This window comes from Catenuloplanes japonicus, from assembly GCF_000717135.1.
Taxonomy (GTDB): domain Bacteria; phylum Actinomycetota; class Actinomycetes; order Mycobacteriales; family Micromonosporaceae; genus Catenuloplanes; species Catenuloplanes japonicus.
In genome coordinates, this window is the sequence record NZ_JNXY01000012.1 from 1 (window position 1) to 220,112 (window position 220,112).

At 72.7% G+C, this 220,112-nt stretch carries 169 protein-coding genes, 2 pseudogenes and 1 riboswitch; of the genes and pseudogenes, 69 read left to right on the top strand and 102 right to left on the bottom strand.

Features of this window, described 5'->3' with window-relative positions:
* Positions 1-598: 598 nt before the first annotated feature.
* Complete coding sequence (gene tyrS / locus OP04_RS18625) at positions 599-1,885, bottom strand: tyrosine--tRNA ligase (RefSeq protein WP_033341021.1); 1,287 nt, start codon at positions 1,883-1,885, stop codon at positions 599-601.
* Positions 1,886-2,240: 355 nt separating this feature from the next.
* Between tyrS and OP04_RS18630 the strand changes: the two genes are divergently transcribed.
* Positions 2,241-2,678 (top strand): YdeI/OmpD-associated family protein, encoded by a 438-nt coding sequence (locus OP04_RS18630; RefSeq protein WP_033341022.1) that lies wholly within the window; start codon positions 2,241-2,243, stop codon positions 2,676-2,678.
* Here OP04_RS18630 and OP04_RS18635 read toward each other — a convergent pair.
* The gene (locus OP04_RS18635; protein ID WP_033341023.1) at positions 2,656-3,597 is read right to left on the bottom strand and encodes an alpha/beta hydrolase; all 942 of its coding nucleotides are present in this window, start codon (positions 3,595-3,597) and stop codon (positions 2,656-2,658) included. The two genes, OP04_RS18630 and OP04_RS18635, sit on opposite strands and share 23 nt — an antisense overlap.
* A gap of 174 nt (positions 3,598-3,771) precedes the next feature.
* On the opposite strand from OP04_RS18635, the gene OP04_RS18640 reads away from it, so the two are divergent.
* On the top strand, positions 3,772-4,296 hold the full coding sequence (locus tag OP04_RS18640; protein ID WP_033341024.1) for a GAF domain-containing protein: 525 nt from the start codon (positions 3,772-3,774) through the stop codon (positions 4,294-4,296).
* A 1-nt stretch (position 4,297) separates the two neighbouring features.
* Here the strand turns inward: OP04_RS18640 and OP04_RS18645 are convergent, their stop codons facing one another.
* Positions 4,298-4,855, bottom strand: a complete 558-nt coding sequence (locus OP04_RS18645) for a sigma-70 family RNA polymerase sigma factor (RefSeq protein WP_033341025.1) — start codon at positions 4,853-4,855, stop codon at positions 4,298-4,300.
* Between the two features lie 120 nt (positions 4,856-4,975).
* On the opposite strand from OP04_RS18645, the gene OP04_RS18650 reads away from it, so the two are divergent.
* A complete protein-coding gene (locus tag OP04_RS18650) occupies positions 4,976-5,770 on the top strand; it encodes a zf-HC2 domain-containing protein (protein ID WP_033341026.1) in 795 nt (264 codons plus the stop codon).
* Positions 5,771-5,883: 113 nt separating this feature from the next.
* On the top strand, positions 5,884-6,366 hold the full coding sequence (locus OP04_RS49810) for a hypothetical protein (RefSeq protein ID WP_157240015.1): 483 nt from the start codon (positions 5,884-5,886) through the stop codon (positions 6,364-6,366).
* On the opposite strand, the pseudogene OP04_RS56810 reads toward OP04_RS49810, so the two are convergent.
* Together OP04_RS56810 and OP04_RS18660 are read right to left on the bottom strand one after the other, a co-directional pair.
* Positions 6,354-6,443, bottom strand: a pseudogene (locus OP04_RS56810) (DUF1707 domain-containing protein); the annotation flags it as partial. The gene OP04_RS49810 and the pseudogene OP04_RS56810 overlap by 13 nt on opposite strands.
* Before the next feature lie 15 nt (positions 6,444-6,458).
* Complete coding sequence (locus OP04_RS18660) at positions 6,459-6,923, bottom strand: DUF5709 domain-containing protein (RefSeq protein WP_033341027.1); 465 nt, start codon at positions 6,921-6,923, stop codon at positions 6,459-6,461.
* A 101-nt stretch (positions 6,924-7,024) separates the two neighbouring features.
* On the opposite strand from OP04_RS18660, the gene OP04_RS18665 reads away from it, so the two are divergent.
* Genes OP04_RS18665 through OP04_RS18675 form a run of 3 tightly spaced genes read left to right on the top strand, consistent with a single transcriptional unit; the run spans position 7,025 to position 10,396 of the window.
* Positions 7,025-7,288 carry a UBP-type zinc finger domain-containing protein gene (locus OP04_RS18665; RefSeq protein ID WP_033341028.1) on the top strand — a complete coding sequence of 88 codons (264 nt, stop codon included), beginning with the start codon at positions 7,025-7,027 and terminating at the stop codon, positions 7,286-7,288.
* Between the two features lie 34 nt (positions 7,289-7,322).
* Positions 7,323-8,981 (top strand): FAD-dependent oxidoreductase, encoded by a 1,659-nt coding sequence (locus tag OP04_RS18670; RefSeq protein ID WP_033341029.1) that lies wholly within the window; start codon positions 7,323-7,325, stop codon positions 8,979-8,981.
* Complete coding sequence (locus OP04_RS18675) at positions 8,978-10,396, top strand: ATP-binding protein (protein WP_033341030.1); 1,419 nt, start codon at positions 8,978-8,980, stop codon at positions 10,394-10,396. Before OP04_RS18670 ends, OP04_RS18675 begins: the two co-directional genes overlap by 4 nt.
* 78 nt (positions 10,397-10,474) lie before the next feature.
* Here the strand turns inward: OP04_RS18675 and OP04_RS18680 are convergent, their stop codons facing one another.
* The 4 genes from OP04_RS18680 to OP04_RS18695 all read right to left on the bottom strand — a co-directional run bounded on the left by OP04_RS18680 (position 10,475) and on the right by OP04_RS18695 (position 15,539).
* Positions 10,475-12,262 (bottom strand): putative bifunctional diguanylate cyclase/phosphodiesterase, encoded by a 1,788-nt coding sequence (locus OP04_RS18680; RefSeq protein WP_051798288.1) that lies wholly within the window; start codon positions 12,260-12,262, stop codon positions 10,475-10,477.
* Positions 12,263-12,371: 109 nt separating this feature from the next.
* Positions 12,372-13,130 (bottom strand): SAM-dependent methyltransferase, encoded by a 759-nt coding sequence (locus OP04_RS18685; protein WP_033341031.1) that lies wholly within the window; start codon positions 13,128-13,130, stop codon positions 12,372-12,374.
* A 103-nt stretch (positions 13,131-13,233) separates the two neighbouring features.
* The gene (locus OP04_RS18690; protein WP_033341032.1) at positions 13,234-14,853 is read right to left on the bottom strand and encodes a hypothetical protein; all 1,620 of its coding nucleotides are present in this window, start codon (positions 14,851-14,853) and stop codon (positions 13,234-13,236) included.
* Between the two features lie 173 nt (positions 14,854-15,026).
* On the bottom strand, positions 15,027-15,539 hold the full coding sequence (locus tag OP04_RS18695; RefSeq protein ID WP_033341033.1) for a GNAT family N-acetyltransferase: 513 nt from the start codon (positions 15,537-15,539) through the stop codon (positions 15,027-15,029).
* Positions 15,540-15,557: 18 nt separating this feature from the next.
* Between OP04_RS18695 and OP04_RS18700 the strand changes: the two genes are divergently transcribed.
* The gene (locus tag OP04_RS18700; protein ID WP_033341034.1) at positions 15,558-16,727 is read left to right on the top strand and encodes a cytochrome P450; all 1,170 of its coding nucleotides are present in this window, start codon (positions 15,558-15,560) and stop codon (positions 16,725-16,727) included.
* 21 nt (positions 16,728-16,748) lie between these two features.
* Positions 16,749-18,158 (top strand): flavin-containing monooxygenase, encoded by a 1,410-nt coding sequence (locus OP04_RS18705; RefSeq protein WP_033341035.1) that lies wholly within the window; start codon positions 16,749-16,751, stop codon positions 18,156-18,158.
* 83 nt (positions 18,159-18,241) lie between these two features.
* Here OP04_RS18705 and OP04_RS18710 read toward each other — a convergent pair whose 3' ends face one another.
* A complete protein-coding gene (locus OP04_RS18710; protein WP_232323636.1) occupies positions 18,242-18,838 on the bottom strand; it encodes an acetoacetate decarboxylase family protein in 597 nt (198 codons plus the stop codon).
* A gap of 229 nt (positions 18,839-19,067) precedes the next feature.
* Here OP04_RS18710 and recQ point away from each other — a divergent pair, with 229 nt between their 5' ends.
* From recQ to OP04_RS18730, 4 genes are all read left to right on the top strand, one after another.
* Entirely contained in the window at positions 19,068-20,924 is a 1,857-nt protein-coding gene (gene recQ, locus OP04_RS18715; RefSeq protein ID WP_085066589.1) for a DNA helicase RecQ, read from the top strand.
* 153 nt (positions 20,925-21,077) lie between these two features.
* A complete protein-coding gene (locus OP04_RS18720) occupies positions 21,078-21,950 on the top strand; it encodes a polyphosphate polymerase domain-containing protein (RefSeq protein WP_033341037.1) in 873 nt (290 codons plus the stop codon).
* Positions 21,951-22,625: a DUF4956 domain-containing protein gene (locus OP04_RS18725; protein WP_033341038.1), complete on the top strand. Its 675-nt coding sequence runs from the start codon at positions 21,951-21,953 to the stop codon at positions 22,623-22,625.
* Entirely contained in the window at positions 22,625-24,223 is a 1,599-nt protein-coding gene (locus OP04_RS18730) for a CotH kinase family protein (RefSeq protein ID WP_033341039.1), read from the top strand. The genes OP04_RS18725 and OP04_RS18730 overlap by 1 nt, the downstream gene beginning before the upstream one ends.
* A gap of 138 nt (positions 24,224-24,361) precedes the next feature.
* Here the strand turns inward: OP04_RS18730 and OP04_RS18735 are convergent, their stop codons facing one another.
* Positions 24,362-26,056 (bottom strand): phosphodiester glycosidase family protein, encoded by a 1,695-nt coding sequence (locus tag OP04_RS18735; protein ID WP_033341040.1) that lies wholly within the window; start codon positions 26,054-26,056, stop codon positions 24,362-24,364.
* Between the two features lie 19 nt (positions 26,057-26,075).
* A complete protein-coding gene (locus OP04_RS18740) occupies positions 26,076-26,762 on the bottom strand; it encodes an SDR family oxidoreductase (protein ID WP_033341041.1) in 687 nt (228 codons plus the stop codon).
* Positions 26,763-26,839: 77 nt separating this feature from the next.
* On the opposite strand from OP04_RS18740, the gene OP04_RS18745 reads away from it, so the two are divergent.
* On the top strand, positions 26,840-27,994 hold the full coding sequence (locus tag OP04_RS18745) for an ROK family transcriptional regulator (RefSeq protein ID WP_033341042.1): 1,155 nt from the start codon (positions 26,840-26,842) through the stop codon (positions 27,992-27,994).
* Here the strand turns inward: OP04_RS18745 and OP04_RS18750 are convergent.
* The 8 genes from OP04_RS18750 to argC all read right to left on the bottom strand — a co-directional run bounded on the left by OP04_RS18750 (position 27,977) and on the right by argC (position 35,818).
* A complete protein-coding gene (locus tag OP04_RS18750; protein WP_157240019.1) occupies positions 27,977-28,483 on the bottom strand; it encodes a GNAT family N-acetyltransferase in 507 nt (168 codons plus the stop codon). The genes OP04_RS18745 and OP04_RS18750 overlap by 18 nt on opposite strands.
* 170 nt (positions 28,484-28,653) lie before the next feature.
* On the bottom strand, positions 28,654-30,087 hold the full coding sequence (argH, locus tag OP04_RS18755) for an argininosuccinate lyase (protein ID WP_408606764.1): 1,434 nt from the start codon (positions 30,085-30,087) through the stop codon (positions 28,654-28,656).
* A gap of 10 nt (positions 30,088-30,097) precedes the next feature.
* Positions 30,098-30,607: an arginine repressor gene (locus OP04_RS18760; RefSeq protein WP_033341045.1), complete on the bottom strand. Its 510-nt coding sequence runs from the start codon at positions 30,605-30,607 to the stop codon at positions 30,098-30,100.
* Positions 30,604-31,530 carry an ornithine carbamoyltransferase gene (gene argF, locus OP04_RS18765; RefSeq protein ID WP_033341046.1) on the bottom strand — a complete coding sequence of 309 codons (927 nt, stop codon included), beginning with the start codon at positions 31,528-31,530 and terminating at the stop codon, positions 30,604-30,606. Before argF ends, OP04_RS18760 begins: the two co-directional genes overlap by 4 nt.
* A complete protein-coding gene (locus OP04_RS18770) occupies positions 31,527-32,696 on the bottom strand; it encodes an acetylornithine transaminase (RefSeq protein WP_033341047.1) in 1,170 nt (389 codons plus the stop codon). The genes argF and OP04_RS18770 overlap by 4 nt, the downstream gene beginning before the upstream one ends.
* A complete protein-coding gene (gene argB, locus OP04_RS18775) occupies positions 32,693-33,586 on the bottom strand; it encodes an acetylglutamate kinase (protein WP_033341048.1) in 894 nt (297 codons plus the stop codon). The genes OP04_RS18770 and argB overlap by 4 nt, the downstream gene beginning before the upstream one ends.
* 64 nt (positions 33,587-33,650) lie before the next feature.
* Positions 33,651-34,820 (bottom strand): bifunctional glutamate N-acetyltransferase/amino-acid acetyltransferase ArgJ, encoded by a 1,170-nt coding sequence (gene argJ / locus OP04_RS18780; protein ID WP_033341049.1) that lies wholly within the window; start codon positions 34,818-34,820, stop codon positions 33,651-33,653.
* On the bottom strand, positions 34,817-35,818 hold the full coding sequence (gene argC, locus OP04_RS18785) for an N-acetyl-gamma-glutamyl-phosphate reductase (RefSeq protein WP_033341050.1): 1,002 nt from the start codon (positions 35,816-35,818) through the stop codon (positions 34,817-34,819). The genes argJ and argC overlap by 4 nt, the downstream gene beginning before the upstream one ends.
* A gap of 155 nt (positions 35,819-35,973) precedes the next feature.
* Here argC and OP04_RS18790 point away from each other — a divergent pair, with 155 nt between their 5' ends.
* On the top strand, positions 35,974-36,309 hold the full coding sequence (locus OP04_RS18790) for a hypothetical protein (protein WP_033341051.1): 336 nt from the start codon (positions 35,974-35,976) through the stop codon (positions 36,307-36,309).
* 38 nt (positions 36,310-36,347) lie between these two features.
* Here the strand turns inward: OP04_RS18790 and OP04_RS18795 are convergent, their stop codons facing one another.
* The 3 genes from OP04_RS18795 to OP04_RS18805 are packed head-to-tail and all read right to left on the bottom strand — an operon-like array spanning position 36,348 to position 40,137.
* Entirely contained in the window at positions 36,348-37,115 is a 768-nt protein-coding gene (locus OP04_RS18795) for a hypothetical protein (RefSeq protein WP_157240021.1), read from the bottom strand.
* Positions 37,115-39,391: a hypothetical protein gene (locus tag OP04_RS18800; RefSeq protein ID WP_033341053.1), complete on the bottom strand. Its 2,277-nt coding sequence runs from the start codon at positions 39,389-39,391 to the stop codon at positions 37,115-37,117. Before OP04_RS18800 ends, OP04_RS18795 begins: the two co-directional genes overlap by 1 nt.
* Positions 39,382-40,137 carry a hypothetical protein gene (locus OP04_RS18805; RefSeq protein ID WP_033341054.1) on the bottom strand — a complete coding sequence of 252 codons (756 nt, stop codon included), beginning with the start codon at positions 40,135-40,137 and terminating at the stop codon, positions 39,382-39,384. Before OP04_RS18805 ends, OP04_RS18800 begins: the two co-directional genes overlap by 10 nt.
* A 132-nt stretch (positions 40,138-40,269) precedes the next feature.
* Between OP04_RS18805 and OP04_RS18810 the strand changes: the two genes are divergently transcribed.
* Both OP04_RS18810 and OP04_RS18815 read left to right on the top strand, forming a co-directional pair.
* A complete protein-coding gene (locus OP04_RS18810; RefSeq protein WP_033341055.1) occupies positions 40,270-40,956 on the top strand; it encodes a Crp/Fnr family transcriptional regulator in 687 nt (228 codons plus the stop codon).
* Positions 40,957-41,006: 50 nt separating this feature from the next.
* Positions 41,007-42,467: an MFS transporter gene (locus OP04_RS18815; protein WP_063746634.1), complete on the top strand. Its 1,461-nt coding sequence runs from the start codon at positions 41,007-41,009 to the stop codon at positions 42,465-42,467.
* Positions 42,468-42,589: 122 nt separating this feature from the next.
* Here OP04_RS18815 and OP04_RS18820 read toward each other — a convergent pair whose 3' ends face one another.
* From OP04_RS18820 to OP04_RS18855, 8 genes are all read right to left on the bottom strand, one after another.
* Positions 42,590-43,495, bottom strand: coding sequence for a GNAT family N-acetyltransferase (locus OP04_RS18820; protein WP_198153885.1), 906 nt, complete (start codon positions 43,493-43,495; stop codon positions 42,590-42,592).
* Positions 43,496-43,752: 257 nt separating this feature from the next.
* Positions 43,753-46,245 (bottom strand): phenylalanine--tRNA ligase subunit beta, encoded by a 2,493-nt coding sequence (gene pheT, locus OP04_RS18825; protein WP_033341057.1) that lies wholly within the window; start codon positions 46,243-46,245, stop codon positions 43,753-43,755.
* Positions 46,246-46,272: 27 nt separating this feature from the next.
* Positions 46,273-47,334: a phenylalanine--tRNA ligase subunit alpha gene (locus OP04_RS18830; RefSeq protein WP_033341058.1), complete on the bottom strand. Its 1,062-nt coding sequence runs from the start codon at positions 47,332-47,334 to the stop codon at positions 46,273-46,275.
* Between the two features lie 161 nt (positions 47,335-47,495).
* A complete protein-coding gene (locus OP04_RS18835) occupies positions 47,496-48,326 on the bottom strand; it encodes a TrmH family RNA methyltransferase (RefSeq protein WP_033341059.1) in 831 nt (276 codons plus the stop codon).
* Positions 48,327-48,456: 130 nt separating this feature from the next.
* Positions 48,457-48,849 carry a 50S ribosomal protein L20 gene (gene rplT, locus OP04_RS18840; RefSeq protein ID WP_033341060.1) on the bottom strand — a complete coding sequence of 131 codons (393 nt, stop codon included), beginning with the start codon at positions 48,847-48,849 and terminating at the stop codon, positions 48,457-48,459.
* 36 nt (positions 48,850-48,885) lie between these two features.
* Positions 48,886-49,080 carry a 50S ribosomal protein L35 gene (gene rpmI / locus OP04_RS18845; RefSeq protein WP_033341061.1) on the bottom strand — a complete coding sequence of 65 codons (195 nt, stop codon included), beginning with the start codon at positions 49,078-49,080 and terminating at the stop codon, positions 48,886-48,888.
* A 65-nt stretch (positions 49,081-49,145) separates the two neighbouring features.
* Positions 49,146-49,844 (bottom strand): translation initiation factor IF-3, encoded by a 699-nt coding sequence (gene infC / locus OP04_RS18850; RefSeq protein ID WP_033341062.1) that lies wholly within the window; start codon positions 49,842-49,844, stop codon positions 49,146-49,148.
* 464 nt (positions 49,845-50,308) lie between these two features.
* Positions 50,309-51,868, bottom strand: coding sequence for an MFS transporter (locus OP04_RS18855; protein WP_157240024.1), 1,560 nt, complete (start codon positions 51,866-51,868; stop codon positions 50,309-50,311).
* A 208-nt stretch (positions 51,869-52,076) separates the two neighbouring features.
* Between OP04_RS18855 and OP04_RS18860 the strand changes: the two genes are divergently transcribed.
* From OP04_RS18860 to OP04_RS18885, 6 genes are all read left to right on the top strand, one after another.
* Entirely contained in the window at positions 52,077-52,697 is a 621-nt protein-coding gene (locus tag OP04_RS18860) for an RNA polymerase sigma factor (RefSeq protein ID WP_051798292.1), read from the top strand.
* Positions 52,698-53,002: 305 nt separating this feature from the next.
* The gene (locus OP04_RS18865; RefSeq protein ID WP_232323637.1) at positions 53,003-54,295 is read left to right on the top strand and encodes an extracellular solute-binding protein; all 1,293 of its coding nucleotides are present in this window, start codon (positions 53,003-53,005) and stop codon (positions 54,293-54,295) included.
* Between the two features lie 12 nt (positions 54,296-54,307).
* Positions 54,308-55,222: a carbohydrate ABC transporter permease gene (locus OP04_RS18870; protein WP_033341065.1), complete on the top strand. Its 915-nt coding sequence runs from the start codon at positions 54,308-54,310 to the stop codon at positions 55,220-55,222.
* Positions 55,222-56,034, top strand: coding sequence for a carbohydrate ABC transporter permease (locus OP04_RS18875; RefSeq protein ID WP_033341066.1), 813 nt, complete (start codon positions 55,222-55,224; stop codon positions 56,032-56,034). The genes OP04_RS18870 and OP04_RS18875 overlap by 1 nt, the downstream gene beginning before the upstream one ends.
* A 9-nt stretch (positions 56,035-56,043) precedes the next feature.
* Positions 56,044-57,531 (top strand): arabinosylfuranosidase ArfA, encoded by a 1,488-nt coding sequence (gene arfA / locus OP04_RS18880; protein ID WP_033341067.1) that lies wholly within the window; start codon positions 56,044-56,046, stop codon positions 57,529-57,531.
* Positions 57,532-57,563: 32 nt separating this feature from the next.
* Positions 57,564-58,709: a GDSL-type esterase/lipase family protein gene (locus OP04_RS18885; RefSeq protein WP_033341068.1), complete on the top strand. Its 1,146-nt coding sequence runs from the start codon at positions 57,564-57,566 to the stop codon at positions 58,707-58,709.
* A gap of 15 nt (positions 58,710-58,724) precedes the next feature.
* Here the strand turns inward: OP04_RS18885 and OP04_RS18890 are convergent, their stop codons facing one another.
* The 5 genes from OP04_RS18890 to OP04_RS48525 all read right to left on the bottom strand — a co-directional run bounded on the left by OP04_RS18890 (position 58,725) and on the right by OP04_RS48525 (position 60,226).
* Positions 58,725-59,195: a PH domain-containing protein gene (locus tag OP04_RS18890; RefSeq protein WP_033341069.1), complete on the bottom strand. Its 471-nt coding sequence runs from the start codon at positions 59,193-59,195 to the stop codon at positions 58,725-58,727.
* A gap of 149 nt (positions 59,196-59,344) precedes the next feature.
* On the bottom strand, positions 59,345-59,470 hold the full coding sequence (locus tag OP04_RS56460; protein WP_269746685.1) for a hypothetical protein: 126 nt from the start codon (positions 59,468-59,470) through the stop codon (positions 59,345-59,347).
* Between the two features lie 7 nt (positions 59,471-59,477).
* Entirely contained in the window at positions 59,478-59,705 is a 228-nt protein-coding gene (locus OP04_RS55685; protein ID WP_033341070.1) for a hypothetical protein, read from the bottom strand.
* Positions 59,706-59,729: 24 nt separating this feature from the next.
* Positions 59,730-60,023, bottom strand: coding sequence for a hypothetical protein (locus OP04_RS18900; protein ID WP_033341071.1), 294 nt, complete (start codon positions 60,021-60,023; stop codon positions 59,730-59,732).
* On the bottom strand, positions 60,020-60,226 hold the full coding sequence (locus tag OP04_RS48525; RefSeq protein ID WP_232323638.1) for a hypothetical protein: 207 nt from the start codon (positions 60,224-60,226) through the stop codon (positions 60,020-60,022). The genes OP04_RS18900 and OP04_RS48525 overlap by 4 nt, the downstream gene beginning before the upstream one ends.
* Positions 60,227-60,373: 147 nt before the next feature.
* On the opposite strand from OP04_RS48525, the gene OP04_RS18910 reads away from it, so the two are divergent.
* Positions 60,374-60,607 carry a hypothetical protein gene (locus OP04_RS18910; RefSeq protein ID WP_051798293.1) on the top strand — a complete coding sequence of 78 codons (234 nt, stop codon included), beginning with the start codon at positions 60,374-60,376 and terminating at the stop codon, positions 60,605-60,607.
* Between the two features lies 1 nt (position 60,608).
* Here OP04_RS18910 and OP04_RS53450 read toward each other — a convergent pair whose 3' ends face one another.
* The 3 genes from OP04_RS53450 to OP04_RS18920 all read right to left on the bottom strand — a co-directional run bounded on the left by OP04_RS53450 (position 60,609) and on the right by OP04_RS18920 (position 62,054).
* Positions 60,609-60,776, bottom strand: coding sequence for a hypothetical protein (locus OP04_RS53450; RefSeq protein ID WP_157240026.1), 168 nt, complete (start codon positions 60,774-60,776; stop codon positions 60,609-60,611).
* Positions 60,777-60,894: 118 nt separating this feature from the next.
* A complete protein-coding gene (gene hisG, locus OP04_RS18915) occupies positions 60,895-61,746 on the bottom strand; it encodes an ATP phosphoribosyltransferase (protein ID WP_033341072.1) in 852 nt (283 codons plus the stop codon).
* Between the two features lie 44 nt (positions 61,747-61,790).
* Positions 61,791-62,054: a phosphoribosyl-ATP diphosphatase gene (locus OP04_RS18920; RefSeq protein ID WP_033341073.1), complete on the bottom strand. Its 264-nt coding sequence runs from the start codon at positions 62,052-62,054 to the stop codon at positions 61,791-61,793.
* A gap of 64 nt (positions 62,055-62,118) precedes the next feature.
* On the opposite strand from OP04_RS18920, the gene OP04_RS55690 reads away from it, so the two are divergent.
* The 3 genes from OP04_RS55690 to OP04_RS18935 all read left to right on the top strand — a co-directional run bounded on the left by OP04_RS55690 (position 62,119) and on the right by OP04_RS18935 (position 65,457).
* Positions 62,119-62,994 carry an ABC transporter substrate-binding protein gene (locus OP04_RS55690; RefSeq protein WP_232323639.1) on the top strand — a complete coding sequence of 292 codons (876 nt, stop codon included), beginning with the start codon at positions 62,119-62,121 and terminating at the stop codon, positions 62,992-62,994.
* Positions 62,991-63,842: an amino acid ABC transporter permease gene (locus OP04_RS55695; protein WP_033341075.1), complete on the top strand. Its 852-nt coding sequence runs from the start codon at positions 62,991-62,993 to the stop codon at positions 63,840-63,842. Before OP04_RS55690 ends, OP04_RS55695 begins: the two co-directional genes overlap by 4 nt.
* Before the next feature lie 838 nt (positions 63,843-64,680).
* Positions 64,681-65,457: an amino acid ABC transporter ATP-binding protein gene (locus tag OP04_RS18935; protein WP_051798311.1), complete on the top strand. Its 777-nt coding sequence runs from the start codon at positions 64,681-64,683 to the stop codon at positions 65,455-65,457.
* Between the two features lie 6 nt (positions 65,458-65,463).
* On the opposite strand, the gene OP04_RS18940 is transcribed toward OP04_RS18935, so the two are convergent.
* Positions 65,464-65,964: a hypothetical protein gene (locus OP04_RS18940; RefSeq protein ID WP_157240028.1), complete on the bottom strand. Its 501-nt coding sequence runs from the start codon at positions 65,962-65,964 to the stop codon at positions 65,464-65,466.
* Between the two features lie 14 nt (positions 65,965-65,978).
* The gene (locus OP04_RS51115; protein WP_033341077.1) at positions 65,979-67,571 is read right to left on the bottom strand and encodes a serine/threonine protein kinase; all 1,593 of its coding nucleotides are present in this window, start codon (positions 67,569-67,571) and stop codon (positions 65,979-65,981) included.
* Positions 67,572-67,626: 55 nt separating this feature from the next.
* On the opposite strand from OP04_RS51115, the gene OP04_RS18950 reads away from it, so the two are divergent.
* From OP04_RS18950 to OP04_RS19010, 12 genes are all read left to right on the top strand, one after another.
* Positions 67,627-68,550: a threonine/serine dehydratase gene (locus OP04_RS18950; protein ID WP_033341078.1), complete on the top strand. Its 924-nt coding sequence runs from the start codon at positions 67,627-67,629 to the stop codon at positions 68,548-68,550.
* Positions 68,551-68,614: 64 nt separating this feature from the next.
* Positions 68,615-69,454: an alpha/beta hydrolase family protein gene (locus OP04_RS18955; protein WP_051798294.1), complete on the top strand. Its 840-nt coding sequence runs from the start codon at positions 68,615-68,617 to the stop codon at positions 69,452-69,454.
* A gap of 11 nt (positions 69,455-69,465) precedes the next feature.
* Positions 69,466-69,768 carry a DUF1905 domain-containing protein gene (locus OP04_RS18960; protein WP_033341079.1) on the top strand — a complete coding sequence of 101 codons (303 nt, stop codon included), beginning with the start codon at positions 69,466-69,468 and terminating at the stop codon, positions 69,766-69,768.
* A gap of 4 nt (positions 69,769-69,772) precedes the next feature.
* Positions 69,773-70,162, top strand: coding sequence for a hypothetical protein (locus tag OP04_RS18965; protein ID WP_033341080.1), 390 nt, complete (start codon positions 69,773-69,775; stop codon positions 70,160-70,162).
* A 406-nt stretch (positions 70,163-70,568) separates the two neighbouring features.
* Positions 70,569-71,474: an aminoglycoside phosphotransferase family protein gene (locus tag OP04_RS18975; protein WP_033341082.1), complete on the top strand. Its 906-nt coding sequence runs from the start codon at positions 70,569-70,571 to the stop codon at positions 71,472-71,474.
* A 43-nt stretch (positions 71,475-71,517) separates the two neighbouring features.
* On the top strand, positions 71,518-71,835 hold the full coding sequence (locus OP04_RS18980; RefSeq protein ID WP_033341083.1) for a hypothetical protein: 318 nt from the start codon (positions 71,518-71,520) through the stop codon (positions 71,833-71,835).
* A 252-nt stretch (positions 71,836-72,087) separates the two neighbouring features.
* Positions 72,088-72,177, top strand: a complete 90-nt coding sequence (kdpF, locus tag OP04_RS51120) for a K(+)-transporting ATPase subunit F (protein ID WP_033341084.1) — start codon at positions 72,088-72,090, stop codon at positions 72,175-72,177.
* Between the two features lie 13 nt (positions 72,178-72,190).
* Positions 72,191-73,846, top strand: a complete 1,656-nt coding sequence (gene kdpA, locus OP04_RS18990) for a potassium-transporting ATPase subunit KdpA (RefSeq protein ID WP_033341085.1) — start codon at positions 72,191-72,193, stop codon at positions 73,844-73,846.
* 6 nt (positions 73,847-73,852) lie between these two features.
* Complete coding sequence (gene kdpB / locus OP04_RS18995; RefSeq protein ID WP_033341086.1) at positions 73,853-76,171, top strand: potassium-transporting ATPase subunit KdpB; 2,319 nt, start codon at positions 73,853-73,855, stop codon at positions 76,169-76,171.
* Position 76,172: 1 nt separating this feature from the next.
* A complete protein-coding gene (locus tag OP04_RS19000; protein ID WP_033341087.1) occupies positions 76,173-77,045 on the top strand; it encodes a potassium-transporting ATPase subunit C in 873 nt (290 codons plus the stop codon).
* Between the two features lie 64 nt (positions 77,046-77,109).
* The gene (locus OP04_RS19005; protein ID WP_033341088.1) at positions 77,110-79,689 is read left to right on the top strand and encodes a DUF4118 domain-containing protein; all 2,580 of its coding nucleotides are present in this window, start codon (positions 77,110-77,112) and stop codon (positions 79,687-79,689) included.
* On the top strand, positions 79,686-80,366 hold the full coding sequence (locus tag OP04_RS19010; protein ID WP_033341089.1) for a response regulator: 681 nt from the start codon (positions 79,686-79,688) through the stop codon (positions 80,364-80,366). Before OP04_RS19005 ends, OP04_RS19010 begins: the two co-directional genes overlap by 4 nt.
* Here the strand turns inward: OP04_RS19010 and OP04_RS19015 are convergent, their stop codons facing one another.
* Entirely contained in the window at positions 80,367-80,714 is a 348-nt protein-coding gene (locus OP04_RS19015; protein WP_033341090.1) for a histone-like nucleoid-structuring protein Lsr2, read from the bottom strand. It abuts the gene before it with no gap.
* A 111-nt stretch (positions 80,715-80,825) separates the two neighbouring features.
* A complete protein-coding gene (locus OP04_RS19020; RefSeq protein ID WP_157240031.1) occupies positions 80,826-81,770 on the bottom strand; it encodes a hypothetical protein in 945 nt (314 codons plus the stop codon).
* 261 nt (positions 81,771-82,031) lie between these two features.
* On the opposite strand from OP04_RS19020, the gene OP04_RS19025 reads away from it, so the two are divergent.
* Both OP04_RS19025 and OP04_RS19030 read left to right on the top strand, forming a co-directional pair.
* Positions 82,032-83,864 carry an ABC transporter ATP-binding protein gene (locus OP04_RS19025; protein WP_085066592.1) on the top strand — a complete coding sequence of 611 codons (1,833 nt, stop codon included), beginning with the start codon at positions 82,032-82,034 and terminating at the stop codon, positions 83,862-83,864.
* Between the two features lie 78 nt (positions 83,865-83,942).
* The gene (locus OP04_RS19030) at positions 83,943-85,088 is read left to right on the top strand and encodes an outer membrane protein assembly factor BamB family protein (RefSeq protein WP_157240033.1); all 1,146 of its coding nucleotides are present in this window, start codon (positions 83,943-83,945) and stop codon (positions 85,086-85,088) included.
* Positions 85,089-85,152: 64 nt separating this feature from the next.
* On the opposite strand, the gene OP04_RS19035 is transcribed toward OP04_RS19030, so the two are convergent.
* The 10 genes and pseudogenes from OP04_RS19035 to rpe all read right to left on the bottom strand — a co-directional run bounded on the left by OP04_RS19035 (position 85,153) and on the right by rpe (position 93,807).
* Positions 85,153-85,695, bottom strand: coding sequence for a DUF4232 domain-containing protein (locus OP04_RS19035; protein WP_051798295.1), 543 nt, complete (start codon positions 85,693-85,695; stop codon positions 85,153-85,155).
* Positions 85,696-85,749: 54 nt separating this feature from the next.
* Entirely contained in the window at positions 85,750-86,748 is a 999-nt protein-coding gene (locus OP04_RS19040; protein ID WP_033341093.1) for an ABC transporter permease subunit, read from the bottom strand.
* Entirely contained in the window at positions 86,745-87,608 is an 864-nt protein-coding gene (locus tag OP04_RS19045) for an ABC transporter ATP-binding protein (RefSeq protein ID WP_033341094.1), read from the bottom strand. The genes OP04_RS19040 and OP04_RS19045 overlap by 4 nt, the downstream gene beginning before the upstream one ends.
* Positions 87,605-88,012: a GntR family transcriptional regulator gene (locus tag OP04_RS19050; protein WP_033341095.1), complete on the bottom strand. Its 408-nt coding sequence runs from the start codon at positions 88,010-88,012 to the stop codon at positions 87,605-87,607. The genes OP04_RS19045 and OP04_RS19050 overlap by 4 nt, the downstream gene beginning before the upstream one ends.
* Positions 88,013-88,190: 178 nt before the next feature.
* Entirely contained in the window at positions 88,191-88,667 is a 477-nt protein-coding gene (ribH, locus tag OP04_RS19055; protein WP_033341096.1) for a 6,7-dimethyl-8-ribityllumazine synthase, read from the bottom strand.
* 19 nt (positions 88,668-88,686) lie between these two features.
* Entirely contained in the window at positions 88,687-89,925 is a 1,239-nt protein-coding gene (locus OP04_RS19060) for a bifunctional 3,4-dihydroxy-2-butanone-4-phosphate synthase/GTP cyclohydrolase II (RefSeq protein ID WP_033341097.1), read from the bottom strand.
* Complete coding sequence (locus OP04_RS19065) at positions 89,922-90,518, bottom strand: riboflavin synthase (RefSeq protein WP_033341098.1); 597 nt, start codon at positions 90,516-90,518, stop codon at positions 89,922-89,924. Before OP04_RS19065 ends, OP04_RS19060 begins: the two co-directional genes overlap by 4 nt.
* Before the next feature lie 173 nt (positions 90,519-90,691).
* Positions 90,692-91,747 (bottom strand): annotated as a pseudogene (ribD, locus tag OP04_RS19070) (bifunctional diaminohydroxyphosphoribosylaminopyrimidine deaminase/5-amino-6-(5-phosphoribosylamino)uracil reductase RibD); the annotation flags it as partial.
* Positions 91,748-91,870: 123 nt separating this feature from the next.
* A riboswitch (FMN riboswitch) is annotated at positions 91,871-92,040 on the bottom strand.
* A gap of 74 nt (positions 92,041-92,114) precedes the next feature.
* Positions 92,115-93,089 carry a GGDEF domain-containing response regulator gene (locus tag OP04_RS19075; protein WP_051798296.1) on the bottom strand — a complete coding sequence of 325 codons (975 nt, stop codon included), beginning with the start codon at positions 93,087-93,089 and terminating at the stop codon, positions 92,115-92,117.
* 46 nt (positions 93,090-93,135) lie between these two features.
* Positions 93,136-93,807 carry a ribulose-phosphate 3-epimerase gene (gene rpe / locus OP04_RS19080; RefSeq protein ID WP_408606766.1) on the bottom strand — a complete coding sequence of 224 codons (672 nt, stop codon included), beginning with the start codon at positions 93,805-93,807 and terminating at the stop codon, positions 93,136-93,138.
* A gap of 89 nt (positions 93,808-93,896) precedes the next feature.
* Between rpe and OP04_RS19085 the strand changes: the two genes are divergently transcribed.
* Positions 93,897-94,361, top strand: coding sequence for a PPOX class F420-dependent oxidoreductase (locus OP04_RS19085; protein WP_033341099.1), 465 nt, complete (start codon positions 93,897-93,899; stop codon positions 94,359-94,361).
* Here OP04_RS19085 and OP04_RS19090 read toward each other — a convergent pair.
* Positions 94,358-95,938, bottom strand: a complete 1,581-nt coding sequence (locus tag OP04_RS19090; protein WP_033341100.1) for a glycoside hydrolase family 13 protein — start codon at positions 95,936-95,938, stop codon at positions 94,358-94,360. The two genes, OP04_RS19085 and OP04_RS19090, sit on opposite strands and share 4 nt — an antisense overlap.
* 65 nt (positions 95,939-96,003) lie before the next feature.
* On the opposite strand from OP04_RS19090, the gene OP04_RS19095 reads away from it, so the two are divergent.
* Positions 96,004-96,768, top strand: coding sequence for a helix-turn-helix domain-containing protein (locus tag OP04_RS19095; RefSeq protein WP_033341101.1), 765 nt, complete (start codon positions 96,004-96,006; stop codon positions 96,766-96,768).
* Here OP04_RS19095 and OP04_RS19100 read toward each other — a convergent pair.
* From OP04_RS19100 to OP04_RS19110, 3 genes are read right to left on the bottom strand one after another with little or no spacing between them, the layout of a single operon-like run.
* Positions 96,734-97,666, bottom strand: coding sequence for a hypothetical protein (locus tag OP04_RS19100; protein ID WP_033341102.1), 933 nt, complete (start codon positions 97,664-97,666; stop codon positions 96,734-96,736). The two genes, OP04_RS19095 and OP04_RS19100, sit on opposite strands and share 35 nt — an antisense overlap.
* A 10-nt stretch (positions 97,667-97,676) precedes the next feature.
* Positions 97,677-98,735: an aldo/keto reductase gene (locus OP04_RS19105; protein WP_033341103.1), complete on the bottom strand. Its 1,059-nt coding sequence runs from the start codon at positions 98,733-98,735 to the stop codon at positions 97,677-97,679.
* Positions 98,732-99,151, bottom strand: a complete 420-nt coding sequence (locus OP04_RS19110) for a DUF1761 domain-containing protein (protein ID WP_033341104.1) — start codon at positions 99,149-99,151, stop codon at positions 98,732-98,734. The genes OP04_RS19105 and OP04_RS19110 overlap by 4 nt, the downstream gene beginning before the upstream one ends.
* A gap of 664 nt (positions 99,152-99,815) precedes the next feature.
* Between OP04_RS19110 and OP04_RS19115 the strand changes: the two genes are divergently transcribed.
* Positions 99,816-103,019: a S8 family serine peptidase gene (locus OP04_RS19115; RefSeq protein ID WP_157240035.1), complete on the top strand. Its 3,204-nt coding sequence runs from the start codon at positions 99,816-99,818 to the stop codon at positions 103,017-103,019.
* A gap of 301 nt (positions 103,020-103,320) precedes the next feature.
* Here the strand turns inward: OP04_RS19115 and OP04_RS19120 are convergent, their stop codons facing one another.
* A complete protein-coding gene (locus OP04_RS19120) occupies positions 103,321-104,880 on the bottom strand; it encodes a GGDEF domain-containing protein (RefSeq protein WP_085066576.1) in 1,560 nt (519 codons plus the stop codon).
* 48 nt (positions 104,881-104,928) lie between these two features.
* Between OP04_RS19120 and OP04_RS19125 the strand changes: the two genes are divergently transcribed.
* The 3 genes from OP04_RS19125 to OP04_RS19135 are packed head-to-tail and all read left to right on the top strand — an operon-like array spanning position 104,929 to position 106,593.
* Positions 104,929-105,426: a mycothiol transferase gene (locus OP04_RS19125; RefSeq protein ID WP_033341105.1), complete on the top strand. Its 498-nt coding sequence runs from the start codon at positions 104,929-104,931 to the stop codon at positions 105,424-105,426.
* Positions 105,427-105,436: 10 nt separating this feature from the next.
* Positions 105,437-106,105 (top strand): maleylpyruvate isomerase N-terminal domain-containing protein, encoded by a 669-nt coding sequence (locus OP04_RS19130; RefSeq protein WP_033341106.1) that lies wholly within the window; start codon positions 105,437-105,439, stop codon positions 106,103-106,105.
* Positions 106,106-106,131: 26 nt separating this feature from the next.
* Positions 106,132-106,593: a hypothetical protein gene (locus tag OP04_RS19135; RefSeq protein WP_157240037.1), complete on the top strand. Its 462-nt coding sequence runs from the start codon at positions 106,132-106,134 to the stop codon at positions 106,591-106,593.
* A 55-nt stretch (positions 106,594-106,648) separates the two neighbouring features.
* On the opposite strand, the gene OP04_RS19140 is transcribed toward OP04_RS19135, so the two are convergent.
* Complete coding sequence (locus tag OP04_RS19140; protein WP_033341108.1) at positions 106,649-106,855, bottom strand: DUF397 domain-containing protein; 207 nt, start codon at positions 106,853-106,855, stop codon at positions 106,649-106,651.
* A 354-nt stretch (positions 106,856-107,209) separates the two neighbouring features.
* Between OP04_RS19140 and OP04_RS19145 the strand changes: the two genes are divergently transcribed.
* The gene (locus OP04_RS19145) at positions 107,210-107,830 is read left to right on the top strand and encodes a DUF6082 family protein (protein WP_033341109.1); all 621 of its coding nucleotides are present in this window, start codon (positions 107,210-107,212) and stop codon (positions 107,828-107,830) included.
* 59 nt (positions 107,831-107,889) lie between these two features.
* Here the strand turns inward: OP04_RS19145 and OP04_RS19150 are convergent, their stop codons facing one another.
* The 15 genes from OP04_RS19150 to OP04_RS19220 all read right to left on the bottom strand — a co-directional run bounded on the left by OP04_RS19150 (position 107,890) and on the right by OP04_RS19220 (position 126,230).
* Complete coding sequence (locus OP04_RS19150; protein WP_033341110.1) at positions 107,890-110,484, bottom strand: beta-L-arabinofuranosidase domain-containing protein; 2,595 nt, start codon at positions 110,482-110,484, stop codon at positions 107,890-107,892.
* Positions 110,485-110,493: 9 nt separating this feature from the next.
* Positions 110,494-111,864, bottom strand: a complete 1,371-nt coding sequence (locus OP04_RS19155) for an aminopeptidase P family protein (protein ID WP_033341111.1) — start codon at positions 111,862-111,864, stop codon at positions 110,494-110,496.
* On the bottom strand, positions 111,861-113,135 hold the full coding sequence (locus tag OP04_RS19160; protein WP_033341169.1) for an alpha/beta fold hydrolase: 1,275 nt from the start codon (positions 113,133-113,135) through the stop codon (positions 111,861-111,863). The genes OP04_RS19155 and OP04_RS19160 overlap by 4 nt, the downstream gene beginning before the upstream one ends.
* Positions 113,132-113,986, bottom strand: a complete 855-nt coding sequence (locus OP04_RS55700) for an ATP-binding cassette domain-containing protein (RefSeq protein ID WP_033341112.1) — start codon at positions 113,984-113,986, stop codon at positions 113,132-113,134. The genes OP04_RS19160 and OP04_RS55700 overlap by 4 nt, the downstream gene beginning before the upstream one ends.
* Positions 113,983-114,795, bottom strand: a complete 813-nt coding sequence (locus OP04_RS55705) for an ABC transporter ATP-binding protein (RefSeq protein WP_085066578.1) — start codon at positions 114,793-114,795, stop codon at positions 113,983-113,985. The genes OP04_RS55700 and OP04_RS55705 overlap by 4 nt, the downstream gene beginning before the upstream one ends.
* Positions 114,792-115,787 carry an ABC transporter permease gene (locus OP04_RS19175; RefSeq protein WP_157240039.1) on the bottom strand — a complete coding sequence of 332 codons (996 nt, stop codon included), beginning with the start codon at positions 115,785-115,787 and terminating at the stop codon, positions 114,792-114,794. Before OP04_RS19175 ends, OP04_RS55705 begins: the two co-directional genes overlap by 4 nt.
* Positions 115,784-116,755: an ABC transporter permease gene (locus OP04_RS19180; RefSeq protein WP_033341113.1), complete on the bottom strand. Its 972-nt coding sequence runs from the start codon at positions 116,753-116,755 to the stop codon at positions 115,784-115,786. Before OP04_RS19180 ends, OP04_RS19175 begins: the two co-directional genes overlap by 4 nt.
* Before the next feature lies 1 nt (position 116,756).
* A complete protein-coding gene (locus OP04_RS19185) occupies positions 116,757-118,451 on the bottom strand; it encodes an ABC transporter substrate-binding protein (protein ID WP_033341114.1) in 1,695 nt (564 codons plus the stop codon).
* 316 nt (positions 118,452-118,767) lie between these two features.
* Positions 118,768-119,436: a GntR family transcriptional regulator gene (locus OP04_RS19190; protein WP_063746635.1), complete on the bottom strand. Its 669-nt coding sequence runs from the start codon at positions 119,434-119,436 to the stop codon at positions 118,768-118,770.
* 88 nt (positions 119,437-119,524) lie between these two features.
* On the bottom strand, positions 119,525-120,904 hold the full coding sequence (locus OP04_RS19195) for an aldehyde dehydrogenase (NADP(+)) (RefSeq protein ID WP_085066579.1): 1,380 nt from the start codon (positions 120,902-120,904) through the stop codon (positions 119,525-119,527).
* 9 nt (positions 120,905-120,913) lie between these two features.
* Complete coding sequence (locus tag OP04_RS19200) at positions 120,914-121,906, bottom strand: proline racemase family protein (protein ID WP_033341116.1); 993 nt, start codon at positions 121,904-121,906, stop codon at positions 120,914-120,916.
* 1 nt (position 121,907) lies between these two features.
* A complete protein-coding gene (locus tag OP04_RS19205) occupies positions 121,908-122,840 on the bottom strand; it encodes a dihydrodipicolinate synthase family protein (protein WP_033341117.1) in 933 nt (310 codons plus the stop codon).
* Positions 122,837-124,498 (bottom strand): FAD/NAD(P)-dependent oxidoreductase, encoded by a 1,662-nt coding sequence (locus tag OP04_RS56465; protein ID WP_269746686.1) that lies wholly within the window; start codon positions 124,496-124,498, stop codon positions 122,837-122,839. Before OP04_RS56465 ends, OP04_RS19205 begins: the two co-directional genes overlap by 4 nt.
* Positions 124,495-125,040 (bottom strand): (2Fe-2S)-binding protein, encoded by a 546-nt coding sequence (locus OP04_RS53465; protein ID WP_157240042.1) that lies wholly within the window; start codon positions 125,038-125,040, stop codon positions 124,495-124,497. The genes OP04_RS56465 and OP04_RS53465 overlap by 4 nt, the downstream gene beginning before the upstream one ends.
* Complete coding sequence (locus OP04_RS19220; protein ID WP_033341118.1) at positions 125,037-126,230, bottom strand: NAD(P)/FAD-dependent oxidoreductase; 1,194 nt, start codon at positions 126,228-126,230, stop codon at positions 125,037-125,039. The genes OP04_RS53465 and OP04_RS19220 overlap by 4 nt, the downstream gene beginning before the upstream one ends.
* A 138-nt stretch (positions 126,231-126,368) precedes the next feature.
* On the opposite strand from OP04_RS19220, the gene OP04_RS19225 reads away from it, so the two are divergent.
* Entirely contained in the window at positions 126,369-127,520 is a 1,152-nt protein-coding gene (locus tag OP04_RS19225) for an aminotransferase class V-fold PLP-dependent enzyme (protein ID WP_051798300.1), read from the top strand.
* A 205-nt stretch (positions 127,521-127,725) separates the two neighbouring features.
* Here OP04_RS19225 and OP04_RS19230 read toward each other — a convergent pair whose 3' ends face one another.
* Positions 127,726-128,682, bottom strand: a complete 957-nt coding sequence (locus OP04_RS19230) for an NmrA family NAD(P)-binding protein (protein WP_085066580.1) — start codon at positions 128,680-128,682, stop codon at positions 127,726-127,728.
* A gap of 111 nt (positions 128,683-128,793) precedes the next feature.
* On the opposite strand from OP04_RS19230, the gene OP04_RS19235 reads away from it, so the two are divergent.
* Positions 128,794-129,255: a MarR family winged helix-turn-helix transcriptional regulator gene (locus OP04_RS19235; protein WP_033341120.1), complete on the top strand. Its 462-nt coding sequence runs from the start codon at positions 128,794-128,796 to the stop codon at positions 129,253-129,255.
* Between the two features lie 3 nt (positions 129,256-129,258).
* Here OP04_RS19235 and argS read toward each other — a convergent pair whose 3' ends face one another.
* Both argS and bla read right to left on the bottom strand, forming a co-directional pair.
* Positions 129,259-130,983: an arginine--tRNA ligase gene (gene argS, locus OP04_RS19240; protein ID WP_033341121.1), complete on the bottom strand. Its 1,725-nt coding sequence runs from the start codon at positions 130,981-130,983 to the stop codon at positions 129,259-129,261.
* A gap of 43 nt (positions 130,984-131,026) precedes the next feature.
* Entirely contained in the window at positions 131,027-131,836 is an 810-nt protein-coding gene (gene bla / locus OP04_RS19245; protein ID WP_063746638.1) for a class A beta-lactamase, read from the bottom strand.
* 135 nt (positions 131,837-131,971) lie between these two features.
* On the opposite strand from bla, the gene OP04_RS19250 reads away from it, so the two are divergent.
* Positions 131,972-132,931, top strand: coding sequence for a LysR family transcriptional regulator (locus OP04_RS19250; protein WP_051798301.1), 960 nt, complete (start codon positions 131,972-131,974; stop codon positions 132,929-132,931).
* The gene (locus OP04_RS19255) at positions 132,928-133,836 is read left to right on the top strand and encodes a serine hydrolase (RefSeq protein WP_033341122.1); all 909 of its coding nucleotides are present in this window, start codon (positions 132,928-132,930) and stop codon (positions 133,834-133,836) included. Before OP04_RS19250 ends, OP04_RS19255 begins: the two co-directional genes overlap by 4 nt.
* 91 nt (positions 133,837-133,927) lie before the next feature.
* Here OP04_RS19255 and OP04_RS19260 read toward each other — a convergent pair whose 3' ends face one another.
* The 5 genes from OP04_RS19260 to OP04_RS19280 form a co-directional block, all read right to left on the bottom strand.
* Entirely contained in the window at positions 133,928-134,188 is a 261-nt protein-coding gene (locus tag OP04_RS19260; RefSeq protein ID WP_033341123.1) for a type II toxin-antitoxin system Phd/YefM family antitoxin, read from the bottom strand.
* A gap of 201 nt (positions 134,189-134,389) precedes the next feature.
* Entirely contained in the window at positions 134,390-135,949 is a 1,560-nt protein-coding gene (locus tag OP04_RS19265; protein ID WP_085066583.1) for an RsmB/NOP family class I SAM-dependent RNA methyltransferase, read from the bottom strand.
* Positions 135,946-136,872 (bottom strand): methionyl-tRNA formyltransferase, encoded by a 927-nt coding sequence (gene fmt, locus OP04_RS19270; RefSeq protein WP_033341124.1) that lies wholly within the window; start codon positions 136,870-136,872, stop codon positions 135,946-135,948. The genes OP04_RS19265 and fmt overlap by 4 nt, the downstream gene beginning before the upstream one ends.
* Entirely contained in the window at positions 136,869-137,423 is a 555-nt protein-coding gene (def, locus tag OP04_RS19275) for a peptide deformylase (RefSeq protein WP_033341125.1), read from the bottom strand. Before def ends, fmt begins: the two co-directional genes overlap by 4 nt.
* 52 nt (positions 137,424-137,475) lie before the next feature.
* A complete protein-coding gene (locus OP04_RS19280; protein ID WP_033341126.1) occupies positions 137,476-138,654 on the bottom strand; it encodes a cytochrome P450 in 1,179 nt (392 codons plus the stop codon).
* Between the two features lie 106 nt (positions 138,655-138,760).
* On the opposite strand from OP04_RS19280, the gene OP04_RS19285 reads away from it, so the two are divergent.
* The 8 genes from OP04_RS19285 to OP04_RS19320 all read left to right on the top strand — a co-directional run bounded on the left by OP04_RS19285 (position 138,761) and on the right by OP04_RS19320 (position 149,021).
* Positions 138,761-139,957: an esterase-like activity of phytase family protein gene (locus tag OP04_RS19285; protein WP_033341127.1), complete on the top strand. Its 1,197-nt coding sequence runs from the start codon at positions 138,761-138,763 to the stop codon at positions 139,955-139,957.
* Positions 139,958-140,054: 97 nt separating this feature from the next.
* Positions 140,055-141,254, top strand: coding sequence for an esterase-like activity of phytase family protein (locus tag OP04_RS19290; protein ID WP_033341128.1), 1,200 nt, complete (start codon positions 140,055-140,057; stop codon positions 141,252-141,254).
* A gap of 76 nt (positions 141,255-141,330) precedes the next feature.
* Entirely contained in the window at positions 141,331-141,813 is a 483-nt protein-coding gene (locus OP04_RS19295; protein ID WP_033341129.1) for a hypothetical protein, read from the top strand.
* A gap of 68 nt (positions 141,814-141,881) precedes the next feature.
* Complete coding sequence (locus OP04_RS19300; RefSeq protein WP_157240044.1) at positions 141,882-142,637, top strand: hypothetical protein; 756 nt, start codon at positions 141,882-141,884, stop codon at positions 142,635-142,637.
* A 104-nt stretch (positions 142,638-142,741) separates the two neighbouring features.
* The gene (gene tdh / locus OP04_RS19305; protein ID WP_033341131.1) at positions 142,742-143,770 is read left to right on the top strand and encodes an L-threonine 3-dehydrogenase; all 1,029 of its coding nucleotides are present in this window, start codon (positions 142,742-142,744) and stop codon (positions 143,768-143,770) included.
* A gap of 2 nt (positions 143,771-143,772) precedes the next feature.
* Entirely contained in the window at positions 143,773-144,963 is a 1,191-nt protein-coding gene (locus OP04_RS19310; protein ID WP_033341132.1) for a glycine C-acetyltransferase, read from the top strand.
* Positions 144,964-145,593: 630 nt separating this feature from the next.
* Positions 145,594-146,499, top strand: coding sequence for a LysR family transcriptional regulator (locus OP04_RS19315; protein WP_033341133.1), 906 nt, complete (start codon positions 145,594-145,596; stop codon positions 146,497-146,499).
* Between the two features lie 311 nt (positions 146,500-146,810).
* A complete protein-coding gene (locus OP04_RS19320; RefSeq protein WP_033341134.1) occupies positions 146,811-149,021 on the top strand; it encodes a putative bifunctional diguanylate cyclase/phosphodiesterase in 2,211 nt (736 codons plus the stop codon).
* Here OP04_RS19320 and OP04_RS19325 read toward each other — a convergent pair.
* From OP04_RS19325 to OP04_RS49820, 3 genes are all read right to left on the bottom strand, one after another.
* A complete protein-coding gene (locus tag OP04_RS19325) occupies positions 148,999-149,718 on the bottom strand; it encodes an alpha/beta fold hydrolase (RefSeq protein ID WP_033341135.1) in 720 nt (239 codons plus the stop codon). The two genes, OP04_RS19320 and OP04_RS19325, sit on opposite strands and share 23 nt — an antisense overlap.
* A 72-nt stretch (positions 149,719-149,790) precedes the next feature.
* On the bottom strand, positions 149,791-150,684 hold the full coding sequence (locus tag OP04_RS19330) for an RNA polymerase sigma factor (RefSeq protein WP_033341136.1): 894 nt from the start codon (positions 150,682-150,684) through the stop codon (positions 149,791-149,793).
* 402 nt (positions 150,685-151,086) lie between these two features.
* Complete coding sequence (locus OP04_RS49820; RefSeq protein ID WP_051798303.1) at positions 151,087-151,764, bottom strand: hypothetical protein; 678 nt, start codon at positions 151,762-151,764, stop codon at positions 151,087-151,089.
* A 112-nt stretch (positions 151,765-151,876) separates the two neighbouring features.
* On the opposite strand from OP04_RS49820, the gene OP04_RS19340 reads away from it, so the two are divergent.
* Positions 151,877-152,791 (top strand): TAXI family TRAP transporter solute-binding subunit, encoded by a 915-nt coding sequence (locus tag OP04_RS19340; RefSeq protein ID WP_232323641.1) that lies wholly within the window; start codon positions 151,877-151,879, stop codon positions 152,789-152,791.
* 16 nt (positions 152,792-152,807) lie between these two features.
* On the opposite strand, the gene OP04_RS19345 is transcribed toward OP04_RS19340, so the two are convergent.
* Positions 152,808-154,202, bottom strand: a complete 1,395-nt coding sequence (locus tag OP04_RS19345) for a sensor histidine kinase (protein ID WP_033341138.1) — start codon at positions 154,200-154,202, stop codon at positions 152,808-152,810.
* 19 nt (positions 154,203-154,221) lie between these two features.
* The gene (locus tag OP04_RS19350) at positions 154,222-154,881 is read right to left on the bottom strand and encodes a response regulator transcription factor (RefSeq protein WP_033341139.1); all 660 of its coding nucleotides are present in this window, start codon (positions 154,879-154,881) and stop codon (positions 154,222-154,224) included.
* Positions 154,882-155,237: 356 nt separating this feature from the next.
* Here OP04_RS19350 and OP04_RS19355 point away from each other — a divergent pair, with 356 nt between their 5' ends.
* Positions 155,238-155,531 (top strand): WXG100 family type VII secretion target, encoded by a 294-nt coding sequence (locus OP04_RS19355; RefSeq protein WP_033341140.1) that lies wholly within the window; start codon positions 155,238-155,240, stop codon positions 155,529-155,531.
* A 57-nt stretch (positions 155,532-155,588) separates the two neighbouring features.
* On the opposite strand, the gene OP04_RS19360 is transcribed toward OP04_RS19355, so the two are convergent.
* Positions 155,589-156,842 carry a hypothetical protein gene (locus OP04_RS19360; RefSeq protein WP_033341141.1) on the bottom strand — a complete coding sequence of 418 codons (1,254 nt, stop codon included), beginning with the start codon at positions 156,840-156,842 and terminating at the stop codon, positions 155,589-155,591.
* A 42-nt stretch (positions 156,843-156,884) separates the two neighbouring features.
* Here OP04_RS19360 and OP04_RS19365 point away from each other — a divergent pair, with 42 nt between their 5' ends.
* Positions 156,885-157,166, top strand: coding sequence for a hypothetical protein (locus OP04_RS19365; RefSeq protein WP_033341142.1), 282 nt, complete (start codon positions 156,885-156,887; stop codon positions 157,164-157,166).
* Positions 157,163-157,744, top strand: a complete 582-nt coding sequence (locus OP04_RS19370) for a hypothetical protein (RefSeq protein ID WP_033341180.1) — start codon at positions 157,163-157,165, stop codon at positions 157,742-157,744. The genes OP04_RS19365 and OP04_RS19370 overlap by 4 nt, the downstream gene beginning before the upstream one ends.
* A 42-nt stretch (positions 157,745-157,786) precedes the next feature.
* Here OP04_RS19370 and OP04_RS19375 read toward each other — a convergent pair whose 3' ends face one another.
* The 4 genes from OP04_RS19375 to OP04_RS19390 all read right to left on the bottom strand — a co-directional run bounded on the left by OP04_RS19375 (position 157,787) and on the right by OP04_RS19390 (position 165,427).
* Complete coding sequence (locus OP04_RS19375; RefSeq protein ID WP_033341143.1) at positions 157,787-162,118, bottom strand: FtsK/SpoIIIE domain-containing protein; 4,332 nt, start codon at positions 162,116-162,118, stop codon at positions 157,787-157,789.
* 28 nt (positions 162,119-162,146) lie between these two features.
* Positions 162,147-163,772, bottom strand: a complete 1,626-nt coding sequence (locus OP04_RS54705; RefSeq protein ID WP_033341144.1) for a hypothetical protein — start codon at positions 163,770-163,772, stop codon at positions 162,147-162,149.
* 27 nt (positions 163,773-163,799) lie between these two features.
* Positions 163,800-164,342, bottom strand: coding sequence for a hypothetical protein (locus OP04_RS49825; RefSeq protein WP_157240046.1), 543 nt, complete (start codon positions 164,340-164,342; stop codon positions 163,800-163,802).
* 92 nt (positions 164,343-164,434) lie between these two features.
* Positions 164,435-165,427, bottom strand: coding sequence for a helix-turn-helix domain-containing protein (locus tag OP04_RS19390; protein WP_051798306.1), 993 nt, complete (start codon positions 165,425-165,427; stop codon positions 164,435-164,437).
* Between the two features lie 52 nt (positions 165,428-165,479).
* Here OP04_RS19390 and OP04_RS19395 point away from each other — a divergent pair, with 52 nt between their 5' ends.
* From OP04_RS19395 to OP04_RS19410, 4 genes are all read left to right on the top strand, one after another.
* A complete protein-coding gene (locus OP04_RS19395; protein WP_033341145.1) occupies positions 165,480-166,166 on the top strand; it encodes an alpha/beta fold hydrolase in 687 nt (228 codons plus the stop codon).
* 16 nt (positions 166,167-166,182) lie between these two features.
* Positions 166,183-167,217, top strand: coding sequence for an aminoglycoside phosphotransferase family protein (locus OP04_RS19400; RefSeq protein ID WP_033341146.1), 1,035 nt, complete (start codon positions 166,183-166,185; stop codon positions 167,215-167,217).
* Positions 167,218-167,317: 100 nt separating this feature from the next.
* On the top strand, positions 167,318-168,742 hold the full coding sequence (locus OP04_RS19405) for an alpha-amylase (protein ID WP_232323642.1): 1,425 nt from the start codon (positions 167,318-167,320) through the stop codon (positions 168,740-168,742).
* 257 nt (positions 168,743-168,999) lie between these two features.
* Positions 169,000-171,159, top strand: a complete 2,160-nt coding sequence (locus tag OP04_RS19410) for a primosomal protein N' (protein WP_033341184.1) — start codon at positions 169,000-169,002, stop codon at positions 171,157-171,159.
* 289 nt (positions 171,160-171,448) lie between these two features.
* On the opposite strand, the gene OP04_RS19415 is transcribed toward OP04_RS19410, so the two are convergent.
* From OP04_RS19415 to OP04_RS19425, 3 genes are all read right to left on the bottom strand, one after another.
* A complete protein-coding gene (locus OP04_RS19415) occupies positions 171,449-172,498 on the bottom strand; it encodes a hypothetical protein (protein WP_033341147.1) in 1,050 nt (349 codons plus the stop codon).
* A gap of 91 nt (positions 172,499-172,589) precedes the next feature.
* Entirely contained in the window at positions 172,590-172,994 is a 405-nt protein-coding gene (locus OP04_RS19420; RefSeq protein WP_051798307.1) for a hypothetical protein, read from the bottom strand.
* Positions 172,991-173,704, bottom strand: a complete 714-nt coding sequence (locus tag OP04_RS19425) for a hypothetical protein (RefSeq protein ID WP_051798308.1) — start codon at positions 173,702-173,704, stop codon at positions 172,991-172,993. The genes OP04_RS19420 and OP04_RS19425 overlap by 4 nt, the downstream gene beginning before the upstream one ends.
* A gap of 106 nt (positions 173,705-173,810) precedes the next feature.
* On the opposite strand from OP04_RS19425, the gene OP04_RS56470 reads away from it, so the two are divergent.
* A complete protein-coding gene (locus OP04_RS56470; RefSeq protein ID WP_033341148.1) occupies positions 173,811-174,524 on the top strand; it encodes a GntR family transcriptional regulator in 714 nt (237 codons plus the stop codon).
* Positions 174,525-174,531: 7 nt separating this feature from the next.
* Here the strand turns inward: OP04_RS56470 and OP04_RS19435 are convergent, their stop codons facing one another.
* The 7 genes from OP04_RS19435 to OP04_RS19465 form a co-directional block, all read right to left on the bottom strand.
* Positions 174,532-174,912, bottom strand: a complete 381-nt coding sequence (locus OP04_RS19435) for a zf-HC2 domain-containing protein (RefSeq protein WP_033341149.1) — start codon at positions 174,910-174,912, stop codon at positions 174,532-174,534.
* A gap of 204 nt (positions 174,913-175,116) precedes the next feature.
* Positions 175,117-176,970 carry a discoidin domain-containing protein gene (locus OP04_RS19440; RefSeq protein WP_033341150.1) on the bottom strand — a complete coding sequence of 618 codons (1,854 nt, stop codon included), beginning with the start codon at positions 176,968-176,970 and terminating at the stop codon, positions 175,117-175,119.
* Positions 176,957-179,059 (bottom strand): hypothetical protein, encoded by a 2,103-nt coding sequence (locus tag OP04_RS19445; protein ID WP_033341151.1) that lies wholly within the window; start codon positions 179,057-179,059, stop codon positions 176,957-176,959. The genes OP04_RS19440 and OP04_RS19445 overlap by 14 nt, the downstream gene beginning before the upstream one ends.
* A 185-nt stretch (positions 179,060-179,244) precedes the next feature.
* Positions 179,245-179,772 carry a sigma-70 family RNA polymerase sigma factor gene (locus OP04_RS19450; protein WP_232323643.1) on the bottom strand — a complete coding sequence of 176 codons (528 nt, stop codon included), beginning with the start codon at positions 179,770-179,772 and terminating at the stop codon, positions 179,245-179,247.
* 70 nt (positions 179,773-179,842) lie between these two features.
* Complete coding sequence (locus tag OP04_RS19455) at positions 179,843-182,239, bottom strand: right-handed parallel beta-helix repeat-containing protein (RefSeq protein ID WP_051798309.1); 2,397 nt, start codon at positions 182,237-182,239, stop codon at positions 179,843-179,845.
* A gap of 147 nt (positions 182,240-182,386) precedes the next feature.
* Positions 182,387-182,962, bottom strand: a complete 576-nt coding sequence (locus OP04_RS19460; protein ID WP_157240049.1) for a hypothetical protein — start codon at positions 182,960-182,962, stop codon at positions 182,387-182,389.
* 67 nt (positions 182,963-183,029) lie between these two features.
* Positions 183,030-219,995, bottom strand: coding sequence for a toxin glutamine deamidase domain-containing protein (locus tag OP04_RS19465; RefSeq protein ID WP_157240057.1), 36,966 nt, complete (start codon positions 219,993-219,995; stop codon positions 183,030-183,032).
* Between the last annotated feature and the right edge of the window lie 117 nt (positions 219,996-220,112).

Sequence of the window (220,112 nt, forward strand, 5' to 3'; positions counted from 1 at the left end):
TCACAATCCGAAGACCGCAAAGCCCGGCCGGGGTATAAATCATAATTGGCACTGGCTTTTCAAGCACCCTGTTGAGTTCTCAAAGAACAACCACACACCTCATCGGCAGCCGTTTTCACCGGCCCCGATGTGGGGTATTTCGTTCGCATCCGCGCCCTTTGTTCCCGCCGGGCACTTGGTCTAACCTACCAGGTCGTTTCCGTGTCGTCAACTCGGTGTTTCCGGCTTGTAAATTCGGAACTACCTTGCGTTAACTCGAAAACTGCCCACCCACATCACTAGGCACACCCGGTGAGGGTGTGATTTCATTCAGTGGGTTTCGACGAGCCGGCCGCCGCAATCTCTCGCTAGCGCGCCCGGTGCCCCGTCGCTCGTCCTACGTTACCCGGTCGTTCCCGCGGCGCCAAATCGGCCCCGCCCCGCCCGGTCACACTCAGACTGTTGCCATCGGAACCGGCCTCCAGCCTCGATCTCAGCTGCGAAAGCTGCGACCCGCTGTCTCCGTCCGGTTCCCCGTTGGCAGAGAGAACGTTACGTGGTGGACATGTGGAGCGCCAAACCGGGGTGGCTTGACGCCCGTCACACCATCGACCCTAACTTATCCGAGCAGCTCAACGCCCGCGAACGATTTTTTACCCCGGCGCAGCACGAGAAAACGTCCGTGCAGGAGCGCGTCCTGGGGCACGGTCGCCTCGTTGTCCGTGACCCGCTCGTTGTTCACGTACGCCCCGCCCTCGGTGATCGCACGCCGGGCCTCGTTGAGCGAGGCGACCAGGCCGGCCTCCTTCAGCAGTGACGCCACCGGGCTCAGCGTCTTGACCTGCACCAACCCGGTCTCGGACAGGGCAGCCCGGAGCGTCGCCTCGGGTAGCTCGGCCAGAGAACCCCTACCGAACAGAGCAAGGGACGCCGCGATCGCGGCCAGCGCCTCGGCCTCGCCGTGCACCAGCGTGGTCAGTTCCAGCGCCAGCGCCTTCTGCGCCTCTCGCGCAAACGGACGTTCCGCCGTGGCGGCCTCGAGCGCGAGCAGCTCGTCCCGCGTCTTGAAGCTGAAGAAGCGCAGGTACCTGTTCACGTCGCGGTCGTCCGCGTTGAGCCAGAACTGGTAGAACGCGTACGGGCTGGTCATGGCGCCGTCGAGCCAGATCGCGCCGCCCTCGGACTTGCCGAACTTGGTGCCGTCCGCCTTCGTCACCAGCGGCGTCGTGAACGCGTGCACCGGTCCGGCGCCGCGACGCCGGATGAAGTCGACGCCGGCCGTGATGTTGCCCCACTGATCCGAGCCGCCGAACTGCAGCGCGCAGCCGTGCCGCTGGTGCAGCTCGAAGAAGTCGTTCGCCTGGAGCAGCTGGTAGCTGAACTCGGTGAAGCTGATCCCGGACTCGAGGCGGGACTTCACCACGTCCCGGGCGATCATCTTGCTGACCGGGAAGTGCTTGCCGACGTCGCGCAGGAAGTCGATGACAGAGGTCGGACCGGTCCAGTCCAGGTTGTTGACCATCTGCGCGCCGTTGTCGCCGGTGTAGCTCATGAACGGGGACAGCTGGTCCCGGATCCTGCCCACCCAGCCGGCCACCACCTCCGGCTCGTTGAGCGAGCGCTCGCTGCTCGGCCGGGGGTCGCCGATCTGCCCGGTCGCGCCGCCGACGAGCAGCAGCGGGCGGTGCCCGGCCAGCTGGAACCGGCGCGCGGTGAGGATCTGCACCAGGTGGCCGACGTGCAGGCTGGCCGCGGTCGGGTCGAACCCGACGTAGTACGTCGTAGGCCCGGTGGCCAGTCGCGCGCGCAGCTCGTCGATGTCGGTCGAGTCTTGAATCAGGCCCCGCCACCGCAGGTCGTCGAGGAGATCCTCGCCCACGGCCGGGAGTTCGTTGCGGTCCGTCACGCAGCAAGTCTATGGTCGTCGCTCCGCTCCTCCGGGCTCGGCGCCACTCCCGGCGACGACAGGCGACCTCCAGACGAAAAGCATGTCTGGAGATCGCCCGCCGTCTCTGGTCGCCCGCGCCTCACGTGGGCGGTCCCGGCCGTGGGTGGTCGGGGGGAACTGCAGCGAAGACCCGCGGGCCGGGTTTCGCGAGGACCACGAGCGAAGACCCGCGGGCCGGGTCTCGCGGGGCGCACGAGCGAAGATCAAGATCAAATTCAAGATCCGTGTCTGGCGGTACGCCCGGGAGCTCCGTCGGAGGTGGCCGGGCGCGTTCCGTACCCCCGTGATGGTGTGGGTGTTGAAGAATTCGGTCATGGAGTTCACGACGGAATTGCTGCTCAGCGGGAAGTCGGCGACCGGACTGCGGGTGCCGGACGAGGTGATGGCGGGGCTCGGGGCGGGGAAGAAGCCGCCGGTCAGCGTGACGATCAACGGGTACACCTACCGCAGCACGGTCGGGGTCATGGGTGGTGTCCCGATGATTCCGGTGAGCGCGGAGCACCGGAAGGGCGCGGGCATCACCGCCGGAGAATCGGTCACGGTGACGGTCGTGCTGGACGACGCGCCGCGCGAGGTCGAGGTGCCGGACGACCTAGCGGCGGCGCTGGCCGGCGCTCCGAGCGCGCGCAAGGCGTTCGAGGCGCTGTCCTACAGCCGGAAGAAGGCGCTGGTCCTGCCGGTGACGGACGCCAAGTCGGCGGAGACCCGCGCCCGCCGGGTCGCCAAGGTCATCGAGACGCTGGCGGGTTGAGTCCGAGCCCGGCGCGCAGCACCTCGGTGGCCTCGTCCGTCTCGCGGCGGCTGACCGCGGCGGGGATGCGGGTGGAGCCGTGGAACGTGCCCGGGAACAGGTGCAGTTCGACCGGGACGCCGGCGGCGAGCAGCGCGAGCGCGTACGCGATGCCCTCGTCGCGGAGCGGGTCGAAGTGCATGACCGAGACGTACGCGGGTGGCAGGCCGGTCAGGTCGGTGGCGCGGGCCGGCGCGGCGTAGACCGGCACGTCCGCGGTGCCGCGCACGCCCGCGCCGAGGTAGGCGTCCCAGCTGATCGCCGCGCTCGGGCGGTCCCAGTTCGGCGTGTCCGTGTACGCGGTCATGCTGGGCGTGGTCATCCGGTCGTCCGTGACCGGGATGCCGAGGTACTGGAACGCGATCGCCGGGCCGCCACGGTCGCGGGCCAGCAGCGCGAGCCCGGCGCAGAGTCCGGCGCCGGCGCTGGCCCCGTGGATCGCGATGCGCGCCGGGTCGAGGCCGAGCGCGTCCGCGTGCGCGGCCATCCAGGTCAGTGCCGCGTAGCAGTCGTCGAGCGCGGCCGGGTACGGATCTTCCGGCGCCAGCCGGTAGTCGACGGAGACGACCAGCACGCCCAGGTCGCGGGCGAACGCGGCGCTGCGGGCGTCACTGCCGTCGAGCGAGCCCATCACGAAGCCGCCGCCGTGCACGGTGAGGATCGCCGCGGGCGCGGACCGCGTGTCCGGCCGGTACACCCGCAGACGCACGTCGGGCGCGCCGTCCGCGCCGGGCACGTGCACGTCGTCGACCGTGACGCCGGTGAGGTCGACGGCCGGTGGCGGGCCGGGATAGCGGCGCGCGGCCGGGATGTCGCTGAGGTCGGGCGAGCCGAGCTGGAGCGCGACCGGGGCGAGTTCGGGATCGTAGGCGTAGGGCACCAGAACACTGTGCCGGGGTAACCCTAACGGGGCAACGTCCTGCATCACCCCGAAGAATCAAGATGCAATTTGCACCTCGATGCCATGTCGAGTTCCGTGCATTCACCCCGGCCGCTAGCATCGGTTTCAGCGGGCACCCGCAAACCGATAGACGTCGAGCAATAGGTGGTTTCCGTGGTCGACACCTACGAGTACCTCGACAGTCCCCCCGCGGAAGAGGCGCGACGGCTGGCGGCCGTGCGCAGATATCAGCTGGTGGACCGGCCGGTGGAGCCGGCGTACGACCGGATCGCGCACATCGCGGCGACCATCGTGGACACGCCGATAGCGTCGGTGACCATGGTCGAGGAGAACCGGGTCTGGCTGGCCGCCTGCTACGGGCTGACCGTGCGCGAGATCGGCAACGAGCCGGGGTTGTGCGCGTCCGCGATCGGGCAGGACGGCGTCTACGTGGTGCGCAACGCGGCGAAAGATCCGCGGACCGTCGCACATCCGCTGGTCACCGGCGAGTTGAAACTGCGGTTCTATGCGGCGGCGCCGATCCGTACCCGCGACGGTTTCCGCCTTGGCACGGTGAATGTGATCGACCGGAAGCCGCGCGATCCGGAGCAGAAGCATCTGAAATCGCTGGAGTACCTGGCCGAGATCGTCGCGGACGAGCTGGAGCTGCGCCTGATGGCGATCCGAGGGGCGCGCTGAATCAGCTCGCGGCGCGGCGGTGCCCGAGCACGGTGACCAGGTCCTCGCGGGCGCGGGCCACCCGGGAGCGGATCGTGCCGATCGGGCAGCCGCAGACCTCGGCCGCCTCCTGGTAGCTGAGGCCGAGCACCTGGGTGGCGACGAACGCCTCGCGCCGCTCCGGGTCGAGGCCGCGCAGCAGGTGGTCCAGCACGACGGTGTCGGCCACGTCCGCGGCCGGGGAGGTGGCGTCCGCGGCCAGCTCCCAGTTCTCCAGCGCGGCGGTGCGGGGGCGGGAGACCAGCGCGCGGATGTGGTCCGCGGCGACGCGGCGGGCGATCGCCAGCAGCCAGGTGCGCGCGGACGAGCGGGCCGCGAACGACGGCAGCGCGCGCATGGCCCGCAGGTAGGTCTCCTGGGCCAGATCCTCCGCCTCGGCGGGGCTGACCAGGTGCGCGAGGAACCGGTGCACGCCCTGCTGGGTGCCGCGGATGAACTCGGACGCGGCCGCCCGGTCGCCCTTTCCGGCGCGCAACGCCCAGGTCGTGAGCTCCGCCTCGTCCGGCCCGCTGGTATGCATGGCTGGCAGGCTACCCGGTCCGGCCGGGCGCGTCCGCACCGCGACGGGAACTTTTCCGCCGATGTGCGCGACCATAGGACCGGACGGGCGGGATTTCGGTACGGCAGGGACGGTGGGGCAGTGGACGGCGGTTGCGAGACGTTCCGGGAAGCGGTCTCCGCACGCCTCGACGGTGAGGACACCGGGCTGGGCGACGCGCTGGACCTGCACCTGGACGGGTGCGCGGACTGCAGGGCGTACGAGGACAGCGCCGCGGCGGTCTCCCGGATGGCCGGGCTGCTCGGCGGCGGCTCGCCGTTCGCGGGCGTGGACGACTCCGTGCTGGACGCGCTGCCCGCACCCCGCCGGCGGCTGCGGATCCCGGTCCCCCGGCGCGTCCTGGTGCTCACGCTGCGGCTGCTGCTCGGCGTGCTCGGGGCCGGGCAGTTCATCCTCGGCGTGGCGCAGATCGCGGGCATCGCGGCCGTGGACCACGCGCACACCGCGCTCGGCGGCGCCAGCCCGAACCACCTGATCAACGAGTCCGCCGCGTGGAACCTGGCGGTCGGCGCCGGCTTCGCCTGGATCGCGATGCGCCGCGGCCGGCCGAGCGGCATCCTGCCGACGCTGACCGTGTTCGTGTCCGTGCTGGTGCTGCTCTCGGCGAGCGACCTGATGGCGGGCCGGGTGGAGACCGTGCGGCTGTTCAGTCACGCGCTGGTGCTGGCCGGCTACCTGGTGGTGGTCGCGCTGACCCGGCCGGGCATGGACCCGGGCGAGCCCCCGGCGGACCACGACGGCGGCCGCTCCCGGTGGCGCCTGTCGCTGGACGCGGAGACGGACCTGCCGGTCGTGCCGTCCCCCCGCCGTCTGCGCGTGGTCCCGGGCGGCGCGGCGACCGCATCCGAGCGCCCGGAAACGCGGCGCGCGGCCTGACGCGGGCGGCGCACGCCTGGTTCACTGTGCGCTGTGAACGAGTTGCTGGCCGACGCGGCGCTGGAGGCCTCGGCGGTCGTCGCGAACAACGCGATGAACCGGGTGAGGGCCTCATGAGCGTGACCGTGCCGGGACTGCCGGAGTTCGAGGTGCTGGAGGCGCCGTCGGGAATCCGGTGCTGGGGGATGGAGGCGCCGGCCGACGGGCGGCCCGTCCGGATCTACGTGGTCCGGGAGCGCGACGAACCGGACTTTCCCGACGGGCTCGACATCGCGCTGATCCGGAGCGTGGTCGAGGATCTGGAACGGTACGTGCACCTGGCGCTCGGCTACCTCCGCGCGTCGCTGCTGACCGACCCGGGGTTCTTCGGGCTCAGCGACGACGACGTGGCCGCCTACGAGGCGCTGGACGCGCACGAGCTGCCGCTCTCCGAGCCGGACCTGACGTTCCGCACCGGCGACGAGTGGGATCTGCGCTTCGCCGAGGGCAGCATGCCGATCTGTGACCCCTACGGCATCATCGTCACGTTCGACCGGGACCGGCCGGTGCGCGTGGAGGATCTCAGCGGCGCCGACGACGTCGACTACGAGAGCTGATCCCGCGACCGCATCAGCGGCAGGTCGCGGGTGAGCGGCTCCAGCTCGCCGTAGGTGCGGGCCGCGTAGACCCGGCGCCCACGGCATCGGGCTCAGGGCCTGTCGACAATGTGGACGGCTGCCTCTTCGGCCGAGGCGGCGCCGCCGTCGATGCCCACGTCCTCGCCCCACGACTCGGCCTCGGCGTCCTCACCGAAGCCCTGGTCCGGGGCGACGAGCCGGCCGGCCCGGCGGTCGCCGGACTCCTGCGCGTCGTAGAACTCGTCCGTCTCCTCGCCGTCGCCGTCGTCGCGCGCGTCGCGCGTCGGGGCGTCCGGATCCACGTCCGGCACCTCCTGGCGCAGGCGGTCGTCGAGCGACTCGCCCTGCAGCGCCTCCTCCGCGGTCACGCCGAACGCGGTCGCGCCCCGGTAGCGCTCCGGCGGGCTGTAGCCCTCGTCGAGGGCGTCGTCGAGGCCGCGGTCGCTGAGCGTGTCGTCGGCGGAGAGCTGGCCCTCGTCGTTCTCCGGCAGCCAGAGCTCCCGGTCGGCCTGCTCCTGCGTGGGTCCATCGGTCATGTGGATCAGCCTACCCACGTGCGGCGGTCGGGATGGCGCGCGCAGCCGGACCAGAGCAGACTTGGCGGCGCGAATGTTGTCAGCAGCTGGGGAGTCTTCCGTTGAAGTGTGAACACCTCGCCGAGGCGACGCCGGTGCCGCCGCAGAGCGACGAAGGCTGTCAGGACTGCCTCGCGAACGGCCGGCACGACTGGGTCCACCTGCGGGAATGTCTGTCCTGCGGGCACGTGGGGTGCTGCGACTCCTCGCCGGGCAAGCATGCGACCGCGCATTTCCACGCGACCGCGCACCCGGTGATGACGTCGATCGAGCCGGGCGAGACCTGGCTCTGGTGCTTCGTCGACGAGGTCGGAGCCCAGAAATGATCAAGATCTTCCGGGGGTACGGGGTGAGTGGCGCATGGTGAACTCCGCGATCCTGACCGTGGACGACGATCCGGCCGTGTCCCGGTCCGTCGCCCGCGACATCCGGCGCCGCTACGGCGACCGGTACCGGGTGGTCCGCGCCGACTCCGGCGAGTCCGCGCTGGACGCGCTGCGTGAGATCAAGCTGCGCGGCGAGCAGGTGGCGGTGCTGCTGGCCGACTACCGGATGCCGCACATGAACGGCATCCAGTTCCTCGAGCACGCGATGGACCTGTTCCCGCGGGCGCGGCGGGTGCTGCTCACGGCGTACGCGGACACGTCCGCCGCGATCGACGCGATCAACGTGGTGGACCTGGACCACTACCTGCTCAAGCCGTGGGACCCGCCGGAGGAGAAGCTCTACCCGGTGCTGGACAGCCTGCTCGAGGCCTGGCTGGCCACGCCGGAGGCCGCGTCGACGGAGACGCGCGTGATCGGCCACCGCTGGTCCCAGCCGTCGTTCAAGGTGCGCGACTTCCTGGCGCGCAACCTGGTGCCGTACCGCTGGCATCTCTGCGACGACCCGGAGGGCAGGCGCCTGCTGGCCGCCGCGGGCGCGACCGAGGACGACGTGCCGGTGGTGATCACGCCGGAGGGCAAGGCGCTGCTCAAGCCGTCCACCGCGGAGCTGGCCGGGCACGTGGGCCTGGCCACCACGCCCGCGTCCGACTTCTACGACCTGGTCGTGGTCGGCGGCGGGCCGGCCGGGCTGGGCGCGGCCGTCTACGGCGCGTCCGAGGGCCTGCGCACGGTGCTGATCGAGCAGCGGGCGACCGGCGGGCAGGCCGGGCAGTCCAGCAGGATCGAGAACTACCTGGGCTTCCCGGACGGCGTCTCCGGCGCGCAGCTCACCGACCGGGCGCGGCGGCAGGCGCTGAAGTTCGGCGCGGAGCTGCTCAGCACGCGCGAGGTGACCGGCCTGGAGGCGGCCGGGCCGACCCGGGTGCTGCACTTCCACGACGGCACGAAGATCGCGGCGCACACCGTGGTGCTGGCGACCGGGGTGTCGTACCGGCTGCTGGAGGCGCCGGGCCTGAGCGAGCTGGCCGGGCGCGGCGTGTTCTACGGCTCCGCGGCCACGGAGGCGCCGTCCTGCACGGACAGCGACGTCTACATCGTCGGCGGGGCGAACTCGGCCGGGCAGGCCGCGCTCTACTTCGCGCGGTACGCGTCCCGCGTCCACATGATCATCCGGGCGCCGGACCTGACCGCGTCGATGTCGAGCTACCTGATCGACCAGATCGCGCAGAACGACAAGGTCGTGGTCCACCCGTGCACCGAGGTGATCGCGGCCGAGGGCGACGAGCACCTGGAGCGGCTCACGCTGCGCGACCTGCCGACCGGCGTGACGCGTACCGTGGAGACGTCCTGGCTGTTCATCTTCATCGGCGCGGAACCGCGGACAGACTGGCTGGACGGCGCGGTCACCCGCGACGGGCGCGGCTACATCGTCACCGGGCCGGCGCTGATCTCCGACGGGGAGCGGCCGCACGGCTGGACGCTGCCGCGCGATCCGTACCACCTGGAGTGCAGCATGCCGGGCGTGTTCGCGGCCGGTGACGTGCGAGCCGAGTCGGTGAAGCGGGTCGCGTCCGCGGTCGGCGAGGGCGCGATGGCGGTGTCGGTGATCCACCGGTATCTGGAGGCACAGTGAAACTGACGGTGGAGGAGCTCCGGGGGCTCTTCCTGTTCGAGAAGCTCAACGACGAGCAGCTGGCCTGGCTGGCCGAGACCGGCGTGATCGAGACCGCGGCCGCGGGCGACACGGTCTACCGCGAGGGCGAGCCGGCCACCTGCTTCTACGTGATGCTGGAGGGGACCATCACGCTCAGCGCGATGGTCAACGGCGACCACGTGGAGTTCACCCGGAGCAGCCAGCGCGGGTCGTACTCCGGCGCCACCCAGGCGTACGTGGGTGAGGCGCACGGGCACACGTACAAGAACAGCATGCACGCGATCACGGACCTCACGCTGTGGGTGCTGCCCGCGGAGACGTTCGCCGGCGTGGTGCGCGAGTGGTTCCCGATGGCCGTGCACCTGCTGGAGGGCCTGTTCTTCGGGCAGCGCGCGGTCAACACGGTCGTCGGCGAGCGGCAGCGGCTGCTGGCGCTCGGCGCGCTCTCGGCCGGGCTCACCCACGAGCTGAACAATCCGGCCGCGGCCGCGGTCCGCGCGACCGAGGCGATGCGCATGCGGATCGCCGGGATGCGCGACAAGCTCGCCAAGATCGCGGACGGCCGGATGGACGGGTCGCGGCTGCACGAACTGGTCCGGTTCCAGGACGACGCGGTCAAGCGCGCCGCGCACGCGGAGGAGCTGTCGCCGCTGGCCACCGCGGACGCGGAGGACGCGCTGGCCGACTGGCTGGACGAGCACGGCGTCGAGGGCGGCTGGGACCTGGCCGGCGTGCTGGTCGCGGGCGGCATCGACGCGGACTGGCTGTCCCGGGTCACGGCCGCGGTCGGCGACGACTACGCGGAGCTGGCCGTCCGGTACATCACGTACACGGTCGACACCGAGATGCTGATGGGCGAGATCGACGACGCGGTCCGGCGGATCTCCGGGCTGGTCAAGGCCACGAAGCAGTACTCGCAGCTGGACCGCGCGCCGTACCAGACCGTGGACGTGCACGAGCTGCTCTGGGCCACGCTCACCATGATCCGGTCGAAGATCCCGGCCGGCGTGACCGTGGTCAAGGAGGTCGACAAGTCGCTGCCGCCGGTGCCGGCCTACGCGGCCGAGCTGAACCAGGTCTGGACGAACCTGCTGGACAACGCGCTGGCCGCGATGGGTGATCACGGGACGCTGACCGTGCGTACCGAGCGCGACGGCGACTGCGTGGTGGTCACGATCGGCGACACCGGCTCCGGCATCCCACGGGAGAACCTGAGCCGGATCTTCGAGCCGTTCTTCACCACGAAGCCGGTCGGTGAGGGGACCGGGCTGGGGCTGGACATCTCCTACCGGATCGTGGTCAACAAGCACGGCGGCGACATCCGGGTGACGTCCACGCCGGGCGACACCCGCTTCCGCGTCTACCTGCCGCTCACCCCGCGGCCCGGCGCCTAGCCACGGCCCTGGTTCAGGCGTCGTTCAGGCCGCTCCAACGACCTGGACGACGCCTGGGTCACCGGGTTCCGCCGCCGCTCAGGCGAGCATGCGGGTGATGTCCTCCGGTGGGGACGGTCGCGCGAAGCGGAAACCCTGGCCGAGGTCACAGGCGAGGCGGCGCAGCGCGGACGCCTGCGCGTCCGTCTCCACACCCTCGGCCGTGACCGTGATGCCGAGGTCGTGGCAGAGGCGGATCACGCCGGCCAGCAGCGTCGGGTCGTCCAGCGTGCGCAGGAAGCGGGGCGCCAGCTTGACGCCGGTGACCGGCAGCTCCGCGAGATGGGCCAGGCTTGATCGACCGGTGCCGAAGTCGTCGATCGCGATCCGCACGCCCAGGTCCGCGAGACCACGCAGCGCGCCGCTCCCGGTCAGGGTGTCGCTCCCGGTCAGTTCCAGCTGGAGGCGGGACGGGGGCAGGCCGGTGCGGTCCAGCGCGGCCGCGACGGTGGCGACCAGGCCCGGATCCGCCAGCTGGACCGGGGACAGGTTGACGCTGACGAACACGCCGGACCGCTGCCATCGCACGCCGGCCGCGCACGCGTCCTCCAGCAGGCGCAGGCCCAGCTTGTGGATCAGTCCGGTGTGCTCGGCCAGGTGGATGAACTGCTCCGGCGGCACCAGCCCGGTCACCGGCAGCCGCCAGCGGGCCAGCGCCTCCACGCCGGCCACCCGGTGGTCGAGCAGGTCGACGAGCGGCTGGTAGTGCAGCAGGAACTGGCCGTCCTCCAGCGCGCCCGGCATGGCCGCGGTCAGCTCGTGACGGCGGATGTCGGTGCGGCCGCGGTCCGGGTCGAAGACCGCGATCGGGCCGGCGTCGTCGCGGATCGCCCAGCCGAGCGCGATCGTGGCGGACCGCAGCAGCCCGGCGGGGATCACGTCCGCGGCCGTGGTCTCCGCTATCCCGACCCGGCCGGTGATCGGCATCGCGTGGCCGTCCGCCACGAACGGGTCCGGCAGCGCACGCAGCAGCAGGTCGGCCGCCTTGATCAGGTCGTTGGGGCCGGTGCTGCCGGTGATCACGGCCGCGAACCGGTCGTCGCCCAGGTGGTGCAGGTAGTAGTGGTGGCGGTGGGCGACCGCGCGCAGCTTCTGCGCGCAGAGCCGCAGCAGCTCGTCGCCGCGCTCGTGACCCATGGTGTCGGTGACCGCGCTGAACCGGGCGATGTCCAGCAGGCAGAGGCCGACGCGCTCGCCGGGCGGCGCGCCGGTCGCGACCGACCGGAGGCCGTCGAGCAGCTTGGACCGGTTGGGCAGGCCGGTGAGCGGGTCGTAGAGCAGCGCGTTCTTCAGGCGGCGCTGGATGCCGGCCTCCTCGCGGCGGCGCCGGGTCTCCAGCGCGCGGCGCAGCGTCTCGGTCGCGTCCGCACCCCGCTCCCGCAGCGTCTCGGTGAAGCCGGCCGCGAGCCGCCCGAGCAGCGCCCCGACCCGCTCCGCGACGAGGCCGTCCCCGGCACCGGCACCGGCGGCATCATCGGGGCGGCTGGCAGCGTGACCGGGCCGGACGCGCGGACCGCCGGTCCGGCCGCCGGAATCGCCGGCCGCGAGGCCCCCGATCCGGAGCAGGCCCGGCGTCAGGATGCGCAGCGTCTCCGCGAGCACGGCCGGGTCGGCCAGGCGGGCGTCGACCAGCTCCTCCCCCACCCGGTAGCCGGCCTCCGCGTCGAACGGCGCCTCGGCCAGCGCGTCCGCCAGCCGGACCGTGAACGATTCGAGCAGATCACGCGCGCGCCGGCGTGGTCCGGGCACGAACGTGACCGCGGCGACCGCACGCATCCAGGCGTGCGCGAGACGGACGGGATCCGCCGCCTCGTCGGGCTGCCACATAAGTCGACCTTTCCGCGCGCGGACCTCATGAGGGGTGAAGTCCAGCGACGCCGATTATGGCCGTTGACCTATTCGGAAATCCACCTCGCTTATCCTTTCGGATGCGTATTCACGATTTCCGGGCCACTGCCACGAGCGCACCCGGCTGTGATGTCTCGTCGATCAGCGGATCCGGATGCCAATCCGTCGCCGGCACCACACCGGGATCGACGATGGCGAGATCGTCCAGCATCGCGGTGATCTCCCCCGCGGTACGGCCGGCCGCGCTCTCGCCGGGCAGCCGCAGCACGGTGTGCGAGACGACCAGGTAGCTGCCGGAGACGCACGCCTCGCCGAACCGCCGGACGATCTCCCCGGGCCGGTCCGGGCCGGCGACGAACCGGAGCACGTCCAGCATCAGCACCGCGACCGGCTCCGAGAAGTCCAGCAGTTCCAGCACCTCGGGGTGGTAGAGGATGTCCTCGGGGCGCCGCAGATCGCCCTCGACCGCGCGGGCGCGCGGCTCGTGTTCCAGCAGCGCACGGCTCTGCACCACGGTGACCGGATCATTGTCCACGTAGACCACGCGGGCGGCCGGGTCCGCGTCGCGGGCCACCTCGTGCACGTTGCCGAGCGTGGGCAGGCCGGAACCGATGTCCAGGAACTGGCGCACGCCGCGACCGGCCAGCCACCGCACGGCCCGGCCCAGGAAACCACGCTGCGCGTACGTGATCAGGCGCGCGTCCGGCACGGCCGTCTCGGCCAGCCGCCAATGCTCCCGGTCTATCGCGAAGTGGTGATGACCGCCGAGCGCGTAGTCGTGGATGCGAGCGGCGTTCGGCACGGAGACGTCGACACCGGACGGGACCCAATCGGGAAGCTCACTCACGGAAATCCACCATTCCGTGCGCTGTGTCATGGGTCAAGGCGCAATTCAGGTGAAAACCGAATCACGCCGTAACCCGTACCCTCTCCATTCGTTGTGTTGCCGTTCAGTCCACGATGAACGAGCCGGACGTGACGCGCGGCGACGCGGTGCCGGACGCGTCCGGCGCGACCGTGACCTGGATGCGGAACAGCGTCTTCCGCGCGCCCTGGGTCAGCCCCAGATCGAACACGCCGGCCGAGTCGGTGCTCCACGTGCTGGTCTGGTCCGTCACCCACTTCGTGCCGGCGCGGTGCTGGAGCGCCACGGTGATCCGGCCCGCGCGCTTCGGCAGCGCCTGGATCACGCCGTGCACGTCGGACGCGGACGCATAGTGGGCCACGCCGTTGCTGACCCGCGCGCCGGTCCAGGTCACGGTGGCCGCGGACGGCGTGCTGACGCGCGCGGTGCCGCTGCCGGCCAGGTACTTCTGGTCCGTGGCCGTGGTCGCGGTGATCGTGGCGGACGAGCGCGCCGCCAGCGTCCAGGTGGCCTTGCCGCCCGCGTCCGTGGTCAGCGTCTTGCGGACCGTCCCGCCGGTGAACGCGACCGCGACCGTGACCGCGGTCCTCGGGCGGCCGGGCGTGCGGACCGTGACGGTCATGTTCCGGTGGTACGCGGCCGGCTTCGTGACCGCGACCGTCACCGTGCCCTTGGTCTGGCCCGCGGCCGGCGTGACCACCAGGTACGGCTTCTCGCCGTAGGACTGGGCAAGCGAGTAGACGTAGCGGCCGTCGCCGGACCAGGACGCCTCGTGCGAGGGGTTGCCGTAGCCGGTGCTGCCCGCGGTGGTGGACGTGACCAGCGACGTGCCCACGCGGGAGAAGATGTGCACCGGGCGCTCGGTGTAGTGCGCGTCGATCACCGCGGCGTACTTCGCGCCGTCCGGGGACCAGGTGACCGCGTTCGGGTACGGCCCGGTGGTGTTCGTGCCGGTGAGCGTGAGCGTGCGGGCGTCGTAGCGGGCGACGCCGTAGCCGTGGTCGTAGTCGGTGGCCAGCAGCGTGCCGCCGTCCGGGGAGAGCTCGGCCGCGTAGGTGGTGCCGGTCCGCACGGACGCGGTCCGGGTGAGCGCGCCGCCCGCGATCGTGTACGACGTCATCGCCCAGCCGCTGCCGCCGGACGTGTAGGTGACCAGCGTGGATCCGGCCGCGGTCAGCGACTGGGCGTCCGCGTCCGCGAGCACGCTCGCGTCCGCGTGGGTGGTGAGGTCGAGGCGCGCGACGCCGTGGCTGCCGTCGCATCCGTAGGAGTACCAGAGCGCGCCGGCCGCGACCGCGGACCTGCCGGGGCACGGCTGTGTGGTCCAGGTGCCGACCGTGGCGCCGGCCGCGGAGAACTGCGTGATCGCGCCGCCGGTGGACGCGGACGCGAAGACCGAGGTGCCGCCGGGCGCGAGCGTCAGCCCCCGGGCGCCGCTCACGCCGGTGATCGTCTTGCGGACCTTCCCGGTCGGCGACGTGATCAGGATGGTGTCGCCGGACGCGATCCACACCTCGTTGCCGACCGCGAGCACGTCCGTGACCGTGCCGGTGGCCGGCAGCGCGTACCGGACCGGCGCGGTGGTAGCGGCCGACACGTCCGCGTCCGCGGCGAGCGCGGGCGAGGCCAGCGCCGGTGCGGCCACGGCGGTCAGCGTGCCGGCCAGCACGGCGGTGGAGAGGGCGAGGCGTGCGCGTGAGCTCATGAAGAGGCGCTCCTGGGATCGGGTCGGGGGATCAGACCCGGTGATCGGAGCGCCGTGGGTGAACCTGAGCGAAACCGTCCGGCAACCGGTCGGGTCTTCGGTGACCACGGCGGCACCGCCGGCCCGCGGGAGCAACGCTGCCGGACCACGCCGGAAGCGGGAATATGAAGGTCTTAAAGGTCTTCCGCCAGGAGCTGGTGCAGGATGTGGTCCTGCCATTCGCCCGCAATGTTGAGGTAGCGGGGCGCGACGCCGAAGCGCTGGAAGCCGTTGCGGGCCAGGACGCGCTGGGAGGCGTGGTTGTGCGGGAGCGTGCCGGCCTCGATCCGGTGCAGCCCCTCGCGGCCGAAGATGATCGGGATGAACGCGCGGACCGCCGCGGTGGCGATGCCGCGCCCGGTGCGATTCCCGTCGACCCAGTAGCCGAGGCTGCCGGACTGGAACGGGCCGCGGACCACGTTGTTGAGGTTGACGCGGCCGGCGATCTCGCCGTCCTCCAGGATGACGTGCAGGATCGCGCCGGACACGAGCCCGGTGGCGATGATCGCGGCCTGGCCGTCGGGCGTGAAGTACTCGTCCGGGCGGACCGGCTCCCAGGGGGCCATGAACGTGCGGTTCGCGGTGAGCAGCGCGGCGAGCGCGGGCGCGTCCGCCACGGTGACGGGACGGGTGGTGATCTCGGCCATGCGCCCTAGGGTAGGACGATGGCGATCGACTTCTCGGACCGGGAGCTGATCAGGGATCCCTACCCGGTGCTGGCCCGGCTGCGGGAACAGGGCCCGGTCAGCTGGCACGCGCCGTCGCGGATGTGGCTGGCCGCGAGCCACGCCACGGTGCAGACCGTGCTGCGGGACCGGCGTCTGGGCCGGATCTGGCGGGACCGGGAGCCGGCCGGCCGATATGCCCCGTTCAACCTGCTCCACCGGCATCAGATGATGGAGAACGAGCCGCCGGCGCACACCCGGCTGCGATCGCTGGTGGCGTCCGCGTTCGGGCGCGGGCACGTGACGCGGCTCGGCCCCGCGATCGCCGCGCGCGCCCGGGAGCTGCTGTCCGCGCAGGACGGCACGTTCGACCTGCTGGCCGACTTCGCGGAGCCGCTGGCCGTGGACGTGATCGCGGAGCTGCTCGGCGTCCCGGTGGCCGACCGTCACCTGTTGCGGCCGTGGTCGGCCGCGATCGTGCGGATGTACGAGCCGTCACGCACACCCGCCGTGGAGGACGCCGCACTGCGGGCATCGGCAGATTTTGCCGCCTATATGCGCTCCTTGGCTGATCTCCGCCGGCGTGAACCCCGCGAAGACCTGATGACCCATTTGACGGGGGTACGGGACGGGAGCGACCGATTGAGCGAGGACGAGCTGGTCGCCTCCGCGATCCTGCTGCTCAACGCCGGTCACGAGGCCTCGGTCAACGCGCTCGGCGGCGGCTGGGTGGCACTGACCCGGCACCCCGGGCAGCTGGCCCGCGTGCGTGCGGACCGGTCACTGGTCCCGTCCACGGTCGAGGAGATGATCCGCTACGACCCGCCGCTGCACCTGTTCGTGCGCACCGCCGTGTCCGATGTCGAGGTCGGCGGCGTGACCGTGCCCGCCGGCGGCCAGATCGCCGCACTGCTCGGCGCCGCGAACCGGGACCCGCTGGTCTTCGCGGACCCGGACCGTTTCGACGCCGCCCGCGACCCGAACCCGCACGTGGGCTTCGGCGCCGGCCTGCACTTCTGCCTGGGCGCGCCGCTCGCCCGGCTGGAGCTGCAGGCGGGCCTGACCGCGCTGCTCGACACGCCGGTCACGCTGGCCGAGGAGCCGGAACAGCGGCCCACGTTCGTGCTGCGCGCCTACCGCCGGATCCTGGTAAGACATTCGCGCATTTAAATTTATGCTAGGTTCTGCGGCATGCCGAGCGTCGCCGTCATCGGGGCCGGCCTGGGCGGGATCGCGGTCGCCGCGCTGCTGCGCCACGCCGGTTTCACCGACTTCGTGCTGCTGGAACGCGCGGCCGAGATCGGCGGCGTGTGGCGCGACAACCGCTACCCCGGCTGCGCCTGCGACGTGCCCGCGCCGCTCTACTCCTACTCGTTCTTCCCGAACCCGCACTGGTCACGGCGCTTTCCCCCGCACGACGAGATCCTCGCCTACGTCCGGCGCTGCGCCACCGAGCTCGGCATCACGCCGCACCTCCGCCTGAACACCGAGGTCACGTCCGCGCGCTGGGAGTCCGGACGGTGGCATCTGCTTCTGTCGGACGGTTCCTCGCTGGTCGCGGACGTGCTGGTCCCCGCCGTCGGCCAACTGTCGAAACCGGCCGTACCGGTCCTTCCGGGCGCCGACACGTTCGCCGGCCGCCAGCTGCACACCACCGGCTGGGACGACACGGTCACGGTCACCGGCCGCCGCGTCGCCGTCATCGGCACGGGCGCCAGCGCGATCCAGCTCGTCCCCGCGATCGCCGGCGACGCCGCCCACATCACCGTCTTCCAGCGCACCGCCCCCTGGCTCATCCCCAAACCCGATCGCCGGTACGGCCACCCATCACCCTGGACCATGCGGCTCGCGCGCGCCGGCACGCTGCTGCTGGCCTGGTTCGCCACGCGCGCGATCACCGGCGACCCCGTCGCCCGCACGCTCGTCACCACGCTCTCCACCCTGCAACGCCACTGGCAGATCCGCGACCCCGCCCTCCGCGCCCAGGTCACCCCCACGATCCCGCTCGGCTGCAAACGCACGCTCTTCACCAACGCCTGGCTGCCCGCGCTCGCCCGCCCCGACGTCACCCTGGTCACCGACACCATCACCGCCGTCGAGCCGCACGGCATCCGCGCCGCCGACGGCACGCTGCACGAGGCCGACACCATCGTCTACGGCACCGGCTTCACCGCCACCGACTTCCTGGCCCCCATCACCGTCACCGGCCGCAACGGCATCACCCTGCCCGACACCTGGCGCAACGGCCCGCACGCCCACCTCGGCATGACCGTCCCCGGTTTCCCCAACATGTTCCTGATCTACGGCCCCAACACGAACACCGGCACCACCTCCGTCATCCTCTTCCAGGAGGCCCAGGCCCGCTACATCGTCCAGGCCGTCCGCCTCCTGGCCACCGGCGCCGCCCCACTCGCCGTCTCCCCCACCCGCGCCGCCGCCCACGACGCCGAGATGCAACACCGCCTCTCCACCAGCATCTGGACCGCCTGCCACAACTGGTACACCACCCCCACCGGCCGCATCGCCACCAACTGGCCCGGCTCCGCCACCGAATACATCCACCGCACCGCCCGCCTGAACCCGGCCGATTTCGACCAATAGCTCCCTCTTTCATCACGGGGCAGGACGACACGGCACCCGACGGCGCAAAACGCTGGAACACGGGCCGACCCGGGCCCGGCTTCCTACCCCGACCCGAACCACACGTCGAAGCCGGTGAGACTCAACGTCACCAGCGGCCGCCTCCCGCCCAGATACCCGAGCGGCCCCTCCCTCACCACCTCCCAATCCACCCGGCCGAGGCGAAGCGCCGCGCTCCCGCGTACCCCCGCGGCTTTGGGCCGGCCGTGGAGCATCTGCAGGAGACGCAGCCGGAGCGGCACGCGCCCGGGAAACCCCACCCCTCGCCGCAGCACCGCCCGCGCGATGCCGCCGGCCGACATCGGAGAGGACTCCGTCACCAGGTCCGCCAGGTCCTTCGGGATTCCCCACAGCTCTCGCCCGCCGTCGCGCGAGGCTTCGCTGTCGACCCAGATCTCCGTGATCGTCGCCCGCACCCGTCCCCGGTCGCGGACCAGGCGCGCGCTGAGCAGTTCCCGATAGGTGAGCACGCCGCCGGGCTCGTAACTGACCCAGGCGGCCCCCACCGGCACCCGGCCGAAGATCCGCAGCGGCGGCGCCGCCAGGCCCTGCGGGTGTGCCGGCAACGCCGCGGCGGGAACGAGCCACACCGAGACGTGCATGCGGCCTTTCAGATGCCACGGCTCGCCCGGGTACGTCACATTCATCACCGTCTCAGCCCTGCCCGGCCGCCCACAAGAGAGCCGGGAGAAAACGACGTGACCGATCGGGCGGTTTCCGGGTCCGCGGGGTCGGCTGTTGTCGGTGGGGGTCGGTAGAGTCGCCGCCGTGGACGAGGAGCGCGACTGGCCGGTGGACGACGAGCCGCCGGCGGAGTACTGGGCCGATGAGGAAGATCTTGGCAGCTGGGAGGAGGCGACCCCGGCCGGCGTGCCCGCGCCGCCGGAGGCGCCGGATCTGACCGGTGCCGGTCCGGCCGAGGTGCTGCGCCGCATCTTCGGTTACGACTCGTTCCGCGGCAGCCAGCAGGACATCATCGAGACCGTGGTCGAGGGCCGGGATGCGCTGGTCCTGATGCCGACCGGTGGTGGCAAGTCGCTGTGTTACCAGATTCCGGCGCTGGTCCGGCCCGGCACCGGCGTGGTGATCTCCCCGCTGATCGCGCTGATGCAGAACCAGGTGGATGCGCTGCGCGCGCTCGGCGTCCGCGCCGACTTCCTGAACTCGACGCTGACGATGGATCAGCGGCGGATGGTGGAGCAGGAGTTCGTCGGCGGGCGGCTCGACATGCTCTATCTGGCGCCCGAGGCGCTCGGCACGCCCGGGGTGCAGCAGCTGCTCGACCGGGGCAAGATCTCGCTGTTCGCGATCGACGAGGCGCACTGTGTGTCGCAGTGGGGCCACGACTTCCGGCCGGATTACCTGCAGTTGTCCATGCTGCACGAGCGCTGGCCGGATGTGCCGCGCATCGCGCTGACCGCGACCGCCACGTCCGCCACGCACGCGGAGATCGCGACCCGGCTGAAGCTGTCCGACGCGAAGCACTTCGTGGCCAGCTTCGACCGGCCCAACATCCAGTACCGGATCGTGCCCAAGGACGGGCCGCAGCAGCAGTTGCTGGAGCTGCTGCGCACGGAGCACCGGGGTGACGCCGGCATCGTCTACTGCCTGTCGCGCGCCTCGGTGGAGAAGACGGCGGAGTTCCTGTCGCGGGAAGGGATACCCGCGCTGCCGTATCACGCCGGTCTCGACGCGGGCGTCCGGGCGCGGAACCAGTCCCGGTTCCTGCGCGAGGAGGGCCTGGTCATGGTGGCCACGGTCGCGTTCGGCATGGGCATCGACAAGCCTGATGTGCGGTTCGTCGCCCATCTGGACCTGCCGAAGTCGGTGGAGGGCTACTACCAGGAGACCGGCCGCGCCGGGCGGGACGGGCAGCCGTCGACGGCCTGGCTGGCGTACGGGTACAACGACGTCGTCCAGCAGCGCCGGATGATCGAGCAGTCCGAGGGCGACCTGGCGCACAAGCGGTCGCTGTCGACGCACCTGGACGCGATGCTGGCGCTCTGCGAGACCGTGCAGTGCCGCCGGGTCCAGTTGCTGAACTACTTCGGCGAGGAGGCGAAGGCGTGCGGCAACTGCGACACGTGCCTGACCGCGCCGGAGCAGTGGGACGGCACGATTCCCGCGCAGAAGCTGCTCTCCACGATCCTGCGCCTGCACCGTGAGCGGAACCGGAAGTACGGCGTCGGCAAGGCCGTCGACGTGCTGCTCGGCCGCGAGACGGACGAGACGCGGCGCGGCCGGCACCAGGAGCTGTCCACCTGGGGCATCGGCGCGGATCTGAACGAGGCGCAGTGGCGCAGCGTGGCCCGGCAATTGATCGCGCAGGGGCTGCTCGCGGTCGAGGGCGACTACAGCGTGCTGGTCCTGACGGACGGCAGCCGCGAGGTGCTGGGCCGGCAGCGCACGGTCATGCTGCGCACCGAGCCGAAACGGCCGTCGAAGTCCCGCTCGCGCTCCTCGGCCTCCGCGGCCGGCGGCGTCAAGGCGGCCCCCGCGGATCTGGATCCGGCCGACGCGCCGCTGTTCGAGAAGCTGCGCACCTGGCGTGGCGCGACGGCGAAGGAGCAGGCCGTTCCGGCCTACATCGTGTTCAACGACGCGACGCTGAAGCAGATCGCGGCCCGCAAGCCGTCCTCGCTGGCCGAGCTGGCCACGGTCAGCGGCGTCGGTGAGGCGAAGCTGGCCCGGTACGGCGACGCGGTGCTGGCGGTGCTCGCCGAATAATTTCAGATTTTCTGTCCACCTGCTCTCACCTCGCCATACACCTTGCGTTAACCCTCCGTTCCCAGCGATACGCCGGTCGGCTATGAGCCCGCTTTGAGCGGCACCCGGTTTCCTCATGCCGCCGACGTACGGCATGAGGACGGAGGGTTGTCGATGCGCCTTAGGTGGCGGCGCGCGGAGAAGCCGCGCGAGCAGCCGGTGCCGGACCCGGGTGAGCCGGGGCATTCGCTGCGGGCGCCGAGCCGGTTGCACGCGTTCAACCGGTACGAGATCAAGTACCTGGTGCCGCAGTCCGCGGCGCCGGCGCTGCGGGACGCGTTCGCGGCGCACCTGGACCGGGACGCGCACGCGGGCGAGCGCGGCTATCCGGTGTGGAGCGTCTACTACGACACCCGGCAGCTGCGCTTCTACTGGGAGAAGATCGAGGGCCTGAAGTTCCGGCGCAAGATCCGGGTGCGGCACTACGGCGACGGGAAGACGATCGCCGACGACACGCCGGTCTACGTCGAGATCAAGCAGCGGGTCAACCGCGTCACCCAGAAGCGGCGCGTGCGGTTGCCGTACCGGCAGGCCCGGGAGCTGTGCGACGGGCGGCGGATGGTGGAGCACTCGCCGCGCGAGGCCGCGTTCCTCCAGGAGCTGCTCGGCCTGATCTCCGGGCTCGACCTGCGGCCGGTCGCGATGACCGGATATCAGCGTGAGGCGTTCGTCGGCCGCGGCGCCGACCTGGGCCTGCGTGTCACGCTCGACCACCGGGTGCGCGGCCGGGACCGCGACCTGGAGCTCGGCGCGGAGGCGGAGAACCGGCTGATCGTGCCGGCCGGCCTCGCGGTGCTGGAGGTCAAGGCGAACGACCGCGTCCCGTACTGGATGACCGACCTGACCGCCCGGCACGGGCTCGGTGTCATCCGCATGTCCAAGTACTGCCAGGCCGTCGAGGCGTTCGGTCGCGCGCCCCGGTCGGTCTTCCACGTCCCCCTCTCCGATCCGGCCTCGCCGGATCGGTCCGCTCCAGTGGAGGTTTAGGTGTTCGAGGTGCAGGACCTCACCGGCACGTTCAGCAGCGGCGACGTCGCCGTGGTGCTGGCGCTGTCGTTCGTGTTGAGCGCGATCATCGGCTGGGTGTACCGGTTCACCCACCGCAACGTGTCCTACTCCCAGTCGTACGTGCAGACGCTGGTCATCCTCGGCATGCTCATCTCGCTGATCATGCTGGTCGTCGGCTCCAACATCGCCCGCGCGTTCGCGCTGGTCGGCGCGCTGTCCGTGATCCGGTTCCGGAACGCGATCAAGGAGACCCGGGACGTCGGGTTCATCTTCCTGGTGATGGGCGTCGGCATGGCGGCCGGCACCCGGTTCTACACGCTCGCGGTGATCGCCACGGTCGCGATCTGCCTGGTCATCGTGATCATGCAGCGCTTCAACTGGTACCACCTGGACGTGCAGCGGCAGGTGGTCAAGGTGCAGGTGCCGCCGGACGGCGACTACACGGAGGGCGTGCGGGACGTGCTGGTCCGGCTCACCACCGAGTTCGAGCTGGTCAGCATGGAGTCGATCCGCGGCGGCGCGCTGACCGAGCTGCTCTACACGGTCCGGCTGAAGCGGGGCACGGAGCCGTCCGAGCTGATCACCGCGCTCGGCGAGCGGACCGGCGGGCAGCGTGTCACGGTGCTGACCGGTTACGACCAGACGGATCTCTGATGCGGTTGCTGAGGCGCCGCCTCCCGGTGCGGTTGCGGCAGAACTGGCGGCTGGTCGGGGTGTCGCTGGCGTTCCTGGGCGTGGTCGGGCTGCTCTTCGGGTCGGAGCGGATCCGGCCGTACGTGTTCAGCCCGTCCGACCTGTCCGGCGCCGCCGTGACCGAGGACGTCGCCGGGACCGTGGACATCTTCGACTCGGCCGCCGCGCACGACCTGCGGCTGTCGTTCACGGACGACGACTACCAGCGGATGCTCGACGACTACTTCGACAAGGGCGACAAGGAGTACGTCGAGGCGGACCTGACCATCGACGGGACCGTGGTGCCGAGCGTGGGGATCCGGCTGAAGGGGAATTCCACGCTGGGCGGGCTGGCGCGCGACGGGGTGGCACAGCAGCGCAACCAGCGCGGTGGCGGTCCCGGCGGCGGCGGGTTCCCGGGTGGGGGTCAGGGGCCGGGCGGCGCGCCTCCGGAGGGCTTCCAGGGCTTTCCCGGCGGGGCCGATGCCGGCGGTGCCGGTCAGCGTGGACAGGCCGGGCCGGGCGGTGGCGGGATGGGCGGGCGCGTCTCGCTGGACACCGCGCGGCCGGAGGAACTGCCATGGCTGATCAAGTTCGACGAGTTCGTCGAGGGCCGGCGCTATCAAGGGCATCAGGAGATAGCGGTACGGGTGGGCAGCGGCTCCACGTCCAGCGTGATGAACGAGGCGCTGGCCCTGGACCTGATCGCGCTCACCGGTGAGCCGATCCAGCGCTACACCTACTCCACGTTCTCGGTCAACGACCGCCCGGCCGTCACCCGGCTGCTGATCGAGCACCCGGACGAGCAGTTCGCGGACGAGCTCGACGGCTCCGTGCTCTACAAGGCGCTGTCGACCGGCTCGTTCACGTACAAGGGTGATGATCCGACCGGCTACGTGAACGACTTCAAGCAGATCAACCTGGTCGGCAGTCAGGATCTGGCGCCGGTGATCGCGCTGATGAAGTGGGTCGGCGAGGCGAGCGCGGAGGAGTTCGACGCCGGGCTCGCGGACCGGGTGGACGTGCGGTCGTTCGCCAGTTACGTCGCGCTGCAGAACCTGCTGCTCAACTTCGACGACATGAGCGGGCCGGGACAGAACTACTACCTGCGGTACGACCTGGCGACGCGCAAGATCTCCGTGGTGACCTGGGACCTGAACCTCACGTTCCAGGGCCAGGCGACGCAGGGACCGTTCGACGCGGGTTCGTTCGGCGGCGGAGGCCGGGGACAGCAGGCTCCGGGGACCGAGGGACAGGTTCCGGCGGGCGGGCAGGGAATGCCGCAGTTCCAGCAACGCGGCGAGGCTGGCGGCCCCGGCGGGGGCCGGATGATGGGCGGGAACGCGCTCAAGGAGAAGGCGCTGGAGTCGGCCTCGTTCAAGGCCGTCTACACCGAGGTCTACCGCGACCTCTACCAGCGGCTCTTCGCCGGCGGCGCCGCGCTGCGGCAGCTGGACGTGATCGCGGCCCGGCTCGCCACCACGGATCCCGAGGTGGCCGCGACCGACAGTGCCACGCTGCGCACGCTGGTGGAGCAGCGCACCGCCGCGCTCGCCACCCACGAGGTGATCACGGGCTGACACGCGATCGGGGCGTCCCTCATGTCGTGGGAAGACGACATGAGGGACGCCCCGATCATGGTGCGCGGTGATCCAGGCGTCATTGACCTCGGTGGAACGACATGAGGGGCGCCCCGATCACGGTGGGGACGGCGACGGTCAGCGGGCGTTGACCAGGATGACGTCGCCGGTGGCGCGCTCGGTCGGCTGGCCTGCGGAGTTGAGGTCGGACGGGGAGCTGATCAGCGTGCCGTTGACCACGGTCGCGGAGGAGCCGCCGCCGTCGAGGTTGATCGCCTCGACCGCGCCGAGGGACTTGAAGACCTCCGCGAACTCCTTGATCGGCAGCCCCTGGCTGATCCCGGCCTGGCGCCCGTCGACCTGGATCAGGATCAGCCGGCCCTGACGGTCGACGCCGGCCCCGGTACGCGGGTTGTCGCGGATGAACCAGTTGTAGCCGAACGACGCGCCCAGCGCCGAGTCCGGCAGCCCGAGCGACGGATCCTCGTGCACGAGCCCGTCCGCCAGCGGGTTGACCGCCACCCGTCCGTCGCTGACCAGCTGCGGCCCGCCGTTGACCACGAAGTCACGCGGCCCGAAGCAGACCGTGCGCCCGCGCGCGTCGACCACGGTGGTGTCCAGGGTCAGGAGCGCACCCACGCGCGCGTTCGCCGTGAGCCAGGCCGCGTCCGTGCCGATGGCCTGCACGATGCGGTGGCCGGCCGGCACCGTCCCGCCGATCCGGTCGCGGACCGTGACGACCCGGCCGGTGCGGTCGATCAGCGCCTCGACGCCCGGCCCGGTCGGTGTCGGCACGCCGTAGCCGTCCGTGAAGACCACGATCTCGTCCGGGTCGGTGCAGGTGAAGTCGTGCACGGGCCGCTCGGTGGGCTGGTCGCCGCCGACGCCGCCGCAGTCGCGGATCTTGCCGGGCAGCCGGTTGAGCGCGTCGACCAGGTGCGTGCGGCCGGTGCCGAAGCGCAGCGCGTACCGGCTGGAGAGGTTTTCGATCTCGGCTCGTCGCCCGTTGTCGCGGAGCACGAGCACGGCGCGGTTGTTGGTCGCGGCCGTGACCGGCGTGCCGTGGAGCACGCTGAGGCCGGCCGGCACGCCCGGGGTGCCGTCGTTGGGGTTGATCGTGAAGTAGCCGCCGTTGACGCCGTAGACCGCGCCGGCCGCGGCCGCGATCGAGCTGGTGGTCTGCTGCCCGGAGATCGCGTCGCCGACCGAGGAGGTGACCTTGCCGCGGAAGCGGTCCGGGTCCACCGTGAGCACGCGCAGCAGCCACGGCCCGGTGCTGGTCGGGCGCCCGTCCTGGCCGGTGTTGAGCGCGAACGCGGAGAACCCGGCCGCGGCCAGCGTGCTGATGAGGGAGGCGGTGGCGGCCCGGTCCGCGAACCGGCCGATGCGCAGCGTGTAGCCGATCAGCCCGCCGCGGTACCCGGTGAGCGTGGGGGCGTAGTCGACCGCCTCGATGCGCGGCTCCCAGCCGCGCGCGGCCAGCTCCGCGGCGACGGCCGGGTTCGCCAGCAGCTGCGCCTTGACCGCCTGCGCCTTGGCCGCCGTGCCGAGCGCGCCCTTGTCCGCGTCTGGGTCCGGGTCCTCCAGGACCTCGCCGAGCGGGATGTTGATGCCGATCGTCCAGTAGACCTGGTTCGGGTCGGCCTTACCGCGGGTGATCGTGGTCAGGACGACGCCGGGCGCGAGCGTCTGCGTGGTCCGGGTCTCCGGGAGCCCGGCCGGTCCGAGCGGCAGCCCTTTCACCGCGGGGGAGGCGGAAACGGGTAGGGCCGGGCCTGCCACGACGGCGAGACCGGTGAGAGCGGCGAGCGCGATACGACCGCGACGCTGCATGGAGCACTCCTCGGGGGGTTCAGTGTGCGAAAGCGGGTTCACGGGTGGTGCAGGAGTTGCGGTGCCAGTATCCGGCCGGCTCGGGGCGCATGAGTCCGAGCCCGCCGTCGACCGGCAGCACCGCCGCGGCCACATAGGACGCCTGCGGTGAGGCGAGGAACGCCACGCAGCGCGCGACCTCGTCGGCCCAGCCCGCACGGCCGACCGGCGTGGGTGGCAGCACCGGCATGGGCAGGTCCGGCTCGGCGAGGCCGGCGGCGAGCACCCCGTTGACCCGGACGCGGCGGTCGCGAAGCCGGTCGGTCATCAGCCGGGTCATCCCGGACAGCGCGATCGAGGCAGACCGTGCGCCGTCCGGGACGGCGGGTGCCTCCGCGACGTTGACGATCGCGCCGCCGGGCGTGACGAACCCGGACAGCCCGAGGTGCACCGCGTTCGGGTGCGGGATGCCGATCGGGCAGTTGACCAGGATGTCCGGGGTCGCGCCGAGCGCGTCGCAGGCCAGGATCGCCCGGTCGACGAAGTCGGACGGCGCGTGGCCGGCGCCCACCCCGATGATCCGGTCCAGGCCCTCGGCGGGGGTGATCACGTCGACCGCGATGACCCTGGCCCCGCGGACGGCGAGCTCGGCCACGACGGCCCGCCCGATCGGGTGGGCCGCGCCGGCGACGATGGCGGTGCGCGATGCGAAGTCTGTGTCGAGCATGGGTGCGGCCTCCTCGGCCGGGACACGGCCGACTTAATAAAGGAGCCTTCTTTAATAAAGAGGTACTCTGCTCCGTCATGAGCACCGAGTCAAGGGGAAGCGGCCCGCACGTTCTGCGGCGGCTGAACGCGAGCGCCGTTCTGACGGCGCTGCGCACCGGCGGGCCGCAGCGTGTCGCGGATCTGATGGCCCGGACCGGTCTGACCCGGCCCACCGTCGCCCAGGCGCTCACGCTGCTGGAACACGCGGGCTGGATCGAGCCGGTGACGGACGCGGACGCCTCGCCGCGCAAGGGACGGCCGGCGCAGCTGGTCACGTTCCGTGCGGGCGCGGGCTGCCTGGCCGGCGTGGACGTCGGCCCGCACAAGGCGATAGCGCTGATCACCGACCTGATCGGGCGTCCGCTGGCGGAGATCCGCGTCCCCACCGAGGGCGCCGGCGACGGCCCGGAGCTGATGACCCTGATCGCGGACACGGTACGGGCCGCGCTGCGTCAGGCCGGCCGCACCGAGGACGAGGTGCACGCGGTCTGCATCGGCTCCCCCGGCATCGCGGACCCGGCGAACCGCACGTTCCGGCTCGCGCCCAGCATCCCCGGCTGGGCGTCGCTGCCGCTCGACGCGGAGCTGGGCCGGATGTTCCGCTGCCCGGTGCTGGTGGAGAACGACGTGAACCTGTCCGTGCTCGCGGAGCGCTGGCAGGGCGTGGCGACCGAGGCCGGCACCGTGATGTTCGTGCACTGGGGCTCGCGGATCGGCGCCGGGATCACGGTCGGCGGCCGGCTGCACCGGGGCCGGTCCGGCGCGGCCGGCGAGATCGGCTTCATCGACCTGGACGAGTCGCCGTCCCTGGTCGACGGCATGGGACCGCTGGAACGCGTGGTGGGCGCGGACGCGATCGGCCGGCTCGGCGGCGCGGACCCGTCCGCGGTGCTGCGGGCCGCGGCGGACGGCGACCCGGTCGCGCTGACCGCGATCGACACGGTGGCGGCCCGCTTCGCCCGCGGCCTGGCCCCGGCGCTGCTGGTGCTCGACCCGGAGCTGGTGGTGATCGGCGGCGGCGTGTCCCGTGGCGGCCCGACGCTGCTGGACGCGCTCGACCGGCACCTGCGCGCCCGCACGCTGGTGCCGCCGCGCCTGGCGCTCTCCGCGCTCGGCGACCGGGCGGGCGTGCTCGGCGCGGTCCGCGCCTGCCTGGACAACCTGGAGCAGACGCTAGCCGACGGTCTTTAGATCCAGCTTCCACTCGTTGCAGCGGATCGGCGTGCCGACCGGGAACTCGAAGTCGCACTCGCCGACCAGGGACAGCCCGGCGTTGCGGCACACCCGGTTCGACGCCTCGTTGTCCGTCTTCGGGAACGCGTGCAGCCACTGCCGGCGCCCGTCCGCCGCGGCGAGCGCGACCACCCGGCGGGCGGCCGCGGACGCGATGCCGCGCCCCTGGAAGTCGTTGAGGATGCTCCAGCCGGTCTCCCAGACCGTGCTGCCGTTCCACTCCCGGTCCCAGTAGCCGATGCTGCCCACGGGCGTGCGCTCCGGCGGCAGCGCCACCCGGAACATCACGCCGGTGCCGGTGATGCTCATGTGCACGTACCGCCGGTGCCGGTCGACGATCTTCTCCTCCGGCTCCGGCCCGCCCAGGTGCCCCTTCATCGCCGGCACGTTGATCCGGCGCAGCAGGCCGAGGTCCTCCTCGGCCCACGGGGTCAGCTCCAGTTCCATCGACCCATCCCACCACATTCCACGCGCGGCCTATTCGCTGGCTACGGCCTTTCGGCAGGTTCACCGCCCGGTCTTAGGACCATCACGCAACGTTCGCGGGGAGTGGCGGCGGCACAGGTACGCCGTGGGCGCGGACCGCCCGGCCCGGATGACGGGCCGGGCGGTGATGATCAGCGCGGGACGACCGTCTCCGACGCCCAGGCACGCCAGGTGACCAGCGTGTCCGCGGCGGCGGCGAGCTGGTCGCGGACCGGGCCGGGGCCGGTGGAGCCGTACGTCTTGCGGGCCGCCAGCGCGGACTTCACCGACAGCACGGACCGGACGTCCGGGTCGAGGTGCGAGGAGATCGCGACCAGGTCCTCGTCCGACACCTCGTCCAGCGCGCAGTCGCGGGCCACGCACAGCGCGACCAGCTTCCCGGTGATCTCGTGCGCCTCCCGGAACGGCACGTTCTTGCGGACCAGCCAGTCCGCGACCTCGGTGGCCAGCGTGTAGCCGACCGGCGCGGCCGCGGCCAGCCGGTCCGCGCGCACGGTCATCGTGGAGATCATCCCGGCCAGCGCGGGCAGCACGAGCTGGAGCTGGTCGACCGCGTCGAACGCCGGCTCCTTGTCCTCCTGCATGTCCCGGTCGTAGGTCAGCGGCAGCCCCTTGAGCATGGTCAGCACCGTGACCAGGCCGCCGATGAGCCGGCCGGACTTGCCCCGGGCCAGCTCCGCGATGTCCGCGTTCTTCTTCTGCGGCATGATCGACGACCCGGTGGCGAACGCGTCGTCCAGCTCGACCCAGCCGAACTCCTGCGACGTCCACATCACGACCTCCTCGCCGAGGCGGGAGAGGTGCACGCCGACCATCGCGGTGATGAAGAGGAACTCGGCCACGAAGTCCCGGTCCGCGACCGCGTCCATCGAGTTCGGCGCCGCGGTGGCGAAGCCGAGCTCCTTGGCGACCTGCACCGGGTCGAGCGGCAGCGACGAGCCGGCCAGCGCGCCGGAGCCGAGCGGGCTGACCGCGGCGCGCGCGTCCCAGTCCCGCAGCCGGGACAGGTCGCGCAGCAGCGGCTGGACGTGCGCGAGCAGCCAGTGACCGAACGTGACCGGCTGCGCGTGCTGCACGTGGGTCATGCCGGGCGCCGGCGTCTCGATGTGCCGCTCGGCCTGCTCGGTCAGCGCGTCGGCCAGCTCGACCAGGCGCAGCGCCACGCCGCGGGCGTGATCGCGCAGGTAGAGGCGCAGGTCGGTGGCGACCTGGTCGTTGCGGGAGCGGCCGGCGCGCAGCTTGCCGCCGAGCGTGCCGAGGCGTTCGAGCAGGCCGCGTTCGAGCGCGGTGTGCACGTCCTCGTCCTCGACCGTGGGCCGGAACGCGCCGGACGCGCAGGCGGCCTCCAGGTCGTCGAGCGCGGCGAGCATCTTGCCCAGCTCCTCCGCGTCGAGCAGGCCCGCGTGGGCGAGCACCCGGGCGTGGGCCCGGGAGCCGGCCAGGTCGTACGGTGCGAGCCGCCAGTCGAACTGCACGCTGACGGAGAGACGGGCGAGCGCCTCCGCGGGCCCGCCGGAGAAGCGGCCGCCCCAGAGGCTGGTCCGGTTTTCAGTAGAGGAGGTCACGAGCCCATTCTCAGTTATCGGAGTCGGCGGGCCCGGTACGGGCCCACCCGGAGAGCTTGTCGGCGAGCGCGGGCCCGCCGAACGGCTCCCGGGCGACGACCAGGATGGTGTCGTCGCCCGCGATCGTGCCGACCACGTCCGGCAGGCCGGAGCGGTCCAGCGCGCTGGCCAGGAACTGCGCGGCCCCGGGCGGGGTACGCAGCACGGCGATGTTGCCGCTGGCGTCGGAGCCGGTGAGCAGCTCGCGCAGCAGCCGCAGCAGCCGCGCCGGGGCCTGCTCGGCCTGCCGGATCACCGGCGTGCCGTCCTCGGGGATCAGGTAGACGGCCGGGCCACCCGCGGTGCCACGCACCTTCACCGCGCCCAGCTCCTCCAGGTCACGGGAGAGCGTGGCCTGGGTGACCTGCACGCCGTCGCCGGCCAGCAGCTCGGCCAGCTCGGTCTGGGACCGGACCGCCTTCTCGCGGATCAGCTCCACGATCCGGGCGTGCCGCGCGGTGCGGGTGGTGGGGGACGTCATGCGGAGTAGCCTGCCAGCCAGGCCAGCAGCGCCTTCTGCGCGTGCACCCGGTTCTCCGCCTCGTCGAAGACCACGCTCTGCGGCCCGTCCATCACGTCGTCGGTGATCTCGTCGCCGCGGTGCGCGGGCAGGCAGTGCAGCACGACCGCGTCCGGCTTCGCGGCCGCGACCAGGTCCTTGTTCACCTGGTACGGCCGGAACGGCGTGAGCCGGTCCTTCCCGTCCGACTCGTGGCCCATCGAGGACCAGGTGTCGGTGGCGATCACGTCCGCCTGGTCCACGGCCTCGAACGGGTCGCGGAGCACGGACACCGAGCCGCCGGTCCAGGCCGCGATCTCGGACGCGCGGGCCACGATCGCCGGGTCCGGGTCGTAGCCGGACGGGCCGGCCACGCGCACGTGCATGCCCGCGGTCGCGCCGGCCAGCAGGTACGAGTGGCTCATGTTGTTCGCGGCGTCGCCGACGTAGGCGAGCGTGCGCCCGGCCGTGCCGCCGCAGTGCTCGCGCACGGTGAGCAGGTCCGCGAGCAGCTGGCAGGGGTGGAAGCCGTCGGTGAGCGCGTTGACGACCGGGACCGTGGCCACGGAGGCGATCTCGGCGAGCCGGTCGTCGCCGTAGGTACGCATGACTATCGCGGACACGTACCGGGAGAGCACGTGCGCGGCATCGGCCAGCGTCTCGCCGCGGCCGAAGTGCGTGGCCTGCGTGTCCACGATGATCGGGTTGCCGCCGAGCTCCGCGATGCCGACGTCGAACGACAGCCGGGTCCGCAGGCTCTGCTTGTCGAACAGCACCGCGATCGACTTCGGCCCGGCGAACGGCTTGTGCCCGTACCGGTCCGCCTTCATCAGCTGCGCCAGGTCGAGCACCGCGGACTGCTCGGCCGGGGTGAGGTCGTCGTCGCGGAGGAAGTGCCGGGTCATGAGCTCACCGTGTCCAGTGCGTCGGGCAGCGCCGCGAGGAAGGAGTCGGCCTGTTCGGCCGTGAGGATCAACGGCGGTGCCAGCCGTACGACGTGCGGCGCCACCGCGTTGACGAGGAAACCGGCGTCCTTGAGCACGCCGGCCAGCGCGCCGGAGGCGGGTGCGGTGAGCACGATGCCGAGCAGCAGCCCCGCGCCGCGCACCTCGCTGACCAGCGGGTGGCCGAGCGCCTCGATGCCGTGCCGCAGCCGCTCCCCCACGCGCTTGACGTGGTCGAGCAGGCCCTCGTTCGCGATCGTCTGGATGACCGCGAGCGCGGCCGCGCAACTGACCGGGTTCCCGCCGAACGTGCTGGCGTGCATGCCGGGCTGGAACAGCGTGGCCGCCCGGCCGAACGCGAGGACCGCGCCGATCGGCAGCCCGCCGCCGAGCCCCTTGGCCAGCGTCACGATGTCCGGCTCGACGCCCTCGGCCTGGTGGGCGAACCAGTGCCCGGTGCGGCCGATGCCGGTCTGCACCTCGTCCAGCGCGAGCAGCGCGCCCTTCGCGGTCGTGATCTCCCGGGCCGCCGTGAGGTAGCCGGGCGGCGGCACCAGCACGCCGCCCTCGCCCTGGATCGGCTCCAGCAGGACCATCGCGGTCTCGTCCGTGACGGCACTCTTCAAAGCGGAAACGTCGCCATAGGGCACGTGCGTGACCTGGCCCGGCAGCGGCAGGAACGGCGCCGCCTTCGCGGGCTGCCCGGTCAGCGCCAGCGCGCCCATGGTCCGGCCGTGGAAACCGCCCTCGGTCGCCACCACGTGGGTACGCCCGGTCAGCCGCGACATCTTGAACGCGGCCTCGTTCGCCTCCGCGCCGGAGTTGCCGAAGAACACCCGTCCCGGCCGCCCGGCCAGCGCGAGCAGCAGCTCGGCGAGCTTGATGGTCGGCTCGGCGACGTAGAAGTTCGAGATGTGGCCGAGCGTGGAGATCTGCTTCGTCACGGCCGCGACCACGGCCGGGTGCGCGTGGCCGAGCGCGTTGACCGCGATCCCGCCGAGCAGGTCCACGTACTTCTTGCCGGCCTCGTCGGTCAGCACCGCGCCGTCGCCGCTGGCCAGCGCGATCGCGGGCGTGGCGTAGTTGTCCATCATGGACGTCTGCCACCGGTCGATCAGACCGCTCATGACCCCATCACCATCGTTCCGAATCCCTCAGAGGTAAAGACTTCCAGCAGGGTCGAGTGCGCGACCCGGCCGTCGACGACGTGCGCGGCGGGAACCCCGCCCTCCACCGCGCGCAGGCAGGCCTCCATCTTGGGGACCATGCCCGACTCCAGGCTCGGCAGCAGCTTCGCCAGCTCGTGCGTGGTGATCTGGGTGATCAGGCTCTCCGGGTCCGGCCAGTTGCGGTAGAGGCCGGTCACGTCCGTCAGCACCACCAGCTTGCGCGCGCCGATCGCGACCGCGAGCGCGGCGGCCGCGGTGTCCGCGTTCACGTTGTGCAGCACGCCGTCCTCGTCGGGCGCGACCGTCGCGATGACCGGTATGCGGCCGGCCGCGATGATGTCCGCGACCGCCGACGGGTTCACCGTGGCGACGTCGCCGACCAGGCCCACGTCGACCGGCTCGCCGTCCACGATCGCGGGGCGGCGCACGGCGGTGAACAGCTTCGCGTCCTCGCCGGACATGCCCACCGCGTACGGCCCGTGCTCGTTGATCAGCCCGACCAGCTCGCGGCCGACCTGGCCGACCAGCACCATCCGGACCACGTCCATGGTCTCCGGCGTGGTGACGCGCAGGCCGCCGCGGAACTCGCTCTCCATGCCGAGCCGCTTCAGCATGCGGGAGATCTGCGGGCCGCCGCCGTGCACCACGACCGGCTTGAGCCCGGCGTAGCGCAGGAACACCATGTCGGCCGCGAACGCGCGCTGCAGCTCCGGGTCGACCATGGCGTTCCCGCCGTACTTGACCACCACGGTCTCACCGGAGAACTGCCGCAGCCACGGCAGCGCCTCGATCAGCGTGGCGGCCTTCTGCTGCGCCACCGCCAGGTCACGCGTGAGCGCGGCCGTCACTTGGCCCCCTCGTTCCGAAGATCAAATTCAAGATCATGCGTGGGTACGGAGGTGCGCCCCGGCCTCACGAGCTGTAGGCCGAGTTCTCGTGCACGTACGCGTGCGAGAGATCGTTGGTCCAGATCGTGGCCTGCGCGCCGCCCGCGTTCAGGTTGACGTGGATCTCCACGTCCCGCCCGGACAGGTCCACCTTGGACCGATCCTCCGCCGCGGCGCCGTTCTTGCACACCCACACGCCGTTGATCGCGACGTCCAGCCGGTCCGGCTCGAACGTGGCCGCCGTGGTGCCGACCGCGGCCAGGATCCGCCCCCAGTTCGGGTCGTTGCCGAACAGCGCGGTCTTCACCAGGTTGTTGCGCGCCACCGCGCGGCCGGCCTCGACCGCGTCGTCCTCGGTGAGCGCGCCGGTGACCGCGATCGCGACCTCCTTGGTGGCGCCCTCCGCGTCCGCGATCAGCTTGCGGGACAGCTGGCGGCAGATCTCGGTGACGGCCACGGCCAGCTCCTCCGGCGTCGGCTCGATGCCGGACGCGCCGGAGGCCAGCAGCAGCACGGTGTCGTTCGTGGACATCGCGCCGTCCGAGTCGACGCGGTCCAGCGTGACGCGGGTGGCATGACGCAGCGCCGCGTCCAGCGTGTCCGGACCGGCGACCGCGTCCGTGGTCAGGACGCACAGCATGGTGGCCAGACCGGGCGCCAGCATGCCGGCGCCCTTGATCATGCCGCCGACGCTCCACCCCGTACCCTCGACGACCGCTGTTTTCGCATGTGTGTCCGTGGTGATGATCGCCTCGGCGGCCGCGGGGCCGCCGTCGCGGGACAGGCCGCGCACGGCCGCCTCGACGCCGGGGAGCAGCTTGTCCATCGGCAGGCGCTCGCCGATCAGGCCGGTCGAGCAGACCGCCACGTCACCGGCCCCGAGCAGCAGCGGCTTGGCGGCGCCGCGCAGCGCGGCCGCGGTGTGCTCCGCGGTGGCGTGCGTGTCCTGGAAACCGGCCGGGCCGGTGCACGCGTTCGCCCCGCCGGAGTTGAGGATGACCGCGCGCACCACGCCGCCCTTGAGCACCTGCTGGCTCCAGAGCACGGGCGCGGCCTTGACGCGGTTGCCGGTGAACACGCCGGCCGCGGTCGCGTCCGGCCCGTCGTTGACGACCAGCGCGACATCCGGCTTGTCCGGCTTGATGCCCGCGGCGATGCCGGCCGCGCGGAAGCCCTTCGGGTGGGTGACGCTCATGGTGCGACTCCGTAGATCTGCAGCCCCGTGGTCTCGGGGAGGCCGAGCATGATGTTGGCGTTCTGCACGGCCTGGCCGGCCGCGCCCTTGCCGAGGTTGTCCGAGGCGCTGACCGCGATGATCCGGCCGGAGTCGACGTCGATCGTGGCCTGCAGGTGCACGGCATTGGACCCGCCGACGCTCGCGGTCTGCGGCCACTGCCCCTCGGGCAGGACGTGCACGAAGGGGTCGTCCTTGTACGCTTCGGCGAGAACGTCCCGGGGATCCGCGCCGGTCAGCGGCCGCGCCGTGACCGTCGCCAGGATGCCGCGCGGCATCGGCGCCAGGACCGGCGTGAACGACAGCGTCCGCGCGCCCGTCGCCTGCTTGATCTCGGGAACGTGCTGGTGGCGGCCGGTCTTGTAGGTCGACAGGCTGCCCATCACCTCGCTGCCGAGCAGGTGCGTCTTCGCGGACTTGCCCGCGCCGGACGTGCCGGACGACGCGACCACGACCACGTCCTCCGGGTCGGCGACGCCGGCCGCGATGAGCGGCGCGAGCGCGAGGATGGTGGTGACCGCGTAACAGCCGGTGTTCGCCACCCGGGTGCTGCTGGCGATCCTCTCGCGCTGGCCCGGCAGCTCCGGCAGACCGTAGGTCCAGGTGCCGGCGTGCGCGCCGCCGTAATAACGCTCCCAGGCGGTCGCGTCATGCAGCCGGAAATCCGCGCCGATGTCCACAATTTTCGTGTCATCGGGCAGCTGCCGGGCCAGCGCGGCCGACTGCCCGTGCGGCAGCGCCAGGAACACCAGGTCCACGCCGTCGAACGCCTCCGGCACGGTCGGCTTCGTGACCAGGTCCAGCCCGGTCAGGTGCGGGTGGATCGCGCTGATCGCGCTGCCCGCCTGGCTGTGCGCGGTCGCGGTGACCAGGTCGAACTCGGGGTGCCCGGCGAGCAGTCGGAGCAGCTCGCCCCCCGCGTAACCACTGGCCCCGGCGACGCCGACCTTCACACCCATGACCCCGTCCCTCCGCATCACTATGCGGTCGAATGTATCAACATCCACCGCGCGGCGGCAAAGGGATAAACGCCACCGGTTCTCAGTTTCGCCTACTTTGCGGCTTAAGCCACATATGCTCGGATGGTTGTGCCGCCTTGAGAAGGGAAGCCGCCATGGGCGACTCGATCCGCATCATCACCCCTCAGGCCTACCCGCTCTGGGCAGCCGAGGTGCCCTCCCACTCCGACGAGCAGCCGCTGATGACCAGCGAGGGCGAGGTCGTCACGGAGGACCTGGTCGACTTCATCTTCCCGCACACGTACCGCGTGATCGCCTGGGAACACGTGGTCGGCCGCGACGGCACCCAGCAGGCGCTCCCGATCCTCGCCGGCACCCAGGCCAGCAGCGACCAGACGTACCAGTACGCCGAGGAACGCGAGGACGCCGAGAACCTGGCCCGCCTCCGCATCCGCGAACACCTCCGCCGCAAGAAGTCGATCAGCGCCTGAACGCGCAAGGGGCGGCCGTCACCGGCCGCCCCTTCTCGCTATCTCCCGTACTCCTTGAGCAGCGCGGTCAACGCCGCATCCCATGCCTTGGTGTATTCGGACGGGCCCATCCTCATCTCGGTCCCTCGGACCGCGCGTTCCAGGATGTCCACGAGCCGCCGACCGGCATCGCCTCGCTGCTCCTTGAACGCGGCGAACACCTTGGCGAAGTCGTCCTCCGCCAGCTTCGCCGACGGAGGCGCGAACGGGTTGTCCTCCAGCTTCTCGATGACCGAGGCCCAGGTGCTGACGAGTTCGTCAACCAGCGCCGCGCGCCGCACCTCCAACTCGTGCTCGCACTCCATCGCGACCCGGCGCTCCCAGAACTCGCGGGTCTGCTCGCGAATCCGCGTGTCGGGGTGCACCCGGACGGAGGCCTCGCACACCAGTACAAGAGCGCCCTCGTTGACGGTCCACGGCTGCCGTGCGGACACCTCATCGTTCAACGCCGCTTCGAACGCGACCGCCTGGTGCGGTGCGAACCGGCGTGACATCTCCATCGCCAGGCGACGGACCCCCCGGCGTGCATCCAAAGAAAGCTGAGCCGCTCGCCTCGCCAGGAACTCATGGCTCCCGCCGGTCACGCTCCAGGATTGGAAGATCTCCACGTCGAACGCGAACGCCTCGCCCTGCGCCGGTACCGAGACGATGTGCGACAGGGTCAGGTCATGTCGCGACGGCACTGCAATGCCCTCGTCCAGCCCCCACCAGGTCCTGAACGTCCGCCAGGGCTCCCATCCGGGTGCGGCGGTGGTTGATGCTGACATCACGGCTCCTCAACGATCCGGTCAAGCTGGTCAAGAATGCGCGACGCCGTCACCCGGCCGCGCCACACGTAGGTGAGCTGGTGGCGCAGGCGGTCGCGGACCTGCGGATCCTCCGCGACGGAAGACATCAGTGCCAGGAACGACCCGGTGATCGATGGATCGTCCGGCGCCATCCGCACCCAGTCGCCGAGACGTTCCCAGGCGTTGAAGGCCGAGGACGGATCGAGCAGCGCCAGTTGCCACAGGCGGGCCAGATCTGTACGGCTGACATCACCCGCCGCCATCCGCGCCAGGAGATCGGGCGCCGAGCCGGACTCCGCCATACGTCCTGCGAGAAGCACGAACGCCCGCACCGCGTGCGTCGCGGGCAACCGGAACCGCAGGTCGGCCCAGACCAGCAGCATGGTGAGCAATGAATCGGAGGGCAGGTCAAGCCGGCTCAACGCCTCCGCCACGACCGTGCTGCGGCGCAGGAACGGCTGGCTGGAGACCCACAGTAGGTCGGTCTGGCCCTGGGACGGCATGAGCGCACTAAGTCCGGCCGCATACGCCCGGGAGACCGTGTCCCTCATCCGTGCCGAGTCGCTCTTCGCCCAGCGCTGGATGCAGTCACGCACCAAGGGCCTGGTCTGCGGGGAGAACGCAGCGGCGACGAGTGACAGTCCCGCACATTCACGCACCCACCAGGCGGATGCCCTCGCCCACGGTTCCATCAGTGCGGTGCAGACCTCGCCGAAGTCGTGCTCGGCGCAGCCACCGGCCAGGAGCGCCGCCGTCCGCCGTACCCGAGGATCGCGGCCCTCCGTAACCAGCAGATTCAGCCAGCGCAACAGGTCCTTGGGCCGGAGCGCTCCGGCCCATAGCGCGTCGACAAGTTTGCGGGCCATGCCGTTCTCGGCCGCACGTCGGCTCTCCGCCGTACGCCGATCGCCCGCCGGCATCCACGTCGCCGACAACTCCGCGCCCAGCAGCGCCTGATAGCCACCGGCCGGCGGACGCAACGGCGACGCGTCCGCCGTTCCCTCGGACGCCCGCACGAATGACTCAGCCACGTCCACCACCGAGTTCAGCGGCTCACCCTGGAACAGCACACAGGCGATCCGGAAGGCTCGTGCATGGCCTGCGTCGACGTCGGGCTTCTCGTCGAAGGTCAGCAAGCGGTCGATCACCGCTTGCTCCTCACTGGTACTCCGAGAGACTCCGAACGCCCGCAGTTTGTCGCCGCGGGGGCGATGGAGTGCCACCTCCTCGGCGGTCTCGACCAGCACGTGCAGCCGCCCGGCGGGATCGATCAAGCCTGGCGTGTCCAGACAGAGGCTCACATAGGCACCGACGCAATCGCCCCGGCACTGCATGCACGCGGCGAGACAGGCGTAGTCCTTCAGACGATGCAGCAGATGCGCCTCAAACACCTCGCGCGCAGGCGGGCGAGCGTGCCGCACGTGGCCCACCAGCAAGCTACTGCTGACCGCTCGCGCCTGCTCGGAATCGATCACGATGACCATCGTCGCGTCGAGACTCCTCGCGTGTGATGCCAGGGCGGCCAGCGTCATGGCGTCGGCAACCCGCGCGTCACCCAGTTGCACGAGGTGACCGGCGCCCTCGATGAAGCTGTTCTCCATCCTCGTCAGGTCCGTTAGTTGCTCCGAGGGCAACAGATCAAACGACGCGACGCGGGCTGGAGAACCGTGACGCCGGGCCAGCGCGACACAGGCCGTCGCGGTCCGGCCACTGCTGTCCGGCCCGCTCAGGACCACCAGACTCCGCCGGTCCAGCTCACGCTCCAGCCGCTCGTCCACGTCACTGGTGACATACGCGAGCTGGTACGAGGCTGCCAGCTCGGCGATCAGTCGGGCCTCGATCCGGCGACGGCCCCCGGGCGCCCCGGTGGCCCCGTTGAAGATGATGTTCTCGGCCGCGATGGAGCCCTCGCCCATGGCGCTCTGGCCACGATTGAACTGATCACGGATGCGGAAACGGTCACCGGCGATCCTGCGCAGCTCATCGACAACGAAACCCGCATCGGGCCGTTCAGCGGCGTCCTCGTTCTCCACATCGGCTTCGGCCTCAGCAGGACCCGGCTTGCCGTCCCCGTCCATGCCTTCCGCGGCTATCGATTCCTCGCCCGCGTTCCTCGTTCCGGCGGCCGCGCTCGGCTCATCGTTTGCGTGCGCCTGCGGTTCAGCACTGCCGCTGTCGCGCTGTGGGATCTTGGTCCCGGCCTCCTTGGCCGCCTGACGAGGGCTCTCCTCTTCTGCCGGCTGCGTCATCTCCACCGTCCCTCGATCTTTCCGATGGCCGACGCGCCGTCGCCGACGGCCATCTGGCCGTCGTTACTGACATCTCCTATCTGATAAGTGGCTCGCCTGCCGCTCTTCTTCGCCTTCGGCGCGTCCGGCTGCGGACCGTCCACCGGCCAGGCCTGCTGATTCACGTCCTCGCCGAGCACTGAGATCCAGGCCTGCGCCTTGAAACCCTTGGCCGGGATGTCCACCACCACCTCGCGGAACCATTCGAGCCGCAGGCCGCCCGGGTAGCTGCACACATCGCGATAGATCTCCGACGACAGGGCGAGCGCCACAGACGCGCCGTGATACGCGGCCAGCGCCCGCTTCAGTACCGGCGCGTCCAGCAGACGTGCGAGGTGCACCACGGACCCGCCCGGGAACCCATTCACGCCGTCGAGGTGCACGAGGCCCTGATGTACGGCGACGCGCATCCGCAGGCGATCGTCCACCGGCTTCGCACGGTTCCATTCCCGGAGCAGTCCGTCGATCGCTGGCACGAACCGACCCGTCACTCGCATCTCGTCCACACCGGCCGGCAGGATCGCGATCTCGCCGTCCCCACTCGCCTGCCGGACCCAGTCAGTCCTGGCCAAGCCCGCATCAGCAGCGGCCTGCCAGAGCATCTCCTGGAACAGCTCCTGTGCCCGGTCCTGCGCCCGGTTGCTGAGCCTGCTGTATCCCTCCAGATCTGCCCCTACCTGCACGCGTCGGACCGGAATGCGTTCTTCGTCCACGATCGTCGCCTCCCCTGCCGCCGCCTCCGGACGGCCCGAAGCCAGTGAAAGGCGGACCACGGCCGGATTCCCGGTCAAAAGACGGTTTCGCCGCACGGCGCAACGTCACGCAATTCCACTACCGTCGATGGCATGCTGTCCGAATGGCCGGTCGGAAGCCTGCTGGACCGTCTGCGCCCGTCCGCACAGAAACACCTGCTAGGTCTCGGGGTCGCCGTCGACTACGCCGGGGACCACGTTCTGCTACGGGAGGGGGACACCGGGACGTTCGTGGTCCTACTCTGCCGCGCGCTCGCCAAGGTCACGACCCGGACAGCCGACGATCGCGAGGCCCTGATCGACATCCGGGTATCCGGTGACCTGATCGGCGAGATGGCCGCGCTCAACGGAAGCCCCCGCAGTGCCACCGTCACGACGTGCGGACCGGCCCAGATCCGGGTCATTCAACGCGCGGATTTCCAGGTGTTCCTGGCAGAGTATCCGCACGCCGCGCTGCAACTGACCGGTATCATCGCCGATCAGCTGCGGCGGTCGATACGGCGGCGCGTCGACTTCGCCGCCTATTCCGTGCCGGTACGGCTGGCACGGATTCTGTCGGACCTCGCCACCGCGCACGGCTACCACACCACGACGGGACTCGCGCTCGGCGTACAGCTCACTCAGCCCGAACTGGCAGCACTCTGCGGCGCGTCCGAGGTGAGCGTGCACCGCGCGATGCGACGCCTCACCCGCGAGGGTGTGGTGCGGTCGCGGTACCGGCACATCACCATCGTCGACCTGCCGTCGCTGCGCCGCCGGGCGGACCTTCACGAGGAATGACCGGCGACAACTCCCGCGAAAGTGTCGGACGCAGGCCTTACTGTGTCCCGATGAGCGGTGACCTGCGAACCTTCTACCAAATCTTGATCAACACGCTGCTCGTGTCGGTCATCAACTTCACGGTGTGGTTCGCGGTCACCTTCTGGGTGTACCTGGAGACGCGCTCCGTCTTCGCGACCGGCGTCATCTCCGGCATCTTCCTGGTGCTCACGGCGCTGACCGGCATCTGGTTCGGCAGCCTGGTCGACCACCACCGGCGCACGCTGATGATGCAGTTCTCCGCGGGCGCGTCGTTCGTGCTCTACCTGGCCGCGCTCGGCGTCTGGGCCGCCACACCCCCGGAAGCCTTTCAAGACCCCGCATCGGTACGACTCTGGGCTTTCGTCGTCCTGCTCATGACCGGCGTGATCGCGGGCAACATCCGGACGATCGCGCTGCCGACGCTGGTCACGATCCTGATCGACGAGGACGGCCGCGACCGGGCCAACGGGCTGGTCGGCACCACGTCCGGCGTCACCATGCTGACCACCTCCGTGATCAGCGGGCTGCTCGTGGCGACGGACGGCATGCGGTCCGTGCTGATCGTGTCGCTGGTCGTGCTCGCGCTGTCCATCGTCCACCTGGGCCTGGTCACGGTCCGCGAGCCCGCACCCTCGCCCGAGCACGCGGCGGAGGGCGGCCGGGTCGACCTGGGCGGCACGATCCGGCTGGTCCGGGGCGTCCCCGGTCTGATGGCGCTGGTGTTCTTCTCCGCCTTCAACAACCTGCTCGGCGGCGTGTTCATGGCGCTAATGGACGCGTACGGGCTGTCGCTCGTCTCCGTGCAGGCCTGGGGCGTGCTGTGGGGCGTGCTCAGCACCGGCTTCATCGTCGGCGGGCTGCTCATCGCGAAGGTCGGGCTCGGCGGCCGGCCGGTGCGCCTGCTGCTGCTCGTCAACCTGGTCCTCTGGACCGTGGTGCTGCTGTTCCCGCTGAAGTCCTCGATCATCCCGCTCGCGGTCGGCATGTATGCCTACATGCTGCTCGTCCCGTTCGCGGAGGCGGCCGAGCAGACCATCCTGCAGCGCGTCGTGCCGCTGGAGCGCCAGGGTCGCGTCTTCGGCTTCGCGCAGAGCGTGGAGCAGGCCGCGTCCCCGGCCACCGCGTTCCTGATCTCGCCGATCACCCAGTTCGTCTTCATCCCGCTGATGACGGACGGCGCGGGCGCACGCACGATCGGCTCCTGGTTCGGCACCGGCGCGGACCGGGGCATCGCGCTGGTCTTCGTGCTGACCGGCGCGCTCGGCATCATCGCCACGATCATCATGCTGAACAGCCGGCCCTACCGGCGGCTCAGCGCCCGATACGCGGCCGCGCCGGCGGAGACCCCGGAGACGCCGGGCGCGGGCGCCGTCGCGCCGGACCCGGTCACGGTGAAGGCGGGCGCGGCCGGACCGATCCTTGCGCCCGGCGCCACCGGTTCCGGCGGCGAGGGCGGCACGGACGGGGCGGGCCCGGAGACGCGCGGGTAACCGGGAAACGGCCCGAGCCGGCACCGCGTGGGCAGTCCGTCGCGGCACAGATCGCGGCCTTGCCCGGCGCGCGGTGTCCGGTGCCGCCCTGACGGATTCCGGCGGCCTGCCCGCCGCTCTGCTCAGGGGCGGGTGAGCCGCTTCGCCGCCAGTGACCAGTAGCCCCGGCCGCGCCGCATTCCCATCGCCTCGCTCAGCGCCAGCATCGGCGCGTTCCGCTCGTCGTTCTCGGAGTGCATGGTGGTGCCGCCGTGGCCGGCCGCGGCCGCGAACGCGCCGAGCTTCAGCGCCCGCGCCACACCCCGCCGCCGCGCCCGCACCGCCACCCCGGTGTAGCTGGTGTGCCAGCCGCCCTCGGCCCCGTCCGGCCTGATCAGCGCCACGCCGGCCGTACCCTCGTCGTCGTCCGCGAAGACCAGCACACCGTCGTCCGGCATCGCGGCCGCGAACGCCGCCAGGTCCATCGGGGTGTCGCTGGGCATCCCGGCCACGGAGGCGGCCGTCGCCTCGACCAGCCGCTCCCGGTCCCGCGCCACCGTGCTCTCCGCCAGCCGCACGCCGGCCCTCGCCGCGGCGACCGCGGCGGACTCCCGCAGCGCCGCCGCGTCCGCCAGCGCGATGATCCAGCCGATGCAGTGGTTCGTCGGCGCCAGCCCCAGCCGCTCCGCGAACCGCAGCCCGCCCGCCTGGTCGTCCCGCAGCACCATGCCGATCCCACCGTCCGGCGCGGGCAGCGTGGCCGCGTGGCCGGCCAGGTTCCGCGCCAGCGCCGTGCCGATCCCCCGCCCGCGCGCGGCCTCCGCGACCGCGAGCCCGATCGGCAACTGCCCCCGGAAGTTCGGCACGATGCCGAGCAGCGCGGCACCGGCCACGCGCCCGCCCTCGTCCGCGACGATCGCGTGCACGCCGGGCTGCCGCAGCCTGTCCGCCCACCAGGTGCGGCTCTCGACCGCGCTGGTCAGGTTCAGCAGCGCGGCCGCCGCCTCCACATCCGGCTCGGCACACCGCCGGATCGCCGCATCACTCATGCGCCACAGTCTAGATATCCCGCACGCCGCGTAACTGCGCGGCAGCCGGCCCGCCTCCCCGGTACCGTTCCGGGCCTCGATCGCCAACCGCCGGTCACCGGCAGTAACTGTCGCGCTCTCCGGAACGGACCCGGCCGCCGCACCGCCCCCTCCCGCGCACCGACCGCGACGTCCTAGGAGGCTGGCCCGATATCGTGCCGCACCAACGGCGAACCCCGCCGTCATCATGACCGGCGGGGTTCCTCACCGACAGCGTGCTACGCGCCGCGCAGCGTGGCGCCGAACTCCGACGCCGCCGCCGCGACCGCCGCGTCGCGGGCCGCGACCGCCTCCTCGACCGTCAGCGTCCGGTCCGGGGCGCGGAAGGTCAGCTTGAAGGCCAGCGACTTCTTGTCGGCGCCGAGCGCCTCCGACTCGTACACGTCGAAGAGCCTGACCGCCTCCAGGAGCGGGCCGGCGGCGCCGGCCAGCGCCGACTCGACCGAGGCCGCGGGCACCTCCGCCGGGACGACCAGTGCCACGTCGATGAGCGCGGCCGGATACGTGGAGATCGACCGCGCCTGCACGACCGGGGCCGGCGGGAGCGCGGTCAGGTTGAGCTCCATGGCGCAGGTGCGGCGCGGCAGGTCCAGCGCGGAGATCGCGGCCGGGTGCAGCTCGCCGGCGAAGCCCACGATGGTGCCGTCGACCTCGATCGCGGCGCAGCGGCCCGGGTGCCAGGGTGCCTCGTCGCCGGCCCCGACCGCGACCGACGAGGACGGGACGCCCGCGGCGGAGAGCACGGTACGGGCGGCCTCGATCGCGTCCGCCCAGGTCGCCTGGCGTCCCTCGCCCCACCAGCCGGCCGGGGAGATCTCGCCGGCCAGCACCACCGCGACGTGCCACGGCTGCTTGGGCAGCGTGGCGTCGGCGGCGAACAGGTCGTCGTCGCTGGGCCGCTCGTCGACGCCCATCACCGGCGGGCGGCCGGTGCCGGGACGCGGGTGGAAGACCGCGCCGATCTCGTAGAGCGCGAGGTCCCGCGTGCCACGGCCGATGTTGCGGCGCAGCGTGGTGAACAGCGGCGGCAGCAGCGTGCTGCGCAGCAGCGGCTCCTCCTCGGAGAGCGGGTTGGCCAGGCGCACGGCGGACCGCCGGTTGTCCGACGACGGCATGCCGAACGCGTCGAACACGGACGGCGACATGAACGGGTAGTCGAGCACCTCGACGTACCCGGCCTCGGCCAGCGCGCGCGCCACCGACCGGCGGCGGCTCTGCGACGCGGTCAGTCCGTTGCCGGCCGGCGCGACCGGCAGCAGGCTGGGGACCACGTCGTAGCCGTCCAGCCGGACGACCTCCTCGACCAGGTCGGCCGGGTCGATGAGGTCGGACCGCCAGGACGGCGGCGTCACGGTCAGCACGTCGCTGGACGTGGACGCGACCACGCCGCACCCGACCTGCTGGAGCAGCGAGATGACCTGCTCGCGCGAGTAGTCCACGCCGATCCGGCGGGCCGGCAGCGTCGCGTCCAGCTCGATCAGCGGCGCGGCGGCCCGGTAGTCGAGATCGAGGATCTCCTCCGAGGCCGTGCCGCCGCCATGGGTCAGCAGAAGACCGACCGCACGGTCGATGGCCACCAGCGGCAGCGCGGGGTCGACGCCGCGCTCCCAGCGCTTCGCGGCCTCGCTGAACAGCTTGTGCCGCCGCGCGGTGCGCCCGACCATGACCGCGTCCCAGTGCGCGGCCTCGAACAGCACGTTCGTCGTGCCGGGCTGCACCTCGGACGTCTCGCCGCCCATGACCGCGGCCAGCGAGATCGGTGTGCCGGGGGCCTCGCCGGAGCAGATGACCATGTCCTCCGCGTCCAGCGAGCGAACCACGCCGTCCAGCGTGGTGATCTTCTCGCCCGGCAGCGCACGGCGGACCAGCAGCGGTCCGTCGAGCCGGTCCGCGTCGAACGCGTGCATCGGCTGGCCCAGCTCGAGCATCACGTAGTTGGTGATGTCCACGGCCAGGCCGATCGACCGCACGCCGGCGACCGCGAGACGGCGCTGGATGAAGTCCGGCGACGGCGCCGACGGGTCGATGCCGCGCACCAGCCGCGCCGCGAACCGGTCGCAACCCTTCTGGTCGTCGACGGTCACGGACCAGGGGACATCGACGGTCCCCGACGGCGCGGAAACCAGCCCCGCGTCCCGGAACGGCACCTTGAGCGCCAGCGACAGGTCCCGGGCGAGACCGCGCACGCTCATCGCGTACCCCCGATCGGGGGTGATCTCCAGCTCGAGAATGATGTCGTCCAGCCCGACCAGCGGACGCGCGTCCGTGCCGGGAGCGGGGGCGTCGGCCAGCACGATGATCCCGTCGTGACCACCGGGAAGGCCCAGCTCCTCCGCCGAGCAGATCATGCCCGCGGACATCCGCCCGTAGGTCTTCCGGGCGCCGATGGTGAAACCGCCGGGCAGCTCGCCGCCGGGCAGGATGACGACGACGTCGTCGCCGACCACGAAATTCCGCGCCCCGCAGACGATCTCCTGTGGCGCGGCACCCCCGACATCCACCGTGCAGTGCCGGATCGGCTTCTTGAAGCCGGTCAGCTCCTCGATGGTCAGCACCCGGCCGACCACGAGCGAGCCGGTGACGGTGGCCGCCTGGTCGACGACCGAGTCCACCTCGATACCCAATGAAACCAGGGCCTGCTCGACGTCGACGCCGGTGATCCCGTCAGGCAGGTCGACGTGTTCGCGCAGCCAGGAAACTCCGATGCGCACAATTCCTCCGCTTTAGAAAAGACAGTCTCAGACGGCCATGCCGTACGCGGTCGTGAAGCGCACATCGCCCTCGACCATCTCGCGCATGTCGGAAATGCCGTGGCGGAACATCAGCGTCCGCTCGATGCCCATGCCGAACGCGAACCCGGAGTACCGCTCCGGGTCGATGCCGCAGGCGGTCAGCACGCGCGGGTTGACCATGCCGCAGCCGCCCCACTCGACCCAGCGCGGCCCGTCCCGGTGCTCCGGGAACCACACGTCGAACTCGGCGGACGGCTCGGTGAACGGGAAGTAGTGCGGCCGCCAGCGCGTCTTCGCGCCCTCGCCGAACATCGCCTTCGCGAAGTGGTCGAGCGTGCCCTTGAGGTGTGCCATCGTGATGCCCTCGTCCACGACCAGGCCCTCGACCTGGTGGAAGACCGGCGTGTGCGTGGCGTCCAGCTCGTCGGTGCGGTACGTCCGCCCCGGGCAGACCACGTAGATCGGCGGCTTGCGGTGCAGCATGGTCCGCGCCTGGACCGGCGAGGTGTGCGTGCGCAGCACCTGACCCGGCGTGTCCACGTAGAACGTGTCCATCAGCCCGCGCGACGGGTGGTCGGCCCGGATGTTGAGCGCGTCGAAGTTCGCCCACTCCAGCTCGACCTCGGGGCCCTCGGCGATCTCGTAGCCCATGCCGACGAACAGGTCGCCGATGCGCTCCATCAGCGTGGTCAGCGGGTGCCGGGCGCCACGCGGGCGGCGGTCCCACGGGAGCGTGACGTCGACGCGCTCCTCGGCCAGCACGCGGGCGGCGCGCTCGACCTCGAGCACGGCCTGCCGGGCGTCGTAGGCCGCCTGCACGGCCTGGCGGGCGATGTTGACCCGCTTGCCGGCGTCGGACTTCGCGGCCGGGGGCAGCGCGCCGATCTCCCGGCGGGCCAGCGAGATCGGCGACTTGTCGCCGAGGTGCGCCGGCTTCAGCGCGACGAGCGCGTCCAGGTCGGCCGCGCCGTCGAAGGCCGTGCCGGCCTCCGCGATCGCGCCGTCGAGGGCGGACTGATCCAGCAGGGCAACCTGCTTGGGGTCATACGGGTCATTGCGATAGGTCATGACTCTGCGTCTCCAACACCTGCGGGAACCGGGACAGTCTAGTGACGCGCGGCGACGCCGCCGCCCACCGGTACCGAAGGCTCAGAGCGTGACGTGATCAGGCTCGCTGCCCGCGCGCACCGGCGGGCTGCATAAACGAGCGGATCACGGTGGGTCACTCCCTACAGGTTTCTCAATGCTCTCGCCGAAGCATACAGACACACGGCCGCGGCCGCCGCGAGATTAAGGCTCTCCGCCCGCCCGTGCATCGGGACCTTGACCCTCCGGTCCGCCGCCTCCAGCACCGCGTCGGAAAGGCCATGGGCCTCAGATCCGAACATCCACATGGTACGGAGGGTCAGCGCGCCGCTGTCGGCCAATCCGTCGAGATCGGAGTCGCCGTACCCCGTTGCCGCGAACACGGTGAGCCCGGCCGCCTGCGCCGCCCGCACCACCTCGACCGGGTCCGGCCCGCGCACCACGTCCACGTGGAACAGGCTGCCGGCGGTCGCGCGCACGCACTTGCCGTTGTAGGGGTCGACCGCGTCCCCGGCGAAGACCACCGCGCCGGCACCGGCCGCGTCCGCGGTGCGCAGCACCGTGCCCGCGTTGCCCGGGTCCCGGATCTCGGCCAGCGCCGCGACCAGCTTCGGGCCGGACGCGAACGCCTTCGCAAGCGTCACGTCGGTGTGGTGACAGAGCGCCACGATCCCCTGCGGCTGCACGGTCTCGCACAGCGCCGCCAGCGCCTCGTCGTCGGCCTCGGAGACCGTGATCCCGGCGTCCGACGCGGCCCGGCCCAGCGTGGCGTACCGGTGCAGCGCTTCGGGTGTGCCGAACAGCTCGATCACGGTGCCGGGCGCGCCCAGCGCCTCCGCCACCGCCTGCGGCCCTTCGGCGAGGAAGCGGCGGGAGTCGTCCCGGTCGCGGCGGCGGTGCAGCTTCCGGGCGGCGGCGATCCGGGGAGTACGCGGCGTGAACAGGGTCGTCGTCCTTCGTCTCGTCTCCGTGATCGGGGCGTCCCTCAGGTAGCTGGAACGACATGAGGGACGCCCCGATCACGGGCGTGCAATGCGAAGGCGCCCCGCCTCGTGCGATGCACGGGACGGGACGCCTCTGCTTCAGAAGTGAAGCGGGTGGAATTCAGGCGGCCTGGGCGGACGCGCCGCCGATGCCCTCGGCCGCGACCGCGGCCTTGGCGATCTCGACCAGACCGGTGAAGGTCGCGGCGTCGTGGACCGCGAGGTCCGCGAGGATCTTGCGGTCGACCTCGACACCGGCCAGGCGCAGGCCCTGGATCAGCCGGTTGTAGGTCATGCCGTTGGACCGGGCCGCGGCGTTGATGCGGGTGATCCACAGCTGGCGGAAGTCGCCCTTGCGGTCACGGCGGTCCCGGTACGAGTACTGCATCGAGTGCAGCACCTGCTCCTTGGCCTTGCGGTACAGCCGGGACCGCTGGCCCCGGTAGCCGCTCGCCTGGTCGAGCAGGGTACGACGCTTCTTCTGGGCGTTTACCGCCCGCTTGACGCGTGCCATTGAACTACTCCTTGAAAAAAGTCAGTGGCGGGCGCGTCAGCGGCCCAGCAGCTTCTTAATACGCTTCACGTCGGACTTGGCCACCTCGACCGTGCCGGTCAGCCGGCGGGTGCGGGTGGAGGACTTGCCCTCCAGCAGGTGACGCTTACCGGCCTGCTCGGTGACGAGCTTTCCCTTGCCGGTGACCTTCACCCGCTTGCCCATGCCGGTGTGGCTCTTCATCTTCGGCATCGAACGCCTCTTCTTCCTGATACAGGCCGGGGGTTCCCGGCCGGTTGTGGCCGGGAGGCCGGCCGTTACTGGCCGGGCGTTCCGGCCGTTCCACCCGCGGGCACGGTCTCGGCAGCGGGAACTGCTGCGAGATCTGCCTCGTCGGCGGTCGCCTCGTCGGTGTCCACGTCGTCGGTGGTCACCTCGTCGGCGGAATCCTCGAGGTCCTCTTCCCGGGGCGGGCGAGGTGCCTTGGCGCTGGCGGCGACGCGTTCCGCCGCAGCCACCTTGGTGGCGCGATGCGGAGCCAGCACCATGGTCATGTTTCGGCCGTCCTGCTTCGGCGAGGCCTCCACGTACCCCAGTTCCTGGATCTCCGACTCGAGCCGGCGCAGCAGGCGGTAGCCCAGCTCCGGTCGGCTCTGCTCGCGTCCACGGAACATGATCGTGACCTTGACCTTGTCGCCGGCCCGGAGGAACCGCACCACGTGACCCTTTTTGGTCTCGTAGTCGTGCGGGTCGATCTTCGGGCGCAGCTTCATTTCCTTGATCACGGTCTGCTGCTGGTTGCGCCGTGCCTCGCGCGCCTTGAGTGCCGACTCATACTTGAACTTGCCGAAGTCCATGAGCTTGCACACCGGCGGACGGGCCATTGGCGCCACCTCGACCAGGTCCAGATCGACATCCGCGGCCAGCTGAAGAGCGCGCTCAAGCGGGACGATGCCCACCTGCTCGCCCTCTGGGCCGACCAGTCGGACCTCCCTCGCCCGGATCTGATCGTTCACGCGTGGTTCGGCGCTGATGGGGCCTCCTCATAACTGCTTCCCGCGAAGGCCGGACGGCCGGCGCGGGTCTGGCGACGCTCGTCCGCCTGCCCCGGCGGGTCGAGCCTGCGCACGGCGTGCGCTGTCGGCCACAAGCAGAAAGGCCCCGGCATGAGTGCATGCCAGGGCCCGCTCGACCGGTCACGGCAGACACGGCACGCACAGGGCGTGACGCGCATGCCACCGCCCCAAGGACGCGAACGCCCGAGGCGGTCTGACCGGACCCGGACGCTCAACGCGACGCGGGTGGGAGCAGGCGCTCCGCTTCATCACCACCACGCAGATTCAGGATCACTGATCATGACTTGAATTGATCATGAACAGGCGTGATGGTCAGGTCGACTCGCCGAGTCTAACAGGCCCCCCGAGTCCCGGCGAATCACCCCACGGAGCAGCACGGATCCCACCCGGCACGGCCGCCCTCGCTACCTCCCGGCCTCCACGACCGGGACCGGCGCGACCGGCGGGCGCTCCAGCCCGCGCACCGCGGGCAGCACCAGGGTGACCGCCACGGCCGCGAGCGCGGGCAGCGTCACGCCCAGCAGCAACGGCACCGGGCCCGCCTGCGGAAACACACCGGCCACCCCGACCCCCGCGGGCACGGCGAGCGCGCCCGCGATCTGCACGGCCGCGTAGACGCGTCCGAGCCGGTCGCCGTGGATCATCTCCTGGACCACGGTGTCGAGCGCCGTCATCACCTGGATCGTCGCGACCGCCCCGGCCAGCGCCGCGACCGCGATCACCGGCCGGGCGAGCGGGTCCGGGAAGGACGGCGCCAGCGCGAGCACGGCCGCGGAGACGACGCCGCCCGCCAGCCACACCTGCCCGTAGCGGAGCATCCGCACCGGCCGCACGCGCGCGGCCAGCAGCGCACCCGCGATCGTCCCGGCGACGCCCGGCGCAAGCGCGGTGAACAGCACCTCCTCGGCGTCCCCGACGCTCGGCATCGCCTCCGTCGCCGCCTCCGCCACGAACCCGGCCAGCAGCACCGTCCACAGCCACGTCCGCGCGCCCACCTCCCGCACGCCCGTCACCAGGTCCGCGACCAGCCCCGGCCGCGACGTCGCCCGAGGCTCGCCGGTGCGATCTCGATCGGCTCGCTCGCCGGACGCGCCGGCCGGATTCGACGCCGCCTCCAGCACCGGCGGCGAGGCCGGCTCGGAGGCCGGCCGGAGGGCCGGCTCCCCGGCCGCCCGGGAGATCGCCTCGGCGCCCGGCGCGGAGACCGACGCGGAGACCGGCGCGGAAGCCGGTTCCGTGGCCCGGTCCGGCAGCGCCGGAGAGGCCGGGCGGGCCCGGCCGAACGCGAGCGCCGCCGCGGCGCTGAGCAGCGCGCCCGTCAGGGCCGGGGCGGCCGCGCCGAGTCGCAGCATGAGCACCAGCCCGAGCAGCGCCCCGCTCGCGGCGGCCGCGACCAGCAACAGGCTGTTCAGCGCGTTGGCGGCCTGGCGGCGGTCCGGGTCGGGGAGCACCGCGGGCATCAGCGCGGCCGCGGCCGGGAGCGCGAGGACGCCGGCGACGGTCCCGGCCAGCGCGGGCAGGAAGAGCGTCACGGGTGTGTCGATCCCGGCCACGATGAGCGCGGCGACGACCGCATGCACGAGCGCGGCCGCCGTCGCGGCGAGCACGGTCAGCCGGACGCGAACCGCGGCCGGCGCGGTCAGTTCCGCGCCATCCGCGCCATCCGTGGCGGACGCGGCCAGTTCCGCGGCGGGCACCCCCGGGTCCGAGGCGGACACAGCCGGGTCCGCCGCGGACACAGCAGTCCGGACGCGGGACGTGCGGTCGGCGAGCAGGCCGCCGGCGATCAGGGCGAGCGCCGTGACCGGGGCGGAGGCGGCCAGGCCGGTCCAGTCCGCGCCGGTGGTGCTCGGACGGTCGATGAGCGCGACGGCGAAGTAGGCCGGGGTCAGGCCGGCGGCGAGCGCGGTCAGGGCGCGGCCGAGCAGGAGCGGGCGCACACCCGTACCCTCGAATATTTGCATTTATGGTCTTTCTCGGTCTTTGGGCTATGTGGACGATGCAGCGTCACACAACCGACAGGGCAGGCCCGGCCGAATGTGCGAGGCTTTCCGGACAAGGGCCGGAAGCCGCCGGGGGGCGGCACGGCACCGTGATTTCCGCACGCGTCCCGCACGGCTGAGGACGAGCGGGCGCGGCGTCTCCCAGGGGGATGGAGATGTAGTGACCGTAATGGACACGCCTGCCACGTGGCGGGCGGAGACGAGGGAAGACGACGACCTGGCAGGGCTCGTCACGGCCGCGTCCCGGGGGGATCGGCGGGCGTGGGACACGATCGTCGCACGGTACGGCCGGATGGTGTCGGCGGTCTGCCGGCAGTGGCGGCTGAGCGACGCGGACACGGCGGACGTGAGCCAGACCGTGTGGCTGCGGCTGTTCGAGCAGCTGGACCGGTTGCGCGACCCGCGCGCGCTGCCCGCCTGGCTGCTGACCACCACCCGGCGCGAGTGTCACCATCTGCACCGGGCCGCGAAGCGGGAGCTGCCGGGCGCGACGGCCGCACGGCTGGAGGGCCAGGCGGACGCCACCGCCGCCTCGGTCGACGACGGGCTGCTGCGGCGGGAGCGCGGGGCGGCGGTGCGGGCCGCGTTCGACGAATTACCGCCGCACTGCCGTGAGCTGCTGGAACTGTTGCTGAGCGACCCGCCGACGCCGTACGGGGAGATCAGCGACCGGCTCGGCATGCCCTGCGGCGGGATCGGGCCGAACCGGGCCCGGTGCCTGGAGCGGCTGCGGCGCAATCCGCGGTTCCGCGCGTTCATGACGGATCCGGGGCCGCGTCACTCCCGGTGACGTTCCGATGTATCAACCGCTCGGCGCCCGCCTCCTCTCGAGTACCGCGCGCGGGCCCGCGCGGACGATCGGCCGGCCGGCGAGGCAACCGCCGACCGGTCGGCAGGACCCGCCCGTCAGGGGCGGGGGCCCTCGACCGCGGGGCGGGGATCGAGGGCCAAGGCGGGGGTCGCCGATCGGGCGGCGGCCCCCGTCGCATTAATCGCCATCGTTGACCGGCATCGACATACACCATTGACTTTAGTCATGTGAGCGCTAACACTCTCTCCCAGGAAACGCCCCCGAAATACGAAGGGATGCGGTCCGTGAGACGACGACAGCTGCTCCTCGGCGCCGCCGCGACGATGTCCGCCGCCGCGTGCGGCGTGCCCTCCGGCAACGACCGGCTTCGATACTGGAATCTGTTCGGCGGCGGCGACGGCGTCCGCATGGTCGAGCTGATCGACGCGTTCGCCGCGAGCCGGCCGGACCTGGACTTCCAGGCGTCCACGCTGGCCTGGGGCCCGCCGTACTACACGAAGCTCTCGATGGCCTCGGCCGGCGGGCGCGCACCGGACGTGGCGATCCTGCACCTGGCGCGGCTGCCCAGCTTCGCGCCGGGGCGGCTGCTCGACCCGTTCCCGCCGGAGCTGCTCACCGAGGCCGGGATAACGCCCGACAGGTTCCTGCCGGAGATCTGGGACCGGTGCGTGGTGGACGGGCAGGTCTACGCGATCCCGCTGGATACGCACCCGTTCGTCATGTACTACAACACGGAGCTGTGCGAGAAACTCGGGCTCGCCACCGCGAACGGTGACCTGATCCCGCTGCGCGGCCCGGACGAGCTGATCGCCGCGTGGGCCGAGGCCAAGAAACTCACCGGTGGGTACGGCCTGGTGCTCGACAACTTCGGCGTCTCCCCCTGGCGCCTGTGGTGGACGCTCTACCGCCAGCTGAACGGCGACCTGCTCAACCCGGACGCCACCGCGCTGGTCATCGACGACGCGAAGGCGTTGCAGGCGCTGGACTTCATGCGACGGCTCTCCGTCACGGACGCGGTCGCGCCCGGCCAGATGCTGCTCTCCGGCGCGGTCGCGCTGTTCGGCAGCAGCAAGGCCGCGTTCCTGTTCAACGGCGAGTGGGAGGTCACCACCTTCCAGACGCAGAAGACGCCGTTCTCGATGGTGCCGTTCCCCGAGGTGTTCCCGGGCACGGCCGGGCCCGGCGGGATCGCGCGCACCCAGGCGGACTGCCACACGTTCGTGCTGCCGCACCAGCGCGGCCGGACCGTGGCGGGCACCCGGCCCGCGATCGACTACGTCAGGTTCATGCTGGAGCACAGCGTGGACTGGGCGGCCGGCGGGCACGTGCCGGCCTGGCTGCCCGCCACGCGCAGTCCGGACTACCTGGCGCTGGATCCGCAGTCGCGCTACCGGGACGCGGCCGCGGTCGCGCAGCTCGATCCGAAGGCGTGGTTCAGCGGCTCCGCGTCCAACATGGAGAACCTGGCCGGGGCCGCGTTCGGCGCCGTGCAGGCCGGGACGGCCACCCCGGAGGCGGGTCTGGCCCAGTTCAAGGCCGATCTTCAGCGGCTCATCGACACCCCCGCACCGGTCTAGGGAGGCATCCGCATGGCCGTCGACACGGTACGCGCGCCGGTGGAGCTCACCGCGCCGGCGCGGAGGACACGATCCTGGGCGGGCCTCTGGTTCGCGCTGCCGTTCCTGCTGATCTACGTGGTCTTCATGATCTGGCCGATCCTGGCCGGGCTGTGGAGCAGCCTGTTCAACACCAGCCTGGCCGGCGGCGACGTCGAGTTCCTGGGGCTGTCCAACTACGCGGAAATGGCCCGGGACGGCGCGGTCTGGGACTCGCTGTGGAACACGGTCTGGTTCACGATCCTGAGCACGCCGCCGCTGGTGCTGGTGGGGCTGGGCATGGCGTTGCTGGCGCACCGCGCGCGGCGTACCGGCTGGCTGTTGAGATTTTCGTTCTTCATGCCCTTCCTGCTGCCGGTGACCGTGGTGGCGCTGATCTGGTTGTGGATCTACCAGTCCGACTTCGGGCTGCTCAACGCCGCGGTCGCCTGGTTCGGCGGCGACCCGGTGGCGTGGATCAACGACGAGCGGACCGCGATGTGGGCGGTGGTGATCTGCACGCTGTGGTGGACGGTCGGCTTCAACTTCCTGCTCTACCTGGCCGCGCTGCAGGGCATCCCGCGTGAGCTGCACGAGGCGGCTGCGGTGGACGGGGCCACGCCGGCGCAGCGGCTGTGGCGGATCACGCTGCCGCTGCTGCGCCGCACGACCGGGCTGATCCTGGTGCTGCAGCTGATCGCGTCGCTGAAGATCTTCGACCAGGTGTACCTGCTGAACGAGGGCAACGCCGGGCCGATCACCCGGCCGCTCATCCAGTACGTCTACGAGCAGGGCTTCACCAGCTACCGGATCGGCTACGCGAGCGCGATCTCCTACCTGCTCTTCCTGATCATCATCCTGGTGGCCTTCGCCCAGTTCAAGATCTTCCCGGCCGGAAGGGACGACTGATGCGTACCCGATTGCCTCTCTCGCTCCTGGGTGTCGCCCTGGCCCTGCTCTGGCTGGTGCCGCTGGCCTGGGCGATCGACACCTCGATCAAGCCGGAGGGCGAGACCACGCGCGTGCCGGTCACCTGGATCCCGGACGTGTTCACGCTGGACGCCTACCGCGGCGTGTTCGCCGCCGGTGACCTGCCGATGTGGCTGTTCAACAGCGCGATCGTGGCCGGCGGCGTGACCGTGCTGACGCTGGCCGCGGCGAGCCTGGCCGCCTACGGGTTCTCCCGCCTCGACTTCCCGGGCAAGAACTGGCTGTTCGCGCTGGTGCTGGCCGGGATCATGGTGCCGCCGCAGGCGCTGATCGTGCCGCTGTTCCACCAGATGCAGACGCTCGGGCTGGTCGACACGTACTGGGGCATGATCCTGCCGCAGCTGGCCGCGCCGGTGATGGTCTTCATCCTGAAGAAGTTCTTCGACGGCATCCCGCGCGAGTACGAGCAGGCCGCGGAGCTGGACGGCGCGAGCCGGCTGCGGATGTTCTGGAGCGTGGTGCTGCCGATGTCCCGGCCGGTGCTGGCCGCGGTCGGCGTGTTCACGTTCGTCACCGCGTGGAACAACTTCCTCTGGCCGTTCATCGTGGTCAGCGACCCGGACCTGATGACGGTGCCGGTCGGGCTGGGGACGGTGCAGAGCTCGTACGGCCTGCGCTACGCGGAGATCATGGCCTCCACCGTGATCGGCGGTCTCCCCCTGGTGGTCGTGTACGCGTTCCTGCAGCGCCACGTCATCCGCGGCGTGGGCGATGCGGGACTCAAGGGATAGGGAGTGCCTGTGCAGCATGCGAAAGTGACGCTCGACCCCGCCTTCACGATCGCGCCGGTCCGCCGGCGCACGTTCGGATCGTTCGTCGAGCACCTCGGCCGCTGCGTCTACACCGGCATCTACGAGCCGGGCCATCCGACCGCGGACCCGGACGGCTTCCGGCAGGACGTGCTGGCGCTGACCCGGGAGCTGGGCGTGTCCATGGTCCGCTATCCGGGCGGCAACTTCGTGTCCGGCTACCGGTGGGAGGACGGGGTGGGGCCGCATCGGATCAAGCGCCCCGACCTCGCCTGGCACACCATTGAGACGAACCGATTCGGGACGGACGAGTTCCTGCGCTGGTGCGGCCGGGCCGGAGTGGAGCCGATGATGGCGGTCAACCTGGGCACCCGGGGCGTGGCCGAGGCCGTCGACCTGCTCGAATACACGAACCACCCGGGCGGCACGCACTTCTCCGACCTGCGCGCTGCCAACGGGCGGGCCAAGCCGTACGACGTGAGGCTGTGGTGTCTCGGCAACGAGCTGGACGGGCCGTGGCAGGTCGGGTTCAAGACCGCGCGCGAGTACGGCCGGCTCGCCGCGCAGACCGCGCGCGCCATGAGGATGCTGGACCCGGACCTGTCGTTCGTGGCCGTCGGCTCGTCCGGCTCGGCCATGCCGGAGTTCGGCACGTGGGAGGCGGAGGTGCTGGCCGCCACGTACGAGGAGGTCGACATGATCTCCGCGCACGCCTACTACGAGGAGGTCGACGGCGACCTCGGCTCGTTCCTCGCGTCCAACCTGGACATGGAGCACGTGATCCGCTCCGTGACCGCGACCGCGGACCACATCGGGGCGCGGCTGAAGTCCCGCAAACAGATCAACATCTCGTTCGACGAGTGGAACGTCTGGTACCTGAGCCGCTTCCAGAACCAGCCACCGATCACCACCTGGGAGACCGCGCCGCGCCAGCTCGAGGACATCTACTCGGTCGCGGACGCGGTCGTGGTCGGCAGCCTGCTCATCTCGCTGCTGCGGCACAGCGACCGGGTCGAGGCCGCCTGCCAGGCACAGCTGGCCAACGTGATCGGCCCGATCTTCACGGAGCCGGGCGGGCGCGCGTGGCGGCAGACGATCTTCCACCCGTTCGCGCAGGCGTCCCGGCTGGCCCGCGGCACGGTACTGCGGACCGCGGTCTCCTCGCCCGCCTACGAGACGCCGAAGTTCGGGGACGCGCCGCTGGTGGACGCGGTCGCCACGCACGATCCGGAGACCGGCGCGGTCGCGCTGTTCGTGGTCAACCGGTCGATCGACGCGCCGGTGCGGCTGACGATCGACGCCCGCGCGTTCGGCCGGGAGCTGCGGGTGGGCGACGCGACCGTGCTGGCGGACGACGACGTCTACGCGGTCAACACCGCGGACGCGCCGGACCGGGTGGCGCCGCGCCCGCACCCGGGCGTCTCGGCGCTCGACGTGGTGCTGCCGCCGGTCTCGTGGAGCGTCATCCCGCTCGCCTAAAGGTTTTAGGTTTTCCGCGATATGCTTTAGGCATGGAACTCGTCTCGTCGCTGGTGCGGGGCGCGCTGGAGTTGGAGCGCACCCCGCACGGCCTGCTCCCCCACCGACTGCCCGCCTGGGCCCGCGCACAGGCCGGCGACCCGCAGCTCGCCACGGTCGAAGCCCAGACCTCGGGGGTGCGACTCGCGCTGCGTACCGCCGCCACCCGGCTCGAGCTGGACACGCTGCCCACCCGGATCAGCTTCACCGGCCTGCCGTCCCCGGCCGGCGGCGACGTCTACGACCTGCTGGTCGACGGCGTGCTGACCACCCGCCTGATCGCGGACGGCGGCGACACCGTGGCGATCGACATGGCCGCCGGGACCCAGACGCTCGTCCCCGGCCCGGTCGCCACGCTGCGCTTCGACGGGTTGCCGGCCCGCGAGAAGGACGTGGAGATCTGGCTGCCCTACCGGGAGCGGACCGAGCTGCGCGACCTGCGGGCGGACGCGCCGATCGCGCCGATCCCGGACCGCGGCCGCCGCACCTGGCTGCACCACGGCAGCTCGATCAGCCACGGGTCGAACGCGTCCGGGCCGTCCGCCACCTGGCCCGCGCGGGCCGCCGCAGCCGGCGGCGTTGAGCTGATCAACCTGGGGCTGGGCGGGAGCGCGCTGCTGGACCCGTTCACCGCGCGCGTCATGCGGGACACGCCAGCCGACCTGATCAGCGTGAAGATCGGCATCAACGTGGTCAACGCGGACCTGATGCGCCGCCGCGCGTTCGGCCCGGCCGTGCACGGCTTCCTGGACACGATCCGCGACGGCCACCCGGACGTGCCGCTGCTGGTGATCTCGGCGATCCACTGCCCGATCCACGAGGAGACGCCGGGGCCGGGCGCGTTCGACCCGGCGGCACTGGCCGAGGGGCGGCTGTCGTTCCGGGCCACCGGCGATCCGGGCGAGGTGGCGGCCGGCCGGCTCACGCTGCGCGTCATCCGCGAGGAGCTGAGCCGGATCGTGGCGCAGCGGACGGACTCCCGGCTGTCCTATCTGGACGGACTTGAGCTGTACGGGCCGGGCGATGCGGAGGCGCTGCCACTGCCGGACGCGCTGCATCCGGACGACGCGACGCATGCGCTGATGGCCGCGCGGTTCGCGGAGCGCGTCTTCGTACCCGATGGGGCTTTCGGCAGCTGATCTTCTGCCGTTGACTCACTGCCGGGGTGTGGCGTCCCGGCTCGTCGCCTCGTGGTGCAGGGCACGCAGCGCACGCACGCCCTGCACCGCGTAGTCCTTGTCCGCCGTCTGCACCGCCAGCATCGCCACCGACTCGTCGTCCGCCAGCTCCAGGAACGCCCACGGCGAGTGCTGGTCGAACCGGATGCTCCGCACGACCTCCCACGGCAGCTGGTAGGCGCCGGCCAGATTCCGCACCCGCACCCCCTGCGCGTCCGCCTCCACGCGCGGCCGGGTGAACCACAGCACCCCGATCGCCGCCAGCACCCCGAGCCCGATCATCGCGATCTGATCACCCAGGTGGAACACGGTCGTCTGCTGCTGGTTCATCCGCCCCGACAGCCCCACCCCGACCAGGGTGAACACGGCCAGCACCGCCACGGCCGCCACGTAACAGACAACGCGCACCCGCTGCGGCCGCAGCCGCACGACCTCGGTCCCACTCATCCCCGGAGTGTCCCAAAACCCTCCTGACCTCAACCTTCAGGGGGTACGCGAGGGGCGCGCGCCAGCCGCGTTCCAGCTTCGTTCCAGCGCCGGTGGCGAGACTTCCCGTATCGGGTCCGGCCCGCACCGCAGATCACGCAGTACACCTGTCAGACCGCGCAGTCGCAGAACTTCTTCTTCCAGTCCACCGGCGAGATCGTCAGCCAGCTGACCGGGAAGTGCCTCGACACCAGCGGCAACGGCAAGGGCACCTGGGTGATCCAGGACCCGTGCACGGCAACATCAGCCAGCGCTGGTTCTGGTAGCCGCATCCAGTTTCGCGCGCACACCGTCCGCGTCGGGATGGCCGAGCTGGAGCAGGATGCCCCAGGCCTCGGACCAGCCGGCGCGGGCGGCGTCGCGGTCGCCGTCCGCCTCGTGCGCGTCGCCGAGATGGTGCAGGAAGTCCGCTCGGCCCTCGTCATCGATGCCGGACGCAGGGATCCGATCGGTCCCGGCACCGCGTGCCACGGCACCGGTCCGGATCGATGAACGTCAGGCCGCGTTCGCCAACGCTGCGTCGATCGCCTGGTGCAGTGCCGCTCTACTGATGGTGACCGTGCCCTCGGGGGCAGCCGCGTTCCGCTGGAGACCGGCGAGGATGTAGTCCTGCATGAGCCGGGAGGGGGTCGTCCCGCGTCGGTCGGCCTCTGCTTCGAGCGCTTCCGACCACTCGGCGGGCAGTCGCACGGAGTGCACGATCTTCGCCCGGGGCCGTTCGGCGACGACCTCGGCATCGCTCCAGTCGCCGCTTCCGAGCGCGGCCTGGATCTCGCTGTTACTGGTCATGACTGTCCCTTCATCATCCGCGTGATCGATGCGACCTCGGTCTCATCGAGGTACCGCGCCCCTACGACGAGGTACTGATCATCGCGATCCGGGCTGAGTTCGATCAACGCCACGGCAAGCCAGCGCCCTTGCCGGTCTCTGCCCGCGACGCTGAGCACCGCCCCGATGTGCCTGCGCACCACGGGCCGGCTCTGACGAAGCACGACACCGCGTCCTGCCAGGCCACTCCTGCGGCACCCAAGGCGGTGTAGCTGTCGTCACTGAACTCGTAAAGCTCCTCCACGCGGCAAGTGTAAACGCCACGTATACGAATTGGCTCCTAAACCAGGGCGCGATTACAGCACCGGGACGTGACGCTGTCCCTGTGGGGCGAGGAGGAGAGCTGGCCGCTGCCGCTGCGGACCGTGAGCTACCGGGTGCGGTACTGCGCGACCGGGATGGACGACGCGGCGGCCGAACCGGACACGGACGACGCCGTCGACCGTTATCTCCTGCAGTTCTGGCCGGCGGATCCGGCGCCGGACGAGATCGTCCGGCAGGGCAGCGCGCACGCCGCCTACTGGCACACGACGCCGAAGCGCTGACCTACTCCGCGTCCCGGGCCGGCGCCGCGGGGGCGTCCGTCTCGAACGGGTTCCGCAGCCGGCGCATGGCCTCGGGGCCGTCGTCGCGCGTGCTGGGCTTCTCCTCGTCCACCTGCGCGGACGCGGGCTGCCGGAACAATGCTTCGCCGTCGGCTTCGGTCCAACTCATCACACACTCCGGTTCTGTGGGCGGTCCTGTCCGCACTGACGCTACGGGTGAGCGGCGGGCGGCGGGCGGCGGGTCCCGGCGGGACCGGACCGCGGGGTCCGGCCCCGCCGGGCGGGTGTCAGAGGCGGGTGGCCGCGATGTCCGTGACCAGGATGGCGCGCGCACCGAGCTCGTACAGCTCGTCCATGATGCGGTGCATGTCCGCGCGCAGCACCATGGCCTGGACCGCGACCCAGCCCTCGCGGTGCAGCGGCGAGACCGTCGGCGACTCTATGCCGGGCGTGAGCGCGGTCGCCTGGTCCAGCAGGTCGGCGCGCACGTCGTAGGCGAGCATCACGTAGCGGCGGGCGACCAGCACGCCGTGCAGGCGGCGCAGCAGCTGGGCCGCGCCGGGCTTCTCGTCGACGGCGTCGCCACCGCGGCCGATCAGGATGGCGGAGGAGCGCAGCAGCGGCTCGCCGATCGTGACCAGGCCGGCCTGGCGCAGCGTGGCGCCGGTCTCGACGACGTCCGCGATGACGTCGGCGACGCCGAGGCGGATGGCGTTCTCCACGGCGCCGTCGAGGCGTACCACGGTGGCCTTGAGGTGTTGCTCGGCCAGGTAGTGGCCGACCACGCCGGGGAACGCGGTGGCGATCCGGCGGCCGTCGATCTCGGCGACGGACTGCAGCGTCTCCGGCCGGGCGGCGAACCGGAACGCGGCGCCGCCGAACGCCAGGTCCATGATCTCCAGCGCGGGCGCGCCGGAGTCGAGCAGCAGGTCGCGGCCGGTGATGCCGAGGTCCAGGTCACCGGAGCCGACGTAGACCGCGATGTCGCGCGGCCGGAGGTAGAAGAACTCCACGTCGTTGGCGGTGTCCTGGCAGATCAGGTCACGGTCGTCGCCACGCTGGCGGTAGCCCGCCTCGCGCAGCATCTCGATGGCGGGTTTGGAGAGGGCGCCCTTGTTGGGCACGGCGATGCGCAGCATGCGGGAAGGCTCCAGAGATCGCAGAGAAGAGAGGACGGAGGACATCAGAGATGTCGGTAGACGTCCTTCAGCTCCAGCCCGCTCGCCAGCATCAGCACCTGTGCCTGGTAGAGCAGCTGTGAGATCTCCTCGGCGGCCCGCTCCGGGCCCTCGTGCTCGGCCGCCATCCACGACTCGGCCGCCTCCTCGACGACCTTCTTGCCGATGGCATGGACGCCGCGCTCGACCGCCGCCACGGTGTGCGAACCGGGAGTCCCGGCCGCCACCTTTGCCTGCAGTTCCGCGAACAGCTCGTCGAAGGTCTTCACGGGAGACGATTCTCGCAGCCCCCTCGACCCCCGGGACACCCGGGCAGCCAATATGCTTTCGGCCATGCGCAAAACCTCCGTGCCCGCCGTCGCCCTGCTGCTCGCCGCGGTCGCCGGGGTGTCCGCGTGTGCCCCGGAGGATTCCGGCACCGGCGCGACGCCCGCGGCCGCCACCAGCGGTGGCGCGCTGGCCTGCGCACCCGCGACGCTGAAGACGCTGACCGCCGGCAGGCTGACGATCGGCACCGACCAGCCGGCCTACGAGCCGTGGTTCAAGGACGACAAGCCGGAGAGCGGCGAGGGCTTCGAGTCCGCGGTCGCCTACGCGGTCGCGACCCAGCTCGGCTACACCAAGGAGAACGTGGTGTGGGCGCGCGTGCGGTTCGACAGCGCGATCGCGCCCGGCCCCAAGTCGTTCGACATCGACCTCAACCAGTTCTCGATCACGGAGGAGCGGCGCAGGGCCGTCGACTTCTCGTCGCCGTACTACCTCGTGCGGCAGGCGGTCGTGGCGAAGAACTCGGCGCCGATCGCGGGCGCGGCGAACCTGGCCGGGCTGAAGGACGCGAAGCTGGGCGCCCAGGTCGGCACCACCAGCTACCAGGCGATCACCGACCTGATCAAGCCGAGCCGGCAGGCGCAGGTGTTCAACACGAACGACGACGCCAAGCAGGCGCTGGAGAACGGCACGATCGACGGCCTGGTGGTGGACCTGCCGACCGCGTTCTACATGACCGCGGCCGAGCTGACCGACGCGAAGATCGTCGGCCAGATGCCGCAGGTGGGCACGCCGGAGGGCTTCGGCATCGTGCTGGACCAGGGCTCCCCGCTGACCGGCTGCGTGACCCAGGCGGTCGACGCGCTGCGCACAGCCGGCACGCTGACCAGCCTGGAGAAGCAGTGGCTGGCTCAGGTGGCGGGCGCGCCCGAGCTGTCGTGACCGTCACGGACCACGCCCCGAGCGACGCGCAACGGGCCCGCCTCGCCTACCGGCGCAAGCAGTCCGTCCAGTCGGTGGTCATCGGCGCGGTCTCCACGGCCGTGGCGGGCGTGCTGCTCGTGCTCCTGGTGACCGGCTCGCCGGGGTGGCCGCGCGTCAAGCAGTCGTTCCTCGATCCGCAGGTCGCGCTGGACTCGCTGCCGTCGATCCTGAGCGGCCTGTGGCTGAACATCCAGCTGCTGGTGGTGTGCGCGTTCGGCGCGCTGGTGCTCGGGCTGCTGATCGCGGTGCTGCGGACCACGCGCGGCGCCGTGCTGTTCCCGCTGCGCGCGCTGGCGACCGCGTACACGTACACGCTGCGTGGCATGCCTTTGATCATCGGGTTGTATCTGCTGACCTTCGGGGTGCCGGGACTGCGCCTGCAGGGCACGCCGAGCGTGCTGGTGCTGGGCGCGATCGCGCTGATCATCACGTACGCGGGCTACCTGGCCGAGGTGTTCCGCGCCGGGATCGAGAGCATCCACCCGAGCCAGTGGTCGGCCGCGCGGTCGCTGGGCCTGACGTACCGGCAGACGATGCGGCACGTGGTGCTCCCGCAGGCCGTGCGCCGGGTCGCGCCGCCGCTGCTCAACGACATGGTGGCGCTGCAGAAGGACGTGGGTCTGGTGTCGGTGGCCGGTCTGGTCGACGCGGTGCGGGCCGCGCAGATCGCGACCGCGGACGCGTTCAACTTCACGCCGTACGTGGTCGCGGCCGTACTGTTCGTGCTGCTGGCGATCCCGCTGATCGCGGTGACGGACCTGGTGACGCTGCGCGCGGCGCGGCGGCAGAACGCGGGCGGGCGGTGACGTCGTGGCGAGCGGCGATGACGACGATCTGAGCTTCAGCGAGCAGCTGGACCGCGACCGGCTGGATCGCTCCCCGGAGCGCAGCCAGGACGCGCAGGTCGCGGACTTCGACAAGGCGCGACAGCGGCGCGAGCGGGCCAAGGAGCGCGCGTTGCGGCGGGCGACCGGCGCTTTCCCGGCGGTCTCGGAACCATCGACCCCATCCGTGGGTACGGATGAGAGCGCGGCGACCACGGACGGCTCCCCGAGCCTCTACGAGACGCCGGCGCCGGCCAGCCGCGGGCGTCGCCGGACGTCCCGGCAGCCGGACGAGGCGGATTCGCCGTCGGGTGGCTACGCCCGGTTCGCGACCCAGGGCGAGGCCGACTCGGCGTCCGGCGGCTACGACCGGTTCACGACGCCCGGCGATGTGGACTCACCGTCCGGCGGCTACGACCGGTTCACGACGCCGAGCGGCCTGGACTCGCCGTCCGGCGGCTACGACCGGTTCACGACGCCGGACGATCTGGACTCGTCGTCGGGCGGTTACGCCCGGTCCTCGACGCGGGACGCGAAGACCTCTGACGGGACGTTTGCGGAGGGCACCTTTTCGTACCCCCGCCTGCCTTTGGAAACGACCGCGGAACGCGACGCGCTCGACCTGGGTGACCCGCCGCGGCGCTCGCGTCACGCGGCCTCGCCGGAACCGGCGCCGTCGTCGTCGCCCGCGCCCGAGCGGCCGACGCGGCGCAGCCGGCGGCGCGATCGCGAGCGCGACGAGCTGAGCGACACCGCGGCCGGCCTGGTGCAGCCGATCCGGACCACCGAGGACGCGAGCGCGCTGGGCACGTTCGGCGACATGGCCGAGGTCGCCTACGTGCCGGTGCCGACACAGCCCGCGCTGTCCTGCTCCGGGCTGCGCAAGTCGTTCCGCGGCGCTCTGGTGCTGCAGGATCTCGACCTGGAGGTGGCCGAGCACGAGGTCGTGGTGCTGATCGGCGCGTCCGGCTCCGGCAAGTCCACGCTGCTGCGCTGCGTCAACCTGCTGGAGGAGCTCGACGACGGCACGATCCTGCTGGACGGCGAGCACATCACCGACCCGCGGGTGAACCCCGACACCGTGCGCCGCAAGATCGGCATGGTCTTCCAGTCCTACAACCTGTTCCCGCACATGACCGTGCTGCAGAACATCACGCTCGCGCCGGAACGCGTGCACCGCCGCCGTCGTGCCGAGGTCGAGGCCGAGGCCCGCACCTGGCTGGAACGGGTCGGCCTGGAGGACAAGGCCCACGAGTACCCCGACCGCCTCTCCGGCGGCCAGCAGCAACGCGTCGCGATCGTCCGCGCCCTGGTCAACTCGCCGCGCCTGCTGCTGCTGGACGAGGTCACGTCCGCGCTCGACCCGGAGCTGGTCGGCGAGGTCCTCTCCATGATCAAGGACCTGAAGACCGAGGGCATGACCATGATCCTGGCCACCCACGAGATGGCCTTCGCCCGCCAGGTCGCGGACCGGGTCTGCTTCCTGGACGGCGGCCGCATCCTGGAGCAGGGCCCGCCCGAGCAGGTCTTCGGCAGCCCCCAGCACCCCCGCACCCGCCAGTTCCTCCGCCGCATCATCGAGGCCGGGCGGCTGTAGGGATATTTACGGCGTGTAGAGCTCGGCCAGCCGGATCGCGACGCCGTTGCGGGTGGTGAGGCGGATCAGGTGGTTCTGGTCCTCGGCGTAGGCGGCGAACTCGCGGGCGGAGACCTCGCAGGAGCCGGCGCCCTTGTCGTCCATGCACTTGCTGATGTCGGCCTGGTTGACCAGGGCGAAGACGGCGTCGTCCGCGCGCGGCAGCGTGATCTTCGCCTGGCTGTCCGAGGTGTTCCAGGCGGCGAGGCAGCGGCGGTCGTCGGCCGGGATGTGGAAGGCCTCGCAGAAGTCCGGGTTGAGCATGAAGATGACCGGCTCGACCACGACCGCCTGGTTCTTCCCGGCGGTGAAGCTCAGCAGCCGGACGATCGAGTCCGTGTCGCCCTTGCTGACGTCCGTGAACGTGGGCATGGGGTCCGGAGTGGGACCAACGGGAACGGAGGCGGAGGCGGACGGATCCGGGGTGTCCGCGCCGCACCCGGCCAGCAGGGTCAGCAGAAGCACCAAGGGCAGCAGCGTCTTCACAGCGTCCTGATCTCCAGATCGCGATAGGCCACGCTGCCGGACGTGGCGTCGCCCTCGCTCTCGAGGCCGAGCCGGAACCAGCCGGTGACGGCCCGGCGGTCGTCGACCGGCGCGGAGCCGACCGTGGTGCCGTCCACGCTCACGGTGGCGACCTCGTCCCGGATCACCATCTCGACCCGGTGCTCGCCGCCGGCCAGCGCCGTGGTCGGCGTGGTCCCGATGTCCTCGGCCCGGTCGTCCGCGTGGCGTTCGAAGCCGATCCGGTCCGCGCAGAGCCGCAGCACGTACCCGTTGTACTCGTCGTCGCTGGTCAGCCGGAACGCCACGAACGCGCAGCTGCCGGGCTCGAGCAGTGCCACGGTGGCGGCGATCGACGAGTCGCCGGCGAACATGTCGTCCGGCCCGTCGCAGGCGTGCCAGACCGGCTCGACGCCGCTGATCACCAGGCGGCCGCCGGTGTACGTGCAGGCGCCGTCGTCGTCCTTGGACGCGGGCCACTGGCCGGGCCGGTCCAGCCGGTCGATGATCACCGGGCCGTTGCCCAGCAGGGGCGGGGGCGCCGACGGTGAGGAGGACGGCGACGGCGCGGCCACCGGGGTGCTCCGCCCGGAAGCCGCCCACGCACCCGCCGCCCCCAGCGCCGCGACCGCGAGCACGCCGGCCACCACGGCCGCGATCAGGCGCCCGCGCCGCTTCCCGCGCCGGACCGTGGCGCGGGCCGCCCGCGCCGCCTGCGCGAGCTCCGGACGGCCGGTCAGGTCCGCCACGCTGTGCGAGCCGGTGTCCAGCAGCAGTTCCAGCAGCTCCGGTGCGGTCGGGCGGTCGGCCGGGTCCTTGGCCAGCGTGCGTGCCACGATCTCGCGCAGCGGCGACTGCAGCGCGCCCAGCTCCGGCGGCTGGGTGAGGATGCGGCCCGCGGTGGCGGCGGCCGAGTCGGCGGCGAACGGCGTACGGCCGGTCCCGGCGTACGTCACCACGGCGCCCCAGGCGAACACGTCCGCGGCCGGGCCGATGCCGGGTCCGTCGAGGTCGAAGCGTTCCGGCGCCATGTACGCCAGCGTGCCCACCATCTGGTTCGTCCGCGTGTGGTGGCTGGTCGCCTCGAACGGCTGCGCGATCCCGAAGTCGATCACCTTGGGCGCGCCCAGCGCGAAGAGCACGTTGCGCGGCTTGAGGTCGCGGTGGATGACGCCGGCGCCGTGGATCGCGGTCAGCGCGGTCGCCACGCCGATCGCCACGCTGTGCAGGTCGCCGCCGGTGAGCGGGCCGCGGTCGACGACCACCTCGCCCAGGCTGGGACCGTCCACGTACTCGACCACCAGGTACGGCGTGGTGTGCTCCGGATCGGCGTCGAGCACGGCCGCGGTGCAGAACGGCGGCACCTGCCGGGCCCGGCTCACCTCGCTGCGGAACCGGCCGCGGTACTCCGGCTCGTTCGCCAGTTCGGGGCGGATCGCCTTGACCGCAACCATCCGGCCGTCAGCAGATCTGCCGAGAAAGACCGCTCCCATGCCGCCCTCGCCCAGGCGGCCCAGCAGGCGATATCCACCGAGTTCACGCGGATCGCCGGGGCGCAGCGGATCAGGCATGCCGGTCCTCGTGGCACATGGGTGGTCAGCGTACCCGAGAACGTAGGGTGGAAGCATGATCTCGAAGGCGGACGTGGATGCGGCGGCGGCACGGATCGGCGGCCGGGTGCGGCGTACCCCGGTCCTCCCGGTGGCGGATTCCGGCGCGACCGTGTTCAAACTGGAGTTCCTGCAGCACACCGGCACGTTCAAGGCCCGCGGCGCGCTGAACCGGATCCTGGCCGCGTCCGAGTCCGGCGAGCTGACCGGCGCGGGCGTGGTCGCGGCGTCCGGCGGTAACGCGGGCATCGCGGTGGCGCACGCGGCCGCGCAGCTGGGCGTGCAGGCCGAGGTCTACGTCCCGGTGATCTCCTCCCCGGCGAAGGTCCGGCGGCTGCACGAGCTGGGCGCGGTGGTCGTGCAGGTCGGCAACGAGTTCGCGGAGGCGTACGAGGCGGCGCAGAAGCGCGTCTCCGACACCGGCGCCACGTTCTGCCACCCCTATGACCAGGTGGACATGGCCGCCGGCGCGGGCACGCTCGCGCTGGAGATGTGGGAGCAGACCGGCGGTGTCGACACCGTGCTGGTCGCGGTCGGCGGCGGTGGCCTGCTGGCCGGCGTCGCGGCCGCGCTGGAGGGCCAGGCCCGCGCGATCGCGGTCGAGCCGACCGGCGCCCGTTCGCTGCACGACGCGCTCGCGGCCGGCCAGCCGGTGGACGTGCCGGTCTCCGGCATCGCGGCCGACTCGCTGGGCGCGCGGCGGATCGGCGACATCGCGTTCGACGTGGCCCGGCGCACCGGCGTGCGGTCGCTGCTGGTCGAGGACGAGGACCTGATCGCGGCCCGCCGGCACCTGTGGGACCACTACCGGATCGCGGTTGAGCACGGCGCCGCCGCGGCCATGGCCGCGCTCACCTCCGGCGCCTACCGGCCCGCGGACGACGAGCGCGTCGCCGTCATCCTCTGCGGCGCGAACACGAACCCCGCCGACCTGGCATGAGCCTGCTCCTGCCCGGCCACGACGTCTGTCCGCCCCGAGCCCGTCGATCGGCACGGGGCGACGCGTGACGTTCTCCTTCCGGTCCGGCGGGAACACGCTGGCCGGGGACCTGACGCTGCCGGCGGGCCCCGGTCCGTACCGCTGCGTGGTCTTTGTGGAGGGTTCCGGCCCCGGCGGCCGTGACCTGGGCGGATGGCCCGCGCGACTGGCCGCGGACGGGATCGCGAGCCTGGCCTACGACAAGCCGGGCTCGGGCGCGTCCACCGGTGACTGGACCGCGCAGTCGCTGCCGGATCGTGCCCGCGAGACGCTGGCCGCGGTGGCCGCCGTGCGCGATCGGTTGCCCGGCTCACCGGTCGGCCTGATCGGGCACAGCCAGGGCGGCTGGGTGGCGTGGCTGGCCGCGGTCTCGCCGCTGGTCTCGGCCGTGGTCACGCTGTCCGCGCCGGGCGTGGGCGTGCTGGCACAGGAGGAGCATCGGCTGCGGCACCAGCTCCCGCCCGAAGCCGTGCCGCTCGGCCTGTCGCTGCTGCACGCGCAGGTGGACCGCGTGCGCGCGGGCGAGGATCCGGCCGTGGTCGCGGCGGACCAGCGGCGCTGGGCGGGCGAGCCGTGGTTCCCGCTGCTGTCCGGCACGTCCGCCGCCACGATCGGTTTCCTGGCCCGGATCGCGGGCCACGACCCGCTCCCCGGCCTGGCGGACGTGCGCTGCCCGATGCTGGCCGTCTACGGCGCGGACGACACGTTCCTCCCGGTGGACGAGAGCGTGTCGCGGCTGGCCGGCGTCGAGACCGTGGTGTTCCCGGGCGCGGACCACGGCCTGCGCGACCCGGACGGCACGCGGGTGCCCGGATTCGACGCACTGCTCGCCGGGTGGCTCACGGAACGGCTCGTTCTCTCATAGGCTCTCTGCCCGTGGAGCTCGAGTTCAGCGGTGAGATGTGGTTCTGGCGCGGGCCGGCGCCCTGGCACTTCGTGACCGTGCCGGACGAGGAGGCCGCGGTGCTGCGGTCCACCGCGGCCGAGGTCTCCTACGGCTGGGGCATGATCCCCGCGGAGGTCCACATCGGCGCCACGGTGTGGGAGACCGCGCTGTGGCCCAAGGACGGCCGCTACATCGTGCCGATCAAGACGACCGTGCGCCGGGCCGAGGAGCTGACCGTGGGCGATGTCATCACGCTGCGACTGTCCGTGGCTTGCGAGGCTCCCCTACGCTGAGGCGATGGACGGGCTCTCCGTGTTCCTGCTCTGGCTGGCCGCTCTCGTACCCCCGGTGGCGCTCGCGATCGCCGGCAACCGCCTCACCCGGCACACGCCCACCGAGCACGCGGTCGCGGCGTACTGGTCGGCCGGCCTCGCGCTGACCGTGCTCGCCGGCCCGGCCGTGATGTCCGCCGCCGGCACGCTGGCCGCGATGGGCAGCTCCGCGCCGGCCGCGCTCGGCGAGGGTCCCTGGCTGGTCATGGTGGCGGCGCTGACCTGCGCCGGCCTCACGTTCCTCACCACGGTCACGCTCGGCGCCGAGCTGCTCTTCCTGCTGCACCGCCCGCCGGCCGAGCCCCCGGCGCCGCCGGCCGAGCCCGCCTTCACGCCGGCGCCCGTCCGCCCCTGAGCAAGCCCGAGGCCGCGCAGACCGCCGTGGTCGACGCGATCCCGGTCGTCACCACCGCCACCGCCTGCGTCCTCTGCCGCGGCTGGACCCCCTGGCGGCAGCGTCGCCGCCACCCCTGAATGCGGAACCAGATCTTCCCACTCAGCGGGTGGTTGCGGTCCGCATGCTCCCGCGGGCTCACCTTCCGCGCGGTGCCGGAGGAAAAACCGGGGCCCTGCCACGCCCCGGCCGGGCGGGCAGGGCCCCGATCATCACTGTCAGCCGGCACACCCGTCCGGGATGCCCTCGGTACCGATGCCGTCCGGAATGCCGCTCACCACCTGGTAGATGTTCATGACGAGCAGCTTTCCGGACGCCGGGAAAATGGACATGAGCCGACATACTCACCTCGTCTAGGCTCGCGGCCATGGCCGACGACGCGTTCGTACGCAACGTGCAGACCCACTGGGGCGACGAGGGCACGCGCTGGCTGGAGACGCTCCCGTCCCGCGCCGGCGCGGTCGCGGCACGGTGGGGGCTGACGGTCGGCGCGCCGTTCCCGCTGACGTTCAACTGGGTCGCGCCCGCCACCCGCGGCTCCGAGCCCGTGGTGCTCAAGCTCGGCGTCCCGTCGGCCCCGCACCTGCGCGCGGAGGCGGCGGCGCTGACCGCGTTCGACGGCGCCGGCGCGGCCCGGCTGCTGGCCCGCGACGAGGAGCAGGGCGCGCTCCTGCTCGAGCGCGTCACGCCCGGCAGCACACTCCGCACGCTGCACCAGCACGACGACGAGGCCGCCACCGCGGCCTTCGTCGACGTCGCCCGCCGCCTGCACCGCCGCCCGGCACCGGACGGCGGGCCCGGCGCCTGCGCGCTGGAGCCGGTCGAGGCGCACGCGGACGACTTCGCCGCCCACCTGAAGCGTCATCCCGGCGACGATCTGGTGCAACGGGCGCAGGGGCTGCACCGGGAACTCTGTGCCAGTACGACCGGCCGCGTCGTGCTGCACGGCGACCTGCACCACGACAACATCCTGGCCGGGACGCGCGCGCCCTGGCTGGCGATCGACCCGCACGGCCGCGTCGGCGACCCGGCCGCGGAGGTGGGCGCGTTGCTCTACAACCCGGACCCGTGGGTACGCGACGAGACGCTCACCCGCCTGGTCCCGGCCCGGATCGCGCAGGTCGCGGACGGGCTGGCGCTGCCGCCGGACCGCGTGCTCGCCTGGGGCTTCGTGCTCTGCGTGCTCTCCTGGGTGTGGCACGTCGAGGACGGCGGCGACTACCACGGCCGGGAACTGGACGTCGCACACCTGCTCCGGCCGCGGCTGTCCTAGGAAAGCCCGCATGGGAACGGCTCTGAGCTGGGACGATAACGAGATGGCGGGCACCAGGCGGTTGGCGGCGCAGAGCCGCATGTCGGTGAGCGGGCCGCAGATGACCGGGCTCGCGCTCGGACTGCTCCCCCAGTTGGTGCTGCTCACGCTGCTGGCGCTGAACCAGCGTGGCGACTTCGGTTCGCTCGCGTCCGCCCCGTTCTTCTCCTTCCTGGCGATCGGCGCCGGCGTCCTGACCGCGTTCATCGGCGGCCTCGCCACCATCTTCGACCGGTCCCGCCGGCTCGGCATCGGCATCGCCCAGGGCACCGGCGCCGGCGTCGTCATCTTCTTCGCCGGCGCCGCGATCATCCACCCCTGACCGGCAGCTCAGCCGCGGCAGAGCGGCGAGGCGTGAAAAGCGCGTCAAGAAAGCGCTACCGCCCGTCAACACCGTGTCAGCTTTTCCCTGATGGCCGTCACGCAGGCGTTCCATTGCGTTCGCGACCGGCGTTCCCGCCGGTCGGACGGACCCGATGTGAAGGAGTCGCACGGTGCCTGACGTGGCGTTCGTGCTCGCGACGGTGGGGCTCTTCGGCGCGCTCACCCTGCTGCTGCGGGCGGTGGAGAAGCTGTGACCGCCGTCAACCTGATCGGGCTGGTGCTCGCCCTCGCACTGTCCGGCTACCTGCTCGTCGCGCTGTTGTTCCCCGAGAAGTTCTGAAGAGGCCGCTGACATGAGCACCACAGTCGCGGGCGTGATCTTCATTGTCTCGCTCGCCGCCGCCGTCGTCGCGGTCCACCGTCCGTTCGGCGACTACCTGTTCCGCGTGGTGGACGCACGGAAGCACTCCCGGGTGGAGCGCGGCATCTACACGATCGTCGGCGTCGACCCGGCGTCGGAGCAGAGCTGGGGCGTCTACGGCCGCAGCGTGCTGGCGTTCTCCGCCGTCTCGATCCTGTTCCTCTACGGGCTGCTGCGCCTGCAGCAGTACCTCTGGCTGAACCTGGGCATGGCCCCGGTCACCGACCACATCGCCTGGAACACCGCGGTCAGCTTCGTGACGAACACGAACTGGCAGGCGTACTCCGGTGAGTCGACCATGGGCCACCTGGCGCAGATGGCCGGCCTGGCGGTGCAGAACTTCGTATCCGCGGCGGTCGGCATCGCGGTCGCGGTCGCGCTGATCCGAGGCTTCGCCCGGTCGAGGACCGAGCTGCTCGGCAACTTCTGGGTCGACCTGATCCGGATCACGCTGCGCGTCCTGCTGCCCGTCTCGATCATCGGCGCGATCGTGCTGATGATCGGCGGTGTCGTGCAGAACCTCGGCGGCGGCACGGAGATCACCACGCTGACCGGCGGTACGCAGACCGTCCCGGGCGGCCCGGTCGCCTCCCAAGAGGTGATCAAGGAGCTGGGCACGAACGGCGGCGGCTTCTACAACACCAACAGCTCGCACCCGTTCGAGAACCCCACCACCTGGACCAACTGGGTGCAACTGTTCCTGATCCTGCTGATCCCGTTCAGCATGCCGCGCGTCTTCGGCCGGATGGCCGGGCAGAACCGGCAGGGCTACGCGATCGCGGCCGTCATGGCGCTGCTCGCGATCGCCGGCATCACGCTGACCACCGTCTTCGAGCTGCACGGCGGCGGTACGGTGCCGGCCGCGGTGGGCGCCGCGATGGAGGGCAAGGAGGTCCGGTTCGGCGTGGCGGACTCCGCGGTGTTCGCCGCGATCACCACGCTCACCTCGACCGGCGCGGTCAACTCGTTCCACGACTCGTACACCGCGCTCGGCGGCATGATGCCGATGCTCAACATGATGCTCGGCGAGGTCGCGCCCGGCGGCACCGGCTCCGGCCTCTACGGCATGCTCGTGCTGGCCACCATCACGGTCTTCGTGGCCGGACTGATGGTCGGGCGCACGCCGGAATATCTGGGCAAGAAGATCGGCGCGCGGGAGATCAAGTTCGCGTCGCTGTACTTCCTGATCACGCCGGTCCTGGTGCTGACCGGCACCGCGGCCGCGTTCGCCACCGGCAACGCGTCGACCGCGCTGCACACCGGCCCGCACGGACTGTCCGAGGTGCTCTACGCGTTCACGTCCACGGCCAACAACAACGGGTCCGCGTTCGCCGGCATCACGGTCAACACGCCCTGGTGGGACACCGCGACCGGCCTGGCGATGCTGCTCGGCCGCTTCCTCCCGATCATCTTCGTGCTGGGCCTGGCCGGCTCGCTCGCCCGGCAGCAGCCGGTCCCCGAGTCCGAGGGCACACTCCCCACCCACCGGCCGCTCTTCGTCGGCATGGTCGCCGGCGTGGCCATCGTGCTGGTCGCCCTCACCTTCCTCCCGGCCCTCGCACTCGGCCCCCTCGCAGAAGGCCTGTGACCCGCCATGACAACGACACTGGAACCTCCCGTCGTCACGAACACCCCGGAACCCCGGAAGAACGTGGGCGGCGGGCTGCTCGACCCGAGGCAGCTGCTCCGCTCGCTGCCGGACGCGGTGAAGAAGCTCGACCCGCGCGTCATGTGGCATAACCCGGTCATGCTGATCGTCGAGATCGGCGCCGTGTTCACCACCGTGCTCGCGGCCGCGGACCCGTCCGCGTTCGCCCTCGCGATCACGGTCTGGCTCTGGCTGACCGTGATCTTCGCGAACCTGGCCGAGGCGGTCGCGGAGGGCCGGGGCAAGGCACAGGCCGCCACGCTCCGCGCCGCCAAGCAGGACACCGTCGCCCACCGGCTCACCGGATGGAAGGCCGGCGCGGCGCCGGGCGCGTACACCAGCGAGGGCGTGGCCGCGGGCGAGCTCAGGCAGGGCGACGTCGTCGAGGTCACGGCCGGGCAGATCATCCCGGGCGACGGCGACGTGGTCGAGGGCATCGCCAGCGTGGACGAGTCCGCGATCACCGGCGAGTCCGCGCCGGTCATCCGCGAGTCCGGCGGCGACCGCAGCGCGGTCACCGGCGGCACCAGGGTGCTCTCCGACCGGATCGTCGTCCAGATCACGCAGCGGCCCGGCGAGAGCTTCATCGACCGGATGATCGCGCTGGTCGAGGGCTCGAACCGGCAGAAGACGCCGAACGAGATCGCGCTCAACATCCTGCTCGCCGCGCTCACCGTGATCTTCCTGCTCGCGGTCGTGACGCTGCAGCCGCTGGCGATCGCCGCGAAGGCGTTCCAGGGCGCGGCACCGGACACGGCCGCGCTGGACGGCAACGGCGTCACCGGCATCGTGCTGGTCTCGCTGCTGGTCTGCCTGATCCCGACCACGATCGGCGCGCTGCTCTCCGCGATCGGCATCGCCGGCATGGACCGTCTGGTGCAGCGCAACGTGCTCGCGATGAGCGGCCGCGCGGTCGAGGCGGCCGGCGACGTCAGCACGCTGCTGCTGGACAAGACCGGCACGATCACGCTCGGCAACCGGCAGGCCGCGGCGTTCCTCCCGGCGCCCGGCGTGACCGAGACGGAGCTGGCCGACGCGGCACAGCTCTCCAGCCTCGCGGACGGCACGCCCGAGGGCCGCTCGGTCGTGGTGCTGGCCAAGGACTTCGGCTTCCGCGAGCGCACGGTGGAGCACGCCGTCTTCGTGGAGTTCACCGCCCAGACCCGGATGAGCGGTGTCGACCTCCCGGCCGTCGACGGGACCGGCCACGACACGACACCGAGCGGGAGCGGCAGCGTCACGGATGCGAGCGAGAGCGGCAGCGTCACGAATCCGAAGGAGAGCGGCAGCATCGCGAACCCGAGCGGAGGCCGCCGCACCGCGGCCCCGCAGGATGACCGCGGCACCGCGGACCCGCACGGCGTCGCCGTCCGCCGGATCCGCAAGGGTGCGGCAGGCTCGGTCACCGCCTGGGTCCGGGAGAACGGCGGCACGCCGTCCCCCGCGCTCGCCGCGCTGGTCGAGCGGGTCAGTGCGTCCGGTGGCACGCCACTGGTCGTCGCGTCGCACACCGGCGGGCAGCCCGCCCGCGCGCTCGGCGTGATTCACCTCAAGGACGTGGTCAAGCCCGGCATGCGCGAGCGCTTCGACGAGATGCGCCGGATGGGCATCCGGACCGTCATGATCACCGGCGACAACCCGGTGACCGCGAAGGCGATCGCGGAGGAGGCCGGCGTCGACGACTTCCTGGCCGAGGCGAAGCCGGAGGACAAGCTCGCGCTGATCCGCAAGGAGCAGGAGGGCGGCCGGCTGGTCGCGATGACCGGCGACGGCACGAACGACGCGCCCGCGCTGGCCCAGGCGGACGTGGGCGTGGCGATGAACACCGGCACGTCGGCCGCGAAGGAGGCCGGCAACATGGTCGACCTCGACTCGGACCCGACCAAGCTGATCGAGATCGTGGAGATCGGCAAGCAGTTGCTGATCACGCGCGGCGCGCTGACCACGTTCTCCATCGCGAACGACATCGCCAAGTACTTCGCGATCATCCCGGCCATGTTCGCGGGCGTCTACCCGAGCCTGGACGCGCTCAACATCATGCGCCTGGACAGCCCGACCACGGCGATCCTGTCCGCGGTCGTCTTCAACGCGCTGGTCATCATCGCGCTGATCCCGCTGGCGCTGCGGGGTGTGCGGTACCGGCCGAGCAGCGCCGCGGCCCTGCTGTCGCGCAACCTCCGGGTCTACGGCCTGGGCGGCATCATCGTGCCGTTCATCGGCATCAAGCTCATCGACCTCATCATCTCCGCGATCCCGGGAATCTGACATGCGTCTTCCGTCCTGGCTCTCCCAGCACCTGGCGGCGCTGCGTGCGCTGCTCTTCTTCACCGTCGCGCTCGGCCTCGCGTACCCCCTGCTGCTCGTGGGGGTCGCCCAGATCCCGGGGCTCAGCGGCCGGGCCGAGGGCTCGCTCGTCGAGAAAGACGGCACGGTCGTCGGCAGCGCGCTGATCGGCCAGCACTTCACGGACGCGGACGGCAACCCGGTCCCGCGGTACTTCCAGTCCCGTCCCTCGGCCGGCGGTGACGGTTACGACCCGCTCTCCACCGGCGCGTCCAACCTGGGCCCGGAGAGCGTGGCCGACACGCTGCCGGACCCGGCCGACCCGGAGTCGGGCTCGCAGAGCCTGCTCACCCAGGTCTGCGCGCGCAGCCTGGCGATCGGCGCGCTGGAGGGCGTGAGCGGGGCCCGGCCCTACTGCACGACGGACGGCGTCGGCGCGGTGCTGTCCGTGTTCCGGGCCGACGGGCTGACCGGTGCGGTCACCCGCGCGGTCAGCGTCAACCAGGCCTGCCCGGCCACGCCGTTCCTCGGCACCTACGAGGGCGCCACCGTGGAGTGCGCCACGCCGGACGGCGACTACTCCGGCGGCGTGATCACGCCGGTCCGTGGCGACGCGCCGGACACCTCGCCGATCCCGGCGGACGCGGTCACCGCCTCGGGCAGCGCGCTCGACCCGCACATCAGCGTCGCCTACGCGGCGCTGCAGGCCCCGCGCGTGGCCCGGGAGCGAGGTCTCGCCGTGGCCGACGTGACCTCGCTGATCGAGGACCACACCGCGGGACGCGCGCTCGGCTTCCTGGGCGAGCCGGCCGTCAACGTGCTGGAGCTCAACCTGGCGCTGGACGCCCGAGCCTGACGAGACGTGTGCCCCGCGCCGCCGGGAATCGGCGCGGGGCACTCGCGGATGAAAGGATCCAGCGGTGGCACGCGGACAACTGCGGATCTACCTGGGCGCGGCTCCGGGCGTGGGCAAGACCTACGCCATGCTCGAGGAGGCAGGCCGCCGGGCCGCGCGCGGCACCGACGTGGTGGTCGGCTTCGTGGAGACGCACGGGCGGCCGATGACCGAGACGATGATCGGCGCGCTCGAGGTCGTACCGCGGAGGGTCATGACCTATCGCGGCGTGGAGTTCACCGAGATGGACCTGGATGCGGTGCTGGCCCGCCGGCCCGAGGTCGCGCTGGTCGACGAGCTGGCGCACACCAACGTGCCCGGCTCCCGCAACGAGAAGCGCTGGCAGGACATCCAGGAGTTGCTGGCCGCCGGCATCGACGTGCTCTCCACCGTGAACGTGCAGCATCTCGAGTCGCTCAACGACGTGGTCGAGGAGATCACCGGCGCGCCGCAGCGGGAGACCGTGCCGGACGAGATCGTGCGCGCGGCCGAGCAGGTCGAGCTGGCCGACCTCACGCCGGAGGCGCTGCGCCGGCGGATGGCGCACGGCAACGTCTACAAGCCGGAGAAGATCGACGCCGCGCTCGGCAACTACTTCCGGGTCGGCAACCTGACGGCGCTGCGCGAGCTGGCGCTGCTGTGGCTGGCCGGCACGGTCGACGACCAGCTGGACCGGTACCGCGCCGAGCACGAGATCGCCGAGACCTGGGAGACCCGGGAGCGGGTACTGGTCGCGCTGACCGGCGGCCCGGAGGGCGAGACGCTGATCCGCCGCGCGGCCCGGATCGCGGACCGGACCAAGGGCGCGGAGCTGTTGGCCGTGCACGTGGCGCGCAACGACGGGCTGGCCGGCGCGGACCCGGCGTCGCTGGCCCGGCAGCGGGTCCTGGTGGAGAGCGTCGGCGGCACCTACCACCAGGTGGTCGGCGCGGACGTGCCGGCGGCGCTGCTCACGTTCGCCCGCGGGGTGAACGCGACCCAGCTGGTGCTCGGTGCCAGCCGTCGCGGCCGGACGGCGCAGTTGTTCTCCCCCGGCGTCGGCGTCACCACCACGGCCCGGTCCGGCAGCATCGACGTGCACCTGGTCACGCACGAGCGGGCCGGGCACGGGCGGCGGCGTGCGTTCGACGGCAGCACCGCGCTGTCCCGCCGGCGCCGGATCATCGGGTTCGTCCTGGCGGGCGCGGGCATGCCGTTGCTCACGCTGCTGGTCCACCTGCTGCCCGGCAGTCTGTCCCTGACGCTGGACATCCTGATCTTCCTGGCCGCCTCGGTCGGTGTGGCGCTGGTCGGCGGGCTCTGGCCCGCGCTGCTCGCGGCGATCGGCGGCTCGCTGCTGCTGAACTACTTCTTCACGTCGCCGACCGGGCGGTTCACCATCGCGGAGCCGGGAAATCTGCTGGCGCTGGTCATCTTCGTGCTGGTCTCCGCGTCGGTGAGCGCGGTCGTGGACCTGGCCGCCCGTCGCACCCGGGAGGCGGCCCAGGCGGCCGCGGAGGCCACCACGCTGGCCGCGGTGGCCGGCAGCGTGCTCGGCGGCGCCCGGCCGCTGCCGGCGCTGCTGGAGCGGTTGCGCGAGACGTTCGGGTTCACCGCGGTCACGCTGCTGGAACGCGACCCGGAGGCGGGCAACCGGCCGGACGCGCAGCGTGATCCGCAGTCCTGGAAGGTGGTCGCCGGCGTCGGCGGCCCGCCGTGTGCCGCGCCGGGCGAGGCCGAGGCGGACGTGCCGATCGACGACACGCTCAGCCTGGCGCTGCGCGGCGCGCCGCTGGCCGCGGACGACCGGCGGATCGTGGAGGCGTTCGCGGCGCAGGCCGCGGTCGCGCTGCGCCAGGAACGGCTCAAGGCCGAGGCCGCCACGGTCCGCCCGCTCGCGGCCGCGGACCGGATGCGCACCGCGCTGCTGGCCGCGGTCAGCCACGACCTGCGCACGCCGCTGGCCTCCGCGAAGGCCGCGGTCACGTCGCTGCGCAGCGCGTCCGGGGAACACGCGGAGATCGAGTTCGACGACGAGGACCGGGCGGAGTTGCTGGCCACCGCGGACGAGTCGCTGGACCACCTGGCCCGGCTGGTCGCGAACCTGCTGGACATGAGCCGGCTCCAGGCCGGCGTGCTCGGGCTGTCGCTGATCGAGATCGGCCTGGAGGACGCGGTGCCGCGCGCGCTGGACGAGCTGGGCCCGGCCGCGCACGCGGTCCGGGTCGCGATCCCGCCGGACCTGCCGGAGGTGCCGGCCGACCCCGGCCTGCTGGAACGTGTGCTGGTCAACCTGGTGGCCAACGCGCTGCGCTACAGCCCGCCGGACACGCCGCCGGTCGTGTCCGCCAGCACGCACGGCGGTGAGGTGGAGCTGCGGGTGATCGACACCGGGCCGGGCATCCCGGAGGAGCAGTGGGACAGCGTGTTCCTGCCGTTCCAGCGGCTCGGCGACCGGGACAACCACACCGGGGTGGGCCTGGGGCTCGCGCTGTCCCGCGGCCTCGCGGAGGCGATGGGCGGCACGCTCACGCCCGAGGCCACCCCCGGCGGCGGCCTGACCATGGTTCTCGCGCTTCCGGCCGTACCCCCGCAGCAGTCTGATCTTGATCTGGAGCAGGAATGACACGAGTGCTGGTCGTCGACGACGAGCCGCAGATCCTCCGCGCGCTGAGGATCAACCTCAGGGCACGGGGGTACGCCGTGGAGGTCGCCCCGGACGGCGGCTCCGCGCTGCGCGCCGTCGCGCAGCACCACCCGGACCTGATCGTGCTGGACCTGGGCCTGCCGGACATGGACGGCGTCGAGGTGATCCGCGGCGTGCGCGGCTGGACCGCGGTGCCGGTGATCGTGCTGTCCGGGCGCGCCAGCAGCGAGGAGAAGGTCGCGGCGCTGGACGCGGGCGCGGACGACTACATCACCAAGCCGTTCGGCGTGGAGGAGCTGCTGGCCCGGATCCGCGCGGTGACGCGGCGGATCAACACGGCCGGCGAGGCCGCGCCGGTGGCCCGGATCGGGCGCTGGACCGTCGACCTCGCGGACCGCACGGTGCGCGGGGACGACGGGGAGGAGCTGCGGCTGACTCCCACGCAGTGGCACATTCTCGAAATCATGCTGCGCAATCCCGGGAAGCTGATCAGCCAGCGCCAGCTGTTGCAGGAGGTCTGGGGTCCGCAATTCCAGACGGAGACCAACTATCTGCGCCAGTATCTGGCGCAACTACGCCGCAAGCTGGAGGACGACCCCGCCCGCCCCCGGCACCTGATCACCGAACCGGGGATGGGCTATCGGTTCCGCCCCTGATTAACGCTTGTTGAACGCCTCGACCACGCTGGCCGGGATGCGGCCGCGCTCGGAAACGTCGTGACCGTTCTGCGAGGCCCAGTCGCGAATCGCCTTGTTCTGATCGCGATTCGACCGGACGGTGCCACCGGCGACACGCCGACCGCCGCGCGGCACGGCAACCGCGCCGCTGCGACCCACACGGGTGCCCGCCGCGATGTAGGGATCAAGAAGCTTGCGCAGCTTACCCGCGTTCTTCTCGGAAAGGTCAATGGTGTAGGTCACGTCGTCCAGCGCGAACTCGACGGTGCGGTCAGCCTCGCTGCCGTCGAGGTCGTCGGTCAACAGCGTGATGACTTGCTTAGCCACGGTGGCTCACTCCCGGTCAGGAAGAACAATGCAAACGGATGGGGTACCGAAATGCAGTCTGCCTGACTTCCGCAATATCCCGCAAGCCGCCGGGAAATTGATGCGACCGGACTATTGCTCCGCAATCAAGTCGCGGACACTATACGCCCAGCTCAATCGCACTTCCTGGCCTGCTTCCGCATACCAGGCGACCGCCTCGTCAATACTGTTACGAGCATCGATGCGATAGCCTGCCTCGTTCAGGATCTGCGCGTGCTCGACCAGCGCATTCGCCAGATCCACCTCGGCCGCACGGCGTGCCGCGGCCACCCGGCGCAGGATGCCGACCGCCTCGCGGGAGTCCTTCACCGCAGCCCCGGACCGGCCCGCCCTGCTGTTCGCGACCGCCAGCTCCCGCAGCGCCGTCGCAAACGCGGGGCCGTCCGCCAGCAACTCCCAACCTACGGGAATCGGACCGGCTTTCGACGGCGAGTAGCGCACCTCACCACCATCCGCGGCGGCCCGGAACAGATCGGCGGCCTCGATCATCGCCTCGGTCGCACGCGCCGCGTCACCCGCTTCCGCCAGCATTTCCCCGAACCGGACCAGCGTGCGCGCCAGCCCGGTCCGATGATGCGGCGCGTCGAACAGGGTTTCCCGATACTGGGCCACCGCCTCCGCGATCGGGCCGAGCGCTTCACCGTTCCGGCCGCCCGCCTCAATGGCCGCCCCCAGGCGCACCAGCGCATCCGCGAGATAGGGCCGGTAAAACGCCGGATCGGCCGGCACCAGCCCCCGGAACAGCGCCGCCGACTCCGCCGCCGCGCCGATCGCCGCCTCCACTTGTCCGACACGTTGTAGGAAATGCGACCGGTTGTGCAGCAGCCCCGCCGCCGCCATGACGTGGGTCGCATTCTCCGGCGAGATCTCCCGCAGCCGCCGGATCGTGCCGCCCGCGGCTTCGCTCACTTCCAGCGCATCCCCGTAACGCCCCTCGGCCACGGCCCCTTCCATGACCGCCACCTCGGTCCGCAGTCGCACCACCAGATCCTCTTCGATCTCGTTCTCGAGAGCCATACACATCCCTATGCCCGCCATCGCTTTTCCCTTAACACGCCGTTTCCTGATGCCGGCCCTATACCGCGCCGCCAGCGACGGCGGGAGGCAGCGCGGTCGCGCCGTTTCTTCCGTTCACGCCGGCGTTCTTCGGCGAGACCTCCGACGTCCCGGCACACTTTCGTGTTCACTCACGCTCCGGCGTGTATCGATCACGGTGAGTCAGTGCATGCTGGGTCGGTGACCGCGAACACGGAATCGGTGCTGCCCGAGCTGCGCACGATGTGGTGGGAGACCGGGATCCGGCGCCGCGCGGACGCCGGCCTGTTCGGCGTGTTCGCCGAGCTGCCCGCGCTGGTCCTGCGCGCGGTCGCGATCAGCTGGCGGGCGGACCGGCTGCGCACCACCGTCGTCGGCGTCTCCACGGTCGGTGCCGGCGTGATGTCCACGTTCGGCCTGCTGGCGACGCAGCGCGTGCTGGTGGAGCTGTTCGCCGGCGGCCCCACGCCGGACCGGGTGACGGCCGCGCTGCCCGCGCTCGGCACCCTCGCGATCGCGGTCGCGATCCGGGCCGGGCTCGGCATCGCCACCGGCTACGCGCAGAACGGCCTGACCCCGCGCGTCAACCGGGAGGTCGAGCGCGGCCTGTTCGAGGTGACCACGTCGGTCCGGCTGGACGCGTTCGACGAGGACGCGTTCGCGGACGACATGGAACGCGCCTCCCACGGCACCGACTCCGTGATCGGCCTGGTCCAGGGCGTGATGAACCTGCTGGCCGGCGCCGTGTCGATGCTGGCCGTCGCGGTCGCGGTCGTGCTCATCCACCCGCTGCTGCTGGTGGCGCTGCTGGTCGCCACCGTGCCGAACGCGTGGGGCTCGCTGCGCGCCGGGCACCAGCGCCATCGCACCTACATCGCCGGTTCGGTACGCCGCCGCCGGCTGTGGATCCTGCACCGGCTGATGGCGGAGCGCACGTCCGCGCACGAGCTCCGGTCGTACGGCCTGCGCCGTTTCCTGCTCGACCAGTACGACCGCGTGATGGCCGTGGAGACCGACATCCAGCTCGCGCTCGCCCGCCGCGTCACCACGTCCACCAGCGTCGGCGCGGCCGTCGGCGGCATCGCCACCGGCGCGGTCTACCTGCTGCTCGGCGTGCTCCTGATCCGCGGCCACATCCCGCTCTCCGCGGCCGCCACCTGCGTGATCGCGGTCCAGGCCGCGCAGCGCGCGCTGAGCACCATGACGTTCCAGATCGACCGGGTCTACACCGAGGGCCAGCACTTCGGCGACTACACCGGCTTCATGACGCGCGCGGCCGCGCACATCCCCTCCGACGCGCCCCGGCCGCCCGCGGAGCCGCTGCGGACGCTCACCGCGTGCCACGTGACGCTCAGCTATCCCGACCGCGGCGCGCCCGCGGTCGACGACGTGACGCTCACCGTGCGCGCGGGCCAGACCGTCGCGTTCGTCGGCGAGAACGGCTCCGGCAAGTCCACGCTGGCCGCCATGATCGCCGCGCTGCGCGAGCCGTCCCGCGGCGAGATCCGCTGGAACGACCGCCCGCTCACCGACTGGGACCCGGCCTCGCTGGGCGCGCGGATCGCCGTCGTCACGCAGGACTACCACAAGTGGCCGTTCACGGCCGCCACCAACATCGCGGTCGGCGACCCCGAGGCCGAACCGGACCGGCACCGCATCGAGGCCGCGGCCGCGCTCGCCGCCGCGCACCGGATGATCGAAGACCTGCCGCACGGGTACGAGACGCTGCTCGACCGCACGTTCGCCAAGGGCCAGGACCTCTCCGGCGGCCAGTGGCAGCGCATCACCGCGGCCCGTGGCTTCCTGCGCGACGCCGAGCTGCTCATCATGGACGAGCCCTCGTCCGCGCTCGACCCCCGCGCCGAGGACGCGCTCTTCCAGGCGATCCGCGACCGGCAGGGCCGCGCCACCACCATCCTGATCACCCACCGCCTGGCCAACGTCCGCCACGCCGACCACATCTTCGTCCTCGACGACGGCACGCTCATCGAGTCCGGCACCCACGACGAGCTGATGCGCGCGGCCGGCCGCTACGCCGACCTGTTCACGCTCCAGGCCGCCGGCTACCGGGCCTGAGAACGCGCGCCCACGATGGACGGCCGGTAGCCGCGATCGCTATTCTCCGCGCGTCGATCACGATCATGGGGAGAACGCGTGAAACGCGCAGTCAGGACGGTGACCGCGCTGGCGGCCACCACGGTCATGGTGCTCGGCGGGACGCCGGGAACGGCACTCGCGGCGTCCCACGGCTGGTGGCACATCGCCGGCTACACGGCCGGGAACAGCGGGTTCAATCCGAACGAGACGACGATCACGGCCGCGACGGTGAGCCAGGTCGTGGAGAAGGGCGAGCTGCAGCGGCCGCTCGAGTACGGCGTCGGCGTGCCCGTGGTCGGCGCGGGCAAGGTCTTCGTCGGTGACAAGCTCAAGCTCTGCGTCTTCGACGAGGGCACCTTCTACTATCCGCTGTGCAGTGATTGGACGCCGAGGGTCGCGCGGAACGGCGTGCCCCAGATGGTCCTCTCCGGCGACCGGCTGATCTCGCTCCGCAACCAGACCGGCACCGGCCTGAGCGTGCTGGAGACGAAGGGACTCACCCAGCAGACCGGTTCCACGTCGACCGGGGAGATTCCCGGCGTCTTCACGGGGCTGGCGGTCCAGGGCGACACGGTCCTGATCTCCGCACCCGGCCAGTCGATCACCACGGCGTACCGGCTGATCGGCCTGACGCCGGTCTGGCAGACGGACGTCACCATGGCGCGCTCGGTCAACGCGAACGGCACGGTGCTGCTGTCCGGCACCCGGAACGGCCAGCCGGTCAGCGAGATCCGTGACATCGCGACCGGTGCGGTCCGGTGGAGCGTCACCGGCCGCGCCTACGAGGCGCTGGCGGCGAACGACGCGGGCACGAAGTTCTACGTCCGCTGGGGGCACAGTCTCCAGATCCTCGATGCCGCCACCGGCGCGCTGACCTGGCTGGCGTCGAACGCGTACCCGGACGACGCGACGATCACGCCGAGCCGCGTCTACTACACGTCCGGCGACAGGGTCACCGCGATCAACGGCACGACCGGCGCGGTCTACTGGACGCAGCCGTACCAGCTCGACGTGCGCAAGCCGATCGTCGTCGGCGGCGTGCTCTACATCACGAGGGAGGACGGCGGCACCTACCTCGTCGACCCGGTGACCAACAGCCGGCTCACGACGCCGATGGACTACCTCGGCTTCTATCCTCCGGTCATCACGAACGGCAGGGCCTACGTCGCCAGCACGCTCGACGTGACGGTCTACGCGCTGTAGACGGCCCCGCCCGGCCCGCACCGCCTCGACAGATCCACCAGAATCTGTCGGGGGTACGGTCCGGTCAGACGGCCAGCGGGCGTACCGTGGCGATGCCCTTGTCCGTCTCCTTGCAGGCCTGCTGCGGGGAGCTGATGAAGATCGCCGCGGTCTCGTCCGGCGGGTAGATGCGGAAGCCGCGCGTCTCGGTCGCCTCGCAGTCGGCCGCGCCGGTGTCCGGCAGCAGCAACTCGGTGGCGGCGGACTGGCCGGGCTCCAGCGTGATCTTCTCCGCCTTGTCGCCCTCGCGCTTGAAGTCCGCGCCGACCTGCGCGCCGTCGTCGCCGGTCACGAACGACACGCCCGGGAAGCCCTCCAGCGTGCACGGCATCGCGGACGCGTTGGTGAACGTGAGCTTCTCCCCGTGGTGCCCGGCCGCGCCACCACCGGGCGTGATGATCACGGTGAGGTCGGCGGTGTGGCACCGGCCCGGCTCCGTCGGGTTCGGCGGCGCGGTGGCCAGCGACGAGTCCACGGACGGCGCCGCGGCCGCGGCCGGATCGCCCGAGGGCTCGTCCGAGGCGCCGCACGCGGACAGCAGCAGCATCAGCGCCGCCGCGGAGACCATCGGAACCGCAACCCTCAACCTCTTCATGTTCCGATTTATCCCCGCGTCCCGCGATCACGAAACCCGTCGCACCCGCCAGAAAGCGATACCCGCGGATGCGGCCGCCAGCGTCAGGAATCCGGCCAGCTCCAGCCACTGGAACGTCCAGTACCGCTCGCCGGGCTGATAGCTGACGGTCAGCCGGAGGCCGAGGCGCTGGAGGCAGGCCGGCCCCTCCTCCGGCGACCCGCGTTCGAAACAGGCCTCCACCAGCTCTTTCGCCGGCGCGGTGCCGTCCGGGAGCATCAGCCGGGCCGTGCCGGTGAGCATCCAGGCGCCGGGCAGCGCGTAGCCCTCCACCCAGACCTCGCCCTCGCGGTTGAGGCTGAAGCCCTCCGCGTACTTCATCGCGCTCGCCCCGTCGAACGCGATGCTCTCGGTGATCGGGCTGCGCAGGTGCGGCCGGACCGCGAACGGCACCGCGACCTGCACGACCGCGAAGATCGCCAGCGTGACCGCCATGGCCGGCACGGTGCGCCGGATCAGCAGGCCGGTCGTGACGCCGAGCGTGAACGCGAAGACCGCGTGCCCGAGCGGCACGACGTTGCGGCTGGCGAACTCCAGCGCGCCGAACCGGTTGCCCATGATCAGGTCCCACGGGCTGGCCGCCCAGGTGAGCAGCAGCGAGAGCGCGCCGGTCACCGCGAGCGTCAGCAGCGTGAGCAGCCCCAGCTTGACCGCGAGCCAGTGGCCGCGGGTGATGCTCTGGCTCCACACCAGACGGTGCGTGCCGGTCTCCAGCTCGCGCGCGATCAGCGGCGCGCCCCAGAACAGGCCGATCAGCGCGGGCACGGCCAGCAGCAGCACGTCCGCGAGCAGCAGGAGCAGGCCGAACCGTTCCTCGAACCGGGCGAGCGTCGCACCGTCCACACAGGACGCGCAGCCGCCGAGGTCCACGCGGTAGCCCTCGCGCAGCGCCAGCCCGAGCGCCGGCAGCGCGACCGCGAGCACGGCCAGCGCGGCCAGCGCGATCAGCGTCTGCGTGCGGGCCTGCCGCCAGGTCAGCCAGATCATCGCGCCACCTCCAGCGGGCGGTCGGTGGCGCGGCCCAGGTAGGCCAGCACCAGGTCCTCCAGGCCGAGCCGCTCCGCGCCGGGCACGCCGCCGGGCGCGCGGACCACCATGCTGCTCTGCCGGGTGCCGTGCTCGGCCTGGATCACCTCCGCGTCCGCGGGCAGCGCGCCGAAGTCGCCGCGGTCGCCGACGATCCGGACGTGCTGCTCCAGCAGGTCGTCGACCTCGCCGGCGACCTGGACCCGCGCGTTCGCCAGCACGATCAGGTGGTCGCAGACCCGTTCCAGGTCCGCGATCAGGTGCGAGGAGAGGATCACGCTGACGCCCAGGTCCGCCACGAACTCCATCAGGCTGCTCAGGAACGTGCGCCGGGCCAGCGGGTCCAGCGCGGCCACCGGCTCGTCGAAGAGCAGCAGCTCCGGGCGCTTGGCCGCGGCGACCGCGAGCGCGAGCTGGGCGCGCTGGCCGCCGGAGAGCCGTCCGGCGCGCTGCCGCGGGTCCAGGCCGAGCGCGGTGATCCGGGCGGTGGCCAGTGCGGTGTCGAACCGCGGGTTGAGCCGCGCGCCGAGCCGCAGGTGGTCCGCGACGGTGAGGCCGGCGTAGAGCGGCGTGTCCTGCGCGACGAACCCGACGCGCGGCAGCTGCGCCGGGCCGGGCCGCGCGCCGAGCACCGTGATCGCGCCCTCGGTCGGCGCCAGGATGCCGGACGCGAGGCCGAGCAGCGTGGACTTGCCCGCGCCGTTCGGCCCGACCAGCCCGGTTATCCGGCCGGCCGGCACGTCGAGGTCGATGCCGGTGAGCGCGACGCGCCGCCCGTACCGCTTACCGAGACCGCGCGCGGTCAGCACCGGGCCGGTCATCGGCGTGCCTCACTCGTCGAGGCCGCCGGAAAAACCTCGCGGATCGTGGCCGCGAACAGCGCCTCCAGCGCATCCGCATCCAGGCCGGCCGCGCGGGACCGCTCTATCCAGTCCCGCAGCTCGCGGCGCAGCGGCTCGTGCGCGGTGAGCGTCTCCCCCGCGGGCAGCCCGGTGACGAACGTGCCGACGCCCGGCCGCGGCGCGACCAGCCCCTCCCGCTCCAGCTCGCGATAGGCCTTGAGCACCGTGTTCGGGTTGATGGCGAGCCGCGCCACCACGTCCTTCACGGTCGGCAACTGGTCGCCGACGTCCAGCCGCCCGAGTCGCAGCGCCTGCCGCACCTGCTGCACCAGCTGCAGGTAGGGCGACACCCCCGACCGCGCGCTGAGATGAAATTCGATCACGCCGCACTCCGTTCCACTAGTCTGCTAGCACTATAGGAACGTAGCACTATCCACATAGTCAAGACCCAAATCAAGATCATCATTTGGTACGTCCCGGAGCCGCGACGCCCCGCAGGAACGCGAAAGCGGCGGGCGCCGGGGATCACTCCCCCGCGCCCGCCGCGTACCCGCTGCGGGTCTAGCTCTTCTGGATCTCGCGGACCGCGAGGGCCGCGCCGAGGGCGGCGACGGTGGAGGCCCAGCCCTTGTCCTCGATCGAGTCCTCCAGGCCGGCGCGGTCGCGGGCCTGGCCGAGCGACTCGACCGTGAGCACGCCCTGGCCGATCGGGGTGCGGGCGTCCAGGGCCACGCGGGTGAGGCCGCTGGTGACCGAGTCGCAGACGTACTCGTAGTGGGACGTCTCGCCGCGGATGACCACGCCGAGCGCGACCACGGCGTCACAGACCTCGGCGAGCGCCTGCGCGACCACCGGGATCTCCACCGAGCCGGCCACGCGGGAGACGACGACGTCGCTGACGCCGCAGGCCTCGGCCGCGGCCTGGGCGCGGGTGACCATGTGGTCGACCAGGTCGTGGTGCCAGCGGGAGGCGACGATGCCGAGCTTCAGGCCGCCGGCCTCGACGGTGCTCAGCTGCGGATCTCCGAATCCAGCCATGTGTGTGATCTCCTCAGTCTCAGGCGAGCCCGTTCAGGACCTGTTCGTCGGCCTCGTCGTAGGTGTGGCCCATCCGGTCCCGCTTGGTGCGCAGGTAGCGGACGTTCTCCGGGTGCGGGCGGACCGGCAGGCCCTCACGGCCGACGATCTGCAGGCCGTAGCCCTCCAGCCCGGCCCGCTTCGCGGGGTTGTTCGTCAGCAGCGTCATGGTGCGCACGCCCAGGTCGTAGAGGATCTGCGCACCGGTGCCGTAGTCGCGGGCGTCCGCGGGCAGGCCGAGCTCCAGGTTCGCGTCCACCGTGTCCAGACCCCGATCCTGCAGCTGGTACGCCTGGAGCTTGTGCAGCAGGCCGATGCCCCGCCCCTCGTGGCCGCGCACGTAGAGCACCACGCCGCGCCCCTCCTTCGCCACCCGGGCGAACGACGCGTCCAGCTGCGGTCCGCAGTCGCACCGCTGGGAGCCGAAGACGTCGCCGGTCAGGCACTCGGAGTGCACCCGGACCAGCACGTCCTGCCCGTCGCCGATCTCGCCGAAGACCATCGCCACGTGCTCGGCCGTGTCGAACGCGACCCGGTAGCCGAACGCGCGGAACACGCCGTGCGGCGTGGGGATGCGCGCCTCGGCGACGCGCTCGACCTGCTTCTCGTGCCGCCGCCGGTACGCGATCAGCTCCGCGATGCTGATCAGCACCAGCCCGTGCTCGGTGGCGAACGCCTCCAGGTCCGGCATCCGCATCATGGTGCCGTCGTCGTTGACCATCTCGCAGAGCACGCCGGCCGGGTGCAGACCGGCCAGCTCCGCCAGGTCGATCGCGGCCTCGGTGTGGCCGGGCCGGCGCAGCACTCCGCCGGGACGCGCGCGCAGCGGCACCACGTGGCCGGGCCGGGACAGGTCGGTCGGGCTGGTCGACGGGCCGGCCAGCAGCCGCAGCGTGTGCGCGCGGTCCGCGGCCGAGATGCCGGTGCTGACGCCCTCGCGCGCGTCCACGGTCACGGTGTACGCGGTGCCGCGCCGGTCCTGGTTGGTGTGGTACATCGGCGGCAGCTCGAGCCGGTCCGCGTCCGCCTCGGTGAGCGGCGCGCAGATGTAGCCCGAGGTGTAGCGGCGCATGAACGCGACCAGCTCCGGCGTCGCCTTCTCGGCGGCGAAGATCAGGTCGCCCTCGTTCTCCCGGTCCTCGTCGTCGACCACGATCACGGCGCGGCCCTCGGCGATCGCCGCAACCGCCTGCTCGATCGTGCCAAAGCCACTGGTCATCGCGGGTCCCTCAGCATCTTCTCGACATATTTTGCGATCACGTCGACCTCGAGGTTCACCGGATCGCCGATTCGCTTGTGTCCCAGCGTGGTTAACTTCAGCGTGGTGGGGATTAGTCCGACAGAGAAGGATTTTTCCGTTACGTCCGTCACGGTGAGCGAGACGCCGTCGATGGTGATCGACCCCTTCTCCACCACGTAGCGGCTCAGCGCCGCGGGCAGGCTGAACGTGACGGTCTCCCACTGGGCGGCCGGCTCGCGCTTCTCGATCGCGCCGACGCCGTCCACGTGGCCCTGCACCAGGTGCCCGCCGAGCCGGCTGCCGAGCAGGGCCGCGCGCTCCAGGTTGACCGGGCTGCCGGTCCGCAGCGAGCCGAGGCTGGAGCGGCGCAGCGTCTCGCCCATCACGTCCGCGGTGAAGATGCCGTCGCCGAAGTCGACCACGGTCAGGCAGACGCCGTTGACCGAGATCGAGTCGCCGTGCTTCGCGTCCTCGCTGACCAGCGGCCCGCGCACGGTCAAAAGGGCGGAGTCGTCGCTGGTCCCGGCCAGGCTGACGACCTCGCCGAGTTCCTCCACGATGCCGGTGAACATCGTTAGCCTTCCTTCTCCTCGGTGGCGCCGGTGCGCACTGGCACCCCGCGCATGATGTCCGAACTTGCCCGCGCTTCTGCCGAGATATCAGCTTTTTTCGGCTTTTGCGGTGCGATGCGCTCCAGGTGGGCCGTCAGGCTCGCCGTCGTCCCGGTGGATCGGTAGAGCGGTACCGCGGTGAACCGGATGTCCGGCCCGACCAGCGTGATCTCGGTGAACTCCAGGTCGATCGGCTCGCGCAGGATGCCGACCCCGACGCCGTTGCTCAGCTCCTTGCCGGACAGCGACGGCCGTCCCGCACCCAGCAGCTTCGGCGCCATGTAGCCGATCACCCGGTCGACCAGCCCCGCGGAGAGGAACCCGGCGGCCAGCGTCGGACCGCCCTCCAGCAGCGCCGCGCGCACACCCCGCTTGTAGAGTCCGGCCAGCAGCGACCGCAGGTCCACCAGGCCGTCCTCGCCGGAGCCGACCTCGGCCGCGGTCGCGATCCAGGTCTCGGCCAGGCCGTCGCGCACGCGCGCGTCCGCCGGGGTCTCGCCGTCGCCGTCCACCACCACGCGCAGCGACTGGCGGATGGCCAGGCTGCCGTCGCGGACGTTGCGGACGGTCAGGCGCGGGTTGTCGGCCAGCACGGTGCCGACGCCGATGATGATCGCGTCCGCTTCGCCGCGCAGCTGGTGCACGTCTATCCGGGCCGCCTCCGAGGTGATCCACTCCGAGGAGTTGTCCACCGCGGCGGTACGCCCGTCCAGCGTGGAGGCGACCCGCCAGGTCACGTAGGGCCAGCCGCGGCGTACCGCGGTCAGCCAGGCCACGTTGCCGGTGGCGGCCTCCTCCTCGCGTACCCCCATCTCGACCTCGATCCCGGCGGCGCGAAGCGTCGCGGCGCCGTGACCGGCGAGCGGGTTCGGATCGGTGACCGCGATCACCACGCGGCGGATGCCGGCCTGCATGAGCGCGCGCGTGCACGGCCCGGTGCGGCCGACGCTGTCACAGGACTCGAGCGTCACCACGGCGGTGCCGCCCTTGGCCCGCTCCCCCGCGTGCGCCAGCGCGACGATCTCCGCGTGCGGACCGCCGGCATAGGCGTGAAACCCCTCGCCGACCACCCGCTCCTGCGCATCCAGGATGACGCAGCCCATCACCGGGTTCGGGCTGGTGGTCCCGAGTCCGAACGCGGCGAGCGCGATCGCATGCCGCATCGCCTCGTCCTCGGCCCGGCTCGCCATGACTGCCATCTCCCCTCGCTCGCGGTGTCATCACGCGCAGCAGAGAGGGATTCACGGGGACGCACAGGGTACGGCAAGCCGCACCCCTCGAACGTGCCGCAATGAGGGCACGACCGATCGTCCGCGCGCTGTCTCCCATCCGGACTGTCTGACCGGGGCCGTCATTGGCCTGGTCAACCGTCGGCCCTGGGTTCTCACCAGATCCACCGGCCAGGCCGGGTCGCGGGCTGACCGCTCCGAGAAGGGAACGGATCACCGCCGGTTCGGAATTTCACCGAGTCCCGCCAGCGCGTGGTGGGCTACCCCTGAGTCTTACACGTATCTCCCGGATCGTCTGCCACCGGGGGATCCACGTCACAAGCGCGGCTCAGATGTTGTTGCGGCGGTCGACCGCCACGTAGGACCCCGGCTGGTTCTTCGCGGTCTTCTTCATGTCCGACGCGATCGCCATCACCATGCGCGGATCGTCGAAGCGGCGGCCCTTGCCCGAGGTCGCCACGCCGATCGAGAGCGTGACCAGCGCGGCCCGCTGCTTGTTGCCCTTCCGGTCCGGCACCTCGATGTAGCCCTGCCGGGCGTGCTCCGGGTCGTAGAGCTTGTCCGCCTCGGACTCGAAGTCGAGCACCATGGCCTGGGTCAGCGGCCGGATCTGATCCGGGTGACAGATGAAGATGAAGTCGTCGCCGCCGATGTGGCCGAGGAAGACCGGCGGCAGGCCGACCTTCACCACCGCGCGGTGCAGGCTGCGGGCCATCGCCTGGATGAACGCGTCGCCGCGGTCGAAGCCGTAGACGTCGTTGACGGCCTTGAACCGGTCGATGTCGATGTAGCCGACCGCGTAGTCCACACCGCTGCGCATGCGGTCGCTGATCTCGCGCTTCATCCGGCTGTTGCCGGGCAGGCCGGTCAGCGGCGAGACCTCGCGCGACTCCTGGTTGCGGTTGAGCGTGTTGCGCACGCGCGCGACCAGCTCGGACGTGTCGAACGGTTTGACCATGTAGTCGTCCGCGCCGGCCTTGAGGCCGTTGACCTTGTCGATCGTCATGCTCTTCGCGGTCAGCATGATGATCGGCAGCGTGGCGGTGATCGGGTTCGCCCGGAGGCGCCGGGTCAGCTCCAGTCCGTCGATCTCCGGCATCATCAGGTCGAGCACGGCCAGCGACGGGCGCTGCCGGTCGATCTCCTCCAGCGCCTGCCGGCCGTCGTTGGCCACGACCACGTCGAAGCCGTCGAGCTTCAGGTTCAGCGCCACGAAGTGCGCGATGTCCTTGTCGTCGTCGACCACGAGTATGAGATCACGACCGGGCTCCGGCCCGAACTCGTCACGCTCGGAGGTGCTCACGCCGGCACCCCCGTCACGGTGCGGCCACGCTGAGCCGATGACTCGCTCATCTCGGCACTGACCCGAGCGCACGGAGTTTGCGGATCGCCTCGGCCGGGTCCGCCGCGCCGTAGACCGCGGTGCCGGCCACGAACGCGTCCGCCCCCGCCTCGGCCGCGGCCGCGATGGTGTCGGCCGCGATGCCGCCGTCCACCTCGAGGCGCAGCTCCAGGTGACCGGTGGTGATCCGGTCGCGGACCGCGCGGACCTTGCCGAGCGTCTCCGGTAAGAACTTCTGCCCGCCGAAGCCCGCCTTGATCGTCATGATCAGCAGCGTGTCGAAGTGCGGGAGCAGGTCCAGGTAGGGCGTGACGTCCGTGTCCCGGTCGATGGCCAGGCCGGCCTTGGAACCGGCGGCGCGCAGCGTCTTGGCCAGCGCGACCGGGTCCGTCGTGGCCTCGGCGTGGAACGTCACGTTGTACGCCCCCGCCTCCGCGTAACCGGGCGCCCAGCGCTCCGGATCCTCGATCATGAGGTGCACGTCGAACGGGATCGGCGTGGACTTGCGCAGGCTCTGCACCACGGGCAGGCCGATCGTCAGGTTCGGCACGAAGTGGTTGTCCATCACGTCGACGTGCAACCAGTCGGCCTCGCCCTCGACCGCGCGCGCCGCATCGGCGAGGCGGGCGAAGTCGGCGGCCAGAATGCTCGGGGCGATGATCATCGACGGCGCGTCCACGACCGCCAGTCTACCGAGCGACCGCGTATTCGATCACCGGTGGCGCATAGGCTTGCGGCGAAACCGCGAACCGAGGGGAAATCACCCGCATGCCACGCACGATCGCCACGAACACCCGGGTCGGCCGCGACGAGCTGCTCGACTTCGCCCGTCCCCGGCACCACGCCGTCCTGATGACCACGCGCGCGGACGGGCGGCCGCAGTCCTCGCCGGTGACCTGCGGCGTCGACACGGCCGGCCGCATCGTGATCTCCACGTACCCGGAGCGGGCCAAGGCCACCAATGTCCGGAAAAATCCGCAGGTGTCGGTGTGCCTGCTCTCGGACGACTTCGGCGGCGCCTGGGTCCAGATCGACGGCACCGCCGAGGTCATCGACCTGCCGGACTCGGTCGAGCCCCTGGTCGAGTACTTCCGCTGCATCTCCGGCGAGCACCCGGACTGGGACGAGTACCGCGCCGCCATGGTCACCCAGGGCAAATCCCTGATCCGCGTCACGATCGACGCCTGGGGGCCGATCGCCACCGGCGGTTTCCCGGCCCGCCTGGCCGACTAGCTCGCGAACCAGACCGCCGTGTCCGCCGGCAGGTGGCCGTCGCCGGTGAGCGGCCCGCTGGCCAGCAGCGGCTCCGCGCCGGCCACGCGCGGGTGCAGCGGCGCCGGCGACGTGCCCAGGTTGATCGCGCAGATCAGATTCCCGGGGGTACGCCGGAAGCACAGCACCGGGTCGCCGGGCGCGGAGAGCCACTCCAGCTCGCCCTCGCCGAGCCGTTCCTTACGCAGGTCCAGCGCGGCGCGGTAGAGGCTGAGCATGGAGTCCGGGTCGCCGTGCTCGGCCTCGGCCGTGCGGGTGGCCCACGACGCGGGTTGCGGCAGCCACGGCGTACCCGCTGATGCGGTGGGTGAGAAACCGAACGGCGGCGTCGTGCCGGACCACGGGATGGGCACGCGGCATCCGTCCCGGCCGCGTTCGGCACCGTTCGTGCGGATGAAGTTCGGATCCTGGCGCAGGTGGTCCGGGATGTCCAGAACCTCCTCCAGCCCCAGCTCCTCGCCCTGGTAGAGGTAGGCGCCGCCGGGGAGCGCGAGCATCAGCAGCGCGGCGGCACGGGCGCGGGCCTGGCCCTGCGCGCCGCCGCCGTACCGGGTGGCGTGCCGGACCACGTCGTGGTTGGAGAGCACCCAGGTCGCGGGCGCGCCGACCAGCGCGAGGCCGTCGAGCGTGTCGTCGATCGCGGTGCGGAACGCGCGGGCGTCCCACGGCGCGACCAGGAACGCGAAGTTGAACGCGGTGTGCAGCTCGTCCGGGCGCAGGTAGCGGCCGAGGCGGGCGAAGTCGAGCACCCAGGCCTCGGCGACCATGGCCCGGTCGCCGGGGTAGGCGTCCAGCACCTTCCGCCAGCCGCGCCAGATCTCGTGCACCTCGTCGCGGTCCCAGAACGGGTGGCCGGGCTGTGCGACGTGCAGCGGCAGATTCCGGTCGAGCGTCTCCGGCAGCTCCGCGAGCGCGGGATCCTTGCGCAGGCCGTGCGCGACGTCGATGCGGAAGCCGTCCACGCCCCGGTCCAGCCAGAAGCGCAGCACGTCCTCGAACTCGGCGACGACCTCGGGATTGGTCCAGTCGAGGTCGGGCTGGGCGGTGTCGAACAGGTGCAGGTACCAGCTGCCGTCGTCGACGCGGGTCCAGGCGGGACCGCCGAACATGGACTGCCAGCCGTTCGGCGGCGCGTCGCCGGCGCCGGGCCGGAAGATGTAGCGGGCGCGGGCGGCCTCGTCGCCGGCGAGCGCGGCGCGGAACCAGGCGTGCGCGGAGGACGTGTGGTTCGGCACGACGTCGACGATCACCTTGATGCCGGCCGCGTGCGCGCTGGCGATCAGCGCGTCCGCGTCCGCGAGCGTGCCGAACAGCGGCTCCACGTCGCGGTAGTCGGCCACGTCGTAGCCGGCGTCGGCCTGCGGGGACGGATAGAACGGGTTCAGCCAGATCGCGTCCACGCCCAGCTCCGCCAGGTACGGCAAGCGGGAGATCACGCCGGGCAGGTCACCGATGCCGTCGCCGTTCGCGTCCGCGAAACTGCGCGGGTAGACCTGGTAGATCACCGCATCGCGCCACCAGGGGCCGTTCGCCGTCATGCCTTCGAGGATCTCACCGTCGCGGCCAAAAATCTTCCGAAGCAATCCACGGCTACCGTGGCGGGATGGGCTACCGCGAGCACGCACCGCTGCTCCCGGCGCTGGCGCGCTGGGTGTCGTGCACGTGGGTCCGGGTCGCCGGGGCCGATCCCACGCTGGTCACGCCGGACGGCTGCGTGGATCTGTACCGGGCCGGCGGAAGACTCGTCGTCGCGGGCCCGGACACGGCCGCGCGCCTGGTCACGTTGCCGCCCGGCACCGAGGTCGCCGGGGTGCGGCTGCGGCCCGGCGCGGCCCCGCTGCTGCTCGGCGACGTGCCGGCCGGCGAGGTCCGGGACGCGCAGCCGGAGCTGGACCGGCTCTGGCCGGCCGCGGTGGTGGCGACCCTGCGCCGCGCCACCACCGGCGAGGGCCCGGACGCGACGACCGCGACCTCCGAGGACCGGGACGCGACGGCCGTGCTGGAACGGGCCCTGGCCGCGCGGCTGCGATCGTTCGTGCCGGACCGGGCCGTGCTGCACGCCGTGGAGGCGCTGGACACCCCGCGACCACCCGCGCTCGCCGCGCTCGCCCGGGATCTCGGGCTGTCCGAGCGCCAGCTGCGCCGCCGGGTGACGGACGCGGTCGGCTACGGCCCGCGCACGCTGCACGGCGTGCTCCGGTTCCGGCGGGCGACCGCCGCGGCGCGGGACGGCGTGCCGTGGCCGGACGCGGCCGCGCGGACCGGCTACAGCGATCAGCCGCACCTGGTCCGCGAGGTCCGCCGCTGGTCCGGCCGCACCCCGACCGCGCTCGTCAGTCCCCGGCCCCTCGTCGGTCCCAGGCCCTGAGCGTCCGCAGCGCCCGCAGCGTGATGCTCGGGCGGGCCTCCATCGCGGTGTTCGGCGCCCACTGGACGTACGTGATCGGCCAGCCCCCGTCCTCGGTCTGCTGCGCCTTCAGGAAGTCCAGGCCGGCAGCCATCTCCCGGTCCGTGAACCAGCGCGCGGCCAGGCTGTCCGGCGTGCGCGCGTAGTCGTGGGCGTAGTGCCACTCGCCGGGCGCGTACCCGGCCGCGATCACCGCGTCCGCCTCCGGGTGCGCCGGGTCGGACGGGACCAGGCCCTGCTCGCGGGTGAGCCGGCCGAGGCGCTCCGCCTCCTTCTCCGCCCGGTCCCGGTCCGGGACGTGGTCGAGGAAGTCCAGCGCGGCGCTCACCTCGTACGGGTGGGTGCGGTCCAGCGCCTCGATCGCCCGCCAGCAGAACGCGACCGCGCCGTCCAGCCACGGGTGCCGGATGCCGTGCTCCAGCAGCGGGCCGGCGATCTGCCCGGTCGCGAGCAGGTCACCGGCCACCTCGCTGTCCGGGTCCGGCACCGGCAGGAACGGCGGGTGCGGGTGCGCCGCGAGCGTGGCCAGCACGGACGGCGCGCCACCGTCCGCGCCCGCGACCCGGGTCAGCCAGTCGCACAGCGCACCGCCGGTCTCCTGGTCCAGCTGCCCGGCCGCGGCCAGGATGTGCAGCGCGGACGGCACCGCGAGCGGCTGGCTCGCGGGCCCGCGCACGTCCGGTTCCAGGCCGAACGCGAACCCGCCGTCCGGCGCGCGGTAGGCCTCCAGCGCGGCGCGCACGCCCGCCGCGTCCCCGCCCTCGAAGTGGTGGGCGAAGAGGCGCTGCTCCAGCACCCGCCCGGTCAGCCGGACGAACCACCCGGCCAGGGTGATCGTCTCCTCGTCGAGTCGTGTCATGCCCCCGACGCTAGGCGCTGCCCGCGGCCGCTGTCTTGAACGTTCCGGCCATGTCCTCCGCGCGACGGCGCAGCTCCGGGCGGACGAGCGCGGGCGGGCGGTAGGCCACGTCCATCGGCGCGATCTCGGTGCCGGGCGGCACGATCTCGTCGATGCGGTCGAGCAGGTCGCCGCCGAGCACCGTGTCCGCGCCGGCCAGCAGGTCGTCGAGCTGCGCCATGGTCCGCGGGCCGATGATCGCCGAGGTCACGGCCGGGTGGGTGACGGTGAACGCCAGCGCCAGGTGGGCCAGCGGCAGGCCCGCCGCCGCGGCCAGCGGGATCAGGCGCTCGACCGCGTCCAGCTTGCGCGCGTCCGTCATGTGCTTCGGCACCCAGTGCATCCGCGGCGAGTTCGCGTCGGGCGTGTGTCCCTTGCGGTAGCGGCCGGTCAGCAGGCCGCCGGCGAGCGGGCTCCAGGCGAGCACGCCCATGCCGTACCGCCGGCAGACCGGCAGCACCTCGCGTTCGACCGCGCGGTCCAGGATCGAGTACTGCGGCTGCTCGCTGCGGAAACGCTCCAGGCCGCGGCGTTCCGACACCCAGTGCGCCTCGACGATCTCCGAGGCCGGCAGGCTGGAGCAGCCGATGCTGCGCACCTTGCCGCTGCGGACCAGGTCGGTCAGCGCGGACAGCGCCTCCTCGATGTCGGTCTCCGGATCCGGGTGGTGCACCTGGTAGAGGTCGATGTAGTCGGTGCCGAGCCGGCGCAGCGACTGCTCGACCTCCGCGATGATCCAGCGCCGGGAGTTGCCGGAGCGGTTCGGGCCCTCGCCCATCCGGCCGTTGACCTTCGTGGCCAGGACGACGTCGTCCCGCCGCCCCTTGAGCGCCTTGCCGACGATCTCCTCGGTCTCGCTGAAGCCGTACACGTCCGCGGTGTCGATCATGTTGATGCCCGCGTCCAGCGCCCGATGGATCATCCGCGCGCACTCGTCGTGATCCGGGTTCCCGACCGGCCCGAACATCATCGTGCCGAGGCACAAAGAGCTCACCTGCACGCCGGTACGCCCGAGAGGCCGCATCCTCATGAGAGCGCGACCAGGATGAGCGCGGTGAGCGTGATGCCGGCCAGGTGGTAGGCGCCGGAGATCGAGGCGTAGAACAGCGGCCGCGGCATGTTCGGGTTGATCGCGATCGTCACCGTGTTCGCGACCAGGTAGCCCACGCCGACGACCAGCGCGAACGCGAGCGCCGCACCCACCGTGGTGATGGCGAGCGCGGCCATCAGCACCGCGCTGGCGACGACCATGATCAGGCTGCACACCATCGGGCCGACGTAGAAGAGGACCGGCTGCCCGCCCGGCACCGAGTCCCGGCCGAGCGAGGCGGCATAGGGCTTGGCGAACAACACCGCGAACCACACGCCACCGAGTACGGCGTAGGCGACGAACGCGGCCGGCACCGCGATCCAGTTGACGTCATTCATCGCGTCAAGAACGTTCATGTCGGTTTCTCCCGGTGTGGTGGTGTCTCGCTCGAACACCGGAAGACTCTCGTGAGAAGAGGCCAGGGTGTGGCCACTACTCGGCGGGCACGCGGACAATCCCCGGGACGGTGACGCCTATCATGATCATCACATTGACAGCGGTCAGCACGCGGGCCAACCTCCCGATATCCGCCGATTCATCGATATGCGGCGGAGGTCGAACGGAGGGTCCTTGAACCGTCGAGGGCAGAGAGTTCTCGCCGCCGCGCTCGCGGCCGGCATGACGATCGGCAGCGTCACCGCGGCCGGTCCCGCACACGCCAGTCCCGTCTCCGCAGGCCCGGTGGGCGCCGGCCGGCCGGACACGCACCGGCCCGCCGCCGATGGCCACGCCGGCGGGCCGGCCGGCACACCGTCCACACACGACGGTACCGCCATCACGGTCACGCTCATCACCGGCGACCGCGTCACCGTCACCGGAGCCGCCGCCGGATCCAGAGCCGTCGCCGCACCCGGAACCGCTGCCGGAGCCGGAAACGGAGCCGCTGCCGGAGCCGGGAGCAAGGCCGGAAGCGGGGCCGCTGCCGAAAACGGAAGGACGGCCGGAAACGGAACCGGGGCCGGAAGCACGGCCGGAAACGGAACCGCTGCCGAGAACGGGAGCGCGTCCGGCAACGGGAACGTGGCCGGCGGGCAGAAGGTCGCCGTCACGCCCGGACCGGGCCGGAGCGGGATCGCCATGATCGTGGAGGAGCGGCACGGGCACACCTATGTGCTGCCGGCGGACGCGCAGCCGCTGATCGCGCGGGACCGGCTCGACGAGCGGCTCTTCGACGTCACCGGGCTGATCGCGGCCGGATACGACGACGCGCACCGCGACACCATCCCGCTGATCGTCACCGGCCGCGAGGACGCGGCCCGCGCGGGCACGGCGCGATCGACGGCCACCGCCGGCCTCACCGTCACCCGCGACCTGCCCGCGCTCGGCCTGGCCGCGGCCACGGCGAAGAAGGACGGCTCCGCCTGGACCGCGCAGCGGACCGCCCTCGCCGCCGCACCCGGCGTGTCCGGCACCAGCGCCGCACCAGGCTCGGCCGGCACCGCCACCACGCCCGGCACCCCCACCGCATCCGGCACCACCGCCACGCCCGGCAAGATCTGGCTGGACGGCCTGCGGCAGCCCGCGCTGGACCGCAGCACCGCCCAGATCGGCGCGCCCGCCGCCTGGCAGGCCGGCCTGACCGGCACCGGCGTCACGGTCGCGGTGCTGGACACCGGTGTCGACACGACCCACCCGGACCTGCGGGACAAGGTCACGGAGGCGCGCTCGTTCACCGAGAACCCGGAGACGACGGACCGCAACGGGCACGGCACGCACGTCGCCTCCACGATCGCCGGGACCGGTGCGGCCTCCGGCGGACGGTACCGGGGCGTCGCGCCGGACGCGCGGATCCTCTCCGGCAAGGTGTGCGAGACCGAGGGCTGCGCCGACTCGTGGATCCTGGCCGGCATGCAGTGGGCCGCGGAGTCCGGCGCGCCGATCGTCAACATGAGCCTGGGCGGCGAGGACGCGCCCGGCGTCGACCCGCTGGAGGCCGCGGTCGGCACGCTGACCGCGCGGTACGGCACGCTCTTCGTGATCGCGTCCGGGAACGCCGGCCCGGAGTCCCGGGTGTCGTCGCCGGCCAGCGCGGACGCCGCGCTCGCGGTCGGCGCCGTGGACCGGGACGGGCTGCTGGCCGACTTCTCCAGTCCGGGCCCGCGCGCCGGCGACGGCGCGCTGAAGCCGGACGTGACCGCGCCCGGTGTGGACATCGTGGCGGCCCGTGCCGCCGGGACCGCGCTGGGCGAGCCGGTCGGCGACGCCTACGTCACGCTCTCCGGCACGTCGATGGCGACGCCGCACGTGGCCGGCGCGGCCGCGCTGCTCCGGCAGCGGAACCCGGGCTGGGACGCGGGCGCGCTCAAGCCCGCGCTGATCGGCGCGGCGCGGGCGAATCCGGCGCTCACGGCGTACCAGCAGGGCGCGGGGTTGATCGATGTGGCGCGGGCGATCGGCGTGACCGTGACGGCAGACCCCGCGAGCCTGTCGCTCGGGCGGCAGAGCTGGCCGCACCAGGACGACCCCGTGCTCACCCGGGTCGTCACCTACCGGAACCGGGGCGACCGGCCCGTCACGCTGCCGCTGACCGTGACCGCGACCGGGCCGGACGGCAAGGCGGCGCCCGCGGGCATGTTCACGCTCGGCGCGAGCAGTGTCACGGTCGGGACCTCCGCGACCGTCACGCTCACGGTCGACACCCGGGTCCCGGGCGCGGACGGCCTCTGGCAGGCGTCGCTGACCGCGGGCGCGGTCAGCACGCCGATCGTGCTGGACAAGGAGGTGGAGAGCTACGACCTGACGCTGACCCACGTGGACCGCGCGGGCGCGCCCGCGTCGTTCTACGAGACCGGCGTCGCGCACCAGGCGACCGGGGACTTCCGCCGCGCGTTCGAGGAGGACGGCACGGTCACGCTGCGCCTGCCGAAGGGACGCTACCTGCTCTCGTCCGTGATCGGGACCGGCACACACACCGCGATCTTCTCGCAGCCGCGGCTGGACCTGACGACGCCGACCGCGATCACGCTGGACGCGCGGAAGGCCGGACGGTTCGCGCTGAGCATCCCGGAGCCCGGCGCGGCGCTGATGCAGATCGGCGTGAGCACGTTCCAGCAGACCGAGTCCGGGCCGTGGCGGCTCGCGGTCTACAACTACGCGCCGGAGGACGTCGCCACCGCGCACCTCGGGCCGGCGGTCGGCGACGAGTTCCTGTCCACGGTGCTGAGCATGTGGGCGAGGCCGGACGGCGAGGGCTGGTTCATGGGCACGCCGTACCTCTACACGCTGGCACACGGCTGGCGCGGACGGCTGCCGGCCGGGTTCGAGAAGGCGTACCGGCGCACGGATCTGGCCACGATCGTCAACGATCTGCGCGCGCAGCCGGGCGCGGCCGACTCGACGCGGTGGATCGCGCCGATCTTCGGTGACAACACTGCCGCGTTGCAGTTCCTGATGCCGACCGCGACGCCGGGCATCCGTACCGACCACGTGACGGCGGAGCCGGGTCTGCGCTGGCAGAGCGGGGTGCTGTACTTCGGCGACGACTGGACGCGGCAGCGGACGCTGGAGAGCGGCCCGCGCGAGTACCGGGCCGGGCAGCGGTACCCGGACGTGTGGAACGCGGCGCCGTACGGGCCGGCGTTCCCGGCGCGCGCGGACGGCACGCCGTGGGTCAGCCGCACCGGTGACTGGATGGCGGTGAGCCTGCCGCTGCACGGCGACCGCGAGGGGCACGCCGGGCAGGCCGATCCGTGGGCCGGCGGCACCCGCACCACGCTCTACCGGGACGGTGTGCCGGTCGACGAGTGGCCGTCGCCGGACGCGGGCTTCGCGATGGCGGCCACGCCGGCCACGTACCGGCTGGAGACCCGCAGCGTGCGCCCGGACGCGGAGCTGAGCACGGAGGTCAGCGCGTCCTGGACGTTCCGCTCGTCGCGTCCGTCCGGCGACCGCACCGTGGGCCTGCCGATCGCGGCGGTCCGGTTCACGCCCGGCCTCGACGCGCAGGCGGCGGGCCGGACCGGCCGGATCACCGCGATCCCGGTCACCGTGCAGTGGCAGCCCGGCGCCGTGCACAAGGGGGTCCGGGCCGTCACGGTGGAGGCGTCGTTCGACGACGGGCGCAGCTGGACCCGGGCGGCGACGTTCGGCATCGGCGACTGCTGGATCACCACGCCGGCGCACCCGTCCCGGCCCGGCTTCGTCTCGCTCCGCGCGACGGTCACCGACCGTGACGGCACGACGCTCACCCAGACCGTGATCCGCGCCTACCGCCTCACCCATTAAAAGATCATCCGGGGGTACGGCGTGAGGCCCGGCCCGCCCGAGGCCGGGCCGCACGCCGCTCCGGGGCCCCGATGGGCCCCGACCGTGATCGGGGCGTCATTCACGTCGTTCCGACGACCCGAGTGGCGCCCCGATCGCCAGAGGCCGGCGAAGTGTCCCGCCCGCACGCGGGTCTTCGGTGACCACCCACGGATCCCCAGGCCGCGGGAGCGCGCGGCACCGGACCACGCCGGAAGCGGGAAATCCGGATCTTCCGTCGCCGTCAGGCGATGATCTTCGGCGCCGTCAGGCGAATGATTCCTCAGGCGGCCAGGCGGTTGCGGCCACGGCGTTTCGCCTCGTAGAGGCGGCTGTCGGCGCGGTCGTAGAGGTCGCGGCCGGTCATGCCGGGCTCGAACGCGGCCAGGCCCATGCTCAGCGTCACGCGCAGGCCGGGCGCGGTCGCGTCCCAGTCGCGGGCCGCGATCACCCGGCCGATCCGCTCCGCGATGACGGAGGCGCGGCGCAGATCCGCGTGCAGGAAGACCGCGAACTCGTCGCCGCCGAACCGGATCGCGGCCTCGCCCTGGCGGCAGTGGGCGCGCAGCACGTCCGCGACGCTGCGCAGCACGCTGTCGCCGACGCCGTGCGAGTAGGTGTCGTTGATGCCCTTGAACACGTCCACGTCCACGAGCAGCAGCGCGGTGGCCTCGCCGCCGGCGTCGTCCAGGTCGTCGATGCGCCGGTCGAACAGCCGCCGGTTGCCCAGGCCGGTGAGCGCGTCCGAGGACGCGGCGCGGTCCGCCTGCGCGCGGGCGCGTTCCAGCTCGGCGCGGCGCCGGGACAGCCGGAGCATGAGGCGGCGGTCGAGCCGGAGCCGCCACAGGTACGCCATCTGCGTCTCCAGCGCGCCCAGCATGATCCGCGCGGTCTCGCCCGGCGCCGCGCGCGCCGCGAGCCGGGCCAGCTCGAACTGGAAGATCAGCCGCTGCCCCGGACGGTCCGCCAGCTCGTCCGCCGCCACCAGCTCCCGGCGGGCGCCCGCGAGATCGCCGAGGTCGCCGCGCGCGATGCCGCGGGCCAGGTGGGCGAGGCGGGCCTCATGGTGGGCGCCCTCCGCGCGCAGCGGCGGCAGCACCGGGTCGGTGATCGCGAGCGCCTCCGCGGACGCGCCGGTCCGGGCGAGCCCGAGCGCGTAGAGCACGACGGTCAGCTTCGACTCCGGGAACACGGTGATCCACGGGCGGACCAGCGCGAGCCCGCGCGCGAACCGCTCGGCGGCCTCGGCGGTCTCGCCGATCTGGTCCAGGCGCATGCCCCACTCCATGAGCAGTTCGGCATGCTGGAGGTCGGCCGCGCTGTGGTAGTCCTGGTCACCGGCGGCCCGGGTGATCGCGCCGCCGAGCGCCTCGTCCGCCAGCTCGTAGAGATCTGCCGCGCGGGCGGCCTCGCAGACCGAGGACATCGCGGCGACGTACCGGGTGCTGCTGCGCGGCGCCACGTCGAGCAGCGCGAGCGCGCGGGCGAGCGCGTGCAGGCCCTCGTCCAGCCGGCCGAGCTTGACCAGCACCTCCGCCACGTCGGCGAGGATCTTGGCCTCCTGGGTGCGTGGCCCGCTGTCCGCGGCGGCGCGGGCCAGCGGCTCGCCGACCGCGAGCGCCTCGGCGAGGCGGTTGAGCGCGGTCAGCGCGTACGTCCGGGCCAGCCGCGCGCTGCGGGCCGTGCGTTCGTCGCCGAGCGCGGCCGCGATGCCCTCGGCCTCGTCCGCGATCGCGAGCGCCTCGAGGTGGCCGCCGCGCGCGGTCGCGTTGAACACACGGAACGCCAGCGACTGGTGCGGCCCGAACGGCGACACGACCACGGGGAGGCGCGAGTCCTGCACATCGTCCCCATCGGCGGCGCGAACGCGAACCTTAGTATGTTCGTCCCTATGCGAGTGGATGATGTGCTGCTGGACGCGTTCGGACGGTTGCCGGAGCTGGTCGAGGGCGCGATCGAGGGCCTGACGCCGGAGCAGCTGCGCTGGGCGCCGGCCGAGGGTGCGAACACGATCGGGTGGCTGGTCTGGCACCTGACCCGGATCTACGACTACGTGGCCGACGCGATGGGCGAGAAGCACCTGTGGGTGACCGGTGACTTCGCCGCCGGTTTCGGTCTCACACCGGACCCGGACAACATGGGGTACGGGCACACTCCCGCGGACGTGCTCACGGTCCGCCCCCGGGACACGCAGGCCGTGCGCGACTACTTCACCGCCGTCCACGAGCGGAACGTGGGCTGGATCCGCGGGCTGAGCGAGTCCGACCTGGACCGCGTCGTGGACACGAACTGGGATCCGCACGTCACGCTCGGGGTCCGCCTGGTGAGCATTCTCGGTGACTGCACGCAGCACGTCGGTCAGGCGGCGTACCTCCGCGGTCTTCTCTAGACTCGCGGACATGCGGGAGGCGGAGGCGCTGCGGGCTGCGTACGACGGGGTGACGGCGGCGATCACGCCGCTGAGCCCGCTGGAACTGCTGGCACCGACCCGGTGCCTCGGCTGGACCGTCGCGGACGTGGTGCACCACCTCACCGAGGACGCACGGCGGGCGCTGGTCGCACTGGCCACGCCCGCCGACGACCTCCCCACCCGCACGTTCGTCACGTACTGGTCGGCCCGCTCCCCCGCCGCGCCGGACTGGGAGAGCGCGGAACGCGCGGCCGCCGCCTCCGCCTGGGCCGGCCGCCGGGCCGCCTCGGTCGCCCGCGAGCCCGGCCTGCTGGTCGAGCTGTGGCGGGAGACGTCCGCCGCGGCGGTGCAGGCCGCGTCCACCGTCCCGCACCCCGCGGTCACCACGCAGGGTTACGTGCTGGCCGTCCCGGATCTGCTGACCACGCTGGCCACCGAGGCCGTCCTCCACCACCTGGACCTGCTGCTCGGCCTGCCACCCGCCCCCGAGCCCGCCGTCTCCACCCTGGACGGCCTCCTGTCCCTTGCCTCCGGCGTCCGCCCCGCCCACTGGGACATCGAGGACTATCTGCTCAAGGGCGCCGGCCGCACCGCGCTCACGCCGGCGGACCGGACCGCGCTGGGTCCGGCGGCGGGTGCGTTCCCGCTGCTGGGGTAAGCGATGCCGCCTGCATAATGCGGCACATGAATTCCGATCATGATGATCCGCAGGCCGTTTCGGTGGCGGCTGCCACGCCGTTCGCCCCAGTGGAGACGCCTTCTCGCCGTCGGCGGCCGCTCCTGATCGCGGGCATCGCGACCGCGGCCGTGGTGGTCGTGGCCGCCGGCCTCGCGGTGGCGTTGTATCCCCGGGAGGACTCCGGCGTGGTCGCCTGCCGCCGGCTGGACGAGTTCACCCGGACGTTCAACGCGGGCGAGCAGCCGCGCGTGGCCGAGGAAGAGGCCCGGAACCTAGCGGACATGCTGGCCGGCTCCGGGCACGAGTCGCTGTCCCGCCTCGGCGAGGCTCTCCAGTACGGCTTCGAGAAGGACGCCGCCGAAGGGACCGAGTTCAACGAGTTCCGGGGCGCGCTGACGATGACCGGCATCTCCACGGCGTGCGACCGGGCCGGCGTGCCGATGACCCGGATGATCCCGCAGCGCTGATCAGGTGCGCGTAGCCGAGTGGGCGGCGTGTCATGCCGCCCACCGGTTCGTGCGGTTACGGGCGGGCGCCGCCGAGGGAGCCGGATTTCAGACCGCCTACGAAAGCGGTCCACCCGGCCTGCGCGAAGGCCAGGATCGGCCCGCCGGACTGTTCCTTGGAGTCACGAACGTGCGTACCCGAGAATCCCATCATGCGAATCTCAACGCACTGCTCCATCTGGCAGCGGGAAGCCTTGACCCACTGCGAGTGCGACACTGTCATGGCGAATCATCTTCCTCTGTGTGCAATTTCCATGTAATGCTCTCCCCAGGATCAGTCTGACGCAGACCGAGCGATGCGTCGCATTTCGCCGGTATTCCCGCGCACTGGCAGGCGCCGGGCGTAGCGTAGAGGATTTATCCGGCGCAAGGGCTACCGCCACCCGATCGTGTAAAATCATGGACGCCAATTCACAGGGTATTCACATACGGTGAGTGAGGAGATTCTCACTCTGGAGAAAGCCTTATGCGAATTCCGCGCCCATCCCGAAGGTCCGTCGCCCTGCTGTGTGCCGCGATCGTCGGAATCGTCTGCGCGGCCACCTCCCCGACGGCCATGCTGTTGATGGATCGGTGGATGCGGCTGGACTGGTCGCGGCTGAGCAACATCGGTCAGGCATACGGCCTGGCGTCGGCGATCTTCTCCGTGCTCGCGGTCACCGGCGTCGCGGTCTCGCTCGCCTACCAGAGTCACGGCATCGTGGTGCAGCGTGACCAGGACATCTCCGACGCGCATTCCCGGCTGCTGATGCTGGTGCTTTCCGATCCGGAGACCTACGGTCCGGTGCTCAGCGACCGGGCGCAGAGAATGAGCGTCATCGAGTACAAACGCTATGTATTTGTCACGCTTGTGCTGCGCTTGGCGCTCTCGGGCTACGAGACCGGGCACTCGAACGAATACTCACTGCGGAACGAGGTGTTCAGCGGCCTCTTTCGCCGATCGGTAGGGCGCGATCATTGGCGCGACTCACGCAAGTTCTGGCTGTCCGCCTCGCAGCCGATTCATCGGAGATTCGCCCACATAGCGGACGAGGAGTACCGGGCCGCGATCGCCCACGGCCCGGCACTGCCCATGCCGCCGGAAAGGACGGCGAAACCACTCCTGCCCCGTGCCGCGCTCGCCGCCGTCGTCTGCGGCGGTCTGATCGGCGTCGCCGCGATGGCGGCCAGACGCCGTCCGCCGGGCCCCGGCGTCTGACGTCCGGCCGCGCTTCCCACACTCACACGGTTCCCAACGAGCCAGAGCGTGCGGGGCAATCAGCCGAGCGGCGGCAGCACCACCTGGTGGACCGCGGACGTGTTGCCGGCCCGGTCGGTCGCGGTGAACTCCAGGGTTTGCGGGACATCACGCAAGGCGCGGGTGAAGGCCTCCTGGTAGACGCCCCAGAAAGTCTCGGGGGTGCGCCACTGGACGCGGTCCACGCCGGAGACCGAGTCGTCCGCGTAGAGCGTGACCTCGACGTTCTGCGGGCCGAGTGGGCGGACCCGGGCCCGGACCTCGGGCGGCGTCGTGTCGACGGCCACCTCGCGGGTCGCGTGCACGACCCGGCCGGCCGGGTCGGTCACCTCGGCGCGGACCAGGTGCCGGCCGTCGGTGAGCGGCTCGCCCGCGACCGCGCCGGTCAGTACCACCGACGCCACCGTGCCGTGCGTGGCCACGGAGACCGAGGCGGGCGCGGTGTACCAGCCGGACGGCGCGCGCTCCCCGGTGACCTCGATCCGGGCGACCGGGACCGGGTCGCCGGTGCCGACGGACGGCGACAGCGGCCAGGTGATCTCCGACGGGGTGATCGCCACCGTCCCGGACGGCACGATCGACGAGGAGAGCGGCGTGGCGCCGCCGATGGTGCTGGCCGCGGCCGCGGTCAGCACGGTGATGACCTCGTCGCGGTCGAGCAGCCCGGCCGTCGCGGCGCGGCGTACGTTGCGGTGCACGGAGAGGTAGAACGCCTCCAGCGACGGGAAGCCCTGCGACGCCCACAGGCCGGTCAGGAACGACCAGTCGTTCGCGTCGTGCCGGTCCGGCACGTCGGTGGGCGCGCCGGGGAACGCGATCACCGGGTCCACGGTCCGCAGGTACATGTGGAAGCGGCTGTTCGCGCCGGACCAGGCCGGTTCGAACTCCAGGCCGAGCGCGGCGACCAGATCCTCACCGGCGGCGTCGAAGGCGATCTCGCCGGACAGCAGCCGGTGGGCGGCGGGCGCGATCTCCCGCGTGGTGGTGGCCTCGTCGCGCGCGAGCAGCACGGTCGGGCCGAGTTCCACGGAGACGAGCGTGCGGTCGTCCGGCGCCGGTACCAGCCGCAACGGCATCGGGAACTCCAGCGTCAGCGTGTCCCCGGGCCGCACCGCGCGGCGTACCGCGATGAATCCGTCCTGGGCCTGCACCGGCTCGCCGTCGAGCAGCGCCCGGCGCTCGGGCACCCAGTCCGGCACCCGGAGCCGCAGATCGATCTCGCCGGAAAGATCAAAATCAAGAGCCACAAGCCCGTCACGGGGGTACGCCGTGCGCAGCGCGACCGTGCCGCCGAGCGCATCCCACCGCAGGCGGGACGGCACGTACTGCAGCACGTACAGCTCCCCCGGCGCCGGCGAGAACCAGACGGACTCCTGGTGCTTGACGTGGCTCTCCAGCCCGGTGCCGCCGCAGCAGGTGCCGACGTTGTCGTACTCGCGGATCGCGCCGGCGTCGACCGGGAACATGTAGAGCACCTCGGGGCTGACGTCCGAGGTGACGTCCGCGCGGGAGCCGACGATGTGGTTGAGCGAGGCGCGCTCGATGTAGTCCGCGTACCGCACGTCCCGCGTGTGGCCGAACAACCCGCGCGCGATCTTGAGCAGGTTGTAGGTCGCGCACGTCTCCGCGTTGCGCCGCCCGATGCCGCGCGCCACGTGCCCGGCCGGCCCCCACAGCTCGCCCTCGCCGGTGCCGCCGTGCGCGAACGTGCGCCCCGGCACGACCTGGCCGAACAGCGTGGTGACCGCGTCCAGGTAGCGCGCGTCGCCGGTGGCCTCGTACTGGGCGAGGTGCCCGGCCAGCATGGGCAGGTGCTGGTTGGCGTGCATGCCGTCGAGCACGTCCCGGCCGGCCGCGGCCGCGTCCAGGAACGCGTCCATCTCGAACGCGGCGGCCGCGTCCAGGAAGACCTGCTCGCCGGTGATCCGGTGCAGCGCGGCCAGGCTCTCGTTCATGCCGCCGAACTCGCCCGCGATGTAGAGCGACCACATCCGCTGCCGCTGCTTCGGGTCGACGGCGAGGATGCGTTGCGCGGCCCAGCGGCCCAGGCCGGTGACCACGTCGCGCGCCTGCGCGGAGCCGGTGAGCGCGAACGCGTCCAGCAGCCCGGCCATGATCTTGTGGCAGGTGTACCAGGGCGCCCAGATCTCGCCGTAGGGCGCGAGGTCCTCCAGCCGGGAGAACTGCCACTCGCCGTACGCGGCGAGGAATCCGGGGTGGCTGTAGCGCCCGGTGGCGGCCAGCGCGGCCTGCACCTCGGCCAGCCCCGACACCATTTCATGCGCTTTGTCTCGAAATATCGGCTCATGGGTGGAGGCGTGGGCCAGGGACAGCATCGACAGGAAGTGGCCGGCATAGTGGCCACGCAGCAGGCTCGCGGTCGGTGCCACGCCCGCACCCGGGTAGTCGGACGCCGACCAGGCTTGCTCGTCCGGGTGGCCGAAATCCTCCCAGGTGCCGGGCGGCAGCGCGCCCCGCGTGTCGAGCCCGGCGTTCGCCCGGAACACCGCGAGCGCGCGGTCGACCGGGAAGACGCGGGCGAGGTGCAGCATCTGGTCCCGGGTGCGGGAGTGGACGCCGTCGTGCAGGTCCACATCAGACAGGGGGAAGAACACCGAACTCCTTCAGGCGTGGGTGGCGGCCCATTGTTCGAGGCCGGTCGCGTCGATCGGCAGCGCGCCGGAGAGCACGTCGTGCCCGGTGTCCGTGACGAGCAGGTCGTCCTCGATCCGGACGCCGATGCCGCGCAGCTCCGGCGGGACGGTCTCGTCGTGCGCGTGGAAGTAGAGGCCGGGCTCGACCGTGAGCACCATGCCGGGTGCGAGCGCGGCGCCGAGGTACTGCTCGTACGGCGAGGCCGCGCAGTCGTGCACGTCGAGCCCGAGGTGGTGCCCGATGCCGCAGACGATGTACCGCCGGTGGTGCTGCCCCGCCGGCGCCAGCGCCTCGTCCACGGAGACCGGCAGCAGCCCCCAGTCGTGCAGGCCGCGCGCCAGCACCTCCATGGCCGCGAAGTGGAAGTCGGAGTAGAGCGCGCCCGGCCGGACCGCCGCGAGGCCCGCCCGATGGGACGCCTCGACCAGGTCGTGGACCCGGCGCTGCGCGGGCGTGAACGTGCCGCCGACCGGGATGGTCCGGGTGACGTCCGCGGTGTAGAGCGAGCGCGCCTCCACGCCCATGTCCAGCAGCAGCGTCTCGCCCGGCCGGACCGGGCCGTCGCAGCGCACCCAGTGCAGGATCGGCGCGTGCTCGCCGGACCCGACGATCGTGCTGTACCCGGGCCCGTTGCCGTACGTGCGCGCATGCCGGTCGAACGTGCCCTGCAGCCAGCGCTCGCCCAGGTCGTCCCGGACCGCGCGCGGCACCTCGGCCGCCACCGCGGCGAAGCCGGTCACGGTGTGGTCGATCGCCTCGCGGAGCTGGCCGATCTCCCACTCGTCCTTGATCATGCGCAGGCCGGAGAGCGCCCGGTCCAGGTCCGCGGCCTCGCCCGCGACCAGCGCGCCGTCCGGGACGGTGAAGTCCGCGATCGGCCGGACCGGCAGGCCGAGCGCGTCGGACCAGGCGTCCAGGCCGGCGGACGGGCCGATCCACAGCTCGCCGTGCGCGGCGCTGGCGAAGAAGTCGCGCTCACCGGGCCGGGCCGGCGCGGGCAGGTGGAGCACGGCGTCGTGGCCACCCGGCTTCGGGTGCATGACCAGGACACCGCCCTCGGCCTGGCAGGACGTGGCCCAGACGAAGTCGCTGCCGGCCCGGAATCCGTAGTCCGCGTCGCCGTTGCGGCGCGCGGCGCGGCCGGCGCCGATCACCAGCACCCGGTCCGGGAGCGCGGCGCTCAGCCGGGCCCGGTGTGCGGCGGCGGCGCGGGCCGCGGCCGGTGCGACCGGCGCGGGAACCGTCCGGTCGCCCCAGCCCTTGGCGATGCCGTCCAGGAAGCCCGGACTGTCGTCGCCGAGCTTCGGTGGGCGGGTTCCCGCGTAGGGCGGCTGGGTCATCTGCGTTCTCCTCCTCGGTCGCGGACCATCTCGCGCAGGCGGGTGAGGGTCCGGCCACTGCTGATGCCGTCGTGCTCGAACTCGTTGGTGATCCAGGCGGTGGCGTTGCCGAGCCGGGACAGCGTCGACCGCTGCAGGCCCTCGTCCACGAACAGGTCGTCGTGGTAGACGACCGCGGCCAGCGGGACCTCGTTCGCGGCCAGGCGGTCCGGGTCGTAGAGCGGCGTCCACTCGGTCACGGCCGCGAGCTGCTCCATCGCGGGCGCGAACGGGCGCAGCGCGCGGACCTCCTCGAACAGCCACGGGAACGCCATCTCGGACGTGAACAGCAGCGGCCGCCGGTCCTCGGCGAACTCCGGGCGCAGGTCGCGCTCGCGCTGCGCGGACCAGCGGAACGGGCCGTTCGCGCCGTCGCCGTAGATGGTCTCCTGCAGCGCCCAGAACAGCGGGTTGTGCGCGTTGGACGTCCTGACCAGCACCGACTCCAGGAAGCCGGTGGTGAGCCGCTTGTCCCGGGTGAACGCCTCGGAGACCAGCCAGTGCAGCCGCAGGTGGCCGGGGCCGAAGCCGAGGTCGCCGCCGAGCGTCTGGAGCCGGCGCACGGACAGCGGCGAGCCGTCCGGCAGCACCACGCCGCCGCCGGCCAGCCGGTCCGCGATCGCGCCGACCGTCTCGGCGTCCTGCGGGTAGCGGGCGTAGAAGTCCGCGGTCTTCGCGGCCGCGCGGTCGAACGTGCGCCGGTAGACCTCGTCCGGGTTCGCGGGCAGGCCGGGGATGCCGCCGCAGACGTAGCAGGCGGACAGCGCCTCCGGCGCGGTGGACAGGTAGGTGAGCGTGATCCACCCGCCGAAGCTCTGCGCCAGCGTGGCCCAGCGGCGGTCGTCGTAGCGGGTGCGGCGCACGTGCTCCAGGTCCCGCACGATCGAGTCGGCCCGGAAGTGCAGCAGATAGCCGCCGGGGTCCTTCACCGACGCGATGAGGTCTCCGTCGATCGGCGAGCTGCCGCCGGTGCCGCGCTGGTCGACGAAGACCACGCGGTAGTGCGGGAGCGCCTCGGCCAGCCAGCCGTCAACGCCGGCAGGACGCGGGTTCGCGCCACCGGGGCCGCCCTGGAGGTAGGTGATCAGCGGCATCGGCAGGTGGCGGCGGTCCGGGTCGACCAGGTCGCGGACGAACAGCTCGATCGTGCCCGCGTCCGGATCGTCCCAGTCCAGCGGCACGTCGACCGTGAACTCACGCACCCACGCGCCGGGAATCGCGTACTCGATCATGCAGGAGCCTCCTCCGAGGAACGGGCCGCCGCGTTCCGTCTGCGTGCGGCCTCCCATTCAGGATTGATCCTGGGCACGGCCGCGAGCAGGCGCTTCGTGTACTCGTGCCGTGGTTCGCCGAAGACGCTGTCCCGGTCGCCGGTCTCGACTATCGTGCCGTCCGTCATCACCGCGACGCTCGTGGCGATCTGCCGGACCACGGCAAGGTCGTGCGCGATGAACAGGCAGCCGAACCCCTCCTCGCGCTGCAGGTCGCGCAGCAGGTTGATGATCTGCGCCTGCACCGAGACGTCGAGCGCGGAGACGGCCTCGTCGCAGACCAGCACGCGCGGGCGCACCGCGAGCGCGCGGGCGATCCCGATCCGCTGGGCCTGCCCGCCGGAGAACTGCGACGGGTAGCGGCCGACGTGCGCGGGGTCGAGCCCGACGCGCTCGAGCAGCTGTTGCGCGACCGCGCGCGTACCCCCGGGAATCTCTCGCTTTTGATAGCGCAGCGGTGCGGTGACGATCCGCTCGACCGTGTGGCGCGGGTTCAGCGACGAGAACGGGTCCTGGAACACGACCTGGATCTGGCGACGGACCTCGCGCAGCGCGTCGCCGTGCAGCGCGGTGATGTCCGTGCCGTCCAGGTGCACGGTGCCGGACGTGACGTCGATCAGCCGCGCGGCCAGCCGGGCCGTGGTCGACTTGCCGGACCCGGACTCGCCGACCAGCGCCAGCGTCTCGCCCGCCTGGAGGTCGAACGACACCCTGTTCACGGCCGTGAAGCGCTTGGCCGGCGTGAACAGCCCCTGTGTGCCCGCGACCGGGAACTCCTTCACCAGGTCGCGGGCGCTCAGCAAAGAGGTCATGTGCTCCGGAGCTCCCCGATGGTGTCGTCGATGCGCGGGACCGCGTCCAGCAGGGCGCGCGTGTAGGCGTGCCGCGGGTCGGAGAAGACCTGCGCGGCCGTGCCGGACTCGACGACCTCGCCGCGGCGCATGACCAGCAGGTGGTCCGCGACCTCGCTGACCACGGCGAGGTCGTGGGTGATCAGGATCAGCGCGGCCCCGGTGTCCCGGCGTACCTCCGCGAGCAGCTCCAGGATCTGCGCCTGCACGGTCACGTCCAGCGCCGTGGTCGGCTCGTCCGCGATGATCAGCTCGGGTTCGGTGCTGAGCGCCATCGCAATCATCACGCGTTGCCGCATGCCGCCGGAGAACTGGTGCGGGTAGTCGTCCACCCGGCGCGCCGCGTCCCGGATGTGCACGCGTTCCATCGCCTCGATCGCGACCTTCCGGGCGGTCTTGCGGCTCACCCCGGAGCGGTGCGCGCGGTAGGCCTCGGCGATCTGCGTGCCGACCGTGTAATAGGGGTTCAGCGACGACAGCGGGTCCTGGAAGATCATCGCGATCCGGTCGCCGCGGATCGCGCGCATGCGGCGTTCCGGCAGCGCGGTCAGCTCGGTCCCGTCGAAGACGATGCTGCCGGTGCGGGTGGCGCCGGCCGGGAGCAGCCCCATGATCGCGAGGCTGGTCATCGACTTGCCGGAGCCGGACTCGCCCACGATGCCGAGCGCACCGCTGCGCGGAAGGTCAAAATCAAGACCGGCCACCACGGGTACGTCGTGATTGATCGCCCTGAAGGCCACGGTCAGGCCCCGCACGGTCAGCAAGCTCATGACGCGCCCGCCCGCACCCGAGGATCGATCGCGGAGTAGAGCAGGTCGACCACCATGTTGCCGACCACCACGAAGAACGCGGCCAGCAGCGTGACCGCCATGATCACCGGCTGGTCGTTCTTCGTGATCGAGTCCGCCGCCAGCTTGCCGACGCCGTTGATGCCGAACACGGTCTCCGTGATCAGCGCGCCGCCCAGCAGCCCGGCGAAGTCCATGCCCGCGATCGTGACCACCGGCGTGAGCGCGGGCCGCAGCGCATGCCGGCGCCAGACCAGCGACGGTTGCAGCCCTTTCGCCTTCGCGGTCCGGACGAAGTTCTCACCGAGCGTGTCGATGACGTTCGCCCTGGTCAACCGGGTATACGAGGACGCGTAGCCGATCGCGAGCACGGTCCACGGCAGGATGAAGTTGGCGAACCACTGCCCGGGATCGTCCGCGAACGGCACGGCCTGCGGGAACGGCAGCCACTGCAACTGCACCACGAAGACGTACTGCAGACCGAGCGCGAGCACGTAGTTCGGGATCGACATGCCGCCGAGCGTCAGCGCCGCGATGAACCTGTCCGCGAACCTCCCCTCGCGGACGGCGCTGACCAGGCCGCCGATCACGCCGGCGGTCAGCCAGAGCACGGCCGCGCCGATCGCCACGACCGCGGTCACCGGCAGCCGCTGGACCAGCATGTCCGTGACGATCTGCGAGGTCTGGAACGAGTAGCCGAGGCACGGGGCAGGGCACTCGATGATCGAGGTGCCGCCGCCGTACTCCCGGCCGGTGAACAGCCCGCCCAGGAAGCCCAGGAACTGGGTGAGGAACGGCTGGTCCAGGCCCAGGTTCTCGCGGATCTGGTCGATGCGCTCCGGCGTGCAGTTCTTGCCGCAGATCTGCACCGCCGGGTCCGGGGAGAGCAGGAAGAACACCATGTAGGTGAACAGGCACACCAGGAACAGGACCAGGATCATCCCGCCCACCCGGTGTACGACGTAGCGGGTCACAGCAGGCCTCCCGGGTCCACCGCGGCGCGGACACGGTCGCCGAGGACCATGAACGCGAGCACCAGCAGGGCCAGGAACGTGCCCGGCACGAGGAAGTAGGCAGGGACGACCGAGTACCAGCTCACCGAGCTGGCGATCATCTGTCCCCAGGACGGGTTCGGCGGGACCAGGCCGACGCCGAGGAAGGAGAGCCCGGCCTCGGTGCCGATGTAGCCCGGGACCGCCATGGTCACCATGACCAGGATGGTGGAGCGCAGGTTCGGCAGGATCTCGACGAACACGATCTGCGCGCGGGACGCGCCGGACGCGCGCGCGGCCTCGACGAACTCGCGCTGCTTGAGCGACATCGTCTGTGCCCGGATCAGCCTCGCCAGGTACGGCCAGCCGAACACGGAGATCACCACGACCAGCAGGTACTGCCGGTCGTCCGCGGGCAGCGCGGACAGCACCGCGATCATGAAGATCAGCGCGGGGAACGCCATCAGGAACTCCATCACCCGCGAGATCACCATGTCGGTCCGGCCGCCGAAGTAGCCGGCCAGCAGCCCGAACACCACGCCGAGCACGGTGGTGAGCAGCGTGGCCGCCAGCGCGATCAGCATGGACGCGCGGGCGCCGTAGACGATGCGGGCGAAGATGTCCCGCCCGCTGCCCGGCTCCACGCCGAGCCAGTGCTCGCCGGAGATGCCGCCCCAGCCACGCCCCCCACCGGTCAGCGGGATGCCGCCGAGGTCCGGGTCGATGGCGCTCTGGTCGAACTCGTACGGGTCCCAGCCGCTGATCCTCACGATGAGCGGCGCGCACACCGCCATCAGCACGATCAGCGCGATGTAGGCCAGGCAGGCCACCGCGGCCGGGTCACGCATGATCATGCGGACCGGATGTCTTCTGGGGTCCGGAGGTGTGACGGCGGCGCCCTGGTCCGAGGACGCCGCCGACACCTGCAACCCGGTGGGTGCGATGGTCACGTCAGCCCTTCGACGGGTCCTCGAGACCCAGGATGGCGTAGTCGATCTCGCCCTGCGGCGCGACGATGCCCGCCAGGTTCTCGCCCGGGAGGAAGATCCGGTTCTCCACGTTGAGCGGCACGATCGGGGCCAGCTTCATGATCTGCTGGTCCAGCGCGCCCCAGGCCTGGTTCGCGGCGGCCAGGTCGGTCAGCGCGCGGATCCGGTCGATCTCCGCGTTCACGGCCGGGTCGTTGATCTGGGCCAGGTTCGCATTGCCCTTCTCGGTGACCACGCGGCCGTCGAACAGCGGCGGCAGGAACGTGGACGCGCTGGACGACCAGTCCGGGCACCAGCCGGTGATCGCGGCGTCGTGCTGCTGCGACGGCGTGCCGATCGTCTCGTAGTAGGTGGAGACGTCGATGACGTTCAGCTTCACGTCGATGCCGACCCGCTTGAGCGCCTGCTGGATCGCCTCGGCCTGCCGCTGCGCCACCGGGTTCGCCCGCACGTCCAGCGTCAGCGCGAAGCCGGCGCTCTGGCCGGCCTCGGTGAGCAGCGCCTGCGCCTTGGCCACGTCACCGGTGTGGTCCGGGCTCGGGTAGAGGTCGTAGTCCGCGTGCCCGGCCACGCTGGTCGGGATGATCGTGGTGGCCACGGTGGCGAACTGGTTGCCGCCGGTCGCGTTCAGCACCGAGCTCTTGTCCACCGCGAAGTTGATCGCCTGCCGGACGCGCACGTCGCCCAGCGGCCCCTTCGTGCTGTTCAGCGACATGTAGGTGGTGCAGGTCGACGGCGCCTTCAGCACCCGGTCCTTGAACCGCGGGTCCTGCAGCCGGGCGATGGTGGCGGTCTGCACGGTGCCGGCGAACGCGTTGACGTCCGCGCCCTGGCCCGCGATCAGCCGCTCGTCGATGGTGGCGCCCTCGATGCCGATGGTGAACTTCCAGCCGTCCGGCAGCGCGGTGCGCACGGTGTCGGTGGACGCGTCCCAGTTCGGGTTGCGCTTCAGCTCGATCGTGCTGCCGGGCGTGAACGAGGCCAGGTCGTACGGCCCGGACGCGGTGATGTCGTTGATGAAGTCCGACCCGCCACCGGTCCCGACCGGGAACGGCACCGCGCTCGGCATCGACAGCACGGCGTCGAACTCGGGGAACGGCGCCTTGAGCGTGAAGACGATGGTCTGGTCGTCCGGCGTCGCGATCGTGGACAGCTCACCGGAGCGGTACGGCCCCTGGTATCCCTCCGGCGCGGCCAGGAACTGCTTCAGGTACGGCGCGCCGATGCCGATCTCCGGGTCCCACCCGCGGCTGATGCCGAACTTGACGTCCTTGGACGTGATCGCCGCGCCGGTGTCGAACTTGACGCCCGGCTTCAGCTTGTACGTCCAGGTCAGCCCGTCCGCGGACACCTCGCCCAGGCCCTGCGCCAGGTCCGGCACCATCGCGTTCGGATCGGCGGCGTTCGACGGCGCCTTCGTGATCAGCGTGCGGTAGACCAGCCGGTAGAACGCGTTGACGCCGCCGTCGAAACCGCGCGCCGGGTCCAGGTACGAGAAGTCGGCGTTCTGCAGCACCTGCACCGTGCCGCCCTTCCGGGGCGTGCCGTCGCCGTTGCCGCCGGTGCCGGGCGCGCCGCCGCCACCGCTGCACGCCTGCACGGCGAGCACGGTGGCCATCAGTCCGGCGAGCGCCGCCGGCTTGCGAAGTTGTGGCATGTGAGGGGTCCTGCCTTCCGGGTACGCGCGGGCCGCGCACGGAACGGATCCGTGAATGGGGAGGCGGCCCCTGCGCTGGTGACTCCGTGAGGGGAAAGTGCTGAGTTATGAAGGGGCCCGCGTGGGGCCCGTCACGATCTGTCAGCCGCGTCGGGGTGACCCCGGTCGCTTAAGGAGGACAGTAGTATGTCACACAGCGCAGGTGAAGAGATGGCGAGCAAATATTTACGCGCCGGATACAAGATCGCGCGGGCGCTCACCAAACGTGATCGGGGCGTCCCTCAATCTTGAGGAACGCCCCGATCGTCACGCCTCATCAGTCCTCCGCGCGGCCGCTCCACCAGCCCAGCACGTGGCCGATATGCGCTCTGAGCAGCGTCTCCGCACCCCGGCCGTCGCGCGCCTCGAGCAGGTCCACCAGGCTGTGGTGCTCGGCCGCGGACCGGGCCAGCTCGGCCGTGCCGACCATGTCGGCCAGCCCCACCATGCGCGTCTGCTGCCGCAGATCCTTCACGATCTCGATCAGCCGGCGGTTGCCGTGCAGCTCCAGCAGCCGCAGGTGAAATGCCATGTCGGTGGCCAGGTACTCCGCCAGGTCGGCGGCAGCGGCCGCGTCCACGATCGCCTGCGCCTTGACCCGCAGCTCGGCCGCGGCCTCGGGCTGGAGCGTGCGCGCGATGTCGCGCATCGGCGGGCCCTCCAGGTCCTGCCGGATGCGCACGATCTCCCACAGGTCCTGCTCACTGACGTCGGTGATCCGGAAACCCTTGTTCCGCACCGCGTCGACGAAGCCGCGTTTCTGCAGGTTGAGCATTGCCTCGCGGACCGGGGTGGCGGACACGCCGAACCGGGTGGCGAGCGTGGGCGCGGTGACCAGCGTGCCGGGGGCCAGCTCGCCGGAGACGATCGCGGCCGCGACCGCGTCCTCCACGGTGCCGCGCAGGCTCGCCCCGACGGCCACCGGGCCGATGACCGATGAGCTCACCTGGAACCTCCCGCGTGGATCTGCACTCACAATACAATGTCACATCGCGCCGACCGGTGGTCCCGGCCGGCACGACCTTGACGAGAACCTAGCGGAGCTCGGGCGGCAGCACGGACACGGGCGCACCCTGGAACGTCACCGGCCGCTGCCACCGGGTGATCGCGGCCAGCCCGACCGAGGTCGAGGTCGGCGCCGTGGTGGACGGCCACGGACCGCCGTGGTGCTGCGCGCCGGAGACGGTCACGCCGGTCGGCCACGCGTTGTAGACCACCCGGCCGACCCGGTCCGCCAGCTCCGGCACCACGCGCTGCGCCACCGGGTCCGGCTCCGAGCTGTGCGCCTGCACGGTGCCGGTGAGCTGCCCGGGAACCAGCCGTACCACCTGCTCCAGCTCGCTCTCCGACGCGTATTCGACCACCAGCCCGCCGGGCCCGAACATCTCGATGTCCAGCGCCTCCGGGTCGGCCACGACGTCGCGCGCCGTGGACTGCAAGACCGTCGCCCGTACCCCCTGGTCATTGGGGTTGCCCTGGGCTGCCTGCCGCACGCCGGGACGCGCGCCCACCTCGGCGACCTTTCCGGCGAAACCCTTCTCCATCGGCTCGGAGAGCATCCGGCCGGGGACCGGCAGCTCCACCGCGGCCAGGAACGCGTCCGCGTCCGGCACCAGGATCACGCCCGGGTTCGTGCAGAACTGGCCCGCGCCGAGCGTCAGCGAGTCGACCCACTCCCGCGCGATCGCGCCGCCCCGCTCGGCCCAGCCCGCGGGCGTGACCACGACCGGGTTCGTGCTGCCCAGCTCGCCGTAGAACGGGATCGGGTCCGGGCGCGACGACGCGATGTCGAAGAGCGCACGCCCGCCGGCCGTCGACCCGGTGAACCCGGCCGCCTTGATCCGCGGATCCTTGAGCGCGACCACGGACGCCTCCACGCCTTCCAGCAGCCCGAACGTGCCGTCCGGAGCGCCTGCGGCGCCAAGGGCATCGATCACCACCTCGGCGGTACGACGGGAGAGGCGCGGATGTCCCGGATGAGCCTTGAGCACGACCGGGCAGCCCGCGGCCAGCGCCGAGACGGTGTCGCCGCCGAACACGCTGAACGCGAACGGGAAGTTGCTGGCCGCGAAGACCAGCACCGGGCCGATCGGCAGCAGCGTGCGGCGCAGCTCGGGACGCGGCCCCATGCCCCACTCCGGGTCGGCCGGGTCGATCCGGGTCGGCGTCAGCTCGCCGGTGCGCAGGCCCTCCGCGAACAGCCGGGCCTGGAACGTGGTGCGGCCCAGCTCGCCGGTCAGCCGCGCCTGCGGCAGGTGCGTCTCCTCCTGCGCGAGCGCGACCAGGTCGTCCTTCGCCTTGTCGAGCGCGTCCGCGACCGCGTCGAGCCACTCCGCCCGTACCCCCGGCGTGGTGTTCCTGATGGTCGGCCTTGCCGCGTCGGCGGCCGCGAGCAGCTGCTCCACGTCAGTCACTGATATCTCCTAGAACTCGAATCCGGCCGGGTACGGATCGGTCGGGTCCAGCACGTACTGGCCGAAACCGGTGATCCAGGCGCGCCCGGTGATGGTCGGCAGCACCGCCCGCACGCCGCCGACCTCTGTCTCCCCGATCAGTCTGCCCGTGAACCGGCTGCCGATGAACGACTCGTTGACGAAGTCCTGGTGCAGCGGCAGTTCGCCGCGGGCGTGCAGCTCCGCCATCCGCGCGGACGTGCCGGTGCCGCACGGCGACCGGTCGAACCAGCCCGGGTGGATCGCCATCGCGTGCCGGGAGAGCCGCGCGTCCGAGCCGGGCGCGATGAACTCCACGTGGTGGCAGTGGTCCACGCCGTCGATCGTCGGGTGCTTCGGCGGGTGCTGCGTGTTGATCGCGTCCATGATCTTCAGGCCGTCAGCCAGGATCTCCTGCTTGAACGCCCGGTCGAACGGCCGCTTCAGGTCGACCATGGCGTAGAAGTTCCCGCCGAACGCGAGGCTGTAGGTGATCTCGCCCAGGCCGGGCACGTCGATCGTCTCGTCCAGGCGCTCGCAGTAGGACGGCACGTTCTCCAGCGTCACGTGCTCGGCCCGGCCGTCCGTGACCGCCACCTTCGCGACCACCAGGCCGGCCGGCGTGTCCAGCCGGATCGTGGTGACCGGCTCGACGACCTCGACCATGCCGGTCTCCACCAGCACGGTCGCGACACCGATCGTGCCGTGCCCGCACATCGGCAGGCAGCCGGAGACCTCGATGTAGAGCACGCCGAAGTCCGCGTCGGGCCGGGTCGGCGGCTGCAGGATCGCGCCGCTCATCGCCGCGTGGCCTCTGGGCTCGTTGACCAGGAACTTCCGGATGTCGTCCAGATTCTCGATGAAGTGCAGGCGGCGCTCGTTCATGGTCGCGCCCGGGATCACGCCCATGCCACCGGTGATCACCCGGGTCGGCATGCCCTCGGTGTGCGAGTCGACCGCGGAGAACATCCGCTTCGCGCGCACGTCAGGCGGCCCTGCCCGCGCGGTACTCCTCAAGGCCCTTGATCGCCCGCTCGGTGTCCGCCCGGACCTGGGACTCGTGGGCCGCGGAGAGCGCGCCGCGCGGCGGGCGGCACGGGCCGCCGTACCGGCCGACCATCTCCATGGACAGCTTGATCGCCTGGACGAACTCGACCCGCGAGTCCCAGCGGAACACCGCGACCAGCTTCCGGTACAGCTCGCGGGCCTCCGCGACCTTCCCGGCGATCATCAGGTCGTAGATCTCGACCGACTCGGCCGGGAACACGTTCGGGAAGCCGGCGAACCAGCCGACCGCGCCGTCCACCATCAGCTCGAACAGCACGTCGTCCGCGCCCGCGATCACGTCGATGTCGCAGAGCTCCTTGATCTCGAAGAAGCGGCGGACGTCGCCGCTGAACTCCTTGATCGCGGACACGTTCGGCAGCTGGGCGATCTCCGCGACCAGGCTCGGGACCAGGTCGACCTTGGTGTCGATCGGGTTGTTGTAGATCATGATCGGCAGGCCGACCTCGTTGATCTTCGTGAAGTGCTCGACGACCTGGGAGTCGCTCGCCCGGTACATGGTCGGCGGCAGCGCCAGCAGACCGTCCGCGCCGTCCTCCGCCGCCAGCTCGGCCCAGTGCTTCGCCTGGTGCCAGCCCGGCCCGTGCACGCCGGCGACGACCACGCCGCGTCCGCCCACGGTCTCCACCGCGACCTGCACCACCTTGCGGCGCTCCGCGTCGGTCAGCGCGGAGTACTCCCCCAGCGAGCCGTTCGGCCCCACGCCCCGGCAGCCGTTGCTGATCAGCCAGTCACAGTGCGCGGCGAACCGGTCGTAGTCGACCTCCAGCCCCGCCGGCGCGGCCGGGTTCTCCTTGAACGGCAGCGCGGTCGCGACGATGACCCCGCGAAGGTCGATCGGTGCGGAACTCATGACGGGTCCTCCTGGGTGCTGATACGGGTGTCCTCGGCAACGCTGCCGGTGATGTCGTGGAGCGCGGCCAGCTCCCCGAGCCGGACGGGGACGGCGATCGGCCGGCGGGCGGTCCGGCCGCCGTCGAGCAGGCCGGGGCCGGCGTCGTGGGGCGCGGAGCTGGGGTGATGCGAAGGAATGGGCGCGGCGGCCCGGTCGGCGGGACCGGCCGTGGCGCGGCCGTCCGCCACGGCCGCGGCGTGACCGGTCCCGGAGCGCCCGGTCCCGCCAGGCGGTGCCGTTCCGGGGTGACCGCCCTCGCCGATCGGTCCCGTCACGGGATGATCGGCGGGGCCGGTCCGACGGATCGCGGTCGTCAGGATCTCCTCGACGCTGCGGCCGCAGGTGCGCCCCTGGCAGATCCCCAGCCCGGCCCGGGTGGTCAGCTTCAGTGAGCGCAGGCCGCGCGACTCGGTCAGGCCCGCGACGCGGCGCAACTCGCCGGCCGTGACGTCCTCGCAGCGGCAGACCGTGGTCGTGTCGTCCAGCCAGGCCTGCCAGCCGGGACCGATGCGATGCGCGGCGGCGAGCCGCCCGGCGAACTCCCGGAACACCCGCCGGGCCTTCGCCGCCGCCGGTGGCGGATTGCCGCCCGCCGCGACCGCGCCCGCGATCTCGCCCTCGGCCAGCGCCAGGTCGACGCCGCCGATGCCGGTCAGCTCGCCCGCCGTGAACACGCCGGGCACGGACGTGCGCTGCCCGTCGTCCACGGTCACCGCGCCGTCCGGGCCGGTCGCGCAGCCCGCGGCCAGCGCCAGCTCGGTCCGCGGCAGGAACTCGTGGCTGACGCAGACCGCGTCCACCTCGATCCGGCGCTCGGTGCCGGGTTTCGGCGACCAGTCCGGGGCGAGGTCGGCCACGGTGACGGCCTCGACCCGGCCGGCGCCGTGCGCGGCGACGACCGCCGCGCCGGTCCGGTAGGGGATGCGCTTCGCCGCCAGATCACGGACGTATCCGCCCAGCTCAGCGCCCTTCTTCGCGGCGGGCAGCAGCCGCCAGGGCCTCGTGCCCCAGCCGGTGGCCAGCTGTCGCCGTCCGGCGGCCTCGACCACGCCCACCACGGTCGCGCCGGTCCTGATCAGGCTGCTGACCACCGGCAGCAGGAACGGCCCGGCGCCGGCGACCAGCACGCGGCGGCCGACCGCGACGCGCTCGCCCTTGGCCAGTGCCTGCGCGGCCCCGGCCGTGAAGACGCCGGGCAGATCCCAGCCGGGGAACGGCAGCGTGCGCTCGTGCGCGCCGGTCGCCAGGACCAGCGCCTCCGGCGCGAACGTGCGCGGCGTCCGGGCGGCGCCGTCCGGCGGCCCGATCAGCACGTGGACCAGCGGCGGCGCGTCGTCGCGGCGCTCGGCGGACCAGACGTGCCCGTGGAGCACGATCTCGCAGCCGTCGTCCGCGCGCAGCGCCGCCCGCATGGTCAGGAACGTCTGCCAGCCGTGGTGCAGCAGCTCCTCGCGCTGCCCGGCGCGGGCGTCCGGCAGGTGCCGCCAGTACTGCCCGCCGAGATCGTCCCCGGACTCGACCAGCACCACCCGGGCGCCCCGGCGTCGCGCGGCCAGTGCGGCCGCCATCCCGGCGGGCCCACCGCCGACGATCAGCACCGGCACGTGTTCCGTCACGGCGTGCCTCCCGTGCTCGTCCGCTGTGCGGGATCGTCGTCGCTCTCGCCGGGGGCGGGATCGGCCAGCGGCCCGCTGTCGGAGCCGGCCGGGTTTCCGCCGCCGGGACCGCCGTTGCGCCCGCCGGACGCGGGAGCGGGCAGCCGGCCATCGGCGAGGATCTGCGCGATGCTGTGCGCGGCACCGGCCCCACCGCCCGCGACGCTGCCGGCCGCGAGGCCGGGCCGCTCGTCGTCGCGGTCGTCCTGGAGGTCGATGACGTCGCCCTCGGCGGCACGGCGCTGGCAGGCGCGGACGTCGCGGAGGCCGTTGACCACGATCAGGCAGTCGAAGCAGACGCCGATGCCGCAGAAGACGCCGCGCGGGCGGCCGGTGCGCGGGCTCGGACGCCAGGAGAGCCGTCCGGAGGCCAGCAGCACGCCCGCGATCGTCTGGCCGGCGCGGCCGGTGACGGTCTCGCCGTCCACGGTCAGCTGGATCGCGCCGCCGTCCGCGGGCACGACCGGGTCGTGGGCGGGCGCGATCCGGTACGGACCCGTCATGCGGCGGCCCCTTCCAGGTGCGGTGTGAGGCTCGGGCGGTCCGGCCGGAACTCATGACCGAGATCATCACCGGTCGCGAGGCCCAGCAGCTGATCGTGCAGCAGGTCCGCGGTGGCGAGGCTGAGGCCGATGCCGGCGCCCTCGTGACCGGTGGCGTGCCACAGGCCGGGGAGGCGCGGGTCCTCGCCGATCACCGGGAGGTGGTCGGGGACGAACGGGCGGAACCCGCCGTACGCGCGGATCACCTGCACGCCGGCCAGGAACGGGAAGAGCAGCATCGCCTTGGCGGCGAGCGCGGCCAGCACGCGCGCCTCGATGCGGTCGTCGAAGCCGCGGCGCTCGCGGGAGGAGCCGATCAGCACGGTGCCGGCCGCGGTGGACTCGACCACGCTGGACACCATCAGGTCGGCCGCGCCGGAGCCGACCGCGCCGACGTAGTCCGCGTCGTACACCTTGTGGAACACGCGCTGCCGCATGCGCGCGGTGACCAGCACGGTGCCGCGTCGCGGGCGGACCGGGAGCGTCACGCCGAAGCGCGCGGCCACGTCGCCGGACCACGGACCGGCCGCGATCACCACGGCGTCGGCCGGGATCGGGCCGGCGCTCGTCCGTACCCCGGTGATCGTGGGTCCGGAAAGGACCGGGCCGAGTGCCTCGACGCCCTGTCTGATGCGCGCGCCGTGCCGGCGGGCGGCCGCGAGCAGCGCCTCGGTGGCGATCACGGGCTGCACCTGCGCGTCCTGCGGGTAGAGGACGGCGGCGGTCAGGTCGCGGGTGAGGTCCGGCTCCAGCTCGTGGGCGCGATGGGCGTCGACGACCTCGGCGACCACGCCGGCGGTGCGCTGCGACGCGGCGAACGCCAGCAGCGCCTCCGCCCCGGTGGCCGTGGTGGCGGCGACCAGCCCGCCCTTGTGCTCGAACTCGAGATCGGGGAACCCGGCCGGCAGCTCGTCGCGCAGTTCCTCGCGCACGCGCGCCCAGGCGGCCAGCGAGCGCTGGGTGAGCCTCAGCTCCGCGCCCGGACCCTTGTCGGAGACCAGGATGTTGCCCTCGCCGCCGGAGGACGTGCCGCCCGCGGACGCGCCGCGGTCGAGCACGGTCACGTCGCAGCCGGACCGGGCCAGCACGCGCGCGGTCGCGGCACCGACGATGCCGGCGCCGACGATGACGACCTTCAGGCGGTGGGACACGACAGTAATATGTCACATGCTTCAGCGGAGCAGAACAGCTTTCCCGGAGATAAAGTCCCGGACCCAGAACCTTGACACCACGAGGGTACGCGACCTAAGCATGATCGGACTTGTAACATTCTACTGAGTGCAGGAGCCATGGACGCCGATTGGCCGCTCTCCCCCACGCCGCTCCACCTCAACCACGGCTCGTTCGGTGCGGTGCCGCGCTTCGCACTGGACCTCCAGGCCGCGCTGCGCGACGAGATGGAGGCGGCGCCGGTCCGCTGGTTCGCCGGCCTCCCGGACCGGATCGCGACCGCACGCCTGGACGTCGCCCGGTTCCTGCACGCGGATCCGGACTCGCTCGCGCTGGTGCCGAACGCGAGCGGCGGCGCCAGCGTGGCCTTCGCCGGGCTCCCGTTCCCGCACGGCGGCGAGATCATCGTGACCGACCACGGCTACGGCGCGGTGACCATGGGCGCGGAACGCCTGGCCCGCCGCCACCACGGCAGTGTCCGCACGGTGCACGTCCCGCTGGACGCCGGCCCGTCCGAGGCAGCCGAGGCGGTGACCGGCGCGATCACTGCCCGGACCGCGCTGATCGTCGCCGACCACCTCACCTCGCCCACCGCGCGCTTCCTGCCGGTGGACCTGATCGGCCGTGCCGCCCGCGAGCACGGCATCCCGTTCCTGGTCGACGGCGCGCACGTGCCCGCGCTCCTCGACGACCCGCTGGCCGGCGTGGAGTGCGACGTGTGGGTCGGCAACCTGCACAAGTTCGGCTGCGCGCCGCGGAGCACCGGCGTGCTGATCGCGCGCGGACCGCACACGCAGGCGCTGTGGCCGTTGATCGACTCGTGGGGCGCGCCGCTGCCGTACCCCCGCAGGTTCGATGTGCAGGGCACGCTGGACGTGACCGCGCACCTGGCCGCGCCCGCCACGCTGACCGGCATCGACACGCGCTGGGGCTGGGCGGGGATCCGCGCGCGGGCGTCGGCGCTGGCCGGGACCGGCGCCGCGGTGATCGCCGAGGCGTTCACGGCGATCACCGGCGAGGACCACACGGTACGGGTCGGCATGCCCGCCGGCCCGATGCGCCTGGTCCGGCTGCCCGGCACGCTCGGCACCGGACCCGGCGCCCCGGACGCGCTGCGCGCCCGCGTGCTGGACGAGCTGGATGCCGAGTGCGCGTTCGGCCGGTTCGGCGGCGTCGGCTACCTCCGGCTGTCCGCCCACGTCTACAACACCGCGGCCGACTACGAGGAGTTCGCCGCGCGCTGCGTGCCGGTGCTGGCCGGGTGGGCCTGAGCGGTCAGGCGGAGTTCGCCGGGCGTGGCATGCCGGCGGTCAGTACGCGGCCGAGACCGTGGCGCGGATCGTGGACGCGTCCGTGAGACAGGTCAGGATGCGGTCGGCCAGGTCGGCGCGGGAGATCCGGTCACCACCGTGACGCCTGGCAGGTCCGCCGGGGTGCGGACCACGGCGGCCATATCGTGGCCGGCCGGCCCGGAGACTAGACCGTGACCGGCCACTCGTCGAGCGCGACCGGGGCCGACGGCACCTCGAAGTGGGCCGCGCCGGCACCGGCCAGATACTCCGCGACCGTGGCCGGGACCACGTCCGGATAGTCCGCGTTGCGCACGTCCGTGAGCGACGCCGACCCGTCGAACATGCCCTTCTGGTACTGCAGCGCCACGTACGTGAACGGGTTGGTCGCGGCGAACTGGCGGCGGACGATCTCGGCCTTGAGGTCGTCCAGCGAGCCCTTGCGGATCAGCGCCCACCGGCGGCCGGACGCGGCCTCGACCTCGTTGCGCAGCTCCAGCATGGACATCTGCTGGCCGACCACGTGCACGTCGCGGCCGGCGGTCCTCGGGTCGAGCGCGATGGCGGCCGTGAACGCCGCGGTGTCCGGCACCGTGGTGATGTCGATCGGGCGGGTGCCGTCGCCCCAGACCGAGAACGTGCCGGCGGCCGGGTCGAGCACCTCGTGGAACGGGCCGAGGAAGTACTCCGGGAACGCGCCGATCGCCACCGAGGTCCGGGCCACCGCGCTGGTGCGGAACGCGTCGGCGAACACGCGGCGCAGGTCGGACAGGATGTTGACGCCGTAGTCGTACCCCCAGAGGTTGATCGAGAAGTCCGAGGGGATCATGCGGTGCACGCCTGCCGTCTCGGCCGCGCGCAGCAGCTCCAGCTGCCCGTCGATGATCACGTCGGGGCCGCCCTGGACCGCGGAGACCACCACCTCCACGCCCGCCAGGTGCGGGGCGAGCGCGGCGGCGCCGTCCGTGAGGTCGCCGACGTGCAGCGTGAGGTTCTCGTGGCCGGCCACGTCGCGAAGCCGGGCGCCACCGTCCGCGGAGGACGGGCGAACCAGCGCGCGGACGGTCGCGCCGCGCTCCAGCAGGTTCTTCACGATCAGGCTGCCGAGGCTGCCGGTCGCACCCGCCACCAGTACAACAGTCATTACATACTCACTCTCGGTTCGTTTAACTGCCTGCGCAGGCAACTATATGACCGCCTGATGAGGCCGCCAACGCGACCTGGGTCACAGCCCGACGGCGGTTAGAGTGCGCTCATGACCGACGAACGTCTCTCCGACCTGGAAGAGGCGGCCTGGGGCGGCTTCCTGAACACGCACACCCGCCTGTGGCGCGTGCTGGAGGCGAGGCTGGCGCCGACCGGCGTGACCATGGCGGAGTACGACGTGCTGACCGCGCTGGAGGGCGCCGGCGACGACGGCGTGCGCATGTCAGACCTCGCGGCCCGCCGCCTGATGTCCACCGGCGGCTTCACCCGGATGGCCGACCGCCTGGAGAAACAGGGCCTGATCACCCGGCAGCGGTCGGCCGTGGACGGACGCGGGCTCAACGCGGTCATCACGCCGGCCGGCCTGGAACGGCTGGGCCGCGCCCGCCGCAGCCACCTGGAGGACGTGCGCACGCTGTTCCTCGGCCGGCTGACCTCGGCCGAGCTGCACCAGCTGAGCGTGATCTGGGAGCGCCTGGGGGACGAGGGGCACCCCCAGGCGCACTGCTGAGCGTTACATCTGGTCCGGCGCGGTGATGCCGAGCAGGTCGAGGCCCTGACAGAGCACGCGGGCGGTCAGGTCGCAGAGCGCGAGCCGGCTCTCCCGGACCTCGCCCTCGGACTTCAGCACCGGGCACTGCTCGTAGAACGTGGTGAACGCGGACGCCAGCCCGAAGAGGTAGTGCGTCAGCTTGTGGAAGTCCAGCGTGTCCGCCACCACCGCGACGACGGCGGGGAACGCCAGCAGCTCCAGCGCCAGCGCGTGCTCCGCCTTCTCCGCGACCGGGATCGTCGTCAGGCCGGCCGGTGCGCTCACCGCACCACGCCGGAAGATCGAGCGGATGCGGGCGTGCGCGTACTGCAGGTACGGCGCGGTGTTGCCGTCGAAGGACAGCATCCGCTGCCAGTCGAAGACGTAGTCCTTGACCCGGTCGTTGGACAGGTCCGCGTACTTGATCGCGCCGATGCCGACCAGCCGCGCCACCCGGTCACGCTCCGCCTCGGACAGCGCCGGGTTCTTCTCCGCCACGGCCGCGGCCGCGCGCGAGATCGCCTCGTCGACCAGGTCCGCCAGCTTGATCGTGTCGCCGGCCCGGCTGCGCAGGATCTTGCCGTCGGTGCCGAGCACCGAACCGAACGCGACGTGCTCCGCGCGCGTCGACGCGGTCAGCCAGCCGGCGGACCGGGCGGCCGAGAAGATCATCTCGAAGTGCTGCTTCTGCGGCAGGCCGACCACGTAGGCGATCCGGTCCGCGTGCAGCTCCTGCGTGCGGTAACGGATCGCGGCCAGGTCGGTGGTGCCGTAGCCGAAGCCGCCGTCGCGCTTCTGCACGATGATCGGCAGCGGCTCGCCGTCCCGGTTGACGAAGCCCTCCGGGAACACCACGCGCGCGCCGTCGCTGATCTTCAGGAGTTTCAGCTCGTCGAGTGATGCCACGACCGGGTGCAGCATGTCGTTGTAGAAGCTCTCGCCGAAGAAGTCCTTGTCGGTGAGCCGCACGCCGAGCCGGTCGTAGACGGTCATGAAGTAGCGCTCGGACTCCGCGACCAGCATCCGCCAGAACCGCAGCGTCTCCTCGTCGCCGCCCTGCAGCGCCACCACGCGCCGCCGGGACCGCTCCTGGAACGCCTCGTCCGCGTCGAACTTCGCGCGCGCGGCACGGTAGAAGCCGTTCAGGTCGCCGACGGACAACTCCTCGGCCGCGTTCGCCTCACCGATGTCGAGCAGGTGCTCGATCAGCATGCCGAACGGCGTGCCCCAGTCACCCAGGTGGTTCGCCTTGACCACGTTGTGGCCGAGCCACTCCAGCGTGCGGACCGTGGCGTCCCCGATCACGGTGGAGCGCAGGTGGCCGACGTGCATCTCCTTCGCCACGTTCGGCGCGGAGTAGTCGACGACCACGGTCTGCGGCGTCACGGCAGCCGGGATGCCCAGCCGGTCGTGGGCGGACATCCCGGCCAGCAGCCGGCCGAGCGCGCCGGCGGAGACGGTCAGGTTGATGAAGCCGGGACCGGAGATCTCCACGGTCTCGCAGAGGTCGTCCAGCCGCGCGTGCTCCACGACCAGCGCCGCCACCTCGCGCGGGTTGCGCTTGGCCTTGCGCGCGGCCGCGAGCGCGCCGTCCGCCTGGAAGTCCGCGTGCTGCGACCGTCGCAGCACCGGGTCCGCTCCCCCGTCGACGACGGCGGCGAATGCGGCGGTGAGACGGGCGTTCAGCAGCTCTTCCAGCGTTTCCATAGGTGTGCAACCTAGTCGACGCGGGCCCCCGGCACCGAATCGATTACCTGCCCAGACCCGCCACCACGGCCTCGGCCGCGTCCGCGAGCAGCGCGTTGTCGTAGGTCGCATCCGGGGTGTCGCGGGTGGACATGACCGCGATCACGATCGGCGCGCCGGACGGCGGCCACAGCACCGCGATGTCGTTGCGCGTGCCGTACCCGCCCGCGCCGGTCTTGTCGCCCACGATCCAGCCGTCCGGCACGCCCGCGCGGATCGTCGCCGCGCCGGTCGTGTTCGCGCGCAGCCAGGTGATCAGCTGCTGCCGGTCGGTCGCGCACAGCTCGCGGCCGAGCGTGTAGGCGCGCAGGCCGGTGGCGAGCGCGCGCGGCGTGCTGGTGTCGCGCCGGTCGCCCGGGATCGCCGTGTTCAGCTCCGTCTCGATCCGGTCCGCGGACGTGGTCCGGTCGCCGATCGCGCGCAGCGCCCGCTCCAGCCCGTCCGGGCCGCCCAGCTCGCGGAAGAGCAGGTTACCGGCGGTATTGTCGCTCACCGTGATCGCCGCCTCCGCGATCGCGCCGACCGTCAGGCCCTCGTCCACGTGCAGTTCCGTGACCGGCGAGTAGTCGACCAGGTCCGCGCGCGTGTAGTGCACCACGCGGTGCAGGTCCGCGTCGGAGATCCGGTCCAGCACCGCGGCCGCGGCCAGCGCCTTGAACGTGGACGCGTAGGCGAACCGTTCGTCTCCGCGGAACGTGACCGTCCGGCCGGAGCCGGTGTCGACCGCGTAGACGCCGAGGCGCGCGTCGTACCGCCGCTCCAACTGCTGATACACGGTCGTGGCGGTGGGCGTCAGGGTGACCGTCGCCAGCATCGCGGCGGTCGCCGTCACAATCTTGAACACCAGAAATCCCCCTTCGTGGGTACGAATCGACCCTCGCAGAGCCCCACCCATGCTGTCGAAGACGGAAACGCTCGTTCCCATGCTGATCTGGCATAGTGACCGCACATGGACATCGTCGCGGCCGGCCGGGCGTTCGTCGCGGTCGCCCGGCACGGCAGCTTCACGATCGGCGCGGCCGCGCTGCGCATCCCGCAGTCCGTCGCGTCCCGCCGCGTCTCCGCGCTCGAGGCGCACCTCGGCGGCACGCTGCTGGACCGGTCCGCGCGGGCGGTCGTGCCCACGCCGTTCGGCGCCGCACTGCTGCCCGCGGCCCAGCGCCTGATCCGGCTGGCGGACGCGCTGGAGCACGACGCGGAACGCGCGCGACGGCAACCGTTCCGGCTGTCCGTGCCCGCGATCTGCCCCGCGCCCGCGCTGGCCCGGCTGGTCGCGGCCGCCCGCGCGCACGACCTGCACCTGGAGGTGGGCGGCGACGGGGCCGCGCTCGCGGCCGTACCCCCTGATGTGGGGGCGTGGGTCGTTCCCCTCGGCCTGGCGTGCGTGACGGATCCGGTCTCGCACCTCGACAACCTCCGACCATCAAAATCAGATGCCGCGGGTACGGCCCGGAGGATCTGGATCCAGCCGGAGGACGACGTCCCGCACGTGCGCGACCGCCTCACCCGCCACGGCGCCGCCGCCGGCCTCCGCCCGGCCCAGATCGTGATCGCCGGGTCGCTGGTCGAGGCCGCCGCGGAGGCGCTGAGCGGGCGCGATCTGCTGCTGTGCTCGTCCGCGCAGGCCGTGTCGCTGGGACTGGGCTGGTCACGGATCGGCGAGCTGGAGCTGAGCCGCGGCTACGACGTGGTCGCGGGACCGCGGGCCGCGCTGGACCGGCTGCGCACGCTGCTGCACGACGCGGTGGGCGCGTGCCTGGGCGCGGAACCGGCGGGCGCGGGCGGGGGCGCGGAACCGGGGCTCGCGGCTGGACGTGCGGATCCGGCGCGGCCCGCCGGAACCACGGAACCGGCCCGGCCCGCCGGAAGCGCGGGACCGGGCGGCGTGGTCCGGGAGGTGACGGCGTGAGCACGGCGCGGGTGTTCCGGGAGGTGCGGCAGACGCTGGAGGACGCCGGGCTGCGCGGCGGTTTCCTGGTGCGGGACCTGCGCACCGGCGAGGAACTGGGCCTCGACCCGGACGCGGTCTTCCCGGCCGCGTCGCTGATCAAGGTGCCGCTCGCGGTCGCCGTGCTGGAACGCGCCCACCGCGGCGAACTGGACCTCTCCGTCCCGGTGACCGTGCCCGCCGACCGCGTGCTCACCCCCGGCCCGCCCGGCCTGATGCGCTTCCGGCACCCGGCCGTGATCGCCGCCGAGGATCTGCTCTACCTGAGCGTGGCGATCAGCGACGGCGCGGCCGCGGACGCGCTCTTCGCGGACACCCCGCCCGCGCTGGTCCAGGCCGAGCTCCGGCGGCTCGGCCTGGACGGCATCGCGGTCCGGCACCGCATCCGCACGCTCAACGACACGCCCGCGGACCGGCTCCCGCACGACGAGGCACACCTGGCGCACGCGCTCGCGATCGGCGCGGTCACCACCGGCCACGGCCACCCGATCCCCCAGCTGGACGTGACCCGCGCGAACGCCGGCTCGGCCCGCGCGTTCGCCGACCTGCTGGAGGCGCTGTGGACCCCGTCCGTGATCGCGCCCCCGGTCGCGGCGCGCGTGCGTGAGCTGATGGCCGGCTCCGTCCACCGCCAGCGCCTCGCCCCGGACCTGGCCTCGGACGCGTCCCGCTGGTCCTCCAAGACCGGCACCGTGCTGACCATGCGCCACGAGATCGGCGTGGTCGAACACGCGGACGGCGCCGCGTACGCGATCGTCGCCCTCACCGAGTCCCGCGTCCCCGCCGTCATCCAGCCCGCCGCCGAGTCCGCCATGGCCCACGTCGCCCGCCTCCTCCGCGACCTCCTCCGCACCGAAGGCCCCTGACCCGGCGGTCAGATCCGCGGCGTCACCGGTCTCCGCGTCGCCCGTCCCCTCCGCGCCGCAGGCTCCTGATCCGGCGGTCAGTCCGGCGACGTCACCGGTCTCCGGAGCGGCATCGGCGGGCCGCGACGCGGTCACCCGCATCCATCTCCGCGGCCCGGCGACGCAGCTCGCGACCGTTGGCGCCACGGGAGAGATACTCCGTCTCGCGCCACGTGTCGTACTCGCTCTTGAGCATCACCACCAGCGGCTCGCGGCCGTTGCGGGTGACGACGAGATCCTCCGCGTCGTTCTCGATGGCGTCGAACGCCTCGTCAAGGTTGGCGTGCAGGTCGGACGCGGAGATGACCTTCATCGTTCCCTCACTCGTCGTGCACGGCCGTGACCACCGGGCGGGTCTTGACCGTGCGGCCACGGACATGGCAGGGAGGAGCGCCAGCGACGACCGGTGTCGCCGGGAGGCCTCGGCAGGTGATGTGAGACCAACTGGGCAAAGGAAATTGATCTTGAAAAACTGCCCGGCCCCGCGAACGGGACCGGGCAACGAAAGGAGGGGTCAGGCGGTGCGGCGGAGTATCGCCAGGAACATCGCGTCGGTGCCGTGGCGGTGCGGCCAGAGCTGGACCGTCGGGCCGGCGCCGAGGCCGGGCATGCCGGCGGGGAGCAGCGGGCGCGCGTCGACGAAATCGACCGCGAGCTTGGAGCGGCGGGCCGCCTCGGTGACCGTCACCTGCGTCTCCACCACGTGCGGGGAGCAGACGACGTAGGCCACGACGCCGCCGGGCCGGACCGCCTTCAGCGCGGCGACCAGCAGCTCCCGCTGGAGGCTGGTGAGCGGCGGCAGGTCGGTGGGCTGACGGCGCCAGCGGGCCTCGGGGCGGCGGCGCAGCGAGCCGAGGCCGGTGCACGGCGCGTCGACCAGGACGCGGTCGAACGAGGCGGCGGGCAGGTCGCCGGTGCCGGCGGTACGGCCGTCGGCGACGATCGTGGTGACCGGCAGGCCCTTGGTGGCGTTGGCGACCAGGCGGGCCCGGTGCTCCGCGACCTCGACCGCGGTGACGCGGGCGCCCCGGCCGGCGGCGAGCGCGCCGAGCAGGCCGGCCTTGCCGCCGGGACCGGCGCAGAGGTCGAGCCAGTGCTCGTCCTTGCCCTCGATCGTGGCCTCGGTCAGCGCGGTCGCGACCAGCTGGGAGCCCTCGTCCTGGACGTGGACGCGCCCCTGGGCCAGCGCGGACAGGTCGCCGGGCGAGCCGCCGGCGAGGTAGACCGCGTACGGCGAGAACGCGCCGGGCGCGCCGTCCAGCTCGTCGGCCAGCGTGATCGCGTCGGCGAGGCCGGGGCGGGCGCACAGGTGGACGGGCGGGCGCTCGTTGTCCTCGGAGAGCGCGCGGGCGGTGTCGGCCATGTCGCCGCCGAGCGCCTCGGAGAACGCGCGGACGATCCACGGCGGGTGCGCGTGCGTGACCGAGAGGTTCGCGATCGGGTCCTCGTCGAACGCCGGGGCGACCTCGGCGATCCACTCGTCCCAGTTCTTCGTGGTGATCTGGCGCAGCACCGCGTTGGCGAAGCCGGCCGCGCCGGGCGCGACGGACCGGACCAGGTCGACCGTGCTGGAGACCGCGGCGTGCGCGGGCACCCGGGTGTGCAGGATCTGGTAGGCGCCGAGGCGCATCGCGTCGCGCGCCGGCGGGTCGATCCGCTCGACCTCACGGCCCGCGGCCGCCTTGATGATCTCGTCGAGCGTGCCGACCAGGCGCAGCGTGCCGTAGGTCAGCTCGGTCGCGAACGCGGCGTCGCGGCCGAACAGCCGCATCTCCTGGAGGATCTGCGGGAGCACGAGGTTCGCGTACGCGTCGTCGCGGTGGGTCGCGGCGATCGCCTCGTAGGCGGCGGACCGGGCCGGGTCCGACGGCGGGCGTCCGCCGCGCGGGGCACGGCCACCGCCGCGGGAGTCCCGCTCCTGGCCGCGGCCGTCGCCGGGGGCGGAGGAGCGGCGCGGGCGGCCGGTGTTGTGCGGCCGGTCCGCCTGGTGCTCGGACTGCCGGTCACCCGACGGGGTGGCGCGGCGCGCCCGGAAATCAGAGGAACCGGCTTGAGGCCGCTCAGGGCTGGTCACGCGAACTTCTCCCCCGTCTCGACCCGGACGCCTCGCGCCCAGTCGGTCGCCTGCATCGGCTTCTTGCCCGCGGCGCGGACCTCACCGAGTAGTACCGGCGTGGTCGCGGTTCCGACCAGCACCTGCTTGCGCTCGACCAGGAGGTCACCGGGCTCCAGCTGTGGCGCGTTCGCCACCGGCCGGACCGGGCCGAGCTTCACGCGTTCCTCGCGGAACGTCGTCCATGCGCCGGGCGCGGGCGTGCACGCCCGGATGCGCCGGTCCACCGCGAACGCGGGCTCGGTCCAGCGGATCTGTGCGTCCTCGACGCTGATCTTCGGCGCGAGCGAGACGCCGTCGGCCGGCTGCGGTTCGGCGCGGGCGGTGCCGGCCTCGATCGCGTCCAGCACGGCGACGAGCAGTCCGGCGCCGGAGCCGGCGAGCCGGTCCAGCAGGTCGCCGGCGGTGTCGGTGGGTCGGATCTCGTCGGTCAGCGTGCCGTAGACCGGGCCGGTGTCCAGGCCGGCCTCGAGCTGGAACACGCTGGCGCCGGTCACCTCGTCGCCGTGCAGCACCGCGTGCTGGACCGGCGCGGCACCGCGCCACGCGGGCAGCAGCGAGAAGTGCAGGTTGAGCCAGCCGTGCTTCGGGATCTCCAGCGCGACCGGCGGGACGAGCGCGCCGTAGGCGACGACCGGCACGCAGTCCGGCGCGATCTCCCGCAGCCGCTCCACGAATGAGGGCTCGCGCGGCTTGGCCGGGGTGAGCACCTCGATGCCGTGCTCGTCGGCCCAGGCGGCGGCGTGCGAGCGGACCAGGCGGCGGCCCCGGCCGGAGGGCGCGTCAGGCCGGGTGACGACCGCGACGATCTCGTGGTGGGACGCGGCCAGCGCGTCGAGCGCGGGCAGGGCGACGGCGGGTGTTCCCGCGAAGACGAGTCTCATCGGCCCAGGCCGAACGGGCTGGCGTGCGGGCTGACCTTGACGGTCGGCGGGCGGTCCCGGTCGTACCACTCGGCCTGGCGGATCTCCTTCATCGCGGCCTTGCGCGCGTCGGAGTCCAGCCGGTCGAGGAAGAGCACGCCGTCGAGGTGGTCGGTCTCGTGCTGCATGCAGCGTGCCATCAGCCCGGTGCCGACGATCTGGAGCGGGTCGCCGTACTCGTTGAAGCCCTTGGCCACCACGTTGAGGCGGCGCTTGGTGTCGTAGTACAGCCCGGGGATGGACAGGCAGCCCTCGGTGCCGTCCTGCTCCTCGGCGTCGGGGAACTCCAGCACCGGGTTGGCCAGGTGGCCGACCACGTCGTCGACGTCGAACGCGAAGACCCGCAGACCCACGCCGAGCTGCGGCGCGGCCAGTCCGGCCCCGCCCGCCTCCTGCATCGTCTCGGTGAGGTCCGCGACGAGCTTGCGCAGCTCTTTGTCGAAGTCGACGACGGCCTCGGCCGGCGAGCGCAGCACCGGATCCCCGAAGAGTCGGATGGGCTGGACGGTCACGCTGCGCACTCCTTGCTGATGGCGATACGGGTCAACACGCCAGTCTACGGACTCACCCGATCGTGACCGGCAGCGCGGAGTAGCCGCGGAGCACCAGCCGGTCCCGGCGGGTGGCCGGACCGTCCTGGGCGAGGCCCGGCAGCATCGTGACCAGCATCGGCAGCGCGACCTGCGCCTCCAGCCGGGCCAGCGGCGCGCCGAGACAGTAGTGTGCGCCGCCGCCGAACGAGACCGGCTGCACGTTGCCCCGGTCCGGGTCGAAGCGGGCCGGGTCCTGGTAGCGCTCCGGGTCGCGGTTGGCGGCGCCGAGCAGCAGGCCGACCGAGTCGCCGGGGCGGATGGTCACGTCGCCGGCCTCGATGGTCGCGGTGGCGAAGCGGGTGGTCATCTGGACCGGGGAGTCGTACCGCAGGATCTCCTCCACGAAGGCGGGCGCGAGGCTGTCGTCCGCGCGCAGCCGCGCGGCCTGCTCCGGGTGGTCGAGCAGCAGCGTGAGGCCGGTGCTCAGCAGGTTCGTCGTGGTCTCGAAGCCGGCGATGAGCAGCAGCACCAGGTTGGCCAGCAGTTCCTCGCCGCTCAGGTCACCGGACGCGGCGAGCGCGCTGGTCAGGTCCTCCCGCGGCGTGCGGCGGCGGTCCGCGACCAGGCCGGTGAAGTAGTCCTCCAGCTCGCGGCCGGCCACGCCGGCGAGCCGCATCTCCGTCTCCGTGCTGATCGGCTCCAGCACCACGGTCAGGTCCGCGACACGCTGCCGGAACCAGGCCCGGTCCTCGTCCGGCACGCCGAGCAGCGCGCAGATCACGCCGATCGGCAGCGGGTAGGCGAACGCGTCCACGAAGTCCGCACGCGGCGGCAGCGCCTCGATCAGCTCCTTGGCCTGGGCCGCGATCACGTCCCGCATGGCGGCGACCCGGCGCGCCGTGAACGTGGCCGCGGCCGCGCGCCGGATCCGGGAGTGGTCCGGCGGGTTCGTCTGGAGCATGGACAGCACGAACGCGGCGACGCCGCGGTTGTCCCGCCAGTCCGGCCAGAACTCGTCGTAGTCGGCCGCGTCCGCGATCCGCATGGACGGGTCGCGCAGCAGCTGGTTCGTCAGCGCGTGCGAGGTCACCCACCACCGTCCGTCGGCCAGGAATATCGGAGCGTGCTCACGGAGCACGTCGAAAGCCGGGTATGGGTCGTTACGTCCCTCGGGCAGGAAGAGTGATGCCAATGCGCTCTGATAATCCATGACCCCCGTGCCTCCTCTGTAGACCAGTGACCACTACCTATCATGCCTGGTGAAGGCCACCACAATGTTGCGCGCCATTTCCCGCAGACCCTTACTCTCTGCAACCATGAAGAAGATCACCCTCTACGGGTACGCCGTCCGCGCGCTGTTAGCCATCGGTGCTTTCACCGTGACTCTCGCGTTCGCCGGCGCGCCCGCACACGCGGACGACAACCCTGTGACCGCGCCCACGCTCACGGGCTGGGCCGGGCTCGCGCCGGAGACGTTCGTGCCCGGGAGCATCGCGTCCGGCGCCGCGCTCGGCAAGACCGCGATCCACGGCATCCCGGTCCCCTGGAAACGGCAACCGGTGCAGGGGTTCTCCGGCCTGTTGCACAACAAGGACGGCACGTTCGACGCGCTCTCCGACAACGGGTACGGCAGCCGCGGCAACAGCGCGGACTTCCTGCTGCGCATCCACAAGGTCAGACCGGACCAGGCCACCGGCACGGTCGACGTGCTCGGCGGCGTGAACCTGACCGACCCGGACCGGCACGTGCCCTGGCGGCTGACCCGCAAGGACCGCACGCTGACCGGCGCGGACTTCGACCCGGAGTCGATCGCGCGGGACGGGAACGGCGGCTACTGGATCGGCGACGAGTTCGGGCCGTACCTGCTGCACGTGGACGGCAGGGGAAGGCTGCTCGCGGCGCCGGTCCCGATGCCCGGCGTGATCGCTCCGGAGACCGCGGACCGTACCGGCGAGGTCGCGAACCTGCCGTCCAGCAAGGGCATCGAGGGCCTGGCCGCGTCCCCGGACGGCCGGCACCTCTACGCGCTGCTGGAGGGCACCGTCGACGGCGACGGCGCGCGTGACCTGCGGCTGACCGAGTTCGACACGCGCAGCGGGCAGTACACCGGCGTCCGGTACACCTACCGGCTGGAGGCCGAGGGCATGGTCGCCAGCGACGTGGTCGCGGTCGACGCGAACCGGTTCCTGGTCATCGAGCACGACGGCGGCCTCGGCGCGAACGCGGAGACCAAGCGGATCTACCTGGCCGACCGGCGCTCCACCGGCGTCATGTCAAAGTCGCTGGTCACCGACCTGATGCAGGTCGCCAACCCGCAACGGCTCGGCGACTTCCGCCGCACGTTCTCGTTCCCGGTCCAGCCGGAGGGCCTGGTCGTCCTGGACGACTACACGCTCGGCGTGGTCAACGACAACAACTTCCCCGGCTCGGCCGGCCGCTACCCCGGCGTCGCGGACAGCACCGAGTTCCTCACCATCCGCCTCCCGAAGGCCCTGAGCGGCAACGGCTACTGACCGGCGGGCGGGGTGCTGCCCCGCCCGTACCGGTACGGCCATGCCGATGTCGGCCGTCATTCACCGGGCTCGCCTACGTTGAGCGACCATGCGAAAGATGACCACTCATGCGGCCGCCGGTGCCGGCGTGCTCGCGCTGACCTTGGCACTCACCGGCGGGCCGACCGAGGCGCACGGGGACAGGGTGAAGACGCCCACGCTCACCGGGTTCGCGTCGTTGCCGGCGCTGACGTTCGTGCCGGGCAGCGAGCCGTCCGGGGCCGCGCTCGGGACCGCGCCGGTCAACGGCATCGCGGCGCCGTGGGACGACCAGCCGGTGCAGGGCTTCTCCGGCGTGCTGCGCAACGCGGACGGCAGCTTCGACGTGCTCTCCGACAACGGGTTCGGCACGCAGGCGAACAGCGCGGACTTCCTGCTGCGCATCCAGCGGATCGCGCCGGTGTTCGGCACCGGCAGGGTCGACGTGCTGGGCGGGATCAACCTCACCGACCCGAACCGGCAGGTGCCGTGGGACCTGGTCCGCGACGACCGCGTGCTGACCGGCCAGGACTTCGACGTCGAGTCGATCGTCCGGGACGCGGACGGCGGCTACTGGATCGGTGAGGAGTTCGGGCCGTACCTGCTGCACGTCGACCGGGCCGGCCGCCTGCTCGCGCCGCCGGTCGCGCTGCCGGGCGTGGTCTCGCCGGAGACCGCGGCCCGCACCGGCACCACCGCGAACCTGGCGTCCAGCAAGGGCTTCGAGGGGCTGGCGAAGTCGCCGGACGGCCGCTACCTCTACGCGCTGCTGGAGGGCACCGTCGCCGGTGACACCGCGGGCGACCTGCGGTTCAACGAGTTCGCCACGCGCACCGGGACGTACACCGGCAAGCGTTTCACCTATCGGCTGGACGCGGCGAACCTGGCGATCGGCGACGCGATCGCGGTGGACGAGAACCGCTTCCTGGTGATCGAGCGCGACGGCGGCCAGGGCGCCACCGCCGTGATCAAGAAGATCTACCTGGCCGACAAGCGCGACCGCAACCGCGACGGCGTGCTGGACAAGACGCTGGTCGTCGACCTGATGAACATCGCGAACCCGCGTCGCGTCGGCGGGTTCGGCACCACGTTCACGTTCCCGTTCACCACGATCGAGGACGTGATCATCCTGGACGACAACACGCTCGGCGTGCTGAACGACAACAACTTCCCCGGCTCGGCCGGCCGCACGCCCGGCGTCGCGGACAACAACGAGTTCATCACCGTACGCCTGCCGACGTCGCTCGACGCGGACAAGCGGATCCTCCAGCAGCGCTGACCGGTAACCCCGGCGGCGCACCGCGCGCCGCCGGGGCCGGGGGCTCCCATCGGCTGGACTCCGGCATGATCGGCGCATGGCGGAGCGGGTCATCTACGGGCGGAAGTGGAACTTCCGGCGGCACGAGCCGGTCTACCCGATCTCACCGACCGCCGCCGCAGCCCGGGACGCCCGCGGCGACCACTACGCGGTGGCGCTGGCGGCCCCGGACGGCCCGCCGGACGCGGTCATCGAGGTCGCCTGGCGGCAGGACCACGCCGGAGTGTGGTTCCTGGACGCGCAGGGCCGGCAGACGCTGCTCTACGAGTTCCGCCGGGCCGGCGACCGGCTGTTCCTGCACTCCGTGACGCACTGGGACTACTCGCTCGGCGGCGACGGCGCGACCCGGATCGACGAGCGACGCTTCCGCGAGGACGGTGCCGTGCGCCGGATCGTCACCGACGACGACGCGGACGACCAGGTCACCGAGGACGACCGGGACGTGGACGTGAGCGCGCACTGGGAGCCGGTGCCGCGATTCGGCGAATGGGCGTCGCTGGCCCGACGCGATCGGGGCTGATCAACAGTCCGGGTGGAAATCCCGCGTTCCGGGCATTCCGCCCCGGCTCCGGTGCGAGTCTGACCCGCATGGAACGCAGACTGCTTCTGGCCGGGGTGGCCGCGGCCGGCATCGCGATCGGCACGCCGGGCACCGCCGTCGCCGGGCCGAAACACCCGAAACCCATCCTGGAGTACGGGCAGGACGGCGGCTTCGTCCCGGCCGGCTGGAACGAGCTGCGCGCCCAGTCGCTGGTCATCTACCCGGACCGCACCGCGATCGCGGACGCCCGGCACCGGCTGCGGCTCGGCCCGATCGACCGGCTGCTCCGCCAGGCCGTCACGGTCCTCTCCGACCAGCGCAACGGCGACCTGACGCTCGGCCCGGACGACCCGCAGATCGCGGACGCACCGCACACCTACTTCCGGACCAGGGTCAAGGGCAAAGAGCTATACCTCAGCGCGTACGCCCTGGAGACCTACCGCGCGGCCCACGGCTACCCGGCGCCGACGTATGCGCTCTTCGACGCGCTGGAGAACGTGGCCGCGCGGGTCAGGATGCGCGGCGAGCGCTACCGCCCGGACGCGCTCAAGGTGGTCGCGATCGCATCCGAGGAGGGCGGTCCCAGCGGCGCCGTCCGCCCCTGGCCGGCCGGGGTGCGGGTGCCGGAGCTCCGCGACGACGGCTGGTGGGGTGTGGAGGACCGGCACGGCGCGGACGCGCGCGCGGTGCTGAGGCTGATGCCGCATGACGGGCCGGAGGATTGGCGCCACTACCGCGTACCCTCGGGAAAGATCTTGATCTTTTCTTATCGCCGCCTTCTGCCGCACGAGCGCACGGTGTGAAGCACAACTGCGGCCCGGCTTAAGAAATCCTCGATGGACCCGGCGGGTCGTCATACCGCATATTGCTGACGAATCCACCCACTCCCGGATGAGGAGCCGCCGCGTTGAAGGCGCTGGTCAAAGAGAAGGCGGAGCCCGGATTGTGGCTCGCCGACGTGCCCGAACCGGTCGTCGGCCCGGACGACGTGCTGGTCAAGGTGCAGCGGACCGGGATCTGCGGCACCGACCTGCACATCCGAGCCTGGGACGGCTGGGCGCGCCAGACGATCAGCACGCCGCTCGTCACCGGCCACGAGTTCGTCGGCGAGGTCGTCGGGACCGGCCGGAACGTGACCGACATCGCGATCGGCGACCGGGTCAGCGGCGAGGGCCACCTGGTCTGCGGGAAGTGCCGCAACTGCCTGGCCGGCCGCCGCCACATGTGCCGGGCCACGATCGGGCTCGGCGTCGGCCGCGACGGCGCGTTCGCCGAATACGTCGCGCTGCCCGCCACCAACATCTGGGTGCACCGCGTCCCGGTCGACCTGGACGTGGCCGCGATCTTCGACCCGTTCGGCAACGCCGTGCACACCGCGCTGTCGTTCCCGCTGGTCGGCGAGGACGTGCTGATCACCGGCGCCGGCCCGATCGGCCTGATGGCCGCGGCCGTCGCCACCCACGCGGGCGCACGCCACGTCATGATCACCGACGTCAGCGAGGAGCGCCTCGCGCTGGCCCGCAAGGTCGGCGTCAGCCTGGCGCTCAACGTCGCGCACACCACGATCGCGGACGGGCAGCGCACGCTCGGCCTGCGCGAGGGCTTCGACGTCGGCCTGGAGATGTCCGGCCGCCCCGAGGCCATGCGCGACATGATCGCCAACATGACGCACGGCGGCCGGATCGCCGTGCTCGGCCTGCCCACCGACGAGTTCCCGATCGACTGGGCCCGCGTGGTCACGTCCATGCTCACCATCAAGGGCGTCTACGGCCGCGAGATCTTCGAGACCTGGTACTCGATGTCCGTGCTGCTGGAGGGCGGCCTGGACCTCTCCCCCGTGATCACCGGCCGGTACGGTTTCCGCGACTTCGAGGCCGCGTTCGACGAGGCCGGCAGCGGCCGCAGCGGCAAGATCATCCTCGACTGGAGTATGTAATCGTGTTCACCTCCGTGCGTGACGACCTCCGCGCCACCCTCGACGAGATCAAGGCCGCCGGCCTGCACAAGGCCGAGCGCGTGATCAGCACGCCGCAGTCCGCGTCCGTGACCGTGGCCTCTTCCGAGCTGCTGAACTTCTGCGCCAACAACTACCTCGGCCTCGCCGACCACCCCGACGTGGTCGCCGCCGCGCACGCCGCGCTGGACCGCTGGGGTTACGGCATGGCCTCGGTGCGCTTCATCTGCGGCACCCAGGAGGTGCACAAGGAGCTGGAGGCGCGGCTGTCCGCGTTCCTCGGCCAGGAGGACACGATCCTCTACTCCTCCTGCTTCGACGCGAACGGCGGCGTGTTCGAGACGCTGCTCGGCGCCGAGGACGCGGTCATCTCCGACGCGCTCAACCACGCCTCCATCATCGACGGCATCCGCCTCTCCAAGGCCCGCCGCTTCCGGTACGCCAACCGCGACATGGCCGACCTGGAGAAGCAGCTTCTCGAGGCCACGTCCTCGGGTGCCCGGCGCGTCCTGATCGTCACCGACGGCGTCTTCTCCATGGACGGCTACGTCGCACCGCTCCGCGAGATCTGCGACCTGGCCGACCGCTTCGGCGCCATGGTCATGGTCGACGACTCGCACGCGGTCGGCTTCGTCGGCGCCGGCGGGCGCGGCACCCCCGAACTGCACGGCGTGACCGAACGCATCGACATCATCACCGGCACCCTCGGCAAGGCGCTCGGCGGCGCCTCCGGCGGCTACGTGGCCGCGCGCGCGGAGATCGTGGCGTTGCTGCGTCAGCGCTCCCGCCCGTACCTCTTCTCCAACACGCTCGCCCCGGTCATCGCCGCCGCCTCCCTGAAGGTCCTCGACCTGATCGAGGGCGCAGGCTCGCTCCGCACCCAGCTGACCGCGAACACGGAACTGTTCCGCTCCCGCATGGTCGCCGAGGGCTTCGACATCCTCCCCGGCGACCACCCCATCTCCCCCGTCATGATCGGCGACGCCGCCACCGCCGACCGCCTCGCCCAGCAACTGCTCACCCACGGCGTCTACGTGATCGCCTTCTCCTACCCCGTCGTCCCCCAGGGCAAGGCCCGCATCCGCGTCCAGCTCTCCGCCTCCCACTCCACGGAGGACGTCGAGCGCGCCGTCACCGCCTTCGTCTCGGCTCGCGCGGAACTCGGCCTGTCCTGACGCTCGCTCCACTTCGTGACGCGCTAATCCCCGATGGGCGCGTCACGCCACCATCCATCTGGCACGCCACCATCCATCTGGCACGTCGCCGGCCCATCGCGTCGTGACGGATGGCATTCGCAGGCGCTGCGCGCCCGAAATTTCAGCATTTATCAGTGCGGCTGCGGCATGGTCACGATGACGCCAGCCCGTCGGCGGGTTTTTGTCTTTTTTGCGTAAGCAGCCACAGAGGTGACCGCCTGGCTGCCCCGTATGCCGTCGACCCGCCCGCAGGGGTGCAGATCATCGGCAGGGCCGCCACCAACGCAACCGGCGGCAAACAGCGAAACGCAAGCCTGAACCCGGCCACGACGCAACCACCGGCGGGTCGCGATCCGTCACCCTCAAAACCGGACCACCCGCGAACCGCAGCCGATCAGCGAGAAGCGCCCGCCCAAACGTGAGAACCACGAACCCGCCGCACGACAGACCAGAGCTGGCGGCCCTGCCGATGATCTGCTCGGCTTGTCCCGGGTCGATGGCACCCGCCCACCCAACGCACCAGTAACACAAAATTTCAGGCGCGACAGCGCCCGAAGACACCCCCAGCCCCCGCCTCACCTCCCCACCCTGCGCGACAATGCAACAGACATGATCGACGTCCGGCGTCTGCACATCCTCAGGGCGGTGGCCGATCACCGGACGGTGACGGCCGCTGCCGCCGCGCTCTACCTCACCCCCTCCGCCGTATCCCAACAGCTCACCGCCCTCGAACAGGAAACCGGCCACCGCCTCGTCGAACGCGGTGCCAAGGGCGTCCGCCTCACTCCCGCCGGCGAGATCCTTCTCGCCCACACCAACACCGTCCTCGCCCAGCTCGAACGCGCCGAGGCCGAACTCTCCGCCTTCAGCTCCGGCGCCGCCGGCCCCGTCACCATCGCCGCGTTCGCCACCGCGATCGGCCAGGTGGTCGCCCCCGCCATGATCCGGCTGTCGGCCACCGCCCCCGGCATCCGCATCCGCGTCCAGGACGCCGAGGGCGACGCCAGCCTGCCGATGGTCCTGGACCGCCAGGTCGATGTGGCCGTCGCCGTCGAGTACCGCGGCGCGCCTCCCGCCGACGACCCGAGGCTGACCCACGTCCCGCTCTACGCCGAGCCGTTCGACGCCGTCCTGCCGACCACCCACCGCCTGGCCGGGTCCGCCGAGATCCCGCTCGCCGACCTGGCCAAGGACCCGTGGATCGGCCAGCACCCCGGCAACCCCTGCCACGACGTCGTGGTCATGGCCTGCGAGAACGCCGGCTTCCAGCCCCTGCTGGCCCACTCCTCCGACGACTTCCGCGCCGTCGTCGCCCTGGCCGGCGCCGACGCAGGCGTCGCCCTGGTCCCCCGCTCCGCCCTCCGCGGCACCGACCTCACCGCCGTCGTCGTCCGCCCCGTCGACGGCATCGCCCCCACCCGCCGCGTCTTCGCCGCCGTCCGCCGCGGCGCCGAGGACCACCCCCTCATCCGCCCGGTGCTGGAGGCGTTGCGCGAGGAGTCGACTGCTTTATAGGACTCCCTGAAGCCGTACCGCCGCTCGCAGGCCCGTCCGGCGCACTGGATGAGGTCGTCCGTTCCGCTGTCGATGAACGTCCGCAGCTCGACGTGGACGGGCAGGGAGAGCTCAGGACGCCGATGAACGCGATCAGGGCCACGATCGCCTCGGTGGGGACGCCGCCGGCGGAAGCGGGTGCCAGGTGTGGAGGGGGCGAAAGCATCCTCGGAGCGTAGTGGGGCGGTAACCGGAATGCGCCGCCTGAACGTGCCGGATGACACAAAAGGCGTACAGCTCAGAACGGGCGAGGGCGGGCCGATGGGGAAGGTGTGGAGACTCGGTCGCGGGGGTGGCTGTGGTGGCCGGCGGGTGGGGTGCTGGCCTTCGCGCTCTACGTGTTCCTGCCCGCGGGCATGGCGACGACGTTCTCGGCCGTGGTCGGGCTGGGGGCGGTCGCGCTGACGCTGGCGGGGGTACGGCGACGGCCTCCGTCACGCCGGATGGCGTGGTGGATGTTCGCGGCGGGGCTCACGATGTGGGTGGCCGGGGACACGATCTACGCGTCCGAGGCGATCATCACCGGTGGGCACACGTATCCGTCCTGGGCCGACGCGTGCTATCTCGCGGCGTACCCCATGCTGGTGGTGGCCCTTTTTCGCCTGGCGCGGTTCCGGCGGCGGCGGGAGCTGGCCGGGCTGATCGACACGGCGATGAGCGCGACCGGGTTCGGGCTCGTCTACTGGGTGTTCGTGATCGGGCCGATCGTGCGGGAACCGGGGATGTCGCTGCTGACCCGGCTGGTGTCCGCGGCGTATCCCACGTGCGGCGTGCTGCTGTTCGCGGTGGCGGGGCCGCTGCTGGTCCAGCAGGGGCGGCGCAGCCCGGCGACCTGGATGCTGACGTTCGGCAGTGCGGCGACGCTGATCGGCAACGTGGGGTACACGGTGATCCCGCCGGACGGCGGGCTCAAGGACCGGCTGGTGTTCGGCGCGTTCCTGTTCGCCTACTTCGCGTTCGCGGGCGCGGCGCTGCACCCGTCCGGGAACATGCCGGACTCGCGGCCCGCGGACATGCAGGGCTGGCAGCGGATCACGGTGCTGACCGCCACCACGCTGCTGGTGCCGGCCGTGCTGTTCGTGGAGGCGAGGGGCGGCACGGAGCAGGTCGACATCCAGGCGATCGCGGTGGGCGCGGTCGTCCTGTTCCTGCTGATGCTGATCCGGTTGTCCGGGTTCTTCGCCACCGTGCAGCGGCAGTCCGAGCAGCTGGAACGGCTGGCGATGCGCGACGACCTGACCGGGCTGGCGAACCGGCGGTTGTTCGAGCAGTACCTGTCCCAGGCGCTCCGCGACGGTCTGGTGCAGGTCGCGGTGCTGGACCTGAACGGGTTCAAGGAGGTCAACGACACGTTCGGGCACGCCACCGGCGACCAGTTGCTGATCGTGGTCGCGGACCGGCTGCGCGAGGTGATGCGCGGCGACGACGTGGTGGCCCGGATGGGCGGCGACGAGTTCGCGCTGCTGGTGCGCGAGGTGTCGCCGACCGCGATGTCCGCGATCGCGGAGCGGATCAGCGCGTCGCTGCGCCGCCCCGTGGACGCGAACGGGCAGCAGCTGCTGGTCAGCGCCAGCGTCGGCACCGCGGGCAACGAGAGCGGCGAGGTCAGCTCCGACGAGGTGCTGCGCCGGGCGGACTGGGCGATGTACGCGGCGAAGCGGGCCGGCGGCGGCCGTCACCTGCGCTACACCGCGGAGCTGGACGCGCAGGCCACGGTGCGGGCGAGGGCCGGCGCGGAGCTGCGGACCGCGCTGGAGCAGGGCCAGTTCCACCTGGTCTACCAGCCGATCGTGGAGCTGCCCGGCGGCCGGATCGTGTCGGTCGAGGCGCTGGTGCGGTGGACGCATCCGGAGCGCGGGTTCGTCAGCCCGGCCGAGTTCGTGCCGATCGCGGAGGAGACCGGCCTGATCATCGAGCTGGGCGAGTGGATCCTGCGGCAGGCGTGCGCGCGGGCCGTGTCCTGGTTCGCCGAGTTCGGCGACGTGGCGCCGCAGCGGATCAGCGTGAACGTCTCCGCCCGCCAGCTGGCCGAGCCCGGGTTCGCCGGCCTGGTCGGCGCCGTGCTGACCGAGACCGGGCTGCGGCCGGAGCAGCTGGTGGTGGAGCTGACCGAGACCGCGGTCTTCGACGGCGGCCAGGCGCTGCGCACGGTGGAGCTGCTGCACAAGCGCGGGGTGCGGATCGCGCTGGACGACTTCGGCACCGGCCACTCGTCGCTGACGCTGCTGCAGACCGTGCCGGTGGACGTGCTGAAGGTGGACAAGTCGTTCGTCGACAAGGTCACCATGGCCGGCCGGCACGCCGTGATCGCGACCGCGCTGATCCAGGTCAGCGACGGTCTGGGCCTGCAGGCGGTGGCGGAGGGCGTGGAGACCGCGGAGCAGGCGGAGGAGCTGTACCGGCTGGGCTACCGGCTGGCCCAGGGTTACCACTTCGGCCGGCCGGTAGCCCAGCCCGACTTCACGCGCGAGTTCGCGGCGTGAGGAGCGTGAGCAGTGCGGCCGTCGCCTCGTCCGGGCGGGTCAGCATCGACTGGTGGCCGTGCGAGACCGGGACCGGCGTGAGGCCGAGCCGGGAGGCGAACTCCGCGCCGGGCCGGATCAGCACCCGGTCGTCCGCGCTGAGCAGGTAGTCGACCGGCACGCCGAGTCCGGTCACGTCCGGCGTGTCGATCGGCTCGGTGAAGTAGCGGCCGGGCATCGGCGTCATCAGGTCCAGGAAGAGCCCGCGCAGCTCGTCCCCCGAGTCCGGGAGCAGCAGCGGCAGGTAGTCGGGCACGGCCGGGATGACACCGTCCGGTGTGGACTCGATCGCGGCCCGGATCATCGCGGCGGAATCGTCGCTCTCACCGGTCACCGGCACGCCACGGCGCGGCACCATCGCGTTGTAGAAGACGATCCGGTCCAGCCGGCCAGCCACCCGGTGCGCGGCCGCGGTGACCGGGTAGCCGCCCCAGCTGTGCGCGACCAGCGTCACGCCGCGCAGGTCCGGCTTCTCGATCGCGGCGACGAGGTGCTCGACCGCGTCGGTCATGCGCAGGCCGGCCCGCTCGTCGTCGTCCGCCATGCCGGGGAACGTGACGGTCACGGCCTCGTGCCCGGCCGCGCGCAGCCGCCGCGCGACCGGCTGCCAGGCCCAGCCGCCCTGCCACGCGCCCGGCACCAGCACAAATATCGACATTTCGGTTTTCCGCCCTTCGTGGGGTGAACGTGTTTCGCCCACAAGATGCGGTCCGGGCCCGGAATGTTCGGTCTAGCGCTGAAAAACGCGCAGGCCGCTGACGCGGCCACGATCAAGGGACATCAGCCAGTACGCCTGGGGCGCGCACGTCCGCTCCGCCGCGCCGGTGACCCGCACGTCGATCTCCCACAGCAGCAGGTCGCGGGCGGCGGACACGTCCGCGACGTGCGGGACCATGCCCGCGCCGACGTTGCGCTCCATCACGGTGACCAGCGGCGGAATGCCGGTGGCGCGGCGGCCGTCGCTCCACGCCGCGGTCACGTCGGGGTGCCAGGCGCCGCGCAGGTAGGCGCCGAACGTACCCTCGCGGCCTGATCTTGCGGCTTCTTCCGCCTCGGCGCGGTGCGCGGCCGGCACGCCGGAAGCACCGTCGTAGGCCGCGTGCCGGGCCGCGCCGAGCGCATCGGACAACTGTTTGCGGGCCTCGTGCAGGCGGCGCCGGACCGTGCCGGACGGCACGCCGCAGATCGCCGCGATCTCGTCGTAGCTGTGCGCGGAGGAGAAGTAGCGCAGCATCGTCACGGCGCGCAGCGGCGCGGACAGCCGGCCCATCGCGTGCGCCACCCAGTCCCGCAGCGCCTGCCGTTCCAGCAGCTCCTCGGGGGTGTCGCGCGGGTCCGCCAGGGACGGCAGCACCGGCGGGGCCGCGCGCAGCCGCATGCGGCACACGTTCCGGACGATCATCTTCAGCCAGGGGCCGGCCGCGGCCGGGTCGCGCAGGTCGCCGATCCTGGTCAGCGCCGTCAGCGACGCGTCCTGGACCGCGTCCTCCGCGTCGGCGGCACGCGGCAGCACGCTGAGCGCGACCGCCATCATCCCGGCGCGATGCCGGGCCAGCAGCTCCCCGAGCGCGGCGGCGTCACCGCGCTGGGCCAGCACCACGAGTTCCGGGCTCTCCGCGATCATCCTCGAACTATGACGCGCCGGACGCGGCTTCCGTAGAGAAGATCACGTGCCGAAGATCAAAAGATTGATATACCCGATTGGTCTCACATCGCCTGCCGAGGCCTCCCGGCGACACCGGTCGTCGCTCTCCGGCCAGGGGTGGGTGGCCGGGGCGGCAGCGGGCTCCCTGCCATTGCCGTGGGTGCAAGGGCAAAGACCCCGTCCGCCTCGCACGATCGGCCGGTGGCCGCCGATCGGGCGCTTGCGGTGGTGCGTGCGGTGCGCGGGCGCAGGTGGGCGCTGGGCGGATGCCGGTCGGGGGTGGGTCTGCCGGGTGGGGCGCATGCCGGTCGGGTCGGTGTGCCGGCGAGGACGGATGCCGGTCGAGGAGGGTGCCGGCGGGAGCGGATGCCGGCGGGTGGGTCAGGCGACGGCGAGGTCCGGCTGGACCCGGGGGACGCGGGTCTGGCGGGCGAGCGTGAGGCCGGGCAGCTCGTAGCCGGTCAGCGTGGCGGCGGCGGTCTCCGGGACCGCGATCACGAAGCAGCCGGAGCGGCGGCTCACGCTGGCGGTCACGCCGAGCAGGCGGGCGGCCCGGACCAGGATCGCCACCATGTCCGGCTCCGCGATGCCGATGCGCAGCAGGCCGTGCCGGGGACGCAGCCGGCCGACGAGCAGGCCCGCGTTCCAGGCGGCACGGGCGAGGACCACCCGGTGCATGTGGTGCGGGGACGAGTGGCCGAGCGGGTCCGTGCCCAGCAGGCGCTGCCGTCCGCGCTGCCAGGAGGTCACCATCATCCGGTCCACCGCGATGCGGTCCGGCTCCGCGATCGTGACCTGCTGCACCGCGTACCGGCGGACGCCGCCGCCGTCCCGCTCCTGTGCGCGGGCGCGGTAGCCGAGACAGTCGAGCAGCGTGGTGAGGCGCTGCGAGGCGTCCTCCCGGTCGAACTCCGCGACCGCGGCGTTCTGTGGCGCGTCCGTGCGCCCCACGGCACTGAGCCGGGGCCGGCGGGTCTCCGTCGGCAGGACAGGACGGGCGCAGCGGACCAGGCACACTGCCTCGAACGCCGTGACGAAGGTACTGGTGAGGAAACTCATATCCTCCTCCTTCCTGTTCGTAACACCGTGTCGGAGCAGGGCCGCACGTGCGACGTTCAGCGCCGGGATTTGTGCCAAACTTGTGCGAACTCATGAACACGGAAACGAACTCGTGAACGCCCCCGGGAGCCCGGTGCCGCGGCGTACCGCCCTGGCCGGGCTGGTGGTGCTGCTCGGTGCCGCGGCCTGCTCCGGGACTGCCCCGCAGCCACGGCGGCTGCGCATCGCGGCCGGCGCCGGCGACCTCGGCGCCGATCTGGCCGCCCTGGTCAACGCGCACCTGCGGAACGTGGCGGCGTCCGTGGTGCGGCCGGCGGCCCCGACCGGCGCGGCGGACCTGATCGCGCGCGGCGAGGCGGAGCTCGGCTTCTCCCAGACGGACATACTCGGTCCGGACCAGTCCGTGACCGCGCTGGCCCGCGTCTACGACGACCTGTTGCACCTGGTGGTGCAGGCGGACCGCCCGATCACCACTGTGGACGACCTGCGCGGCCGGCGCGTGTCCGTGGGCGAGTCCGGGTCCGGCACCGCGGTCACGGCCGGGCGGTTGCTGGCCGCGGCCGGGGTGGAGGCCGGGGCGTACGACCGGAGCGAACTGGGTCTTGACGACGCGATCGGCGCGCTGGCCCGGGGCGACGTGGACGCGTTCTTCTTCTCCGGCGGGCTGCCGGTGGCCGGGATCCGGGACCTCAGCGCGCGGACCCGGATCCGGATCGTGGACCTGGCCGGGTGGGCCGGCACGCTGCGCGGCACGTACAGCGACGTCTACGTGGTGCGGAACATCCCGACCTCGACCTACCAGGCGCCGCCCTCGGCCACGATCGCGGACACGACGCTGCTGCTGGCGTCCGCGTCGCTGCCGGACGCGCTCGCGTTCGACGTGACGCGGCTGCTGCTGGAGCACCGGGACACGCTGGCGGCGACCCACCCGGCGCTGGAGGCACTGGACGCGCGGTCCGCGGTCGCCACCATGCCGGCGCCGCTGCACCCGGGCGCCGCGCGCTACTACCGGTCCGTCAAACCCTGATGCGGTGATCGGGGCGTCAGGCGGACACGTCGGCGGGCAGCGTGCTGGGGCGCCACCAGATGCGGGCCTCCAGGCCGCCGGTCGCGGCCGGGGACAGTGTGAGGCGGCCGCCGGACGCCTCGACCAGCACGGTGACGATCGGCAGGCCCAGGCCGGCACCGTCCACGTTCTGCGCGCCGGGGGCGCGCCAGAACCGTTCCGTCGCGCGGCGGCACTGCTCCTCGGTCATACCGGGGCCGGTGTCGCACACGGTCACCTCGACGCCGCCGTCCCTCGACGCGACCGTCACCTCGACCCGGCCGCCGCCGGGCGTGAACTTGAGCGCGTTGTCGATCAGCGCGTCCAGCACCTGGTCGAGCGCGGTCGCGACCGCGTCGATCGGCCGCGGCCGCTCCGGCACGGTGACGCGCAGCGTGATGCCGCGCAGCTCGGTCAGCGGACGCCAGGCGCGCTCCCGGTTCAGCGTGACCGCGACCGCGTCCACGGTCTCGGTGTCGTGCCGGCCTCGCTCGGCCCGCGCCAGCGAGAGCAGGCCGTCGAGCATCCCGGCGAACCGGTCCGTCTCCTCCAGCGCGAACCGGTGGTCCTCGCGCGCGTCGTCGTCGTCCAGGTACATGCCCAGGCTCTCCACTCGCAGCCGGAGCACGGTGAGCGGGTTGCGCAGCTGGTGGCTGGCGTGCGCGACGAACGACCGCTGCCGCTCCAGCGACTCCGCCACCGCGTCGGCCATCTCGTTGAAGCCGGCCGACAGGCGGCGCAGCTCCGGCGGGCCGACGCCGGGGTGGACCCGGGCCCCGCCGTCGCCGGCCGTGATCTCGTGGGTGACCGCGTCGAGCCTGGTCACCGGGCGCAGCACCCAGCCGGCCAGCCAGAACGCGGCCAGCACGCAGACCGCGACCGCGACCAGGCCGAGCACGCCCAGCTCCAGCCAGGCGACCGTGACCGCGCCGCGGTTGTCCCGGGTCGGTGAGACGGTGACGATCGCGCCGAGGACGGCCCCGCCGTCGTTGACCGGCACCGCGACCACCAGCGGGCGGGTCTCCCAGGGCCACAGCATGCCGGGCGTGCTGATCGTGCGGCCGGCCAGCGCGCCGCGGACGGCCAGCTCCGCGTGGGCCGGGACCGTGTGGTCACCGCCGAAGCCGATCCACGGCCGCTGGTCCAGGTCGACGAAGATCGCGCCGATGCCGTACAGCTCGTGGTAGCGGCCCAGCTCGTCGAGGAGCGAGGCCAGCTCGCCGCTGCGGACCGCGGGCACGGCCAGCGAGGCGAACCGGGTCGCGTCCGCGACCCGGTCGGAGAGCACGCGCTCGGTCTCGCGGCCGGTCAGCGAGACGGCCAGCGGGATCTCCAGCGCCAGCAGGACCAGGCAGAGCAGGAGGACATAGGTGGTCACCAGTCTCCTGCGCACCCAGGATCCTCCTACTCGATCATTCGACGCACAGACGGTAGCCCACGCCGCGGACGTTCTGCACGAGGTCGGGCCGGCCGAGCTTGGCGCGCAGCGAGCCGACGTGCACCTGCAGCGTGTGCTTGCCTGACCAGGTGGTCTGCCACACGTCGAGCAGCAGCCGCTCGCCGGTGAGCACCACGCCGGGCTGCCGGGCCAGCGAGCCGAGGATGTCGAACTCCTTGCGGGTGAGCGTGACCGGGCGGCCGTCCACCTGCACGGTGCGGGCCGCGTAGTCGATGCGCAGCGGGCCGAGCTCCACCGTCTCCGGCGCGGCGCGGCCGGTGCGTGCGGTGCGCCGCAGCAGCGCCTCGATGCGGGCCTGCAGCTCGGCCATGGAGAACGGCTTCACCACGTAGTCGTCCGCGCCGATCCGCAGCCCGACCACGCGGTCCCGCTCCTCACCGCGCGCGGTGACCACGATGATCGCCAGGTCCGGGTCGCGGGCACGCAGCGCCCGGCAGACGTCGACGCCGTCGCCGTCCGGCAGGTTCAGATCCAGCAGCACCAGGTCGGAGGGCGCGGCGGAGAGGGCCGCGGCGGCGGTCGCGGCGTGCTCGACCGTGTAGCCGCTGCGCTGGAGCATCGACATCATCGCCGCGGCGACCCGGAAGTCGTCCTCCACCAGAAGAATCCGCATGCGCCCTCAGCCCGCCGCCCTCGCTCACGCCGTGTCTTCTCTTCACCAGAACGTAGGGCGTGGTTGTTTCGGGGAAGCGCTCCACCGCGCCCCCGATCAGCCCTGAACCGGATGAATATATCCACGAAAAGGAGATCGGGACCACACGAAAGCCGGACCACCCCGGCACAGGACCGGCCGGGCTGCCGCGCGGCCTGGCACCGCAGAACGGTCCTGACCTGCGCATACCTGGCACGGGCGGCCGCTTGTGGACCGTCAACAGCACGGCAGCGGTTTGTTGACACTGCCTCACTATCCTTGGCCGGGCAGGGTAGGGCGTCCGCCCTATCCGGGACACCGATCAAGGGGTACGCACCATGCCCAATTTCGCCGTCAACAGCGACGAGACCGCGCAGACGTCCGCGACGCTGCTCGCCGATTTCACGGCGCTGCAGGACAAGCTGACGGAGGTGCGCGGCAAGATCGACGGACTGCTGGCGAACGGTTACTCCACCCCCGCCGCCCAGCAGAAGTTCCAGCCGTTCTTCGAGGAGTTCGCCCGCGGCTTCGAGCAGGTCAACCAGGGCCTCGAGGGCATCGGCAACTACGTCCGTACCGTCGGCGAGGCGTTCTCCGACACGGACCAGCAGCTCGGCAACGCGCTCGGCTGAGTCCGATCCGGACCCAGGCCCCCGGGAACGGTCCCGGGGGCCCTTCCGCATCGTCGTCTAGGCGACCAGCGACGGGACCGTCACGGCACGGTCCAGCCACGGGATACGCACCTGACCATCGGAGCCGGCGTGCCAGGACCAGAACGCGCCCGGCGCCGCGCCGTGCACCAGCGCGGCCCAGCCGCCGTCACCGGCGCACAGTTGCGCCAGCCGGGCGGCCTCGTCCGCGCCGAGCGGGCGGGTGACCAGGACCAGGCCGCTCAGCCGGCGACGGCGGGCGGCGTCGCGCATCACGCCGGGCGTCTCCGGCGCGGCCGGCGCGGCGATCACGGCGGCCAGCGCGGCCACGTCCGGCACGCGGCGCACCGACGGCGGGGCGAGCGACGGGTCCGCGTCCGGGCCGGCCACCGCGATGATCGCCAGGTCGGGGCGGTGGCGGGTCGCCTCGGTCACCAGCGTGCGGATCACGGACGACGCGACCTCCGGGTCACCGTCGACCGCGAGCACGCCGTCCAGCCAGCTCAGGTCCAGGACCAGCAGCTCCTCCTCGGTGCCGCCGACGCGGGCGGGCAGCGCGACGCCGTCCGCCGCGTCCGTCCGGCCGGGACCGCCGGCCCGGCGCCAGACGCCCGGTGCCTCCGCGGTCCAGCCGGCCTGCGGCGCGACGGTGGTGCCGACCCAGGCGGTGGTCGCGTCCGGCGCGGTCAGCACGCCGAAGACCTCGACGCCGGCCGGACCGGACACCGGCGCGGGCGTCTCCCGCAGCGCCGTGCCGAGCCGGCGGCGCAGCCGGGCCTGGGCCTGTGCGTGCAGGCGGGCGGCGCGGCGGGCCTCGATCCCGGCGGTGAACCGGCGGTACCGGCGGGCGATCGGGCGGCGCGCGAGCACGCCGACCGTGACCACGCCGAGCAGCACGGCGCCGGCCAGTGACAGGATCAGCGCGGTGTTCCAGAACGGCTTCGCCGCCGCGCCGACCCGGGCGAGGCGGACCTCGGGACCGGAGGCGTCGTCGGGCAGCCGCAGCACCCAGCCGGGCTTGGGCGTGCCGGTGGCCGCGGTCAGCGCGCCGCCGTCCGGCTGCGGGCGGTTCAGGTTGAGGTCGAGGATCTCGCCGGCGCGCTGCGGGTCGCCGACCGTGCGGTCCGCGATCGCGGCGAGCGACTCGTCCCGGTCGCCGGCGGGCACGACGTACACCTTGACGGTGGCGCCGGGCGCGTCGGCGCCGGAGGCGGCCTCCGGGACGAGCAGGGACAGCAGTACCGCGGCCAGCACGGCCGCGGCCATCCGGAGCCGGTGGGTGACGGTGGGCATGCGAACGGATTCCTTCCGAAGACGATGTGCAGGAGGCAGTGAATGGCGGAGATCGTGGTGCCGGGCGCCGCGCTGGAGGATGCGTCGACGGCGCTCAGCGAGATGCTGACGTTCGTCGACTCCGACCGGATCCCGGGCGACATCGAGGCCGCGTTCGGGTCCGACGTGGTCGGCGACGCGGCGCGTGACTTCGACCGGCGCTGGGGCGACGGCCGTTTCCAACTCAAGCGGCAGGGCGAGGACATCCGGGAGTCGATCGAGCAGATCCGGACCGCGTTCCAGCAGATCGACGAGGACGCGGTCGCCAGTCTGGAGGCACGATGAGCACCACCACGGCCCGGTTCGTGATGCGGATCCCGGAGGGCTGGACGAAATATGACCTGACCGGCGGGCAGCTGGCCGCGACCGCGGCGCAGGAGACGGCCGGCGTGGACGATCCGCAGCTGCGTGCCGGGCTGGAGGACGGCTACCGGCAGGCGGAGGAGCTGCTGCGCGCGTACGTGCGGGACGGCGCACTGGCTGCCTCCGGTCTGATCGAGATGTACGAGGACGGGCTGCTGATGGCGTTCGTCACCGTGTTCGCCACCCGGCTCCCGCAGGGTTACGAGGACGACGTGGCCGCGTTGCTGCGGCCGGACGGGGCTCGGCGGGCAGGCCCCGGTCGTACCGCCGCGGCAGTGGATCTTCCCGAGGCCGGCGCGGCCGTGCGGGTGACCGCCACGGAACGGGTCCCGCTGCCCGACGGTCACGCCGTCGACATGCTCACCGTGAACACGTTCGTGGCGATCCCGGACGCGCCCGGTGAGCACCTGGTGGTCAGCTGCGCCACCCCCAACCTGGCCCATGCCGAGGCCCTGACCGGCCTGTTCGACGCCGTCACGGCGACGTTCCGGTTCGTCTGAGACGGTCGTGGGCCGCGGCGGACCGCCGCGGCCCACGGTGGCTCAGGTCGTCCGCGGCACCTGGACGGCCAGCAACGAGCCGTCGCCCAGGTGCAGGTACCCGCGGCCCGGCTGCGGCGGGCGCCCGACGATGCCGCGTGGCAGCCGGACGCCGATCACCTCACCGTCCGCCATGGACTGCGGGGACAGCAGCATGCCGGTACGGTTCCGGCGTGCCTGGCCCAGCCACCCGGCCAGCGACGTGGTCAGGCTCTCCGCGTTGCCGCCCGCGACCACGCCCCAGCCGTCCCCGGCGCCGCCGCGGGTGAGCAGCAGCAGCTCCGCGTCGATGTTCGACTGGGCCATCAGCTCGGCGTCGTCGATCAGGATCACGCCGGTGTCCTGGGTGACCTCCGTGAGCAGCTGCTGGAACCGCGCACGCGGCACGGCCGCGTCCTCGATCACGGCGACCACGTTCGTCTGGCCGGCGAGCTCGCGCAGCGGCGAACGGCGCGGCGCGATCACGATCAGGCCGGTGCCGTCGAGCAGCAGCGACCGGGCCACGGTCAGCAGCGCGGTGCTGCGGCCGGAGCGCGGCGGGCCGCCGATCAGGAACGTCGGCGTGTCGCCCAGGTCCGGGCCGACCGCCTCCAGTTCGTCGCCGCCGACGCCGAGCAGCACCTGCAGCGCCTTGCCGCCCTCCGGCCGCCGGGCCTGCGCCTCCGCGAACGTGAGCAGGTCCGGCAGCACGCCGAAGGAGCGCGGCCCGCGCGACCGGGGCACGTCCGCGTCCCGGGCCGTGACCGTCTCCGCGATCGCGGTCAGCGCCGCGGCCTGACCGGCGCCGGACAGGTCCGGGCCGAGCACCGCGATCTGCGCCTCGGCCGCGTCCGCGTGCCGGATCGCCCGGCCGGGCTCCTGCTCCGGCGGCACGGCCTTGCGGTCGACGCCGACCGTGGAGTAGTCGGCGCGGTCGTTGAGCCGCAGGACCAGCTTGTCCTCGGTCGCACCGGCGTACCGGCCGGCACCGAGCGCCTTGTCGCCCGCGATGATCAGGTGGACGCCGGCGGCCGCGCCGTCGCGCAGCAACCGGACCAGGCGCTCCAGGTAGCGGCCGTTGTCGAACGTGACGAACTCCCGCTCGTACACCTCGAACCGGTCCAGCATCACCACGATGTGGGCCGGCCGCTCCTCCGCCGGGAGTCCGGCGCGCAGCTCCGCGAGGTCGGCGGCGCCGCGCTCGCCGAGGCGGGCCTGGCGGCGGGTCAGCTCCGCGCCGAGCCAGTCGAGCATCCGGTCCAGGCGCTCGGTCTGCTGCCGGTCCACCACCGCGCCGCAGTGCGGCAGCCCGGTCAGCGGCAACAGCGCGCCGTTGCCGCAGTCGATGCCGTAGATGTGCAGGTCAGCACTGCTGTGTGCCTGGGCGAGGACGGCGGCGATCGTGCGCAGCGTCTGCGAGCGCCCGCTGCGCGCGGAGCCGAGCACGTAGAGGTGCCCGGTCGTGTCGATGTCGATCGTCAGCGGCTCCCGGCGCTGCTCGGCCGGGAGGTCCACGATGCCGTAGGCGACACCGTCCATCCCGGCCAGCTCCGGAAGCTGGACGATCTGCGGCAGCGCGGGCAGCCACGGGCTCGGCTCGGCCGCGATCCCGGCCTCCTCGGTCGCCGTCCGGATCGCCCGGACCAGCACCAACAGGTCCGTCTCCGGGTCCTGGTTCCCGCCGGGGCGGGACGCTCGGGCCGGACGCGCCGGCGGTTCCGCCAGCTGCGCCCAGCCGACCTCCGCCACGTCCAGCAGCGGCTCCCCCACGACCGTGGCCGAGGACGGCCGCGGGCCGCCGATCCGGCCGGCCTGGAACGGCAGCAGCGCCGAGTAGCTGAGCCGCGCGTACGCCCGGCCCGGCGTGCGCGGGGACAGCTCGCCCGCGTCCGGCGCGTCGATGATGTCCCGGCTCTCCGACGGGTCCGTGGTCCGCAGCGCGATGCGCAGGTTCGTGTTCGCGCGGATGTCCGGCGTGACCGCGCCGGACGGCCGCTGCGTGGCCAGCACCAGGTGGATGCCGAGCGACCGGCCGCGCTGCGCGATGTTGACCAGACCGGTCACGAACGTCGGCAGTTCCCGCACCATCGAGGCGAACTCGTCGATGACCAGCACCAGGCGCGGCAGCGGCGGCAGCGCGGCGTTGCGCGACCGGCGGTCGTGGTAGACCACGATGTCCGGCGCGCCGTACGACGCCAGCATGTGCTCCCGGCGGCGCAGCTCCGCGCCGAGCGAGGTCAGCGCGCGCTCGACCAGGTGCGTGTCCAGGTCGGTGACCATGCCGACCGTGTGCGGCAGCTGCTCGCACTCCGCGAACGCGCTGCCACCCTTGTAGTCGACCAGCACGAACGTCATCTCGTCCGGCCGGTTCGCCACCGCCAGCGTCGCCACCAGCGTCTGCAGCAGCTCGGACTTGCCGGCGCCGGTGGTGCCCGCGATCAGCGCGTGCGGGCCGTCCCGGACCAGGTCCACGGAGAACTCGCCGTCCAGCCCGATGCCGAGCACGGCCTGCGTCGAACGCGGGCGCAGGCTCCAGCCGGTGCGGACCTGCTCCGCGGTCGGCGGCTCCAGGCCGAGCACGTCCAGCAGCCGGGCCGCGGTGGGCAGCACGGCCTCGTCCGAGCCGCCGGTCGGGCGCAGCGGGGCCATACCGCGGGCTATCTCCTCGTACCAGCTGGTCTCGGGCTGGTCGACGCGCAGGCCGGTCACGTCCGCGTCGCTGCCGGAGCTGAGCGTGCCGGCCTGACCGTCGGTGCGCAGCACGGCGCGGCACTCCTCCGGCAGCAGCCGTTCCTCCGCCTCCACACAGACGACGAAGATGCCGGCGGCCGGGCCGTCACGCAGCAGCGGTACGACCCCGGGCAGCGACCGCAGCCGCCGCGCGCCGTCCAGCACGACCAGGTGCGCCGGTTCCTCGCTCACGTCCTGCCGGGCGGCGAGCGCCTCGGCGCGCGCGGCCAGCAGCTGGTTCAGCTCGGCGATCCGGCGGGACACCGACTCCGTCGAGGAGCCGATCAGCGCGTACGACGTGGCGGTGTCCGACTTCGCGTGCGGCAGCCAGCGCAGCCACGACCAGCGGTGTTCCGCGTCCCGGTCGGTGAGCACCCAGATGCGCAGGTCGGCCGGGCTGTGCAGCACCGCGGACTGCGCGGCCATCCAGGTCGCCTGCCACCGCGCGCCCGGCCCGGCCAGGCCGATCACGCCGCGGCGGGCCACCGGCAGCGGCACCGGCACCTCGTCCAGCATCGGCGTGGTGGTGCGGCGGTGCTCGTCCAGCGCCGGGTCCTCGACCCGCACCGAGGACGCCACGTCCGCGGTGCCGGCGCGCAGCTCCAGGAAGTCCGGGTCCGCTCGGCGGCGCTCCCACAGCCGTTCGGTCGGCTGCATCGCGATCCGGGCCAGCATCGCCGGGTCCGGGTAGCCGTGCCGGCGCAGCGTCGCCTCCTCCAGCACGGCCGCGTCCGCGTCCGCCCGCACGCGGGCGAGCGTCTCCTCGTACTCCCGGACCTGCTCGGCGAACGACTTCCGGCCGCGCTTACGGTTGCCGAACAGCGTCAGCAGCGCCGCGGCCGGCGACAGCAGCGCGATGAACACGAACCGCCAGCTGCCGGTGGCGAGGATGCCGATCAGCGCGGCGCCGACCGGGGCCAGCAGCAGCGTGGCCAGCGGGATCGGGCTGCGTTCCGGCTTGCGCGGCTCGACCGGCAGCTTGAACCGTCCGCCGGCGGCCTGCGGCGTGAACCGCGGCGGCCGGTTGAACTCCCAGACCAGTTCGTCGTCCGCGCGGTTCAGCGGCGCGCGGCGGGGCAGCTCCGTGGCCAGCTCCACCAGGTTCCCGCCGACGATCAGCTGCTGGCCGGCGGGCCACTCGGTGTGGTCGCCGCCGCCCGTGCCGCTGCCGACGGCCGTGCCGTCACCGGCCGTGCCGCTGAGGACGAAGACCCTGCGGTCCGTGCGGACCAGCACCTCCGGGCCGTCCGCCGGGGCCGGCGGGTCGAGGCGGATCCGGGCGGCCGGGCCGCTGCCGATCCGGTACTGACCGGGCCGGAGCCGGTACGTACGGCCGGCGCCCGGACCGCCGACGATCCGCAGCTCCACGGCGTCGCCGGCCGCGGTGGTGCCGTGCGCCGGGCGGCCGAGGCCGAGCGAGGCGCCGTCCGTCACGCCCGCCTCGGCCAGCGTCAGCTCCGGCGGCACCGGCCGCTCACCGACGAACAGCGCCGAGCCCGGCGGCGCGCCGAGCGCACCGTGCAGGCGTGCGGCGAGGCCGCCGATGCTCGCCTGCGAATCCGCGTCGACCACCACCCGGGCCGGCTCAGGCCGTCCCGGGGTGTCAACGCTGACGTTGATGCGCACTGTCTCTCCTCTCCGGCCCAGGGCCGGACTATCCACGTTTCTTGAGAATGATCTCGACGAGCTTGTCGAGGCCCGACTCGGCGGCGGTCTCGGAGGCCTTCGGCACGACGGTCTCGACCCGTTCCAGGTTCTGGCCGTCGTCCGCGGTCCCCCGGATGATCTCCCGGGCGGAGTCCTCGTCCGCCTCGACCGCGTCGGGGTTGGTGTCATCGGTGACCACGGTCTCCGACAGTCCCTCCGGGTTGGTGCCGGTGGGCGAGGCGTCGTCGATGGCGGCCTCGACGGCGCGGCCCGTGCTCTCGCCGACCCGCTCGTTCGCGTCCTCCTGGATGGAGTCCAGGTCGCGTTCGGCGTCGAACGGCAACGGCTTCGGCGGCAGCGGCTTGTCGTCCGGCGTCGGCGGCAACGGCTTCTCCGGCAGCGGCTTGTCACCCGGCAGCGACGGCAACGGCTTGTCGTCCGGCGTGGCCGGCAACGGCTTGTCGACCGGTGGCAGCGGCTTGTCCGTCGTCGGGGCGCCCGTGCCGAGGTCCGGGGTGTCGCGCGGCTTGTTGAGCGCCTCGTTCTCCTTGATGATCTCCAGCCGCTCCCGGTCCTTGCGGATCTGGTTGCCACCGCTGACGATGCCGGCCCCTACCGCGCCGACGATGATCGTGGAGAAGTCCAGCGGCTCGCCGTTGAGGCCCTGCTCGATGACGGACTGCCCGATGGCCGCCCCGCCCTCCCGCGCGCCGACCAGGATCCCGTGATCGCGCGGCACGTTCGTGATCCCCTCACGCGCCTTGACGATGCCGTCCGAGATCGTGCCGGCCTTGACCTTGGTGAACGGGATCTTCACCGCCTGGGTGACCTTCGCGCCGGCGCGCAGCACGTTGCCGCCCGGCACCAGCGAGAGCAGGTCGACCAGGAACGTGCCGGCCTTGAACGTGCCGTTCGCGATCGAGCCGATCGTGCGGATCGCCAGCGACAGCCCGGCGAGCGCGAGCCCGACGAACGGCGCGACCAGCGTGATGATCGCGATGAGCACGTCGATGATGATCTGGACGAACGGGAAGTCCTGGAAGAAGTCGCCGATCTTCTCGAAGAACCCGCGCTCCGGGATGGCGAGCGCGGCGGCGCGGTCGAGCGCGTCCGCCGCCGCGTCCGCGGCCCGCAGCCTGGCCGCCTGCGCGTCGGCCGCCTCGGCCCGCACCTGGCTGAGCAGCGACCGGGCCGCGTCGATGTCGTCCTGCCGCGCGTCCGCGTCCGCGCGCTGTTCCGCGGTGGCGTCCGTGGCGAGGTCGGGCAGCGTGGTGCCGGCCAGGCCCTCGACCGCCTGGGCACGGTCCATCGCGACGTCGATGCGCTGCTGGGCGTCGGCGAGCGCGTCCGCGTACCCCCGGTACGCGTCCGCGGCCACGCCGAACGAGTCCGCGGTCTTGCGCAGCTTGTCCGGCAGCGACTTGAGCGCCTTGCGCAACGCGTTCATCGCCTCGCCGCGGCCGGCTTCCAGCTCGCCGCCGCTGCCGAGCACGCGGAATCCGGTGAGTGCGTTGTCCCGGACCTGGTCGTGCCGGTCCGCGAAGCTGCGGATCAGGTCCGGGTCGCCGGGCGTCGGGTCCACACCTGGTGCGAAGCCGAGTACCTCGTACCCGAAGGTGTGCCGTCTCACCATGCGCCGTCTCCTGTCAGTTCTTCCGGATCAGTCGTCACCGTTGGCTTTCCGCCCGTCCGGGCCGAGCGCGAACCAGGTGCCGTCGACGGCCTCGCCCGCGAAGCCGCCCGGCCCGGTGTCCCCGGTGTACCGGTACGCCGGCCAGCCGCCGACCGTGACCTGCAGCGTGCCGTCGCCGCGTTTGATGGCGCCGAGCAGCTCCTCGTCCAGCCCTTTGAAAATGATCTTGTTGCGGGTCAGCACCGGCGGCCACAGCTCGGCGCACGCGCCCTTGCACCGTGACTGCGGCGGGTCGGCGGAGTCGCCGTCCCACCGGTAGAGCGTGAACCCGTCGCTGTCCTCCACCACGGTGCCGAGCCGCTCGTTGCTCCCGGCGCGGATCGACGCGGGCCAGTAGCCGCCGTCCGGGCTGGTGCTCTGCTGCGCGGCCGGCGCGCCGGTCGTGGCCGGGGCGTCCGTCAGCGGGATCAGTGGCGGCGGCGCCGTCGACGCGCACGCCCCGAGGCTCAGCAGGCCCGACAACGCCACCACGGCGGTACGGAGCGGTCGGCGGGGCGGACGTCGTGGCATGGAACATCTCCAGGGAGTCAACATGAGTATCGGCCATGATGAAGCGGCCGGCTAAACGAATGATAGACGCAGGAACAGCGCGCCAATCCTACTCAGGGAATAGGAATTGGCCGCGCCTCACCGAGCTCTCTACGAGCACGATGGCCGACCGGTTCACCACCGTCCGGCCCGTACCGGCGCCGGTACTCGGTGGGCGTGGTGCCGAGTGAGCGGCGCATGACGGTGCGCAGATGGGACGCGGTGCCGAGGCCGCTGCGGCGCGCGACGACCTCCATCCGGGTCTCGCCGCGTTCCAGCAGGCGGCAGGCGATCAGCACCCGCCCGCGGGTCAGCCAGGCCAGCGGCGGCACGCCGACCTGCGCCTGGAAACGGCGGTGCAGCGTGGCCACGCTGATCCCGGCCGCGGCGGCCAGCTCCGCCACGCCGACCGGCTCGTGCAGCCGCGCCTGCGCCCAGCTCAGCAGCGGCGTCAGCGACTCGTCGTGCACCGCGGGCATCGGGCGCTCCACGGACTGGGACTGGAACCCGTCGCGGTGCACCGGGAACGCCAGCCGCTTCGCGACCACGCACCCGGTCTCGGCGCCGTGGTCGAGGCGGATCACGTGCAGGCCGAGGTCGAGCGCGGCGGCGCTGCCGGCCGCGGTGAGCACGTCACCGTCGTCGGCGAACAACGCGTCAGGCTCCACCCGTACCCCCGGGAACCGCTGTTGAAGTGTGGTGGTCAGGTCGCGGTGGGTGGCGACGCGACGGCCGTCCAGCACGCCGGCCTCGGCCAGCGTGAAGACGCCGCCGCCGGACGCGATCAGCCGCGCGCCACGCGCATGCGCCCTGGCCAGGGCCGTGCCGACCGCGGGCGCGACCGTCTGCATCGGACGGTCCGGGACGATGATCGTGTCCGCGGTCTCCAGCGCCTCCAGTCCGTGCGCGGGTGCGATCAGGCCGCCGCGCGTGGTGGTGTGCGGCGACGCGGCGCAGATGGTCAGCGCGTAGAGCGGCGGCGCGAAGATCTCGGTGGCGGCGCCGGCCTCGAACGCGCTGGACTGCTCCTCGATCAGCAGCGCCACCTGCGACAAACGGTTCGTCATCTGCGATTCATAGCACTCCCCGATTGACGTCCCGGCGATCAGGATCGGCGGTGTGAAGAACTACGTACTGATCCCCGGCGCCTGGCACGGCGCGTGGGCGTGGCAGCCGGTCGCCCAGCGGCTGCGGGCCGCCGGCCACCGCGCGCTGACGCTGACCATGCCGGGCATCGACGACGGCGACACCACGGTCCGGCTCACCGACGCGATCGCGCACATCACGAACACCATCCGGCGGTACGACCTGCGCGACGTGGTGCTGGTCGCGCACAGCTGGGGCGGTTACCCGGCGACCGGCGCCGCGCACGAGGTCCCGGACCGGATCGCCGAGGTGGTGTACGTCAGCGCGGTCGTGCCGGCCGCCGGCGTGTCCCAGCTGGACGAGCTGCCGGCCGAGATGGGCGCGTTCGTCGGCGCGACCGTCGCGGCCGAGGGCGTGGTGCCGATCGACCTCGCGTCGCTGCAGGCCGTGCTGATGCCGGGCGAGCCGGAGCAGGTGCAGCGCACCGTGCACGAGCTGCTGGTCCCGCACCCGGGCCACTACTTCACGGACGCGCTGGACCTGCCGCCGGTGACCGAGATCGGGCTGACCGCGCGCTACGTGCTGGCCGAGCGGGACATCGCGCTGGCCAAGCCGGGCGCGGAGTTCGCGGCCCGGATCGGCGTCACGCCGCAGCCGGTGCCGGGCGGCCACGAGGCGATGATCACCCACCCCGACGAGGTGGCCGAGGCGCTGCTCTGACACCTACGGTCAGATCATGACGTTTCCGATCGATCTGGTGCAGGACGGATGGTCTGCCGAGGAGCTGGAACACGGCTCGGCGAACGAGACCACCGGCGGCGTGTGGCGGGTGCGCCGCGACGACGGCCCGGCCGTGCTGAAGATCGCGACGCCGAAGCGGGACGGCGCGGCCGCGCACATGGCCGCGAGCGCGGATCCGGGGCACTTCAACTACTGGCGGCGCGAGCCGTGCGCCTATGAGGAGGGTGTTCCGCAGACGCTGTTCGCCGACGGCGGCCTGTCCGCGCCGGACTGCCTGGAGGTGCGGGAACGCGCGGACGGCTCGGTGGCGATGTGGCTGGAGGACGTGCCGGGAGCCTCCGGCGCGTCCTTCGGCGTGTCCGAGCTGGGCGACGTCGCGTACCGGCTCGGTGCCGCCCAGGCCCGCTGGACCGATCGCCCGCCGCCGGACGTGGCCTGGCTGCCGCGCGACTTCATGGCCGACGCCACGCTGGCCCAGCCGGTCCCGGACCACGTGGACTGGGATCACCCGATCGTGGCCTCGGCCTGGTCACCCGCGCTGCGCGACGGCCTGCGGCGGCTGTGGGACCGGCGCCTCGACGTGCTGGCGGCCGGGCGCGCGCTGCCGCAGACCATGTGCCACCACGACGTGTGGTCGCTCAACCTGATCGGCGCGGAGCACGGCCCGGTGCTGCTGGACTGGACGTTCGTGGGTCCGGGCGCGATCGGCGGGGACGCGGCGAACCTGGCGCTGGACCCGTTCTTCGACGGGCTGATCGACGTGTCGCTGCTGGACGAGGTGCTGGACGAGGTGACGGAGTCGTACGTGCGCGGCCTTCGCGGCACCGTCGCGCCGGACGTGGCGCGGCGGGCGATCCGGGTGATGGGCGCGGCACGCTTCTTCTGGTTCGCGCCGCGGATGGTGGCCTCCGTGGACCAGGCGGTCGACAACAACGGCTACAGCTATGACAACCGGGACAAGGCGGAGCGGTTCGCCGGGCGCGCGCCGATCTTCCGGGTGCTGGCCGAGTGGGCGGAGAGCGCCCGATGATGTCCTTAATGGATTGATAAGACTTGATCTTGCAAGGCCCACCCTCCACGCCTATGCTCCCGAAAACCCCAGACCCAGACCAACCCGACGGGGGTACGACGTGAGCAGTGTCCGCAGACGGCGAGGGCTGCACGCCGCGACGGCCGCGGTCGTGCTGGCCGGCGCCGGTGCCGCGTTCGCGATCGGCGCGGTCGCGACCGGCCCGGACGCGAACGCGGAACCGCCCGGCAGCCGTGACGTGACGGCCGTGATGTTCGAGTGGCGCTTCGACTCGATCGGTCGTGAGTGCACGAACCGGCTGGGTCCGGCCGGCTACGGCTTCGTTCAGGTCAGCCCGCCGATGGAGCACATCCAGGGCGCGGCGTGGTGGACGTCGTACCAGCCGGTCAGCTACCAGATCGCGGGCCGGCTCGGCAACCGTGACCAGTTCAAATCCATGGTCGACGCCTGCCACGCCGCCGGGGTGAAGGTGGTCGCGGACTCCGTGATCAACCACATGAGCGCGGGCAACGGGACCGGGACCGGCGGGACTTCTTACACTAAATACACCTATCCCGGGACTTATGCGGATTGGGACTTCCACACCTGCCGCACGAAGATCAATAACTACACCGATCGCGGCAACGTGCAGGACTGCGAGCTGGAGAACCTCTCCGACCTGAACACCGGCAGCGACTACGTGCGCGGGCGGATCGCGGCCTACCTCAACGACCTGGCGTCGCTGGGCGTGGACGGGTTCCGGATCGACGCGGCCAAGCACATGGCCGCGGCGGACCTGGCCGCGATCAAGTCGAAGCTGACGAACCCGGGCGCGTACTGGAAGCAGGAGGTCATCTTCGGCGCCGGCGAGGCCGTGACCCCTGCCGAGTACCTCGGCACCGGCGACGTGCAGGAGTTCCGGTACGCCCGCGACCTCAAGCGCGTCTTCCAGAGCGAGAACCTGGCGTACCTGAAGAACTACGGCGAGGGCTGGGGCTACCTGGCGTCCGGGCAGTCCGCGGTGTTCGTCGACAACCACGACACCGAGCGGGTCGGCGACACGCTCAACTACAAGAACGGCGCCGACTACACGCTCGCCAACGTGTTCATGCTGGCCTGGCCGTACGGCGCCCCGGACGTCAACTCCGGGTACGAGTGGACGGACAAGGACGCGGGCCCGCCGAACGGCGGCACCGTGAACGCCTGCTGGGCCGACGGCTGGAAGTGCCAGCACGCGTGGCCGCAGATCGAGAACATGGTCGCGTTCCGCAACGCGGCCGGCGACACCGCGGTCACGAACTGGTGGGACAACGGCGGCGACCAGATCGCGTTCGGCCGGGGCAGCCGCGCCTACGTGGCGATCAACCACGAGACGGCGGCGCTGACCCGCACGTTCCAGACGTCGCTGCCGGCCGGGACGTACTGCGACGTCCAGCACGGCGAGCGCACCTCCGGCGGCTGCACGGGCCCGACGTACACGGTCGACTCCTCGGGCCGCTTCACCGCCACCGTCGCGAGCCAGGACGCGATCGCGCTGCACGTCTGATCTCGCCTGACCGGAATCCTGTCGGAGGTGTCTGACAGGATTCCGGGGTGGGTGACGAATCGGCCGAGGAGCTGTCGCTGGACGGGCTGACCCTGACCGCGGACGCGGTCGGGGGCGGTGCGGCGGCGGCGCGCGCGGTGGCCGCGAAGGCCGCCACGCCCCCGCCGAAGCCGGGCGGCAAACCGCCCCGCACCCGCGCGGCCAAGCCGAAACCGCCGCGTGAGCCGGCCGAGGTGCTGCCGGTCGCCCGCGTCTGCGTGGACGTGCCGCTCCCCCACCTGGACCGCGCGTTCGACTACCTGGTGCCCGCCGAGCTGGACGCGACCGCGCAGCCCGGCACGCGCGTGCGGGTGCGGTTCGCCGGGCAGCTGGTCGACGGCTGGCTGTTGGAGCGCGTGGCGACGTCGTCGCACGAGGGCAAGCTCGGCTTCATCGACAAGCTGGTGTCGCCGGAGCGCGTGCTCACCGACGAGGTGCTCCGCCTGGTCCGCACGGTCGCCGAGCGCTACGCCGGCAGCCTGGCGGATGTGCTCCGCCTCGCGGTCCCGGCCCGCCACGCCCGCGCCGAGCAGCAGAAACGCGCGCCGGGGAACGCCGCCCCGCCACGCGGGACCACCGGCGAGCCGGCGCCTGCCGCGATCGGTGACCCCGCACCCGAGGCAGCCGGCCCGAGCGACGAGCCGGCGGGCTCCGGAGCGGCCGCCGTTCCCGAGGAGCCCGGGGCAGCCGGCGGCCCGGACGCGACCGGCGACCCCGCTGCCGAGGCCGCGGAAGAGCCACCACCCACCACCACGGGGGTACGCGCGGAGCGCGCCGACGCCTCGGACGGCGCGACCGTGACGGGGGCCGCGTCGGTCACGGAGCGGGCCGGCGAAGGGTGGGGGCCGTACCCTCATGGGCCCGGTTTTCTGATGGCGCTCGAAGAGCGACGCGCGCCGCGGGCCGTGTGGTCCGCGCTGCCCGGCGAGGACTGGCCGCGGCGGATCGCGCAGGCCGCCGCGGTGACCGTCGCCGCAGGTCAGGGCGTGGTCGCGGTGGTACCGGACGCGCGCGACCTGGAACGGCTGGACGCGGCGCTGAGCGCGGAGCTCGGCCCGGGGCGGCACACCACGCTGGCCGCGTCGCTGGGCCCGGAGAAGCGGTACCGGGCGTTCCTGGCCGGGCTGCGCGGCGAGGCGCCGGTGGTGATCGGCACGCGCGCGGCCGCGTTCGCGCCGGTCCGCGACCTGGGCCTGGTGGTCATCTGGGACGACGGCGACGACTCGCACGGCGAGCCGCGCGCGCCCTACCCGCACGCGCGTGAGGTGCTGCTGACCCGTGCGCAGCTGGCCGGCGCGGCCGTGCTGGCCGGCGGGTTCACCCGGACCGCGGAGGCGCAGCAGCTGGTGGAGACCGGCTGGGCGCGCGAGCTGGCCGGCAGCCGGGACGCGCTCCGGGCGCGCGCGCCGCACGTGGCCCCGATCGGCGACGATCCGCAGCTGGCCCGCGACGCGGCCGCCGCGACCGCGCGGCTGCCGAGCGTGGCCTGGGAGGCGGCGCGGACCGCGCTGCGGGCGGGCGCGCCCGTGCTGGTGCAGGTACCGAGGCGCGGCTACCTGCCGTCGACCGCGTGCCAGACCTGCCGGCAGCCGGCGCGCTGCGCGCACTGCCAGGGCCCGCTGGAACTGCGCTCGTCGCACGCGGTGCCCGCCTGCCGCTGGTGCGGCCGGGTCGCGGCGGACTTCACCTGCCCGGAGTGCGGCGGCCACCGGCTGCGCGCGTCGATCATCGGCGCGCGCCGGACCGCGGAGGAGCTGGGCCGCGCGTTCCCCGGCGTGCCGGTGCGCACGTCCGGCCGCGACGAGGTGCTGACCGCCGTGCCCGCCGAGCCCGCGGTCGTGGTCTGCACGCCCGGCGCGGAGCCGGTCGCGGACGGCGGCTACGGCGCGGTGCTGCTGCTGGACACCTGGGCGCTGCTCACCCGCGCCGACCTGCGCGCGGGCGAGGAGACGCTGCGCCGCTGGCTGACCGCGGCCGCGCTGGCCCGCCCGCACCGTGGCGGCGGGCGCGTGGTCGTGGTCGCGGACGGCGGCATCCCCGCCGTGCAGGCGCTGCTGCGCTGGGACCCCGCCTGGTACGCCGCACGCGAGCTGGCCGAACGCCGCGAACTCGCGTTCCCGCCCGCGTCCCGGATGGCCAGCCTGACCGGCCCGCCCGACGCGGTCGCCGACCTGCTGGAGACCGCCCGCCTCCCCGCCGAGGCCGAGCTGCTCGGCCCGGTCCCCGCCGCCGACGACCAGGAACGCATGCTGGTCCGGGTCCGCCGCGGCGCGGCCGGCGCGCTCGCGAAGGCGCTGCACGAGGCCGCCGGCGTCCGCAGCGCCCGCAAGGCCCCCCACCCCGTCCGCATCCAGATCGACCCCCACGACCTCTTCTGACGCGTCCGCAAACGTAAAGGCCGCAGTGCCGCAAACGTAAAGGCAACTCCCCCGCAAACGTAAAGGCAAACGCCCCGCAAACGTAAAGTCGATCATGGGATCGGGCGCGGGCTGACGGGTCCGCGACCCCCGTCTCCGCCGCGGAACCGTCCTGCCCCCGTGCCCCGGATCAAGGAAAGCAGGAGGGTGGGCGTCCGGGTGGTGATTCCGCATCAGATCGGAGTGCACGGGCGATCGGTGCAGGTCGGAAGGCGTCCGGAGTGGGGCGGAACCGGAGAGTTCCGGAGGATCAGGCGCCGAGGTCGGTCAGCACGATGTCGGTGAACTCGACGTCCAGCGCCGGATTGCCGCCCAGCTGGAACGTCAGCTCGCTCGACTGGCTGGTCACACCGCCGACGAAATTGTAGGTGTGCGGCTGCGGCGAGCTGGTCACCGCGAACTGCTCCATCAGCGAGTCCTCGTACGGCCACTGGTTGTGCTGCACGCGCACGGCCAGCGTGACGTCCGCCGACGCGGACGCGATGAAGGTCAGCGTGTACCGGTGCCCGGCGATGATCGGCAGGCAGCCGCGGATGGCCAGCCAGTCGTAGGGCAGGACGCCGGCGCCCGTGTCGATCGCCGCGGCCCAGTGATGCGTGCCGAAATCCCTCAGGTGGACGTGGTCCCTGTTGGCCCACCAGGCGTTGTAGATCGGGTTGCTCGGCACCTCCGGCCGCGGCACCTCCAGCAGGTCGCCGCCGTCGGCCGGCGCGGAGGCCGTGCACAGCGGGTCGACGACCAGCGGCGACTCCGGCGCGTCCGGAGCCGCGATCTCCGGGCCGGTTTCCGGGGCCGCGCTCCGGTTCGCGACGAAAGCCCAGGTCAGGCCGCCCGCGAGGACGGCGAGCACGACCACGATCGCGACGGCGGGCAGCATCCAGCGGCGGCGGGTGCCCGGCAGCGGCACGACCTCGCCGAACCGGTCCCGGTCCTGGCCCTGGCCCTGGCCCTGCTCCTGGTCCTCGGGGAGCGGAGCCTCCTCCGAGGACGACGGTGACGCGGCGACGGCCTTGCGGCGCAACGACTTCTGCAGCTCGTAGACCCGGACCATGGTGTCGTGGCGGGTCCGCCACTGCGCGATCACGGTCGCGTCGCCGCCGCAGATCTCGATGATCGGCACCACCATGCGGTCGAACGACGGCGGTGTCTTGACCGTGCCGGCGAGCACCGCGTAGACCTGCGAGTCGCTCATCGAATGCCTGCTCACCACGTACGACCTGGTCTGGCCGGACGCCCTGACATAGCCGTCGAGCTGCGCGCAGAAGTGCCGGACCGGGCTTTCCTCGTTCTCCGCCGTCATGCCGCTCCCTGCTTGCGAATGTGGCCGAACGACATCGTAGGGCTACACACCCATCGATTTCCCCACACCCGCCCGGACAGTGCCGTACGGCTCAGAAGACCTGCTCGTGCGCCACCCGGGTGTACGCGAGGAGCTCCTCACGGGAACGGTCCGGTACCGCGTAGGCCCGGCCGCGGATGAGCGACAGGAAGTCCCCCGGCAGCGCGACGTTGCGGCGCTCCACGAAGAACGCCAGGCTCTGCCGCCACAGCCAGTCGCCGTCCGTCATGATCGTGTAGCCCTCGATGATCCGGTGCGCGGGATCGAACGGATCGCTGACCGAGCCCATCACGTCGATCAGCACGTGCCCGGCCTTGAGGTAGGCGACCACATCGGCCAGATCGGGCAGTTCCTCGGCGCGAAGGCTGTCGTGCACGCTCGGCTGCGGCTCGCCGGACCGCACCGGCCCGAGCTCCTGGAACATGCCGGCGAGCGGCATCCGGCTGTTCTGCGTCACCTGTTGGTCTCCGGTCTGAACGGCTGCCATACCCCTGGGAACTGGATCTGCGGCTGCTGACCCGGCCCGCCGTGGCGGTCGGTGCCCACGGTGTTCGTCGGCGCCATCACGTCCACACCGAGCGAGTCTGCCACCTCCTGCGCGGCCGGTCGCACGCCGGCACCGGCATCCGGGGAAATCGTCCCGGACCAGCAGACCACCATGCGCACCGGGCCGCCGTCGTAACTCGGATTCGACCGGATCACGTCCGCCAGCTGGGCCGGGTGGATCGGCTCGCCGCTCGTGCGCGTGCCGTCCGGGCCGATCCGGCCCGGGTAGACGAAGCCGTCGCTCTCACCGTGCACGATCACGTCGTGATATCCCGGTATGCGCCCGATGTGGTCGAAGTTGTTCATGGTCTGGGCGTCGTAGCCGACCGCGGTCACGCCGTCGCCGTGATACACCGGATCGCCGTTCATCGTCTCCGCGTCCGGCGGACGGGACGGGGACATCGGGTCGTTGTGCCGCTCCGCCCAGTCCCGCCGGCGGCCCATGTCGTCCGTGCCGCCGCCGGCCCGGCCGCGGACCGCGCGGGTCTGCGCGGTCCGCTGACCCTCGACCACGGTATGCGCGCGGCCGCCGGGACCGCCACCGGCGTGCTGCCGGGACGGGGAACCGCCGCTGTCCGGCGTGTGGGGCGCCGTGCCGCCGCCCGGTGTTCTCGTCCCCATGGCCCCGTTCCGTCGTCCCCGTGCCGGTCGTCCGCGCCCGAGTATGCCCGAACCGCGCACGCCGCCGGGAAACACGGTGATAACCGGACCGGCATAGGGTCGGGACATGTCGGCGACCCGCCATCGATCCGTGCTGGTCACGCGGCTGTCGGGCCGGTCGCTGGGCAGCTCGCAGTCGGTGATCCTGGACGAGTTGCGGACCTGCATCCTGGACGGCGAGGTGCCGCCGGGCACGCCGATCCCGGTGGACGCGGTGGCGGCGGTGTTCGGGGTGAGCCGGATCCCGGTCCGGGAGGCGTTGATGACGCTGATCGGCGAGGGGCTGGTCGACCATCGGCCGAACTTCGGGTACCGGGTGGCGATGCTGACCGCGGCCGAGTTCGCGGAGATCTACCTGGTGCGGGAGGCGTTGGAGACCGCGGCGCTGCGGGTGGCGGTGGAACGGGCGGGCGAGGCGGACGTGGAGCGGGCACGGGCCGCGCATGCGGCGCTGGAGGAGGCGGTGCGGGCCGGGGACGGGCGGGCGCACCATCGGGAGAGCCGGCGGTTCCACCTCGCGCTGATCGAGCCCTGCCGGATGAGCCGGCTGCTCAACATGCTGGGCACGGCGTGGAACATGACCGAGCCGCTGCAGCCGATGTCCCATCTGGTCGCGGCCGAGCGCGCGTTGCTGCACGCGGACCACGCGGGCATGCTGACGGCGTTCACGGCGCGGGACGCTGATCGGCTGATCAGCGTGTGCGAGGCTCACCACCGGCGGCTCCAGGCGTTCATCACACGCCTTCCGCAGCACACCGGACTGTTCGCCGAGCCGGACTGAGTCTGGGTCAACGCTCCCGGGGCCGGCCGCGTGGCAGCTGTGGCGCCGGGCGCTTGCCCGGACGGCGCACCGGCGGGCCCGAGGTGCCGCGCGAATATCGCTGGTTGAGCGCGAAACGGCACGCCAGGCGTACCGCCGGCTCGATCTTCGCGGTGTGCTCGGCCGGAGCATCGGCGTGGTCGGCGACCAGAAGCTCCGCGATGTCCGCGGGCGAGAGCAGGTCGAGCGCGGCGGTGACGGCCCGCAGCTCGGCGAACTCCGCACCGCAGGAGAGGCAGTCGGCCAGGTGAGCGCGGATCTGCCGGTCCTCCGCGTCGCTCAGCCGGCCGAGCGCGTGAAGCCCGAGAAGCGCGCGGGCGGCATCATCGGAACAGCGGTAACCGGTCATCTCGACGCCCCACGGAGTGCCCTGCTGCCCATAGCGTCTGCCTTTGCTCGTAACGGTCGGTCGCCGTTTTAACGGCCGTTACCGAGCTTCAGTTCGACGTTCCGGTGAAAGTAATCCCCCTTCCACCCACTCGGGCAGCGTGGAGCGCCATCCGGACCAAGACGGAATCGAACGGACGGACTCGGACGCGGTGGTCCCACGGGATCAGAAGACGCGCAGCTCCAGGATCGAGTAACCGTACTGGGTGGACCGGCTCACGCCGACGACACGGACGTAGCGCGCGGCCGTGCCGCCCGCCGCGATGACCGCCTCGCCGCCGGTGGCGGCGTTGTTCGTATAGACGGTCCTCCACGCACTGCCGTCCGCGGAGAGGTCCACGTGGTACGCGGTGGCGTGCGCGTTCTCCCAGAAGATGTCCACGGTGGTGACCGCCCAGACGTCCCCCAGGTCCACCTGCAGCCACTCCGAGTCGGTGAATCCGCTGCTCCACCGCGAGGCCATGTCGCCGTCCACGGCCGCGCTCGCCGCCCACACCTCCCGCTCGACACTGGACGCGCTCGCGGCCCGGCCGAGCGCCAGGTTCGCGTTGCCCGCGTTCGCCTTCCCGGCCGGGACCGTCGCCGTTGCCCCGGTCGGCGTGGCCGTGACCGAGGCGCTCGCGGACCGCGACGGCGTGGCCGAGGACGAGGACGAGGGCGTGGCAGAGGCCGGCGGCGACGGCGAGACGGAGACCGGCGGCGGCGCGTCGGACGGCGGTCCCAGCGTGATCACGGTGCCGGTCCCCGGCACGATGGTGGCCTGCGGCGCCGCATCGGAATCGTCCGTCGGCAGCCGGCTGCCCAGCACGGCCGCCGCGATCGCGATCACGCCCACCAGCACGAGCGGCACAAGCCAAGGACGAAATCTCTCCGCGGTACGGGAGGCGCGTGCCGTCCCCGGCTGTGCCACCGGCGTGATGCTCTGGGTGAAGTCCTCGTCGAACTCGGACGGCCCGTCGTACGGTCGCACCCCGAACGTGCCGGACGCGAACGTCGGACTGCCGAACGTCGGGCTGTCGTCGGGCGCGTACTCCGCGGGGACACCGGAGACGGGAGCACCGGAGATCGGGGCGATCGGGGCACCGGAGACGGGGGCGCCCGAGACCGGAGCAGGTGCGGGCGCGGCCGGCAGGGCTGCTGCGGCGGCGGGAACGGCCGGCAGCGCGCGGGTGGCACCCGACCGGTCAGCGGGAGGCGATGGCGTCGGCGCGGCCGTCCGGGGCGGAACCGGCGCATTCTGGCCCGGTGCTGGCGGGACCGGTGCGCTCTGCTGCTGCGTGGACGGGGCCGGCCGCTGCCCCGGCGGGACCGGAGCGCCCTGCTGCTGCCCCGGGTCGGTCTGCGGGACCGGCGCGGCCGACGGGCTCTGCTGCGGGACCGGCTGCGGTGCGGGCGGGACCGCGGGCGCGGCCTGCGGTGCCTGTCGCGGCGCCGGCACTGCCTGCGGGATCTGACGCTGTCCCGGCACGGCCTGCGGGGCCTGACGCTGCACCGGCGGGGCCTGCGGGCCCTGACGCTGCGGCGGGATCTGGCGGGGCGGGGCCGGCGGGACCACCTGCGCGCCCGAGGTGTCCGCGGGAGCGGAGACGTAGGGCGGAAGCCCGCTGAGCGCCACCGCACGCTGCACCGGCGGCCGGCTGGTCGGGTTGGCGCCGCTCTCCGACGGCCGCAGCCGCTGCGCGCCACTCGCGCCGGGCCCGCGGCGGTGCCCGCCGCTGTCCGCCGGTCCACTCCCCTGCGCCGGGCGGTCGGACGCTCCGCCCGGCTGCGCGGGCCGGTCCGCAGCACCGCGTGCGGGCGTATCCGCCGCGCCATGAGCGGTCCTGTCCGTAGCACCGCGTGCGGGCGTGTCCCCGGCGCCGCGTGCGGGCCGGTCTGTCGCGCCGTGCGTCTGCGCCGGCTGCGTGGCCTGGCCGGGAGGCCCGGCCGGAGCGGAGCCGCCCGCCGGGCCGGGTGCCTTCGGGGGAACCTCCGGCGCCGGGGAGCTGTCCGGGGCCAGGTCGCGGTCAGGCGTCGCCATGGTCGTTTCTCTCCTGCTCGGTCACGTCGCTGTGGCCGTACCAGCCGGGTTCTTCGTGAGGGGTGGTCCGCGGGCGGACCGCGAACCAGCCGGAGGCGCGCGCGGACTGCGGCGCGTCCCGGACCAGCCGCGCGCGTGCGCCGACCGGGGCCGCGAGGTAGTTGGCCAGCAACCGCAGCAGCGGCTCCGCCACCTCGCCGGCCTCCAGCCAGATCACCTCGCGCTCGCCGACCCAGCCGGGGCGGCGCTCCGCGATCGTGGTGGCCAGGTCCCACACGGTGGCGGGCCGGCCGCCGAGCCGGAACGGCTGCCGCCAGTCCGGGCCGCGCGCGACCACGACCGTGCGCGCGCCCGGCGGCCGGGCCGGCGCGGCCGGGGACGACGGCGCGAGCGAGAGCAGCGGTTCCTCGTCGGCGGGGTGGGACGGGGCGCGGTGCGGCGTCCGGCGCGGCGGCGTGAGCGCGGCGTCGAGGTCGTGCTCCGCGAACGGGAAGCCGGTGTCCAGCCGCGCGGCGGGCCGGGGTTCGAGGCTGAGGCGGCGCGGCGTGCTGGCCCACCAGCCGTCCGCGCGGCGGGCGATCGTGACGGCCTGCAGCTGGTCCGCGAGGTGCTGCTCGACGTCCGGCTTGACCGGCGCGGAGCCGACCAGCAGGACCGGCCGCGCGTCGTTGTCCCGGTACGCCCCGATGATCTCGCCGAGCTGGTCCGGCTCGACCTCGCCCGCGTCCGTGCGGACCATGCCGCTGGGCCCGTCCACGGTGAGCAGCACCGCGAAGAGCCGGTCGTCGCGGCGCCACCAGCGCGGTGCGGTGGACCGCTGCGCGGCGAGCACCACGTCCGGCCGGTCCTCGGAGTCCGGCTCGACCAGGTGGTTGAGCTCCTCGGGCACGAAGCCGACGCGGGCGCGGACGTCGTCGGTGAGCCGGTTCAGCAGCGCGTGCAGCACCGGGAGCACGTCGTCCGGCAGCGGCAGGCCGGGCAGCCCGACCGCGATGGTGAGCCGCTCCGGCTGCCATTCGCGGCGGCGTACCGCGTCGAGGTGTTGTCCGGCGAACGGCGGCCGCACCCACAGGCCGAACTGGGTCGCCTCGATCACCCAGCGTTCGTTGAGACGGTAGGTGTCCGGGCCGGCGGGCCGCAGGTCGGCGAGGAACGCGAGGCGGCCGACCGGGGCCGGGGGCGCGCCGGGCGTGCACCGCAGCCGGGACACCGGGGGCGTCCACCAGTTGCCGCCGTCCTGGTCGACCGCGACCGAGACCAGGCGGTTCTCGCCGTCCAGTGTGGGCAGTCCGGTGGCGACCTCGACCGGGCGGTCCCAGCGCTCCGCGATGATCTCGGCGAGTCGTACCGCCTGAGCGGCTGTTCCGCCGTAAGGCGCGATGATCATCGAGGGGTCGAGCGCCTCCAGCACGGACAGGCAGGCGTCGACGCCGGGCGGCGGCGTGCCGGGGCGGCCGAGCACGACGGTGACGCGCTCGACGTCCATCGGGATGGCGAGGACGAGGTCGTCCAGGTCCGGGTCGGGCATGCCGGGCGCCTCCGAGAAGAGCCAGATCCCGGCGGGTACGGCGTACGCGCGGAGGCCCGGCGCCGCGTGCCGGACCAGCATGTCCGCCTCGGCCTCCCAGGCCGGCCGCGGGTGCCGGCGCCCGCCCGGCCGGACCTGGCCGTCCGGCGTGAACCAGCGCCACTCGTCGACCGCGAACATGCCGCCGCCGGGCACGAGCAGCAGCTGGCCGTTGGGCGCGTAGACATCCGCCTGGAGCTGGGTGGCGAGCGCGGCGGCCGGGGCCGCGGCGCCGGAGGCCATGCCGGCGCCGGAGACGGCGAGGCGGGCGGCGGAGCCGGGCGGGACCGCGATCGGGAGCACCTCGGTGATCAGTGCCCAGTCCGCCGGGCCGGCGAGCTGGCCGACGACCGTGACGATGCCGGGCTCGACCGGGAGCAGCGCGGCCATCGCCGTGATCGCGCCGCCCGGGTCGGGGCCGACCACCGCCAGATGTTCACTCACCCAGTTCAGCGCGCTCGAGACGCCGCGGCGCGGCGCGACCGGGTAGGCGGGGTGGCCGATCTGGCCGGGGAGCGTCATCGCCGGTGACCTACACGGCCCTGGCCTGCGGGAACAGGCACCACCAGCACGAGACCCATCGTTCTTGGACCTCTCAGTTCCACTCTGCACCTGACGCCGGAAACACCACATACTTGACGTGGGGAAACAGAAAGTCAATGAGTGGATATGTCACTAAACGGCATCTACGGTCAGGCGGCGGTCCCTTACGACTCCATGTCGTGCATGACCTGACGCAACGCCCGCAGCGCATAGTGCGCCCGGGACTTCACCGTCCCCTCCGGGACGCCCAGCCGGCTCGCGATGTCGGCCGCCGGGTTCTCGGTGAAGTACAGCTCGACCAGGACCGTGCGGTGCTGCGGGCTGAGCCGGCGCAGCGCCTCCCGCACCAGGCCGGCGGTCAGCACGCGCTCCATCGCGTCGCCCGCGGCCGGCACCTGGGTCAGATCCGGCGGGCTCACCTCGGCCGGGCGCACCTTCCGGGCCCGGCCCGCGTCGATCACCAGGTTGCGCGCCACCGTGAAGAGCCAGGAGCGGATGCCGGACGGGTCCCGGGAGAGCGCCGGGTAGTGCCGCCAGGCGCGCAGCATCGTCTCCTGCAGCAGATCCTCCGCAGTCGCGCGATCACCCAGCGTGAGACTGACGAGGTATCGATGCACCGCCGGGCCGTGCTCGGTGTGCAACGATTCCAGCCATGCGTCTCCGTCGATCGGCGGCTGTTCCCGTACGTCCACAGCGCCTACCGTGCCAGACCCGTCCGCGGCCCTGTCCCCGGCCCCCATGACTCTCGCCCGACCTGCGCTTTCAGCGCTCCGACAGATCGGCGACCGTGAGCAGCCGCAGATCCTCGTCGCTCAGGTGACCGTTCATCGTGGACAGCCGGGTCGCCTGCCGGTCGGCCAGCCGCTCGAAGACCTTCCGGGCGGTACGGCCGTTGCCGAACGTGCCGTCCCGGGGTATGCCGTCGAAGTACTCGATCAGCGCGTTGACCAGCTCCGGCTCCAGCGCGTAATCGTGGCGGGAGGCCTGCGTCTCGACGATCGTCACCAGCTCGGGCGAGGTGTAGCTCTCGAACTCGATGGTGCGGCTGAACCGGGACTCGAGGCCCGGGTTCGTCTCCATGAACTGCTTCATGTCCTTGGTGTAACCGGCCGCGATCACCACCACGTCGTCGCGGTGGTCCTCCATCAGCTTGACCAGCGTGTCGATCGCCTCACGGCCGAAGTCCGGCCCGGAGCCGCGACCGGAGCTGCTCAACGTGTACGCCTCGTCGATGAAGAGCACGCCGCCGAGCGCCCGGTTGAACGCCTCGGTGGTCTTGATCGCGGTGCCACCGATGATCGACGCCACCAGGTCGGCGCGGGCCACCTCGATCAGGTGACCGGAGCGGAGCACGCGCAGCTCGGCCAGGATCGTGCCGTAGAGCCGGGCGACCGTGGTCTTACCGGTACCGGGCGCGCCCGCGAAGACCAGGTGCCGGGCCATCGGCGGCGCGGAGAGCCCGGCCTCCTTGCGGCGCTGGGACATCTTGTTCAGGTTGACCAGCGAGGTGACCTCGGCCTTCACGCCGGCCAGGCCGACCAGGCCGATCAGCTCCTGCAGCGGGTCGCCGGCGCGGGCCGCCGGGGTCCGCTCCTCCTCGGCCGTGCCGGTGCCGCCGCCCTCGCCGGCCACGGCCTCGACGCCCTGCACGTCCGGCTCGCCGTTGCGGTTGCTGGTCAGGCCCTCGATGATCACGGTGCCGGCGATCGCCTGACGCAGGCCCGCCTTTCCGTTGTCCCGCACGGTCACGTCGAGCAGCCGGACCGTCTCGCGGCTCTCCACCGAGACGCCGTCGCCCGCGTTCGCGGTGAACTCGCAGGCGCTGATCGTGCCGCTGGCGGTGCCGGTCAGCAGCGCGCCGGACGCCTTGCCGTCGCGCACCCGGCAGCGGGACAACGACAGCTCCGCGCCGTCGCCGGCCTCGATGCCGTGGCCGATCGTACCGGCGAAGTCGCCTTCCTCGCAGGTCAGCGCCGCGGCGCCGACCTTGAGGCCGGAACCGCCGCTACCGCGCAGGCTGAGGCCGCTGATCGAGGTGCGCGCGCCACCGTCGGCCGAGACGCCGGCGCCGCCGCAGCGGTCGATCGTCACGTTCTCGAAAGAGCCGCGGGCCTCGCCGACCGACTCGATCCCGATGCCGCTGATGTCGACGATCTGCACCTGGCGGAAGTACGGGTCGGCGCCGCCCTCCAGCTTCACACCGTCGGTGCCGCCCTCTATCTCCAGGCGGGTGAACTCGGGGTTGGAACGCTCGTCCAGGCTGACCGCGGCCGAGCCGGAACCCTGCACGGTGCAGCGCTCCAGCATGCCGGCGGAGTGGCCGATGAACCGCATGCCGTGCCGGCCGGACCGACTGACCGTGAGCCGGTTCAGCCGGGGGGCGCAGCGGTTGCCGATGAAGACGCCGTCGTGGCCGGAGCCGGTGATCCGGCTGTCCTCCATCGACACGCTGCCGGTGGTGGCGAGGTAGGCGCCGATGCCGCGGCCGTCCCGGATGGACAGCCGGCGCACCGCGGCGCCGGCCTGCTGCTCCACCGCGAGCGCCGGCTTCACCGCGCCGATGATCTCGCAGTCCTCGATGTCGATGGTGCCCTGCCCGTTCAGGCAGACGCCGTTGCCCTGTGCCTGGTCGACGGTGCTGGCGCGCAACCGCAGCACGCCGCTCTCGCCGACCACGATGCCGGACGTGCCGAGCTGATCGAGCCGGCAGTCGTCGAGCACGCTGCCGGTGGACGCGGTGACCACCACGCCGGCGCCGACCGAATTGCTGATCCGGCTGCTGCGCATCTGCAGCGCCGCCCGGCCGAGCACGAAGATGGTGGCCCAGGCGCCGGACGAGACGTCACACTCGGTCATCGCCAGCTGGCCCTGCTCGAACACGACCGCGGGACTCTGCGGGTCCGCCGCCTCGATGGTCAGGCCGCTCAGCGCGGCGGACTCCGCGGTCAGCACGACCGCCGGGCCGCTGGTCGCGGTCACCTTCACCGAGCCGGGACCGTCCTCGGCCGCGATCGTGACCACCCGGTCGAGCAGGAGGTTCTCCGAGTAGTGACCGGGGCGCACGACGATCAGCGTGCCGGGCACGGAGTCCTCGATCGCCTGCCGGATCGAGCGGTAACCGCTACCCGACTGCGAAACGACGATCTTCTTACTGCTCACGCCGGCTGACACCTCCGTAATTCACCACGGGCAGCCGCACCCGGCTCGGGTCAGCGGGCCGGCGGGCGCCCGAACCGGGTTTCGCCCGGTCAGTCATACCATCCGGGGTCCGGCCGCGTCGACGCGGCCGGGGCCTCGGCGACTAACTTAGGGGACATCCTCCGCGGGCCCGGACGAGGCCGTGGAGAACGGCATGGACCACTGCGGCGTGGCCGGCGACGCGGGCGCGACCGGTGCGGCCTGCGCGGGTGTGACCGGCGCGGCCGACGCGGGCTCCGGCGTCTCCCCCGGTTCCGGCTCGTCGTCCGCGCGCACGGCGAGGAAGACCTCACCGGCCAGCGCGACGCTGTTCAGGTACGTCTCGTCGTCCGTGGTGTCCAGCCACACGATCCGGCCACCCCGCTCCTCCGGGCGCGGCTGCTCGGTGTAGGGCGCGTAATGCGCGTCCACCAGCACCAGCGGCACCGACGCCGACCAGGCGTCGATCACGACCTGGCCGCCGTGCTCCGTGGTCAGCAGCCGCCACTCGTCGGAGTCCACGTCGTCCAGCCCGTACGCGACGTTGATCCGCTGTTGCAGCCGGTGCAGCGCCTCCTCCGCGTGGCTGACCCGCAGCGCCGGCCGCAGCTCCGGCGGGAAGTCCAGGTATCCGGGGATGAGGTGGCTCAGCAGCTCGGCCGGATCGTCCGCCATGACCCGCTGACGCCCCTGGCCGTACACCATCTGGTAACGGTATTGGTAATCCTCGTCCGTCATCTCACACGGCGCCTCTCTGCGTGATGTGTGCTCATCAGCGTCCCAGGTGGTAGAGGATCGCGGCATCGCGCCGGTCCCGCAACTCGGCCAGCAGCAGGTCGAGCAGGCGGCGGATCCGCTCCGTGTCGCGCTCCTCTTCCTCCTCGTCGTCCGTGTGCCAGTTGGTGTGCACGCCGAACCACGCGGACCGCGGCTCCACCGGCGGCGCCGGCACGGGCGTGCCGACCGGGCGGCCCTCCGCGGCATACCGCTCCGCCACGGTGCGCAGCGCCAGCAGCAGGCGCGCCTGCGACTGGAGCACGCCCAGGTTCAATCGCGTGCCCTGCAACGGTACGGAGAAGTGGCCGTTCTCCATCGGCGACGGCCAGGCGGCGGGTGCCTTCTCGCCCTTGCCCTCGGCCGGCGGCGGCGCGTCCGCGCGCAGCGTGATGCCGAGCAGGTCCCGGTACTCGCCGACCAGCGCGGCGAGGTGGTCCCGGGCGGGGTGGCCCTCCCCCAGGTGGGCGAGACCGGCGCTCAGGTCCGCGTCGGCCTCCCGGATGCCCTGGCCGCGCAGGTGCCGGACCACCGTGCGCAGGTCGTTCCACGACTTGCGCGTGTCGTCCAGCGCGATCGTCAGCGTGCCGGTGTGCCCGTCGTAGCTCACCGCGTCGGCCTGCCAGAGGCGGTCGGTGAGGTCGGCCAGGCCGATGCCGTCCCGGGCGCCCTCGCCGAGGCGCAGGCTCACCGACAGCGCGGGCTCGGCCTCCGGGGACACCGGGGCCAGCACGCCGTCCGCGGCCCGGAAGGCGATCGGGTCGTCGCCGGCCTCGATGCGCTGCTTCGCGTGCTCCCGGGCGGCGGAGAAGTCCGCCGGGTTCGCCACGAAGCCGTCCGCGGGCAGTGCGTCCTGGTACGGGGGCGGGTCGTCGTACGGCGGCGGGGCGTCGTCGGTCCTCTCGGCGGGCGTCTGCTGTTCGGGCGCGGCCGTGGCCGGGCCGGACAGCGTGAACGGCATGCCCCCGGGGGTACGGACGAAGCGCACCCGGGCCGGGTTCGGCGGCGCGGTCGCCTCGCCACCGTTGTTCAGGTCGAGGAAGACCACGCCGATGCGGTCGCGGACCACGTTGAACGTGTGGCCCAGACCGCCGTCCTCGTCGTTGACGACCAGGATGCCCTGGGTGCCGATCGGCGTGGCCGGGTCGTTCATCTCCGCGAGCACGTCCGCGTATCCGCCCGGCATGTCGCGCAGCGGTGCACCGGCGTACCAGGAGATCAGGTCCACCTCGGTGGCGACCGAGGACGGCACCTCGAAGCGGCCCTTGCCGCCGGTGCGCAGCGCCATGTCGAGCAGGATGGTGGCGAGGACACAGTTCGTGTCCCAGAAGCCGGGCGTGCGGGACGACGGGCGCAGCGCCTCCATCCAGCCGTACCTGCGGGCGACGGCACGCTGGCCGCGGCTCTTGCCGATCTGTGTCCAGCCGCTGCGGTCCAGGGGCAGCGCGCCGGCCACGTCGCTGGCGCGGGACCGGCCGGCGCCGGTCCGGTCCGGGCGTGCCAGGTGGTCGGCGAACCCGATGGTCGAGGTCTGGGTCGGAGCCGGGGTCTCGACCGGAGCCGACGTCTCGACCGGAGGCGGCGTCTGGGTCGAGGGCTGGACCTGCGCCGGAGCCTGGACCTGCGGTTCGGCCTCGACCTCGGAGTCCGGCTCGGGCTCGGAGTCCGGCTCGGGCTCGGAGTCCGGCTCGACCTCGGAGTCCGGCTCGACCTCGGAGTCCGGCTCGACTTCGGACTCGGGCTCGACATCCGAATCGCGCTCGACATCGGAGTCGGGCTCGGCGTCGGAGTCGCGCTCGACATCCGAATCGCGCTCGACATCGGAGTCGGGCTCGGCGTCGGAGTCGCGCTCGACATCGGAGTCGGAGTCGGGCTCGGAGTCGAACTCGGATGAGGAGTCGTCCAGGTCGGTGGTCCACCGGCCGACCTCGAAGAGCGCGGCCGTGTCCTGCTGGTCCTCCGGGCGCTGGAACAGCATGTCGGTCAGCCGGCGCGCGGGCAGCGTCTCGTCCCAGCCCTCCGGGCCCGCCGGGGTCCCCGGTCCGCGGTCCGCGGGCCACCCCTGGTCCAGATCGTCCGACGACGACATCACCGTGGAGAGGAGGCCGCCCACGACCCGGAGCTGCGCCTGCACGAACGCCGGGGTGAACCGGCCGGTGAACGGGATCGCCACCCCGACGCCCGTCTCCCGGATCCGCATCCGCACGGACGACGTGCCGGGCACGCCGGCGGTCATCATCCGGCCCAGCGTGGCCCGGTGGCTGTCGATGAGCGTCTCGATCCGGTCGATCGTCACGTCGCCGAGGTCGTCCCCGTCCTCCGGCACGGCCACCAGCGTCAGGTGCGTGTGCCGCAGTCTCTCGGCGACCAGGTACGACTGCACCTGGGCGAGCTTCTGGTAATCGCCCGCGTCGCTCATCCGGAAGTCGATGTCACGCCCGTTGGCCGCCCCCGTCGCGAAGAGCCCCAGTGCCTCCAGGCCGACGACCCGGTCCCGGGTGAGGTCGTCGCGGTCGATCGTGAACTCCAGCTCCAGGTCCACGCCCGGGACCTGCACCACGCCGCGTGGCGTGACGGCGCTGACGCCGATGCTGATCTGTTCGCGGGCCTCTCGCCGGTACTCCTGGAACAGCTCTGGGCCGTCCTGCATGCGGCTCTGGCTCGGCGTCAGCGGGCGGAACCCGGCTGCGCCGTCCAGGCCGATGTGGATGGTGGTCGGCGCGCCCGGCCGCAGCGCGGTCTGCCGCCCGCCCTCGTGCAGCACGATGTTCACGTCGAGCGCACGGGCCAGCAGCGCCGGTGTCACCCGGTCGAGCAGGGAGCCGGCCAACCCCGAGAGGGTCAGCAGCTTGTGCGTGATCCGGAGGTGCTCCGGCACACCCCGGTCCGCCACCGGCATCAGCATCTGGTGGTGGATTCTGCCCATGCCGTCGTTCCTGGTAAGGGCGTTGAGCTGCCGTACCACGGCCCGGTCGTTCCGGTCGATCCGCTGAGCGACCTCGTCGCGCAGCTGGACGCGTGCGTGGCGCCGGGTGTGTTCGGTGACGGCGGTGTCCACGTCCGGCGTCCAGTCCGGCATCCGCTGGCGCAACGCGTCCGGGTCGAGGACGGCGGGCAGTCCGCGGCGGGCCGCCTCGGCACGGGTCGCCTCGTCGCGGGCGCTCTCCGTCCACGCCGTGAGCTGGGCCTCCGAGGGCGGCACCGGGCGGAAGTCCGGTGCCAGGACGAGCAGCGCGCCGTACGGCAGGTCGTCCGCGCGCAGTCGGCCGGAGCTGCCCGGCGCCAGTCCGTCGTAGCGCGCCCAGTCGGCGCTCATCACGGCGGCCGCGGCCGCGCGCAGGTCCCTCGCGTCGGTGACACCGGGCGGCAGCGGGACACCCTGGGCGCGGGCGCTGTCGATCACGGTCTGAAACAGCGCGAGCGCGTGCGTCACGACGAGGCCGGGCCGCCACTGTGCGCTGTCCGGGTCGGCCGTCGGCGTGACGTTCAGTGCCGCGCCGGCCCGGCGGGCGCGGACCTCGGCGCGCAGCGCGTCCAGCGCGGGGTCGGCCGACTCGATCGCGGCGAGCTGGGCGTCGAGGTCGTGCAGGGTCGGCCGGTCCGGGTCGGCGTCCAGTGCCCGGCGGACGCCGGCGGTGATCTCCGCGGTGGACGGAGCCCGGACCGGGCCCGGGTCGGCCACCGGCACGGACCGGAAGCCCGGCTGCCCGGACCACAGCGCGGCGGGCAGCCTGCTGGAGTTGATCTGTGTGCTCCACAGCCGGCCGGCCGCGGCGGCGCGGGCCCGCAGCGCGGCGACGCCGGTGCCCGGGGCCGCGGCGTGGTAGGCCTCGCGCGCACGCCGCACCCACTCCTCGGTGAATCGCGGCGGCAGTCCGTCGGCGGCATGGGTGGCCGGCAGGCCGGGCGCGATCTCGGCGATCCGGGACATCGTCGCGGCCGGGTGCTCGGCCCGGACCAGCCGTGCCGCGTTCGGCTCGGTGGACGGGACGCCGAGCGTCTCCGCCTCGGCGCGGCTCAACCCGACCGGAAGTCCGGTGTGGCCCGGGCCCGGGTGCCAGGAGGTGACACGGAACAGCACCTCGGTCTGCAACCGCTGGCTGCTGTTGCCGTACAGCAGTTCCAGCAGCTCGGACGCCTCGTTGTCCGGCGCGTCGTAGATCCGCCAGTCCCCGACCGGGCGGCCTTCCGGCATGCCGGTGGTGGCGTGCCCGCCGACGGCCTGCCGGGTGGCGGGCGGGGTCGCCCGCTCGGCGGCGGCGCCGGCCATCCGGATCGCCAGGTTGATGTGCGTCTGGGACACGGACGGGGCGAGCGTGAACTCGAAGAAGGCGAACGTGGCGCGACCGTCCTCGATCCGCACGCCGCGCGCGTCCGGGTCCGCCGACCGGTCCAGCCGGCGGTCGTCCAGGTCCCGGACCGTGGCGGACGCCGGGTCCGAGCCGAGCCGGGCCAGCGTGTCCGCGTGGCCGTCGACCAGCGCCGTGAGCGCCGGGCCGTCGCTCTGGGACAGTTCCACGCTGACGGCCAGGGAGTCGGTCACCGGGCGGGCGCCGTGCGCGCCCAGCGCCAGGAACAGCACCTCGAGCGTCTCCCACGGCCGCTCCGACCGGTGAATGTCGGCGAGGGTGAACACGGTACGGCCGGTGCTCCCGTCCGTGTCGAACCGGACCGCGCCGGCCAGACCGGCCTCGTCCAGCCCTTCCTGGACGGCGCGCAGCCGGTGGCCGACCGGAACTGACGTCCAGGGGTCCGGTGTCGCGCCGACCGGCAGGTCCACCGCGAACGTCACGGTCACCGCCGGCCCGTCCTGCAACGTGGTACGCGGCGAGTCGACCAGGATCGGCACCGGGTGCAAACCGGCCTCGGCACGGCCGCGGATCCAGGTGGCGATCGCCTGGGGCTCACGGGTCGTCGGCGGGGCCGGCCGCAGCGCCTCGCTGAGCGGGGCCGGATCGTCCGCCAGGAAACGGCGGTCGCCCAGGTAGTTGCTCATCGCCTCGTCGATCGCGGCGGGCCGGCGCTCCTCGGGCAGGGCCGCGATCGTGGCCAGCTTGTGGTACGCCCGCTGGATCGTGATCGGTGAGAGCGGCAGCCGGCCGTCGAGCAGCATGCGGTGCGCCTCGCCGAGCGTCAGCCCCGAATCGATCAGGCCGGCGAACGCGGTCCGCCCGACGTTGAGTCCGAGCAGCACCTCGGTGCGGTCGTTCAGGCCGGTCCGCGCGCGGATCAGGTCCGCCAGCCCGGACAGCTCCTCGACCCGGCCCACCAGCCCGGCGGTCACCGGGACGTCCGCGAGCGCACGGGCCACATCGGCGTCCGGGCGGCGGGCCGGTCCGAAGGCCTCGGTCACTGGGCCCAGCGAGATCGGTGGGCGCGGACCGGCGTCGGCCCGCGCCGGGTCGTCCCGGTGGATGCGGAGGTGCGCCGCGGCCTGCGCCCGCGCGGCGCCGGGCGGGACGAGGCCGATCAGGTCGCGCCCGGCCGTGCCGGCGGCGAGGATCTCCCGGTCGGCGGGCGACATCGTCTCGTGTTCGCCGGGCGTGATGAAGAACGCGCCGCCGGCGGTCGCGGTCCGCTGTTCGCGTGCCGCGACGGCCATCGCGGTGAGCAGGGTGGTGCCGGTCTGGAGCGCCCCCGGGCCGGTCCAGGCCAGGTCGAACGTCACGGTGCCGTCCGGGTCGTCCGGGTGCAGGCGCATCGGCTGGTCCGGCCGCGAGTTGTCGGCCAGAAAGTCGGCGTAGGTGGCGTACCCGGTACGTACGCCGGCCGGGGCGGTCAGGCCGCTCGGCAGCATGCCCATCGCCGCGAGCTGCGGCAGGTGCCCGAAGTAGAGCGCGGCGAGGCGTACCTGGACCGCCTCCGCCCGGTCGCCGCCGGCCGCGGTGCGGATCTGGACGCTCAGCGTGGGCGCGGGCGGCGGCGTGGGCGTGGGATCGGCCGGCGTGGGCTCGGCCGGCGTGGGCTCGCGGAGGGTCAGCCCGGTGACGATCCGGTCGACGCCGGCCCAGCCGCCGTCCAGGTCGCCCGGGGCGAACTCCAGGTAGCGGACGCCGTCGACGGTCAGCTCGGTGGCGGCGGGGTGGTCCGCGAGCACGCCGTCGACCGTGACGCCCTCGGGGATCGGCAGGCGGAGCGTCACGTCCGGCGACACCGGCAGGCCGGGGTGGAACGGCGTCCGCAGGTTCTTAGCGGTCGGGCTGATCTCCGCGTCCAGGATGACCTGATGTTCCTCACCGCCCTCGTGGCGGGCGAGCGTGTCGAGCGCGGCCGGTGTGAACCGCCCGGACATCAGGCGGTACCCGGCAACGAGCGCGAGCGCGGCCTTCGGCTTCAGCGCCTCCAGGTAGCCGGGGTTCCTGCCGTGGTTGCGCAGCTGGGTGAACAGCCACGGGATGTCGGCCTCGGGCACGGCGTAGCGGCGCTCCAGGCCGGCCGCCCACTCGGGGTAGACCTCGATGAGCCGGTCGACGCGGGCGTCTCCACCGGGGACGGCCGTGTGCAGGTCGATGGCGGGCAGCCGCTGTCCCTCGGCGACCGGCGGCGGCGCCACGGCCGGCGTACCGTCGGCCGTCTGTGCGGGGTCGGCCGGCGCCGGCGGGTGCGGGAGCTCGGTGGGCGTCAGTGTCAGCACGCGCAGCGCCACCGAGACCTGCTCCGGCGACCGGCCCAGCGCGGCCGCGGCGCGGGCCAGCTCGCGCGGGTCCATCGCGGCGTTGCGGGCCTGCTGCACGAGGTCCGACGGCACGGCACCGGTGGCCCGGTACACAGCCCACAGGTGGTCGCCGAAGGTGGTCGGCCGCACGTCCCAGGCCGCGGGGTGCGGCCCGGCCACGATCTCCGCCACCGACTCGAACCGGTCGCCCCGCCGGGCCGGGTTGAGCGCGCGCAGGCCGTCACCGGCGGTGAACTCGCGCGGGTCCCTGCCGAGCGCGGAGGCGAGCGCGAAGAGCGCGCCGGCGTCCTCGACGCCGAGGGTGCGCGCCAGCTCCGGCAGGTCGGCCGGGACCCGGCCGATGCGCACCGAGAACGCCCGGACCCAGCCGCGGGACACGCCCAGCGCGGCGGCCAGGTCGTTGATCGCGGCCTCGTCCAGGTCCATCTCGCGGGCGACCGTGGTCATCAGGTGCGCCCACGCGTCCGCCTCGGACGCCGCGCGGGTGGCCGGGTCCGTGCGGTCCGGCGCCCGGACCGTCAGCGGCGCGTTCGCGTGCACGAACAGTCCGCCCTGGACGGACGCCACGGGCGTGCTCGCCGGCGCGGACGGGCCGGACTCGGCGCTGGTCGTCGAGTCTGCGTCGGACGACGCGCCGGGCCGGGTCTCGGCCGGGCTCTCCGGCGTGGTCGCGGGGATCTCGATGACCGTCACGGAGTCGGGGTCGGCCCCGGTCGTCCGCGCGAGGGCGGCGCGGGACCAGCGGGGCTCTGGCACGACCGGCTCCTCACCGTCCAGCGGGAAGGCCCAGATCCGCCGGCCCTCGTCCGCGAGGTGGTCGAGGTGGTCGGCGATCGCTTCCCGGCCGGCCCGATCGCGGACCCGGGTCTCCAGGTCGGCGAGACCGCCCGGGACGTCCAGCTGCGACAGGTCGACGACGTGCAGCATAGCCGGGTCGGCGTCCCAGGACGTTGCCAGGTCGTAGAGGTCCGACGGCGGGACGTTCCAGTCCTGGGCCAGCTGAGGCAGCTCGGACGGGACGCGGTCGATCTGCTCCACGAACTCGAGGACTTCCTCCTCCCCGCGGGACACCGCGCGGGCGAGCTCCTGCACGGCGCGGTGGTCGAGCCAGGGCATCCGGTCGAAGTGCAGGCCGAACTGCCGCTCCGGGGTGTTCAGCCGGGAGCCGTGCGCCCACCAGTCGCCGAGCCAGGACTCCGCCGCGCGGTCCGCGGCCTCGCGGGTCCGCGGCCGGGGCGGCGGCGGTACGGAGTCGTCGTCCCGGTTCCCCTCGATCAGCATGTCCAGGCGCGTACCCAGATCCGCGGCGGTCAGGCCCTCCACCCGAGTGTCGGCCGGAAGCATGTCGACGAGCCCGCCGTACGCGGTGGTGAGCGCGACCAGCGCGGCCCCCAGGTCGCCGAGCGCCGGCTGCGACCCGGCCGGCCGCTGGAGCGCGTCCGACGCCGCCCACGCCAGCGCACGGGTGTAGAGCGCGTCCCGGTGCAGGTAGGTCAGCTTGGCGATCCGAACGGCCGCCCGGTCCGACGGCGGGGTCGCCCGCAGCGTCTTGAGCGCGTCGTCCCGCTCGCGGCCGGCCTCCCCCAGCTGGTCGGCGCGCGCGTCGCCCTCGTCGCCCAGCAGGTCGCGGACGACGTCGACGACCGTGTCGTCGAGGCCGCGCCGGGGGTCGGCGATCTTGTCGACGTCGGTCAGCGTCTTGTACCGGTCGCCGGTCGTGCGGCCGACGAGATCCTGCGCCTCGGCCCATCGGGCGAGCGTGTCCACGTGGGCGGCCGTGGCGGCGTCGGTGCCGAGCGCCCTGCGCGCCGCGTCGATCGCGGGCCTGACGCGGGTGGCGTAGACCGGCTCGAGCGTGTGGATCCGCGCGTTGAGGCCGGGGACGTCGGCCTTGACGATCCAGCCCAGACCGGACAGGACGTCACGCAGCGTGTGCGGGTCGAACCGGTACCGGCCGGTGCCGGCCGGGCCGGTGGCCGCCTGGCGGAACACCCAGGGCACCCGGTGCTGCGGCGACTGGGCCGGCGACACCTCGAGCGCGGTGTTCCGCAGGCCCCGTACGACGTCGTCGACCGTGAGCCGGTCGCGCGGATCCGCTTCCGGGTCGACGGTGGCCGGGCTGATCCGGGCCAGGACGGCACGGAACGGCAGCAGGTGCCGCGGGTCGACGCCGACCCCGTGCGCCACCGCGAGCAGCGTCGACGGCGTGGTGCCGGCGCGCATCGCGAGCGAGCCGAGGTCGGTGAGCGCGCGCCCGGCGGTCTCCGACAGCGTCGCCAGCCGCGCCCGGTCCTCCGGCGTCAGCCCCAGCAGCTCCGCCGTGGCCAGGATCGCCGGCGGGTGGGTCAGCGGCGAAGCGGCCAGCCGGTCGAACTCCTCCGGGGTGATGCCGAGGCGGGCGGCGAGGTCGGCGCGCTCGCCGGTGGACCACTCGTTGCGCGGCAGGCTGTCCCACAGTGCCGGGCTGGGCGCGATCCCGCCCTCGGCGTGCAGCTTCAGCACGTCGGAGACCTGGTTGAACGGCACCTGCTGGAGGAAGTCGTACGCGGCGAACTCCACATGCCGCGACGGAAGCAGGTGGGCCAGGTCGCTGAGCGGGAAGCCGAGCCGGCCGGTGAGCGCCGTATACGCGTGCAGGTCAGTGCTCTCCGTGAGGTGCTGCGCGCGGAGCAGGCCGGGCAGCGCGGACGCCACCTGCCGGCCCTGCTCGCGGCTGTCCGCGACCATCCCGTCCCGGTAGGTCTTCCACTCCTTCTGCGTCCACCGCGTCCATTCGCCCCGGCCGCCGTCCTCGGTGCGGGTGCGCCGCTCCGGCCCGTGCCGGCCGATCCGGGTCTCGACGCCGCTGTCGAGGGTGGGCTTCGAGTCCCACGGCTGCCAGGACGTCCAGCCGTCGTCCTGGCGTATCCGCCGCTCGGCCGGCAGGTGGGCGCGGGTCTGGATGAGGTCGGCCGGCGTGTTCGCGACGACGGCCGGCTCCCATGCCTGCCACGGGCCCCACGAGCCGTCCTCCGCGCGCAGCCTCATCCGGCCGTCGACGTGCGGGCGGGTCTGGACGGTGCCGACGTCGGCCTGGTCCGCGGCGAACCAGATCTGGTCCCGGAGCGCGGCCAGATCGCGCGGGGTGACGTCGAGCGCGCCGGCGAGCGTGCGGAGCGCCGTGCCGTCGCGCAGGCCCAGCATGATCGCGCCCAGGTCGGGGTCGCTGTCGATGAGCAGCTTCAGGCGTGCGGTCTCGAACGCGGCGGTGAGCAGGCCGTCCGGCAGCGAGTGCAGCAGTTCCAGCGAGACGCCGTCGGCGCGGAACCTGGAGAAGTACGGCAGGTGCTCCGCGGTCAGGCCGTGCCGGGTCGCGATGCCGGCCAGCAGCGCCAGGTCGTCCTCGGTCCCCACACCGTACTCGGCGAGGCGGGCGCGCAGTTCGGCCGGATCCGTGGTCGCGTGCAGGTGGTCGCCGAACACCATCAGGCCGCGCGGGTCGACGCCGAGCGTCATGGCGAGTTCGGCCGGCGCCGCCGGGTCGCGCAGGCCGAGTTCGGCGGTGATCTCGCGCAGGTCGTCCGGGACGCGGCCGACGGCCTCCGCCCAGTCGGCCAGCCGCGCGGGCGTGGCGCCGGTCAGCGCCACCAGGTCCGCGAACTCCCTGGTGCTGAGGCCGATCACCGGGTCGTTCTGGAGGCGGTTCCACCGGGCCGCGTCGACGCCGTCGGGCGTCGGCCAGTCCTCGGCGCGGTCCGGCTCGTACGCCGGCGGGTTCTCGTAGTCGTCGAGGGCGTCCAGGTCCGTCCCGCCGCGCAGCCGGGTCGCGGTCGGCAGGTCGACCAGCAGCTCGACCGCGGACCGCACGTCGATCCGGCTCGACGGCAGGCCCCGGCTCGACCCGGGCACCACGACCCGGACGTCGGCCAGCAGCACCGCCCGGTAGCCGTCCGGCGTCCGGACGTACCCGCTCGGGACCGCGCGGGTCACCGTGAACCGGACGCCGGCCGGGTCGCCGTTACCGGTGAGGGACGCGTCCAGCATGGACCGGAGGCGGTCGGCCGGGATCGGCGCGGGGCCGCGAGAGCCCGTGCCACGGCGGCCGAACGTGTCCGCGATCCTGCTGTGCACCGGCCGCTGCGCGCGGGCCAGTTTCTCGCCGAGCCGCGGGCTGATCGCGCCGAGCGACACGGAGCCGTCGTCGTCCAGGACCGCGGGGACCGGGACCGGCCGGGCGTCCTCGGCCGGGCGGCGGGTGATCCCGGTCGCCGGGCCGGCGGCCGGCAGCTGTGCGGTCACGCCGTTCGGCGCCAGCGGCGTGAAGACGTCCGTGCCGCTCCGGTGCAGGAACACGTCCTGGTGGCGCGGGTCGCCGTGACCGCGGGCGGTGCCGGCGTCGTCCAGCACGATCAGGCGGACGCCGAGGTCGTTCGCGACCCGGTCCAGCGCGGCGTCGTCGATCGAGGTGAGGCGGTGCGCGTCGGCCGCGGTGTACCGGTGGCTCGGCCCGCCGTAGAGGTGATCGGCGCCGGTCACGATCGCGCCGAGCAGCGTGCCGTCGCCGCCGCCGATCGCGGCCAGGCCGTCGCGGCCCACCGGCTCCGGCGTCCGTGGCGGCGTGCCGGCCTCGACCAGGAGGAACCGGACGCGGGCCGGATCGGCCGGGCCCTCGGCCCGCTTGCCGGTCTGCCCGTCCAGGAACACCACGCCGTTCTCGTCGTGGACCACGGCGAACGCGTGCGCCACGTCGCCGTCGGCGTCGTTGACCACGGCCACGCCGATGGTGCCCCGGTCCTGCGCCGCGCCGATCAGGCCGGCGTACGGGTCGGTGCTGCCCGGTGGCACGGTCACATCGCGCAGCGTGGTGCCGGCCCAGGTCTCCAGCACGGCCACGTCGGTCGCCACGGACGGGAACGCCCGGTACCGGGCGCCGCCGCGGTCGCGCAGCTGCAACGCGGTCGCCATCGCGGCGAGGATGCAGTTGGTGAGGCTGTCCCCGTCCTTGCCGCTCACGATGTTCAGCGACGACAGCCAGTCGTAGACGCGTGCGATCAGGCCGGCGTCGCGCTCCGGACCGATCGGGCTCCAGCCGCTCCGGTCCGGCGGCGTGGCACCGGCCACGTCGTCGATCCTGATCTCCGGCACGACGCCGCCGCCCGCCCGGGTGGTGGTCCCGGACGACGACGAGAGGCCGTTACCCGCCCGCGTGGCGGTGCCGCGCGCCGGCGTGTTGGACGGTGTGCGGCCGCCGGGCACTTTCAGGTGGGACGGGAGCGGCTTGCGGCGCACGGGGGCGTACGCCGGCCGGGTCGCGCTCGGGCTGAGCACCTGGTAGCCGCGCTGCCCGTCCAGTCCGATGTGCACGGTGTGCGGCGCGTTCGGCAGCAGTTCGGTGTGGTGACCGTTCTCGTGCAGCACGATGTTGACGTTCAGCAGGCCGGCCAGCAGCGCGGGCGACAGCGCCTCGATCGACGCGCCGTGCAGCGTCGCGCCGGTCAGCAGGCTGCGCATCATCTGCGGGCGCAGCGCCGCGTTCGAGTGCGGGTCGTTGACGCGCAGGTAGGTGTGGACCGGGCCGGCGTCGTAATCCGGCGTCATCGCGCCGAGCAGGTGGGTCAGCAGCGGGTCGCCGGCGTCGATCCGGGTGGCCACCGCGTCGCGCAGCTGGAGCCGCGCGTGCTGCCGCTCCCGGGCGTCGACGAAGGCGGCCTCGCTCGGCCGTGTCCAGTCCGGCATCTGGGCGCGCAGGTCGGCGGCCTGGCCGCGCAGCGCGGCCTGCTGGGCCTCGGTGACCGGCTGCCCGGGAGCCGGTGGGCGCACGGTGGCCAGTCCGCGCCGCTCCGCCTCGCGGAACGTCGCGGTGTCGGTAGCGGCCCGCGCGGCCTCCTCCCAGGCCGTGCGCTGCTGTGCCGACGGGGTCTCCGGCCGGAAGCCGGGGGCCATCACCAGCAGCATGCCGTACGGCAGCTCGTCCGCCCGGATCTGCCCGGTGGTCCTCGGCAGCAGTTCCCGGGCCCGCTCGGTGCCTGCCGGGGTGTCCAGCTGCGTCGTGGCCGCCTGGCGCAGGGACGCCGGGCTGTCGATGCCCGGCGGCAGCGCCGCGCGCTGTGCGGCGGCGCTCTGGACCACGGCTTCGAACAGCGCGTCCGGGCCGTCCTCGACCGGGTGCGAATCCCACCGGGTGGCGCCGGCGTCGGCCGTCCGGGAGACGGTCCGCGTGGGCGTGGTCTGCGCGGCGGCGGCGCGGCGGGCGCGGACCTCGGCGCGCAGCGGGTCGAGCGCGGCGTTGTCCGGCTCCGCCTCGGTCAGCTGGGCGGCGGCGTCGCGCAGCACCGCCTGGTCCGGGGCGGCGTCCAGCGTCTGCCGCACTCCGGATCCGATCTCGTCCGTGTCCGGGACGCGGACCGGGGCCACCGGGCCGGTCGACGGCGTGCCGGTGGTGTCGAAGCCCGCCTGCCGCCGCCACTGGTCCAGCGTGAGCCGGCTCTGCGTGATCTCGCCCCAGACGAGACCGGCCATCCGGGCGCGGGCCTCCAGCGCGGCACGGCCGGTGCCGGGGGCGGCGGACGTGTACGCCGCGCGGGCCCGCTGCACCCAGTCTCCGACGTACCGGGGCGGGGTGTTGTCGCCGATCAGGTGCGCGGGCAGGTGCGGCACCGTCTCGGCGAGGCCGGAGACGGCCGGGCCCGGGTGCTCGGCCCGGCTCAGCGCGTGCGGGTCCGACGTCACGGTGAGCAGGCCGAGCGCCTGGGTCTCGTCCCTGGTGACGCCCACCGGGAGTCCGCCGTGGTCCGGGCCCGGGTGCCACGGTGTGGTCCGGAACAGCGCCTCCGCCTGGATGCGGTCGTCGGACTCGCCGTAGATCCGGTCGAACAGCGCCGCCGTCTCCGTGTCCGGCGCGTCGTAGAGACGCCAGTCCCCCATCGGGGTGCCGGTCTGCGGGCGGCCGTCCGCGTGCCCGCCGACGGGCCGGACCGCCGGCCCGCCGTCGGTGGACGGCCGATCCGCGGCGGCGGCCATCCGTACCGCCAGGTTGATGTGGGCCTGCATGACCGACGGCGTGAGCGAGAGGTCGAAGATCTGGAAGACGGCCCGGCCGTCCTCCAGCGCGATGCCGGGACCGCCCAGTGGGCGGGCCACGTCGGCGGCGGGGTCGGTGCCGAGCCGGGCGAGCGCGTCCTGGTGCGCCTCGGCCAGCGTCGTCAGCGCATCGCCGCTCTCCTCGGTGGGCAGGGCCACCGCGACGGCGAGCGAGTCGGGCACCGGGCGGGCACCGTGCTCGCGCAACGTGTCGATCAGCCGGGCGACGCCCTGCCACGGCCGGTCCAGCGTGTGCAGGCCGACGGCGAGGTCCAGCCGGCCGTCGGCGCCGGGGGTGAGCCGGACCGCGTCCGTGAGCCCGGCGTCCGCGATCGCCCGCTCGATGTCCGCGGTACGCCGGTCGACCGGGAGCGACGTCCACGGGTTCGGCGTCACGTGGCCGGGCAGCTCGACCGCGAAGGTCACGACGACCGGCCGGCCGTCGCCGGTGATGCCGGTCTGCTGGGAGTCGTCCAGTTCCGGCACCGGGTGCAGGCCCACCTCGACCCGGTCGGCCGCCCATCGCGCGATGTCGTCCGGGGTCCGGGTGGCCGGCGGCTCCGGCGTCAGGACGTCCCGCACCGGGTCGGATCCGGTGAAGGCCGCGTCCCGGTTCGCCCGGTATTCGTCGAGCGCGCGGGCGATGAGGTCGGGACGCTCCTCGTCGGACGCCGCGACGATCGCGGCCAGTTCGCCGTACGCGTGCCGGAGCGCGGCCGGCGGGATCGGCAGCCGTCCGTCGGCGAGCATCCGGAACGCCTCGCCGGTCGTCAGATCGGTGTCGGCCAGTCCGGCCAGGGCGAGCCGGCCGCCGGCGAGGCCGAGCAGCACCTCGTTGCGGTGCGGCAGGCCGGCGAGGTCGCGCAGCAGGTCGGCCATCCGGTTCAGCTCACCGACACGGCCGGCCAGCTCCGCGATGCGCGGGTCCGGGGCCGTGGCCAGCGCCCGCGGCACGTCGGCAGGCAGCGTCCCGGGCAGCACCGGGCCCATCGAGACCGGCGGGCGCGGCCCGGCCTCGTCCTCCGGCCAGGCGACCTGGGACGTGTGGAACTGCGTCGCCACCTGGGCCTGGGCCACACCCGGCGGGATGAGTCCGATCAAGTCCCGGGCGGAGGCCTCGGCGTCGGCCAGCCGCCGGTCCAGCTCGGTCCGGTGGCCGATGTCGCCCGGCATGCCGAACCAGCGGCCGCCGGCCGGCGTGGACGTCTCCGGGCGGGTGGCGGCCGCGACCATCGCGGTCAGCATCGTGGTGGCGGCTTGCAGCGCGCCCAGGTCCCGCCAGGCCACGTCGAAGGTGATCGCGCCGGTGTCCGGGTCGATCCGCATCTGGTCGCCGTCGCGGTTGTCCGCGATGAACTCGTCGAACGTCGCGTAGCCGTGCCGCGGCTGCCGGAACGCGTGCCGCGCCGAGACCATCCCCATCCGGGCCAGTTGCGGAAGGTGCCCGAAGTAGAGCGCGGCCAGCCGGAGGTAGGCGTCCCGGTCCGCGCCGTACCCGGTGTCGATCCGGAGCCGGAGCGAGGGCGGGTGCCCGAGTTCATCGTCGTCGCCCATGTCGATGGAGATGTTGGATTGCAGGCTTTTCACGTCGTTCCAGCCGTCCGGCAGGCCGGCCAGGTCGACCTCGACGTAGGTCTCGTAGTCGATCCGGGTGACCCGGGCGGTGGGATGGTCCGCCACGCCGGAGTCGACGTCGGTGCCGTCGTAGACCGGCATCTGGACGGTGACGCCGGTGGGCAGCGGGATGCCCCCGTGGAACGGCGCCTCGATCGGCCGGTAGCCCTCGGCCGCGGCGGCGAGCAGCGCGTCGTACCCGCCGGCCGGATGGACGGCGAGGTCGTCGAGCACCTCGGCCTCGAACATGCCGTCGTCGATCCGCCAGGTCAGCACGCGGGCCAGCGCGGCCTCCGGCGCCAGCCGGTCCAGCGCCGCGAACGTCTGGGCGCTCCGCTGGAGGCGCTTGAACGCCCAGGAGATCTCCGACTCGGTGATGCCGTATGCGGCCTGGAGTGCGCCGGCCCACGCCGGGAAGTCGGCGATCATCCGGTCCGCGCGGACGTCCTGCCCGGGGCGGGCCACGTCGTCCGGCCGGGTGGGCAGGATGAGCCCGCCCTCGACCGGGGGCTGCGGCACGCTGAGGTCCGGCTCCTGGTTCGGCTGCCGCTCGCCTGCCCGCTCCGGCCGCTCGTGGTACCGCTCGATGCCGGTGAGCGTCATGGACCGCGCCGCGATCGAGGCGGTCTCCGGCCGCAGTCGCAGCGTGGCGGCGGCGCGGGCCAGCTCGCGAACGTCCATCCGGGCGTTGCGCGCCTGCTGGATGATGTCCGCCGGCACCTCGTTCGTGATCTGGTAGATCGTCCACAGGTGGTCGCCGAGACCGGGCCGGTTCGTCGCGTCCCAGCCGGCCGGGCGCGGTGCGGCGGCGACCTCGGCGACGGTGGCGAACCGATCGCGCGCCGGCGCGTCGTTCAGCCGGGTCAGGTCGCCCGCGCGGCGCAGCTCGGCCGGTTCGCGGCCGAGCGCGGAGGCGAGCGCGAACAGCGCGCCCGGGTCGTCGATCCGCAGGTCGGCGGCGAGCTCCGGCAGCTCGACCGGGACCCGGCCGATCCGCAGCGAGTACGCCCGCACCCAGTCCCGCGACACGCCCAGCCGGGCGGCCAGGCCCGCGATGGCGGCGGGCTCCAGGCCGAGCTCGAGGACCAGGTCCGCCGACAGCTTCGACCAGGCGCGCGCCTGGAGGACGGCCTCGTTCTCGGGGGCGGGCCTGGCGATCGGGTTCTCGTCCGGGGCCAGCGGGGCGTTCGGGACGTCCGTGTCCTCGTCGACGATGGTGACGCCGTCGTCCGGGTGCGTTCCGGCCGGCTGCGCGTCGTCGCCGGCCACCGAGTCGTCGTCGATCGAAGACTCGGTCCCGTCGAGCGACGGCGGCTCCGAATCGGGTTCCGACCGTGCGTCGTCCGGGACCGGTCCCGGGAACGAGGCGTCCAGGTCGTCCGACGCGATCGAGGACGTCTCCGACCGCAGTGCGGCGGTGTGCTGGGCCAGCGCGAACTGGGTGAGCGACAGCCCCGACTGCGCCAGCAGCAGCGATCCGGCCGTCGGAGAGGCGATCTCGGAGGCCTCCGGCGTCTCCTGAGCATCGGCCCGGGCCGGCGGAGACGTCGGGAGGTCCGCCGCGGCCGGGTGGACGCGGACGTTCGCCGGGTCCGCGCCGGTGACGCGGGCGAGCACGTCGGCGGAGGTGGGCGGCTGCGGCACCCGCGGCGTCATACCGTCCTCGACCGGCCCGCCGATCCACCGGCCCTCGTCCGCGGCGCGCGCCAGGAAGTCCGCGACCGGCGTGTCGCCGGCCTGCTCCTCGATCCGCCGGAAGACCGTGTCCAGGCCCTCGGCCGCCACCGCGTCCCGGTCCAGCACACGGAGCAGGGCCGGGTCGGCCTGCCAGATCTCGGCCAGGATCAGCACCACGCTCGGCCGCTCCACGCCCAGCAGGCGGGCGATCTCCGGGATGTCCGTCGGGATCCGGAGCAGTTCCCGGTCCCCATACCGGTTCCGGTTCCGGTTCCGCTCCTCGCCCTGGACGAACGCCATCACCCGCTGGTTCGGGAGGGACAGTTCTCGCGCCAGCCGGATCACCGCGTGGTAGTCCAGCCACGCGTTGACGTCCAGGAAGTTCTCGCCGAACAGGGTCCGCTGCCGGGCGAGCCAGTCCGTGTCGTCGATGGAGTCGGCCAGGTTCTGGTCGTCGCGCTGGAAGAGATCGCGCTCAGGGCTGGTCCACCAGTTCGCCAGCCAGCCCTCCGCCGCCCGGTCCGCGCGGTCGGTGGTCTGCCAGCGGGGGAAGAGTTGGCTCGGCTCGGGCAGGACGCTCTCCCGGCCGGGCAGGTTGTCCTCCTCCACCACGGTGATCAGCGTCTCGAGTTCGGCCGCGCTGAGGCTGTCGATCAGCCGGTCGAGGTCGGCCTGGTCGGCGATCCCGGCGTACGAGTCGGTGGTGTCGGTCAGCGTCGTCCCGAACCGGTTGACCGCGGCGCGGGCGTCGTCGCTCGCCAGCGCACCCGCCCGGTCCGCCAGCGCCCCGGCGGCCGCGTCGGTCAGCGCGCGGGTGAAGCTCACGTCGCGGCGCAGGTAGGTCAGGGTCAGCGTCTCCACTTCCCGTTCCGGGCGGTCGGCGGCCCGGCCGGCGGCCAGCTCCTGGGCTGCCCGGTCGCGCTCGGCCAGCGCCTCCTCCACCGGCCGCATCCGGTCCCGGCCGGACTCGCCGAGCAGTGTCCGGAGCGCCTCGATCGCCCGCTGGTCGTAGCTGCCCCGCGCCGCGATGGCGTCCTCGACGTCCACCTGGACGACGGAATCGTCCTCGTCGCTGAGGTCGATGACGCTCTGGCTCACCGTGTGCTGCTGGGAGGCCCAGCTGGTGAGCGTCAGGACCTGGCTGACGGTCTCTGTGTCGACGGTCAGCGCCGCCTGTGCGGTGTGGGACACCTGCTGGAGGCCGGCCGCCAGTTGTTCGTCCCGCTCGATCACCCGCGTCTGTGCGTCCGCGTCCTTATCACCGAGCCAGTGGATGAGCACGAGCAGTGCGTACGGGTCGTACCGGAACCGGCCACGGCCGGCCGCCGGCCCGCCGGCCGCCATGCGGAACACCCACGGCACCTGCCAGCTGGGGTTCGTCCTGATCGGAGACCGGGAACGGCCGGTCCTGAGCAGGTGGGCGGCCGCCTGCCGGGCGGTGAGCCGGTCCCGCGGCTCGACGTCGGCGCCGTCGTTGATCCGGGCCAGCACGGCGCGGAACGGCATCAGGTGCCGCGGGTCGACGCCGACGCCGTGCGCGACCTCGAGCAGCGTGGACGGGGACGTGCCGGCGCGCATCGCCAGCGAGGCGAGGTCGGTCGGCGCCCGGCCCGTGGTCGCCGTCAGCTCCGCGAGCCGGGTCCGGTCGGCGGGGGTCAGCCCGAGCCGTTCGGCGAGCGTGACCAGGTCCTCCACGCCGGTCATCGGCGAGTGGGTGAGCCGGTCGAACCCGTCCGGGTCGACGCCGAGGCGGGCGCCCAGGTCGGCGCGCTCCCCCGGGCCGAAGACGGTGCGCGGCGGGCTCTGGCGGAGCGGCTCGCTCGGTGCGATGCCCCCCTCGAGGTGCGTGTTCAGCACGTCGGCGACCTGGTTGAGCGGCACCGTGTGCAGGAACTCGTAGGCGAGGAGCTCCACGTGCCGGGACGGCAGCAGATGCGCCAGGTCGCTGACCGGGAAGCCGAGCCGGCCGGACAGTTCCGCGAAGGAGCGCACGTCCCGGGCGTCGGTGAGCCGGGCCTCGCGGAGCCGGTCGGCCACCAGCTCCGCGATCGTCCGGCCCTGCTCGCGGCTCTCGTTGCGCAGCTGGCCGACGGACAGCTCCGCCTCGTTGCTCCGGGCGTCCCACTCCTGCCAGGGACCCCACGCGTCGCCGTCGTTGTCGCGTCGCCGGCGCTGCGACGGCGACCCCTCCCGGATCTCGATCCGGTCGGCCGGCGTGCGGTCGACGACGGTCCGGTCCCAGGTCTGCCAGGGTCCCCAGCCGCCCTGGTCGTCGCGGAGCCGGAGGCGCGCGTCGCTGCCCTCGCGGACCTCGAGCGTGCCGATGTCGGTCTGTGCGGCGGCGGCGCGGATGTGGTCGGCGAAGACCGCGAGCCGGGTCGGGTCGCTCACGCCCAGCGTGCCGGCGAGCGTGCGCAGCGCCTCCTCGTCGCGCAGGCCCAGGTCGCGTGCGGTCCGCCCGAGGTCGGCGGCGATCCGCTGCTTCGCCCAGGCGGTGTCGAACGCGGCGGCGCTCAGCCGATCCGGGAGCGCGTGCAGCAGCTCCACGGAGACGCCGTCGTTCCGGAACGTCCGGAACAGCGGCAGGTCGACGGCGGTGAGCCCTTCCCGGACCGCGAGGTCGGCCAGCAGCGACAGGTCGTTCTCGGTGGTGACGCCGTACTCGCCGAGGCGCTCACGCAACGTGATCGGGTCGAGCGTCTCGTTCAGCAGGCCGCCGAGGACGACCAGGCCGCGCGGATCGACGCCCAGCGTGACCGCCAGCGGCAGCAGCCGGTACGGGTCGCCGTGCAGGCCCGCGTCCCGCGCGGTGGCGGCGATGTCGTCCGGCACCCGGCCGATCGACTCGACCAGGGAGAGCAACGAGTTCAGCGGTACGCCGGACCGGCTCGCGAGCCGGGTCAGCTGTGCCCCGTCGGCGTTCAGGACCGGGTCACCGAGCACCCGGTTCCAGCGCTCCGCGTCGACGCCCGCGGGAACCTCCGGTGCCTCCACCGTGTCCGTGGCGTACGCCGGCGGGGTCTCGTAGGGCGCGATCCCGAGCGCGTCCCGGCCGGACATCCGGTCGTGCAGCCGTGCCGCGGTCGGCAGGTCGATCAGCAGTTCGACCGCGTCCGGCACGTGCAGCGTGTGCGGCTGCGCGTGCGGGCCCTCGGGCCGGACCTCGGCGACGACGCCGGCGCGCACGACCATCCGGTAGCCGTCCGGGGTCCGGACGAATCCGGACGGGGTGGCGTCGACCAGGCTGAGGCGGGCGCCGCCGAACCACGGCTCACCGAGCGACCGGACCAGGCCGGATCGCAGCTGGGCGTCCCGGATCGGGGTGTTCCGCCCGGGGCGCAGCGCGTCCGCCAGCTGCGTGCCGAGCTCCGGGTCGATGGCGCCGAGGGACACCGTGCCGTCCTGGAACTCGGCGCCGGTGATGAACGGGTCGCCGGGGACGGACGGCCGGTCCGGCAGTTCGGCGCTGAGCGGGGCCGGGGCGTCCTCGTGCACGCGCTCGACGAGGTCCACCGTGGCGTTGGCGGTGTGCGGGGCGCCGGTCGCCGGGATGCGCCGCAGGTGCAGTCCGATCTGCACCTCGCCGCCGTACTGGACGCCCTCGGCGGCCAGCGGCAGCGCCTGGTAGTCGCCGGTGCGGCGGGCCCGGAGCACCAGCTCCACCCGGTCGCCGTTCGCGGTCGGGGTGCCCGGGTGCAGCGTGATGCCCGGTCCGCGCAGCTCGTCCATGTGCGCGGCCAGCGAGCGCGCGGTCAGGTGGCTGGTGATCATCCCCGAGCGGTTCGTGCCCTGGACGGTCCAGGTCGTCGTCAGTTCCAGGTCCGGCGCGTTCTCGTAGATCAGGTTCAGGGCCTCGGCCACCATGGCGTCGTCCACCGGGCGCCCGCCGCCGGCCTGCTCCAGGCGGGTGGTGCTGAATTCGTCGTCGATCTCGGACTGCGTACGGGTGTCCGGCACCGGCAGCGTGGGGACCGTGTCCGCGGGCACGAGCGGAACGAAGACGGTACGCCCGTCCACGGTGCTCCGGTGCAGGAACACCTCCGGGTCGCGGGCGTCGCCGAAGCCGTGGACGCCGTCGTCGTCGACGATCACCACGTGCAGGTTCAGATCGGACGCGATCCGCGACGGCGTGGCCGTGTCGGCCTCGGTGACCGCGTGCGCGTACTCCGCGTCGTACCGGCGGGCGGCGCCGTGCATGCGGTCCGCGCCGGTCGCGATCGCGCCGAGCAGCGTGCCGTCCGATCCGCCGGCCGTGGTCAGGCCGAGACGCCCGGCGCTGTCCGGGGTGGGCATCGGGTCGCCGGCCCGGACCAGCAGGAACCGCACCGCGCCCGGCTCCGGCGGCCCGTCGGTGCGGGCGTTGGTGACCGGGTCCAGGAAGAACGGCCCGTCCTGGTCGTGCAGCACGACGAAGGCGTGGACGGTACGGCCGTGGGCGTCGTCGATCACGGCGACGCCGATGGTGCCGGGCTCCCGCGCCGCGTCGAGCACGCCGGAGTACGGGTCCGCGCCCGGCCGGGCGGTCACGTCGCGCAGCGTGGATCCGGTCGCGCCGGCGAGCAGGTTCATGTCGGTCGCCACGGCCGGCGAGATCCGGTACGTGGCCCGGCCGCCCTCCGGGAGGGCGAAGGCGACCGCCGCGGCCGCCCGGACCTGGGCCGCCGGGGTGCCGTCGCCGAACTCGGGCGTGCCGGTGAGCGGCGTCAGCTGCGGATAGCGGGCGCCGTTGCGTTCCGGCGCGCGCTCCGGTCCGAGCTGCTGCCAGCCGGACCGGTCCGGCGTGCCGGCCGAGGCGACCTCACCGGCGAGGGTGCCGGTCCGCGGGCTGGTCCGCCCGCCCGTGATCGGGCCGGCGAGCAGGCTGCCGATCGGGCCGTCGGCCTGCGCCCGCACCGTGGCGACGGCGCGGGTGGAGACGGCGTCGGTGGACGTGATCGGCTGCGGCGTGCCGTTGCCGTCCACCACCAGGGCGCGGGCGTAGAGGAACGACTCGTCCGGGACCGCGCGGCCGGTGCCGGCCCCGCTGTCCGGGTCGGTGAGGCTCTTCCACCTGACGGGCGCGTCGGTGTCGGCGGTCCGGTACGCGAAGTAGACGTGGCCGACGTCCCGGCCGGGCCGCTGGACCAGGACCGTGGCGGAGGCGCCGGGGCCGAGCAGGCCCAGCTCCTTCTCGATCGACTCCCGGCTGGACACCGGCGTGAACTGCGAGTCGCCGGAGAGCCATCCCCGGTTGGGACGGCTCAGAGCGAGGTCGTCCGCGGTCCCGCTCGGCCGGATGCCGGTGAGCGGGCCGTCCGGATAGATCCGCCGGTTCAGCTCGCGGGTGAGCGCGAGGCACTCCGCGAGCGTGCGGTCGGTCCTGGTGGGGTCGGCCGCGGTGGCGGCCCGGTCGCCGGTCGCGGTGACGTCCTCAGCGATCGCGTCGACGGTGGCGCCGTCCAGCGCCAGCCACCGGGAGGCCGGTGTGACCGTCTGGCGCGTGGTCCCGCCCCCGGGCAGCCGCAGGGTCAGCGTGACCGGGCGGCCGACGGACCGGGCGGCCGCCTTCGCCACCGTCAGCGCCTCCGGTTCCACGGCCGGCTGCCCGATCGAGCGGAGCGGCGCCGCCGGGCGCAGGTCGGCGGGCGAGTCCGCGATCAGGGCCGGCGGCTTGCCGTCCGGCCAGCTGACCGGCGACCGGGACGGGTCGAGCGTGCCGTCCGCGGTCTTCCACGCCCTGGCCAGCTCCGCCACGTCGAGCGGCGGCGGGTTGACGGGCCGCAGCTGCGCGCCGCCGGGGAGATCGGCCAGCTCGAGCGGGGCCACCGGGGAGCCGTCGGCCGCGGACTCGCCCTCCAGCATCCGCGCGGCCTGCCGCCGGGCGTCGTCCAGCGGGTTCCGGACCGGCCGGGGGCCGGACTCCGTGCTGGTCCGCCGTTCCTGCCGGTCGTCCTGGATGCGGCGGACCGATCCGGTGTCGCCGTCCAGCTCGGGTTCGGACGTGCCGGCGTGCTCGCGCAGCGAACCGTCGATCGAGAGCGTGTCGAGCTCGATCGCGCCCGGATCCTCGCCGAGCGTCAGGTTGCGCACGGACGCGGCCTTCGCGGACAGCGGCGGCAGCGCGGCGCGCGGCGGTGGCGGCGGGGTCGGGTCCGCGGGCGGGTTCGGCCGCTCGCCGCTGCTGGCGTGCAGCGCGCCGTCCAGGTCGATCTCCAGCACGTTGCCCGCCGGCCCGTAGAGGACCAGCGTGACGTCGTACCGGTAGATGAAGTAAGGCCGTTTCGCCTCCGAGTTCCGCTCGGACACCGAGTTGCTGGCCGCCTCGAAGCTGGACTCGTTGGACGAGGACAGGCCGGGGACCAGGCCGCTGCCGAGCTTGTGGTCGCCGACCTTGCCGCGGCCGAGGAAGCCGACCGACAGCTCGTTCTCCGCGCTCTTCGACGACTCGTGCGTGGGCGCGGTGGCCGCCTGCTGGTAGCTGCGGCCCTTGTGCGTCTCGGTCAGCGGGCGCACGGTGTCGCCGCCGGGCGTCGTACCGTCCGGTGCCGGCAGTTGGTAGTACTGCCCGCCGCGGATGTTGAGGCCGGCGCGGATGTTCGTGCCCGGGATGGTGAAGTCGTGCCGCAGCAGCTTCTCGATGCGCGGTCGCTGCATCGAGTCGCTGCCCTCGCGGCGCACCTCCAGCTCGAAGTCGCTGAACGCGCCCTTGCCCGCCACGTCCGGCACGAAGCCGGTGCTGAGCTGGGCGTTGCTGGGCCGCCAGCGCACCGGCTGGCTGACCAGCGGCGCCCAGACCGTGATCGCGCGCGCCACCGGCAGCAGCGTCCACGGGTGCATCGACTTGTCCTGGTACAGCTCGGTGTTGAGCAGCGGCGCGTAGGACGGCATCCGCGGCGCGGCCGGCGGGGCGGCGGGGCGCGGCGCCCAGCGCGGCGGACCGGCCGGCGCCGACGCGTGCGTGGAGCGCTGCCAGGAGCCCTCCTGGCCCACGGGCACGGTCAGGTACTTCGGCACCAGCACGCGCGCCGAGCCGTTCGCGGCGTGCGGGGTCGCGGTCCAGTCCCACTTGATGAACCGCAGCGCCGGGCTGAACCAGAGCTGACGAGCCAGCGGGTGGTCGTTGGTGATGGTGAACAGCGAGTCCCGGATGGACGACGACAGCAGGCGGAAGATCTCCGGCTTCTCGTTCGTCAGGCCGATCGTGATCTGGAACGCGAGCGGCGCGTTGAGTTCGACGGACTGCTTCGTGCCGACCCGGTAGATGTCCTTGACCGTGGTGCCGAGGCCGCGCGCGTGCGACTCCTCCCACTTGCGGGCCACCTCCAGCTGGGCGCCGAGGTCACCGGTGGGGATGCCGCCACGACCGCGGAACTTGGCGCCGATGTACGTGCTGTGCGACTCCTCGGACTCCTCGCCCCACGCGTCGTGGCCCTCGCCGCGCAGCGTGAGACCGGCCTCGTCGCGGTCCCGGCTGGAGCTCGGCGTCTGCTCGACGGCGGTGACATGCACCATCAGGTAGCGGGTGTTCGCGAACGGCGCCACGATCGGCGTCCAGAGCAGCACGCCGTCGCCGGTCAGCGAGACGTACTGCGACTCCAGCGCCCACTCCGCCATCCGCTGGGTGAGCGTGCGCATCAGCGGGGTCGGCACGTCCTTGCCGTTCGCGTCCGGCGGCGGCAGCAGGCCCCGGGTGCGCAGCTCCGTGACGATCGCCGGGAGCACGTCCTTGGCCCGCACGGTCTCCGGGTGGCCGACCACCCGGAGCAGCGCCGGGTCGATGACGTTGCGGGTGAGCGACGGCGGCGTGTCGTCGGTGAGCGCCTCCGGCAGGCCGAGGTCGTCGGCGAGCCGGTTCGGCGTGATGAAGTCGACGCCATCGGTGACCTGCACGTACCGCGTCTCGGTCTGCACGCCGGCGGAGGTGAGCGTCGGGATGCCGCCGTCCGTGCGCAGCCCGCCGTCGCGCCAGCGGACCATCGTGACCTCGAAGACCGGCGTGCCACGGTACGCGTGGACGAGGTCGTTGTAGGTGGCCCGGGTGATGTCGATGTGGCCCTGACCGCGCGGCTTCGTGGTGGACCAGGACTTCTCGCCGCCGCCGGCCACACCGAAGTTGATCCGGTCCGCCTCGGACTCGCCCTGGCCGGTGGCCCCGCCCACGATCGCGCGCCGCCGCAGCCCGCCGTCCGGCGGGTTCGGCGCCGGGTCCGGCGTGTCCTTATCGCCGCTCTTGCTCACCGGGCCGACGACGCCGACACCGGCCGCCGCGCCGACGCTCCACTCGCTCTCGGTCTCCCGGTCCTGGCTGAACGCGGACTGCACGTAGTGCTCGATCTCGGTGGTGGTGCCGCCGCGCTGGTGCACCGGCTCGACGATCCGGGTCCGGACCACCATCGCCTGGTGCCAGCCGTCCCGGTCCGGCAGAGAGATCGCCCAGCCGCCCTCGCTGGTCTGCTCCGCGAAGTGCGAGCCGAGCTCGGACGGGACGCCGCTCTTCCAGATCGGCTGCGGCCAGTTCAGCGGCTCCGCGTACCAGGTGCTGTCGAGGCCGTTGAGGTCCCGGTAGGCGCGGGCCGCCGCGGCGACCACACCCGGCTGCACCATGAAATAGGGGTACGTGCCGGAGGCGCCCTTGCTGCCGAACGGCACGTGCGTGCCCGCGGTCCAGGACGGCAGCGCCGACTTGGAGGTCTGCACCTTCCCGGCCTCGCTGCGCTGCATCGGCCGGACCGGCAGGATCGCGAGGTGCTCCTCCGGCACCGCGACCTGGCTGACCGTGTGGTCGGGCTTGCCGACCAGGTAGGTCTGGCGCTCCCCGCCCTCCTTGCGGAGCACCACCTCGTACGTGGTGTCGTAGGCGTACTCGGTGACCGCGCCGGTGGTCTCGGTGCGCCGGTAGTGCTTGACCGAGTCCTTGTACGTCCGGCCCTGCGACGCGGAGTGCCCGGCCTCTCCCTGGAACCGGCCGATCTGGAACTTGACGCTCTTCGGCAGCGAGAGGAGCAGGCCGCCGCCGACCGCGGCCTCGACCTCGGTCTCGGCGCCGAGCGAGCCCTCGGTGGTGCCGCCGTAGACCGCGCGCTGGTTGACGTCCATGTCGTAGTCGCGGGCGTCTCGCCGCTGGCCCTCGTGCGCGATCACCAGCACGTCGTACTTCGTGCCGTCGATCGTCACCGAGAACGGCTGACCGGCCTTCACCCGGCCGGCGTCCGCCTCCATCGCCGGGCGGCCCGCGTGCGTCTTCACCTCGGTGACCACGGCGTTGTCGAGCTCGTCGCGGCCGGAGAGCTTCTGCAGGCCGGTCAGGATCGTCGGCAGCACCGCCTCGGAGCCGGGCAGGCCGACCACCACGCCACCGCCGTGCCCGCGGCGGGTGGCCAGCTGGAGCGGCTCGGCCGGGTGCGGCTTCTGCCGGTGCGGGTGGCGGGACTGCGGCGCGTGCCGGTGCGGCTCGCCCAGGCGATCCGACGCCTGCTTGGACGTGACGGTCTCGGTGACCGGATCGACCGCCGGCACCTGTACCGGGTACTGCCGGCCGGTCTCCGCGGTCGTGCCGATCAGCGAGGCCTCGAAGTCGGCGCGCTCGGACTCCGGCACGCCGAACTCGATCACCAGGTCTTCGGAGACCGGCGCTACGTCCTTCACGCCGGACGTGAGCAGGTCACCGCGGACGGTGAGCTTGTACCGGGCCTGGTCCTCGATGCGCTTGATCACCGTGTGGTTGGACGCGTCCACCGCGATCTCGGCGCCGGACTCGCGCGTCGAGCCGACCTCGATACCGCCACCGAAGATGCCCTTGTGCCGGTTGTCCTTCTGGTCCTCCGACGGCTTCGGCTGGGCCGACAGCCCGTACCCGAAGAGCTGGAAGTCCAGGCCGGCGCCGCTGGAACCCTCGACGCCCTCGGACTCCGCCGACACGATGCCCATGTCGTCGCGCACCGCGACGTTCGGCGCGATGCCGAGGAACTGCAGGTCGCCCAGGGTAACGGTGAGATCGAGCTGCATCGAGCCCGCCTCGCCCCGGAGGCCGCCCTCCCGGTCGCCGGTGGTGAACAGCAGGCGGTTCCGGTTGATCACCGCCCGCTCGTTGAGGAACTGCCGGACACCCTGCTCCGCATAGGCCAGCGCCTTCTCCGCGCCGAACCGTGCGACCAGCGCCTTCTGCCAGGCGAGGATGAGCGGCGTGGCGGCGAACGCGTTGAGCACCTGGTGCGCCCGGGTCGGGCGCCGCTCACCGACCGGCGTCGGCACCGGGCCGGCCGGGCCGTCGGCGCGCACCGGCGCGACCGTACCGTTGGCCGGGTCGGTGTACTGCTTCGGGAACGACACCGCGGCCGTGCCCGGCGAGGCGGTCGACCGGGCGGCGCCCAGCTGGTCGCCGTCCAGGTAGACCTCGAAGCTCAGATCGACGCTGTACGCCTCGGAGCTGTCGATGAACATCTGCCGGCCGGCGACCAGGCGGCGCTCCGTCGACGCGGACGTCGAGACGCTGCTGGTCGCACTCACCTCCGGCACGTGCGGGATGATCCGGGAGATGTGCTGGCCGAGCCCGCCGAACGAGCCGTCGATGCCGGTCTCCACCATCCCGCCGGAGCCGTTGCCGACCGCGCTCTTCGAGGTGGTCGAGCCGAAGCTCACCTTGTAGACGCGCGGGCCGTCCACCGTCGGTGCCGGGCTGAACGCGTCGAACGTCGGGCGGATCCAGACCAGCTTGTCGCCGGCCGTACCGTGCATGCCCTGGTAGAGCGCGTCGTCCCAGGTCTCCAGGAACTTGTCGCCGGCCGCGTCGGTACGGCCGGTGCCGGGCGGGGGCGCGGTGAGCAGCGTGGCGATCTTCTCGGCCACCAGGTCACGGATCGCGCGATCCTGCGCGGTGGTGAGCGACGCGTCGCGCGGCAGGCTGTCCGCGTAGGACCGGGCGGTCCGCGCGATCCGCTGCGCCGCGGTCGGGCCGGTGACCGCGCTCGGGTCCGGATCCGGGAGGATGCCGGCCGCGAGCACGTTGGCCTGGCCGAGCGCGCCGGCTTCGACGTACCAGGGGCGGCCTTCGGTGCGGGAGGGCTTCTTGCCGGCCCGGCGGTCGGCACGCTCCTCCTCGGTCAGATCATCCTGCCCCTGATCCCCATCCTGGTCCTCGCGACCCTGGTCCTCGTCCTGGTCCTCGCGACCCTGGCTCTCGTCCTGGTCCTCGCGACCCTGGTCCTCGCGACCCTGGTCCTCGTCCTGGTCCTCGCGACCCTGGTCCTTGTCCTGGTCCTCGCGACCCTGGTCCTTGTCCTGGTCCTCGCGACCCTGGTCCTCGTCCTGGTCCTCGCGACCCTGGTCCTGGGGGGTCTGGTCGCGCGGGCCGGTGGGGTCGATGAGCAGTGCCTGGGCGGATGTGAGCGAGCCGTCCGGGGGCGTCGCGCGGCCGGTCGTCAGGTCGAACCACTTCACGCCCGCGTCCGTGGTGCGGTAGGCGACGAAGACCTGGGCGGCGTCCTGACCCGGTCGCTGCACCTGCAGCACCGCGGACGCGCCCGGCCCCCGCTTCTCCACCTCGACCTCGACCGCCTGCCGGTCGGCGACGGGCGTCGGCGTCGTGGCGTCGGCGGCACTGCCCTGGTCCCGGCCATCGGGGGTACGCGGCGACCGCGCGGCCTCCGGCAACCGGCCGCCCGGGTAGAGCTGCCCGATCAGCTCGTCGGTACGCGTCGGGCCCGCGGACGACGACCGGTCGCCCTCGCCCGTCGCCTCGGCCGTGATCCGCGCGAACGTGGCGTTGTCCAGCGCCAGCCAGCGCTGACCCGGCTCGATGCGCTGGGTGGTGAGCCGGCCGTCCGGCTCCCGCAGCACCAGCTCGACCGGGCGGCCGAGCGAGTCGGCGGCGGCGCGGGCGACGGTCAGCGCCTCCGGCTCGGAGACCGTCGGCGTACCGGTGTCCCGGCCCTTGCCCTTGCCGGACAGGTCGGTGACCGCCGGGCGCAGGTCGGCCGGCCTCTCGGCGAACAGCTTCGGCGTCTCGCCGGCCGGCCAGGTCAGCGGCGCGAGCGTCGGGTCGAGCCCGTCGTCGCTCTTCCACGACGCCGCCAGGTCGGACACGTCGACCGGCGGGCGGCCGATCCGGTCCGGGTGGTCGTCGGCGAGCGAGTTCGCCCACTCCTTCGGCAGCATGCCGAAGAAGCCGCGTTCGTCCTTCGCGATGATCCGGTAGTCGTTGTCGCCCTCCTGGGTCCAGGTGGCGTCGAAGACGTAGTAGTCGAAGTCGCCCTCGCGGATCTTGTTGACCTCGACGTACCCGGCGGAGGACGTGGCCCCGGTGTTCTCCTTCTCGCGGGCGCCGGTCGCGTCGGCCGAGCCGTCGAAGAGCGGCGTCTCGTGGCTGCCCAGCACCGGCTCGGCGAACTCGCCGCCCTGCCGCTGCGCGTACTCCAGCTCGCTGCGCCGGGTGCGCTCGAACTCGCTCTCCTCCTCCTTGGACGTCTCCGGGAAGTTGAGCGTGTTGGCCTGTCCGCGGGTCATCCAGCGGCCTCTGGTGAGCGTGACGCTCACCTTCACCGGCTTGCCGTTCAGGCCCTCGACCTCGAACGTACGCGTGAGCAGGCCCTTGGTCCGGTGGCGGGCGTTCTCGTGTTCCAGGCCGAGCCGGCGGGCGTACCCGTCGATGCCGAGCGGGTCGACCTTGCGGCTGGCCGGCGGCGCGGTGACCGGGATGGTCTCGCCGCCCAGGTGGTTGATCTGCGCGGTGCTCGGGCGCCACCGGTTCTCGGACACGGTGAGCGTCCAGCCGGCCAGGTCGCCGATGTGCGGGAGCTTCAGCCCGTGTACGACGTCGGCGAGCTTCCGGTCGAAGTCGGAGACGTCCGGGGTCTTGATGTAGCGCGGCTGCGCCGTGATCTCCAGCGGCGCGGCGACCGGCTTCGGTCCGGCCAGCGCGGCCAGGTGCGGTGCGGACGGCCGGTACGTGGTGAGGTGGCTGGGCACGATCGCGCGCGCGGTGCCGTCCGCGTGCTGCGTGTCGACCGGCGTCTGGTTCGGGCCGAAGAGCTTCGGCCAGGCGGTGGACATCCGCTGGCCGCTGAGCCAGTTCATCGCCAGCATCGGGGACTCGGCGGCGCGCCCGAGCAGGCGGGTGATCTCCGGCGAGTCGGTGGTGCTGAACACCTCGATGGTGAAGTCCAGGTCGTGGCCGAACTGCTGGGCGACCGAGTCCTTGCCGGTGGCACGGCGGATGTCCCGGTCGGTCTGCACCTCGCTGGTGATCTGCGCCCCGCCGCGCTCGCTGCGGTAGCCCACGGCCAGCGACACCCGGTTGGCGTGGTCGTCGGCGAAGCGGCCGCCGACCGCGGCCGTGTAGGCGACCGCGCTGCCGGTGTGGTGCGCGTCCTTCGTGATGTCGAGCGACTGGCCACCGGTGGTGACCTTGATGTCCGGGCGGGACTGCTCGTGCGCGCGGCCGTCCATCGTCTGGGTGACCTTGACGCCGATGTACCGCATGCGGCCGTACCCGGCCGGCTTCGCGTAGATGTAGCGGACGCCACCGGCGTCCACGGACGGGCTCTTGTCCGCGAGCGCGGTCTCGGAGTAGTGCGCCAGCAGGCCGGACTTGAACGTCGACCCGACGCTCAGCTCGTCGTGGGTGGCCAGGTCCGCGTCGACCAGCATGTCGCGGATCGTGGTGAGCACGTCCTTCGCCTTGACGCCCTCGATGTAGGCGACGCCGGTCGCCAGGTCCGGGTCGATGTAGTCGAGGTCCGGGTCGGCCGGGGCCGGCGTGTGCGGCTTGGCCGCGCCCTCCGGCGCGTCCGGCGGCGTCAGGCCGAGCTGGAGCGCGCGCTGGTGGGCGAGGGAGAGCTCGGCGCCGCCCTCGGCGCGCAGGAACGTGGTCTCGGTGCCGACCGGGCGGAACTCGCCCTTGTGCGAGTAGTTCCACCGGTCGTACCGGATCTCGTAGACCGCGTCCGCCCGGTACTGGTAGCCGACGTCCTGGTAGGTGCCCAGGTTCAGCGCGATGCTGCCGGCCATCGCGCCGGTGTCGTGGCCGCGGGAGGCCATGCCGGTCACGCCGGCGGTCGGTCCCGGGTACCGCGGGCCCATCACCGCGCCGGAGTGGTCCTCGCCTCGGCCGGCCGCCTCGCCGAGCGTGCCGCCGGTGCTGGTCGAGGCGGGGGTGGTGCCGCCGCCGCTGCGGGCACGGCTCACGAAGTCGAGCATTCCGTGCTTCGTGCCGGTCTCGAGGTGCTCGGGCTCCTTCGGGCCGGCATCGTGCTCTGGGGCGGCGTGCGCGTCGGCCTTCGCCTTCGGGAACAGCAGGCCGGCCATCGCGCCGGCCTCGAACTCGTTGACGTACCCGGTCGTCTTGTTGAGCTTGATGTCGGACTCGGCGTAGTTCTCGTGCACGGTGGAGCCGAGCGGGGTCTCGTGCCGGGCGTTGACCGGGCGCAGCCAGACGGTCAGCGAGTGCTGGTCGCCGTTCGGCAGGTCGGGCAGCGGGATCGGCAGGCCGTCCTCGCTGACCAGCAGCGGGCCGCCCGATTCCAGGAAGGTCGGCCGGGTGCTGCGTTCCTGCATCTCGGACGGGGCCGCGGTCTGCTCCTCGCCGAGGATGTCGGTGAGCAGGTCGGTGAGCCCGTCGTAGTCGTGCGGCTCGATCGGCGGGGCGCCGGTCTCCTCGGGCTCGGTCGTGCCGGAGGCGTCGTCGAACGAGGTGCTGGAGGCGTCGTCGGACGAGGTGCCGGACGTTTCGGTCGGGACCGTGCCCCAGCCGGGCGGTGGCGGCTTGCGCAGCTTGTTCGGGTTGGCCGCCCTGGCCTTCGCCTCCGCGGCCACCTTCCGGTCGACCCGGCCGGGCAGCTCGGCGGCGGCCTTGACCAGCGCGTCCGTGCGCAGCAGCGTCATCGGGATGCCGTTGAGGCCCTCGTCGCGCAGCGGCAGGACCGTCTCGTCCTCCTGCAGCACCGAGTCCAGGTCGTCGCCCTGGGTGACCTGGCCGATCGTGTCGGCCGTGCTCAGCGGCAGGTCGGCCGGGCGCAGCAGCGAATGCGGCACCGCGACCGTGGCGGAGACCTGGTCACCGACCAGCGTCTCGGCGGCCATGCTGTGCACCGGGCCGAAGTCGCCGCGCCGCGCCGTCACGGACACCGTGTAGACCATCGGGTACGTGAAGCGCCGCGTGCCGCCGGTGGCCTTGGTACGCCGGTACCCCTTGATCGCGGACGTCGCGACGATCTTGCGGTGGCGCACGTGCTCGTACCCGGCCATGGCCGGTGTCAGCTCGACGTTCATCATCTTGAGCGCGCGCAGGCGGAACGTGGCGCGGGCCTTCACGCCGGCCTTGCGGTGCCGGTCCTTCATCACGTCGACCTGGCGCGTGCCCTTGGTCTGCGTGTCGACGGTCATGCCGTACTTCTCGAGGCGCTTGCGCAGGCCTTCCGGAACCGGCCGATTCGCCGTGGTGCCACCGACGTCACGGTACGACTTCAGCGGCAGCATCTTGGCGCTGACCCGGGCGGTGATCACCCACCCGTCGACCTCCATCCGGTGGGACATCGCGCCGCCACCGATGGAACCGCGCATCGAGCCGCGCATGCCGGGCACGCCGAACTTCTCGCGCAGCGCCCGGTCGGTCCGGGACTTGATCGCGCCGTCCGTCTCGCCCTTGATGCCGAGCGCCTTGATCCGGCCGTCGATGAGCCGTTCCACGGTCGGCAGCACCTGCTCCGCGCCGGTCCGCTCCAGCACGCCGCCGCCGAGGCCGAGGCCGCGGTGCAGGGCGAGCGGCTCGCGGGCCTTGACCGGGTCCGGGCCGGGCGGCGCCGGCGTCTCCGTCGCGATCGACGCACCGGAGTCGGTCAGCACGACCGGCTCCCCGTCCTCGGGGATGCTCGCCATCGGCGTGAATCCGCGCGGCGCGCTCGTCGCCCGGGACGTCCGCGCGGTCGTGCTCGGCGTCGCGGACGTGCTCGGCGTCGTCGTCGTGCCGGATGTCGTAGACGTGCTCGGCGTCGTCGTGCCGGATGTCGTGGACGTGCTCGGCGTCGCCGTCGTGCCGGGTGTCGTGGAGGTGCCCGGGGTCGCCGTCGTGCTCGGTGTCGTGGACGTGCTGGGCGTGCTCCCGTCGTACCCCCCGACGGTGGTCTGCGTGTTCTGCGGGACCGGGCGGGACTCGATGCCGCGCGGCAGCACGCGCACCAGGCGACCCAGGATGTCCACCTTGTACGTGCCGAACGGCGTGCGGCCCGCGTCCAGGTCGTCCCGCGTGGCGATGACCGCGTTCGGGTGCTCCAGCACGGAGCGCCAGCGCAGCCTGGCCAGGCCGGAGAGGTGCTTCGGCGGGATGACCGCGATCCGCTCGCCCGCGTTCAGGTGGGCCAGCACGTCGGCCCGGTGGCGGAACACGCGCGGCAGCGGCGTCCGCGGCGGCGTGACCGGCGCTTCCGCGGGCGCGTCGCGGAACATGCGGGCCTCGAAGTCGGTGCGGTCCGCGTCGAACACGCCGATCTCACCGGGCGTCTCCGCCGAGGTGGTGATCGTGCCGTAGTCGTCGGAGACCACGGTGACGTCCACGCCCAGCGTGCCGCGGTAGCGGACCAGGTAGTCGCCGCGTGCGACCGCGGCCTTCGACTGGCCCTGCCCGGAGGCGGACTCGCCCCGGCCGGTGCCGGAGCCGGCGATCTTGACGACCACCTCGGGCGCGGACACCTGCTTCTTGACCGGCGCGGACGGGTCCCAGCCGACCAGCGCGGTCACCGAGGACTCGCGCGAGCCGCCGACGTGGCCGGTGAGCGTCTCCGCGATGTCCTCGCGGATCTGCGCGGGCACGTCCGTGGTGTCGACGTATTCCAGGCGGACCGGGTGCGCGCCGACCAGGACGTGGCCGGCGAAGCCCTTCGGCACCAGCCGCTTCGTCTCGAACCAGGCGCCTCTGGTGGCGACCCGGGACGAGGAGAGGCTGTCGGTGAGGAACCAGCGGTTGCGCTGCTTGACCGACTTCTGGTTGAGGAACTCCTTCTCGATCTCGAAGAGGATGTCGGCGCGGGTGGCGTCCGGCACGCCCGCGTCGCGCAGCGCGGTGTCCAGGCTGGTCAGCGCCGGGCCCGGGTCGATCGCGTTGAGCACGTTCTGGAACTCGTGCAGCGCGTCCGGCGCGGTGACGATCCGGCCGCGGCCGGCCGGGCGCCCGTCCGCCGGGCTGGAGAACACGCGCGGCTCGGCGACCCGCAGGTCGAACAGCTTCGCGGCCGGCACCGGGCCCGGCCGGACCGGGCCGGTCAGGTCGGCGTGGACGGTCAGCGCGCCCGCGAAGTTGAGCATGTCGTTGAGCGGCACCCGGTTGCCGGACTGCACCTCCATGGCGATGCCGTGCGTCCGCGACTGCTTGGCCTCCGGGATGACCTTGCCGGAGAAGCCCATGTGGTTGATGCCGCCGACCTCGGACGCGTGGATGATCGGCTCCAGCGCGACCGGCACCGCCTGGTGGGACTTGCGCGCCGAGTTGTCCGCGTACGTGGTGTCGCCGAACTCGTTGATCGCGATCTTCACGCCCGCGTCCGGGTCGTTCGGGTCGATCGGCTCGGGGTCGACCTCGGCGAGGTCGGGCAGGCCGAAGCGCAGCCGGATCCGGTTGCCACCCACCTTGATCATCGCGCCGTGCTGGAGCATCGACTCCCAGTGCGCGTTCTCCCGCTCCCGGCTCTTCGCCCGTTCCGGGTCGATCAGCAGCTTCTTGATCTGCGCGCGCGCATCGGCCACCCACGGCGCCTTCGACTGGAGGCCGTCCAGCCAGGTGTCGACCCGCGCGTTCACGGCCGCGCTCTGCTTCGGGTCCATCAGGCCGAGCAGGTAGCCGTCGCCGAGCACGCCGTGTGCGGGCAGGTACCACGGCGGGTGGGCGGACAGGCCGGTGTCCGGCTGCGCCGCGCGCGCCTCGGCCGCGTTCGCGAGGATCTCCGGGCCGCGCAGCCAGGCGACCAGTCCGTCGCCCGGATCGGTGTAGAACTCGTCCGTCTTCGACGGCAGCAGCCCGGCGCGCTCCAGCTCCGCGAAGACCCGGTCCGGCGGGTTGGCCGCCGCGATGGCACGGGCGCGGGTGCTGCTCGCCTCGATCGCGGCCTCGACGACCGGGCGCATGCTCTCGAAGATCTGGAGCGTCCAGGCGCGCGTGACCGCCTGCCGGTTCGCGTCGGTGAACGCGGTGCCGTCCGCGGTCAGCGTGGCCAGGCGCGCCTTCGCCGCGTCCGTCTCGAACATCGCCTGGATCCGCTGGAAGGCGGTCTGCGCAACGTACGCGGGCACGGCCGCGACCAGGACGTCCGGTGGGGTGACGGCGGGATCGTCGGCGATCGCCGGCACCCGGTCCAGCTCGCCGTCGCGCTCGGCGAAGTCCCACCGCTCGAAGGCGCGCTGCACGGAGTTGAAGTAGGCGCGGTCCGGGCGCTGGAGCGCGTTCACCCGCAGTGCCCGCACCCCGGCCAGGCCGTCGGTGGCCTGGCGCAGCGCGGCGGAGGCGTCGCGGTGCGCGTCCTGCGCGGCGGTCACGGCCGCGGCCAGGCGGTCCCGCTCCACGGCCAGGTCGGCCTGGCCGGCGTAGCGGCTGTCCGTCGCCGTGGCGGTGCGGTGCATTTGTGCGGCCGAGAGCGCCCGCGCCTCGGCGTCGGCCGCGGTGTCCGCGAGCGTCCGCAGCTGCGCTCGGAGCGGGTCGAGGACCGTGCGGAGGCGGTGGGCGGCGTCGTCGAGCAGGCGCAGCCGCTGCTGCGCGGAGTCCAGCGCCGCGGTCGCCGCACGGTGCTCCGTGTCGGCCTCCGCGACCCGGGCGTCCAGGCCGGAGGCGAGCGCCTCGCGGTGCGCCGCGAGCGTGTTCTCGACCCGCTCCTCCAGGGCCGGCAGCGTGTCCCGGGCGCGGGCGGCGTCGCTCTCGGCAGCGGTGAGCCGGACGTCGGCGCGCGCGATGCTCTCGTTCAGCCGCTGCCAGGCGCCCTGCGCCTCGGTGTGCGCGGCCCGGTCCCGCACCAGCGCGGTCGTCGCGGTGGCGAGCCGCTGCCGCGCGTTCTCCGCCGACCACATCTCGCGGTCGTGCCTCTCGAGCGCGGCCATGGCGCTGGTGAGACGCCGCTCGGCGCGGGTCACGGCCGGTTCCAGCACGGCCTGGACGACCGGCTGGGCCGTGCGGAGCACCGCGTCGGTGGCGGTGCGGGTCTCCGCGGCCTCGGTCTCCGGGCGCAGGCCCAGCGCGTCGAGGTCGATGGCGCCGTCGATCGGCAGGAAGCGCACCCGGCCCTCGCCCGGCGGCGGCGTGTACGCCTGCCCGCCGTCCCCGCTGCGGCCGGCGTCGACGTCTCCGTCGAAGAACGCCACGCCGTCCGGGCCGTCGGCCACCCTGATCGCGGTGAACACGGGGGCCGGGCGGCCGTCCAGCACGACCAGCCCGAGCGCGCCGGGCTCGGTCAGCGCTGCCGCGATCGTCGCGTACGGATCCGTGCCGGCGACTTCCCGCAGCGGCTGCCCCGACCAGCGCTCCAGCGCCGACGCGTCGGTGACCGTGGACGGGCGCGCCTGGAAGAGCCGGCGGACGCGGTCCAGGTGCTGCGGATCGGGATCGGTGGACGTCTCGTCGGGCGTGACGTCGCCGGCCTTCGAGTCCGTTCCAGCGGCCAGATCGCGCTCGAACGCGGCGTTCGTGTCCGCCTCGGCGGCCTGCCGTTCGGCGGCCGGGGTGCGTCGGGGTGCGGCCTCGATCGCGGAGACGTCGACACCCGTGCCGGGCACCTCCATGAACCGCAGCCGAATCGGATCGATCGGCGCCTTGGCCTGCATTCCCGACTGCGGGTCGTAGAAGGCGATACCGTCGAACGGATCAGACGAATCCACGACCGGGCCGGTACGCACCGCCATGAACACGTGCCCCGGCTCGCCCACGCGGGCATTCACCGCCACCACACCCATGGCACCGACAACCGGCAGCGCGGCGGCAACCGTCGTCAACCCATCGGTATCCAGCAGCGGCCGGCCCGACCACGCGGACAACACATCCACATCAGTCGCCACAGACGCCACCGCACGGAACCGCGCACCCGGATCCAACTTCGCCAACACCGCAGC

Bases quoted from the DNA above. Each gene is read 5' to 3' on its own strand.
- OP04_RS18630 (WP_033341022.1), top strand. From the start codon at position 2,241: ATGGAGTTCACGACGGAATTGCTGCTCAGCGGGAAGTCGGCGACCGGA.
- OP04_RS18645 (WP_033341025.1), bottom strand. From the start codon at position 4,855: ATGCATACCAGCGGGCCGGACGAGGCGGAGCTCACGACCTGGGCGTTG.
- OP04_RS49810 (WP_157240015.1), top strand. From the start codon at position 5,884: ATGAGCGTGACCGTGCCGGGACTGCCGGAGTTCGAGGTGCTGGAGGCG.
- OP04_RS18660 (WP_033341027.1), bottom strand. From the start codon at position 6,923: ATGACCGATGGACCCACGCAGGAGCAGGCCGACCGGGAGCTCTGGCTG.
- OP04_RS18670 (WP_033341029.1), top strand. From the start codon at position 7,323: ATGGTGAACTCCGCGATCCTGACCGTGGACGACGATCCGGCCGTGTCC.
- OP04_RS18680 (WP_051798288.1), bottom strand. From the start codon at position 12,262: ATGTGGCAGCCCGACGAGGCGGCGGATCCCGTCCGTCTCGCGCACGCC.
- OP04_RS18690 (WP_033341032.1), bottom strand. From the start codon at position 14,853: ATGAGCTCACGCGCACGCCTCGCCCTCTCCACCGCCGTGCTGGCCGGC.
- OP04_RS18695 (WP_033341033.1), bottom strand. From the start codon at position 15,539: ATGGCCGAGATCACCACCCGTCCCGTCACCGTGGCGGACGCGCCCGCG.
- OP04_RS18700 (WP_033341034.1), top strand. From the start codon at position 15,558: ATGGCGATCGACTTCTCGGACCGGGAGCTGATCAGGGATCCCTACCCG.
- OP04_RS18705 (WP_033341035.1), top strand. From the start codon at position 16,749: ATGCCGAGCGTCGCCGTCATCGGGGCCGGCCTGGGCGGGATCGCGGTC.
- OP04_RS18720 (WP_033341037.1), top strand. From the start codon at position 21,078: ATGCGCCTTAGGTGGCGGCGCGCGGAGAAGCCGCGCGAGCAGCCGGTG.
- OP04_RS18730 (WP_033341039.1), top strand. From the start codon at position 22,625: ATGCGGTTGCTGAGGCGCCGCCTCCCGGTGCGGTTGCGGCAGAACTGG.
- OP04_RS18735 (WP_033341040.1), bottom strand. From the start codon at position 26,056: ATGCAGCGTCGCGGTCGTATCGCGCTCGCCGCTCTCACCGGTCTCGCC.
- OP04_RS18740 (WP_033341041.1), bottom strand. From the start codon at position 26,762: ATGCTCGACACAGACTTCGCATCGCGCACCGCCATCGTCGCCGGCGCG.
- OP04_RS18745 (WP_033341042.1), top strand. From the start codon at position 26,840: ATGAGCACCGAGTCAAGGGGAAGCGGCCCGCACGTTCTGCGGCGGCTG.
- OP04_RS18750 (WP_157240019.1), bottom strand. From the start codon at position 28,483: ATGGAACTGGAGCTGACCCCGTGGGCCGAGGAGGACCTCGGCCTGCTG.
- OP04_RS18760 (WP_033341045.1), bottom strand. From the start codon at position 30,607: ATGACGTCCCCCACCACCCGCACCGCGCGGCACGCCCGGATCGTGGAG.
- argF (WP_033341046.1), bottom strand. From the start codon at position 31,530: ATGACCCGGCACTTCCTCCGCGACGACGACCTCACCCCGGCCGAGCAG.
- OP04_RS18770 (WP_033341047.1), bottom strand. From the start codon at position 32,696: ATGAGCGGTCTGATCGACCGGTGGCAGACGTCCATGATGGACAACTAC.
- argJ (WP_033341049.1), bottom strand. From the start codon at position 34,820: ATGAGCGTCACCCACCCGAAGGGCTTCCGCGCGGCCGGCATCGCCGCG.
- argC (WP_033341050.1), bottom strand. From the start codon at position 35,818: ATGGGTGTGAAGGTCGGCGTCGCCGGGGCCAGTGGTTACGCGGGGGGC.
- OP04_RS18790 (WP_033341051.1), top strand. From the start codon at position 35,974: ATGGGCGACTCGATCCGCATCATCACCCCTCAGGCCTACCCGCTCTGG.
- OP04_RS18795 (WP_157240021.1), bottom strand. From the start codon at position 37,115: ATGTCAGCATCAACCACCGCCGCACCCGGATGGGAGCCCTGGCGGACG.
- OP04_RS18810 (WP_033341055.1), top strand. From the start codon at position 40,270: ATGCTGTCCGAATGGCCGGTCGGAAGCCTGCTGGACCGTCTGCGCCCG.
- OP04_RS18815 (WP_063746634.1), top strand. From the start codon at position 41,007: ATGAGCGGTGACCTGCGAACCTTCTACCAAATCTTGATCAACACGCTG.
- OP04_RS18820 (WP_198153885.1), bottom strand. From the start codon at position 43,495: ATGAGTGATGCGGCGATCCGGCGGTGTGCCGAGCCGGATGTGGAGGCG.
- OP04_RS18830 (WP_033341058.1), bottom strand. From the start codon at position 47,334: ATGACCTATCGCAATGACCCGTATGACCCCAAGCAGGTTGCCCTGCTG.
- rplT (WP_033341060.1), bottom strand. From the start codon at position 48,849: ATGGCACGCGTCAAGCGGGCGGTAAACGCCCAGAAGAAGCGTCGTACC.
- rpmI (WP_033341061.1), bottom strand. From the start codon at position 49,080: ATGCCGAAGATGAAGAGCCACACCGGCATGGGCAAGCGGGTGAAGGTC.
- OP04_RS18855 (WP_157240024.1), bottom strand. From the start codon at position 51,868: ATGCAAATATTCGAGGGTACGGGTGTGCGCCCGCTCCTGCTCGGCCGC.
- OP04_RS18860 (WP_051798292.1), top strand. From the start codon at position 52,077: ATGGACACGCCTGCCACGTGGCGGGCGGAGACGAGGGAAGACGACGAC.
- OP04_RS18870 (WP_033341065.1), top strand. From the start codon at position 54,308: ATGGCCGTCGACACGGTACGCGCGCCGGTGGAGCTCACCGCGCCGGCG.
- OP04_RS18875 (WP_033341066.1), top strand. From the start codon at position 55,222: ATGCGTACCCGATTGCCTCTCTCGCTCCTGGGTGTCGCCCTGGCCCTG.
- OP04_RS18885 (WP_033341068.1), top strand. From the start codon at position 57,564: ATGGAACTCGTCTCGTCGCTGGTGCGGGGCGCGCTGGAGTTGGAGCGC.
- OP04_RS18890 (WP_033341069.1), bottom strand. From the start codon at position 59,195: ATGAGTGGGACCGAGGTCGTGCGGCTGCGGCCGCAGCGGGTGCGCGTT.
- OP04_RS18900 (WP_033341071.1), bottom strand. From the start codon at position 60,023: ATGACCAGTAACAGCGAGATCCAGGCCGCGCTCGGAAGCGGCGACTGG.
- OP04_RS53450 (WP_157240026.1), bottom strand. From the start codon at position 60,776: ATGAGTTGGACCGAAGCCGACGGCGAAGCATTGTTCCGGCAGCCCGCG.
- hisG (WP_033341072.1), bottom strand. From the start codon at position 61,746: ATGCTGCGCATCGCCGTGCCCAACAAGGGCGCCCTCTCCAAACCCGCC.
- OP04_RS55690 (WP_232323639.1), top strand. From the start codon at position 62,119: ATGCGCAAAACCTCCGTGCCCGCCGTCGCCCTGCTGCTCGCCGCGGTC.
- OP04_RS18935 (WP_051798311.1), top strand. From the start codon at position 64,681: ATGGCCGAGGTCGCCTACGTGCCGGTGCCGACACAGCCCGCGCTGTCC.
- OP04_RS51115 (WP_033341077.1), bottom strand. From the start codon at position 67,571: ATGCCTGATCCGCTGCGCCCCGGCGATCCGCGTGAACTCGGTGGATAT.
- OP04_RS18950 (WP_033341078.1), top strand. From the start codon at position 67,627: ATGATCTCGAAGGCGGACGTGGATGCGGCGGCGGCACGGATCGGCGGC.
- OP04_RS18965 (WP_033341080.1), top strand. From the start codon at position 69,773: ATGGACGGGCTCTCCGTGTTCCTGCTCTGGCTGGCCGCTCTCGTACCC.
- OP04_RS18975 (WP_033341082.1), top strand. From the start codon at position 70,569: ATGGCCGACGACGCGTTCGTACGCAACGTGCAGACCCACTGGGGCGAC.
- OP04_RS18980 (WP_033341083.1), top strand. From the start codon at position 71,518: ATGGCGGGCACCAGGCGGTTGGCGGCGCAGAGCCGCATGTCGGTGAGC.
- kdpA (WP_033341085.1), top strand. From the start codon at position 72,191: ATGAGCACCACAGTCGCGGGCGTGATCTTCATTGTCTCGCTCGCCGCC.
- kdpB (WP_033341086.1), top strand. From the start codon at position 73,853: ATGACAACGACACTGGAACCTCCCGTCGTCACGAACACCCCGGAACCC.
- OP04_RS19000 (WP_033341087.1), top strand. From the start codon at position 76,173: ATGCGTCTTCCGTCCTGGCTCTCCCAGCACCTGGCGGCGCTGCGTGCG.
- OP04_RS19010 (WP_033341089.1), top strand. From the start codon at position 79,686: ATGACACGAGTGCTGGTCGTCGACGACGAGCCGCAGATCCTCCGCGCG.
- OP04_RS19020 (WP_157240031.1), bottom strand. From the start codon at position 81,770: ATGGCTCTCGAGAACGAGATCGAAGAGGATCTGGTGGTGCGACTGCGG.
- OP04_RS19025 (WP_085066592.1), top strand. From the start codon at position 82,032: ATGTGGTGGGAGACCGGGATCCGGCGCCGCGCGGACGCCGGCCTGTTC.
- OP04_RS19035 (WP_051798295.1), bottom strand. From the start codon at position 85,695: ATGGTCTCCGCGGCGGCGCTGATGCTGCTGCTGTCCGCGTGCGGCGCC.
- OP04_RS19040 (WP_033341093.1), bottom strand. From the start codon at position 86,748: ATGATCTGGCTGACCTGGCGGCAGGCCCGCACGCAGACGCTGATCGCG.
- OP04_RS19045 (WP_033341094.1), bottom strand. From the start codon at position 87,608: ATGACCGGCCCGGTGCTGACCGCGCGCGGTCTCGGTAAGCGGTACGGG.
- ribH (WP_033341096.1), bottom strand. From the start codon at position 88,667: ATGGCTGGATTCGGAGATCCGCAGCTGAGCACCGTCGAGGCCGGCGGC.
- OP04_RS19060 (WP_033341097.1), bottom strand. From the start codon at position 89,925: ATGACCAGTGGCTTTGGCACGATCGAGCAGGCGGTTGCGGCGATCGCC.
- OP04_RS19065 (WP_033341098.1), bottom strand. From the start codon at position 90,518: ATGTTCACCGGCATCGTGGAGGAACTCGGCGAGGTCGTCAGCCTGGCC.
- OP04_RS19085 (WP_033341099.1), top strand. From the start codon at position 93,897: ATGCCACGCACGATCGCCACGAACACCCGGGTCGGCCGCGACGAGCTG.
- OP04_RS19090 (WP_033341100.1), bottom strand. From the start codon at position 95,938: ATGACGGCGAACGGCCCCTGGTGGCGCGATGCGGTGATCTACCAGGTC.
- OP04_RS19095 (WP_033341101.1), top strand. From the start codon at position 96,004: ATGGGCTACCGCGAGCACGCACCGCTGCTCCCGGCGCTGGCGCGCTGG.
- OP04_RS19100 (WP_033341102.1), bottom strand. From the start codon at position 97,666: ATGACACGACTCGACGAGGAGACGATCACCCTGGCCGGGTGGTTCGTC.
- OP04_RS19105 (WP_033341103.1), bottom strand. From the start codon at position 98,735: ATGAGGATGCGGCCTCTCGGGCGTACCGGCGTGCAGGTGAGCTCTTTG.
- OP04_RS19110 (WP_033341104.1), bottom strand. From the start codon at position 99,151: ATGAACGTTCTTGACGCGATGAATGACGTCAACTGGATCGCGGTGCCG.
- OP04_RS19125 (WP_033341105.1), top strand. From the start codon at position 104,929: ATGCGAGTGGATGATGTGCTGCTGGACGCGTTCGGACGGTTGCCGGAG.
- OP04_RS19130 (WP_033341106.1), top strand. From the start codon at position 105,437: ATGCGGGAGGCGGAGGCGCTGCGGGCTGCGTACGACGGGGTGACGGCG.
- OP04_RS19135 (WP_157240037.1), top strand. From the start codon at position 106,132: ATGAATTCCGATCATGATGATCCGCAGGCCGTTTCGGTGGCGGCTGCC.
- OP04_RS19140 (WP_033341108.1), bottom strand. From the start codon at position 106,855: ATGACAGTGTCGCACTCGCAGTGGGTCAAGGCTTCCCGCTGCCAGATG.
- OP04_RS19145 (WP_033341109.1), top strand. From the start codon at position 107,210: ATGCGGCTGGACTGGTCGCGGCTGAGCAACATCGGTCAGGCATACGGC.
- OP04_RS19155 (WP_033341111.1), bottom strand. From the start codon at position 111,864: ATGACCCAGCCGCCCTACGCGGGAACCCGCCCACCGAAGCTCGGCGAC.
- OP04_RS19160 (WP_033341169.1), bottom strand. From the start codon at position 113,135: ATGATCGAGTACGCGATTCCCGGCGCGTGGGTGCGTGAGTTCACGGTC.
- OP04_RS55700 (WP_033341112.1), bottom strand. From the start codon at position 113,986: ATGACCTCTTTGCTGAGCGCCCGCGACCTGGTGAAGGAGTTCCCGGTC.
- OP04_RS55705 (WP_085066578.1), bottom strand. From the start codon at position 114,795: ATGAGCTTGCTGACCGTGCGGGGCCTGACCGTGGCCTTCAGGGCGATC.
- OP04_RS19185 (WP_033341114.1), bottom strand. From the start codon at position 118,451: ATGCCACAACTTCGCAAGCCGGCGGCGCTCGCCGGACTGATGGCCACC.
- OP04_RS19205 (WP_033341117.1), bottom strand. From the start codon at position 122,840: ATGAGTTCCGCACCGATCGACCTTCGCGGGGTCATCGTCGCGACCGCG.
- OP04_RS53465 (WP_157240042.1), bottom strand. From the start codon at position 125,040: ATGACGGGTCCGTACCGGATCGCGCCCGCCCACGACCCGGTCGTGCCC.
- OP04_RS19225 (WP_051798300.1), top strand. From the start codon at position 126,369: ATGGACGCCGATTGGCCGCTCTCCCCCACGCCGCTCCACCTCAACCAC.
- OP04_RS19230 (WP_085066580.1), bottom strand. From the start codon at position 128,682: ATGACTGTTGTACTGGTGGCGGGTGCGACCGGCAGCCTCGGCAGCCTG.
- OP04_RS19235 (WP_033341120.1), top strand. From the start codon at position 128,794: ATGACCGACGAACGTCTCTCCGACCTGGAAGAGGCGGCCTGGGGCGGC.
- argS (WP_033341121.1), bottom strand. From the start codon at position 130,983: ATGGAAACGCTGGAAGAGCTGCTGAACGCCCGTCTCACCGCCGCATTC.
- bla (WP_063746638.1), bottom strand. From the start codon at position 131,836: ATGCTGGCGACGGTCACCCTGACGCCCACCGCCACGACCGTGTATCAG.
- OP04_RS19250 (WP_051798301.1), top strand. From the start codon at position 131,972: ATGGACATCGTCGCGGCCGGCCGGGCGTTCGTCGCGGTCGCCCGGCAC.
- OP04_RS19260 (WP_033341123.1), bottom strand. From the start codon at position 134,188: ATGAAGGTCATCTCCGCGTCCGACCTGCACGCCAACCTTGACGAGGCG.
- fmt (WP_033341124.1), bottom strand. From the start codon at position 136,872: ATGAGACTCGTCTTCGCGGGAACACCCGCCGTCGCCCTGCCCGCGCTC.
- OP04_RS19280 (WP_033341126.1), bottom strand. From the start codon at position 138,654: ATGGATTATCAGAGCGCATTGGCATCACTCTTCCTGCCCGAGGGACGT.
- OP04_RS19285 (WP_033341127.1), top strand. From the start codon at position 138,761: ATGAAGAAGATCACCCTCTACGGGTACGCCGTCCGCGCGCTGTTAGCC.
- OP04_RS19290 (WP_033341128.1), top strand. From the start codon at position 140,055: ATGACCACTCATGCGGCCGCCGGTGCCGGCGTGCTCGCGCTGACCTTG.
- OP04_RS19295 (WP_033341129.1), top strand. From the start codon at position 141,331: ATGGCGGAGCGGGTCATCTACGGGCGGAAGTGGAACTTCCGGCGGCAC.
- OP04_RS19300 (WP_157240044.1), top strand. From the start codon at position 141,882: ATGGAACGCAGACTGCTTCTGGCCGGGGTGGCCGCGGCCGGCATCGCG.
- OP04_RS19315 (WP_033341133.1), top strand. From the start codon at position 145,594: ATGATCGACGTCCGGCGTCTGCACATCCTCAGGGCGGTGGCCGATCAC.
- OP04_RS19325 (WP_033341135.1), bottom strand. From the start codon at position 149,718: ATGTCGATATTTGTGCTGGTGCCGGGCGCGTGGCAGGGCGGCTGGGCC.
- OP04_RS19330 (WP_033341136.1), bottom strand. From the start codon at position 150,684: ATGATCGCGGAGAGCCCGGAACTCGTGGTGCTGGCCCAGCGCGGTGAC.
- OP04_RS49820 (WP_051798303.1), bottom strand. From the start codon at position 151,764: ATGAGTTTCCTCACCAGTACCTTCGTCACGGCGTTCGAGGCAGTGTGC.
- OP04_RS19350 (WP_033341139.1), bottom strand. From the start codon at position 154,881: ATGCGGATTCTTCTGGTGGAGGACGACTTCCGGGTCGCCGCGGCGATG.
- OP04_RS19355 (WP_033341140.1), top strand. From the start codon at position 155,238: ATGCCCAATTTCGCCGTCAACAGCGACGAGACCGCGCAGACGTCCGCG.
- OP04_RS19360 (WP_033341141.1), bottom strand. From the start codon at position 156,842: ATGCCCACCGTCACCCACCGGCTCCGGATGGCCGCGGCCGTGCTGGCC.
- OP04_RS19365 (WP_033341142.1), top strand. From the start codon at position 156,885: ATGGCGGAGATCGTGGTGCCGGGCGCCGCGCTGGAGGATGCGTCGACG.
- OP04_RS19370 (WP_033341180.1), top strand. From the start codon at position 157,163: ATGAGCACCACCACGGCCCGGTTCGTGATGCGGATCCCGGAGGGCTGG.
- OP04_RS54705 (WP_033341144.1), bottom strand. From the start codon at position 163,772: ATGGTGAGACGGCACACCTTCGGGTACGAGGTACTCGGCTTCGCACCA.
- OP04_RS49825 (WP_157240046.1), bottom strand. From the start codon at position 164,342: ATGCCACGACGTCCGCCCCGCCGACCGCTCCGTACCGCCGTGGTGGCG.
- OP04_RS19390 (WP_051798306.1), bottom strand. From the start codon at position 165,427: ATGACGAACCGTTTGTCGCAGGTGGCGCTGCTGATCGAGGAGCAGTCC.
- OP04_RS19400 (WP_033341146.1), top strand. From the start codon at position 166,183: ATGACGTTTCCGATCGATCTGGTGCAGGACGGATGGTCTGCCGAGGAG.
- OP04_RS19415 (WP_033341147.1), bottom strand. From the start codon at position 172,498: ATGACGGCGGAGAACGAGGAAAGCCCGGTCCGGCACTTCTGCGCGCAG.
- OP04_RS19425 (WP_051798308.1), bottom strand. From the start codon at position 173,704: ATGGGGACGAGAACACCGGGCGGCGGCACGGCGCCCCACACGCCGGAC.
- OP04_RS56470 (WP_033341148.1), top strand. From the start codon at position 173,811: ATGTCGGCGACCCGCCATCGATCCGTGCTGGTCACGCGGCTGTCGGGC.
- OP04_RS19435 (WP_033341149.1), bottom strand. From the start codon at position 174,912: ATGACCGGTTACCGCTGTTCCGATGATGCCGCCCGCGCGCTTCTCGGG.
- OP04_RS19440 (WP_033341150.1), bottom strand. From the start codon at position 176,970: ATGGCGACGCCTGACCGCGACCTGGCCCCGGACAGCTCCCCGGCGCCG.
- OP04_RS19445 (WP_033341151.1), bottom strand. From the start codon at position 179,059: ATGACGCTCCCCGGCCAGATCGGCCACCCCGCCTACCCGGTCGCGCCG.
- OP04_RS19460 (WP_157240049.1), bottom strand. From the start codon at position 182,962: ATGGTGTACGGCCAGGGGCGTCAGCGGGTCATGGCGGACGATCCGGCC.